This is a genomic window from Hoyosella rhizosphaerae, assembly GCF_014643175.1.
Classification (GTDB): Bacteria; Actinomycetota; Actinomycetes; order Mycobacteriales; family Mycobacteriaceae; genus Lolliginicoccus; species Lolliginicoccus rhizosphaerae.
Genome location: NZ_BMJH01000001.1, coordinates 1,153,431 through 1,384,116 on the forward strand (window position 1 = coordinate 1,153,431; position 230,686 = coordinate 1,384,116).

A 230,686-nucleotide genomic window follows, 5' to 3' on the forward strand; every position below is an offset into this window, starting at 1 on the left:
GTCGACGCCGGGGCAACACTCGCAGGCGACGTGGTCACCTCCGACGGCACAGCACCGACATCGCGGTCATCCATCGGCGACCCACCACCCGACACAACGTGAGCATCGCCCGGACCACCAGACACCGGTGACACACCTGCGGTGTTCCCTACGGACGGCTGTCCTGCGGTTTCAGACGTTGATCCCGTCGGCGAAGCTGAAGTACCTGAGGACCGGCCAGTGTCACTCTCATTGCCGGTGGTCGGCATATCCGGCGGCGGCAACACCGGAACACCCGCCACCGCATCCACCACCACCGGCCGATACAGCAACTCCATCGCATCGCGCGCCTGCACCTCCGCCACCACACGCGCCTCCGATGTCACCGGCACCACAACTGGTACCGCCCCGACCGCATGACCTAAACCCTGCGACGTCACATCAAGTTTCTGACTGACCTCCACCGCCGCCGACCCCAACGTGGACAAACTCACCAAGTAGTTCCCAACAGCGTGNAGTGCTGCGTCCTCTGCGGCCGTGATGAGTTCTCTGCCGACGATTTGCCACGAATCGGCAAAGTTCCAGAGCCTATTCAGATCATTCTCAACTGACCTAGCACCGGCGATGATCTGTTCGAGTGGCATCACAGCGAACGGTTCTGACACCGTCACCGGCAAACCCTGATACCCCACCGCGCGGGGGCTGAGATTCCAGGCACTCGCAGTTTCGACGGAGGATTTGAGGTCGCGCACATGATGGTCAAAGAGCGCCGCCACCCCGCCCTCGGGTGAGGGTTCCACAAGCCGGGTGATCGACGTCGCATTATCGGTGTCCACAGCGAGCAACAATCCAGTGGCGGCCCGGAACGCAAGGATCATTGAGTCTGCGGCCGCAACATGTTGGGACACAATGTGATCGAGTGAATCAGCACCGGTATCCCACAACGTACCGTAGGCCGTGATCAGTTGCTGGCTGGAGACGAATGTACCGAGTCGCAATGACGCCGACGGCAACCGATGGATTTGGTTTGCGCGAATATCGACGAGGCGGTCCTTCAACCTCTGGCACGCAGAAATCGCTTGACCGGCCGCTTCCGGATCAATATCCAGCACACCACCTGCGGCGGTGGTCCCAAAAAACGGTGTTGTCATCACGTCCCCCTGATCCACACGCTGCTATTCCGCCGGGAGATACGGCTCCAACAACGCCGCATACTCCACCACTAGTTCATCTGCCTGCAGGGTTAAATCCCCCAACGACGACAGCCTCAGGTTCACCCACACACTCCTGTTTCCGGTCTGGAAGGCCACCTCCGCACACACCCGCGGACCACAGGACTCAAGGTTGTAATGCAACGCCGCACGCCCATTGATCGAAATCTCGCGCACATTCTCTACAAACACAAACTCCGCTACCTCGTCGATCGACGAATCCGCAGACACAATGAAGATCCGCATATGGGTCCCGTTCCACGCACATTCGCTACGCCATCTGACATGCTTGTCGTAGAGGTTTTTGCTGCCCGCGATGCTCATGTACTTCGTCGCCGGGTCTAGCCCCACCGCTTCGACGGCTTCATCGGGGATGTCCTCGCACGGATCAAACACCGCCGGTGGACGCACCGGGGCCGGGGTCGTTACCTCGGTCGTCTCGGTCAACACCGTCGACTGCTCAGCACCGAGATCCTCAGTCGTCGACTGGGCACACCCCGACACCAGCACACACGCGAACACCACACCCACACACCGACACCACACACCCCCCAACACCTGGCTCATCAAAGTCCCCCTCTACAGAACACAGACGCAGCGCAGGCACAATCGGTTCCACCTGAGGCGGTGGTCCCAAAAAAAGGTATTGACATCACGTCCCCCTGATCCACACGCTGTTATTCCGCCGGGAGATACGGCTCCAACAAGGCCGCATACTCCAACACCAAGTCATCAGCCTGCAGGGTTAAATCCCCCAACGACGACAGGTTGAGGTTCACCCACACACTCCCCGCGCCGGTCTGGAAGGCCACCTCCGCACACACACGCGGACCGCACGACAACAGGCCGTAATGCAACGCCGCACGACCATTGATCGAAATCTCGCGCACATTCTCCACAATTGACCGCTCAGCTACGTCTGCAATGGACAAATCAGCAGACACGATAAAGACCCACTTGTAGGGCCCCTCCCAGGAGCACTCTCGCTGCCAAGGGAAATGCTTTTCATAATAATTTTCGTTGCCCGCGATGCTCATGTACTTCGTCGCCGGGTCCACGCCCACCGCCTTGACGGCTTCATCGGGGATGTCCTCGCACGGATCAAACACCGCCGGTGGACGCACTGGCGCAGGCCCTGCCGCTCGCGTCACCTCGGTCGTCTCGGTCACCACCGTCGACTGCTCAGCACCGAGATCCTCAGTCGCCGACTGGGCACACCCCGACAACAAGGCACACGCGAACACCACACCCACACACCGACACCACACACCCAACACCTGGCTCATCAAAGTCCCCCTCTACAGAACACAGACGCAGCGCAGGCACGATCGGTTCCACCGCCAGGTTGTGACTCCCACCACATCGTGGCTAGCCCTCATCATGCAGCGCGCCTTACCTCGCTGCGTTCCAAAGGTCATGTCCAAGTGTTTCAGCGCCGTATGTGTTGTGCTCCCCCGCAAGGATGCTCGCTGGTCAAAAACTGAACGAGCAACGAGGGGTTTGGGACAAGTTCAATCACCGAGGTGTGGACCACGTATTTTGTTGCGCCCACCTGGGACACAACTGTTGGCGCCGTGGATACTCAGCGAGTTTGGTGAAAGGTTGCGGTCACGGTCGATGACGATCATCGCTGTCTTTTGCGCACTGTAGTGATGATCGTCCTCGGCCGTTGGCGTTCCCGCGCTGTACGACGGACCGGCTAGCTAGGGTCGGTCAACTTCCACGATCGTGGGAACGATCATCGGTTTGCGACGGTAGTTGTCCGATACCCATTTTCCGACCGCGCGGCGAACCGTTTGCGCGATCCGGTGAGCATCCTTCACTCCATCGGATTCGAGCCGGGCGAGTTCGGAAGCCACACGTGACACTGCTTCTTTGAGAGCGTCTGGATCGTCGGAGAACCCTCGACCTGTCACTTCGGGTGTGCTGACAACTTTGCCGGTGCGTGAATCGATCGCCACCGTGATGTTGATGAATCCACCCTCGCCCAGAGCGATCCGGTCGGACAGGGTTGGAACGCCGACGTCACCCACTGAAAGCCCATCAACGTAGACGTGGCCTACCTGGTACTTGCCGGTGATGGTCGCATCACCATCGACAAGGTCAATTACGACGCCATCTTCGGCGAGAAGGATACGTTCCCGCGGCACTCCTGTTGATTCTGCGAGCCCAGCATTAGCGCGAAGGTGACGCCACTGACCGTGAACGGGCATCACATGGCGTGGGCGCACGGCGTTGTAGATAAACAGCAACTCGCCCGCTGCGGCGTGGCCTGAAGTGTGCACCTTTGCTTTTGCTGACGTGATCACGGTCGCGCCGCGCTGAGCCAATCCGTTCATCACGGCGAACACTGATGTCTCGTTGCCTGGAATGAGTGAAGCGGCAAGGATCACGGTGTCGTTGGCTTGGATGGTGATGCTGTAGTGCTCACCGCGGGACATGCGGGACAGCGCTGCAAGCGGCTCACCTTGCGAGCCCGTACAAACAATGACGACCTTGTGGTCTGGCAGTTGCGTCGCAGTGTCAAGGTTGATTTCGACGCCATCTGGAACCGTGAGGTACCCCAGGTCTTGAGCAATTTCCATGTTGCGAACCATGGACCTGCCGACAAACACCACGCGGCGACCATGGCGATGAGCGACGTCAACGATTTGCTGAATCCGGTGCACGTTGCTCGCGAACGACGCCAAAATGACGCGGTGCGTTGCCTTGGCAACCACTGTGTCGAGCGCAATTCCGACCTCGCGCTCCGACATCACGACACCCGGGGTCTCCGAGTTGGTGGAGTCGATCATCAGGAGGTCGACGCCTTCGTCACCGAGTCGCGTGAAACCGGCAAGATCGGTGAGGCGGCCATCGATCGGCACCTGATCGAGGCGAATGTCGCCCGTGTGCAGCGCTGTTCCGGCCTCGGTTCGTACACCGATGGCTAGGGCGTCAGGGATCGAGTGGTCGACAGCGAAAAATTCAAGATCGAATGGCCCGTAGGTAGCTTTCTGTCCCTCGCGTACCTCGTCGAAGACTGCCTTGATGTGATGCTCGCGCAATTTCGCGGAGATCAACGCCAATGTAAATCGTGCGCTCACCACTGGGATGTCACCGCGCAGTTTGAGCAGGTACGGGATGGCTCCGATGTGGTCCTCATGCCCGTGTGTCACCACAAGGGCGACGACGTCTTCGAGACGGTCTTCGATAGGTCCAAAATCGGGGAGGATCAAGTCCACGCCGGGTTGCCCATCGGCCGGGAACAGTACGCCACAGTCAATGATCAGGAGCTTGCCCTGGTGTTCAAGGACGGTCATGTTTCGACCGATCTCCTTGATGCCACCGAGCGCAAAGACGCGCAGTCCACGATGCTCAGCCGGTGGTGGTGGACCGAGCTTCGTGTTGGGGTCAAACACAGTAAGTTCCTTCATACTTTTTGGCTGAGTGTCCTTTGGTTTCGGTGACGCAGGGGGTCCGGCTGTTCGTGTAACGCGCCGCGGACGCCGTGTCTGAACGTCGTCGTTCGGGGAAGATTCTGAGTTGGGGGGTGTCACTGAAGCACTCCTGCAGCGCGCATCTCTGCTGCGAGCGCCTGCACTTGTTCGTAGGTGGGTGTGACTTGCGGCAGACGTGGGTCGCCCGCTTCAATCCCCTGCAGACGCAATCCTGCTTTGGTCGCTGACACTCCGCCGAGTGCCGCAATGGCTCTAAACAGCGGGAACATCGAGGCGTTAAGTTTGCGGGCTCGCGCGTAGTCACCGACATTGGCGGCATCGAGCATTTTGCGGAGGCGCCCTGCAGCGAAGTGTCCCGCCACACTGACGAAACCTACAGCTCCGATGGACAACCACGGCAAGTTCAGCGGGTCGTCACCTGAATAGTATTCAAATCCTGTTGCGGCAATAATTTCCGCGCCGAGATTGAGATCACCTTTCGCGTCTTTCACCGCGATGATGCGGGGGTGCTCCGCCAAAGCAAACAGCGTGTCCCGCGCAATGGGAACGATCGACCGCGGTGGGATGTCGTACAGCATCACGGGCAAGTCGGTGGCATCGGCAACGGCACGAAAATGTGCGAGCAACCCTGCTTGTGGTGGGCGCGAGTAGTAGGGCGTCACGACTAGGAGCCCGTGAGCGCCCGCCTCTGCGGACTTCCTCGCCAACTTGATGCTGTGCGCGGTGTCGTAGCTGCCGGCGCCAGCGGTGATGCGTGCGCGGTCCCCGACTGCGTCAACGACGGCGCGGAGGAGTGCGGACTTTTCTTTCTCGCTGGTGGTTGGCGACTCGCCGGTCGTACCGCCAAGAACGAGTCCGTCGCACCCCTCGTTGACAAGATGGTCGGCGAGCTTTACCCCAGCGTCGACATCTAGCTTGCCGTCTGGGGTGAAGGGCGTGACCATAGCAGTCACGACGGTACCGAACGCGTTTGTCGCGTTCGATGCTGGAACACCAGTGGTCATGGTGCTAACGCTACCTTTCAACTCGCCGTCCACCGAACATCTCGGCACAACGGTCCCCGTGATTGTCACACCCTAGTCGCTTATGGGCGTGGAAACCTACCCCACCCACCGTCACTGAATGCTAGACCCCGCTTTTACCCTTCGGTGACGAAAGGACTTGTCGCTACTTCGCTGCCGTCGGACAGTGTTCCGATCTCAAAATCACCGAAGATGTTGGGCAGTGACTTGTGTAGTTGCCGTAGGCATTCGATTGCGAGTTCGCGAATCTCGACGTCGGCATGTTCGGTGGCGCGCATGCCGATAAAGTGCCGCCAAGCACGGTAGTTTCCTGTCACGACAATTTTCGTTTCAGTGGCATTTGGCAGTACTGAACGCGCTGCTTGACGCGCTTGTTTGCGTCGTAGCAAAGCATTCGGCATTTCCGCGAACTTGGTTTCAAGGGCGGCAAGTAGCTCTTTGTACGCCTTTCGGCTCACCTCGGCCGCGTCACTCAAGAGTTTCTCAAGTTCAGGGTCTCCGGCCACAGCGGGCGGCGCCACGATGTTTGCGTCGTGTTCAGGAACGAAGCGCTGAGAGAGCTGCGAATACGAGAAATGCCGATGGCGTATCAGCTCGTGTGTGCACGACCGCGACACTCCCGAGATGTAAAACGTGACTGACCCATGTTCGAGTACCGATAGGTGCCCCACTTCCAGAATGTGGCGCAGGTATCCGGCGTTGGTGGCCGTACGTGGGTTGGGTTTTTGCCAGCTCTGATAGCAGGCGCGCCCGGCAAACTCGGCGAGCGCCTCGCCACCATCGGCGTCGGTTTCCCAATCTATGTCGTCGGGTGGGGTGAACTCAGTCTTAGCGATGAGCTGCACCTTCAACGGCACTATCTCTGGCACGGATATCCTCCTACGAGTGCGTTCACTTCCCGAGGTTAGGCGGAAGCTGAAATCCACGCGGGTGTGACGCATAGTGATTATCTCTTACCAGCATCAGTGTGAGGAGCGCAGGCATATGTCAGTCAGTGGATCGATCGAGTTTGAGATCAAGGCGAGCCCAGAAAAGGTGATGGAGGCTCTCGTCGATGTGGAGTCGCTTCCCCAGTGGTCGTCTTCGCACCGGAAGGTTGAGGTTCGCTCACGCGACGACCAGGGACGCCCGAAGCAGGTGTGGATGGCAATCTCGACCATGGGGATCAACGATGAACAACTCGTCGAGTATGCGTTCACTGACGACACTGTGCACTGGGATTTGCTGGAGCCGAGCAATCAGCAGAAGTTGCAAAGCGGATCGTATGTATTGACTGCGACGCCTGAGGGCACGAAGTTGAAGTTCGAATTGACGGTCGATCTGAAGATTCCAATGCCGGGTTTCTTGGTTAAGCGCGGTCAGAAGATGGCGCTTGAGACAGCGTCGAAGGGCTTGAAAAAGTTCGTTGAGGGCCGTTGATCGCCGACTGACGCCACACACGACGCCACTGTGACGCCATAATGACATCCCCCTCCCCTTGACAGATGTCATCAATGGCGTCACTGTGGTGTCATGGACCTTTCTCAGTACACCTCTCGCCTGCTTGACGACCTCACAGCAGCGGCATCCCTCGGCGACGACCGCACCCAGCAGATCGCGGCCACCCTCGCCAAAACAGCCGAACCATCCCTGCGACTCATCCTCATGTCAGCGCTCAGCGACTTCGCCAAGGAAGTGTCGCTATCACTCGACGAACAGACGGTCGAAGCCCGACTCGACGGCAACAACATTGACGTTGTCATCGTCCATGAAGGCGACCCAGTCACCGAGGCCCCCTATGACCCGGTATCCGAGTTTGAGCAAGCCCTCGACGATTTCGGCGGAAACATTTCCCGCGTCACTCTTCGCCTTGTCGACAACATCAAGTCGAAGGCCGAAGAAGCCGCGAACGCAAACGGCGTTTCACTGAACTCATGGGTAGGACAAGCTGTCCGCGGCGCATTGCGGGATCAGGGACGCTGGGCGTGGGAACCCCCACATCACCGCCCAGGTCAAACGTCAGAGCCACAGGACGGCCCGGCAGCACCACCCACCGCAGAAGAGTCAACGGGCCCTGAGACGCCCAACAGCAATGACACGCAACCCAAGAACTAGGTTTCGGTCAACTCACTCACTAATTGTCACAGCCAAAGTCGCCCCGAGTTCGTAGCACTGCTCCCTCATCGACGAGTCGGGGGTGCCATAGAACTCGAGCGGCTTGGCCACCAATGACAACGCTAGACCAGTCGTGATTTTCTCGATCGACTTCACAGCCCCGACGGTGTCCTGGTTGCCATGCACCCAGGCGCCGAACGGTCGGCCCGCAACATCGTCGATGCTCGGGTAATACACGGTGTCAAAAAAGTGCTTCAAAGCACCCGACATGTACCCAAAGTTCGCTGGGGTGCCAAATATGTATCCATCAGCGTTCAACATGTCCGACACCGTGGCGTGCAGTGCCGAAACGGACCGCACTTCGACGCCCGAAATATCAGGATCGTGCGCGCCCTTCAGAACCGCCTCTAGCAGCTCCCGAGTGCCGGGTGATGGAGTGTGGTGAACGATCAAGAGTGTTGCACTCACGCAGTACCCCGTGCTTCCCGCGCCTCCATGTCCACCGCGCGCCCCATGGCCTCACGTGCACGCTTACGGTCACCTGCGATGTCGTAAGCGCGGGCAACGCGGTACCACTGGCGCCAGTCGTCAGGCGCTGCATCAAGGCCAGACTTCACGTCGAGGAAGAACGCATCAGCGGCGGCCCGCTCGACCCTTCCGGAAGGGCGCCGAGGCAAGCCCGACGTATCGAGTTCGAGTCCAGCTTCTGCGATCAGGTCAGCCAAGCGCTGGTGCCGGAATCCTGCCTGCAACGTCGTAAACGCCACGTACGCGCCAAGGAATGGCAGCACAAGAATTGCTGCACCCATCGCCACAGTCACGCCCGTGCCGTGCGAAATGAGAATAACGCCCTGTCGCCCCATCAGGAACATGTAGAAGACAAGACCGATGGTGATAAATACGATTGCGAGTTTTGTTTTCACAGTTCCATCAAAGGGTCGATACCAATGGTCAGTCCGGGACGCTGACCAATATTGCGGACACCTAATAAAACCCCGGGTGCAAACGATGAACGGTCGATCGAATCATGGCGAATCGTCAGAGTTTCGCCCTGTGTCCCTAGCAACACTTCCTGATGCGCGACCAGGCCAGCGAGCCGAATTGAATGCACGCGCACACCGTTAACCTCAGCGCCACGTGCACCATCTAGTGAAGTTGACGTCGCGTCTGGCATGGGAGCACATCCTGCAGCGGCTCGCGCAGCCCCAACGAGATCCGCAGTCCTTGCGGCTGTCCCCGACGGCGCGTCGGCCTTATTTGGGTGGTGCAGTTCGACAATCTCGACTGAGTCGAAGAAGCGGGCGGCCTGCTCCGCGAACTTCATACACAGCACCGCGCCGATGGCGAAGTTCGGCGCAATCAACACACCCACTTCAGGGTTTGCGTCTAGCCACGCCCGAACTTGGTCAAGACGGTTCTCATCAAACCCCGTCGTTCCCACAACTACGTGGATTCCGTTGTTGATGAGGAACTCAAGGTTCCCCATCACTACATCGGGGTGGGTGAAGTCAACAACAACCTGCGCTTTATTGTCCGTGAAGTCGGTGAGCGGATCATCTCGGTCGACGGCGGCGACGAGTTCGAGATCCGGAGCCGCGGACACAGCCTCGCATATCGCAGTTCCCACTTTTCCTTGCGCGCCGAGCACCCCTACGCGCAATGCAGCAGTATCGCTCATCGTGTTCTCATCCCTCCGTCGTCGAACTGTCTGAATTATTGGTTGCGCCGATTACGTGATCCGGCAGAGACGCCGAACTGACGCTGGGAGATCGGCTGTGTCTGCAAACGGGCCAACCACCGCTGCACCCATGGGTCTTTGAAGCAATTCGTGCGCCACTGCACGCACTTCATCACCGGTGACAGCGTTGATCCGAGCGATTGTGTCGGAAACGGTGAAGTGATTTCCGTAGCTCAACTCACTGCGCCCAATGCGGTGCATGCGGGACGGGACGTCTTCCAAGCCGAGCACAAGTTGACCTCGGAGGTTCCCTTGCGCACGACGACATTCAGCGTCGGTGATGCCGTTTTCGGCAACGTCTTGAAGGACCTTTTCCACAACGTCTACAACTTCGCCTAGGTGTTCGTCCTGGCATCCCGCATAAATCGAAAATGCCCCAATATCGGAAAATGTATCGACATTGGAGTACACCGAGTACGCGAGGCCACGCTTTTCACGCACCTCTTGGAATAGGCGCGAACTCATTCCGCCACCAAGCGCTGTGTTCAACACAGACAACGCCCAGCGTCTCGAGTCGTGCCGTCCGAAGGAACGAACGCCCAAAGAAATGTGTGTCTGTTCGTTGTCGCGGTCGAGCACCGTAACGCTCGGACGGCGCTTGAGCGTGAGTGTGCCCGAGCGCCGAGGTGCGGGCACGGCATTGTGGTCAAGATTGCGAGCGAAGTACGGATATGCGAGTTCTACAACCTCGTTGTGTGCAATGTTCCCCGCAACGGATAGCACCATGTGTTCTGGCCGATACCGCCGAGCATGGAATCCGTGCAGTTGACGCCGCGTCATCATCTCGACGGATTCTGCGGATCCGATGACAGGTCGCCCTAGCCGGTGGTCGCTGAACACAGAGGCAAGGAACGCGTCGCCCAGCAGGTCTTCTGGGTCGTCGTCGCGCATCGCAAGTTCTTCGAGAACAACGCTGCGTTCGACTTCCACATCAGAGGCGTGGCATTGCCCACGCAGCACGACGTCGGTGACTAGATCAATCGCGAGTTCTAGATCATTATCGAGAACGTGCGCGAAGTAGCACGTGTGTTCCCGTGCGGTGAAAGCGTTGAAGTCGCCACCCACCGCGTCGATTTCTTCGGCGATGCTCTGCGCGGTTCTGGTGGGAGTTGACTTGAACAGTAGGTGTTCAAGGAAATGTGCCGCACCTGCATGGTCGGGGTGCTCGTCACGCGAGCCCACACCGACCCACAAGCCCACAGAGGCAGACTGCACCCCTGGTACATGTTCTGTGACTATCCGCAGTCCGCCAGGCAAGACTGTGCGATGCACGCCGTTTGCGGCGTTGTCGTGCGAAAGCAAGCGCCCCGGAGTGTGCTCGACACCCGGGGCAGCTTGATCGCGGTATCCCCTATTCAGAGGATGAACCACCTGATTCGTTCTCACCATCGGTGCTAACTTCTACCGTCTCTTCAGCTTCTTCTACTGGCGTGAGGCTGATCTTGCCGCGGTTGTCAATGTCTGTGATTTCAACGCGCAACTTGCTACCGACGTTGACAACATCTTCCACTTTACCGATTCGCTTGCCGCCACCGAGCTTGGAGATGTGGACAAGCCCATCTCGACCCGGCAGAAGGGATACAAACGCACCGAAGGCAGTGGTCTTAACGACCGTGCCGAGGAACCTGTCACCGATTTGTGGTTGCTGCGGGTTGGCAATCGCATTGATGCGGTCGATTGCGGCTTGCGCAGATGGCCCGTCCGATGCACCGACGAATACTGTTCCGTCATCTTCAATCGAGATGGACGCACCAGTTTCCTCGGTGATCAGGTTGATCATCTTGCCCTTGGGCCCAATAACCTCACCGATCTTGTCGACGGGAACCTTGATGGTTGTGATCCGCGGGGCGAACCGACTCATCTCGTCGGGGCGATCGATTGCTTCAGCCATGACATCGAGGATGGTGAGCCTGGCATCGCGTGCCTGGCTCAACGCACCAGCGAGAACCGCTGATGGGATTCCATCAAGTTTGGTGTCGAGTTGCAGCGCCGTGACGAAGTCTTTCGTTCCGGCCACCTTGAAGTCCATGTCGCCGAATGCATCTTCAGCTCCGAGGATGTCGGTGAGCGCAACGTACTTCATTTCGCCATCGATGTTGTCGGACACGAGTCCCATGGCGATACCCGCAACTGGTGCCTTCAGTGGGACACCGGCGTTGAGCATCGACAAGGTCGACGCACAGACTGAACCCATTGAGGTGGAACCATTCGAGCTCAGTGCCTCAGAAACCTGACGGATTGAGTATGGGAACTCTTCAACGCTCGGCAACACTGGAACGAGTGCACGTTCAGCAAGAGCACCGTGGCCGATTTCGCGGCGCTTTGGTGTTCCCACGCGGCCTGTTTCGCCAGTGGAGTATGGCGGGAAGTTGTAGTGGTGCATGTAGCGCTTGGTCTTCTCAGGTCCGAGCGAGTCGACCTGCTGCGACATCTTCATCATGTCGAGTGTGGTGACGCCAAGGATCTGGGTTTCGCCACGCTCAAACAGGGCGCTGCCGTGCGCGCGAGGCACGATTGCGACCTCAGCTGCAAGGGAGCGAATGTCTGTCAGGCCACGGCCGTCGATACGGAAGTGGTCTTGGATGATGCGGCGGCGAACATTGGACTTGGTCAGTGAGCGGAACGCTGCACCAAGTTCTTTTTCGCGTCCAACGAAGTCATCGGCGATTTGTTCAAGGACATCAGCCTTGACCTTGTCGATGCGCTCTTCGCGTTCTGCCTTGCCCGCAATCGCCAGTGCTTCTGCGAGCGGCGCGGTGGCGACCTTCTCCACCGCTTCGAACGCGTCAGCTTCGTAGGGAGGAAATAGCGGGAAGCTAGCGGTTTCTTTTGCTGCTCCACGCGCTAGGGCCTGCTGAGCTTCGCACAGTTTCGCGATGAACGGCTTAGCGGCCTCAAGCCCCTCGGCGACGATGGTCTCGGTCGGAGCCTTAGCGCCGCCCTCAATGAGGCTGATGACGTTGTCGGTAGCTTCTGCTTCGACCATCATGATTGCAACGTCAGCGTTGGCGCCTTCGCCACCTGTGATGCGACCGGCGACAACCATGTCGAATACGGCGGTCTCAAGTTGCTTGACTGTGGGGAAAGCTACCCATTGTCCTTCGATAAGCGCGACCCGCACGGCGCCGATCGGACCGGAGAATGGCAAACCGGAAAGTTGTGTCGATGCAGACGCAGCGTTGATAGCGATTACGTCGTAGAGGTGCTCTGGATCAAGGCTCATCACAGTGACGACGACCTGGACCTCGTTGCGCAGACCGTCAACGAATGTTGGGCGCAGTGGCCGGTCAATAAGTCGGCATGTGAGTACGGCGTCAGTGGAAGGGCGGCCTTCGCGGCGGAAGAATGATCCTGGGATGCGTCCGGCGGCGTACATCCGCTCTTCGACGTCCACGGTGAGCGGGAAGAAATCGAGGTGTTCACGTGGCTGCTTAGACACGCTCGTCGCGGAGAGCAGCATTGTTTCTTCATCGAGGTACGCAACAACAGCGCCGGAGGCCTGCTGTGCGAGGTGGCCAGTTTCGAACCGCACAGTGCGCTGTCCGAAGCTGCCGTTGTCGAGCACGACTGAGCTCTCGAAGATACGTGGCTCGTTGTCGTGGTTGTCTGTCATATATTTCTCACTCTCGTCTTTTTGCTGCGCAATGGCGCACAGCCTGCTCGTCGCGTCATGGATGCGACAGGGTGTGTCGGGCCTCAAGAGGCGCGACGGTGTGCTCACCGAGTGGGACGCCGATTTCTTCAGCGAAATAGAGTCCGTGCATACGCCGGATTGATCACTGGATCGAAATCGTTGAACTCGGGCCTCCGCGACTGCGGCCATCGATCGAAGCGGTCGGAGTTCATACTCCGGCTGCCACTACCGAGGACCGACCGTGTGGAGGGCATTCTTCGTCCCACGGTGTGTAGTCCACACCACTCCGTGTGGGGTGAACCTCTCGCAGACTACCAGCCATGGCCGACATATGAGTGCGTGGCGACCAATGCAGGCTGAGCGAGGCTGCGAAATTTTTTACGGTGAAGAACTAGACGCTTACGGTAAGCGCGCCGAAAACAACTCTGGCCCGACTCCGTCCCCCCATACAAGAGAGAACGAAACCGAGCCAGAATCCGAAACTCTACGTTCTAGTTTAGCGACGCAAGCCTAGGCGGCCGATGAGCGCGCGGTAACGTGCAACATCCACCTGCTGTAGGTACTTGAGCATCCGGCGACGGCGGCCCACAAGAAGAAGCAGACCACGACGTGAGTGGTGATCGTGCTTGTGTTCTTTAAGGTGTTCGGTCAACCCGATGATGCGCGTGGTAAGAAGTGCAACCTGAGCTTCTGGTGAACCGGTGTCGGTTTCGTGCAGACCGTACTCGCTCAGAACGGTTTTCTTTTGCTGGCCGTCAAGTGCCACGTGTAACTCTCCTCAAAAATGTCCGCGTTCTTTTTAGGGCGACGTTGTCGAACATGTGCGCAGTAATCACGACCGTCTGATGGCCATCTAGACACCGTGCACTCAACATCGTTCGGCTAGCCACCGCGAACCGCAGCCATACCGACGGATAAGCGTAACAGGGCGGCAGCGTCTCCACACAATCTATTGGTGCGCCGCTTCGTTGGCGGGCGAGGCACCGTTTCCGCACGAAGTACTCACGAAGTCTTCCCAGCGTTTGACGTCGGTTCATGGATGATGGAGCTATACGCTGCCACCGTGCCGCATCGTCGTTATCGGCGATACGGCGCCAATCAAAGGAAGAGGTGACGCAACTATGCCGCAGCCACGGCTAGCCAACGCGATCATGTACATAGACGCTGGATATTTGTGGCTGACGTTGCAGGAGATGACCGGTAAAACACATCGACAGCAACTCGGAATAGATCAAGTCGCACTATTGAGGCTCATCGGTGAGCTCGCACTCCGTCACCATCCAGAGGTGAGGGTGCTTCGGCAGATGTGGTACGACGCTGAACCCGAGAACGGCTCCCCTGTCATGCACCATCAGTTGATACGTGACACTCCTGGTGCGTGTTTGCGAACCGGTACTTTGCGCTTCTCCGACGGAGTGGCACGTCAGAAGGGCGTCGACACGCGACTCGTAGCAGATGTGGTCGCTGCATCCGTGCGCGGAATCACGTCTGAGGTGATCATCCTCGCGGGCGATGGCGATTTGGTGCCGGCTCTGGAGATCGCGGCCGACGAAGGCATCCGGACGTGCGTCTGGTACATCGCCGGCGGGGACACGGTGTCGCGCCGACTAAAAGGCGCTGCTGACCATGTTCTGGAACTTGACCCACAGGTTTTCCTCGATCTGCAATACCGCGGTCGGCCCGCGGAAGGTTCTTCAGTGGACTTCTCGCAACCTGCTGAAACCTCGCAGGAACTACAGGCAAAGGCGCCACACCACGATGCCCCTGCGGCAGCGGAGCCAGCTCCCTCATCAACGGCTGAGGTGACGCATTTAATTGAACCAACGCCCCCAGCCGTTCCGGACACTGGTGCTCCTGAAACTGTCAGCGCAGATTCCCCCATCGGCGAGGCACAACCCACCGGCGATGCAACCCCGGAGGAAGACCAGGCCGCTGAAACAGCGAGCGCACCACCGAGCGCACCACCGCACCCCGTGCCATCCCCCAGGGTTATGCCTCGGTTCATTCCACGGCGCAAGGCGGTGCGGGAATCAGATTTGATACCGCTGTCTGTGTTAAGTCCGCATGGCGCTCAACTCGTGGTGGACACTCAAGGTGAGCCGCGACGGATTGGCGAACGATACGCCCAGCGGTGGTGGGAATCGTCATCAAAGGAGCAGCGGAGCCGCATCAGCGACTACTTTGCGAGTAGTCAACAACTTCCACAACGAGTCGATTCAGACATGCTGCACTTAGCGTGCGCGGCACTCAGCATTGAGTTGGTTCCCGACGAGGACCGCACCCTGCTGCGCGAGGGCTTTCTATCGGAACTGCGGATGCGAATCCGGCAGCCCTAGTCGCCCGCGGCGGATTGTCTGCTAAGGATCTCTTCGGTATTTCGCACGTCGTCATCAATCGCCACAACGAGGTCGTCGACCGTGTCGTATCGTCGTTGCTCTCGCAGCCTTTCAACAAAGTCGACAGCAGCGTGTTGGCCGTACAGATCTGCGTCAACATCCAAAATGAAGGCCTCGACGGTGCGGGATTTCCCTGAGAATGTGGGATTGGTTCCGACGGAGATGGCCGCTTTGTACCTGTCACCTGCCCTGAGGGCGTTGTTTGCGACGGTTCCTGGACCGAGAACGGTGAACCATCCGGCGTAGACACCGTCTGCGGGTATTGCCGCGTAGGCGGGCGGTGTGACGTTGGCGGTAGGAAAACCTAGTCCTTTGCCACGACCGTCGCCTCGTACGACCACGCCTTCGATGCGGTGCGGACGGCCCAGAGCCTCGGTGGCCGCTGCCATGTCTCCCGCGTCAACACATGCACGTATATAGGTGGACGAGAAGGTGACTTCATGTTCTGCGAGCAATCCGACGCCGTGCACACCGAACCCGAACCGTTGACCGAGCTCACGCAGAGTGCCCACATTACCGGCCGCTTTGCGCCCGAACGTGAAGTTTTCGCCCACGACCACTTCTGCGACGTGTAGTCGTTCGACGAGTATCTCGTGAACAAATGCGTCCGGGGTGAGCCGAGAAAGTTCGAGCGTAAAAGGCATGACGCAGAAGACGTCGATCCCGAGTGATTCAACTAGTTCCGCGCGCCGAGTAAGGGTGGTGAGTTGTGCTGGGTGTGACCCTGGCCGAACTACCTCAGATGGGTGGGGATCAAATGTCATCAGCACGCTGGGCACGCCAAGCCTGCGGGCTTCCTCTACCGCTTTGGTGATAAGGCGGGTGTGTCCGCGATGCACTCCGTCGAAGACGCCGATCGTGACGACACAGCGCCCCCAATCAGCTGGTATGGCGGAAAGTCCGCGCCATCTTTGTCCACGCCATTTGTTCACGGGCCACGTCTGCACACGCAAAGCCTACGACGAATTGTGTTGGGTAGCACGAGCGGGACCGGTTGTTGGCGGCGTGGCGGATCCGCCGGTGGACATCCGAGACCCAACCGAGTATAAATTTCGGTATGGCGAAATTTTCTATTCGATCATCAAAACACCAAGGTTTGATGTCACTCATTGCAATGGTTGCATTGGTCTTTGCTACCGCATGCTCTACCGCCACATCGGAAGAAAATTTACCCAACACTGACCAGTCAGCAGCCGGCGACAAGCCGCTTGTCCTGACAACCTTCACAGTTATTGCAGACATGGCCCAAGTCGTTGCCGGAGATCACCTCACCGTCGAGTCCATCACCAAACCTGGCGCTGAAGTACACGAGTACGAACCAACGCCATCAGATCTGCGCAAAGCTGAGAACGCTACCCTCATCCTGGACAACGGCCTTGGCCTAGAACTGTGGTTCGAGCGTTTCGCCTCCACAGCGCGCGCCCCTCACGTCGTTGTCACAGAAGGTGTAGAACCAATCGACATCGGCGACGGGGACTACACCGGCAAGCCGAACCCACATGCATGGATGTCCCCCACAGAAGCGCTCACCTACGTCGACAACATTGCTGACGCATTCACCGAACTTGACCCAGACAACAGCGACACCTATCGCGCAAATGCAGACGCCTACAAAGACGAAATCCGCGCCATCGCAGACGAGCTTCGCTCCGCCGTCGCTACGATCCCGGAAAGCCAGCGCGCACTTGTCACCTGCGAAGGCGCATTCAGCTACCTCGCCCGCGATTCCGGGCTGACAGAGGCCTACCTCTGGGCAGTTAACCAGGAACAGCAGGGCACCCCCCGCCAAGTTGTCGAACTCGTAAAATTCATTCAGGACAACAACGTGCCGACCGTATTTTGTGAGTCCACCGTCTCGGACAGGGCGATGCAGCAAGTGGCACGCGAATCTGGCGCACAATTCGGTGGCGTTCTCTACGTCGATTCGCTCTCTGAAGCAGACGGACCTGTGCCAACCTATTTGGACCTGCTTCGGCATGACGTCGCTGTCATCGTGGAAGGACTCACATCATGACGCTGCCTTTCCAAAAGACGCTGCCTTTCCAGAAGACGCTGCCTTTCCGCCGCCGTGACGCGTCGCAGATCCGCGTGCCTAGCTCTAGTGCAGCACTCGAAATCTCAAATGTGACCGTCAGGTACAAGTCCCGGGCCGCCATCGAAAACGTCAACTTGTCACTGGATTGGGGGCGAGTATGCGGATTGATCGGAACTAATGGTTCAGGAAAGTCGACGCTCTTCAAAACAATTATGGGCGTCGTCAAGCCACAGTCGGGCACCATCCAAGTAGCAGGATTGCCGTCTGCGCAGGCCCGTCGCCGCAGCATGATCAGCTACGTTCCGCAATCCGAAGACGTCGACTGGACATTCCCCATCAGCGTGCGAGATGTCGTCATGATGGGTCGATACGGGAGCCAAAACTGGTTACGCACACCCCGCGAAACTGACCGTGACGCAGTATCGACCGCTCTCGAAACAGTAGGAATGGCAGATTTTGCGCACCGCCAAATCGGTCAACTTTCGGGCGGCCAACGCAAACGAGTATTCGTTGCGCGGGCAATCGCTCAAAACTCGTCTGTGCTTCTCCTTGATGAGCCCTTCACCGGGGTCGACAAAACAAGCGAAGCACTCATCACAAACTTGCTCCGAGGACTCGCCGCGGAAGGTCGCAGCATCCTCATTTCCACCCACGATCTGACGTCCCTACCCCACTTGTGTGACGAAGCTGCACTGCTGAATCAGCGGATCGTCCTCCAGGACACCCCAGAAGTGGTCCTTCAACCCGAAAACCTCGCACTTGCGTTCGGTCACAACCCTCTCGCTCCGGCATCTGCGAATCCCCATTCGGCCACAGCATCACGACTCGCGGGCTAGACATGGCCATCGTCGACATCCTGCTTGACCCTTTGCAGTTTGAGTTCATGCGCCGCGCCTTCCTCGTGGCCATCGTCGCGTCCGTCGTATGTGCGCTCCTCAGTTGCTGGCTCATCCTGATCGGATGGTCGCTCATGGGCGACGCCATCTCCCACGCCGTTCTCCCCGGCGTGGCTCTCGCATACATCTTTGGTCTTCCGTTCGCTCTCGGTGCGCTCGTCTTTGCCCTCATCGCGGTGTTCCTTATCGGCGCGGTACGGAACACAAGTCGCATTAAAGAAGACGCAGCCATGGGCATTGTGTTCACAGCGCTCTTCGCGGTTGGTCTCGTACTCATTTCCCGAAACCCCACCCACGTGGACGTCATGCACATCCTGTTCGGGAATCTCCTCGGAATCCCTAGAGCAGATCTTGTTCAAGTAGTCATCCTTGGGGTACTCACCACTGCGGTACTCATACTCAAGCGTCGCGATCTCACTCTGTACGCATTCGACAAAGCTCACGCCCAGGCAGTGGGAATTTCAGTCACTCGTTTAGGCGCCCTCTTACTAACACTGCTCGCGATCACCATCGTCGTCGCATTGCAAGCAGTAGGCGTCATCCTTGTAGTCGCGCTACTCATCACTCCCGGTGCCACCGCGTACCTCCTCACCGACCGATTCCCCGTAATGCTGCTCCTCGCACCCGCCATCGCAGTTACCGCTTCCACGGTAGGCATCTATGCGTCGTACTATTTCGACGCATCTACAGGAGGAATGGTGGTGCTGGCGCAATCCGCAGCATTCACACTCGCTTACCTTGCTAGCCCCAACCACGGCCTACTCACACGCCGTTGGGTGCACCGGCGCCGACTCACCAAGGCCACCGCAAGCAGCGAAAAGAGTGCCACTCCGTCTCAAACGTGAAACCTGGACAGGGATTGCCTAAGCTCATAGACGTGCCTCATCACAGAAACCGGACCACGCGCGCAACGACCGACTCGCCACCAGGCGGAACGTCAACCGTCGGCGACTCAGGGGCACCCCGCGAAACTCCACCACTCACACCGGTCGCTCAGGACTATCTCAAAACAATCTGGTCACTGTGCGAATGGTCTGACGAGCGGGTGAGCGCCAAAATGCTGGCAGAGAAAATCGGGGTTTCCGCATCAACCGTGTCGGAGTCCATTAAGAAACTTGCCGAGCAAGGCCTTGTCGACCACGCCCGGTACGGCTCGATCGCGCTCACCGAGAACGGGAAGCAAGCGGCGATCTCCATGGTGAGACGTCACCGCCTCATCGAAACTTTCCTCGTTCGCGAACTTGGCTACAGCTGGGACGAAGTGCATGAAGAAGCCGAGGTTCTCGAACACGCGGTGTCAGATAGGCTGGTCTCACGCATCGACGCCAAACTTGCCTATCCGCAACGTGACCCTCACGGCGATCCCATACCCACCGCGGATGGTTCTGTACCCACCCCAAGCGCCCGGCCACTTAGTGAGTGCTCAAACGGCGACAGCGGGCATATCGCGCGTATCTCAGACGATGACGCGCAGATGCTTCGCTACTTTGACTCCGTTGGGCTCGCACTCGACACCCACATCACGGTTCATGAGCGACGCGACTTCGCCGGAACAATGTCGGTTCTGATTGGCACAGCCCAGACGCCGGTGGAGTTAGGCAACATCGCCGCACAAGCCATTTGGCTCAGCGACTAGAACTTCCACTCAAATTCGCAGGCCGCGCAACAAACACTGGGCTTGAGCGCTTCCCGTTTTCCTTCAACAACGCCCAAGCGCGGCCGTCATCATCCACCGCGCCATGGGTGTCCGGAATTCCAACAGGTTCAAGCCACTGCCCATGTTGGAGAGCCGAAACCTCAGCCTGGGTGACCACACGGACTGGGAATGCCCGCGCAATCGCCTCGTCGAGGGTCAGCGACAGACGCGGTTCCGCTTCAAGGGCTTCCAAAGTTGCGGCGTCCTCAACTGCAAACGGGCCCACGCGCGTTCGCCGAAGACGAGTCAAATGGCCGCCCACACCTAGCAAGGCGCCAAGGTCGCGGGCCAATGCTCGTATGTATGTGCCACTGGAGCATTGCACCACAACATCGAGGTCAACTACCTCGTCTTCTCGACGCTCCCCAACAACATCAAACTGAGATACGGTGACCTCCCGTGGAGGCAGAGAAACGTCCTCCCCCGCCCGCACTCGGTCGTATGCGCGTCGGCCAGCGACCTTCACCGCGCTCACCGAGGACGGAACTTGAGAAATTTCGCCCGTCAGCGTTGCGATGTGCGGCAAGTATTCGTCCGCGGTAATCGCCGACGCATCGCGAGCTTCCACAAGCTCGCCTTCAGCGTCGTCAGTGGTGGTGGACGCACCAAGCCGAATAGTGGCTTCGTAGGTTTTTGTAGTCAAACTGACATGACCAAGCAACTTGGTCGCACGTCCCACCCCAAGTACCAATACACCCGTGGCCATTGGATCCAACGTGCCCGCATGGCCGACTTTCCGTGTACCAAAGTAGCGGCGCAACCGCCCGACAACATCATGGCTGGTCATTCCTGATGGCTTATCAACCACCACAACCCCGCCCAGTTCACGCGCAAAACCCAAGTCCCGCACAACGTCAGCCATTGGCATCTGCTCCGGACGTGGGGATGCCGGAACTATGACTTACCGCAATCGCCGCTACAACTAAGCCGTTGTCGATACACCACTTGCCCGCCAATTTATGGATAGGGTCGCCCTCCAACGCAGTTCCGTCAATGAGTATGCGGGACTCAAAAGTACCTGTCGTGAGAGCCCCATCGGGTGACTCATCGACCGAGATGGTCACGTGAGCATCTTCAAAACCCAACCATCGGCCTGTGATGGGAAACCACGCCTTGTAGGTCGTTTCCTTGGCGCAAAACAACACCTTGTCCAAGTGAATACCTTTGTATTCACCCATCGCCGATGCCAACCATTCACGCTCGTCGGGGATACTCACGCTTGGCAGTACTCCCGCGGGCAACGTGGTGTGCGGCTCGGCATCGATACCGATTGACCGAACATGGTCGGAATACCCCACCACAGCGCCACGGTAACCAGTGCAGTGCGTCATACTTCCCACCACACCGTTCGGCCACGTCGGGGCTCCCCTAGCGCCCTTTAAGATTGGCATCTGCTCCGCGCCGGGGACACCCAATGTGCCCATAGCTCGGCGAGCAAGGTGGCGAACTGTGAAGTACTCTGCCTGCCGCTTGGGAACAGCACGAGCGACAGCCGCGCGTTCAACTTCCGGTACAAACACCCCTGTTGCGTCAGCGAATGATTCCGCCGTCACAAGTGGTGCATGCACAATGTTGGCAATCACGTAATCTCCTCGCGCTTAAAAGTCGCTGGCAACATCAGTGGTGGCGGCGGATTTATCGGGGCTGGAAGAATCTGACGCAAGATGGGGTCGGGAAGTCCACGGCGTTTCCACTCCGGCGGATATCCCACTGACACCTCTTCAAACCGCACCCCATCGTAGAAGGTTCGGCGTGGGATATGGAGATGCCCGTATACAGAACACACCGCGTTGTATCTGCGATGCCAATCCGCCGTCAGATCAGTTCCGCACCACAACGCAAACTCCGGGTAGCGCAGAATCTTGGTCGGCTCCCGCCGCAACGGCCAGTGGTTCACCAACACCGTTCGCGTACCTTCGGGTAGCTCGTCGAGACGATTCTTAGTGGACGCCACCCGCGCTTGGCACCACGCATCTCGTGTCAGATACGGCTCAGAATGCAGCAGGAACTCATCAGTTGCCACAACCCCACGGTCCCGCGCCACACTAAGTGCTTCACCCCGACTAGACGTGCCCTCGGGGCGCCAGGTGTAGTCATACAACAAAAACATCAAAGCAATGGTGACGGGCCCAGCATCGTCTTCCCACACAAGAAAAGGATCCTCGGGCGTGCTCACTCCAAGTTCGCGGCAAAGCCGCACGAGGTAGTTGTATCGAGCTACACCTTTGACCTGGATCGGATCTCGAGCCGTCGTCCACAGTTCATGGTTACCTGGCACCCACAAAACTCGCGCAAATCGCCGTTTCAATTGGGCCAATGTCGCGCGAATTTCGTCACTTCGCTCGGCGACATCACCGGCGACAATCAACCAGTCATCCGCCGACTCCGGAACAATCTTTTCCATGATGTCGGCGTTGCCGCGATGCCCCACGTGAATGTCACTGACAGCGAATAGTTTTGCCACGCACTTCCCTTCTCGTGCCCTCTAGTATGCCGTGCTGCCGGTCGGGTGTTTACGCCACGTCGCCGTCAGATATTGATGACCGGTGAATCCTCTGCCGATCCGCGCCTACAACCGACCACCGTTGCGACCGCGTACGAAGCACAACAGTCACCGCCCGGATGAGTATGAAGGCTGCCAGCCCGGTCCAGATACCCGGCAAACCCCAGCCGAAAACAAGGGACGCCCAGATAAGCGGGAAGAAGCCAGTAAGCGCGGCAAACAGTGTTGCATTGCGCAGAAAAGCTGCGTCACCACTACCGAGCAGAACGCCATCGAGGGCAAAAACAACTCCAGCGACAGGGATAAGCGCCACAAAAAACCACCAAATGGTGTTCGTTTGGGACAACACCACATCGTCGCCGGTAAACAGCGGAGGTATCCACGACACGCTCAACGCGAAGAACGCTGCCAACCCAATCGCGAATACCGTCGACCAACGCGTTATCCGCCACGCCAGCGTACGCGCCGCATCACGTTGCCCAGCGCCGAGTGCCGCGCCGATCAAAGCTTGCGCAGCGATGGCAAGTGAATCCAATGTCAACGCGACCAAATTCCAAAGGTGCAGCATCAACTGATGTGCGGCCACCGCACCTGGGCCAAATCGTGCGGCCACCGCGGCAGCGGACAAAAAGCACGCCTGAAATGCCAGGCTCCGCAAAATAAGGTCGCGCCCAAGAACAACCTGGGCGCGCATAATTGTCCACTGCGGCCGCACATCCAACATTCCTCCGGCACGACGCCACTCGCCGTAGAGGGCCGCGATGAACAGCGTGGCGGCGATGGACTGCCCAATTACATTGGCGACCGCGGAACCGACCAGCCCCATCTGTGGAGCTCCGAGCCACCCGTACACAAGCATCGGGCACAGCACCGCAGACACACCCAGTCCGACAAGAACAAACTTCAATGGGCGCATCGTGTTGTGCACACCGCGCATCCACCCATTGCCCGCCATAGCGATCAAAATCATGGGAGCACCGAAGATCGCCACCGTGAGCCACGCCCCCGCTTCGGCTGCTAAGGCCTCGTCGCCAGTGAGGAGGCGCAAGATCGGGCCTGCTGCAACTTGCATAAGGACAACGATTACCGCTCCGATGACTGCGGCAAGCCATGTTGCTTGAACACCCTCACGGACAGCGGCGATGCGATCATTAGCTCCGTGATGGCGAGCAGCACGCGCAGTCGTGCCGTAGGTGATGAAAGTCAGCTGTGTCGTGACCTGGGCGAACACCAAACCGCCCACCGCTAGGCCCGCGAGCGCGAGGCCTCCAAGCCTTCCAACAATCGCGAAGTCGTACAGCAAATACAACGGTTCCGCCGCGAGCACACCAAACGCAGGCAGTGCCAGTGCAGCCACGCGGCGAGGGCTCGCTGCCACACTCGGCGACGTCTCAGGCAAGTTCCCGAACCAAAGAAGCGATCAGGTCTTCGACTTCACCATCAGTTTCGAATCCCGCAGACCGTGTATGCCCGCCACCGCCGAGTGCGGAGGCAACCTCAGCGACATCGACGGAGCTCTTGGATCTCAACGAGACGGACCACCTGTCGGGTGACAGTTCCTTGATTACAGCGGCAACTTCCGCTTCGCCTGTGCCGCGCACGATATCGACCACGGTTTCACGTTCGTCTTCAGGAATGCCACTGATGTCCGCAAGTCTGACAATGGTGTAAACCAGACCTCTGCCCTGCGCTGCGTTAGGCAGCAGTTGCGCAGTTCCGAGGACAGACGCCAGCATAGAGAGCCGCCCAAAAGGGTGGGTGTCGAGGAGCTCCCGGGTAATCGCGGGCGCATCAATACCGGTGGCCAGCAGTTCAGCGGCGAGTAGGTGCGCGGCGGGCCCACACCACCGAAATGACCCGGTATCGGTGACAAGTCCGGCGAAAAGGCAGTGCGCAATGTCCTCGGTAATCGGCTCATTAAGTGCGTGCATCACGCGCGCAATGAGCATCGTTGTTGAATCCGCCGAGGGATCAACATAGTTGATAGTTCCGTACCCGCGGTTTGAACGGTGATGATCGATCACCACCGTTTCGCGGGCGCCAGCAATACGGGAAGCAAGTACGCCGAGCCGTTCGGAACTAGCCGAGTCGACTGCGACAACAACATCGACATCGTCCGGAACATCGTCAGGTCGAACTACATCCCGAGCACCGGGCAGCGTCACAAACGCTGAAGGAATCTCACTCGGCTCGGCGAACGACACCCACACCGGCACCCCCCACCGCTTCAGCATGATCGCCACAGCAAGGCCACTGCCGAGAGTGTCTGCGTCCGGGAACACGTGACACGCGACTAGCGCACTCCGCGCACCGCGCAGAGTTTCAGCTACAGCTTCTACACCCGTGCGCACGTGCTGGGACTGCGGTGTTGCTGCTTCCTGCGACGCCACCGTAAGTTACCTCGTCTCTGCCGACACTTCATCACCGTCGTCAGGGTCAACAGAGTCATCTTCACTGTCACCTGGTTGGCGGTAGGGATCCGGGTCCCCTGCATACGTGGCATTCTCGCGCACTTTCGCGACCTCAGCATCTGCGGCGCGCGCCTTTGCAAGTAACTCTTCCATGTGTCGGGCCGCTTCCGGCACGGAATCCAGCGAGAACGCCAGCGTTGGAGTGAACCGCACCCCGGTCCCCGCACCTACACGCGTGCGAAGTTGTCCCTTTGCCTTCTCCAGCGCCAAACCGGCACCTTCGATGTCAGGGGCGGTGTTGAGGTCCTTACCTCTGACGGTGTAGTACACGGTGGCATCGCGAAGGTCATTGGTGATGCGTGCGTCGGTGACGGTGACAAACTCGAGCCTAGGGTCTTTGATTTCAAGTTCGATAGCAGTCGCGACGATCGTCATAATTCGTTTGGCTAGTCGGCGCGCGCGTGGTGAGTCAGCCATTATTCTTCCTTTTTTCGTGGGTAATGGTCAGGAGTGTCGAGGGCTGTCAGTCTTCAGGTCCGAGGATGCGACGCCGAACCGATAGTAGTTCGAGTTCGGGGCGTCCGGCGACGTGCCGCTCACAAGTGTTGAGGACTTCGTGAACGTGGCCGACGTCGCGGCTCACTGCGCTGATACCGATGAGTGCGCGGCGCAGCCTGTCGGGTTCTCCGACTTCGCTGACCGCAACTCCGTACTTCTTAAGTTCGGCGAGGATGGGTTTGATGTGTGACCTCTTCTGTTTCAGCGATCGCACATCGTCGAAGAGCACATCAATTTCGAGAGCGCCCACATACATATTTCTCACCTTATAGTCGTGCACGAAAGGGGCATCGCCGCGTGGCGATGCCCCTTCCAGTCGCGTTTAGCGTCTTGCAGAGCGCGTCACTCGCGTGGTTTTTCTCGCATCTCGTAGCACTCGATGATGTCGCCGACACGGATGTCGTTGAACGTCAGCGTGAGACCGCATTCGAAACCTTCGCGAACCTCGGTTGCATCATCCTTTTCGCGCCGCAGCGACGAAACTGTGGTCTGTTCGACAAGGACAACATTGTCACGGATAACGCGTGCTTTGGCGTTACGCCGCACAATTCCGGACTGGACCATACAACCTGCGATGAGACCGACCTTGGACGATTTGAAGATCGCACGGATTTCTGTGCGTCCCAACTCGACCTCTTCGTAGATCGGCTTGAGCATGCCCTTAAGCGCCTGCTCGATTTCGTCGATCGCTTTGTAGATCACCGAGTAGTAGCGAACCTCGACGCCTTCACGGTTCGCCAACTCTGTGGCTTTACCTTCGGCGCGAACATTGAATCCAATGATGATTGCATTGGATGCTGATGCGAGGTTGACGTTAGTTTCGGTGACTCCACCGACACCGCGATCGATAATTCGAAGCTCTACTTCTTCACCAACGTCGATCCCCAGGAGTGCTTCTTCCAGTGCCTCGACGGTACCGGAGTTGTCACCCTTGATGATCAGGTTGAGTTGATGAGTTTCCTTGAGCACCGAATCCAGATCTTCAAGGCTGATCCGTTTACGGGTCTTGGCGGCCAGTGCATTTCGCTTGCGTGCATTTCGCCGGTCGGCGATCTGACGTGCGATTCGGTCCTCATCCACCACGAGGAGGCTGTCGCCTGCTCCTGGGACGGATGTGAAACCAACAACCTGCACTGGGCGTGACGGTGTTGCTTCGTGAACGTCTTTGCCGTTCTCGTCAAGCATCCGTCGAACGCGACCGTAGGCGTCACCAGCGACAATGGAATCACCGACGCGGAGGGTTCCGCGTTGGATGAGCACTGTCGCGACGGGTCCGCGACCGCGGTCGAGGTGTGCCTCAATTGCCACACCTTGTGCGTCTTGGTCAGGGTTGGCCCGCAAGTCAAGCGTGGCGTCTGCGGTGAGCAGAACAGCCTCAAGCAGGGCATCAACATTGAGGTTTTGCTTGGCGGAGATGTCGACGAACATGGTTTCGCCACCATATTCTTCGGCCACAAGGTTGTATTCGGTAAGTTGCTGCCGAACCTTCGCCGGGTTGGCGCCTTCAACATCAATCTTGTTCACTGCCACAACAATCGGCACATCTGCCGCTTGTGCGTGGTTCAGCGCTTCAATTGTCTGAGGCATGACGCCGTCGTCAGCGGCCACCACAAGGATGGCAACGTCGGTGGCCTTCGCACCACGGGCACGCATAGCGGTGAACGCTTCGTGGCCTGGTGTGTCGATGAAGGTGATGAGGCGCTCGTTGCCTTCAAGTTCGGTAAGAACCTGGTAGGCACCGATGTGCTGCGTGATTCCGCCAGCTTCGCCTTCGCGCACATTCGCTTTACGAATTGTGTCGAGAAGTCGAGTCTTACCGTGGTCCACGTGACCCATGACAGTAACCACTGGTGGCCGCTGTTCGAGGTCTTCATCGACGCCTTCGTCTTCACCGAAGGTGAGGTCGAAACGCTCGAGTAGCTCACGGTCTTCGTCTTCAGGGCTGACGACGAGAACGTTGTAGTTCATTTCGCTGCCGAGAAGCTCAAGAATTTCGTCGCTTACCGACTGCGTTGCAGTCACCATTTCACCGAGGTGGAACAGTGCCTGTACTAGCGCAGCTGGGTTGGCATCGATCTTCTCCGCGAAGTCCGCCAATGAGGCACCACGTGCGAGACGAACAGTCTCGCCGCTGCCTCGTGGCAACCGTACGCCGCCGACGCTTGGAGCCTGCATTGAGTCGTATTCCTGGCGCTTCTGGCGCTTTGACTTACGACCCCTGCGTGGGGCGCCACCTGGGCGACCAAACGCACCTGCTGCTCCACCACGGCCGCGACCGCCGCCACCTGGGCGTCCACGGAAACCTCCTGGTGCACCTCCTGGTGCGCCTGGTGCTCCACCTGGACCACCGGAGCCGCCTGGACCACCTGGACCACCGGAGCCACCGCCGGGACGGAACCCTCCGCGGCTACCACCTGGACCACCGGGACCGCCTGGTCCACCGGGACCGCCGCCTGGGCGACCTGGGCGACCTGCTCCACCACCGGGCGCTGGCCGTGCTGATCGCGACGGCATCTGGCCTGGAGTTGGGCGTGGCGGCATGCCACTTGCGCTTGGGCGCGACGGCATCTGGCCTGGAGTAGGCCTTGGTCCGCCTGGACCCCCGGCTGGGCGTCCTGCGCCACCGGCTTGTGGTCGTCCACCGGGTCCACTGCCTGGGCGTGTGCTTGGCCGTGGCGGCATCTGACCTGGAGTTGGCCGAGGACCACCTTGACCAGGTGCCGGGCGAGCACCTTGTCCTGGTGCTGGGCGCCCACCACCTGGGCGTGGCGCTGGTGCGCGACCACCCGCGGCGGGGGGTGCCGTACGTGGAGCTGGAGGCTCTGTAGGAGCACTGAATGGGTTGTTACCCACCCGTGGTGACCGTTGACCAGGCTTCGGACCAGCTGGACGCTGGGCTGGTGCCTCCGCACTTGCTGGCGCAGGTGCTTCGTCACTTGCAGCTGCGCGCTTAGGTTGTCCTGGCTTAGGGCCGGCAGCTTTCGCTGAACCCGGCTTGGCCGCACCAGCAGCTTCGGGAGCAGCGGTTGTCTGCGCCGAAGTTTGGTCGCCAGTTTGGGCATCGCGCGCTGTCGAGCGTGGTTTCGCCGGTGATGGCTTCTTCGCTACTGGGGCAGGTGAAGGTGTTGCACTACCCGGTTGTGGCGAAGCCGCTTTTGCCTTTGGACCTGGCTTTGACGTCGTGTCCGACGCAGCGGGCTCGGCACTTGCTGGGCTCTTCTTTGCGGGCCCTGGAGTTGGACCTGGTTTAGGACCTGGACGGCCTGCAGAAGCAGTTCCTGGCGTCGCAGGTTTCGCCGCAGCCGTTGAAGGCGCGGAAGGCTTATTTCCGGACGCTGAAGCGGGTGCCGCTGAGGCTTTCCCTGCTTCGCTGCCGGAACGGCCTGTGGCTGGCTCTGCTGAAGCGCCTTGCGATGCAAACTGCTCACGCATACGACGCGCAACAGGCGCTTCCACTGTCGACGACGCCGATTTGACGAATTCGCCTTGTTCTTTGAGTTTGGCCAAAAGCTCTTTGCTTGTGACCGTCTGTCCTGAAGTGCTGAGCTCTTTTGCAAGCTCGTGCACGCGGATCTTGCCTGGCACTACTCTCCTCACTAGTGAGGTCGAGCGGCGTCAGTCAGGCCCGCACGACCTCGGGTTATCGCAGATGGTTACTCATCGCGGAAACTTCATTGCTTGCTCATGTGTGCTCGTGCCTACCCTTCTCGCAGGTCGCGCTGTCATAGTCCATCCTGCACGAAACCGTCGTTTCTGTGCGCATCCGTTGCCGAATCCGCACTCACCATTTCGGGTGTTTGACTGTCCCGCACAACAATACTGGCGAGTTCCGCAGCATCAAGTTCCCCTGACACTCGCAACGCCCGGCCGAACGCTTTACGCTTCACTGCTTTGTCAAAACAGTCCTGGCTAAAGTGCAACCATGCACCTCGGCCCGGAAGTCTACGACGCAGATCGGGGACTAGACGGAAACGGTGGGTACCGCTCCTCTGTGCCACGACCCTCAGCAGATCAGCAGCTAACGTACGGCGCCGACATCCAACGCAGGTTCGCACCGGCGCTGCCGCCGGACGATTCTGCGTTGCTGAAATCGAACAGTAAATCACGTTGAACCACCCATGAGTGTAGCGCGATACTGGCTAATCGCTAAATGCGGATACTTTTCCATACCGCACCACCACATGGCAGTGCCCAATCGACCGCACCACATCAGACCCGCCAAAACCGACCCGGCGGACATAGTTAGCGTTCGCTGTCGTCTCCCGCATCGCTGCGGATGTCGATCCGCCAGCCTGTGAGACGTGCCGCGAGCCGTGCATTCTGCCCTTCCTTGCCAATGGCAAGGGACAGCTGGAAGTCTGGTACAACCACTCGCGCCGCACGCGTCGCAAGATCAACAACCGTGACTGATATCACTCGCGACGGCGACAGCGCATTCGCCACAAACTTCGCCGGATCCTCGTCATAGTCGATGATGTCAATCTTCTCACCAGCCAATTCGCTCATCACATTGCGCACACGCTGTCCCATCGGACCGATACACGCGCCCTTGGCGTTCAAGCCTGCAATATGCGAACGCACCGCAATCTTCGATCGGTGCCCAGCCTCGCGCGCAACCGCAACAATCTCCACGGTCCCGTCAGCAATTTCAGGAACTTCGAGCGCAAAAAGCTTACGAACCAAGTTTGGGTGAGTTCGTGACAAGTTAATTTGTGTGCCTCGGGGGTTCCGTGCCACACCAACGACATAGCACTTCAACCGATCGCCATGCTCGTAGGTTTCGCCAGGTACCTGCTCAGCCGCCGGAATCACACCTTCGGTTTTGCTCACCTCGCTACCAATGCGCACCACAACCATTCCGCGAGCATTGGCCCGCGAATCGCGTTGCACTACTCCGCCGACGATCTCCCCCTCGTGGGCAACTACCTCGCCATATGCACGGTCATTCTCAGCGTCGCGCAGGCGCTGAAGGATCACCTGACGAGCTGTCGTTGCAGCGATCCGCCCAAATCCCGCTGGAGTGTCATCCCACTCAGCAACAAGATTGCCCTCCGCGTCGTACTCACATGCCAGCACAGACACTGTGCCAGACTTGCGGTCGATATCGATCCGAGCTTGCGGCTGGTGCCCGTCAGTGTGGCGGTACGCCGTCAACAAGGCACTTTGAATTGCCTCAATGATCATGTCCACTGGGACGCCCTTGTCGTCCTCAATGGCTCGCAACGCGGATATATCGATGTTCACTTGTCGAACTCCTACTTGTTGTCACTATCGTGTCGATCGTCTGTCGTGCCCATAGCGAGCGCAACTTCACGCGGGTCCGGGGAAGAGAACTCAACCTGGACCACCGCATTTTTCACTTCAGCAAGGTCAAGGACGTGAGCGGTTGGACCGTCAGCCCCAACCACAATGAGTTGAACACCAGTTGGCGCTTCTGCATCACCAACGAGCGCCCCCACTCTCGCTTCAATTGTTCGACCACCAGCGCGTACTGCCACCTTGCGCCCGCGAGCGCGCCGCCAATGGCGCGGCATTGTCAGCGGACGATCTACTCCAGGAGAGGTAACTTCGAGGACGTATGGCATCTCGCCAAAGACGTTCAAAGCATCAAGTTCCTCGGACACCTCACGGCTGAGTTGAGCAAGGATGTCAAGGCTTGGTGCAGTGTCAGCGTCAACGACAACAGCCACCGAACTACGCTGCCCATCTGGCGACACGCGCACTTCCTCCAAGTCGAATCCGTGTCGTTGGGCCATTGGCGACACGATTCCGGCCAGGTCTTCCTGGGACGGCACTGGCATGAAGGCACCCTTCGTTCAATTAGTGGCAGCACTGCTCTGGTAGGCGCTACCGCGTCTACGTGAGGCTCTAGCTTAGCGTGCAAAAGGTGGCAGGATAGGACCGTGCACTCCCGCGAACCCTCAACTCCGTCCACACCGCGACGTTTTCGGTGGGCATCTAGCAACTCGCTGACCCGCCGGAAGCTCTTGACGATCGGATCAATCGGCACACTTGGGGTTGTATTCGCCACCACCCAAACCGGGTGTGCAGTGTCAGAACGGGTGATCCCTCGCCTTACGGCACCGGAGCCGCCAGCACCAGAAGAAGATGAACTCAACGATCACCTAGCGTCCGCATTGAGAAGCGCAGCGTTGGCGCAAGCTGCGATCACCATGTCGCCGGACCAGGCGAACGTGCTTGGGTACGTGCGTGATCAGCGACTTGAACACGCAACCTATCTACGCCGTGAAATTGTCCGCGCACGCGGTCGCCGCGTTACTGATCCCCCAATGACGACCGATGACGGGATTGCGCCGACGGACGATGCGGTCGCTGAGTACGCGCCATCGTCGCCACCGTCACTCCAAGAGGTTCGTACGCAGTTGCGGGAGTCTGCGGAGATGGCAGAGACCTACGCAGTCCAAGCCTCCGGATACCGCGCTGGGCTTTTGGCCTCTATTTGTGCTTCGTGTCATAGTCACCGCGTGGTGTTGGAAAGGTGAGCGTGCAACAAATCGGCGGCCGACAAGTCATTCCCCCATTTTCGGCGCAAGAGAATCAGAGCAATACATCTACTACCGGGCCCGAAGCGCTCGCGTACGCACTTGATCGCGAGCACGCGGCAGTATTCCTATATGGGGCGATAGCGGCGTTCATCCGCAACGATCAACGCAACTCTGTGTCGTTGGCCCTCGCCGCGCATAGGAGTCGTAGGGACGCCATCGTTGACCTCATCGCTGAGTCAAACCATCCCCCTGTTGTGCCCGCGCCCGCTTACCACACGAGCTTTCCCGTGAACTCCGATGCCAGCGCACTAGATGCTGCACTGGTCGTCGAAACTGACTGCGCTGCCGCGTGGCGGGCAGTCGTGGAACGCACAGCAGTGCGCGAAGTGCGTGCTACTGCTGTTGATGCGTTGTCTGATGCCTCGGTCCGAGCGACACGATGGAGGCTCGTTCTCGACCAGTCACCCGCGACCGAGGCGTTTCCTGGAACCTAGGTGCGATTGACCAATGCCAGCGCGAATCCGTCCCAGCCTTTGGTGCCAACTGTTTGTATGACGGTGGCATCGAGGTGAGGATGACTGCCCAACAATTCGAGCCCGCCTCGGACCCCCAGAGCGGCTTCGTCTTGTGGATCAATGATCGCGCCATGCCAGACGGCATTATCGAGCACTATCGCTGCCCCTTCCGCACACAGCTCTAGTGCTGCTGTGAGGTAGTGGGGGACGTTTTCTTTGTCTGCGTCAATAAACACGAAGTCGAACAGTTCGGAATCGATGTCAGGATCCGAAAGTTCGTTTTGCAACTCGTCCAGGACCGCTCGCGCGTCGCCAATACGAATGTCAACGACATCCCCCAGATGTGCTGCGGAGAGAGTTTCCTTGGCAACTTCTGCGTAGTCAGGGTTGTGCTCAATAGTGACGACGCTTCCGTCGCGCGGGACAGCACGAGCGAGCGACAAGGTGCTGAATCCCCCAAGGGTGCCGATTTCGAGAATGCGGCGAGCGCCCCGTAGCTGCGCAAGCAGTTGCAAGAATTTGCCATGGTTTGGCATCACTTCGATGGACGGCAACCCGTGTTCAGCGGCGCGACGCAATGCCGCCAGCGCAAAATCGTCGGGCTTGACCACTGTAGAGACGATGAAGTCCTCTACAGCGTCAACGTCTTGTGCAGATCCGATGGGATGTTCAGAAGAGGCCACACACCCAATAATGAGGGATCGACGCCGCTTTTAGGTGAGTTCGTCTACAACGTCGTCGATTGCGACCTCGCGGCTTTCGCCGGAAACGCGATCACGAATTTCGACCACACCGTTTGCCCAGCCACGGCCAACGACAACGACCTTCGGAATGCCGAGTAACTCTGCATCCTTGAATTTCACGCCTGGGGAAGCTTTGCGATCATCCAGGATGACGCGGAGCCCGGATTCATCGAGTTTGCCAGCGATGCTTTCAGCACCGACCCGCGCTTGCTCATCCTTGTTTGCGATGACGACGTGCACGTCCGCCGGTGAAGCCTCCACCGGCCAGCGCAGCCCTTTGTCGTCATGCATCTGCTCAGCAATTACAGCTACCAGGCGGGACACACCCACGCCGTATGACCCCATTGTGACGCGAGCGGGTTTTCCGTTGACGTCGAGAACATCTAGTTCGAACGCGTCGGTGTATTTACGACCGAGTTGGAAGATATGACCGATCTCGATTCCGCGGGCCGAGACCAATGTTCCTTGACCGTCGGGTGCCACATCACCATCGCGCACGTCTGCCGCTTCAATCGTGCCGTCAGCTTCGAAATCTCGTCCAGCTACGAGGTCAACGACATGTTTGCCGTTTTCATTCGCTCCGGTGATCCACCGGGTTCCTGCTACAACGCGAGGATCTACGAGGTAGCGGACCTTGTTAGCGATGAGAGCTTCGGGGCCGATGTATCCCTTGACGAGGAACGGATACTTCTTAAAGTCTTCATCGTCGATCACCTCAACTTCAGAGGGCGCCAAAGACGCTTCGAGCCGTTTGGCGTCGACATCACGGTCGCCGGGGATGCCGATGGCGAGCAGTTCCCACTCATTTCCTGGTCGGCGCACCTTCACCATCACGTTCTTGAGGGTGTCAGCGGCTGTAACGGGACGACCAAGTCGCTCCGTTACCTCGTCTTCGGTGTTGGCCCACTCAACAAGTGAGGCAATCGTGGGGGTGCCAGGGGTGTCGAAAACCTTTGCTGCGGGGGTGTCCTCAAAGGACTGCGCAGGCGGCGCCGGTGTTGTTACGGCCTCCACATTGGCTGCGTAGCCAGTTTCGATGCAGCGCACAAAGGTGTCCTCACCGATCTCACTTTCGGCGAGGAATTCTTCAGAAGCGCTGCCGCCCATCGCGCCGGAAGTGGCAGCGACGATGACGTATTTCAGCCCAAGCCGATCGAAGATGCGCTGGTACGCCGCGCGGTGCTTTTGATACGACTCAGCGAGACCCTCATCTGTCACATCGAACGAGTAGGAGTCCTTCATGACGAACTCGCGTCCGCGCAAAATGCCAGCACGAGGGCGTTCCTCGTCGCGGTACTTCGTCTGCACTTGGTAGAGAATTACAGGCAAGTCTTTGTAGGAGCTGTACTCGCCCTTCACTGTGAGGGCGAACAACTCTTCATGAGTGGGGCCGAGAAGGTAATCGGCGTTTTTCCGATCTTTGAGCCGAAACAGCCCATCTCCGTATTCTGTCCAGCGGCCAGTGGCTTCGTATGGCTCACGAGGCAACAGAGAGGGCAGCGATATTTCCTGCGCCCCAATCGCATCCATTTCTTCACGAACCACACGCTCAACTTCACGAAGCACCCTCAGCCCCAATGGAAGCCAAGAGTAGATGCCGGGTGCGACACGGCGAATGTATCCCGCGCGCACAAGCAATTTGTGGCTCGGCACTTCGGCGTCAGCCGGGTCGTCGCGAAGGGTACGAAGGAACAAGTGAGAAAGGCGGGTGATCACGGCATGCAACACTATCGTGTTGCACTGACAACTGAGAAAACAGGACGACCGTTAGGGTGTGTTGATGCTCATTCTGCTTCCACCGTCGGAATCAAAATCTCCAGGCGGAACCGGCCCCAAAATCGAGGTCGAGACTTTGAGTCTTCCTCAACTCAACCCCATACGGGAACATCTGATGTCAGCACTTGTTGAGCTTGCACAAGATGAAGATGCCTGTGCGAAAGCACTCAAGTTGGGGCCCCGCCAGAGTGACGACATCACCGCGAATGCCCAGTTGCGACAGTCGCCCACCATGGCGGCAATCGACCGCTACACCGGAGTTCTCTACGACGCACTAGACATCGCCTCGATGAAAATCAGCGAACGCGGGCATGCGGTGGAGCGCCTCGCAATAGGGTCAGCACTTTTCGGCGTTGTTCGAGCCGACGACCAAATCCCCTACTACAAGTTTTCCGCCACCGCCCGGATTCCAGGGCAGCCCACATTGCGGGCACTGTGGCGGACTGTTCTATCGCAAGAACTCGAGCAACTCGATGTAGGGATTGTGATTGACCTTCGCTCAGGCGGCTATGCCGCGCTTGGCCCAGTCGAGGGGGCCGTCACTGCGACAGTCGTGACTGAACGTGAAGATGGATCAAGAAAAGTTGTCAGTCACTTCAACAAACATCACAAAGGCCTGCTGGCAAGGGCGCTCTCATTGAGCAAACTTGAGCCCACAGATATTTCTGACGTCGCCTCGATCGCTAAAAGAAATGGTCTCCATGCTGAAGTTTCAGGCGAAAGTGAACTAACAATCGTCACGCAGCCATAGAAAACTAAATCACCGGAGCTGCGTCTTGTGCGGCACGTGCCTGGGCCACGTGCTCGGGGGTGAAGCGCATCCACAACGCCACGACCACGGTTAGTAGCGCTGCAAGAGCTGCAGCAATCGCAATCGCGAACATGTATCCCTGGCCAAGGAAAACGACTTGGGCATCGGTCATATCGCTAACAGGCCCACTGATACCACCGAGGTACCGCGTCCGCGACGTCGCAAACGCCCCAACGACCGCAAGCCCTAGCGCGCCACCAAGTGTTTGGGCGACAAGTGCAATAGCGGTGAGTGGTCCAATTTCGGTGGAATGCACACCCGCAACGGCACACAGGGTTAGCGGTACAACCGCTGTACCCACACCCGCACCAACAACGAGGATGGGCGGCAACAAGTCAACGAGATACGTCGAGCTTTGGTCCATCTGCGCTGCCCAGCCGAGTCCGATCGTCATCAGCACGCCACCCGTGGCAACTAGCCAACGCGGTTGGAACTTCACTGCAAGGGTTGCGGCAATTTGCGCTGCAATACCGAGTGCAAATGCGAACGGAACGAAGGATAGCCCGGCCTGCAATGGGCTGAATCCCAGAATCTCCTGAACAAAAAGCGCCACAAAGACGGCCATGCACATGGTGATAGCACCGGCTATGGCGATCGCCGCGAACGTAGCGACGCGGTCACGGTCACGGAACAGCACGAATGGCAACAAGGGGTTGTCAGCGTTGCGCTCAACCAACAAGAAAATACCGAGCACGAGGAATCCCGTGACAATCGCACCCACAACGAGGTTGGAGTCCCATCCGCCTTCTGCCCCCTGTGTGAGTCCATACACGAGTGCTGAACAACCGAGGGTGGCAAGAATTGCCCCGGGAACGTCGAGGCTTCGCCGAGGCCCCTGCGATTCCGGCAGCGCCCGGCGTGACATCGCAAGGATCAACAGACCGATAGGAATATTGATGAGGAAGATCCACCGCCAGGAAACCTCAGTGAGCGCGCCGCCCACGAGAAGCCCGGACACCGAACCGAGTGCCGTCATCATCGCGAAAATCGCAAAAGCTTGGTTGCGGACTGGTCCTGCGGCAAAAGTTGTCGCGACAAGAGCAAAGGCTGTTGGTGACGCGACGGCGGCACCGACACCTTGAAGACCGCGGGCAAAAATGAGAATTGAGTCTGTCGTTGCAACACCCGCGATGAGGGACGCGAAGGTGAACAGTGCGACGCCGAACATGAACATTCGTTTTCGGCCGAAGGAGTCACCGAGACGACCGCCAAGGAGCATGAGGCCGCCGAACGCAAGCGCGTAACTGGTGATGACCCATGTTCGACCGCTGTCGGTGAGGCCGAGGTCATCCTGAAGTCGCGCGAGGGCAAGGTTAACGACGGTCCCATCGAGGACGACCATTAGTTGGAGTGCGCTGAGAACTACGATGGCCCATCCGAGCACCCGTGTTGCTGGACCGTTCTCGACCACGCTGCTACTGCCTCCGCCCACACTGGCTTCTGGTGACTCATTAACTACGGTAATGGATGCGCCATCTGCGGGGTGCCCGGCAGCGGTTCGCCGGTTACCAGCATTGGGGTTCGTACCCACAGTTCGCGCTCCTTTGCGTCGATTTACTGCCTCTCTGTTACCTATCGTTATCTAAGTGTTGATTTGTTTCAGCAAATATCAGGTGCGAGACCCGCCACAGGCCCAATAACGACAATCGCAGGAGGGCGGATACCGTGTTGAGTGATCTGAGTTGCGACAGTATTGAGGTCCGCCCGAAGCACCTTTTGTGAGCGTGTCGTGCCCTCTTGTATAACCGTCACTGGAGTAGTGGGCGCACGCCCTGCGCTCATAAGAGCGTCAGCGAACTGGTTGATGCGTTCTACCCCCATGAGCAGCACGATTGTGCCTTTCATTCTGCCAAGGGCAGACCAATCAGTGAGCGACTGCGGATGCCCCGGTGGTACGTGCCCACTCACAACCACAACCTCATGCGCGACACCCCTGTGAGTGACGGGCACATTGGCCGCAGCTGGGACAGCAAACGCACTGGAGATACCAGGCACCACTGTGACAGGAATCTCAGCCTCCACGCATGCGAGCAGTTCCTCAAATCCCCGTCCGAACAAATAGGGATCGCCGCCCTTGAGCCGAACGACAAACTTTCCCGCACGCGCCCGCTCAATCAGAACATCATTGATAGCTTCTTGCGCCATCGATCGCCCATAGGGGATTTTGGAAGCGTCAATTACTTCGACCGTCGGGGAAAGCTCAGCGAGAAGCTCCGGCGGGGCGAGACGATCTGCCACCACAACATCGGCATGCGAGAGCAACCTGCGTCCGCGCACTGTGATGAGGTCTGGGTCACCCGGTCCGCCACCGACGAGCGCGACGCCGGTGTACGACGTGCCACTCCCTTGACGGTCATCGATGATTCCTGTCTGCAGCGCGTCATGGATTGCGTTTCGAATAGCCGCAGAGCGCCGATGATTACCACCGGCCACGACACCGAAGGTGAGTCCATCAAATGACGCAGACGCTGGTGTCACGGCTGTGCCTTGCCGCGCATTGTCCGCTCGGACGCAGAAGATCTTGTGCGACTCAGCCTCCGCGACGATTGCAGCGTTAACGTCGGGATCATCGGTCGACGCGATCGCATACCAAGCATCAGCGAGGTCGCCGGTTTGGTAGGGCCGCAGAGTCAACGTGATATGTCCGGCTGTGGCCATTGCCTCAACTGCAGCGGTTGCCTCGATAGTGACAACCTCAACAACTGCGCCCGAGGAGACGAGCAGCGGCAATCGCCGCTGCGCAACAGACCCTCCCCCAACTACAACGACACGGCGGCCGACAAGATCAAGACCTACGAGGTACGGTGCGGCATCGCCGGTCACGTCAACTCTCCTTCCAGCGGAGCCCAATTGTGAGGCCCAGACCAATATCGGATTAGCCTAGTCGGTTGTATGGGCAGTCGAATAATTCGTATCGGCCAAAGACACCCTGTCTGTCCACACCCGGTCTGTCCACGTGGCGCAAGCGACAGCTCCTGTGACGTAACGGCCCAGAGTTTTGGGTACTAGCACGTCAATCGCCACACGATGCGTGGGTCGCACTCCCTTGCGGTGCGCAACATCTGCAATTCGAGCCTGCTCAGCGGCACCGTTCGCGTTCGCAGCATAGAGTCTGGCCGCGCACATCGCTGATGCTTCCGCAACGCTCGGTGTGCCAACTGTGTCAAGGACCCAACTATTGGGCGCATGCACGGAAACAGCTCCTAGCTGAGACGCGGAAAAGCCGGAAATCGCGATCGGCGCAAACTCCGCAACACCGTCGATCAACGCGGAATTATCACGCCGTTGGTCGAGAGTGCCTACGCCTACGAATGTCAGGACATGCGCAGCGCGCGCCAACGTCGTTAGCATGTCGAACACGTCGGCAGGCCCGGCACGCGAAGATAGCCCAATACCTGCGGTAATGATCATGTGCGAACCTCCGCACCTGACCTCGCTGCAGCGACGAATCTGGCGATGGATTCAGGATGCGCAGTGGGGTGAGTGTGCAAGTACGAGGCATGCACCGAACCCTGGGTCGGGCCCGACACAACGCCTTCCCGCACGGTGACGTCATTGTGGTCTCGCCAGGCCCAAGCGCTCTGCCCAACCGGTGGGGATTCACTGAGATACGTGCGATGAAACTCATGGCCCGTGACTCGTTGCCCTGCAGCAAACATCGCCGAATCTTGTAGGGCCACGGCGTCGCGATATCCGAGTACCAGTCGGGACCCGAACTCTGCTGCGATGTCGAGCGCACCCACCATCGGGTGGCTATCCAGCGACCGCCCAAGGTAGAGGAGTCCCGCGCACTCGGCGTGAACAGGTACGCCGCGGGCTATCGCGGTCCGAATTTGCTCAGCCAATCCGGTATTCGCCGAAAGTTCGGCGGCATGCTCCTCCGGGAAACCTCCAGGCAAAATGATGCCTGCAGAGTCTTCGGGCAGAGCGTCGCACCGCGGATCAAACTCAACAACTTCCGCCCCAATGGCTGCAAGAAGTTCTCGCTGCTCGGCATAGGTAAACGTGAAGGCAGGGCCAGAAGCTAAAGCGATCCGGACTGGTGTCGCGGGCTCGCGCAACGTGAAGTCTGGACTCCACGGGAGCTGCGCCACCGATGAACGAGCGATGCGGGTAAGGGCGGCAAGGTCGACACTTGTGCGGACCAACTCTGACATGGCGGCAACTGCGTCCTGCGCGCGGGAGCCGTGTTCCGAGGCCGTAACGAGACCTAGGTGTCGAGAGGGCACAGCGAGGGGGTCAGATCGTGGAATGACGCCGAAAACAGGTAGCCCGGCGCGTTCACACGCGTCCCTCAGTACCCGCTCATGACGTTCGCTACCGACGTGATTCAGAATCACCCCAGCAATCCGCACCCGGACGTCGTAAGTGGCGAAACCGTGCAACAGTGCCGCGAGGCTTTGGCTATGCCCTCGCACATCGACCACCAGGATGACCGGGGCCCCAAGCAGAGCGGCAACCTGAGCAGTGGATCCTTCGGCTGGTTCAGCCGTGCCAATCCGGCCATCAAAAAGCCCCATGACGCCTTCGATGACGGCGATATCTGCGCCATCCGAACCGTGGCGAAACAACGGACCGATCAACGCTGCACTGGTGAGGACTGGGTCGAGATTGCGTCCTACGCGCCCTGACGCCAGAGAATGGTAGCCGGGGTCAATGTAGTCGGGGCCCACTTTGAATGGCGCTACGCGCTTACCAGAGGCACGTAAGGCACCCATGATGCCAGTGGCTACGGTTGTCTTGCCGCTGCCCGATGCGGGCGCTGCGAGCACGATAGCGGGAGTGCTCACCACTCGATACCTCGCTGGCCTTTCCGTCCCGCATCCATAGGGTGTTTAATCTTGGTCATCTCGGTGACAAGATCTGCGACCTCAATCAGCTCAGCAGGCGCATCTCGACCAGTGATGACGACGTGCTGATTCCCAGGCCGATTCACTAGCGTTTCCACCACCTCGGCAGTGTCGATCCAACCCCACTTCAACGGGTACGTGAACTCATCGAGCACATAAAACCGGTGCTGCTCACTTTGTAGCCTTCTGGAGATTTCTGCCCAACCGTCCCGGGCGGCGGCCGCATGGTCCGCATCATCACCAGTCTTGCGGATCCATGACCAACCTTCACCCATCTTGTGCCATTCCACCGGTCCGCCAGCACCTGTTGCGACGTATGCATCGCCGAGTGCCCGCAACGCGGCTTCTTCACCCACCCGCCATTTGGCGCTCTTGACGAACTGAAACACTCCAATGCTGAAGCCTTGATTCCAGGCTCGCATCGCCATGCCAAACGCGGCCGTGGACTTACCTTTGCCGGGCCCGGTGTTCACAGCAAGAACTGGCTGATTGCGGCGTTGCCGCGTAGTGAGACCATCACGAGGAATGCTTCCCGGACTTGGAACTCCCTGCGGCATAACCGTCCTTTCAAGTTGGCGAAAAGTGAACCTTCTACGCGGCGGCGCGCACAACACCACTGACAGCATCAGCTGAGAGATCAGCGAGTCGCACATATCCTCCGCGCAGATGTCGGGCAAGGTCCCGAGCCAAACCGAGTTCCACCATGCCCCGTTCGCAGTCGACGGTGATGGACGCGGTTCCTTCGCGCGCTAACGCAGCGGCTGTGAAATGCGCACGCCCGACCGGATCCGTACCCGCCGTTGCGCGACCGTCGGTCAAGATGACAATCAATGGACGCCGATGTGGGTCACGAACCCGCTCTCGACGGACAAGTTTTCGCGCACACACCAGGCCTTCAGCGAGCGGTGTCCGTCCACCGGTGCGGATGTCCGCCAATCGCCGCGCAGCGATGTCGACCGAGTTCGTTGGAGGCAAGACAAGTTCAGCTTCTGTGCCACGCATCGTGATCACGGCTACTTTGTCACGCCGTTGATATGCGTCGCGCAAAAGCGACACTGCGGCTCCGGTAACCGAAGCGAGGCGATCGCGAGCCGCCATCGACCCCGACGTGTCCACGACGAACACCACCAGGTTGCCTTCTTTGCCTTCGCGATCTACACCGCGCACATCACTGGGACAAACGGAAACCCGACCACGAACCGACGTGTTTTCGGCTGCGCTGATCACAGTGGCAGGGACATGGATGCCCCGGCCGCTGTAGGTTGTCGCACGGACAGCGCGACCGCGCTCCGAGTGTGACCGCGAGCGGCGTCCTGGTGCGCCGTCTCCTACACCTGGAACTTCAATCAGCCTGGCCCGAAACGGAGCATCAGGCGCAGCCGATCGTTGGGAACGCGAGTTCGTTTTCGACGGTGCGCCTGGGGATGCTTCCGGTGCTTCAGCGCCGCCGCCCGGCCCTGAATCGTCTGGACCTGAATCGTCTGGACTGGGGTCGTCTGGGTCGGGGTCGTCTGGACCGGGGTCGTCTGGACCGGGGTCGCGTGGGTCTTCAGGACCAGAATCGTCAGGACTCGCATCGCGTTGCTCAGGAGTAGCACCTGGGTCGTGACACGAACCTGGGTCGCGAGATAAATCTGGGTCGCCTGCATCGAGCTTCGCTTGTTCGAGAGCCTGTTCGAGCTGCTCGCTGTCTAGCCCTGGCTCATCGAACGGGTCTCTGCGCCGACGATGCGGCAATGCAAGTTCCGCCGCAACACGGACGTCTTCTTCCGCCACGGCGTCGGCTCCGCGCCACGCGGCGTGCGCTATCGCCGTTCGCGCAATCACAAGGTCGGCGCGCATTCCATCAACATCAAACTGGGCACACAGCGACGCAATGCGTCGCACCTCGACATCGGGAAGAGCAACGGAGCTGCGCCGATCACGCGCTGCCGCGATGCGCTCCGCTAATTCGGCGTCTCCGCTGCTGTACTTTTCGACGAATCCGTCAGGATCAAGTTCATACGCCAACCGGCGGCGCACTACTTCAGCGCGCACGCTCACCTCGCGCGATGCGATGACGTCAACAGTCAACCCAAACCGGTCAAGCAACTGCGGGCGCAGCTCCCCCTCTTCGGGGTTCATTGTTCCCACAAGCACAAACACTGATGGGTAGCTGTGGGAAAACCCGTCCCGCTCGACATGCACTCGGCCCATTGCGGCAGCATCGAGCAGTACGTCAACGAGGTGATCGTGTAGGAGGTTTACTTCGTCGACGTAGAGCACACCCTGGTGAGCCCGCGCGAGCAAGCCCGGCTGGAATGCACGTTCACCGTCACGAAGAACTTTCTCGAGGTCGATTGAGCCAACCACCCGGTCCTCGGTGGCTCCCACCGGAAGTTCCACCAGGTGTGCCGACCGATGGTCAGTGCCAGCGCCAACTCCACTGCCAGCGCCAACTCCACTGCCAGCGCCAACTCCACTGCCAGCGCCAACTCCGGTACCAGCGACCGGCGGCAGCAAACGCGCCAACGCTCGCACGATGGTGGATTTAGCTGTTCCCTTTTCCCCCCGCACAAGCACCCCGCCGATACCGGGGTGGATTGCGCAGAGGATTAGGGACAGCCGAAGTTGGTCATGCCCAACGATCGCGCTGAACGGGTAACCGGGTATTTGCGGCTCAGCCGAAATTGACGGTGATCGTGTCACGGTTGGACAGAGACTTCTTCCTCGATTGTGTCGTCGCCAGGTGCCTCAGCGTTGGCTGCTGCGGATCCTGATTGTGGGCCTGACGCTGAATCGGGAGTGAGTTTGAGAACCTTGTTGGTCCAATCCCACACCTCGTCGTACAAGCCTGGTTCGTCGTTAAGCTGTCGCCCGGCTGAAGGAATGATCCGCTCCAGGTCTTTCTGCCACGACGGGTAGCGGGAACTGAAGCAGCGCTCAAGTACCTCAAGCATCGCTGGTACACACGTCGACGCCCCAGGTGACGCGCCCAGTAGACCTGCGATCGAACCGTCCTCAGCTGCGACGATGGCGGTGCCAAATTCCAGCACGCCCTTCGTGTCTTTTCCAGTGCGGATGGTCTGCACGCGCTGACCAGCGGTAATAAGTTCCCAGTCTTTCGCTTCCGCGTCGGGCAAGAACTCCGCGAGCGCGTTGATGCGAGTCTGCTCGGACTGAACAACCTGTTCGATGAGGTACTTCGTCAGGCCCATTTCGTGAATACCGACGCTCATCATTTGCATGATGTTGTTCGGCTTCACCGACAAGAACAGGTCGGTTAGTTTGCCTTCTTTAAGGAATTTGGGTGTCCATCCCGCGTAGGGACCGAACAGCAGGCCACGCTCGTTTCCAATTACTCGTGTATCGAGGTGCGGTACAGACATCGGCGGCGCGCCGACAGCTGCTTTGCCATACACCTTGGCTTCGTGCTGCTCAATTAGGTCAGGATTGTTGCAGCGAAGGAACTGGCCGCTGATGGGGAATCCGCCGAACCCGTTGATTTCTTTGATACCGGCCTTTTGCAGAAGCGGCAAAGCACCGCCACCCGCACCGACGAAGACGAACCGTGCGATGACGTTTCGCTTGGCGCCCGTGCGAACATTCCGCACGGTGAGCTTCCAACGTCCATCAGATTGCTTCTTGAGGTTCAATACCTCGTGGCCGAAGCGGATGTCGTACCCGAATGAGCCGAGATGGGTTAGCAGTTGCCGTGTAAGAGCGCCGAAATCTACGTCTGTGCCGAGGTCAAACCGATTGAGCGCAATGGGGTCGGAGAAGTCACGCTGACGCGCCATGAGGGGAACCCACTCGGCGAAGGTGTCTTTGTCCTCCGTGTACTCCATGCCCTTGAAGATGGTTTGGCTCGCAAGCGCGTCATAGCGCTTGCGCAGGTAGGAGACGTTGTCGGCGCCGTGCACGAAACTCATGTGCGGCACGCGGTTAATGAAGCGACTGGGGTTACCCAGGATGCCCTTTTCCACCGCGTAAGCCCAGTACTGACGGGACACTTGGAAGCGCTCGTTAATGTCTAACGCCTTGTCGATGCTGACCGAACCATCTGCGTTCTGCGGCGTGTAGTTAAGTTCACACAAAGCCGAGTGACCGGTCCCCGCGTTATTCCACGGGTCGCTGCTTTCGGAAGCGGCTGCGTCGAGACGCTCAAAGAGCGAAACGGTCCAGTCAGGTTCGAGCTCAGTAAGCAACGAACCGAGCGTTGCGCTCATAATGCCCGCACCGATCAGTGCAACATCTACCGTCTGATCGGCACTGCTGCTCTGGCTCGCTGCGTTGCTCTGGTTACGCCCGTCATGTTTTGGCACTGGACTCAACTTTCTTGTCCGGTCATTCGACCCCGTTGGCACCACTAGACCATATCGGTCCTCGAAACGACGAGGTTCGTCGCCCACGAAGATCGGCGTGTGGTGCCTTCTATCCTGCCTCATCTACGTACTAGCAGTATGCGCGATAAGGTGATTTCGTGACCACATGGAGCGCCGATGTCTTAGGTGACGGCTACCAGCAGACCACAATCGACCTCGGGACTGACCCAGACAACGAGGGCGATATTGTCGCAACCCTGGTGCGATACGACCCGCCAAGCGACGAAGTTCCCGCACCTCATAGCGCCGCGCTGTATGTCCACGGGTATTCCGACTACTTCTTTCAGCGGCATCTCGCCCACGCATTCGCTGCCCGCGGATACCAATTTTTCGCCCTCGATCTCCGCAAGTGCGGACGTTCACAGCGTCCGGGGTTAACGCCGCATTTTGTGACTGATCTCGCTTTTTACGACGAAGAACTGAATGCAGCTTTGTCGATCATTCGTGACCACGTAGCTCCGGAAGCAGCAAATCGTATTGTGGTGTCCGCCCATTCGACAGGTGGGCTGATCCTCCCGTTGTGGTTGGACCGGCTTAACAAGGACGAAGGCGGTACGCAATCTCACGGGATTGTCGGCTCGGTGCTCAACAGTCCGTGGTTTGACCTGCAAGGTTCATGGTGGTTACGCAACATCGGTACAGCAGCAATTGATGCGGTGGGGCGTGTGCAACCGTTGCGCATCGCCCAGGATGCGAAGTTCGATGGCTACGGTTCAAGCATTCATATCGACCGGCATGGCACGTGGGAATACAACACGGAGTGGAAACCACACGGCGGCTACCCCGCGAGGTTCGGGTGGTTGCGCGCTGTGCGACGCGGGCACTTGCAATTGCACCGCGGACTTGACGTGGGCGTTCCGTCGTTGATCCTGCGCTCCGACAAGACTTGGTTCGCTCCGCATTACCGCCCGGAGATTGACAACGCCGACTGCGTTCTCGACGTGAAGCAAATAGCGCAGTGGTCCGGTTGTGTCGGCAACCGAATCCAAGTAGTGCCAATAGCAGGGGCACGGCATGATGTGTTTCTGTCACTCGAACCCGCACTCTCGGAAGCACTAGGAGAACTCGACGGGTTCCTCAAGTGGCTAGAACCGAGCACACTGGTCGGTAACCAAACCCCTATCCGGTAGCGCGAACCCCCATACCCCTTAGCGCAATCCTCAGTCGGTACGCCCAAATTCAGGAGCAGCACGTGGAGCAGTTCGACATCGCGATTATCGGTGCAGGGTCTGGAAACATGATCATCAACCGGAAGTTCGCTGACAAGAAGGTCGCGATCATCGAGGCGGATAAGTTTGGCGGTACCTGCTTAAACGTGGGTTGTATACCGACAAAAATGTTTGTAGGAAGCGCAGATGCGGCACAGCACGTGCTCGGTGCTGAGCGATTCAATTTGTCGGCCCAACTCAATGGAGTTGATTGGCGCGGCATCGTGTCGCGCATTTTCGGCCGTATCGACGGCAATGTTGCTGCAGCCGAACAGTTCCGGCGCGACAACGACAACGTCACTGTTTTTAAGTCCCACGCCCACTTCGTGTCAGACCACGTCCTTGAGCTAATCGACGCGGGTGACGAGGCGAATAGTCCCGCTGCCGTTGCCGAACAACGCATTTCTGCGGATCAGATTGTCATCGCCGCTGGTGGGCACGCGCATATTCCAGACCATCTCAGCCAGTTACCGGCGGTGATGGATGGATCAGTGGTTTTGCATACCTCAGATGACATCATGCGGATAGAGCAACTCCCGCAACGGATGGTCATCATTGGTAGTGGATTTATCTCCGCTGAGTTCGCGCATGTCTTTTCGTCGCTGGGTGTTGAGGTGACTGTAGTCGCCCGCGCCGATGCACTGCTCCGACGCCATGATGTCGCTGTGTCGCAACAGTTCACCCAGTGTGCCGTCGAGCAATGGGATGTGCGACTGAACACCACCGTCATCGACATCGTCGCCACGTCAGACGGGGCGCGTGTTGTTCTCTCCGACGGTTCCGCTGTCGAGTGCGATTCGATTCTCGTGGCGGCGGGCCGCAACCCGAACACTCCCGGCCTCGGGTTGCACAACACGTCAATTGAGATTGATGAGGGTGGGCGGGTCATTGTCGACGAGTACCAGCGCACTTCAGCTCAAGGCGTGTGGGCGCTTGGGGACATTTCGTCTCACTGGCAACTGAAGCATGTCGCCAATCACGAAGCCCGGGTGGTGCAGCACAACCTGCTTAACCCGCAAAACCTCAAGGCTGCCCGCCACGACGCGATTCCGTCTGGCGTATTCACCTCACCCCAGATCGCAACTGTCGGGCTGACGAGTGCGCAGGCGCAAGAACTCGGGCTCGACGTCGTTGAATCTACGGTCGACTATAAGGAAGTTGCGTATGGGTGGGCTTTGGCCGACCCGGTCGGGTTCTGCAAGGTCATCGTTGAACGCAGCTCCGGACTCATTGTCGGCGCCCATATTGTGGGCGCACAGGCCACAACTTTGCTCCAACCCATTGTGCAGGCCATGTCGTTTGCGGTGCCAGCTGCGGACCTTGCACGGGGCCAATACTGGATCCACCCCGCGCTCACTGAGGTAGTGGAGAACGCCCTACTGAGGGTGCGGCTGTAACTCCCGGCTTCACCATGGGTTGGAGCGCAAGACAATTTCGGTGGCAAGGATGGCGAGATGGTCGTCGGAGGCCGAATTCTCCACCATGGTGGTGACGATTCTGAGGTCGCCACGCACGTACTGTCCACTCGCTTTGGCGTGCGCCAACTCGCGGGCGTTAGTGGCAACAATTGTGGTGCCGACCTCAACTGGGGGGCATGAGCTGTCCTGTGCGGCGTCTTGGCCGACGACCGCGGCAGGATGCCCGCCACCGTAAATGGTGAGGCTTGCTGTGCGGTCAAAGTTGTGGGCGGCGAACTCCCAGGCGATTGTCGTAGCCGTGCCTATTCCGGCGACGTGCACCCACGCGGCTTTTGCCTTGTCTATGAGTTCAAGGATGTCTGCGTGTGTGGTGTGTTGTCCAACAGTCAGGGTGATGGTGCGAAGCCCTGAGTTGTGAAGTTTGGTGCAGAGCGCGTCGTAGTGCTCGGCAGGCTCGTCGGCCGATGTAACGATTAGCGCTGCTGTATTGCGTGCGTCACCTCCGCACCGCAACTGGTACTTGGTGTCTCCCACGGTTTCGAGAACGGTCTCCATGGGTAGAACGCTACGCGAGAATTCGCGCGACTACCTGCGCACTTGTGCGATCTCACTCAAATTTCACAGTGGGGCGTGCGGCACAGTGTGATTTTCGCCTAGTCAGAGCCCTTCGTCACATGCTTGCGAAAGATCCGGTTTGGTTATACGGTTAACTACATGAGTAATGAACCAACCGGCTGGGCTATTCGCCTCTCTCATCCAAGGAGGGAGCAATGGACGACGGCAAACCTCTTTTCCTGCAGATTGCAGAACTGATCGAATCCTCCATCATCGACGGTTCACTGCAAGAAGAAGCTAAAGCGCCATCCACAAACGAATTGGCTACCTTTCACCGCATCAACCCCGCGACAGCCGCTAAAGGAATCAACCACCTTGTCACCGGCGGCGTCCTCTACAAAAAGCGCGGGATTGGAATGTTCGTCTCCCCCGGAGCGCGCAACACAATCAAAAGCCGCCGCCGCGAACAATTCGCAGAGAACTACATCGACCCACTTATCGCCGAAGCAAGAAAACTCGGCATCACGGCTTCGGACCTACAAATCTTGATCCAGCAACGCGAGGAACGCCATGACCAACAATGAAACTCATCAGATCGTCGCCAGCTGCCGAAATATATCGAAGAAGTTCCGCTCCGTGCAGGCACTTAGCGACGTCAGTTTTGACCTCAAAGCCAACACGATTCACGGCCTCCTCGGCCGGAACGGCGCCGGAAAAACCACTCTCATGCGAATCATGACTGGGCAAGAGTTCCAGACGTCCGGGGACGTCACCATTCTTGGTCAACGCCCTCACGAAAACGTCGACGTCATGTCAAACATCAGTTTCATTCGCGAAAGCCAAAAGTATCCCGAGGACTACACAGTGGAACACGTCCTCACCACCGGGCGGAACCTGCACCCGAATTGGGACGACGATTTTGCACGCGAACTCGCGAACGATTTTGACCTTCCACACAAGCGGAAAGTGAAAAAGCTATCGCGGGGCATGCTTTCCGCACTCGGCGTGACAGTCGGCCTGGCATCCCGCGCCCCCCTGACATTCTTCGACGAACCGTATCTCGGCCTCGACGCCGTCTCGCGTCACATGTTTTACGACCGCTTGCTCGCCGACTACGCCGCCCACCCGCGCACCGTCATCCTGTCGACCCATCTGATTGACGAAGTCAGCAACCTGATCGAACATGTCGTCCTCATCGATAAAGGCGCAATTCTTCTCGACGACACAGCCGACAACCTCCGATCCCGCGCGTGCGTCGTATCGGGCACAACCGCCGACGTTGAAACCTTCATTCACGCCGACGGAACAACAAGCGTCTTTGAACGCGAGACTCTCGGCAACCAGTCGCGCATCACTGTCGAACTCCCCTTCACCGACGCCAACCAGCGCCGCGCCCGCGAACTCGGCATAACTATCGAACCGGTATCGCTCCAGCAACTCGTCATCAGCACCACCGGAAGGACGCAGCAATGACCATCGCAGCTCCCCAAACACGCATCGGACCGGTCATGAGACTGCACACCGCGACGCTTTCGTCGCTGTTGTGGATGGTTCCCATCATCGGTGCCATCTTCGCGGTGATACTGGCCGCGAGCATCGTAGTCGGCAATGACACCAACACGACCACAGCAACCCCACAGGTGGTCATCTACATCTTTATCTATGTCACGGCAATTCTGGCGATTACTCAAATGGCGCCCTACGCGCTGAGTTTCGGCGTCACACGTCGGGTCTTCCTCACTGCAACGCTGACCTTTTACTCGATAATGACGGCCGCAATCACCGTGATCATGGCGGGGCTGGCGTCGGTTGAACATCTCACAAACGGGTGGGGCGTGGAAATGTCATTCTTCCGCGTCATCCCAGAGGTTCCGGTCTCCACGCTCATCGCCTGGCTGGCCTTGCTACTGTTCCTCACCAGCGCAGCGACTGTCGGGTTCCTCACCGGTGCCATCTTTTTGCGATGGGGAGCAGCCGGGGTATGGGCTGCGGTGCTTGGACTCATCGTCGTCATCGGTGTCATCGCAATTGGCGTTTTGCAGTTCGGCTGGTGGGAGCCAATTCGCAATGCTGTGAGCGAAGCACCGTTGGAGGTCCTCCTGATTGGCGGCCTGATTGGAGTTGTCGCCGTTAGCACGCTGGCAACTACGGCAATCTTCAGACGCACCGCCGTCTAGCCTGGCAACAACTACCGCGGCACAAGTACCGTGAGCGCCCCCGGCTTGACCCGGGCCGCCACTGGCAGGGAAGCAAGAGGATCACCGTCGCCATAGGCATCAACGACGCGACCACCTTTGATGGCGACGGTGACCTCTACGCCCCGCGCAATCTCAACGCCGGACACTCCGGTGTGCTTGCCCTGATACAACTTGGGGAGTTCCCTAATGAGCTTCAATCTCGATGCAGCTGCGACCATGACGACGTCAAGTTTGCCGTCGCACGGGTCAGCATCGGGCGCGATATGCATGCCGCTTCCGTAATAGCCCGAATTCGCAATCACGACGGTGCATCCTTTGAACAGGAATTTTTCGCCATCGACAGTCACCTTGTAAGTGGTGGGTTCAAACTCGGCGAGCGCTTTGAGGGCCGCGTACGGGTATTGCAGCTTCCGAGGAAGCCAATGCGCCGTATCTACTATCGTGGACGCATACGAATCCACCCCGGCGTACACACTGCCCACGACAGTGTGAGTCTGCGAATCAGGCCCTGTGACGTCGATGAGGTCGACTCGTTGCTGAGCACCATTGAGCAGGGTGTCGGCAACGGCATCGGGATCTTTGGGCAACCCAAGTTGACGAGCGAAGTCATTGCCCCGCCCGGTTGGCACGATGCCGAGCACACCCCCGGCCCGGGCTGTGACACCCGCGAGCGATCCGACCATTCCGTCACCACCGACCGCAACGATGGTTTCCCCACGTCCCACAGATTCGGGAATCATGTCGCGACAGCGTTGCTTTCCTGTGCTGTAGGTGACCGTTACCGCCGCGCCCGCTTTACGAAGTCGATTAACAACGGGCGAGACAGCTTTGACTGCCGCTCCCCCGCCGGAACGTGGATTCACTAGAAAGTGGAACGAACGCGAGGTAGTCACGGGATGAGCACTCCAGGGTTGAGGATTCCTGTTGGATCAATACGTTGCTTTACAGCGCGGAGCACGGACACGCCAATGTCTCCGATTTCCTGCGCAAACCACGGCTTGTGGTCGCGCCCAATAGCGTGGTGATGAGTGATAGTTGCACCGGTTGCAATCATCGCATCTGATGCCGCTTTTTTCGCTGCGGACCACTGCTCGATTCCGTCTTCGTGTTGTTTGGTAACGACGGTGAAGTAGAGGGAAGCACCGGATTCGTAGACATGCGAAATGTGGCACATCACTATTACCGCGTTGCCGTATGGCGCGAGTGCCGCTTCGATCGCCTCTTTCACTGCAACGTAGGTGGTGTGGAGACGGGACCAGAACGTGGCAGTTTCGAGGGTTTCAGTAAGTATGCCGTGGTCAAGCAGCGCGTCACGTAGGTACGGGCCGTCGTACCGCCCTTTTGCCCAGTGTTCACCGTCTTCGGCTCCGAGGCTGGTTCCGCCGGATTCTTCAAGCGCGGCGGTGACGTCATCGTGAAGGCGCGAGACCCGTTCGGGCGTGCCTTCGTACCCGGCAACCATGAGGCAGCCGCCTGGGTTGTCCGCGCCGATACTTCCGGGTTTGGCCAGGTTGATTGCTGTTTCGGCCTCGTCCGATAGTCGGAATACCGTCGGGTTGAGGCCATCTTGGGTGAGTTTCCGCATCGCGCGTGTGCCGTCGGCAAAGGTGGCGAATCTCCACGTTTCGTAGATTCGTTGCGCCGGTTGCGGTCGCACAGCAATGGTGACGTCTGTGATGATCCCGAAGGCGCCTTCGGAGCCGAGAATGAGCTGCCGTAGATCTGGCCCGGCCGCCGATGCGGGTGCCGCGTCGAGTCTGAGCACTCCCATTGGGGTTACGACGGTGAGTGCCTTGACCATGCTGTCGAAGCGACCATATCCGCTTGATGCCTGCCCGCTCGATCTGGTGGCTGCGAACCCGCCGATACTGGCGTACTCGAAGGATTGCGGAAAGTGTCCGAGCGTGTAGCCGTGCTCGTTGAGGAGTTTCTCGGCTTGTGGAGCGAGCAGTCCTGCGCCCAGGGTCGCGAGCCTGGATTCGTGGTCGACTGCAAAAGTGTTGAGGTGCGTGAGATCGAGGGCGACCACCCCGGTGTAGCCGTCGCTCTGTGCCGCAAGCCCGCCGACGACGGAGGTACCGCCGCCGTATGGCACGACGGCGATGGTGTGTTCAGCGCACACCGCAAGGATGGCGGCTACGTCGTCGGTGTCGCGGGGTCTCACGACTGCGTCTGGGGCGTCAGTGAGGTCGCCTGTCCGAATTTTAATAAGATCTGTGGTCGATTTGCCCCTTGTGTGGCTTATCCGTGAGTCATTATCAGTAGTGACGTTGTCGCTGCCGACGATCTGCCTAAGCGAGACCATTGCTGCGTCGGTGAGAGAAATCGGCGGCACAGCGAGTGTGCTCTTGTCGACTGCCGGTGTTTCACGCGTTTCACCGAAGGCAAGTTCGATCAATTGCCACGCGGACGCAGGAATGTTTGTCATGTGGGTGGGATTGCCCCAGCGGGCCCAGTGCATCACATCAGCCATGTGTTACAGTGTTACACATGGCGACTGAACGTCACAACACCATTGATGAAAATGCTGTGCTCGACGCCGCACGCGCGTGTGTCATCGCCGTTGGGTGGAAACGCACCACGCTCACCGACGTCGCCCGCCGGGCCGGAGTTTCACGTATGTCCATCTACCGCAAATGGGACGACATGGGCCGACTCATGGGCGATGTCATGACCCGCGAATGGACAGGCCTGCAAGGTTTACGTGACCTCATTACCGCCGACAGGGCCGTCCTCGAGGAACGCCTCACCCCCGAAGGGCTCAGCGACACTTTCCTCGATATCCTCGAGTCGCTGCGCACAAACGACCTGTTCACCAAGGTCATTGACGTGGATCCAGAACTCTTGCTGCCCTACATCATCGGACGACGTGGACGCACGCAAAACACCGCCATCGCCGCCGTTGAACACGCCATTCGCACTGGTCAACAGCTCGGCACGATCAGGCCCGGCGACCCGACATCCATCGCCCATACCATCGTGCTCGCCGCACAATCGTGGCTGCTCTCAAGCCGAATCATGACCAAACCGGTCAGCCTCGATGACCTCATCGTGGAGCAGCGAGAACTGCTCATCCGATATCTGCGGCCATGACATCTCTCAACATCGCCCTCAACGCACAACGTCGCGAAGCTGACCTCAACTTCGCTTCCACCAACACCGTGGATGTTCTCGTCGTCGGGCTCGGAGTCACAGGCGCCGGAGCCGCGCTCGATGCAGCTGCACGAGGGCTGTCCGTCGTCGCCATCGATGCCCACGACATGGCATGGGGAACCTCTCGGTGGAGTTCGAAGCTCGTACACGGCGGACTGCGCTACCTTGCTAAGGCCCAGTTCGATGTGGCCTACGAAAGCGCGGTTGAACGCGGCATACTCATGTCTCGTACGGCGCCGCACCTCACCAGACCCGTGCCGATGCTGCTCCCCCTCGCACCACCCGTCACCGCTATGCAGTCCTCACTGGCAGGCATTGGTTTCATCGCCGGTGACGTACTACGACGCACTGCCCACACACCTACCTCAGTGCTGCCATCGCCGCGGTTCATCTCTGCACACCGCACCGCGTCGTTGGCCCCAGCACTCCGCCAACAAGCACTTCGAGGGGGGCTCCTCGCGTGGGACGGCCAACTCGAAGACGACGCGCGACTCGTCATTGGACTGGCACGCACCGCAGCAGCTCTGAACGCGCGCATTCTCACCCATACAAAAGCCACAGCGATCACGGGTGAGGGCGCTACCGTCACCGACACTCGCACAGGTGAAACGCTGCATATATCTGCCCGCACAGTCATCAACGCGACGGGAGTGTGGGCGTCCAACCTCGTACCCGAAGTACGACTTAAGCCCTCACGTGGCACCCACATAGTTGTGCGTTCCCACACGCTCGGAAACCCCACGGCGGCACTTACCGTCCCCGTTCCCGGCGAGACAAACAGGTTTGTTTTCGCGCTACCCCAGCCTGACGGGCTGACGTACATCGGCCTCACTGATGAACCCACACACGGTGACGTCCCCGATATTCCACTACCTGCCGAAACTGAAATCGACTTTCTACTCAGCACAATGAATAGGGTGATAGAGCAACCGCTCACACGCTCCGATGTCGTCGGTGCATTCGCCGGGCTGAGGCCCTTGCTCGATTCTGACGGCCACACCGCGGACCTGTCCCGCAGACATGCAGTGATTACCTCGCGCAACGGGGTCATCACGGTTGTTGGCGGGAAACTCACCACCTATCGCACTATGGCCGCCGACGCCATCGATCACGCAGTTAAGTATGCGCATCTCGACGCTGGCCCCTGCCTCACCGCTAATCTGCCGCTCCTCGGTGCCGCGCCCCGCCGCACACTTCGGGGGCTTAATGCGCCAGCGAGACTTGTGCGTCGATACGGTCGCGAAGCGAACCTCGTGCTCAACAACCCCGTGCTGGGGACCGCATCGCAAGACCCAGCCTTACACACACCGATTAGCGAAACGATCCCAACGACTATGGCCGAGATGATCTTTGGAATCACCCACGAGGGTGCCCTCACCATCGACGACCTACTGGATCGGCGCACCCGCATCGGCCTAGTCCCTACTGACCGCCGCATTGCCGAACAAGCCGCCCTGGAGGCATTCAAACTGGTGGAACTTCTACCAGTTCAAGCGTGACGTCACCGTAGGTAGGGACTGTGTCGGGCCATTGATGATTCGCTCCAGCGCATCCATGTCAAGGTGGGATTCGATCGCGTCCGCGATCAAGTCCAGCTGGGCGTCACGTTCACGCTCAAAACACGTACTAGCATCGGGAACAAAGCCATCGCGGCCAGCTAACGTGGCGATCGACGTTAGAAACGATCGCCTGAACTCATCGTTTTCCAACAAGCCATGCCAGTGGGTGCCAAAAGTTGCGCCGCGTACGCTTCCCTCGCTGCCTTCACCGGTACTGAGCAGGGGCGCATCACCAGTGCGCTCCACACGGCCGTGGTGAATCTCAAACCCACGAACGTCCACCCCTGGCGCGACCGCCGCACCCGTTCCCGACGACTGAGCCAGAACCTTGTCCGCGGCAAACCGAATGTCAAGGTCAAATACCCCCAGGCCCTCGACGACGCCCGAGCCGGATTCCACGTCGTCGACAATCCGATGCCCCAGCATCTGATAACCCCCACAGATCCCTAACACCGGCCTGCCCCGCCGGGCACGCGCCACCAAGGCATCAGCGAGGCCCCTGTCCCGCATCCAGGCCAAGTCCGACACCGTCGCCTTACTCCCAGGCACAACCACGAGATCTGCGTCGGAAATCGAACCAGGATCATCGACCCAACGCACCACAACGCCAGGTTCGCACGCCAAGGCCTCAACGTCGGTGGCATTGGATACGCGCGGAAGTCGCACAGCCGCAACGGTCAACCAATCAGTGCCACGCGGGCTACGCGGAACACCGACTACCCGACCAACAGAACTCGCCAAAGAATCTTCGGCATCAATCCATAGACCTGACAAAAATGGCACAGTGCCAAGAACTGGGCGGCCAGTTCGCGACGAAATATCGTCAAGCCCCGGCCGCAACAATGCTGGGTCACCGCGAAACTTGTTGACCACAAATCCAGCAATGCGCCGCTGATCAGCTGGGTCAAGCACAGCTAGGGTGCCAAAAAAGTGGGCTAGTACTCCGCCGCGGTCGATGTCGCCCACGACGACGACGGGCAGGTCCGCAGCCTCAGCTAACCCCATGTTTGCGACGTCTGAGGCGCGGAGGTTGATCTCCGCCGGCGAACCCGCGCCCTCGCACACCACAACGTCAAACTCCGTGCGCAGTCGCGCGAGCGATTCCGCCGCAACGGCCCGAAGATGAGCCCGATGTGTCAGATAGTCCCCCGCCGCGAGGTGACCCTGAGCATGGCCATGAATAACTAACTGCGACCGGCGATCCGAACCCGGCTTTAGCAAAATCGGGTTAAACCGGATGCTCGGCGCAACTCCACACGCGCGAGCCTGCAACGCTTGCGCACGGCCAATCTCGCCACCATCGAGCGTCACGAACGAATTGTTGGACATGTTCTGCGCCTTAAAAGGCGCCACCGACACACCGCGGCGCGCCAGCACACGACACACACCAGCAGTGATAAAGCTCTTGCCCGCATCCGAGGTTGTTCCGGCAATAAGCACCGCACCCCGCAGCGATGGCGTCACGAGGACGGCAAAGTCAAAACTTCGGCGCCAGTCTCCGTCACCACAAGCGAATGCTCAAACTGCGCCGACCAACTCTTGTCCTTGGTGACAACAGTCCAGCCGTCGTTCCAAATGTCATAGTCGATGCCGCCAAGGTTGATCATCGGTTCGATTGTGAAGGTCATACCCGGTTCGATAACCGTGTCAACGCTCGGGTCGTCATAGTGCAACACAACAAGGCCGTTGTGGAATGTGGGACCCACCCCGTGCCCTGTGAACGCTCGCACGGTGCCATACCCATACCGGTTGGCGTACGACTCAATCACCCGGCCCACAACATTAAGTTGGCGGCCCGGTTTCACTGCCTTGATAGCCCGATCCAACGCCGACTTGGTCCGCTCAACCAGAAGCCGATGCTCCTCGCTGACGTTGCCGACAGGAAACGTCACGCACGTGTCGCCATGAACATCACCGATATACGCGGTGACATCAACCTTGACGATGTCACCGTCCTCCATGACGGTCGAGTCTGGAATGCCGTGGCAAATCACCTCATTAAGGGAGGTGCAGCATGACTTCGGAAACCCCCGATAACCCAACGTCGACGGGTAGGCGTTGTGGTCACACAAGTACTCATGCACTACCGCATCAAGTTTGTCAGTGGTCACACCCGGCGCAACGTGCTTTCCCGCTTCCACGATCGCGTCCGCTGCGATCCGGCCAGCCACCCGCATTGCCTCGATCGTCTCAGGTGTTTGCACCCACGGCTCGTTGCCTTCTTTGGCCGTTTTCTTCCAGGCATATTCCGGCCGTGGGATAGCCGACGGGACTTCCCTGATCGGCGACACGGTTCCGGCGGACAACGCAGTGCGGGTAGACATACGTTCGAGGGTAATAGGCGCACCACCAATGCGCGAAAAACTTAATCAACCAAAATCGTCGCAAACGTAGCGACCTGCTGAAACCCAACCTTCGCGTACATCGTCCGGGCGGCCTGGTTATAGCTATTGACGTACAAACTAGCCACTCGACCGGACTGGGCAATCGCCCCCGCGACAGTTGCAGTCCCGGAAGCGCCTAGGCCAAGGCCACGGTACATGGGATTAACCCACACACCATGAATTTGCCCCACGCTGTGCGACATCGAACCAACTTCTGCCTTAAATGCCACCGTGTCGCCGTCAAACCGCGCCCAAGCGCGACCAGATTCGATTAGGTGTTGTACACGGTAGCGGTACGAGCGGCCGCCGTCATGGGACCGTGGGTCGATTCCCACTTCCTCAATGAACATGCTGACAGCCGCCTCAAGGTAAGGCTCAAGCTCGTCAATGGTCACCTTGCGCGTGGACAAGTCGGGCTCACACTTGAGGCCATCGACGAGAGCCAGCATCGGTTGCTCATCACGAATCTCCCTCGGCGAACCCCATTCGCTTTCTAACTGTTCCCACAGCGGCAATACAAGTTCGGCGCGACCAACAAGTGAGGAACACATGCGCGGACTGCGGCATGCTCTGTCAGCAAAAAAGCGCATATCTGTTTCGTCGCCGCGCAGGGGCATGAGGTTCACCCCAGAAAAACACAACGACTCACGTGGCTTTCCGCGGCTCCACAACTCGCCGCGAAGAAAACGCGAGTCCACACCGAACTCTTCGATGCGCGCAGCCACCATGCACGACGCTATGGGGTCATCATCGAGCGCTCTCAGTACCGCAGGGGTATCACGCAACCCCAGCGGACGGGCACCCAACAACTTCAACACACCACAAGATTGCCACGTCTTGGGGTCAAAGTGGTACCGCATTGACCTTCATCTCACGGATTTAACGAAATACTTTCGTAACAGCCTAGAGATAACAGCGTGTTCATTATTGCTAGGTGACGGTAACGACCGGAGAACCACCCGAACCGCTGCTCTCCTGCTCGCCCATCTCCTCAGCGATACGCATCGCTTCTTCGATGAGCGTTTCGACGATCTGGGCTTCCGGAACCGTCTTGATCACTTTGCCTTTGACGAAAATCTGGCCTTTGCCGTTGCCGGACGCCACACCAAGGTCTGCCTCTCTGGCCTCACCCGGACCATTGACAACGCATCCCATAACAGCGACACGGAGCGGGATATCCATGCCCTCAAGGCCCGCAGTAACTTCATCCGCAAGGGTGTACACATCAACCTGAGCTCGACCGCATGATGGGCACGAAACAATCTCCAACTTGCGTGGACGCAAGTTCAGAGACTGCAAAATCTGATTACCCACCTTAATTTCCTCGGCGGGCGGGGCCGACAGCGATACCCGAATCGTGTCACCAATACCGCGTGACAACAACGCACCAAACGCCACAGCAGATTTGATCGTTCCCTGAAACGCCGGGCCCGCCTCCGTCACACCAAGGTGCAAGGGGTAGTCACACTGCTCCGCAAGCAATTCATACGCTCGCACCATCACGACGGGATCGTTGTGCTTCACCGAAATTTTGATGTCCCCAAAGCCGTGCTCCTCAAAAAGACTGGCCTCCCACAGCGCTGATTCAACAAGCGCCTCTGGGGTAGCTTTTCCATACTTAGCGAGAATGCGAGGATCCAACGAGCCTGCATTAACACCGATACGAATGGGGATCCGGGCGTCGCCCGCGGCTTTCGCGACCTCTTTGACCCGGCCATCAAATTCCTTGATGTTGCCTGGGTTCACCCGCACAGCCGCACAGCCAGCGTCAATTGCGGAGAAGATATACCGCGGCTGGAAATGAATATCAGCAATGACAGGAATCTGACTCTTCCGCGCAATAGTCGCCAACGCATCCGCATCTTCCTGACGCGGGCAAGCAACACGAACAATGTCACACCCCGAAGCAGTCAGTTCGGCGATCTGCTGCAACGTCGCATTCACATCATGAGTTTTAGTGGTGCACATTGACTGGACCGAAATTGGATGGTCACTACCCACACCAACCGATCCCACCATCAACTGGCGTGTCTGCCGCCGTGGAGCAAGGACATCCACCGGACCAGCGGGCATTCCAAGACCGACAACTTTTCCTGACTCAGCCGAACTCGTGCCAGTCACAACAAACCTTCCTTCACCTGTACCCAACGCCGCTCAACGCGGTGTGGGTTAGAACCCGACTAGAACAATCGGATGGGGTTAACAATGTCGGCGGTGATAGTCAACAGCATAACCGCACCGCCAATCAGGATCACGGTGAACGTAATCGGCAGCAACTTGGTGTAGTCCACCGGTGGACCGTTCGGTCGACCCAGCAGCCGACGAATGCGATTGCGAATGGACTCATAGATCGTCACAGCAATATGCCCACCATCGAGTGGCAGCAGCGGCAGAAGGTTAAACAGGCCAATGAACAAGTTCAGACCTGCTAACAGCAGAATGAACACTTCCCACAAGCCGCGTTCCGCAACCTCACCACCGATGCGACTAGCACCTACCACGCTAATCGGAGTGTCAGGGTCGCGGTCCTCACCAATAATCGAACGCACCACTGCGGGCATCCGCTCCGGGATTCGCAGCATTGCATCCCAGGTAACAATTACGAAGTCGCCCATGAAAGACGCTGACGCTGGGATGGCACCAATGAGTCCGTATTGAACAGGGTCGGGCACACGACCCACCCCCACACCAATTGCACCCACGGTTGCTTCTCGGGCTTCATCAGGCCCCTGACCCTCTTGCACCACGTAGCGCTGTACACGTTCCACACCGACCGGGATGGTCAAAACTTCCTCGCCGCGTTCCACCGTCAGCACCACACGCGATGTCTCTGGCTGAACCAAACGAACCAGGTCGCCGAAGTTCTCGACCTTCTCACCATTGACAGCTGTGATGATGTCGTCGGCCTGCACACCTGCAGCTTCCGCCGGACCAACCCCAGTGCACTCCGCCAATTCTCCGGGTACGAGATTGCCCTCTTCGTTCACTGCGGGAGCGGCTTGCGACGGAGCCACACACGTCGTCTGCCCCACTACCGCACTGGACGACAACATCAAGTTGGGCAAACCCCATCCAACGGCAAGCACAACCACAAGAACGAAACAGAACACAAAGTTGCCCATCGGGCCGCCCAGCATCACCACAAGGCGCTTCCACGTGGACTGCTTATACATCGCCCGATCGTGCTCGTCAGGTTCAAGCTCATCCAGAGCCGTCATCCCCGCAATGTCGCAAAAGCCACCCGCAGGAATCGCCTTAAGGCCGTACTCGGTTTCTGTCCGCCGCCAAGAGAACACCGTCGGACCAAAACCAATGAAGTACCGGCGCACCTTCATCCCAAAGGATTTTGCCGTCAAAAAATGCCCGTACTCGTGAAGTGCAATCGACAGCCCGATCCCGAGCGCAAAAAGGATCACACCAAAGGTGAACATCATAAGTGGGGTCAATCCTCCTGAGTGATTAGCGCACGGGCACGAGCACGCGCCCACCCTTCGGCGGCGAGAACATCGTCCACGATTGTGGGTTGCGCAGTCCACTCATCACCTGCTGCAAGCACCGCCTCTACGATACGGACGATTTGGGGGAAACGCAGACTCCCAGTGAGGAACGCCGCAGCAGCCTCTTCGTTTGCCGCGTTATACACCGCCGTGGAGCACCCACCCGCCACACCCGCCTCACGCGCCAGTCGCACGGCAGGAAACACATCATCGTCAAGAGGTTCAAAACCCCACGAAGTCGCCGAAGCAAAATCAAGCCGCGGCGCAGCACCGGCGATTCGATCCGGCCACCCCAGCGCCAACGCAATCGGCAACCTCATATTCGGAGGGCTTGCCTGCGCAATCGTCGAACCGTCCTTAAACGTCACCATCGAATGCACAATCGACTGCGGGTGCACCACCACATCGATCTGGTCGTACGGAACACCGAACAACAGGTGCGTCTCAATCAGTTCAAGGCCCTTATTCACCAACGTCGCCGAATTCAAAGTGTTCATCGGCCCCATCGACCACGTCGGGTGCGCGCCAGCCTGCTCCGGTGTAACCGACTCCAACTGAGGCGCCGACCACCCTCTAAACGGACCGCCGGAGGCCGTCAGCACAAACCGGTCCACCTCGATCATCGTCCCCGAACGCAAACATTGCGCCAGCGCTGAATGCTCCGAATCCACCGGAACAATTTGCCCTGGTTTCGATGCCCGTTGCACCAGCGAGCCGCCCGCAACCAATGACTCCTTATTCGCTAGCGCTAGCGTCGCACCAGACTCAAGTGCCGCCAATGTTGGCCGCAAACCCAACGAACCAACCAACGCATTCAACACCACATCGGCTTCCACCGATTCCACAAGCTTCGTCGCAGCATCCGGCCCGGACAACACCCCGTCTAGGCCAAGTCGCTCCGCAGCAGCAACATCCGCAATCGCAACACACTGTGCCGACACACCGGTTGCGCGAATCTGCTCCTGGAGCAGCGAAACATTGCCACCACCCGCAGCCAAACCCACCACCTCGAACTTATCGGGGTTCGCCGAAATCACATCGAGCGCCTGCGTTCCAATCGAACCAGTACACCCGAGAAGCAACACACGCGTCGGAGAAGTCACCACAACATTGTGTCCGATCGCCCGTCACCGACGGCAGCGAGGACCAACACAGCGTGTTGCAACGACGCTATAACCTCCCCCAACGGCGCCACTGCTGCAGCCATGTGTCAACATAGGATCAGTGAACTGCGCGAAAGCGGAGTACGTCCGCAACGCGTAGAAGTTCAGGCGAGCAGGAGGAAACACGGTGGCCAACACAGACATCGACCCCGGACTCGAGCGCGCAATCGCACGATCCAAGCATCACCCAGCTGAAGAACCTTCAGTCGGATGGGGTTGGCACGGAGAATCACCAGTCACATTTCAGATCGTTGGCTGGGTATTCACCATCATGCTTTTCGCCTACCTCATCGGCACCCACCAAGGACAGACCGAAAACCTGTGGGTCATCGGAACCGGTGTCGTAATCGCCGGTCTCTTGGTGAAATACGGTATGGACTCACGTCGCTCAAAACGCAGATAACGACTAGCTAGGTCCGCGAACCGAGTGCGCAAGACCCAGTCCTAAAGAACGAACGCACCGAAAAGAAAAGCCCACCGCTCTCAATGACGCGGTGGGCTTATCTCAATGGTCAAGAAAACCTTCTGTGCTTAACCTTCTGTGCTCAGCCCTCTGCGGCCAACTGGCCACAAGCAGCTGCAATCTCCTGCCCGCGCGTATCACGCACAGTACAAGGCACCCCCTGCGCCTGAACCCGGCGAACAAACTCACGCTCAGCAGGCTTCGGGCTCGCGTCCCATTTGCTTCCCGGCGTTGGATTCAGCGGAATGACATTGACGTGCACAAACTGCCCCAGCGCTTTATGCAGCTTCTTACCGAGCAAATCAGCACGCCAAGGCTGGTCATTAATGTCCCGAATTAGGGCGTATTCAATTGACACCCGCCGCCCAGAAGTGTCCGCGTAGTACCGGGCAGCTTGCAGCACTTCGCTCACCGACCACCGGTTGTTCACCGGAACGAGAGTGTCGCGAAGCTCATCATCGGGAGTATGCAACGACACCGCGAGAGTGACGTTCAGCTTCTCATCAGCCAGTTTGCGGATCGCAGGCGCAAGACCCACCGTAGATACAGTCACGTTGCGTTGTGACAGCCCTAAACCATTCGGTGAAGGATCAGTGATACGCCTAACCGCCGCTACCACACGTTTGTAGTTAGCCAGCGGCTCTCCCATGCCCATGAACACCACATTCGACAACCGTCCGGGCGTTCCACCAAGTGCACCGTCACGCATTGTGGCCGCTGCCGCGCGAACCTGGTCAACGATCTCTGCCGTGGAGAGGTTACGCGTCAACCCAGCCTGACCAGTGGCACAGAAAGGGCACGCCATTCCGCAACCAGCCTGGCTGGAAATACACACAGTCGCACGATCGCGGTACCGCATCAGGACACTCTCCAAGAGAGTCCCATCGTGCGCTTTCCACAGAGTCTTCTGAGTGTCGCCACCATCGCATTCGAGGTGACGCACAGTTTCCATCAGCGGCGGAAACAACGCCTCAGCGACAGCACTGCGTGCCGCAGCGGGAAGATCGGTCATTTGGTGAGGATCAGCATCGAGACGCCCGTAGTAGTGCCGGGCAATTTGGTCAGCCCGAAATGCTGGCAACCCAAGCTCGGCGACGGCTGCTTTGCGCTCAGCTTCATCAAGGTCAGCAAAATGCCGAGGTGGCTTTCCTCGGCTCGGTGCGGAAAATACTAGTGGAACATTGATCGTCATGATTTTTCTAGTGTCCCACGGATCACGTGTGAAGGAGAATCCGTGCGCGCAACACCAAAATCAGCGATGATCAAGTTATGTCTCCCAAATCATCAGACCCGTCGCCAAGCGGCCCAGAAAAAATACCCGTCTCATCCGATACTGGGTCACAGATCCCACTGTCAGATTCGCCCGCGACAGGCTCACCAGTGACAGGATCGGCACCCCAACCTGCGCCGTCGAAGGATGCTTCGGCGTTTGATTCCACTTCATCGGCGCCATCAAAAACCCCAACCAAGGCGAAGAAGCACGCTAAGGCTGAACTCCCCCACACTCGCGCAGGCGCATGGTGGATGGCACTGATCATCGGCGCATTGCTCCTGATCGCCCTGCTGGTCTTCATCCTGCAGAACCTCGAAACTCAAACCATATTTGTGCTGTTCTGGGAATGGGAAATGCCACTAGGCGTCGCCCTACTTGGTGCGGCAATCCTCGGGGTGCTGCTCACGGCAACCATCGGTGGAGTTCGAATCATGCAATTGCGTCGCCAAGCACGAAAAGGGCTCCGGTAGACACACCGGTTCTGACCTAGCGCTGGTCCACCCCCGCACGATGGGGGTGGACCAGCGTTTTTTGAATGGTGTGGATCCGATAACGAACCGAAAGGCTCAGACCTACAGTTTCACGCTCCGCCCGCAACGCCACGCGAGGGCTGAACTCAATCCCGATGACCTCGTTAAGGTCCTGACGGGTGTTAAAACGCCACGTAGTGTCGACCCGCCGTAACGAGAACCCCTGCTCGGCGAAGAAGGCCTCGACAGCACCGGGATTGTAGTGCGGGAGATCCTCACGCATCCATTGCCCGTATGGATGGGCTGTGGCATCAAGGTCCACGATCACAAGAATCCCGTTGCTTCTGAGAACGCGTAGGGCTTCGTTGATCCCAGGTTCACAGCCACGCCCAAAAAAGTATGCGGTACGCGCATGCACCACATCGACTGAGTTGCTGGCAAGCGGAAGCTTGTCCGCACGTCCTTCGAGCACCGAGACGTGGCTGAGGTGCTTCACCCGTTGCTGGGCGAGACTTACCAGCGGTGGATGCGGTTCGACCCCGATGACCGACGATGCGGCTTCCGCAAAGACAGGAAGATGATAACCAGATCCGCAACCGACATCGACGACCACACGTCCCGACCACGGCGTGATCTCTCGCAACGCAGCAAAAATTGCGCCGTCGACATCTTGAGCCCGATTTTCTACTTCATAAAGTTCAGGCCAGTGCCAAATGTTTGGGCTAGCAATAACAGTTCTGCCGCGTCGACGAAGCACGCTAATCAGCGTTCCACACCTACACAGTCATGGGGTAGCCGAGAAGCATGACCAGGACCCATACGACAACCGCTGCAATCACCAGGGAGTCAAGGCGGTCCATCAGCCCGCCGTGGCCCGGCAGGAGCGTTCCCATGTCTTTGATGCCCAGGTCACGCTTAAACTGCGATTCAATGAGATCGCCGAGCGTACCGAAGGTAACCAACGCTGCACCAACAGCCACGCCAAGAAGCGGCGATTCCCCAAGGATCAACCACACCGTAAGAACGCTGCCGATAATGCCAGCGACCAGGGAGCCAGCAAACCCTTCCCACGACTTCTTGGGACTGATTTGCGGCACCATCGGATGCTTCCCAAACAGAACCCCAGCGGTGTACCCACCGACGTCGGAGCAGATCACACCAATCATCAGTACCCAGATCGGTCCGGCGCCCGCTTCCGTCAGAACCAGAAGCGCGCCAATACTGGTAAACAAGATGACCCACGTCGCCACAAACAATGTGATCGCCACGTCACGGACAAAATTCTCCGGTTTCCCAGCGAGCCCGTTTCGGAGCAAGCACCACATCATGCACGCGACGCTTGTAACCGCAAAACCTGTGAATACACCTGTGACGCCATACGGCAACGCAGCCAAGACTGTTAACGGGCCACCCACCACCATGGGGACCAGCGGCAAGAAGATGCCTTGCTGGCGCAACCGTTTGAACAGTTCCCAGATCGCGAGACCAACAGCAATTGCGACGATCGCAACCCAGCCTCGCGGTTCGAGGAGGAGTACGGCGACGAGGACAGCGCCTAGAGCTACGCCAACGCCGATAGCGGCCGGTAGATTTCGGCCAGCTCGTGATTTCTTCTCTGGTGGCACCACTGCATCTGGTGCTGCGGCACCGCCTGTCGGCTGGTGTGACTCATAGCTGTCGGCCACCACGACTCCCCTCGCACATGCCTGAAATTGAACTGTTCATTACCTAGAAGTTGAGGCTAGACCTCCATCAGCTCTGATTCCTTGTGTTTCACCAATTCATCGATCTGGCTGACGTACTTCGCTGTCGTCTTATCCATTTCCTTTTCGGCGCGAGAAACTTCATCTTCGCCGGCTTCACCATCTTTTTGGATGCGAGACAGTTCATCCATTGCTTTACGACGGATATTCCGCAATGCAACTTTGGCGTCCTCACCTTTGGTGCGAGCCTGCTTCGAAAGGTCGCGTCGACGCTCCTCAGTGAGTTGAGGAATGGCAACGCGAATAATGTTGCCGTCATTCATCGGGTTTAGACCAAGGTCGGAGTTGCGAATTGCAGTCTCAATGTTCTGCAGCTGAGACGCTTCGTACGGCTTAATGACGACAAGGCGAGCCTCAGCAACATTGATCGATGAAAGTTGCGTAATAGGCGTGTACGTGCCGTAGTAGTCAATTCCCACTTTTGAGAACATCGCGGGGTTCGCGCGCCCGGTCCGAATAGAACCGAGTTCGTCTTTCGCGACAGCCACGGCTTTTTCCATTTTTTCTTCAGCGTCGAAGATTGCTTCATCAATCACGGCACACCTCTTCTAGTTGCACTGTCTGGTGTTTTTCAGGGTCTAACAAGTGTTCCGACGTTTTCTCCCGCAACAGCCCGGGCGATGTTGCCATGGCTTAGGAGGTTAAACACAATGATCGGCATATCGTTGTCCATGCACAGACTAAATGCTGTTGCGTCGGCAACCTTGAGGCCTTTTTCGAGTGCCTCGCGATGGGTAATTTCGTCGAACATCGTCGCGGTCTTATCAACCTTGGGATCGGCCGTGTAGACACCGTCAACGGCTTTCGCCATTAGTACGACCTCTGCACCGATTTCAAGTGCCCGCTGAGCAGCAGTGGTGTCAGTGGAGAAGTACGGCATCCCCATTCCGGCTCCAAAGATGACCACTCGCCCTTTTTCGAGGTGGCGAATGGCGCGCAGTGGAATGTACGGTTCCGCGACTTGCCCCATTGTGATCGCCGTCTGAACGCGTGTGTCTACGCCCTGCTGCTGGAGAAAGTCCTGGAGGGCAAGGCAGTTCATGACGGTGCCGAGCATTCCCATGTAGTCGGCACGGGACCGGTCAAGTCCACGCTGTTGTAGTTCAGCCCCGCGGAAAAAGTTCCCGCCACCGATGACGATGGCGACTTGCACGCCGGATTTAACGACTTCAGCGACTTGCTCCGCCACCATGAGGACAACATCAGGGTCGACGCCAATCTTGCCGCCGCCGAACATTTCTCCACCAAGTTTGATGAGTACTCGTTTGTAAGGGTGTCGTTCTACGAGTCTGTCGTCGGCCATGCCTCTCCTCGTCGTCGCTGAAGATGTGTCGTCACTGAAATCGTCCCTGAAGGTATTCGTCCCCGTATACACGAGTGCGGGGCTACCTCGTGGTGGTGTCCACGCGGTAACCCCGCATATTTTGCCTCATTGCGCGTGTGCGTGTCGTTGAGACTGTCCGGTTAGGACTGGCCTACCTCGAAGCGCACGAAGTTGGTGATGGTGGCGCCAGCTTCGTCGAGAAGAGCCTTGATCGTCTTCTTCGAGTCTTTCACAAAAGCCTGCTCTGTGAGGACGACATCCTTGAAGAACCCGTTTACGCGGCCTTCAACGATCTTAACGAGAGCCTGTTCAGGCTTGCCTTCTTCGCGGGCAGTTTGCTCAGCGATACGACGCTCGTTGTCAACAACCTCGGCGGGAACATCATCACGTGAGACGTACTTAGCCTTAAGTGCTGCTACCTGCATTGCTGCTTCACGAGCTGCTTCTGCTGCTGCTTCGCCTTCGCCCGTGTATTCCACGATGACGCCGACGCCTGGAGGTAGGTCGCCGCTACGCTTGTGCAAGTAGGTGGCAACCTGGCCGTCGAACGAAGCAACGCGACGAAGTTCAATCTTCTCGCCAATACGTGCTGCAAGCTCCTGCACAGCGGCATCAACGGTACGACCGTTGGTTTCGAGTGCCTTCAGTGCTTCAAGGTCAGCAGGCTTCGCTGCAGCAGCTGCTGAGACGATCTCTTCAGCAACGGCTTGGAAGTCAGCGTTCTTGGCGACGAAGTCAGTTTCGCTGTTCAGTTCGATCATGACCCCGCCAGATGCGGCGATTAGGCCTTCAGCCGTCGAACGCTCTGCGCGCTTGCCGACATCCTTGGCACCCTTGATGCGCAGGAGTTCGACAGCCTTATCAAAGTCGCCATCGGTTTCGGTTAGGGCTTTCTTGCAATCCATCATTCCGGAGCCGGTGAGCTCACGAAGCCGCTTGACGTCGGCCGCGGTGAAATTCGCCATGAGTGGCGAGCCTCCTCTAGTGCAGTGAAAGTGTGTGACTAGTGGTATTTGAAGACTGTGAACGAAAGCCAGCCCCGGGCGTTAACTCGGGGCTGGCCGTAGATCAGTTCTCTGTCGCTGCGTCCGCAGGTGCGGCGTCGGCAGCCGGAGCTGCTTCTGCTGCATCTGCTGCAGGTGCTTCAGCAGCTTCTGTTGCAGGCGCTTCAGCTACAGGTGCTTCTGCTGCTGCTTCCTCAGTTGAGGGAGAAGCAGACTCGAGGAGTTCCTTTTCCCAGTCGGCGAGTGGCTCGCCGTCGGCCTTGGCGTCGCCGGAAGTGTTCACTCCAGCGCGAGCCTTCAAGCCTTCAGCCGCAGCTGCAGCGACCACGCGGGTCAGCAAAGCTGCGGAACGAATCGCGTCGTCGTTGCCCGGGATTGGGTAATCCACGACGTCAGGGTCGCAGTTGGTGTCCAAGATCGCCACAACAGGAATGTTGAGCTTTCGTGCTTCACCGACAGCGATGTGTTCCTTGTTGGTGTCAACGATCCACACCGCGCTTGGAACCTTGGCCATGTCACGGATACCGCCGAGAGTGCGCTCAAGCTTGGTCTTCTCACGCGTCAGCATGAGGATTTCCTTCTTGGTGCGACCTTCGAACCCGCCGGTCTGCTCCATGTTTTCCAGTTCCTTCATGCGCTGGAGGCGCTTGTGAACTGTCTGGAAGTTGGTGAGCATGCCGCCCAGCCAGCGGTGGTTGACGTATGGCATTCCAACGCGGGTGGCTTCACCGGCAATGGATTCCTGCGCCTGCTTCTTGGTGCCGACGAAAAGAATGGTTCCACCGTGGGCAACGGTTTCTTTAACGAATTCGTATGCCTCATCAATGAAGGTCAGTGTCTGACGCAAGTCAATGATGTAGATGCCGTTCCGGTCCGTGAAGATGAAACGCTTCATCTTTGGGTTCCATCGGCGGGTTTGGTGCCCGAAGTGCACGCCGCTGTCAAGCAGCTGCCTCATTGTTACAACAGCCATGGCGATTAGCGGACCTTAAAGTACAAGGTCCTCGCTCCTTTTCTCGTGTTCCGGTTTACGCGACTACCAGGTTGGCGCCGCCCTAGTTCTCGGCACAGCACCCCACTCGAAGTCAATCACTAGTGATCGCTGCGAGACCGGAGGTACCGGGTGTTGTCAACCTCACCGCCAGTTGCACTGACCAAGAGGAAGGCAACACGTTCGAGAACGCGAATTTTTTGGTGCACCGATAGCACACCGCTAGCGAGTGTACTCCGCAGAAGTGCAAAGTGAGAAACCAGCCTCCAACAGTCGGCACAGACTACGACGAAAGATCGCGACAGAGCCAAAACTCTGAAAGAAAGCCGAGCATCTGTGGATAGTTGAAGCAGTTTCCACAGAAACACCACACCGGTAGCGGTGACCGTAAAAACCGGTGAAGTTTAGGTCCGTGACTTTCCCCTACCGACACCGCTTGGTTCGCAGAACAGTAGCTGCATTGGGCATCGCGCTACTTCTGACAGTGACAAGTGGTGCACCCGTAGCGTCGGCCCCTACTGCTAGCGAACCTGAGTTAGCGAACCACGATGTGCTCGAATTAGCCGCACCGGAAATATCTGGCCGACACACATGGCCCCTGCACCCGAGGCCCACCATTGCAAGGCGGTTCGAACCTCCAGCCCACAGATACGGCCCAGGCCATCGGGGCGTTGACCTTAGCGCTGCAGCAGGGGCATCAGTGCACGCGTCGGCAACTGGGGTTGTCGTGTTTGCCGGGCCGGTGGGTGGCCGCCCAGTAATTTCCATCGACCACCCGGGTGGAATACGCACCACTTACGAACCGGTCTCGCCGTTGATCAACCCCGGTGACACCGTCACCCAAGGGCAACACATCGGTGACGTGATAAGTGGCCATAACGGCTGTGCGGTGGACGCATGTTTGCATTGGGGCGCACGTCATTCAGCCGATCGGCTTTCCTACATCGACCCGCTGATCCTCCTGGGCCTCATCGCCATCAGGTTGAAACCCCTCGGACCTGATTAAGAGTTACGCCCGGGGGTGTGCCTGCTCGTGAACCGACCTCAACCTCGCAACCGATACATGCGTATACAACTGGGTGGTCGCAAGACTGGAATGCCCGAGGAGTTCTTGGACCACACGAAGGTCGGCTCCCCCTTCGAGCAGGTGGGTTGCGGCGGAGTGACGCAACCCGTGCGGTGCGAGATCAGGGATTGAGTCATTAGCACCGAGAACCTCATGCACTACTGAGCGTGCTTGACGCTGATCGAGTCGACCTCCGCGCACACCGAGTAGCAGCGCATTCTGTGAATGTGCGGCGGCAAACAGTGGGCGACCATGCTCAAGCCACGCTGAAAGCGCTTTTTGCGCCGGCTTGCCGTACGGCACCACGCGTTCCTTGCGGCCTTTACCGAGTACGCGAATAACCATGTTCTTCTGATCGATGTCGTCGACGTCGAGTCCACACAATTCACCCACCCGGATACCGCACGAATACAGCAGTTCCACGATGAGCCTGTTTCGAAGCAATGCGGCATGCTCCTCGGGTGTGCGCTCGGCGTCCTCGTGCCCTTCATCTGCGATGTACCCAGACAGCGCATCGAGTATGCCCGCAGCTTGGTCTTGTCGAAGTATCGATGGAAGGGTGCGGTGTCGACGCGGCGACATCAGTCGCGCCGCTGGATCGTGGTCGATGAGGCCTTCTTTTAGCGCCCAAGCGGTGAAAGTCTTCACAGACGATGCTCGGCGCGCCAACGTGGACCGAGACAAACCTGCCGCAGCCTGGCTGGCCTGCCACGAGCGCACAACATTGAGGTTGAGGTCAGGTAGCCGCGTCGCTCCCCCGTTTGCAGCATGGGTGAGGAGTGACCGCAGATCCGCGAGGTAGGCCCGAACGGTGTGTTCTGCACGGCCCCGCTGCATCTGCAAGTATTCGGCGAACTTGTTGATCGCAATGTCGAACGCTAGCGGAAAGCCAGTGTCGTTGTGCTCTGCGGTCATGAGGCAAGACTGCCCGTGAACTCACATGATGTGCAACAAAATTCACCAAACGGTGATCACCCCAAACCTGCCTGGGAAGACGAATTGCGGCGACGTCGCCATCCACGCTCATCTTGTGTCGCGTGCCCGTGCAGTTCCAGCATCGTAAGTGCTCTGCGTGCAGCGTCCTCGCTGACACCGACGTCGGCAGAAATTCCAGTCACCGAGTTCGCGCCGCGCAGTGGCAGCGCGTCGAAGATACGAAGCTGTTCCGCTGAGAGCCCATCGGTACATCTAGAGTCAGCCTGTTCTTGAACGCTTGGACATGTGGTCCGCGCTCCTGCACCTGTTGTCGTAATGATTTCTGACGCTGAAGTCACCAGCGTCGCTTCGCCAGTGCGGATCATCTGATTGCAACCGACAGAGGCCGCGGATGTAACGGGGCCAGGCATTGCGACCACGGGTTTGTGGTAGATGCGCGCCCACTTCGCGGTATTGCGAGCCCCACTTCGCGCCCCAGCTTCGGTAATGACCACCGCATCGGATAGTGCGGCGACTAGACGGTTGCGTGCAAGAAACCGAAACCTTGCTGGTCGAGTTCCAGGCGGGTATTCGGAAAGAACCATTCCGCTACGCGCGATGTCGGCAATCAAACGTGTGTGCCCAGATGGGTAAGGACAATCAATGCCGCCAGCCAGGACTGCGACGGTTGTCCCATCTGCTCCGATCGCTGCACGATGTGCGCACCCATCGACACCATATGCTGCCCCAGAAATGACGGTTGAGCCTCGTTGCGAAAGCTCAAAGGCAATTTCTGACGTGATGTGCTCTCCGTACGAACTGGGTGCCCTCGTACCGACGATGGCATAAGCGAAACCAGTGATGTCGGCGATGCGATGGTCACCGAGTGCCCATAACACAACTGGCGGGGCGCACTCACTGTCATTTCGGGCCGTTTCGTGACGGCATGCTAGGAATCGAAAATGCGGCCAATCCTCGTCATCCGGCGTGACGAGCCTTCCTCCGAGTTTGTGCACAGTGGCGAGGTCTTCGGCGGAGACGTCTATGTCGCGCCGTGCTCGCGTGGGTCGATCGAGGGCAGGCGGCAGGTCACCTGCACGTATGGCGCGTGCGGCTTCTTCCGGCCCGATGAGGCGGATCAGCTCGTTGAGCGGCCACGATGGGCCTTCGACGACACGGGATAGGTACGCCCACGCGCGCAGTCGAGGTTCAGGTGTGCCAGGCATGGTTCTCCTTGGATTGTTCAGGGGGTAGCAGACGTTACGAGAGCAGTCGAGTGAGTGCTGTCGGCACGCGAAAAGACAGCGCTCGCTCGATGTGTTCGCAGGTGGGTACGTCCTCGTCGGCGAGGTCTGCGATGGTCCAAGCGACGCGCATGGCGCGATCCGCACCACGGGCACTCAATAGCCCTTTACGCACCGCATCATTGATTGGCCTCCAGTCGCTGTGGCCCAATGCGTGGAAAGACCGCAATTGCGGGCCTGGGACTTCACTGTTTGTGGTGAAACCACATTTCTGCCACCGTTGCTGGGCCCGTCGCCTTGCCTGGATCACTCGACTTCGAACAACCTGTGTACTTTCCGTGGATCTGGGGCTATTTCGGTGAACTGGCGCCGAAGTCGGCCACATTCGAACGGCGAGATCAATTCTGTCGAGCAGCGGACCAGACAGCCTCGACTGATAGCGCCGACGCATCGTTGACGTACATATGCAGGCAGCCTCGTTTGTGGCGGCGCAGCCACAGGGATTGGTGGCTAGGGCTAGAAGAAACCGTGCTGGGTAGCGGGCGACACCGCGCTTGCGGCTAATGCGCACTTCCCCTTCCTCCAACGGTGTACGGAGCATGTCGAGTACCTGCGGTTTCAGTTCGCCGCACTCGTCGAGAAACAGGACTCCTCTGTGTGCCCGGCTGACTGCCCCTGGCATGGCAAATCCGGCACCGCCGCCGATGAGTGACACCGCTGTGGCAGTGTGGTGCGGTGCAACAAATGGCGGGTGACTGATCAACGGAGTGTTCTTGGGTAGTTCCCCAAGCAGTGAATGTATTGCTGTAACTTCGAGCGCTTCCTCGGTGGTCAAAGGTGGTAGCAGTCCAGGCAACCGGTGGGCGAGCATGGTCTTTCCGACGCCAGGGGCGCCTGTGAGCAGGATGGGGTGAGCCCCGGCTGCAGCGACCTCGACAGCAAATCTTGCATCCTCTTGGCCAACTACGTCGCCGAGGTCTGGGTAGCGGGGCGGTTGAGAACTTGGGATCGGTTTTGGCGCGAGCAGCGGTTCCCCGTTTTCCAATGCGCCGACAACCTGTGTAAGCGAGTGTGCGCCATGAACTGTGATGTCGGGAATGAGGGCGGCTTCCGCTAGGTTTGCGGCCGGAACGATCACCTGTGTGAAACTTGAGGATCTGGCTGCCACTACAGCGGACAGGATGCCGCGCACTGGTCGCAGCCGTCCGTCGAGCGCGAGCTCGCCAAGAAGGGCAACATCTTTCAAGTTGGTAGAAATTGTTCCGGATGCGTTGAGGATCGCGCATGCCAATCCGAGGTCATAGTGGGAACCAATTTTTGGTAAGTCGGCGGGTGACAATGCCACCGTTGTGCGTCCCAACGGCCAGGCAAAACCGGAGTTCACAGTCGCAGCACGAACTCTGTCTCGGGCCTCGTTCAGCGTCGCATCGGGGAGTCCGACGAGGTGCATGCCAGGCAGCCCTCGTCCAACATCCGCCTCAATTTCAACGACAGACGCCGCGAGTCCGGTAATCGCGATGGAGTAGGCGCGTCCAAGTGCCATCAGATCACGTTTTCAAGATGAGTGATGGTAGGTACGTCAGCGCCAGCGACAGCTTCCAAGTCGACGGCGGCGTCAACGATGATGCCGACGATGTCGAACCTCACTGTGCGCCAAGATCTGGAATGTTGACTTAGCCATAGCCGGGCAAGGTGGCGCATACGCTCAAGTTTGCGGCTGCTTACGGACTCACAAGGGTGCCCACAAGTAAGCGTGCTGCGGGTTTTCACCTCAACGAACACGAGGGTGTCGGAATCGGCGGCGCAAACGAGGTCAAGTTCCCCATACCGACATCGCCAGTTGCGGTCGAGTAGCGTGAACCCGCGCTGCACCAGATAATTAGCAGCGATGTCTTCGCCTTTTCGCCCGAGGGTGATTTGTTGGTTCGCAAGTGTGGGTGGACGACTATGTAACGGGGGCATGAAGACCGAATCTCCGGGTGTGAGCAGCGTGGTTGGCGCCACCCACTGTGCCTGGAACACGCACGTCGAGCACTAGGTTGCACGGTTGCTTGTGGATAACACCAGCTGTGGAAAACCTGGGTTCGTGCGGATCACAGAACGCTACTCCGGGAGTGTTGTGTGAAACTTATACGCAGTCGACCAGGTTTGTGGGCCGAGGACGACCCTGCATTAAACCCCCGATGTGGGGCATAGCACCTGATCTCAGCTTCGCCAGGCGCAAGGACCTAAACACTCCGTGACACCAACAGTGGAGGTATACGGTGGCGATCGATACGCTGCTTTTCGACGTGCAGGGCACATTGCTGGACTTCTTCACACCCGTCCACAATGAAGTTTCCCACTACTTAGTTTCGAACGGGATACCTGCGTCAACTGCTGCGGAAGTGACTCGTACCTGGCGGCAGCTGTACTTCAAACACGTCGGCGACATCCAGAACCCATCGCAGAAGTGGACCAGAGTTCAGCAGGTGTATGAAACAACATTCACACCAGCATTGCGCGCACACGGGTTACCTCCCGCAACTGCAGAAACGGCGCGCGATGTTTCTCGGTGCTGGACTCGGCTTGTCCCCTGGCCCGATGTTTCCCATGGACTTGCAGATCTCCGCAGCAACGCCACAATCGCGACCCTGTCAAACACGGACATGTCGACAATGGTCCAACTCTTCAAGACCTTGGGCATCGACTGGGATGCAATTTTCACTGCCGAGTTATTTGGGGCATTTAAGCCGGAACCCGCTGTGTACTTGGGCGCGCTTCGTTTCCTTGGCGCTCGCCCGGAAAACACAGCGATGGTGGCGTCGCATGCTTACGACCTGCGTGCCGCCCGAGAACTTGGGCTAACAACCGTCTACGTTCACCGACCACTCGAACATGGCGCCCCTGAGTTTGCTGAGAATGGCTCAAACGATGCCTTTGACCACTACGTTTCCGAGGTGGGCGACATTGTTGAACTTCTCAGGTGACGGGCTTGGGTGTGGGCGAGCGACTCGGCGCAGACGGCCCAGCGACACCCAGCGCTGACAAGTACTGCCCAGCGCTGGCCCGAACCTACGTGCGACGCGACTCACGATCCGACTGGTCGCTGCCCGCGGGCGGGTCGTTCTTTTGCCTCGGCTTCGCCCAGTTGACGCGAATGCTACTGAGCCCCTTGTTCTCCCCCACAGACACATCGAGGTCGACCAATCCGAGGAACCGCTTGTGCAACTTCATGAGAGTTCCTGTCAGGAGAAGTGACTGCCGCCTGGTGGCAGGTTAATCTCAGGCTTTTCGAGTTCTTCAATGTTGACGTCTTTGAAGGTAAAGACCCGCACATGGCTAACAAACCTTGCGGGCCGGTACATGTCCCACACCCACGCATCTGACATGCGGACTTCGAAGTACACTTCGCCATCTGCATTCCGAGGAATGAGCTCGACCGCATTGGCAAGGTAGAAACGTCGTTCTGTTTCGACGACGTATGCGAACTGACCTACGATGTCACGATATTCGCGGTACAGCGAGAGTTCCATCTCGGTGTCGTACTTTTCGAGATCCTCAGCGCTCATGGTGTAGGTCCTCCTCATTGAGACGTCGAACATGTCTTACAGCGTTCTTGTATTGCAGCGAACTTCGCTTACGCGTGGCCTGCGACTCGTTGACTGTACAGTGCTTGCGCGCGAGCAACATTGGCGTACGAGCGTCGATGCTGCGCACTAGGCCCAAACTCGTTGAGGGCTTGCGTATGCGCACCGGTTGAATAGCCCTTGTGGATAGCAAAACCGTATACTGGAAACTGTTCATCGAGTTCGATCATCGTTCGATCGCGTGTCACTTTGGCTAGGACACTCGCGGCCGCGATGCAGGCTGAGCTTGCGTCGCCCCCGATCACGGGTAGTGACGGTGTTGGGATTCCGGGCACTCGAAACCCGTCCGTGAGCACATAGCCTGGGGTGGTGCCGAGGCCCGCCACTGCGCGTCGCATGCCATCAATATTCGCGCGGTGCACGCCTTCTTCGTCAATCTCGGCGGCCGGTATCGACACAATGTGGTAGCTCATCGCGGCACGCATGATGAGCGGGTACAAGTAGTTTCGGGTTTTTTCGCTGAGCTTCTTAGAATCGTCGAGCCCAGGTAGGCGGGTGTGTGGTGGCAGGATGCATGCCGCCACGACGAGTGGGCCCGCGCATGCGCCTCTACCTGCTTCGTCCACGCCTGCAACTGGCCCTAAACCTCGCCTGTGCAATGCCATCTCAAGAGCACGATTACCCGTGTCTTTCCGCACGATGGCCCTGGGTGGCCACCCCATCATGAGGCCAACTGACACTGACGCATAGTGCTCACTGTGGTGTGGTTCCTACCGACTGTTGGATCTCAGGGGCGCTAATCGACCCCCAGCGTGACGGCGGCAGGATGATCCATCGAGCTTTTCCGATTACGGAGTCGACGGGAATGGCCCCGTCAGTGACGTCGCCTATGTACCAGCGCGAGTCCTTGGAGTTGTTGCGGTTGTCCCCCATCATCCACAGGTGTTCAGCTGGGACGTCGACTGGGCCGAAGCAGCGACCGGAGCGCACAGGTGAGTCACAGTCGAGTTGGCCTGGGACGTACGGGAAGTCGGAGCGGATGTACGGCTCATCTACTGGTGCGCCGTCCACAACGACGCTTCCTTCGTCGTCGCAACATTCGACAGTTTGACCGCCGGTTGCAATGACACGTTTAACGAGATCGTTTTCATCTGGAGGAACAATTCCGATGAACGAACCCATTTCTTGCAGTCCACGGACAACGACGTTGCTGGAACGACTTGACACGAAATCTTCCGACCACGGTCCAGTGCCCCGGAATACGAGGACATCACCGGGTCTCGGATCGTTGAATCGGTAGCCGATTTTCTCCACCACGATACGGTCGCCGGTGCAGCCTGGGCACCCGTGCAATGTTGGTTGCATTGACTCTGAGGGGATCAGATACACGCGGGCGATGAAGGTTTGAATGAGGAAACTCAGCACCAGCGCCACAACGATAAGAATCGGCAGTTCCCGCCAGAAGGAACCCTCTTTTTCTTGCGATGATTCCTTACTCACAGGATCCTGCCGATCTTTGTCGCTCGTCTCGCGCTACGCTTCGTCGACTTGCACGAGCTAAGGGTCAACTTGCACGAGCTAAGGCTGCCTTCGGGGACGGTCACGTGACTAGGTTAGCCAGGATTACCCCGAAATCTGTGCAGACGCTCAGCGCTTTTCTTTGATCTTCGCAGCTTTACCGCGGAGGTCGCGCAAGTAGTACAACTTCGCACGACGTACTGCACCACGGGTGACAACGTCGATCTTGGCGATGTTGGGGCTGTGGAGTGGGAATGTACGTTCCACACCAACGCCGAACGAGACCTTACGAACGGTGAAGGTTTGGCGTACGCCTCCGCCGGAACGGCGAATGACAACGCCCTTGAAGATCTGGATACGTTCTTTGGAACCTTCGATAACCTTGACGTGCACTTCTAGAGTGTCACCGGCACGGAAATCTGGCAGGTCGTCGCGCAGGGACTTGGCGTCAAGAAAGTCCAGTGTGTTCATATGTGTTCATTTCCTCGCGTTTTCGCGTTATGAGTAGAGGAACCGAGTGGCATCGCTTTTCGTCTGTCGCTGCTGCTCGTCTGGTTCATACCCCTTAGTGCGTGCCATGGACCGCAAGCGGTTACAGGCAACCTTGACATCATGCCAGAAAGAATCAGGGGTGAAAAATCGGTTTAACTTTTCCCTTTGTACCCTGCGCGACGTAACGCATCTGCCAACGCACCTTGCTCAGGGCCCCGTCCTTCACGCCTCGCGGACTGCGACTGCGGTTGCCCAGCACTTGGTTTACTGGGGTTTGGTTTACTGGCACGCGCGTTGCTGGGTACACGTTTCGGCTTTGTAGATTGAAAGCCAGCACCTGTCGACTCGGGTGATTTGTTGTCGACATCGTCATCGAGCCGGAGGGTCAAACCAATTCGATTGCGTGCCACATCAACACTGGTGACTTTGACCTTAACGACGTCTCCTGATCGCACGATCTCTCTGGGATCCGACACGAACTTGTTGGCCATCGCTGACACATGTACCAGCCCATCTTGGTGCACACCGATATCAACGAAGGCCCCGAATGCCGCAACATTGGTGACGGAACCTTCAAGCACCATCCCTGGCCTGAGATCTGAGACCTTCTCAATGCCCTCAGCAAACGTCGCGGCAGCAAACTCCGGTCGTGGATCACGCCCTGGCTTATCGAGTTCAGCAAGGATGTCAGTAATGGTGGGGACACCGAAGGTGTCGTCAACTAATGCTGCGGCGTCCACTTCCGAGAGCGCCCGCGTATTACCGATGAGTTCCTTGATACTAAGACCGCATTTCGACATGATGCGTCGCACCACGGGATATGCCTCCGGGTGCACCGAACTGGCATCGAGCGGATCGTCCCCGTCAGCGATTCGCAAAAACCCCGCGCATTGCTCGAATGCTTTGGGTCCAAGCCTAGGAACATTCTTCAGCGCTGACCGCTTGCGGAAAGCTCCGTGCTCGTCCCGATAGGCGACGATATTTTCCGCCAACGTGGTGGTGATGCCCGAAACTCTGGCCAAGAGCGGCGCTGAGGCCATATTCGCGTCGACACCGACCGCGTTCACGGCGTCCTCAACTACAGCATCGAGTGAACGCTCAAGGAGCGATTCAGATATGTCGTGCTGATACTGACCTACCCCAAGTGACTTGGGGTCGATCTTGACTAGTTCGGCGAGCGGATCTTGCAATCGACGAGCGATCGAGACTGCGCCGCGTAGTGAAACGTCTAGGTCGGGAAGTTCCTTGCTGGCATACGACGACGCCGAATACACGGATGCGCCAGCTTCGGAGACAACGATCTTAGTGAGTGATCTATCTGCAACTTTTTTTACAAGTTCAGCGGCAAGCGCGTCAGTCTCTCGAGACGCAGTTCCGTTTCCAATCGCAATGAGATCCACATTGTGCTTCTTCACCAGTGACGAGAGTGTCGTTACGGCTTGGTCCCACTGGCCTTGCGGCTTATGCGGGTATACGGCGACGGTGTCGAGGACTTTGCCGGTCTGATCTACTACCGCAACCTTCACACCAGTTCTGTATGCCGGATCGAGCCCCATCGTCGTCCGGGGTCCAGCAGGCGCCGCAAGTAGGAGATCGCGAACATTGTTGGAAAAGACGTCAACAGCGTCTCGTTCGGCTCGTTGCCGTATCCGCCCGCGGATGTCGAGGCTAGCGCTGACGAACAGTTTCGTCTTCCAGGCCCAGCGAACAGTATCGCCTAGCCACTTGTCCCCTGGCCTGCCACGTTGCTCTACTCCGAGCTTCGCAGCGATCATGCTTTCGTACACGGAAACAACTGGCGCCGATTCGGCTGATTTTGGTTCCGGGTCGAAGGTGAGCGAGAGTATGCCCTCCTTTTCACCGCGTAAGAGCGCGAGAACGCGATGCGAGGGCAGCCGTGTGAAGGATTCGGCGAAGTCGAAGTAGTCGGAGTACTTCGCCCCCGACTCTTCCATCCCCTTCTTTGCCGTTGAGACTATGCGGCCCCGTTTCCACAGAGATTCTCGGATCGCGCCAACGAGGTCTGCGTCTTCCGAAACACGTTCAACCACAATTGATCGTGCACCGTCGAGCGCCTCAGCAGCATCGTTAATGTTTTTTGTGGGGTCGATGAACTGGCGCGCAAATTCATCGGGATTAAGGTTTGGGTTCTCAAGAAGTGCATTGGCCAGTGGTTCGAGGCCAGCTTCACGAGCAATCTGAGCTTTGGTGCGCCGTTTAGGTTTGAAAGGAAGATAGATGTCCTCAAGCCTGGACTTTGTGTCGGCTTGATTGATCTGCTGCGCCACCTCATCGGTGAGCGCTCCCTGCGCAGCAATCGATTCCAGGATGCTTGCTCGCCTGTCATCAAGATCCCGTAAGTACCGGAGCCGTTCATCGAGCTCACGGAGCTGGGCGTCGTCGAGACCACCCGTAACTTCCTTGCGGTAACGGGCCACGAATGGAACGGTCGATCCTCCGTCGAGAAGCCCGATTGCCGCAGCTACTTGCCATTCCGCGACGCGGAGTTCTTCAGCGATTCGTTGGGATACAGGCTTCACAGCAGTAGTCACAGCGGGCAGAGTACCGCGCAAGTCCGACAAGGTTGAACATCACTCGCCGTCATGGTGCGCGCCAGTTTGGCATTTCGGCATCGAGAAACGATGTGTCGCGCGCGTCGAGCAACTCTGGCAGCAGGAGTTCTCGGCGCCTCTGCGCAGTCTTTAGCAGAGCCTGCTGGCGACGCCATAGCGCGATCTTTGCATGGTCCCCAGACATCAATACGGGCGGCACGTCGCGGCCGCGCCACGATGCTGGTCGGGTATAACTTGGTCCTTCCAGCAATCCGTCGGAGAACGAATCTTCTTGATGTGATTGTTGGTTGCCTAGGACCCCAGGTATGAGCCGGACTACAGCTTCCACCATGACAAGAACAGCGACTTCACCACCGATGAGGACGTAGTCACCAAGCGACACCTCTTCCACGCGCATTCTTGATGAGGCATCGTCAATCACCCGTTGATCGATTCCTTCGTAGCGCCCACAAGCGAATACAAGATGCTTCTCAGCGGACCAGCGTTGTGCGGTTTCCTGCGTGAAGGGTGCTCCACCTGGTGTGGGAAAAACAAGCAATGCATCGTCGGGACAGACAGCATCGAGGGCATCGCCCCACACCGTTGGCTTCATCACCATGCCCGGCCCACCCCCGTAGGGAGAGTCATCCACTGACCGGTGAACATCTGTAGCCCATGCCCGTAGGTCATGGATGTCTACGTCGATGATGCCGCGCTCACGAGCCTTGCCGAGTAAGGAAGCGCGCAAGGGTTCAAGATAGTCTGGGAAGATAGTGACGACGTCGAGACGCACTGCTGTCGTCAGAGCTCCAGCAAGCCATCTGGTGGAGTGACAGTGACAAAGCCTGCATCAAGATCAATTTCAGGGACCATCTCCATGACGAAGGGGATGAGTACTTCCCTACCGTCAGGGGTCTTCACCGCGAGCAGTTCACCAGCTGCCGTATGCAGCACTTCACGAAGCTTACCGAGGGTTGTGCCGTCGCCAAGGCGTACGTCAAGCCCTTCGAGTTCGTGGTCATAATATTCGTCATCATCAGAGCGCGGAATGTCGTCTGAGTTGACTAAGAAAAGTGTGCCGCGAATTCGGTCCGCGGCGTCTCGGTCGTCGATGCCCTGCAGCCTTACGAGAAGACGCCCAGAGTGTTCCCTGGCAGCTTCGACAACGAAGTTTTCTTTCACACCATTACGGCCTTTTTGACCACGCAAGGTGGTACCGGGCGCGAAACGAGCCTCAGGGTCATCCGTACGAATCTCAACTACGAGTTCGCCATGAACACCGTGGGCTTTCGCAACGCGCCCGATCACTAGATCCATTGTGCGTACCTGTTTATCAATGATCTGTATCGATCACATCGACACGCACGCCACGTCCGCCGATGCTGGAGACGAGGGTGCGCAGTGCTGTAGCGGTACGACCGCCACGACCGATCACCTTACCGAGATCGTCTGGGTGAACATGCACTTCAACAGTGCGGCCACGACGATTGGTGATCATCCCCACTCGCACCTCGTCAGGTTGGGACACAATCCCTCGGACGAGATGCTCGACTGCATCAACGAGTACGGAACTCACTGTTGTGCGGCCTCTTCAGCGGGCTTGGCTTCAGCAGGCGCCTCGGCAGCTGCTTCTTCCGCCTTCTTAGGGGCCTTCTTCTTTGGTGTTGCAGCTTCAGCCTCACCTGCACCGTCAGCTTCCGCAAGCGCTGCCTGGAAGAGCTCAAGCTTGGTTGGCTTCGGTGCAGCAGTCTTCAAGGTGCCTTCGGCGCCAGGAAGGCCTTTGAACTTCTGCCAATCGCCTGTGATCTTCAGCAGGTTGAGTACAGGTTCGGTTGGCTGTGCGCCAACACCGAGCCAGTACTGCGCGCGCTCAGAGTCGACCTCAATAAAGCTCGGCTCCTCCTTCGGACGGTATTTGCCAATTGTTTCGATGGCGCGTCCGTCACGACGGGTGCGTGAGTCAATGACAATGATGCGGTACTGGGGACTACGGATCTTGCCGAGTCGCTGGAGCCGGATCTTAACAGCCACGGATGTAGCTCTCCTTCATACTGGTCACGGTGCAATTCAGCGATGCACACGGTTTAGTGCACCCGGTTTTGCGGTTTCGTGGTCCACCACAGAGTAATAGCCCTATTAGTGCCAACAATCTTTACTCGGGGAACAGCGTTTCATTGTGCCAGACGACAGCGCAAAATCGGTAATTCAGCGTCACAGCACCTCGTTTCGGCGGAGATATGTCGAGTGGTCCCGTCGTCCCCGCCCAGATGCCCAGGCTGCGTGCCCTGGTGCGTGCCCTGCCTGCGTGCCCTGCCTACGTGCCCTGGCTGGGTGCCCGGACTAGGGAAGCGCCATGGGTAGAAAAATAATGCTCATCGCAGGCAGCGCATTGTTGACGCTGTGCGCGACCATCGAGCCGAGCACTGACCCGGTATAGAGCCGCGCAAGCCCAAACATCAACCCCGCGAAAACCAAGATTCCTAATCGCCACGGTTCCAAGTGCCACAGGCCAAACACGAGCGCTGTGATGATGAGTACCGACCAGTTGGTACTGACAAGTTGCGCCAGATTTACCCAACGCGAAGCAAAACGCTGCTTGTCGAGAGCGCCCCACACGATCCCACGAAAGATGAGCTCTTCAGCGACTGGAGCCCCGAGCCAAATCCACATTGCTAGGGCGATGCGCCAATTCAGTGATTGGTCCCCGAGTTGTTCGAGAGGACTCGTTGGAAGCTCGTCACTGAAACCGATGAGACCGAGAACTAGGAAGAGCCCGCCGATGACGGATGCAGTTCCGAAAGCTAACCCAACGCCGATGTTCTGCATTGCGGTGTTCATCGTGCGGGGCAATCCGAAGTCGGTCATCGGGCCATTGCCCCGGACGACAGTGATGAGGACCGCAACGACGGCGGCAAGAAATGTTGGCGCGATGACAGCCACGATGATCAAAGGGCTGTCAATGTCTACCAGTTGAGCCGCGACAACAAACCCCAGCAAGTTGACCAAGAGCACGGCAAAGGCAGCGCCCAAACCCCACTTCTGACCATTTGCGCGCTCAGCAACATTTCGGTCTGCTCGGGCCCAGCGGTGGTCGTTGCGATGCGACCGCGAGATGGTCTCGAGTCGCCGAGGCTCGAAGGTGCGCTTGCCCCACAGCTGCGGTGTATCGACGTATCCGCCGCGTTCTGAGCTATCGGGGTTATTGGGCGAACCGGTGTAGCCTTGCGAATCGGCGATGTTGCCTGCCCGCGGGAACCGACTTATACCGTGCGGATACCACCAGTCCGGCGGTACTGGTGGTTGCCCGTCCGAGTGGCTGCTGGCCCCGTCGCTACTGGCCCCGTCACCACCGGCCCTGTCACCACGAGTACCGTCCGGTTCCTCGGAATCTCTCATACCACCACTGTGCCAGCACAAATCACGCGTTGCGGCTGCAGAGTGGCGGCACTCACGCGTGGGTCATCTGCGTAAATGACTGCGTCAGCTCGAGACCCGGGCACAAACCGGGCATGTGTACCAAGCAGCCACTCGCGGGCACGTGAACTTCCCGCGAGAAAAGCGTCATCAGGTGTCATCCCGCATTGGTGCAGCCGGGCGATCTCATCCGCGATCCTGCCGTGATGAACCATTCCCCCAGCATCTGTACCTGTGTAAACAGCCACTCCGGCTTCCACAGCTTTAGCCACGGTGGTGGTGACTCGAGCATGTAGGTCACGCATATGAGCCGCGTAGGTAGGGAATCGCTCAGCGCTGTCTGCAATTGCCGGGAAGTTGTCGATATTTACCAACGTAGGTACGAGCGCGACTCCGTTGTCAGCCATGTAAGAAATCGTGTCATCGGTAAGGCCCGTGCCATGCTCAATGCAGTCGATGCCCGCATGTAGAAGTCCAGGCAGTGCGTCTTCACCGAAGACATGCGCGGTTACGCGTGCACCTTCCTCATGCGCAGCCGCAATTGCTTCCTGAAGGATCTCGTCACTCCATAGCGGGGCAAGGTCCCCGACGCTGCGGTCAATCCAGTCGCCCACGAGCTTGACCCAACCGTCGCCACGACGAGCTTGACGGCGAACCTCTTCGGGAAGGTCACGCTCCTGCTCGACGTCCACACCGAGTCCGCGGATATACCGCTTTGGTGCAGCGATGTGCCTGCCCGCACGAATGATTCGGGGCATCGCAGGTTCGTCGTCGAGAAATCGCGTCGATACAGGCGACCCGGCGTCACGAGCGAGGAGCACGCCTGCCGCAACCTCTGTGTGCGCCTGTGCACGCATTCCGTCAGGTGATTCGTCGCCACCGCCGTACCGAATTCCGATGTGACAGTGCGCATCAACCAGTCCCTCGGTGATGAATCCACCGTCGACAATGGTCGTGGCATGTGGGATTGGTTCAGCGCTCCACACGCCGTCGACGCTCCACAGGTCAATCTGCTGTTCCTCGGGCAGGGCGACACCCCGCACATGCAGTGCCACCACCGCGAACTACCCCTTCTTGCCTTTGTTGGGGAAGTTAAGTTGTGACAGGTCTAGACCCTCGAGACCTGGTGGCAACTGGTCTAAACCTTTAGGCATATTGGAAAGGTTCGGCATGCCTGGTGGCATTCCCATTCCTGGTGGCATACCGCCGCGCATCTTTGGTGGAGTGGGTCCGCGGCCCTTCGCCTTACCCTTCTTGCCCTTGCGGGTCTTGCTGCGGCGCTGGTTGCCACCTGGCAAGCCCATGCGCCCGGCCATTGCCGACATCATTTTGCGGGCTTCGAAGAACCGGTCAACAAGTTGATTCACTTCTGCAACGGTCACACCGGACCCGTTGGCGATACGAAGACGACGTGATGCGTTGATAATTTTCGGGTTCGCTCGTTCAGCCGGTGTCATGCCGCGGATTGTTGCCTGAATGCGGTCGAGGTGTTTCTCGTCAACCTGTTCGAGGGCTTCCTTCATGCCTCCGGCACCGGGAAGCATTCCCATGAGGTTCGATAGCGGCCCCATTCGGCGGATAGCCATCATTTGGTCCAGGAAGTCTTCCAGGGAAAGTTCGCCAGAACCGATCTTCTGCGCTGTCGCTTCGGCTTGCTCCGCGTCAAAAACCTGCTCAGCTTGCTCGATCAGGCTGAGCACGTCACCCATACCGAGGATCCGACTCGCCATGCGATCGGGGTGGAAGACGTCGAAGTCTTCAAGTTTCTCGCCAGTCGACGCGAACATAATCGGCTTACCGGTTACTTCACGGACGCTGAGTGCCGCACCGCCTCGTGCATCACCGTCAAGTTTGGTGAGCACGACACCTGAGAACCCAACACCGTCAGCGAACGAGTTCGCCGTCATCACGGCGTCCTGGCCCACCATCGAATCGAGCACGAATAACACTTCGTCTGGCTGGACGGCATCACGAATGTTTGAGGCCTGCTCCATCAGTTCCGCGTCAATACCAAGACGACCAGCGGTGTCGACAATCACGATGTCGTGCTGCTTGGATCGCGCCTCCGCGACGCCATCACGAGCAACATTCACTGGGTCTGCGGCCGTGATCCCCAGCGGATTTTCGCCGCCCCCAACGGACGTTCCGGGGTGTGGCGCAAACACTGCTACGCCTGCTCGTTCACCAACAATTTGCAGCTGCTTGACTGCACCTGGTCGTTGGAGGTCACAGGCGACAAGAAGTGGCGTGTGCCCTTGCTTCTTGAGGTAGTAAGACAGCTTTCCGGCAAGAGTTGTCTTACCGCTACCTTGCAGACCCGCCAGCATGATGACTGTCGGTGGGGTTTTCGCGAAAGTGAGGCGTCGCGTCTCACCGCCGAGGATCCCAACAAGCTCCTCATTGACAATCTTGACTACCTGCTGCGCGGGATTGAGTGCCCCGTGCACTTCTGCGCCTTTTGCGCGCAACTTGATCTTCTTGATGAACTCGCGCACCACAAGCAGCGCAACGTCTGCTTCAAGGAGTGCCAGGCGGATTTCGCGGCACGTGGCGTCAATGTCCGCGTCGGTGAGGCGCCCTTTGCCGCGCAGCCCCTTAAACGCGCCATTCAACCTGTCTGACAGGGAATCGAACACCGAGTGCACTCCTTATTTGCCGAACCGAAAACTTGATCGTGCCGGTTTAAACTGTCGTAAACAACCGACGGCCTCCTACAGGGTAACTGCCCGCAGCGCCGAAACTCTGCGGGCCAAGCAAGCACGGCCCAATTATTGAGATTGTCTCGACTGTGGAAGCACCATCCGCACCGCCACATCAGCGCGCGCTCGTGCATCCGAATTCTCGGTGAAACGCACGCAGAACACGTCATCGACATACGCGCCCATGGTGGTGACTTTCGCCCATCGAATATCCGCACCTGACTGCTCAAGCGCACCCGCCACCCGGCTGAGCAGCCCAAGTTGGTCTATTGAGCGCACTTCAAGGATGGCCTCGTCAGGTGTCTTGGAGGAAAACCATTTAATGACGGGCGGCGCGTCCCGATTTTGTGCGGGAACAGCTGCTTTTTGCGACCCAAGTACACCAGTTCCTGGCGGGGTGACATCGTCGCTGATGTCGTCGTAGGAAACCGAATGCGAATGCACTGGCCCGGATTGTTTCCACCGCTCGTCAAGCAAGGCTGTGATGTTGACCTGACCGTCAAGCGCGCGTGCCAACTCTTGGCGCAGGTATCCGGGATCTGGCGGCGATCCGAACCGAGGAGACACCATGAAGACATTGAGTGCGCCTCCCTCATAGCCTGTGACGGAGGCGCCGTGGACGCGAAGCGAGTTCAGCGTCAGTACGCCCGCAGCCTTCGCGAGCAGTCCTCGACTGTCCGGTCCGGTGATGGCTAGTTCGTACATGTGATTACGTTCAGTTGGGCGCAATGTCACCCGCAGCGGTACGGAACCGTCCGTGCCAGCTTCGAGACGACGCATAAGGTCTGGATCCAGAGGGTCCGGTTCAGGGAGTTCCTCCCCCGCCATCACACTCTCGCATCGCCGCACCAACTCACTAATGAGCGAGGCCTTCCATTCGCTCCACACTCCGGCACCTGTGGCAAGAGAATCCGCTTGGGCGAGCGCATGTAGCAGTTCGAGCAGTACACGGGAACCACCGAGCGCATCGACAACCTCGTGAGCGACGTCAGGGTCAGTGACGTCACGGCGCGTCGCGGTGTGCGGTAGCAACAAATGGTGGCGCACAACGGCGGAGAGAACTGCAATATCCGCTGCGGGCAAGCCCATCCTTGCTCCGATGTGCTTCGCTAGTTCGGCACCGACAACACTGTGGTCGCCGCCGCGTCCCTTCCCCAGATCGTGCATAAGCGCACCCAAAAGCAACAAGTCTGGGCGGGACACTCGTGTCGTGAGCGCGTCAGCGTACGCAACGGTTTCAACGAGATGGCGATCAACAGTCCAAGTGTGGATTGCGTCGCGGGGCGGCAAGTCTCGAACCGCGCCCCATTCCGGCAGTATTCGACCCCACAAACCCGTGCGGTCAAGTGCTTCGATGACGGGAATCATTCCCCGACCCGAACCAAGCAACACCAACAAGTCGTGTATCGCTTCTCTCGGCCACGGCGTCTTCAACTCCGGCGCTGTATCGGCAAGCCTCGTCAAAGTGCCTACAGCCAGCGGATACCCCGACGTTGCGGCTGCAGCTGCCGCCCTGAGCACAAGCGCCGGATCACGCTGTGGCCGTGCATCGCGGGCCAACACCACTTCGCCGCCGTGCTCCACTATTCCTTCGTCGAGAGGCCTGCGGGCGGGTGTACGCCGGAGCCCACCGAGCACACCCCTGGGAAGGGCGTTTCGAGCGGTCCGGATGCCTGTTTCGGTGGCAAAACTGATCGTCCGAGCACAGTCACTCAAGGTCCGGGCTAGGTCAAACCTATCGCCGAGGTGCAACGCGGCAGCCACTTCGTCCGCGTCCTGAGCGCGCAGTTGGTCCCTCGCGCGTCCGGCTACGCGGTGCTGCTCAGTACGAATGTCAAGTAGTCGACGGTGCGCCCCTTGAACTCCGCCTGGGTGGCCGTCGTTGCGGAACCCAGGCGTCACATCAGTTAGTTGTGCGACCGACAGTGCGTGAAGGAGTTGGATATCGCGCAACCCTCCGCGACCATTCTTCAGGTCTGGTTCCGCTCGGTGGGCGATTTCCCCGTGCCGGTCCCACCGTTGTTCGGCCTGCTCAACGAGTTCCCCAAAACGACTTCGAATGTTGGACCGCCACTGCTGACGGACTCCATTGGTCAGCAGTGAGCTGAGTTCGGTATCACCAACAATGTGACGCGCTTCGAGCATGCCAAGAAGAGCCGTCATGTCTTTGCTCGCAACGTCGATGGCTTGCGGAACGGTGCGCACACTGTGATCAAGCTTGATGTGCGCGTCCCAAAGGGGATACCACAAGCTATCGGCGATGTCGGACACCGCGCTTGGGTTCGCATCGTCGTGCAACAGGATCAAGTCAAGGTCGGAGTAGGGCAACATCTCTCGACGACCAAGACCGCCTACGGCGACAATCGCGAACCCGCTATCAGGTTTGATACCCAGTTCTGCACCCTTGGTGTGCAACCAGACTTCATAGAGATCAACGAATACATCACGAACTGCTGGCGCATCGAGCCCTGCGGTAGCAGTGATGAGTTGTTTGCGTGCGTGGTGGAGGTCAGCGGCATTAGTGGGAGTCACGCGGGGCGAAGTCACAGTGATGAAGTCCCTCAAAGATGGGAGTGGCCCCGGCACCACGCTCGAAGTCGCAGGTGCGGGGCCACTCGTGGACAAAATGGGATTACAGAGCGTCCGTGCCGCGCTCGCCGGTACGTACACGCACCACACCCTCGACCGGTGTAACCCAAACTTTTCCGTCACCAATCTTGCCGGTTCGGGAGGCCTCGACAATGATGTCAACGACCTTGTCGACGGCGGACGCCTCGACGACAACTTCGATTTTCATCTTGGGCACGAAGTCAACGGAGTACTCAGCACCGCGGTAAACCTCGGTGTGGCCCTTCTGACGACCGTAGCCTTGGACTTCACTGACGGTCATACCGAGTACGCCAGCCTGTTCTAAACCTGTTTTCACGTCTTCTAGCGTGAACGGCTTGATGATTGCCGTGATCAGCTTCATGGATGCTTTCCTCCGGAGCAGTTGGGGCTAATGCGGTTGTGTGCCCGTGACGGGCACAGGCGTTGTGCTATGCGCTGTGCCCGTCACGGTCATGGAACTCAATTGTGCTGTGCCTCAGGCGAGGTCGTACGCGGATTCCGCGTGTTCGACCTCGTCGATGCCACGGTGTTCGTCTTCATCGCTGATGCGCCATCCGAGAGGCATGACCATGTAAGCAATGATGACGGTGACCACTGCCGCGAAGACGATAGCCACAAGGGCAATCAAGGCCTGGACCACAAACTGCCCGATTCCTCCACCGTAGAACAAACCGGTTTCAGTAGCGAGGAAACCAATGGCCACGGTGCCCCACAGACCAGCAACGAGGTGGACACCCACGACGTCGAGCGAGTCGTCGTAACCGAACTTGAACTTCAGTCCAACAGCAAGGGCAGACAACGCACCGGCGATGGCACCAAGAGCGATGGAGCCGACTGGGCTGATCGAACCAGCCGCAGGAGTGATAGCAACAAGACCGGCGACGATACCGGATGCTGCACCAAGGCTGGTGGCCTTGCCGTCGCGGATCCGCTCAACGAGGAGCCAGCCGAGAATTGCCGCAGCGGTTGCGGTGGTGGTGTTCACCCAAGCTAGGCCTGCTTCACCATCGGCTGCATAGGCAGAACCGGCGTTGAATCCGAACCAACCGAACCATAGAAGGGCTGCACCGAGCATGACGAACGGAAGGTTGTGCGGGCGGTAAGCCGTCTTTCCGAATCCTGCACGCTTGCCGATGATCAGGGCGAGCACGAGTGCTGCCACACCAGCGTTAATGTGCACCACGGTGCCACCGGCGAAGTCGATTGGCTCAATTCCTTCGAAGAGGTCTGAGAATGGACCGTCTTCGGACAACAGGCCGCCACCCCACACCATGTGAGCCATGGGGAAGAACGCGAAAGTGACCCAAAGTGCGGCGAACGTCAACCAGGTACCGAATTTCACGCGCTCAGCAAGCGCACCGCTGATAAGGGCGACTGTGATGATCGCGAATGTGGCCTGGAAGCCCACATCGACAATCACAGGAAGGCCACCATCGAGAAGGTATTCGCCTGCGCTGTCGTAAATTGCGCCGTTTAGGCCGAACTGCTCGAATGGGTTTCCGAAGATGCCACCGATGCTCTCTTCGGCGTAGGACATTGACCAGCCCCACAGCACGTAAATCACACCAACAACACCCAATGTGCCGAATGACATCATCATCATGTTCAACACTGATTTTTGCCGGGACATACCGCCATAGAAGAATGCGAGGCCCGGGGTCATCAGTAGGACCAATGATGCGGACACCAACATCCAAGCAGTGGTGCCGTAATTGATCTCTTCCACCTATTTCCTCCTCCTGGCGTACCCGTCAGCACGCCGACTGAGGCAATAGTGCTCATTTGTTGTTTCGTCCGGGGCGCTACGATGTTTCCGCCATGTAACCGAACGCCCGATTTGTGTTACTTGCCGATTGCTCCTGGGAGTTTTCGTCCGGTTTAATCCAAATATTCGGGCAATTCGTCGGGCATTTCCGTGTGCTCGCCGTCACCAATCTCGCCGTCACCAATCTCCCCGTAAACAGGCTCCCCGTCACCTGGCTCCCCGTCACCTGGCTCCCCGTCCGCAAAGACGGGGGTGCCGATCCCGAGCCAACTCGGAACTTGCCGACTTTGACCGCTCGCCGTCATTCCTGGACTGCAGACCGCATCGTGAAGCTCAGGGCACGCTCCAGCAGGAGCTGCGCCGTCATTGACGCCTTCACCTGCCCAAAACACACCACTATGGCGGTTAATGACCAGTGCCGAGGATCCCCCGCTGTCGAGCTGGACCGCCATAGTCGCACCGAGACCGCGGAACAGGTCGCCGAGTTCCTCCTGCGTCAACCCGCTGGAAGGGTCAAGGGCGGACCCCGCCTGAACCACGAACAGCCGATCGAAAGCTGGACTGTATCCAATTGCGCTACGTGCGGTGCGAACTCCGTCAGGAATGTCCACGGCACCTGAGGGATGGAGAATTGAAAGCCCAGAAAACGCTGTAAAGATTCGACCAGAGTCTTGTAATTCCCGGAGCCGGGCCTCGGCGGCATCGTTGTCGAATGGGGACGGCGCGACCAACATCTCTACAGAACTGTCGCCGGTGCCATCACCACTTATAACAAATGTTGCGAGCCTCCCCCAGCCTTGTTCGAGTTCACCAGTCAAACCCTTCGGCCCCGAATAGAAGGCACGCTCCGCGGCTTCCACACTTTCGCCAGCCGACGCAGTAGAAGAGTTATCGAAATAGACACCGAATGGCGCTGAACATAACGTCTCGCGCCAACTCCGGCCGCTCAGTTGCGGTCGAACATCAAAGAAATTCGTATTAATAAGGACAGCGGGATTATCGAGCGCTCGCCATGCCTCGTCCGCGGAGAACAAAGCAGATCTCAATTGCGTGCCGTCAGAAGTTTGTGTGCCGGGAGTGTTCGCGCAACGGTCGGAACCACCCTGCGCATCAAGAAGTAGTCGGCCAGTGATGGTGCGCCGGGCGTTTGGGACCACCACTATGCGGGCGTCACGTGGTGTCGAGTACCAGCTTCGGTCTTGACGTTGCATAGCCATCGGAAAGTTGGCGCCGGTTTGATACGCCACAACCCTGCCCGCGGACGTGTCAATTGCGTCGCTGTAAGCCTGCCTGGCCTCGGTACTGCCCGAACCTGAGTTGTCCGCAGCGGCAAGTGGCGCAACCACCACGCTCATCGCAGCAGCAACAGTGACAGTCATCAGACGCAACCAGGCACTCATGGCCCACCTCCCGCAATGCGGTTTGTGATGTAAATCTGTTATCACCACAGTGCAGGAGTGGGCCATTTGCGAAGGTTGTCAACGCCGAGGTGAACCCTGTTTGAGGCAACACTGTGATCGCCTCGAAACGTGGCCGAAAGGCTACGTTGCTGGCTCTTTATGCCGTTAGCTCTTACAGCAGAGCATCAACAAATGCGGCCGGCTCGAATGGGGCGAGATCATCAGCGCCTTCTCCGAGACCAACGAGTTTGACGGGCACCCCGAGTTGATGTTGCACCTGGAAAACGATGCCGCCTTTTGCTGTGCCGTCGAGTTTGGTTAGCACCACACCAGTAATGTCCACGACTTCGGAAAAGACTTTAGCCTGGTTGAGGCCATTTTGACCGACGGTGGCGTCCAAAACAAGCAACACTTCGTCGACCTTAGTTCGCTTTTCTACAACCCTCTTGACCTTACCGAGTTCGTCCATCAGGCCAGTCTTGGTGTGCAATCGCCCGGCTGTGTCGATCAAAACCGTGTCTACACCGGCTTCGATTCCACGAGTTACAGCGTCAAATGCCACTGAAGCTGGGTCGGCGCTTTCTTTTCCGCGGACCACTTCCGCACCGACTCGTTCGGCCCAAGTTTGAAGTTGGTCTGCGGCTGCTGCCCGAAAAGTATCGGCGGCGCCGAGCAGGACTCGACGACCATCAGCAATGAGTACCCGAGCAAGTTTGCCCGTCGTAGTGGTCTTCCCTGTGCCGTTGACACCGACGACAAGGAGTACTGAAGGCGTGTCGTCATGGGGTAAAGCGTGAATCGACCGGTCGAGTTCAGGCCGCAAGGCGTCTATGAGAACTTCACGCAGAAGTGCGCGAGCATCTGACTCAGTTCGGACGGATCGTGCGACCATTTGTTCGCGAAGACGGTCGACGACCATTGTGGTGGTAGCTGATCCGAGGTCTGCTATCAGCAGTGTGTCCTCGACTTCTTCCCACGATTCTTCGTCTAGGTCGCCGCCGCCGAGTAGGCCGAGGAGACTCTTACCTACGGCGTTCTGCGACCTCGCGAGGCGCCCGCGAAGTCGATCAAGGCGCCCCTCCGATGGATCGATCTCATCGAGGACCGGCACTTCCTCGACCGGAGCCGCCAGTTCCTCTAATAGTTCTGGATCTTCGGGACGCTCTAGGGCAGGCGCTGGTTCTTTGGTCTCTAAAGGTTCAACTGCGTCGGGAATCTCGACATCCCGAATGGGGCGCTTTACTGCGTCACGAGGGACACTCGCGTCATCACCGACGTGCGGTTGCCCATCCGTGTCAGTCCGCTCCCCTCCGGGCGCACTCGTTACAGGATGAGTGGTGGGCGGCTGAGGCTTTGCGGGCGGTTCCTTCAGCGCTGTCGGGCTGTCAGATGAAGCGCCCTGACTGAAGCTGAACCCGCCTTTTGCCTGATAACCACCCGACTTACCTTTTGAGTCAACTTCTGGTGGTTTGGTCAAAGTTATTCGACGGCGCCGGTACAGCACCGCACCGACAATCAACGCCACAGCGATGAGGGCGAGGACGACGGCTACTACAATCCAAAGTTCGGTGGTCACCCCGGCAGTATTCCAAACCAAGTCAAACTGTGTGGCGTCCCTTGCCGCTCAACCCCATACTCAATTGTGGCGTAAAGTAGTAGGTGCGCAGGATCTGGTCTCGTGGCGTCCTCCTGATACACGCAGCTGCAAAAACATGTGGAAGGGCACCGATGGCCATCTCTGACATTGCCGAGTACTCGCACCTGAGCGCATCGGACATTGAGGCGTTGCGCCACGAACTTGATTCGATTAGGCGCGAGGTCGAAGAATCGCTAGGCGAACGTGACGCCCGGTATATCACGCGCACAATCGCAGCCCAACGGACCCTTGACGCAGCTAGTCGCTTGCTCATCTTTCTTGGCGGTCGCTCAAAAACAGCGCTCGTGCTTGGCACTATCGGGCTCGGCGCCGCGAAGTCAATCGAAAATATGGAGATTGGCCACAACGTCTTGCACGGCCAGTGGGATTGGATGAATGATCCAGAAATCCACTCCAGCACCTGGGAATGGGACCTTGTAGGTACGTCCGAGCAGTGGAAATACGCCCACAATGTGACACACCACAAGTACACCAACATCATCGGTATGGACAGTGACGTCGGGTTCGGGATCATCCGCGTCACCCGCGACCAAGAGTGGCGACCCGTGCACCTTGTGCAGCCACTGCAGAACATCATCCTTGGGTTGCTTTTCGAGTGGGGCATCGCACTACATGACCTGCCTCCGAAAGTTGGGTCGAAAGACCACACACCTCTCAGTCCGCCACGGACGGCGCGAGCGGTGCCCTCTTTGGTTCGCAAGATTGCAAACCAAACCACCAAGGATTACATCTACTATCCGGCGTTGAGCGGCCCGCGTTGGAAGCGCACACTTGGCGCAAATGTCACTGCGAACGTGATGCGCAACTTATGGACCTACGTCGTCATCTTCTGTGGCCATTTCCCGGATGGTGCAGAAAAGTTCTCCCTTGACGATGTGAAAGACGAAAGTCAAGGCGAGTGGTACCTCCGCCAAATGCTCGGCACCGCCAACATCAATGCGGGACCAGCGTTAGCGTTCATGACGGGCAACTTGTGCTACCAGATTGAACATCACCTTTTCCCAGACCTTCCCAGCAATCGATACGCGGAGATCAGCACCCGCGTTCAAGCACTGTGCGATAAATACGATCTGCCATACACCACAGGGTCACTGCCGACGCAGTACCTATTGACGCTTCGTACAATCAACAAACTGGCGCTACCGGACAAGTTCCTTCGCCGCACGTCTGATGACGCACCCGAAACTGCTTCCGAACTGCGTTTTTCCCAGGTTCTATACCGTGCGGCTGCCGCACGCGCACAAGCACAAAGCGACAATTCGCAAGAGCTTAGGGAAGACATCCGCCGCGGGCTCAGGACTGCAATCGCAGAGCTGAAGCGTTTCCGCCGGGAGCAGAAGCGCACACTCCGTCGGGCGCGCCGGGCCGCGCGGGCGCGCGGTTTGTACCGAAACGCGTAATCCTGTAGGTAGCATCAGCGGGGTGACTGATGCCACTGTTAGCGACAAGAATGCAACGGGTACGTTGACAGTTCTGGTCTATTCCAACGACGCACTCACCCGCGCCAAGGTGACTGAAGGCCTGGGTCGGCGACCAAGTCTGCACGTGGGCCCCTTTGAGTACGTAGAAGTGGCGACAGCTCCGGTCGTGTTACAGAAACTCGAAGGCGGCGGGATTGACCTCGTTATCCTCGACGGCGAAGCAGCGCCCGTGGGTGGCCTGGGATTGGCGAAACAACTTAAGGATGAGTTCTTTCCATGCCCGCCTGTTGTCGTGTTAGTGGGAAGAAAAGACGATGCATGGTTGGCGCGTTGGTCGCGCGCCGAGGCGATCGTCGCGCACCCAGTCGATCCGTTTGAGCTTGCCGACACAATCATCGGCTTGGTTCGCAACAATCACTGATCGTGATGGGCGCTACAGGCCTATCCCCCGGCGATGTACGACTCGAGATGCTGACGGTCGCTCTCGAGCTCGCTAATTCTGCTTTTTACGACATCCCCGATGCTTACGATGCCTACTAGCTTGTCGTCGACAATTACCGGCATGTGGCGAACTCGGCGCTCTGTCATTGTCTCGGCAAGACTGTCGACGTGATCCTCTGGGACGCAGGAGTACACATCTGTAGTCATGATGTCGGCGACCCTGGCGGACAGTACGGCAGCACCACCTCGATGAAGGTGACGGACGATGTCCCGTTCGGACACAATCCCCACGAGTCGGGGTTTGCCTTGACTGCTGGTATCGGCTACAACCAACGCGCCGACGTTGCGCTCAGCAAGCATGGCCAGGAGATCAGCGACTGTCGCTTCTCCGGATATGGTCGCGACCTCGGAGCCTTTGTTCCGAAGTAGGTCTGAGATCCGCATGTCGGTGCTCCTTGGGTTCTGCAGGATTCGATGCATTAAGCCTAGCCGTGCAGAATGTGATGTGGAGCACAGTTTTAGTTTTGATGTCCGATTCCCATCAATTCTCCTGCCGTTCTTAGGTTTACGTATCTCACCGCACAAAACGCCATGGTGTGAAAAACGAGCCTTCAACCAAAACCACCGGTACCCTGAGATGAAGATCACATAGTGACATCAATATAGTTCTGTGTCACATGTGAGGCTTCAAGTCACCTGCGGGACCACGGTCGCGCGAACTGACACGGTTGCGAGATTGGAGGCATTGGCGCGATGAACCTTTACGCCCCAATTTTCGTCCTCGGCGCCATCGCAGTCGCATTCGCAGTGGTATCGGCCGTCATGGCATCACTTATTGGCCCCAGCCGCTACAACAGGGCAAAAATGGACGCCTACGAATGCGGAATCGACCCAACTCCACAACCGCTTGGAGGTGGCCGATTTTCCATCAAGTACTACCTAACCGCCATGTTGTTCATCATTTTTGGTGTTGAAATCGTTTTTCTGTACCCGTGGGCTGTTCACTTCGATGCCCTCGGACTATTTGGTCTCGCTGCAATGGGCTTGTTCATCTTCAACGTATCGGTCGCCTACGCATATGAGTGGCGACGCGGGGGCCTCAGTTGGGACTGACCAGCAGCCCGACCACACCAACACTCGCAAGAAGGGTCTGACATGGGTCTCGAGGAGAAGCTGCCTAGCGGCTTCCTGCTGAGCACAGTCGAACAAATGGCTGGTTACATGCGCAAAGGATCGCTGTGGCCCGCTACATTCGGGTTAGCCTGCTGCGCAATCGAGATGATGTCCACCAGCGGTGGACGCTTCGATATTGCACGATTCGGCATGGAGGCGTTCCGTGCGTCACCACGACAAGCTGATCTGATGATCGTCGCCGGGCGTGTGAGCCAAAAGATGGCACCAGTGCTTCGGCAGGTATACGACCAGATGGTTGAGCCCAAGTGGGTGCTCGCAATGGGTGTATGCGCATCGTCAGGTGGCATGTTCAACAACTACGCCATCGTGCAAGGGGTTGACCACGTTGTTCCTGTCGACATTTACCTTCCTGGATGCCCGCCACGGCCAGAAATGCTGTTGCATGCCATTTTGAAGCTGCACGACAAGATTCAAGAGATGCCACTTGGTGTCAACCGGGAAGAAGCGATCCGCGCGGCCGAGGAAGCGGCGATGGCGCAACGACCCACCATTGAGTTCAAGGGGCTTCTGCGATGAAGGACCCGAAGCCCGAACGCATTGGCGTTCGCCGCGGGATGTTTGGTGTCGAAGGCACAGGTGACACCTCCGGCTATGGTCGCCTCGTTAAGCCTGTCATCCTGGCCGACAGTTCTCCCCGCCCCTACGGGGGCTACTTCGACGACGTTGTGGACACGCTCGCGATAGTTCTCGATGAGAACAACGTAGCGTTCGGTGACGCTGTCGAAAAGATCGTTGTGTATTGCGGCGAATTGACACTTCATGTTCGCCGAGAACACCTCCCAGCCGTCGCGCGGGCACTTCGCGATGATCCTGATCTGCGGTTCGAACTGAGCCTAGGTGTCAGCGGAGTGCATTACCCCGCCGATGTGGGTCGGGAACTCAGGGCCGTCTACCCGCTGCTTTCCATCACACACAACCGTCGAATCCGACTTGAGGTGTCTGCGCCCGACGCAGATCCGCACATTCCGTCACTGTTTGGCGTGTACCCGACTACAGATTGGCATGAACGCGAAACTTATGACTTTTTTGGCCTGATTTTCGATGGCCACCCGTCACTGACGCGCATCGAAATGCCGGACGACTGGCAAGGCCACCCGCAACGCAAGGACTACCCCCTCGGTGGCATCCCCGTCGAATACAAGGGCGCGACCATCCCGCCACCAGATGAGCGGAGAGAATACCGATGAGCACCGACAAAGCAGTGTTCACTGTTTCAGGCCAGGACTGGGAAGACTTTGTCCGCGACGCCGCCGAATCTGGCGAGGAGCGCGTCGTAGTGAACATGGGGCCTCAGCACCCGTCCACCCACGGAGTTTTGCGGCTCATTCTCGAAATCGAAGGTGAAACCGTCACCGAGGCGCGTTGTGGAATCGGGTACCTCCACACTGGCATCGAAAAAAACCTGGAATACAGGAACTGGACTCAAGGCGTCACCTTCGTCACGCGAATGGACTACCTGTCCCCTTTCTTCAACGAAACCGCCTATTGCCTAGGCGTTGAGAAACTTCTCGGGATTACAGATCAGATACCTGACCGCGCAAATGTTGTGCGCGTGATGCTCATGGAGCTCAACCGGATTTCCTCGCACCTAGTCGCATTGGCTACGGGCGCTCTCGAACTCGGCGCCATGTCGCCAATGCTCTACGGTTTCCGCGAGCGCGAACTGATCCTCGACGTGTTCGAAACAGTCACTGGCCTCAGGATGAATCATGCATTCATCCGGCCAGGAGGATTAGCGCAAGACCTCCCCGACAACGCCGAGGAGAAGGTTCGCGAAGTCCTTTCGATCATGCCCGACCGCATCAAGGGTCTCGAATCGTTGCTCAATGAAAACCCAATCTGGAAGTCCCGCACAGTCGGCGTCGGCTATCTCGATCTCACCGGATGTATGGCACTGGGCATGACTGGGCCTGTGCTTAGGTCCACGGGACTACCCCATGATCTACGTAAATCGCAGCCCTACTGCGGCTACGAACAATACGACTTCGACGTGATGACACATGACGGATCAGATTGCTACGGCCGATACTTGATCCGCGTCAATGAAATGAAAGAGTCACTCAAGATCGTCGAACAGTGCTTAGACAAGCTTCGCCCGGGCCCCGTCATGGTCGAAGATAAAAAGATCGCGTGGCCAGCCCAATTATCTGTCGGACGGGACGGCATGGGCAACTCGCTTGAACATATCCGCAAGATCATGGGCACTGATATGGAAGCGCTGATTCACCATTTCAAACTCGTCACAGAGGGCTTTCGAGTGCCAGCCGGGCAAACCTATGTGGCAGTCGAATCACCCCGCGGGGAACTAGGCGTCCATATGGTCAGCGACGGCAGCACCAAACCCTACCGAGTGCACTACCGCGACCCCTCGTTCACCAATCTCCAAGCCGTTGCAGCAATGTGCGAGGGCGGAATGGTAGCCGACGTCATCGCATCAGTTGCCAGTATCGACCCCGTGATGGGTGGTGTAGACAGATGAGCCAACAGCCGATTCTTCTCCAACTTGGCCCCCACCCTGGCGAAGCAGGACGAATTGTCGAACCTGGTGCAAGAGCGTCCTATCCGCCCGATGTGCACCAACGCCTCGTCGCTGACGCACAAACGATCATCAATCGCTACCCACAATCGCGGTCCGCGCTCCTCCCACTACTGCACCTCGTTCAAGCTGAAGATGGGTACATAACGCCAGCTGGTGTTGAATTTTGCGCCGAACAACTCGACCTCAGCGGCGCTGAAGTGACAGCGGTTGCCACGTTCTACAGCATGTATCGACGCAAACCCACTGGCGACTATCACGTCGGTGTCTGCACCAACACTTTGTGCGCGATCATGGGTGGCGATGCCATATATGAGGCAGTAACTCAGCATCTCGGCATCAGTCACGGCGACACGACGGACGATGGGAAAGTAACCCTCGAACACATCGAATGCAACGCTGCGTGCGACTACGCACCGGTGATGATGGTCAACTGGGAGTTTTTCGACAACCAAACACCAGACTCTGCCATCGCCCTCGTTGATGCTTTACGAAATGGTGAAGCCGTCACGCCCACCCGCGGGGCGTCGCTGTGCACCTTTCGCGAAACAGCCCGAATCCTCGCGGGTTTCCCCGACACTCGCGATGGGGCCCTCGACGGCGCGCCTGGTGACGCGACCCTTGTCGGTCTTCGAATCGCTCAAAACGCGACCAACCAAGACGAGCCGGAAACCCATGCCGGGGATGTGAGTTGAAATGCAACTGACACCGGTATTAAGTCAGCATTGGGGCGAACCTAATTCGTGGACGATGCGCTCCTACCGTAGCCACGAAGGGTACACAGCCGCACGAGACGCGCTCGCGATGGAACCCGATGACGTCATCAAGACAGTCAAAGATGCTGGACTGCGCGGCCGAGGCGGGGCCGGTTTCCCCACCGGAATGAAATGGGGCTTCATTCCCCAGGGCGACAACAAGCCGCACTACCTCGTCGTCAATGCCGACGAATCAGAACCCGGAACGTGCAAAGACATTCCACTAATGCTCGCCACTCCCCACACCCTGATCGAAGGTGTGATCATCGCGGCGTACGCCATCCGCGCGAAGCACGCATTCATCTACCTCAGGGGCGAAGTGGTGCCGGTGCTGCGGAGGCTACAAGCCGCAGTTGCTGAGGCATACGAGGCTGGCTACCTAGGGAAGAACATCTTTGGCTCAGGGTACGATCTCGAACTTATCGTTCATGCAGGAGCTGGGGCATACATCTGCGGAGAAGAAACAGCGCTTCTCGATTCTCTGGAGGGCCGCCGCGGTCAACCCCGACTCCGCCCACCCTTCCCCGCAGTAGAGGGCCTGTACGCCTGCCCAACCGTGGTGAACAATGTCGAATCCATCGCGAGTGTGCCCATCATTTTCCGCAAAGGCATCGAGTGGTTTCGGTCGATGGGCAGCGAAAAGTCACCTGGTTTCACTCTCTACTCGCTGTCAGGCCACGTCGCGCGCCCCGGCCAGTACGAGGCACCACTCGGCATCACGCTTCGTGAGCTTCTTGACTACGCCGGCGGTATCAGGGCCGGCCACAAGATTAAGTTCTGGACCCCTGGCGGGTCATCCACTCCCCTTTTCACCGACGCGCACCTGGATGTGCCGCTCGACTACGAAGGGTGCGGCGCCGCAGGTTCGATGCTCGGCACCAAGGCCCTGCAGATTTTCGACGAAACCACATGCGTCGTGCGAGCGGTGCTGCGGTGGACTGAGTTCTACGCACACGAATCATGCGGCAAATGCACCCCGTGCCGTGAAGGAACCTACTGGCTCGTGCAAATGATGCGCCGCATCGAAAAAGGCGAAGGAACCGACGCGGACCTGGAGAAACTGCTCGACATATCGGACAACATTCTCGGCCGATCATTCTGCGCGCTCGGCGATGGTGCAACGAGTCCCATCACATCGTCCATCAAGTACTTCCGCGACGAGTATCTTGCGCACTTCGAACTCGGCGGCTGCCCTTTTGACCCATACAAGTCCACACTCATGGCGGGGGCCTCATGACTCAGTCAACTCAAAACGGGTCGATTCACAACGGGCCTAGTCAAGAAAGCTCCACACCAGCCGAAACGGACCTCGTCACCGTCCACATCGACGGTGTTGAAGTGAACGTACCCAAAGGCACGCTTGTCATTCGCGCCGCAGAACTCATCGGGGTGCAAATCCCCCGGTTCTGCGACCACCCCTTGCTCGAACCTGCAGGTGCGTGCCGCCAGTGTCTGGTTGAGGTCGAAGGGCAACGAAAGCCGCTGGCATCCTGCACCACCACCGTGTCGCATGGCATGGAAGTGCGCACCCAAATGACATCACCCGTAGCCGACAAGGCCCAAAAAGGTGTCATGGAACTGCTCCTGATCAACCACCCACTCGACTGCCCTGTGTGTGACAAAGGTGGAGAATGCCCACTGCAAAATCAGGCGATGTCAAACGGACAATCCGAGTCGCGGTTCACAGGGGAAAAACGAACCTTCCCGAAACCAATTAACATTTCTTCCCAGGTCCTTCTCGACCGGGAACGTTGCGTCCTGTGCGCCCGATGCACACGGTTCTCGGACCAGATCGCAGGCGACCCCTTCATCGAACTGCAAGAACGAGGGGCACTCCAACAAGTCGGTATTTATGCCAACGAGCCTTTTGAGTCCTACTTTTCGGGCAACACAGTCCAGATTTGCCCAGTCGGTGCATTAACAGGAGCCGCATACAGGTTCAGGGCACGTCCGTTCGATCTTGTGTCGTCACCGAGCGTGTGCGAACACTGCGCGAGTGGATGTTCTCAACGCACAGACCATCGGCGTGGCAAAGTGCTGCGTCGGCTCGCCGGAGATGACCCAGAAGTCAACGAGGAATGGAACTGCGACAAAGGCCGCTGGGCCTTTACATACGCTGCGGAACCTGACCGGTTCACAACCCCCATGGTCCGGGGCGCCGATGGCGAACTGCACTCCGCGTCGTGGTCCGAGGCACTGACTGCCGCAGCAGAGGGGTTAACTGCCGCGGGTGGCAAGGCAGGTGTGCTCGTCGGTGGCCGTGTGACCCAAGAGGACGCCTACGGCTACGCCAAGTTTGCTCGAATGGTGCTCAACACCAACGATGTTGACTTCCGCGCACGCGCTCATTCAGATGAGGAAGCGCATTTCCTCACCTCGCATGTAGCAGCAGGCGCAGCGCAAGCAACGTACGCAGAAGTGGAGAACTCCTCAGCGGTCCTGCTTGTGGGATTCGAACCAGAAGAAGAATCACCAATAGTTTTCCTTCGCCTTCGAAAAGCGGCCCGCAAAAAGCAGTTACCCATCTTTTCTGTAGCTCCGTACGCCTCACCAGGTTTGAAGAAGGTTTCAGGCACACTCCTGAGCACCACGCCGGGAGGGGAAGCTGAAGTACTCGACGGCCTGAACACGAACGATCCCGTTTTCCAACACCTGACCTCCAAAAATGCGGTCATTATCGTCGGGGAGCGCCTGGCGGCGATGCCCGGCAGCCTTTCCGCCGCGTGCCGCCTCGCCGAGAGGACCGGCGCCGCCTTGGTGTGGATCCCCCGCCGAGCAGGTGAACGCGGAGCCCTCAATGCTGGCGCATTCCCTCACCTACTGCCCGGCGGCCGACCAGTCACCGACAGTCGCGCAGCCGCCGAAGTACGTGAACTATGGGGTGCCAGTGCCCTACCTGACAGACCAGGGCGCGATACCGACAGCATCGTGACGGCGACGATCGACGGAACTCTGACTGCGCTTTTAGTCGGTGGCGTCGATCCCTATGACTTGCCCCATCCGCGCGCGGCACTCTCGAGCCTTGACACAGCGACGTTCGTTGTCAGTTTAGAACTACGCCCCAGCGCCGTCACCGAGCGTGCCCACGTCGTGTTCCCCGTAGCATCAGTCGCCGAAAAACAAGGGACATTCCTCAACTGGGAAGGACGCCCCCGGCAATTTGATGCTGCATTAAAAGATGCGGGAACAATGCCTGACGTGCGAATCCTGCACGCATTGGCTGGCCGCATGGGTGTTCCCCTGGGACTCCCCGACGTGAGCGCAGCACGTGACGAAATTCGCGCGCTAGGCACCTGGAACGGCGACCTACCCGCTACGCCTACGATCCCGCCCGGAACGACGTTGAAGCCGAAAATGGGCGAAGCGGTATTGGCGACCTGGCGCATGCTGCTCGATGAAGGTTCACTGCAAGACGGCGAACCGCACCTCGCTGGGACGGCACGCACACCCGTCGTGCGCCTGAGCAAGGACACCGCAGCTGAAATCGGTGCCAGTCACAATGACGCCGTTACCGTGCGATCGCGCCACGGAGCCATCACGCTGCCCCTCGCCGTTACTGACATGCCATCACGCGTTGTGTGGTTGCCTCAACGATCCGCCGGGTGCGCTGTATACAAAACTCTCGGGGTCGACAACGGCAGTGTTGTCGAAATCTCAGTTGCGCGCAGCGACGGTGATGCACTGTGAACTACACCGACCTGAGCATGTTCGGCATCGACCCCTGGTGGTTGATCATCGCCAAAGCAATTGCGATCTTCGGTTTCCTGATGGTGACCACGCTGGTGATGATTCTTGCCGAACGCAAAGTGATCGCATGGATGCAGATGCGTGTTGGCCCGAACCGCGTCGGCCCCAAAGGCATGCTGCAAACACTTGCGGACGGTCTCAAACTTGCCCTGAAGGAGGGCATTTTCCCCGCTGCAGCAGACAAGCCTGTCTACTTTCTCGCACCCATCATCGCGGTGACGACAGCGATCCTTGCGTTTGCCGTTATCCCCTTCGGCCCCGTCGTTTCGATATTTGGCAACCAGACCCCACTCCAACTCACAGACTTACCCGTCGCGGTGCTTTACGTCCTCGCCGTGACCTCGATCGGTGTCTATGGCATCGTTCTCGCAGGCTGGTCATCCGGTTCCACGTACCCGCTACTGGGCGGTTTGCGCGCCACCGCACAGGTAATTTCCTACGAAATCGCCATGGCCATGTCCTTCGTGGCGGTGTTCCTTTTCGCCGGAACGATGGCGACGTCAGGAATTGTGTCTGCACAGCAAAACACATGGTTCGTGTTTCTCTTGCTGCCGTCGTTCCTCATCTACGTCACGTCCATGGTGGGCGAAACGAACCGAGCACCATTCGACCTTCCCGAAGCGGAAGGCGAACTTGTCGGCGGATTCCACACCGAATACTCCTCACTCCGCTTCGCGATGTTTATGCTCGCCGAGTACATCAACATGATCACAGTGTCAGCACTTGCCACAACGCTCTTCCTCGGCGGGTGGCACGCACCGTGGCCGATCAGCTTCTGGGACGGCGCCAACACAGGCTGGTTGCCGGTAATGTGGTTCGTCCTCAAGGTGTGGGCATTCTTGTTCCTGTTCATCTGGTTGCGCGCAACCCTGCCGCGATTTAGATACGACCAGTTCATGAACCTCGGGTGGAAGGTCCTCATTCCGATTTCCCTGGGTTGGGTGCTCGTCGTGGCCACCGTGCGCGGTTTCTACAGCGCCGGATACGACGTCGCCACCATCGTGCTCGCGACAATCGGCGGCGCAATCGCATTGCTCTTGCTCACGGTGCTGTGGATGCGAAGGCGACGCCAACCGGAAACACCTCAAACAACACCAGCGGAATTCGCCCCTCTCGCAGGTGGTTTCCCTGTTCCACCCATGCCTGGCCAAACCGCACAAACCGCAGGGCGACGGCCCGTCGTCATCTCAAGCGCAACCCCCGAAGTCTCGGGTAGGGAGGGCAACGATGTCTAAAGTGCCACTTTTTCTTGGCCCCATCAAGGGCTTCGGCGTGACGTTCTCCACGATGTTCAAAAAGCCGAACACAGAACTGTATCCGGAGGTCAAGACGCCGACTGCGGAGCGCTACCACGGCCGCCACCAGCTCAATAGGCACCCTGATGGCCTGGAAAAATGCATCGGTTGCGAACTGTGTGCGTGGGCCTGCCCCGCAGACGCTATCTACGTCGAAGGCGCCACCAACACGGATGAAGAGCGTTACTCACCAGGCGAACGCTATGGCCGGGTCTACCAAATCAACTACCTCCGGTGCATAGGATGCGGCCTCTGCATCGAGGCATGCCCCACCCGTGCGCTGACTATGACCAATGAGTACGAAATGGCTGACGACAACCGCGCAGACCTCATCTACGAAAAAGACCGCCTTCTGGCGCCGTTGGAAGACAACATGCTCGCACCGCCACATGACATGTTCCCCGGCACCACCGACGAAAATTACTATCGCGGCGACGTGACCCATGCAGTGCCCGAGCAACGCACCACCCCCGTCGACGAGGGCGAGGAATCTCAGTGACCAATTTGCTCGCGTTAGGCGTAGGGACCGCACCCTTCACCCAAACCTCCACTGCCGAAGCCATCCAGTTCTGGGTCCTCGGCGCCATCGCGGTAATAGGGGCACTCGGAGTTGTTACCGCCAAACGGGCAGTGCACTCAGCCCTGTTCCTCGCGTTGACCATGATTATTCTTGCGGTGTTCTACATTGTCCAAGGCGCCATGTTTCTCGGTGTGGCACAAATCGTGGTCTACACCGGCGCAGTAATGATGCTGTTCCTGTTCGTGCTGATGCTCATTGGCGTGGAGTCATCGGATTCACTTGTCGAAACCATCCGCGGACAAAGGGTGGCAGGAATCGCTGGCGGGCTCGGATTTGGTCTCCTACTTGTCGGCGGACTCAGCCGAACAGAGTTTCCCGCATTCGTTGGCCTCGCCGATGCCAACGTCACAGGAAACGTCCCGGGCCTGGCGGAACTGCTCTTCATCCGCTACGTGTGGGCGTTCGAGCTCACCGGAGCGCTGTTGATCATTGCGACAATCGGCGCCATGGTTCTCGCTCACCGCGAGCAAATCGAGAAGCGGCGCAACCAGCGGGAACAGTCCGAAGAGCGGTTTCGCACCGGCACCCACGTGACGCCCATGCCCAGCCCCGGGGTGTTCGCACGCCACAACGCCGTCAACGTGCCCGCACTCCTTCCCGACGGCTCGTACTCCCGACTATCGGTCAGCAAAATCCTCCAACGCCGCGAAGCAGAAATCAGCGGACTACCACCGCGGCCGCCAACAGCCGAAGAGCATGAGGAGGACACTCAGTGAGTCCCGAGTACTACCTCTATCTGTCGGCACTCCTCTTCACCATCGGCGCCGTAGGTGTGCTGCTACGGCGCAACGCCATCGTCGTGTTCATGTGCATTGAGCTCATGCTCAATGCGACAAATCTTGCGTTCGTTACGTTCGCCCGAATGCACGGCAACCTGGATGGTCAAGTATTCGCCTTCTTCACCATGGTTGTCGCCGCAGCCGAAGTGGTCATTGGGCTCGCCATCATCATGGCGATCTTCCGCACCCGTCGCTCGGCCTCGGTCGACGAAGCTAACCTGCTCAAAAACTGACGTCATGCAGAGGAATATGAGTGTGTTCATGAAACATGCCCGAACGCCGGGGGCTAGCGCATGACCGAATCATTGATGCTCGAATCGCTGTGGCTTCTACCCACCTTGCCGCTTCTCGGTGCCGCGATTCTGCTACTAGTGGGCAAGCGCGGCGACGCATGGGGCCACATCGTTGGAACGGCGGCAGCGCTCGGTTCGTTCGCGCTAGCTCTGTCTATGTTCGCCACGATGGCCGGGCGCAGCTCAGACGATCGACTAGTCCAGCAGAGCTTGTTCAGCTGGGTCCCCGTCGCTGAACTGCAAGTTGATTTCGGTCTGCAGCTTGATCCCCTGTCGATGAGCTTCGTTCTACTCATCACAGGCGTGGGATCACTCATCCATGTCTACTCCATCGGGTACATGGCGCACGATCCCGGCCGTAGGAGGTTTTTCGCCTACCTCAATCTATTCCTCGCGGCGATGCTGCTCCTTGTCCTAGCCGACAACTTCCTTGGGCTCTACGTCGGTTGGGAAGGCGTAGGCCTTGCCTCATACCTATTGATCGGTTTCTGGGCCCACAAACCATCGGCCGCAACCGCGGCGAAAAAAGCCTTCCTGGTCAACCGTGTGGGCGATATGGGACTTGCCCTCGCGATGATGATCATGTTCGTCACATTCGGGTCCGTGGCATTCTCCGATGTCTTCGCCAACGCGGGCGACGCAAGCGACGGAATCTTAACGGCCCTAGGCTTCTTGCTCCTGCTCGGCGCGTGCGGCAAATCGGCTCAAGTTCCCTTGCAGTCATGGCTCGGCGACGCGATGGAAGGCCCCACCCCAGTCTCCGCGCTCATCCACGCCGCCACCATGGTCACCGCAGGTGTATACCTCATCACCCGATCCGGCCCCATCTTCAACCTGTCCCCCGCCGCGCAACTGGGCGTCGTCATCGTCGGAGCCGTGACTCTGCTGTTTGGTGCCATCATCGGCTGCGCCAAAGACGAATTTAAAAAGGCGTTGGCCGCATCGACAATGAGCCAAATCGGGTACATGATGCTCGCCGCGGGCCTCGGCCCCGCGGGGTATGCGTTTGCGATCATGCACCTTGTCACCCACGGCTTCTTCAAAGCCGGACTGTTCCTGGGTGCGGGATCAGTAATGCACGGAATGAACGACGAGGTGAACATGCGCCGGTACGGCGGCTTGCGAGCCGTCATGCCGATCACCTTCGTGACCTTCGGACTTGGTTATCTCGCGATCATCGGGGTCCCCCCATTCGCTGGGTTCTTCTCGAAGGAAAAGATCATTGAAGTGGCATTCGACGCTGGCGGTGTCAAGGGTTACATCCTCGGCGCGGCAGTACTCCTCGGTGCGGGACTTACGGCCTACTACATGACGCGTGTCATGATCATGACCTTCTTCGGGAAGAAACGCTGGGCTCCCGAAGCGCACCCGCACGAGGCACCTCTGAGCATGACGGCCCCCATGGTGTTGCTGGCAATCGGATCAGTCGGTGGTGGCGCCTTCCTCGCACTGGGTGGCCGATTCGAAGCATGGCTCGAACCAGTTGTCGGATCGCATGATGGCGAACACGTACTCCCCGTGTGGGTCATCACCACACTCGCACTCGGCGTTGTCGCCGTCGGTGTTGCGGTCGCAGTCCTGCAGTACGGCCGCAGCGACGTTCCGCAAGAAGCGCCCGACGACGTTTCAGCGTTGACAGTTGCTGCCAGGCGCGACCTCTACGGTGATGCCGTCAACGAAAAGGCGCTCATGCTGCCCGGTCAAACACTCACGGCAACACTCGTCCGCGTCGACGACACAGTGGTCGACGGCGCGGTACGCGGCGTTCCCGCCACACTCGGACGGGCATCGTCGCGGATAAGACAATTGCAAACCGGGTTTGTTCGGTCTTACGCGCTTCTGGTCCTGCTCGGGGCGGCCCTCATCATCGCCGTAATGCTGATCGGAGGCGCCTTGTGAACACCCTCCCCTTACTGACGCTGCTGTGGGCGGTTCCCGTCATCGGCGCTGCCGTCATCATGGCGCTACCGGCACAACTACCTCACCTCGCCAAGCACATAGCGTTGTCGACTTCGCTGATTGTTCTTGCCCTCGTTGTAGTCGTCACCGTCGGGTTCGACCCAAACGGTGAGCAGTACCAGTTCGTCGAAACAGTCAGTTGGATCCCCTCACTGGGCGCACAATACTCACTTGGTGTTGACGGAATTGGGCTTGTACTCGTCATCCTCACCGGCGCACTCATGCCGCTACTGCTCGTTGCCGCATGGAACGACGAGCACACCTTTCCAGGCACACAGAAGCGCCCCGTCCACACCTATCTAGCACTGATGCTGCTCGTGCAGGCCATGGTGATGGTCACCTTCACGTCCCTCGATATCCTGCTGTTCTACATTTTCTTCGAGGCAATGCTCATCCCGATGTACTTCCTCATCGGAGGTTTTGGAGGACCAAACCGGGCAGCCGCCGCAGTAAAGTTCCTCCTCTACAACCTGCTCGGCGGACTCATCATGCTCGCCGCTGTGATTGGTTTGTTCATCGTGACAGCGGACCTACCCGGCGGCAGCACCTTTGACTTCCGCGCCATCACCGCAGCAATCGCAAATGGTGAACTAACGATCGATTCAGGCGTCGCCAAACTGCTGTTCCTTGGATTCACCTTCGCATTCGCAGTGAAAGCTCCGCTGTGGCCGTTCCACACGTGGCTACCAGGAGCGGCCGTTCAAGCGACACCGGCAAGCGCCGTGCTGATGATGGCAATAGTCGACAAAGTAGGCACATTCGCGATGCTGCGATACAGCCTGCAACTGTTTCCCGACGCTGCTGCCTACTTCACCCCGATCATCATCACACTCGCCGTTATCGGCATCATTTACGGCGCAATCCTTGCGATCGGGCAGACCGACATCATGCGACTCATCGCCTATACGTCGATCTCCCACTTTGGATTCATCATCCTTGGCATCTTCGCGATGACACACCAAAGTCACGCTGGCGCTGCCCTCTACATGGTCAACCACGGAATCGCTACCGCCGCACTGTTCCTCACTGCTGGGTTCCTCGTCAGCAGGCGTGGCACACGAGCGATCGCAGACTTCGGGGGGATCCAAAAGGTCGCGCCCATTATGGCTGCGTCATTCCTCATCGCAGGCCTCGCCACATTGTCGCTACCGGGCCTCGCGCCGTTCATCAGCGAATTCCTGGTGCTCATTGGCACGTTCGGCAACTACCCTGTCGCCGCAATCTTCGCCACCACCACGTTCGTTCTCGCTGCGATTTACATCTTGTGGACCTACCAACGCGTCATGACAGGCCCCCTGACCAAGGCGAACGACACCGTTACGGACCTGCGCCCCCGCGAAATCACCGTTGTGGTACCTCTCATCGCCGCACTGATCGTGTTGGGTGTCTTCCCTAAACCAGCCCTCGATGTCATTAACCCTGCCGTCGCTACTGTCCTCACTACGCTGGAGACAACAGTCGCTGACGGCAACGCGACCGGAGGTGCGTCCCAGTGACCCCAACAGCACTTGTGACCCCAACAGCAATTGCGGCACCATCCATCGAATACAGCCAACTCCTCCCCATGCTGATCGTGTTCGGCGCCGCGATCATCGGTGTCCTGATCGAGGCTTTTGCGCCTCGCGGTGTCCTGTACCGCGCCCAGTTCGTTCTGAGCATCACCGCACTCGTCGCCGCTCTTGGGGCCGTCATCGATCTAGCCGGAACAACCGCCATTGTGGCGGTGGGTTCGGTAGCTGTCGACGGCCCAGCATTATTCATCCAAGGCCTTGTGCTTGTCGTGTCGCTCCTTTCGATACTCCTCATCGCGGAACGCACCAGCGCTCTCGACAACACGACCGGGCGCACTGTGTCTGGCCTTGATGCCTTTGCGGCGCAGGCGTCGAGCGTTCCCGGAAGTGTGGCCGAAAAGGTCGTCACCAAATCGGGAGTCACCCAGACTGAGGTGTTCCCACTCGCGATGTTCGCCGTGGGCGGCATGATGCTCTTCCCCGCATCCGGCGATTTGCTCACCATGTTCATCGCGCTCGAGGTGCTCTCACTTCCTTTGTATGTCATGTGTGGAATGGCACGACGTCGCCGATTGCTTTCACAAGAATCAGCGCTGAAGTACTTCCTCCTCGGCGCCTTTTCTTCCGCATTTTTCCTCTACGGAATTGCACTGCTTTATGGTTTTGCCGGAACTGTTGACCTCAATGGCATCGCCGATGCAATTGCAACAGCGGAAGGCGACCGCACTCTCGCGCTCATCGGCGTATCGCTACTGACAGTTGGGCTGCTGTTCAAAATCGGCGCTGTCCCATTCCACGCCTGGACACCAGACGTGTACCAGGGTGCGCCTCTTCCCATAACCGGGTTCATGGCGGCCGCGACCAAGATCGCCGCATTCGGTGCGCTCCTTCGAATATTCACGGTCGCTCTGCCTGAAATGCAATCTGATTGGCGGCCTGTCCTCTGGGTTGTTGCGGCACTCACGATGCTGATCGGCACCATCATCGCCGTGACGCAAACCGACATCATTCGGATGCTGGCCTATTCATCCGTGGCACACGCAGGTTTTCTGCTCACTGGCATCGTCGCAGCCACCGATTCAAGCGTCTCGGCGACGTTGTTCTACCTGCTTGCGTACGGTTTCAGCACACTTGGCGCGTTCGCCATCGTCAGCATCGTTCGAGACAGCACTGGTGAACTGACGGATGTCGAGCAGTGGGCCGGACTCGGCAAAAGCTCCCCACTTGTTGCCGGAGCGTTCGCGCTCTTCCTACTTGCGCTCGCTGGCGTTCCACTCACCAGTGGGTTCATGGCGAAATTCGCGGTGTTCTCCGCGGCGATCGAAGGCGGCGCCACTCCGCTCGTGGTCATAGGAGTTATCAGCAGCGCCATCGCAGCAATCTTCTACACGCGCATCGTCATGCTGATGTTCTTCACCGAACCACGAAAAGCCGGGGACACTCACAGCGGAGCAGCAACCGCGGATTCACGCCCATTGACTTCCGTGGTGATCGGCGTCGGCGTCGTCATGACCGTTGCGCTCGGCATCCTCCCGCAAATGGGACTCGACCTTGCAGAACAAGCATCGACGTTCGTGCGGTAGATCCTCGGTGATCAGTAGTGGAACAAAATGTACGGCGTGTTCAAAAACCCAATGCAGTTAATTCTGTACTGGCCAGCGAGAACGTGCTCAAAGAGTCCTTGTAGACACTGTTGTTGAGTGTCGTAGATGTGGAAACCGATGCCGGGGTGGGCAGAGGCAGTAGGTGCCGCGGCGAGGGACACCCCCGCTAGCATTACTGCTGAACTCGCTACAACAGCTAGTCGACGCTTCATTGCAACTCCTCACACACTGCGGACTGGAACCGTCTCTATCATTCCACTCTTATGTGACATAGAACACAACAGGGTGCTAGTTTTTCAGCTACCTCAACATCCGCTTCACACGGTCAGAATCGACAAAACCCCGAAACTGACGGCGCACAAAGGAGTCAAACAACCCGTTGCTTTGCAACACTTCCAGCGCGCGGGGGGCAAAACGCAATGCTTCTTCGATCATGTCATCCCGGGTGACACCAAGTTCGTTCAATAAGTCAGCAAGCGAGTAGTCGGAGTATTTGCTGAAGAAGACTCCGACGCCTTCCTCAATGGCGGTGCGCATCGCACGAGTTCCACGGAAGTCACGCCAAAACTCGAAACCCAATACAAGAATCGCTTCGACGTCATCGGGGCCAATTGTGTCCCCTAAAGCACCAAGGGATTCCGTCTGACGCGACGCAAAAGCGTCCATCAGGACCGACACCAGTGGGTCACCAGACTCGCTCATATCTGGCGCGTCAACACCTGCAAGTACAACAGCCACCGCGCGCTCTGTGAGGTCGCGAAACACCGCGTCTAACTTGGCCGATACGCCCGGTATCACGCGCGAACTCAGCGCACCACTCAACCTTAGTAAAGATCCGACACCAGGGATTTCACCGGCAAGGGCACGGTTTCGCTGAAGCGAGTCGATGGCGGTGCGATAGACAAACCACGCTGCCGCATCACGTGCCAACGGACTGTCATACACACGATCGACCACACGCTGGAAGGCTGGCATCGCCAGAAACTTTTCAGCAAACGAAACGACCTGGGTGAAGTCGACATCACGCAAGGTCTCGTCGGCATCTTCAAATGTGCGCCTATGAATCCGGCTCGCAATATCGCCCGCGAGTTCAGGAATCGCGCCTTCAATGCGCCACTCCAACGCGTACTTAATGGCCGCACCGCTCACCTGTGCAGGGGTCACCACGTCGCCCAGCGTCAACTTCTCCGCTGCGCCGAGGGCATGCCCAACTTCAACATGAACCCATTCGATCAACGCATCGCCGCTCAACTGATCGGCGATATAGTCCGTCAGTGCATTGAGCAACTCATCAGGTCCGCCCTGACCGTTGCCGTTCCCGCTATTGCCGCTTTGCTTTTTGGCCACGCTCCGAGGATAGTCGCGCATCCTCATCGTGTTGTGGTTATGTGTCGGCCAACGCACCCCTACGCGGCCACGCCAACCGTGTGAGCTTGGTTCGGCCACGCAACGTCACTAGGTCACCCGTCGCCCAATGCACCTGTTCCTCTTCGCTGGCAAAACTCACCGCATAGCTAGACGCCAAGATGCTTCCGGCTTCCTTTTTTGCCAGCTCAGTCAACCGCGCAGCCTCATTCACCGGATCACCAATCACCGTGTATTCAAACCGTTCCGCAGACCCAATATTGCCTGCAAGCACAGTCCCAGCCGCAACGCCCACACCCACCTTAATGTTGGGCATGTCGGCAAGTTCGTCAACCAACTCACGCGCCGCGACCAACGCCGCTGTCGCCGCATCAGCCCTAAACTGAGGCGCGCCGAAAATCACCAAGGCCTCGTCACCAACAAACTTGTTGACAAACCCACGGTGCCGATCCACCACACTCACCACAATGTTGAAGAACTTGTTTAGCATCGCCACCACTTCGGCCGGGCGCATCGTCGATACGGCTGTCGTCGAACCAACCAGATCCACAAACAGCACCGCGACAAATCGAGTTTGGCCACCAAGTTGGGTTCCCGAACTTAACGCTTGGCGTGCTACATCCCTACCGACATGCTGATCGAGTAGCTCACGCGACGCCCGTGCATTCTGAAAATCGGAGATGAGCGATGCCACCGAAGTTTGCAAAGCACCCACTTCCGTCCCATCATCTGCGACCACCGTCTCGCCGTCCCGCACTGCTGCGGTGAGCGCGCGTACCCACTTAGCTTCGCGGCGAGCAAAAACCAGCGCTGAAACGCTCAGAATAACGACCAACAGGGACGATGCGGTGAGGACAACAACCGCGAAGTCGCGGTCAGACTGGACCATACCGTTACTGAGATACATCGCGGACAACGCCACAACTACACCCGCGAGAGGAACGGAAACCGACAACCATTGGGCAATAGTCCGGACAGCCACACGGTGAGGGACCCCCACCCCCTCCGCTATCACGCGCGCTGCAGCTGGCCGCAACCACCACTCAGTGAGGAGGAACGTAACCCCAGCCGCGAAAACGCCCGCCAACAGGGCAGCTAAAACCTCGACCAGGCGGCCGGTGACGGCAAAAAACACAACCGGCAGTAGCCACAAGGCTGCAACGACCAGAGTCAACACCATCGGCGCCTGCATCGCGGCAGCGCCTTCCGCGCTCGTCGGTGTTGCACCACGTCGATACCACCGCATAGTCAACCGCCAGCGGTGCGCTGCGAATACACCAATCACCACTGCGAAGAGCACTGCGAGAAAGATCAAGGTCCTCATTGTGAGCTGTTCCTCGCTCACGGCCACATTACGCATCACAGCAAACAGCACCACCGCCACGCCAACGACAGCCATTTCGGACACCACAAATGCTGCACCGAACAACGACGACCGACCTCGACTTGAACCACTGCTCACCCGACCTACCGTACTTTCCCGCAGAAAGATTCAGGCCCTAAACACTCCTGCTACGTCGCCAATTCTGCGTTCGAGTTCAGCGAACTGCCCTGTCACGTCCTGGGTACGGTCAAGAACATGGATAAGCAAACGGTTATCGTCGAGTTTTACGGCGAGGGTTCCTGGCATCACTGAGGCGATGCCCATGAGTGCCACACGGCATAAGCCCTCCGGCAAACGAGTGGTGTAGCCGACTGTATCGGGCTCGATGTCCACCGTGGGTCTGACAGCGCGCAGGCCGACGTCGACTCCTCCCCGCAGCGATTGCCACAGGAACCACCCAAACAGTGCTGCGGCGCTGCCCATGCGTCGAACCGGGGAACGCACCCGGCGAGGTGGCAGCAGCACTAACGACAACGCGGTCGCAAGCGGCACAAATAGCACCCCATACCCCACCATGCCGGACGATCCTTCGGTCATCACCCACCACAGCAGCGCGAACACGATCAACCGACCTGTTGACGCGACGAGGCGGTGACGTGTCAGGAGCACATTGTCCTCGGAGCTCACCATATCCCCACCACCAGGATTAGCAGTGCGCCCATCAGTGCGACTGTCACAGCACCCGAACCCACCCAGCTAGATATGCGACGCTCGGCACCAGTGACGACCTTGACTGGGGATGGGCCTCGTTCCGCCAATGTCATGAAGCCACTGGACCACCGCGCCCGCTGGCTGCCTACGTACCGGGCACCTGAGGCGAGATGGGTTGTCATTGCGCGCGCCGCCTTCTCCTCAGGTAGGAGAATGTCGCCGGGTGGAATCTGCCATCCGTCGATCCGCCACCGCCGCGATCCGGAGGATCTCCACCATCCGGCGGCGGCCAAGGCCATCCCGAGCAAAATTGGCCACGCAGCGGCCCACACCGCAGACAATTCGAAGCCTGGAAGCGTCAATATCGGTGACCACTGCAACGCGAGCACCCACGTCAACACCGTTCCACCGACGATCAGTACCGACCAACTCACCACAGCGCCGTCGACGCCCCAAGCCCTATCGCGGTCACCCGTCAGAAGGAGCCACCCCGCCCGTAGAAGCAGCAACGTCGAGACAGTGCCCACGAACGGCAGCAGTGACACGAGGTTGACACCCCACAGTGTTGCCGGATCGACGGCTTCTTTCGCTGCATATTTTGCGACTGCGCCCGATCCGAACGGGGCTCCTGCCACAGCGAGCGCCAAGAACGTCAACCCGCCGATAACCCACCAGCGGATCCACCCCTCGCCGTGAGTCCTCCACACGGTGACGCCAAGGAACAACCCGCCTTTTGCCATCCCATGATGAACGGCGTACACGACTGCTGCGAATGCGCACACTGGTGCGATGTCAGGTTCGGCCAATGCGACCCCCACAAGCACCGCCAGGAACCCCATCTGACTGATGCTGCTATACGCCAACGCCACCTTGGCGTCATTCTGAAATAAGCCCGGCAGCAACGCAGCAAATGCGCCTACCAAGGCCACCACAATCAGCGCTGTGCCCCAACCCGGCATCGCCACTTCACCCAATGGCAAAAACCGCAACCACCCCACCAGACCGGCCTTGATCATGGAACCGCTGAGGACCGCGCTTGCTGGTGGTGGCGCCGCGGGGTGCGCCAAGGGGAGCCATACATGCAGCGGTACGGTGCCAGCTTTCACCCCAAAACCCACTAGGAGGAGCAGCACAATGAGCTCGCGGTGGGACGACTCAGCGACGGCGACTGGTGCATCAGCGAGCAGCAATCCTCCCGCGTCAACGACAAGCAGCAACGCCGCCAAAATCACCATCTCACCGGCGACCGCCAACACGATATAGACGCGACCCGCTCGCTGCGCCGCCGCCGATCGCTCGTGGATAACCAGCCCATACGCGGCGATGCTCATCACGGCGAACCCGAGATAGAACGTCACCGTGTCGGCGGCGACAAACACCAAAGCATTACCCACAAAACAGACCAGAAGGTACGCCACCAAAATGTGCGCGCGGTCGGTCCGGGAACTGTGGGCGGCGATCATCGCAGCGGCATAGAGCAACACCGCTACCAGCAATAACGGCCTCGCAAGGAAGTCCATCGTCAGATGAGTGCCGAGCATGAGCCACGGCAATTCGATCGGTCCGGCAGCTGGCCCCACTATCGCCAATACCGCAAATGGAATCAGTGATAGCGGTGCCGAACGCACCCACAGATCAATGGCGCGTCCCCCACCCGAATACGCGATTAGCAAACCTAAAACGGCAGCGATTGCTATCGGAGCGGCGATTGCACTGGCCCACAGGAAACTCATGCGCTGTAGAGCCTTTCCGCGATGATTTTCGCCAGCTCAACCGACGAAATATCGACACCAGCAAAGATCCCGAGGATCACAGCAAGGCTCGCCGTCACCAGCGTTGGGAGCAACAAAGCCGGGGAAGCCTCCCATCGAACCCGACGGATTTTCGTGGACACAGCGCCAGTGTCGGCCACATTGTCGTTCCCCCACTCGACATCACCGTCTTTTTGCCCCCACCACATCAAGTACACCGGCGGCAGAAAGTAGGCAGCGTTCAAAAGGCTGCTGAGCAAGAGGACCCCAACGATCCAGCCCTGGCCCGCTTCGAGTGCGCCCATGCCCAGATACCACTTGGTAACAAACCCCACCACGGGTGGCAATCCGATCATGCCGAGCGCGCCCACAGTGAACGCGGCGCACGTCAACGGCATGCGCTTGCCTAAACCCGCCAATTGACTGACTTTCTTAATCCCCAGCGTTTCCGCGAACAGACCCACGCAGAAAAACAACGTGATCTTCATCAGACCCTGATTAACGATGTGTGCCACTGCCCCAGTCATAGCCAGCACAGACGGAATAGTCAGTCCTAACACGATGTACGACAGCTGACTCACCGTCGAGTACGCCAACCTGGCTTTTAAGCCGTCTTGCTGCAAGGCCAGCACAGAACCGTAAATGATCGTGACCGACGCAATCACAGACAGTGGCATGAGAACGCCCAATTCCCGGGCAACGTCAACACCATAAACGCCATTTATCACCAGGGCGATACCGAACACGCCCGCCTTCACCACGGCCACCGCATGCAATAGGGCGCTCACTGGGGTAGGTGCCACCATCGCCTTGGGCAGCCACGCATGCACTGGAACAATTGCTGCCTTTACAGCCAGACCAGCAATAAGAAGCCCGAAGATGAGCGCCGCCAACCTTGGGTTTGTTTGCGCAAACTCAGCTACCTCCGGGCTACCGCGGTCAGCGAAATCCACAGGTCCGACTACGGCCGTCAGCCACACCACACCAAGTAGTAGAACCACACCCCCGACCAGTGTGTACCGAAGGTACGTTCGGGCTCCTGCCAGCGATTCCGGGGTTTGGCGATGCGCAACAAGTGGATACGTTGCCAACGTCAGCAATTCGTAAAAGATGAGGAACGTGATGAGGTTCCCTGAGAGGGCAATCCCTGTCGTCGCCGTCACACACAAACTAAAGAATGCAAAGAACCTAGTTCGGTTGGGCGAATTCTCCAAATACCCGATGGCATAAATTGTCGTCAAGAACCACAGCACTGACGACAGCGTCAAGAAGTACAAAGCAAACGGTTCAATGCGCAGAACAAAGTCGATGCCGTCAACGAACGGGGCGCGAAGTTCAAATGTTTCACCAGCAACGGCAAGCGGAATCAAAGCAAAAACAAGCACCACCTTTAACGTGGCGCCCACAAGGTTGATGATGATTCGCGGCCTGTGTTGATCGTCGCGCAAGAAAAAAATCACCACAGCAGGCACAAGTGACACCGCGAGTAGAACGGCCGGTAACAATGTCAACATCACTGTTCACCGCCCATCAACGTCACGTGAAGCAGATCGGCAACCTCCAGCGATCGCACACCCAGAACAATGGTGGCGACAGCGAGCACCAAGGCTGTCCACTGCATCCGTACCGGAACACGCACGGCAACCTGGTTGGTGCGCTCGCCGTCATTACCACCGCGGTCATCGTCTCCGTGCGAATCCAACAAGATTGCCAACACTCTCCCGATGTAGGCGAAGGTCAACAAACCACCCACTAGAAGCACCGGCACCCACCACCACTGGCCCGATTCCAGCGATGCGCGCAGCACCTGCCACTTGCCTACAAAAGCCAATGTGGGAGGTAAACCCGCGAGGCTCACCCCCGCGATAGCAATTGCCATCGACGCGGTCGGCAATCGTGACGCAGTGCCCCGCAGAACGTCGAGTTCATCCGAACCATAGGCGTAGGCCAGGCTCCCCGCCGCCATGAACATGGACGCCTTCGCTAAACCGTGGGCCACCGCAATCAGCAGCACACCCTGCCACGCCAGTGCTGCCGCATTCGGTCCACCGGCAACCACCAACGGGAACAGCAGAAACAGGTAGCCAACCTGCGCCACAGTCGAATACGCGATTACTTTCTTGAGTTTGGTTTGCCGCAACGCCAGGATCCCACCCCATACGGTGCCCACGGCTCCGACCGCACCTACCGCATTGGCCAACATCACCGGTGCTGACTCGCCAGCGAGGACCGTCCACATTCGCACAGCAACAAAGAACGATGCCTTAATCACCAATGCGGACATCAGCGGACTCACTGCAGCAGGCGCCCCCGCATGCGCAGGGGGCAACCATGAATGCAACGGAAAGAGAGCTGTCTTTACCGCCAGCCCCAATGTCATCGCCCCGAGCGCGACAAACAGGGTGGTTCCACCGTCGATGCGCAGCCCCGCCTGCACCAACGTCAACGTGCCAGTCTCGGCATACACGAACGCGATTCCCAGTAGAAACAGCAACGAACCCAGCACCGCAATCAACAGGTACCGCAACGCTGCTCGCTGCGCTGCTCCCCCGCCCAACGCCACCAATGCCACACCTGCGACAGTCACCAACTCTAAAGCGACGTAAGTGTTAAACAAATCTGCGGATACATACACCGCGTTTAAGCCCGCCAGCAGCAGCAACCACAACGACCAAAACCACGGTCCCCCCGTCAGCGTCTGCGAAGCGCTTCCATAAATCGCCACCAGAATGCCCACAACACCAGTGAGCACAAGCATCGCTGCACTGAACCCATCCGCCGCGAGCACTATCGCCACTGGAGGCTCCCAACCTCCCAGCGCCAACTGCAGTGGCCCCGAAGTCGACACCGTCACAGCCACCACAAACGCAAGAACCGTTACGCCACCTGTTGCCGCAATTGCGACCGCTCGCGCCGCCACAACATGACCACTCAGTGTCAGCAACGCCACCACTGGCAACACAACCAGCGGCAACAAAACAAGCATCGGAAGCAAATCAGGCATCCTCAGCACCACCCGAGTTGCTGGCGTGCTTCTCTGCACGTTCAATGCGCCGCACCAACACCAACGCAAGGCCAGTGATGCTGACGGTAATCACGATCCCCGTCAGAACCAGCGCATGCAGAACCGCGTCGGGTTCCTCGGGGTTGAGGACCGTCGCCAAGGCGATCAGCACAACCAACACCCCTGCGCTCGCGATGTTCAACGCCACGATCCGGCGAACATCATCGACCGTCAGCAGCATGCGCACCGTGCCAAGAACAAAAAGGCCGACTCCCACGAAAAGGAACCACTCCGCTTGAGTCACCGCGAATCACCCGCACTGCCGGAAATAGGTGCGCGGGCAATCGCGGGTGCCGGGCGTTCGTCAGTAGGGTGTTCTGCAGCCCCGGCGACGACAAGCGCGGCCAATCCCACACCAATACTCACCACCAACGAACCCTCGATGAGCAACACCACATACCCACCCCACTCGCCCCCGAGGTCGAACCACCCCCGCCCGAAGGCAAACGTCAGCGAGCCAGCAACCACAAACACTGACAGTCCCACCAGCAAGCTTCCGAACAGCCAACGGCCACGCATCACAAATCGACCCACGCCAACAAGGAACAGCAGCAACATCACACCAGTCAGCACCGCCCCGGCCTGAAAAGCACCACCTGGCCGAGTGGACCCGGCGACCAACAACCACCCAGCCAGAAGCAGCACCACCGGGGCCACAACTCGCACAAAACCGTCCACAATTGGGCGGTCCTCCACCGGCCACGTCACCTCACGCAACCCTCCGTCACGCAACAATGACAGTGCTGCCAACACAGCGCCGACAAGCACCGCAACTTCAAGAAACGTGTCATACGCACGGAAATCCAACAACACCGCAGTCGTCGGATGGGTTACCACCGCATCAGAAATAGCGTCCTGCGCGAGCATCTGCAACGGGTCGACGGGAACAACACGAGACGCTTCTACCACCACACGACCGAGAACGACAAGGCCAGCGACCACAACCGCGACTTCCATGGCAACTAAACCTGCCCGCGCAACCTTGCGTCCCGCAGACCACCCGATACCACGTGGGTGCTCGGTGACAACTGCGATGAGAAAAGCCCCGGTCACCCCCGATGCCAAAGCCGCCTCAGCAACTGCAATGTCCGGTGCTCCAAGCCGCGCCCACATCACCGCCAGAAGCAACCCCAGCACCAGGAACGACATCACCGTCACGACCCGGTGCGCCGAATAGAGCGCAACAGCAGCCACCAGCAGCGCCGACACCCCAAGCGCAACATCAAACACATGTAGGAGCTCGGTCATCCGTTGGTCCCATCCGACGCATCGGAATCACCATCGCCGCTCGCCAACAGCACCGCACTCGTGGACGCCGCTATCAACGCCAACAACCACACCAGAACCAATTTCCCCGCCACGGCCATGGAGGATGCTTGCACAATCAAACCCAGCACAATCAGCCCTAAACCGACATTGTCAGCCTTGGTCAAGGCGTGCACGCGACTACGCAAATCTGGAAAACGCAGCAAACCCACAGTGCCCACAGAAAAAAACACCAAACCCAGGGTCACCAATACCACTGTGACGATGTCGGCAACCACCCCTAGAGAGGATGTCACGCCCGAGCCTGTTCGCCTGCCACACGCACAATCACAATCAACGCCGCCAGCGCGACCAATGCAAGCGCAGCATCACGTAAAGCCGCCATCTCTGTCGCCTGAGCCAGAATCAACAACACCGCCGTTCCAGTAGTCGTCAGCAACAGCAATCCCATAAGGCGATCACGCGACGACGGCCCCCTCACAATGCGCCAACCGGCCACCACAATATTCGCAAGCAAGACCAGAGCGGCAACGACCAAAAAACCCTCGACCACAGCCACCTCCCCACCAAGACACGACCCGGGCTCACCATAACACCGCCCCTAAAACCTAACCGCACCACACAATTTCGCGGCCAAACCTGATAAAACAATCCCTCAGCGGGTAGAACTGCCTCCATGGACGATCTGTTTTGGAACGGCACCGACCCACTCATCCACACGGCAGTTATGGTGATTTTCGGGTACCTCGCCCTCATCGTTATGCTGCGACTTTCCGGCCCACGGACCATGGCAAAAATGACGCCGCTCGATTTCATCGTCGCCGTAACGATCGGATCAGCGTTCGGACGGACACTCACAGCAGTAGATGTTGCAGTGGCGCAGGCGATCGCCGCCATCGGAGGGCTCATCATCTTGCAGTGGGCGCTCGCAGCATTCCGCGCCCGCTTCCCAAAATTCCGTCGACTCGTCGACAGCCAACCAGTGCTTCTGTACTACAAAGGCGACATCCAGCACAAGGCACTTCGCGCTCACCGACTCACAGTCGACGATATCCACACCGCAGTCCGCCAATCCGGCAAAGGTTCCCTCGACGACATCGCTGCGGTGATCCTTCAGCAGGACGGCAGCCTTGGCGCCATCCCCACAGACGGCCTCGGGGACGCGTCAAGCGTAACGCCGTACGTCAACCGCACAGATATTCAGCGCAACGAAGGCTGACCGGCGCTGTGGCTGACGGGTCGGGCACCTACACCTGGCCTTTTCCCCGAGCGGACGCTAAAGCGCTGTCAAATGCTTCACTAGGCCGCATCACCCGTACAAGATTGTGCAAGTCCAGGGCGCAATAGCCATCACTTTCCGCCTCGTGCCTATGCATATCGGCACGCTCCTGGACGATTGTCTCCTCGTTCGGCGCCATCAGTCCGACGTACGGAACCGACCATCGCCAACTCTGGGCGGTGCTCGTGACGGCGGTGCAGATCCTCATTGATTTCGTCACGCTGCGAACTAGGAAGCGACGCAATCTTGTCGTCGAGGTCACCCAGATTATCCGGCACTCGCTGGTCCTCAAGTAGTTGGGAAACATGCGAGCATCATCTGCTTCTGCGCTTAATGGTGCGCATTTTCCTCGTTTGCCGATAGGCACTGTGAAGGACTTTCGCGCGACCGGCAGCCACGCGTGTGCAGCACGCTTGCCCAGGGAATGCGGCGGCTAGGTAGCTACTGGACCACTCCGTCACGCTAAGCGGTCTCGGCAACTTGTGGGTTCCTGACTACATCGGGTGTACTCAGATCGCCACAAGTTGCCGAGACCGGGCCCGCGCCTTCGGTGGAATAATTGTGCTACCGAAAGGTGCAACGTGAATGTTTCCGCAAAACACGGCGGCAAGGCCCTTGCAATAGCCCTGACCGCAGTTCTTGCCCTGTTGTCCTGTGGCGCCGTTGCGACCGAGGAATCCCCAACTGTCAACGCTCCCCTGGGCGATTCGAACTACAGCACCGAGCAACATGACGGCATTCTTACAGGTCAAGCGGATGAACCACTCGCGGAAACTGAGCTTTCCGCTCCAATAGCGGAAGCACTAGCGCAGCTACTCGCGTTGGAGGTGAAAGGTCGAGCACCAAAGACCGGCTACAGTCGTGACGAATTCGGACCGACATGGACGGACGCTGTCGATGTTGACGGCGGACGGAACGGCTGCGACACGCGAAACGACATCCTTCGCCGCGATCTCGTCGATCTGGTCATCAAACCAGGCAGCAACGGATGCTCCGTCCTCGCGGGCACATTGCATGACCCATATACCGGCCGGCAGATCAGTTTTGTTCGTGGACAAGGCACGTCGTCCGACGTTCACATCGACCACGTAGTCGCACTGTCGGATGCCTGGCAAAAGGGCGCCCAGCAATGGGACCCCAGCAAACGCCAAAACTTCGCCAATGATCCACGAAACCTACTTGCCGTCGACGGCTCTGCGAACCAGCAAAAAAGTGACGGTGACGCAGCCACATGGTTGCCACCACACCGTGCCTTCCGATGCTCAATGGTCGCAATCCAGGTCGATGTGAAAACAACCTATGGGCTCTGGGTGACGAGAGCCGAACGCGATGCGATTGAACGCGTCCTCAACAATTGCGGAAGCAGCGGCCCGCAATTACCGGGGACAGTTCCGCCGATGATGCCAGAACTCGAAGCAACGATCGAACCTGACACTAAACCAGCGCAGGCGCCATCGAATGTCTACTACAAGAACTGCACCGCAGCACGAGAGGCAGGCGCAGCACCTATCTATGCGGGACAACCGGGCTATCGATCAGAGCTCGATCGTGACGGCGACGGCGTTGCGTGCGAGTAGAGGCAACGTGTTTGTGAAACCGGCGCAGCCTGGCGGACGTCGATCCGCACGGTTACGGCAGAGTTTTGGCGCGATCTTCTAACTTGCGGTGTTCTGAGTACACGCGATGTAGTCAGAACACCACAAGATGCAGCGAACCAGCATGAGCGTCGACTGCATAGCGACCCACACTACGGCGTGGACGGCAACCACAACTTCCTGCCTCAGGTCGGACATATGTATGCCCGCCAGCCTTGAGAAACGCCTCGGCCAGAACATCTTGCGGCATACGTGCTCCACAGACGATTATCTCGCCACCGATCGAGGACCAACAGATCGCAGAAACTGACATCTGCAAACTACGAACTCAACAAGACACTGGCTAGCGGAAGTATGAACCCGACCACGCTTATGTTTCAGGGATCCCGATTGGAAGTCTTTAACTGCCTATCAGTGGTTGCGCAGTTCAGTACCCGACCGCAGTTACGCCGTACTCGGCTTGCGATGGGGTAAATCCCTCGTAAATGAGCTGGTCAATAAGTCCCTGTCTTGAGAAGCTCGTGTAAGCAAGGTAAGACTCGGCACTCTCCGCTGCCTCGGCGTTCCAATCGACTTTGTCATTTCGTTCAAGGTGGCTTACCGCAAACTCTGCATCCTCGGCGCTATAGTCCTCGTAAAGTAGCTGATCTATCAACCCCGTTCGCGAGAATCCGGTGTATGCAAGGTAGGACTGAGCGGACCTTATCGCGTTCTGTTGGGCTCTGGTTGCCCCAGTGTTCTCGGGCTCCGCTTGCTGTGCAGGTGCGGGGTCTACTACCGGTTGTTCGGCGGGTGCTGGTGCCGGTTCTAGTGCAGGTTCGGACGCGGTTCCCGGTGCAGGTTGTGCATCTTCGACGACAGGTTCCCCTACGCCAGCAGCGTTTTGTGTGTCTTGATCTTCCTCACCACCAAAGATCGCTGCGAGCAGTATGAAGGCAGCAATAATGCCGACTACCCACGGCCACTTCTTGCGTTTCCCCTTCGCTGGCGGCGGTGTTTGCTGGGGATCCGCGTACCCATATGCTGGCTGCTGATGTGGTTCTGTCATGGAAGGCTGTTCCTTTTAGCGTTGCCGGGAAGGTACCCCTGTACAGTTACCGGGTTTCACTCAGTAGCGGTAGCCCCAGAACTAGGGGCCGAATCGCGTAATTAATGGTGGAACGGTACATTTTCACGACAGAATGCCGCGAAAAACAACTACCGAGCGACGCCAGAAACGCTGCGAGGACCGGGGCAGGTGCACCGGGGGCACTCATTCGTTGCATTAACGCGACTACGGGCCCAGCGATTAACACGCCTACGGTTGCATCACGCCTTCGTCGTAATTGCTCGCCATAAGACGACCGGTCATCGATGGAGGACCCGCTAACTGTGCCGTGTGACGATACGTACCATTGTTGACGGAATCTGATGCGTACGCGGTTGTTCCGTCTCTGGACGGTCTTTGGTCGGTTTGGGCTCGCTCTGACCGCAAGCGACAACGCTCCCTCTCACGCTGAATATGGTCCGCCATCATCACTGGCAGATTATCGAGCTGCTCCTCCCACACGTGAAGGTAGATGTCGAGAGTGCGGGCCGCTGACAGATGCCCCAACATCAACTGGACCGTCTTCACATTCGCACCCGCGTGGATCGCCAGCGAGGCCGCTGTGTGCCAAAGTTCGTACGTTGTGAATCCCCTGAAGCTGTGGGTGCAAGGCCAGTGGGACTGGTCTTAGCAACGCCGAGTCACTAACACTGAACGCTGGAAGGCTTGGGGTACGAGGGCATCGTTGGGCGGGTTGAGGGATTACTAAGGAACGCTTACCCCTCCAGGTTCCGCTGTTCTCGCATTGGTCATCTCCGACCACGAGACCGAAGGCTGCTTCTTCGACCGTCACAATTTGGTCTTTTCGACGCCATCGCTGCCCACCACGTCTACTTACGCACGCAAATGATTAGCTTCGGCATTGATCGAACAGGCGGACTGTACGTGTACTCTCAAATGTCCGGCGGCAAGTTGCCGGACCAAAACTGAGTTTGCGAAATTTTCCAGCACGCCACCCACAACCCATCCTTGCAGGTAAGGTCCGTAATCTATGTCAGATGCGTTGCGTGACACCCATACAACGGAATCCGAATTGTCAAGCAATCGGCGGCGTCCGGCTGAAATAGTGCTGTGCGCAGCAGCGGCAGTGTCAATCTATATTTCAATCGGTTCAATCATAGGGATTCTCTTCGGAGTCTCCTTCGGCACACTAGCGCTGATATGGATCGTCCGCAGTAAACCACCGCGGTCACGCCTGACTTGGGCCGCGCTTTGCCTGTCAGTGCTCGCGGTCATTGTTGGTGTGCTTTCCGCAGTCATGCTTGCCACCGCAGAGCCTGTGCCTCGTGGAATCGTGTGCACGCCAGCAGATGAACCGTGCCCTATGCCTATCGACGAGTGGCTCAAAACTCGATAGCGCTTGCCACTACCGTCAGGAAGGGTTGACTACGGGGCTAGGCGTCTTGGGTGCGAAGCCGTTTCTCCAGGGAATCGTCCCGTCGAGTTTCACCGAACCTTGCTAGGTATTGTTTGCCTTCAATGCTGGCTCGGCCACGCGCCCATTGATGGAGGCTCTCGACCTCTAGGCAGTCCGCCGCTTCGCACGTGAGCGGTAATCTCCCGCCGCATGCTCCTGAGACCTGCCGACTCGTGTACCCGGGGCCACCCTAGTCGGCCGATACGGAGGCTCCAGCAGCGATTTGATCACCTCCGCCACAATTACCACGTGTACAAGCGAAAGCCGGAGCTCCTCGTCAGGACATTCCCCGATCTAGCGATGACTATCTCGGTCAGTTCTACCCCAAGACAGCAAAAAACCCCAGGTGAAATACTGTTTCACCTGGGGTTTTCTATGTCGGGCTGACAGGATTTGAACCTGCGACCACTTGACCCCCAGTCAAGTGCGCTACCAAGCTGCGCCACAGCCCGCCACTGCTTCGTCCCCGTGGGGCGTTGTCAGCTCAGCTAGAGTACAACATTCCGTGCGTGTGGTGCCAATTGCTGACGCCCGCCCGGTCGGCGTGTTTCTTGGCGACTGGGCGGGCGGGGTGTCAGCTCTTGCGGGCTCGTTTTTCGCGGACTCGGACGTTCACACGAACGGGGCTGCCCTCGAATCCGAAGGATTCGCGGAGTTTGCGTTCGAGGAAGCGCCGGTACCCGGCCTCAAGGAAGCCTGTGGTGAACAGGACGAAGGTGGGTGGCCGAGTGGTGGCTTGCGTCGCGAAGAGGACGCGCGGGAGTCGACCGCCACGCATGGGTGGTGGTGTGGCGGAGATTGTTTCGCGTAGCCATGTGTTGAGGCGCCCGGTGGGTACGCGGGTGTCCCATGAATTCAGTGCTGTGTCCATGACGGGCACCAGTTTTTGCACTGCTCGACCGGTGTGGGCGGAGATGTTCACTCGTTGCGCCCACTGGATGCGGACGAGGTCGCGGTCGATTTCTTTGTCGAGTTGGAGGCGACGGTCTTCGTCGACGAGGTCCCATTTGTTGAAGGCGATTACCATCGCTCGACCGGTTTCTTCGACCATCGTGATGATGCGGAGGTCTTGTTCGGTGATGGGTTGGGATGAGTCGATAAGGACGACGACTACTTCGGCTGATTCGATGGCGGATCGGGTTCTGAGCGAGGCGTAGTATTCCGCTCCACTTGCGGTGATGACCCGTTTACGTAGTCCTGCGGTGTCGACGAAACGCCACACTTTGCCGCCTAGTTCGACGAGCGAATCGACTGGGTCCACTGTTGTTCCTGCAACGTCGTGCACTACCGATCGTTCGTCACCGGTGAGTTTGTTGAGGAGGCTGGACTTGCCGACGTTTGGCTTGCCAACTAGCGCGATTCGTCGTGGCCCGCCTGTGAACTGGTTTGGGTCACGAGGCTTTTCGGGCAGGATTCCGATGACGGTGTCGAGGAGGTCTGCGGTGCCCCGGCCGTGGGTTGCGCTGATGGGGAATGGTTCCCCTAGTCCGAGGTTCCACAGTTCCGCAACATCTGAGTCGAGCTTCGCGTTGTCCACCTTGTTGGCGACAAGGATGACTGGTGCTTTTGAGCGGCGAAGGATTCTGGCTACAGCTTCGTCGGTGGTTGTTGAGCCGACTGTGGCGTCGACGACGACGAGAATGGCGTCAGCAGTGCGCATGGCGTGTTCCGCTTGCCGGGTGATGGACTGCTGGAGCCCTTTTGCTGTGGGTTCCCAGCCGCCGGTGTCTTGCACCATGAAGCGTTTGGTGTTCCATTCGGCTTCGTAGGAGATGCGGTCGCGTGTCACACCCGGAACATCTTCTACAACCGCTTCGCGCCGACCGATTATGCGGTTGACGAGGGTGGATTTGCCGACGTTGGGACGACCAACAACCGCGAGTACGGGTAGGGGTCGATCTTCGTCATCGAGGTCGTCTTCGAGGTCGTCGAGTTCCCACTCAGATTCGTCGGCCCAGGTACCGTCGCCGGGCAGGATGAGTGTGTCGTCTGCGAAGTCGTTCATGTCTGTCATTGGGGTATTCCTGTTCGTTCACGCACGACGTCAAGCAGGTTTTGCACTACGCCGTCGAGGGTGAGGTCGCTGGTGTCAACGAGAATTGCGTCGTCCGCTGGCCGCAATGGCGAGACGGCTCGGTTTGAGTCGTGGTCGTCGCGCCGTTTGACGTCCGCGAGGACTGCATCAAAGTTGCTGTCGCGGCCTTCGCTGAGGTTTTGGTCGTGGCGGCGTTGCGCCCGAGCTTCTGGTGACGCGGTGAGGAAGATCTTCACCGGCGCGTCAGGGAGCACGACGGTGCCGATGTCGCGGCCTTCAACAACGATGGTGCCTGCTTCGCTGGCGAGGCGTCGTTGAAGTGCGACGAGTTGTTCCCGAACTTCTGGCACAGCGGAGACCGCGGATACTGCTGCGGTTACTTCGGGGCCACGGATGTCGGAAGCAACATTGACGCCGTCGAGGTTGACTTCTTCACTGTCTGGGTCGGACCCGATAGTGAACGGTAGGTTGGCTGTCGCTTCAGCCAACGCCACTGGGTCTTCGATGTTGGCGCCTTGGCGAAGTGCGTGCAGGGTCGCGATGCGATACATCGCACCTGTGTCGAGGTACCGCGCACCTAGGCGTTTAGCTACGATCCGGGACACACTCGACTTGCCTGTGCCAGCTGGACCGTCGATAGCTACTACGAATGTGCTCATAACCCCACAGCCTTGTATAGTGCGCCCACCTCTTGCCCGTTGAGGACACGAAGCGTGCCGGGACGTTGCTCGCCGAGTGGAACTGTTCCCACCTGGGTGCGGACTAGACGTGTCACTGGGTGGCCGACGTGCTCAAGCAGTCGACGCACGATGTGTTTCCGACCTTCGTGAAGAACAATTTTGATCAGTGTGCTGCCTTCGTGAATGTCTAGGTTTGCACATTCGTCGACTGCTACGGGGCCGTCTTCGAGTTCAATTCCTTCTTTAAGGGTTCGCAATGTCTCACGTGACACCACACCATCGACGTCAGCGAGGTACGTCTTGCGGACCTTGTAGGACGGGTGCATGAGGCGGTGCGCAAGTTCGCCATCATTTGTGAGCAGGAGCAAGCCTTCTGTTTCGGCGTCGAGGCGACCCACATGAAATAGGCGTTGTCCGGCGGCGATGCGTTCTGCGACGAGGTCGCCTACGCATGGTCGGCCCATTTCGTCGGCCATCGTTGACTGCCAACCGATTGGCTTGTTCAACGCGAGGTGCACCAGTTCTTCAGTGATCATCACGCGCATTCCATCAACCTTGACGACAGCGGTCTTGGGGTCGATGCGCATTCCTTGTTTGGTCACCTTGGTGCCGTTGACTTCGATGCGACCCTTGTCGATGAGGTGCTCGCATACGCGGCGAGAACCGACTCCGGCTTGGGCGAGCACCTTTTGCAGGCGGACGCCTTCTTCGCTGAATGCTTGCGTGTCTGGCAGAGCAGCGCCGACCATTGGTGCACCTTCAGGTGCTGGTCGTGCGTTGCTGACGTATGGGGTTTTGCTCGCGGACTTCTTCTGCGCGGGCCGGTTACTTTCGCTGCGCTTCGGGGCGCTTTGGGGTGGCTTTTGCTGCCCCGCGCGGGAATCGAGTGTGCGCGGCGCCCACTGTGGTGCCGAGCCACTGTCACGGGACGGGCGAGCATCGCGGGTTCCGCCAGTTCGCGGTGCCGAAGAGCTGCCGTATGCGGGACGGTCGTAGCTAGGTCGGCGATCATTTCCGCCTTGGCGACTGTCTGATCCTCGCGTATCGGAGCTTCTGTCAGACGAGAAGGTGCGCCGATCGCCCGAAGCGGGACGACGATCATCGAAACGACGGTCCCCCGAAGACGGACGGCGGTCACCTGAAGCGGGACGACGATCATCAGAATGACGGCTATCAGAACGCCGATCATTCGAGAAACCACGATCAGGCCGACCCGCACGATCCGTACTTGAGCGCCTGTCATCAAAACGACGATCACCCGACGCTGGGCGCCGATCGCCCGAAGTCGGACGACGGTCATCAGAACGACGACTATCGGTACGACGATCATCAAAACGACGATCACCCGACGACGGACGGCGGTCACCCGAAGCGGGACGGCGGTCACCTGAAGCGGGACGGCGGTCATCAGAATGGCGGCTATCAGAACGCCGGTCATTCGAGAAACCACGATCAGGCCGACCCGCACGATCCGTACTTGAGCGCCTGTCATCAAAACGACGGTCCCCTGAAGACGGGCGGCGGTCACCTGAAGCGGGACGACGATCATCAAAACGACGGTCCCCTGAAGACGGGCGGCGGTCACCTGAAGCGGGACGACGATCATCAAAACGACGGTCCCCTGAAGACGGGCGGCGGTCACCTGAAGCGGGACGACGATCATCAGAATGGCGGCTATCAGAACGCCGGTCATTCGAGAAACCACGATCTGGTCGACTCGTGCGTTCGTTGTTGCGTGAACCGTGTGAACGGTTGCGGTCCGGTGTGCCATCTCGGCGAGCGGGCTTGTCCATGCTGTATTCCTATTCAGTGTGTGGCATAGGTCTTTTGCCTTGTCTTCGGCGGTCGACCTTTGCAATGCGGGTGGCGAGCTCGAGGTTGAGTTCGTCACCGATTTCGTCAATCACATCCACGTCGGGTAGAAGCGGTGCAATTGGCGGTAGTTCTTCGAGAGACGCGATGCCGAGTCGCTCGAGGAACAAGTCTGTTGTCACATAGTGTGTCCCATATGTGTCCGGTATGGGTTCGGCTTCGGCAATGAGGCCGCGTGCGAGAAGGGTTCGCATGACGCCGTCCACGTTCACTCCTCGCACAGCGCTTACACGGGCCCTTGTTACGGGTTGTCGGTAGGCTACGACGGCGAGTGTTTCGAGGGCAGCGCGGGTCAATTTAGACCGTGCTCCACCCAAGATGAGACGTTCAACGTATTCAGAGTATTCGCTCCGGGTGTACATGCGCCAACCGTCTCCAGCGAAGCGCAGGTCAATGCCGCTTTTGCGTTTCTCATATGTTGCTGCTAAGTGGATTAAAGTGCGGCGCACTCGTTCCTCTGGCGCATCGAGAGCTTCGGCGAGGGTTGATGACCCCACAGGGGTATCCACGACCAGCAGCAAGGCCTCGAGTGCTGATTCAAGTTCGTCGTCTGCCCAATCAGGTTGTTCGCGCTGTGCTGGGTTATCCATTTAAGTTCCCTGGTTCATTGCGGTCCTGCTCTGTGCCTGTCCACCGCACCCGTAGTACACCGAGTGGTTCGTCTTGGTCGATGTCGATTGCTTTGTCGCGAAATAGTTCGAGCAGGCTGAGGAATCGAACAACTAGTCGCAGTACGGAGTCACAGTCAGCCACCAGTTCGGTGAAGGTAAACCACCTGCCGTGTGAGTTGTCACGAAATGTTTGCAGCAAAGTCTGGGCTTCTTCGGGCACAGTGATGTCTTCGCCATGCATGTGTTTAATGCTGACTTCGGGCGACGGCCGTGGGCGAAACGCAGCAGCTGCGAGTTCGGCGAACTTTTCGGCGGTGATTCCGAGGGTAACTTCGGGCAGGAGGTCGACGAAGCGGTCTTCGAGGGAGACGCTGCGGGGGAATCGTGCTTGCGCATTTTGTTCGAGTTCGCTGAAAAGTTCGGCGATCTGCCGGTAGGCCCGGTATTCGAGGAGCCTCGCAAACAGCACGTCTTGCGCTTCGAGAAGCGCAAGGTCTTCTTCGTCGTCGACGTCAGCAGCCGGAAGTAGTCGCGCTGCCTTGAGGTCTAGGAGTGTCGCGGCAACGACAAGAAACTCAGTGGTTTGGTCGAGGCCGTACTCTTCACCGAGGCGTTTCGTGTGAGCGATGAAGTCGTCGGTGACCTGATGTAAAGCAACGTGGGTGACGTCGAGTTTTTGTTGACCGATGAGGGTCAGCAGGAGATCGAATGGCCCCTCAAAATTGCTGAGGCGAACACTGAAAACCGACGAAGTGCTGGCCTCAGTGCCGTCGCTGCCAATCACCGGCCTTTACCGAACCCCGCGATCAGTTCACGAGCTAGCGCACGATATGCGACGGCTCCCGCAGATTTGGGTGCCCAACTTGTGATGGGCTCCCCCGCGACGCTCGTTTCTGGGAATCGAACGGTGCGGTTGATTGTGGTGTGGAAGACGAGGTCTCCGAATACTTCGACTACGCGATTCATGACGTCGCGGGCGTGCAGGGTGCGGGAGTCAAACATGGTCACCAAGATGCCAGCCATTTGGAGACGCGGGTTGAGCCGTTCTTGCACTTTGTGCACAGTATCGTTGAGTAGCGCCAATCCTCGCAAGCTGAAGTATTCACACTCCATGGGGATCATGACACCGTCAGAGCAGGCCAGCGCGTTGACTGTTAGCAGTCCCAACGATGGTTGGCAGTCGATGAGTACATAGTCGTACCTGTCGAGCACGGGGTGTAGTGCGCGGAACAATGTCTGTTCGCGACCCACCTCGTTGACCAGCTGAATCTCTGCGGCAGACAGGTCGATGTTGCTCGGTAGCAGGTCCATGCCGTCGACGCGCGTTCGCATGATGACGTCTTCGATGGATGCCCGTGGCTCGACCAGCAAGTTGTAGACCGTTTGATCGAGGTCGTGGTGCGCCACGCCCAGCCCTGCAGACAGTGCGCCCTGCGGATCTAGGTCCACCAGAAGGACCCTGCGACCGTAATCTGCGAGCGCTGCGCCAAGGTTGATCGTCGATGTTGTTTTACCGACGCCACCTTTTTGGTTGCAGAGCGACAAAACCTTCGCGGGCCCGTGTCCGCGAATGGGGTTTGGTTCCGGTATTTCACGGATCGGTCGGCCCGTTGGGCCTAGTTCCGTGGTACTTGCCTCTGACGGGCTTACGCCGCTGAAGGTTCCATCCGCGTCGTCCTCACCAGTGTGTCCGCTCAACGCGGCTGGTCGTTCGGACTCCGCTGCGAAGGGCTGCGGTGTCTTCACGGTTACGGGTTCTCCTTTACTGGGCTGGCCCATGCTGCGTCAAAAGTGACATGTTGTGCCACGTTCACTCGCGTTTGATTCTGCTAACGGTACCGTTTGCTGGCGTTAAACGTCAGGTTCGACACGAAACGATAACTTCTTGCCGTGTCTGCGACGTTCACCGGGCCCTCGGGTGCGCCTCTGCCCACACTTCCCTCAGCGCTGTCACCGTCACGGCTGTGTAGACCTGCGTTGTGGTCACCGATGCATGGCCAAGCAACTCCTGAAGCACACGGACATCGGCACCACCTTCGAGCAAATGCGTGGCGAAAGAATGTCGCAGCGTGTGTGGAGACACTGTTGCTGTCACTCCGGCGCGTTCGGCTGTGTCTTGGAGGATCTGCCACGCACTTTGGCGAGACAGTCGCCCACCGCGAACATTTAGGAAAACCGCTGGCTGAGACCGGCGCACAAGTGACGGTCTACCACGGACAAGATACGCCTGTAGCGCTTCCACAGCCGGTCGACCTACCGGAACTATCCGATGCTTGCCACCTTTACCGCGCAACAACACGGACCTTGATTCAAGATCCACGTCATCGACGTCAAGGTTCGTTGCTTCGGTTATACGGGCACCGCACGAGTAGAGGAGTTCTAGCAGCGCACGATCACGCAATCCACGTGGGCCGTCACCCTCACGTCCTGCACTGTCCAAGATCGCCAGGACGTCATCGACAGGAAGTGCTTTGGGGAGGCGTTTGTTGGGACTTGGTGGTTTAACAGCCCGCGCTACGTCGGTTGATGTCATTCCTTCGGCCAGCGCGAACCGGTGCAAGCCACGCGCAGCGATTAACGCCCGCGCCACTGAACTTGACGACAACGGACGAACCTTGTTATCCGGATCTCCTTGACGCAGGGTCACCACAAACTGCTCGACATCGCTTTCTGCGACGTCGGCGAGATTGTGAATGTGCCGATTACTGAGGTGCGCCACATATCGCTGCAGGTCACGACGATAAGACAGCAAAGTGTTTGGCGAAGCGCCTTTTTCTACGGCCAGGTGATCTAAATACGCAGCGACCTGCGTGGCGATCATCAAGGCTATTCCCCAGAGGGATGGCGCCGTTGAGCTAATTTGGTGGGTCGGGTGCTCCACGGAGCGTCAACTGAACGGAGGGCGACATCGTTTCGCCGCGCCACGTCGAGCGCCAAAATCCCCGCTATCGCGGTGGCGTTGACGATGTCGCCATTGAGCACTTTGCGAACCGCATCAGCCAACGGGATGCGGTGAATGTGCATGTCCGCTTCCTCATGCTCAGGATCCGGGCGGTCAATGTCTTGTAGATCTTGGGCAACAAAAACTCGAATCGCCTCGTCAGTCATTCCAGGCGAAACTGCCGCATCGACGAGAACTGCCCAGGTTCGGGCGGAAAGCCCAGTTTCTTCCATCAACTCGCGTTGCGCGGCAGCCACCGGCGACTCGCCTGGCTCGTCGAGCAAACCCGCGGGGAGCTCCCAGAGCCGATCCCCCACCGGGTGTCGGTACTGGTCGACCATCACGATCTGATCGTGTTCGTCAATGGCGACGATGGCGACCGCCCCGAAATGTTCCACAACTTCGCGCACTGCGGTGGCATCTCCCGGCATGACTACGTCATCAACACGCAGTGCAAGAATTGCCCCCTCGTATTCGATACGAGAAGCGGTGGTACGGAATTCGTGACGGTCGCCGTCGGTCATGATTCTGCTTTGGTCATGATTTTGCTTTCGACGCCTTCGTGGGTAGATCCGCGGTTGTTTCGCCGTCAGCATCGTCGAAGTCAACAGGCAAACGCTCACCAGCGCTGTACCGCATCGACGCCTTGATAAATGAAGCAAACAACGGGTGCGGCCGCGTTGGTCGGCTCTTCAACTCGGGATGCGCTTGAGTGGCAACGAAGAACGGGTGTACTGCTTTGGGGTACTCCACAAACTCAACGAGAGTGCCGTCGGGGGAAGTCCCGCTGAACTGCAACCCGCTCTTGGCAATGCGATCCCGGTACGAGTTGTTCACCTCAAAGCGGTGGCGATGGCGTTCTGATACCGAGGTGGTTCCGTACGCTTGAGCAACAACCGATCCTTTGTCGAGCTTGGCGGGATAAGCGCCGAGACGCATTGAGCCCCCCATGTCGGCGTTACCAGCAACGATGTCACGCTGATCAGCCATGGTCGAAATCACTGGGTGCGGCGTTTCTGGCTCAAATTCGGACGAGTTTGCGTCCTGAAGGCCTACCGACCGAGCAGCTTCGATGACGACACACTGGAGGCCAAGGCACAACCCAAGCAGCGGAACTTTGCGAGCACGTGCGTACCGAATTGCGCCGAGCTTCCCGTCGATTCCGCGAATCCCGAAACCGCCTGGGATGAGAATTCCGTCGACATCGCCTAGAGCTGCGGACGCACCCGCCTCGGTGGCGCACTCGTCCGACGGCACCCATTTAATGTCAACCTTTGAGCGGTGGTAGAAACCGCCCGCACGTAGCGCTTCCGTCACTGAAAGGTAGGCGTCAGGCAGGTCGACGTACTTGCCAACCAGCGCAATGCGAACGGTCTCGCGTGATTTGTGGACCCGGTCGAGGAGGTCACCCCACACTGTCCAATCGACATCACGGAAAGGCAAACCCAACTGTCGCACCACATACGCGTCAAGGCCCTCCCTGTGGAGCACCTTGGGAATGTCATAAATCGACGGAGCGTCCGCAGTGGAGATGACACCCTCTTCATCCACGTCACACATCAACGCGATCTTGCGCTTGAGCCCCTCGGGGACGTCACGATCAGCGCGCAAGATAAGGGCGTCAGGTTGAATACCAATGTTACGCAACGCGGCAACGGAATGCTGAGTGGGTTTCGTCTTCAGTTCGCCGGAAGGCGCCAGAAACGGCACCAACGACACGTGCAGGAAGAAAACATTTGCGCGCCCAACATCGTGGCGCACCTGACGTGCCGCTTCGAGGAACGGTTGCGACTCGATATCGCCAACAGTTCCACCGATTTCGGTGATGACGACATCAGGGACGTGGCCCTGCAAATCAGGACCGGACATCGCGAGAATCCGGTTCTTGATTTCATCGGTGATGTGCGGAATGACCTGAACTGTGTCACCAAGGTATTCGCCGCGGCGTTCCTTAGCAATGACGGTGGAGTAAACCTGCCCCGTAGTGACATTGGCTGAACCCGGAAGGTCCCGATCGAGGAACCGTTCGTAATGACCAACGTCGAGGTCTGTTTCGGCCCCGTCCTCGGTAACAAAAACTTCACCGTGTTGGAACGGGTTCATCGTGCCCGGATCAACATTGAGATAGGGATCGAGCTTCTGCATGGTCACTCGCAAGCCGCGCGCCGTAAGGAGCTGCCCAAGACTTGAGGCTGTGAGCCCCTTACCGAGTGACGATGCAACACCACCGCTGACAAAAATGTGCTTCGTCTCGGATTTTGCGTGATGACGTATGAATGGCAAAGAGACTCCCGTGACTATTCGAGCAGACTACGACCGACGTGTGGGGCCTGCTGACCCACGGGATTTCACGGTAACACCTGTCACCGCAAACCTGCGAACCAACAACCACAACCCGACGTCAGCGAGACTAAAATCCCACAATGAGTGAGACCACGGCCAAGCTACTGTCTCAGATCCTGGATGATCCCTTGCACCCACAATGCAAACGAGTTCCACGTATCGATAGCCCAGCGAAGCGGATCCTCGACGCCATTGACGATGAGAAGCACCACCAACGCAGCTGACATCAGCGCGAGCACAAACAGCGCAATCGCCGTGATCGATACCCTGCTTCGGTAGAGCGTCGCCAACGCGCGCCCGTCAACTAGCCGGTCGCCAACACGGAGACGTGTGAGGAACGTGGACGGAGCGTCGTCCACACCATCGCGGTCAAAGAAGTCTTCCAGCGAGCCACGAATACCTACCGTGGCGATTAGGGACGCACCGTGGTGATAAGCCAACAGCAATGCGAGGTCAGCGGGGCTCGATGCGGCAGGGAACGTCATTGCCCCCACCCCGAGGTCCTGCACGCGTTCTAGGCCCTTGGCATAACCGTCAGGCTCTGCGGGCAACAGGATTTGCGCGCCACATTTCAATGTTTCCGAACTAATCACATCCGGATCGCCGATAATCAGGTCTGGCTTGCTACCGGACCGGAACAGCGCATCGGCACCGCCATTCACACCGATGAGTATCGGCTGGTATTCCTTAATAAACGGACGCACACGCTTGAGGTCTTTCTCAAATCCCGTGTTCGCGCCGACAACTACAACCTGCCGGTCCTTCAGCGGAACATCAAGATCTGGCACGCCGATTCCCTCAACCAACAACGGGCTCTCGTCGTGGAGGAAGTTCACCATGTTGCCGGCGAAATCATCTAAGTGGGCGGCAAGAGACTGCTTCGCATCGGCCAGAAGATCCTTGATTTCTTCTTCACGAAGTTCGATTCCTTGGCCAATCAACCGCTGGCCGAGAAAGATATCCCCTTCGTGGATGCGCACCTTTGCGCCGTCTTTGATTTCGTCTTGCAGTTCGCCATCAACGCAATCGATAAGCAAAATGCCAGCTTGTACGAGCTGCAGCGGTCCGGCGTTGGGGTATCGTCCGGTGATTGACGACGCCAGGTTCACCACCGCGGCGACATCGGCTCGGATCAACACATCACACGTCTTGCGGTCAAGATCTGGATGGTTGAGGACGACCACATCACCACGCCCCGCGCGGCGAACAACCTTCGTCGTTTCACGATCGAACCGTGCAGTGCCACTCAATCCGGGCAAGGCAGTGCTATTTCGCGACAGCAGGGAGGGCATCTTCATGTCCCGATGATGAACCTGTCAAGCGTTATCTCGTTGGAGGCGCGCCGAGATCAAAAAGTTACGAAATTTTCGCACTCGGAAATCGCAGTGGCTCGAAGCTCGTCTGCGTGCGCTCGGGCGGTGTCAGACTCACCCATCCCGGCGAGCATTCGGGCCAACTCTGCAACGCGCTCACTGTCGGTTAGTGTCCGCACTCCACTGACTACTCCACCTTGGGAATCATCTTGTTTGTCGACCACGAGATGAGTGTCTGCGTAAGCGGCTACCTGCGGTAGGTGGGTAACAACAATCACCTGATGGGTGCGGGCAAGTTTGGCTAGCCGCCGCCCAATCTCCACCGCGGCACGACCACCCACGCCAGCATCAACCTCATCGAATACGAGTGTCCCTGCCCCATCGCCGCCAGCGAGAACAACCTCAAGCGCGAGCATCACCCGTGACAACTCTCCGCCAGACGCACTTTTTGCAATTGGCATTGGCTGTGCGCCGCTGTGAGACGCGAGGCGAAACTCAACCTCATCAACTCCATACGGCCCAGCAGAAAACCACTGTCCGTCGATCTCAACGGCGCCCTCGGTCATCGCTGGAACGGGCGTTGAGTCAACTTCGATCGTTAGTGTGGACTTCCCCATAGCAAGGCCAGCCAACTCCGCGGATACAGCAGAGGCCAAGAAACCAGCTGCCTTTTTCCGAGCGACAGAAAGCTTCGCCGCGCACGTCGCCACATCAGCTTGCGCCTTACTCACCTGTGCCGTTAGTTCCTCGAGCGCATCAGCGGAAACATCAATCTTCGTCAGACGTTCTCGTGCAGCCGAAGCCCACGCAATTACTCCATCGATATCGGCCGCATACTTCCGCGTGAGAATCCTCAGTTCAGATTGCCGACTCAACAATCCGTCGAGCGCCCCAGGATCCGTCGGAAGGTCACTGAGGAACCCACTCAACTCGGCACCTAAGTCACTGACCACAGCGATTGCTTCGGCCGCGCGCGTAGCTAGTCCTCGCAAAACTGGATCATCCGACGTTTCGAGAGTGTTCCGAGCTTCTCCGAGTAACGACAGTGCGTTTGCGTCATCGCCGTTGCCGCTACCAAAATCTCCACCGCCAGCCACAGCTGCAGCAGCAGACGTAGCGGCCTCACGGAGCGAATCAAGGTCACCTAGTCGACGTACCTCAGCAGCGATCAGGTCGTCTTCGCCTGGTTGGGGACTAACCTCGTCAATTTCGTTGAGCCCAAACGTCAACCGATCGTGTTCCTGAGCAAGTTCCCGCGACCGAGTTGTTCGTTCGTTTAACTCCGCAGCCAGTTCTTTCCACCGTCGCCGCGCATTTCGATACTTCTCCACCAACGGTGCGATCTTCTCCGCACCAAACCTGTCGAGTGCATGCCTTTGCTGGTCTGGCTTTAACAGTCGCAACTGATCATTTTGGCCATGCACCGTAAGCAGGGTTCCGGTGAACCGCCCAAGAACACTTGCCGGCACACTCCGCCCACCAAGGTGAGCCCTCGAACGCCCCTCGGACGTCACCGTTCGCACAGCGATGATCGATCCGTCGCTATCAGGTTCCGCGCCAGCCGATTCAAGCATCTCGGTGACTTCTGCTTGAGTAGATTCAGTAGACGTCTCGGTACTAAAGCGCCCCTCGACAATGGCTCTGTCCGCACCAGCTCGCACTCGCCTGGGATCAGCGCGCACCCCGCCGAGCAGATGCAAGCTCGTCACGACCATCGTTTTTCCGGCGCCAGTCTCCCCTGTCAAGACGGTCAAACCGGAGTGCAACTCTGCGGACGCCTGATCGATAACGCCCAAACAACTTATGCGTAATTCAACTAGCACGATTACTCCTCCCCCAAGCCTGCAACCGAGCGCCCACGCCAGCCTTGAACAGGCAACTCAAACTTGCGTACAAGACGGTCAGCAAACGGCGCGGAGTCCAACCGCGCCCACAAAACAGGGGCAGAGTCCTTCCTGAACTCGATACGCCCACCTGCGGGAACTTGCGAAATTCGTCGACCGTCGCAAAACACCAATGCATCATGGCCGCTAGGGTCAATTTCCACGGCAACAACAGAATTCGGGCTAGTCACCATGGGGCGTGCGAACAACGCGTGAGCATTGCTCGGCACAACAAGTAATGCCTCAAGCTCGGGCCACACAATCGGACCACCAGCCGAAAACGCGTAGGCCGTAGATCCGGTGGGCGTTGCGATAAGAACACCGTCGCACCCAAATGCGGACACTGGCCTACCGTCCACCTCCAACACCACTTCAAGCACACCGAGTCGTGGCGCCTTCTCGACGCTCGCCTCGTTTAGCGCCCAGCCCGACGCGATAATTTCGCCACCAAGCCACACCTTCATGTCCAGCGTCATTCGGGTTTCCACCCGATACTCACGCCGCACGACCTTACCCAACGCATCCTCGAGGTGATCAACTTCGGTTTCCGCCAAGAAACCAATCCGACCGAGGTTTATACCCAAGACCGGAATATTGGCTTGCCGAGCTAGTTCCGCAGCACGCAACATAGATCCGTCGCCGCCGAGAACAAGAACAATTTCGCAACCCGCCGCAGCGTCAGGACCGGCCTCAATTACAGTTTCGTACCCCGATAAGGTTTCCTCCACGAGGTGGGTGCTCGCAGCTTCGTGCGCAAGTACACGCAACCCCATGCCATAGTGCTGAAGAATATGGGAAACGTGCTTAATCGTAGGTGCAATATCCGGCCGACCGGTGTGCGCGACTAGCAGGATCTCCCTCGCAGCCGCACTAGTTGCCCCGCTCGTCACTGTGGGCCCTCGTCAACAGCCCGACGCACCATGTGTTCCACCATCTCGACCACCTCAGAAGCAACCTTTTGATCGCTCGGTTTGTCAACGACTGCAGCTTTTGTCAGCCACAAAAAGTACTCAACATTGCCTGAAGGTCCTGGAAGTGGACTTGCTACTACATCCCGGACATCAAAGCCATGCGCAACTGCGGCACACGCGACCTTCACCACCACTTCGCGTCGCATCGCACTATCGCGAACTACTCCGCCCGATCCTAGCCGTTCCTTGCCAACTTCGAACTGCGGCTTCACCATCGGCAGAACATCTGCACCCAGTTTTGCGCATCGAGCGAACGCTGGAAGTACAAGTTCGAGTGAAATAAAGGACAGATCAGCGACAATCACATCAACGTCGCCGCCAATCTGAAGGGGCTCTAAATTGCGGACATTAGTCCGGTCAAAGACATTGACCCGTGGGTCGTTTTGTAACCGCCACACCAGTTGCCCGTAGCCAACATCAACAGCGGCTACCTCTGACACTCCGCGACGAAGGAGAACATCAGTGAACCCACCGGTAGACGCACCGGCGTCTAGACATCGGCGGCCCTTCAGCTGAAGGCCTCCCGATTCGAACCGTTCGAGCGCCCCTACGAGCTTGTGCGCACCGCGCGACGCCCAATTGTCGTCTGATTCACCTGCCACGATGTGCAACGGGGCATGAACTTCGATCGCAGTAGCCGGCTTAGCGATCACGGCACCTGCGGATTGCACTCGGCGAGCGGCAATTAACTCAACCGCATGCTCGCGCGACCGCGCAAGACCACGTCGCACAAGCTCTGCATCCACGCGCACTCTACGGGCCATCAGACGTCTTCCACTGCGTCAAGCGCCTCCGCGAGAATCGCGTGCGCCCGTTCGAATAACACAATGTCACTACCAGTAAGCGGAGCGCCGCTTTCGCGCCCAGCATCGAGTTTGTCGCACAGCGAGCGCATTTCATTCTGAACCCGTTCCGCCGTCCAAGCTGAACTCGCTGCGCGGCTAGGCCCAGGTATCGGCGCCCGTACGTTTGTTGTCGAATTACTCATCGGAGATAACGCTAGCTGACACACGGCCGCAAGCGCTTGTCATGACGCGCTTACCCTGCAACCACGTGTTGAGCAGTGCCTGCGACTGAGCATCTTGGGCAACCACACTCACGGTGCACTCAGGGGATGATGTGTCCAGTATGGGCCACACTACTGCTGCCAACTCCCGAAGCGCGGACGCACTATCACCGAGGTCTGACGATGCTTTTAGCGACACCGTGACCGCTGTTTGGCCTCTTGCGTGTATTGACCAATCGTCGCCCGTTTTGACCCGAAGGACATCTGGCGAGCTATCGAGCGCACGTAAATCCGCACCTATGTAAGTCGGCCTTTCGCCTGGTAGAGCAGCCAAGATATCAACGGGTTGGGAAACACCTGTCATTACGTAGAGCGACGGCAGTCTCATCGCGTTTGCGCCCGCAATATCTGTGTCGAGCCGATCACCAACAACCAGTGGTGACACAAAATCGTCGACACTCAATGCATCATGAAAAATCTGATTCCCGGGTTTGCCAGCGACAATTGGAGTTTCATTCGTAGCCGCCTGGAGCGCGGCCACCATGGAACCATTCCCAGGCAAAAGGCCACGTTCCGTCGGGAGGGTTGCATCAATGTTCGCGGCGATCCACGTAGCGCCTGCCCTAATTGCTAGTGCCGCTTCTGCTAAGTCCGCCCAACCAGTGTGAGTTGAATGCCCCTGGACCACAGCAATGACCTCAGGACCGAAGCTGCGAGTTGCGCTCAGACCTACTGCGCGAACTTCCTCAACTAGCGCATCGGTACCGACGACGAGCACAGTGCCCTCACTTGATGCATTTGCTCGCAGGGTTACGGAGAGTAGTTTTGCTGCGGCATGGGCGCTGGTGATGATGTCGCTATTTGTAGCTGCAAACCCCAATGAGTTCAGGTGTGCAGCAACTTCGTCAACACTTCGGCTTGCATTATTGGTGACGTACAAGCATCGCGGGGCGTTAGCTTGTTGCGTTCCAGGCCAAGCGAGGGCCTCCACTGCGTACGGTAGGACTCGATTTCCGGCGTAGAGGGTGCCATCAAGGTCGAGTAGGAGTACGTCGTGGCTCGTCCGAAGGGTTTTCGCCATGTGATCTGCTTGGGTTATGAAGACCTTGGGTTATGGAGACTAAGCGTCGCTGTCGCTGTCTGGCGTATCACGCGCAAACTCCACCATGCGGTCTTCTGCGTCGGTTTCTTCCGGGTCAGCTTCCACGGATCGCATGAACCATACGTGGGCCTCGTCGGTGCGACCGGCTGCGAGTAGGGCTTCAGCGTAGGCGTAGCACAACCGTGCCGCAGCTGGACCTTCCTTTGCGGCATCCAGTTCTGGGCCCTGCAAGGTTACGACTGCTGCATCGTATTGCTCAAGGTCCATTCGCGCGCCGGCGAGGACGATCTTGAGTTCAATTGCGGAGTCGCCATCAAGAGATTTTGTGTCGAATGTGCGACCGAGTTCGAGTGCTTTCTCCGGACGACCGAGCCCGCGTTCGCAGTCAGCCATGATGGCAACAAGTCCACTGCCTCCGCTGATGCGGCGAGCTGTTCTGAGTTCATTGAGCGCCTCAGCCCATTCGCCGGCGTGATACGCGGTGATGCCAGCGGTTTCGCGAACGACTGCGATTCGGGAGGCTCGACGACGAGCTGCGCGTGCATGTTCGAGGGCTCGTTTGGGATCTTCGTCGAGTAATTCGACGGCGCATACTAGGTGGCGCGCAACCAGTTCGGCTGACGTTTTGTCTAGCGAGAGTAGGTCGCGGCGAACTTCAGGTGGGAGTTGTTGAGGTTCAATTTCAGGCGGCAGGAATGGGTCGCGTGGTCGATCATCGCGAACTGATGAACCGGAATCTCGTGAGGAAGAGCGGTTAAACCGTTGACGGTTGGGGTCTTGGCCGCCGCGACCTGGTGGCGTGTTGCGACCTTGCGTCCGGTTGGAGTTCCGATCACGGTTTGGATTGTCTCGTCCCGATGTCGCATGGCGTTCGGTTTGTCTTTTGCGCTCGCCACGATCGTCCACACGAGGTCCTTCCAGAGAATGTGCATCTATCGCACGGAAAACAACACGGATGACCGCGCCATATATAGTTCGACTTTGATTGTAGTAAAAAAATAGTGGTGGGGTGCACCAGAACTATGTCTGACACACCCCACCACCAACAACCCTTGTCCGGCAGTGACCTACTCTCCCACACCCCAACGAGTGCAGTACCATCGGCGCAAGAGGGCTTAGCTTCCGGGTTCGGAATGGGACCGGGCGTTTCCCACTCTGCTAACACCACCGAGACAAAGAACACAACAACACAACCCCACCCCCACACAGGACACCACCACACCCTGCATCCCCCTACAGGGAACACACGAATGCTTAAGGTGGCATCACCGCCAGGGTGAATGCATGTGCTGTCTCAGACAGCCGGATAGTGACGCAACACGACAAGAAAAAACCACAATCATCAATAATGTTCACACTCAACCACCACTTGAGACACAGAGTGTAAGTGGTAAGCCACTCGGCCTGTTAGTACCAGTCACCTCCACCCATTACTAGGCTTCCAGTTCTGGCCTATCAACCCCATCATCTCTAGGGGGCCTTACTCACACACAGTGTGAAGAGAAACCTCATCTCAGAACAGGCTTCCCGCTTAGATGCTTTCAGCGGTTATCCCTTCCGAACGTAGCTAACCAGCCATGCCACTGGCGTGACAACTGGCAAACCAGAGGTCCGTCCGTCCCGGTCCTCTCGTACTAGGGACAGGCTTCTTCAAGTTTCTAAACGCGCGCGGCGGATAGAGACCGAACTGTCTCACGACGTTCTAAACCCAGCTCGCGTGCCGCTTTAATGGGCGAACAGCCCAACCCTTGGGACCTACTCCAGCCCCAGGATGCGACGAGCCGACATCGAGGTGCCAAACCATCCCGTCGATATGGACTCTTGGGGAAGATCAGCCTGTTATCCCCGGGGTACCTTTTATCCGTTGAGCGACACCCCTTCCACACAGAAGTGCCGGATCACTAGTCCCGACTTTCGTCCCTGCTCGACCTGTCAGTCTCACAGTCAAGCTCCCTTGTGCACTTGCACTCAACACCTGATTGCCAACCAAGCTGAGGGAACCTTTGGGCGCCTCCGTTACATTTTAGGAGGCAACCGCCCCAGTTAAACTACCCACCAGGCACTGTCCCTGAACCAGATTCATGGTTCGAAGTTAGATGCCCAATCCGGTCAGAGTGGTATTTCAACAACGACTCCACAGACACTAGCGTGCCCGCTTCACAGTCTCCCACCTATCCTACACAAACCGAATCAGACACCAATACCAAGCTGCAGTAAAGGTCCCGGGGTCTTTTCGTCCTGCCGCGCGTAACGAGCATCTTTACTCGTAATGCAATTTCGCCGAGCCTGTGGTTGAGACAGCAGAGAAGTCGTTACGCCATTCGTGCAGGTCGGAACTTACCCGACAAGGAATTTCGCTACCTTAGGATGGTTATAGTTACCACCGCCGTTTACTGGGGCTTAAATTCTCAGCTTCGCCCTTACAGGCTAACCGGTCCTCTTAACCTTCCAGCACCGGGCAGGCGTCAGTCCGTATACATCGTCTTACGACTTCGCACGGACCTGTGTTTTTAGTAAACAGTCGCTTCTCTCTGGTCTCTGCGGCCCTCACCAGCTCCACTGGCAAGCAGTATCACCGGTAAAGGCCCCCCTTCTCCCGAAGTTACGGGGGCATTTTGCCGAGTTCCTTAACCACAGTTAACTCGATCGCCTTAGTATTCTCTACCTGACCACCTGTGTCGGTTTGGGGTACGGGCCATGTGGGAACTCGCTAGAGGCTTTTCTCGGCAGCATAGGATCACAGAATCCCCCACAAATGGGGTCGCATCACCTCTCAGGCTTAATGACAGGCGGATTTGCCTACCTGTCGCCCTACGGGCTTACACCAGTACTACCATTGACTGGCCCTGCTACCTTCCTGCGTCACCCCATCGCTTGGCTACTACCAGATCAGGTCCTGTGCATCCACTACCACAACCACCGAAGTGGCCGAAACAGCTTCAGGACAGTTAGTATCACTGATTCACCACGGACGCGCCCACACGGGTACGGGAATATCAACCCGTTGTCCATCGACTACGCCTGTCGGCCTCGCCTTAGGTCCCGACTCACCCTGGGCGGATTAACCTGCCCCAGGAACCCTTGGTCATCCGGCGGACAAGTTTCTCACTTGTCATTCGCTACTCATGCCTGCATTCTCACTCCCACACCCTCCACAACTCGTTCACACGGCTGCTTCCCTGGATGCAGGACGCTCCCCTACCCACCCACACCACTACACACACCCCCAAAAGGATGCGCGGATGTATTGTGTGAGTGCCGCGGCTTCGGCGGTGTGCTTAAGCCCCGCTACATTATCGGCGCAGGACCACTAGACCAGTGAGCTATTACGCACTCTTTCAAGGATGGCTGCTTCTAAGCCAACCTCCTGGCTGTCTAAGCGATCCCACATCCTTTCCCACTGAGCACACACTTAGGGGCCTTAGCCGGCGATCTGGGCTGTTTCCCTCTCGACCAACGAACCTTATCGCCCGTAGTCTCACTGCCACGCTCTCACTTCCTGGCATTCGGAGTTTGGCTGACGTCAGTAACCCGGTAGGGCCCATCGGCCATCCAGTAGCTCTACCTCCAGGAAGAAACACGTAACGCTGCACCTAAATGCATTTCGGGGAGAACCAGCTATCACGGAGTTTGATTGGCCTTTCACCCCTACCCACAACTCATCCCCTCAGTTTTCAACCTAAGTGGGTTCGGGCCTCCACAACATCTTACTGCTGCTTCACCCTGGCCATGGGTAGATCACTCCGCTTCGGGCCTAGAACATGCCACTACGACGCCCTATTCAGACTCGCTTTCGCTACGGCTGCCCCTCACGGGTTAACCTCGCGACATGCCACTAACTCGCAGGCTCATTCTTCAAAAGGCACGCCATCACCCCACCCCAAAAGGGAAGGCTCTGACGGATTGTAAGCGCATGGTTTCAGGTACTATTTCACTCCCCTCCCGGGGTACTTTTCACCATTCCCTCACGGTACTATCCACTATCGGTCATCAGGGAGTATTCAGGCTTACCGGGTGGTCCCGGCAGATTCACAGCAGATTCCACGAGCCCGCTGCTACTCGGGTACATCATCACAAACACACAGCATGTTTTCACGTACGGGACTCTCACCCCCTCCGGCGCACCATCCCAGGCAACTTCCGCTAACACACTGACTGCATTTGACCATCACGGCGGTGACAGAACAACAACGCCCCACAACCCCTCATACGCAACCCCCGCCGGGTATCACACATACAAGGTTTAGCCTCTTCCGCTTTCGCTCGCCACTACTGACGGAATCACATTTTGTTTTCTCTTCCTGCGGGTACTGAGATGTTTCACTTCCCCGCGTTCCCTCCACACCGCCTATACATTCAACGGTGGGTAACACGACATCACTCGTGCTGGGTTTCCCCATTCGGACACCCTCGGATCACAGCTCGGCTGACAGCTCCCCGAGGCCTATCGCGGCCTCCCACGTCCTTCATCGGCTCCTGATGCCAAGGCATCCACCATGCGCTCTAAAACACTTACCACCACAAACAATGGTCTAAAAGAACACTAAAACAACAATCACAGTTATTTCTCGTTACGCCACTATCCAACTCTCAAACAACACACACAACCCCGCACACCAGTCATCACAACCAGCAGCAGCCAAGCCATGCCTGAAACCACCCACACCACACGGGCATGGAGCCTCAGAACCCCAACAGTGTGCCACCACAACAATTTTTGATAATCCGCACATGTCCACCCGGACGCCCACCCACAACACATTCGGCTGTGACAGCAGACAACATAATCTCTAAGAGCAAAGCTCCTTAGAAAGGAGGTGATCCAGCCGCACCTTCCGGTACGGCTACCTTGTTACGACTTCGTCCCAATCGCCGATCCCACCTTCGACCACTCCCTCCCACAAGGGGTTGGGCCATGGGCTTCGGGTGTTACCGACTTTCATGACGTGACGGGCGGTGTGTACAAGGCCCGGGAACGTATTCACCGCAGCGTTGCTGATCTGCGATTACTAGCGACTCCGACTTCACGGGGCCGAGTTGCAGACCCCGATCCGAACTGAGACTGGCTTTAAGGGATTCGCTGAACCTCGCGGTCTCGCAGCCCTCTGTACCAGCCATTGTAGCATGTGTGAAGCCCTGGACATAAGGGGCATGATGACTTGACGTCGTCCCCACCTTCCTCCGAGTTGACCCCGGCAGTCTCTCACGAGTCCCCACCATTACGTGCTGGCAACATGAGACAAGGGTTGCGCTCGTTGCGGGACTTAACCCAACATCTCACGACACGAGCTGACGACAGCCATGCACCACCTGCACACCAGCCACAAGGGAACGCCCATCTCTGGACGCGTCTGGTGCATGTCAAACCCAGGTAAGGTTCTTCGCGTTGCATCGAATTAATCCACATGCTCCGCCGCTTGTGCGGGCCCCCGTCAATTCCTTTGAGTTTTAGCCTTGCGGCCGTACTCCCCAGGCGGGGTACTTAATGCGTTAGCTACGGCACGGATTCCGTGGAAGGAACCCACACCTAGTACCCACCGTTTACGGCGTGGACTACCAGGGTATCTAATCCTGTTCGCTCCCCACGCTTTCGCTCCTCAGCGTCAGTTACTGCCCAGAGACCCGCCTTCGCCACCGGTGTTCCTCCTGATATCTGCGCATTTCACCGCTACACCAGGAATTCCAGTCTCCCCTGCAGTACTCAAGTCTGCCCGTATCGCCTGCACGCCCACAGTTAAGCTGCGAGTTTTCACAGACAACGCGACAAACCACCTACGAGCTCTTTACGCCCAGTAATTCCGGACAACGCTCGCACCCTACGTATTACCGCGGCTGCTGGCACGTAGTTGGCCGGTGCTTCTTCTGCGCCTACCGTCACTTTCGCTTCGTCGGCGCTGAAAGAGGTTTACAACCCGAAGGCCGTCATCCCCCACGCGGCGTCGCTGCATCAGGCTTGCGCCCATTGTGCAATATTCCCCACTGCTGCCTCCCGTAGGAGTCTGGGCCGTGTCTCAGTCCCAGTGTGGCCGATCGCCCTCTCAGGCCGGCTACCCGTCACCGCCTTGGTAGGCCATTACCCCACCAACAAGCTGATAGGCCGCGGGCCCACCTCACACCACTACATAACGCTTTCCACCCACCCCCATGCGGGGGAAGGTCATATCCGGTATTAGACCCAGTTTCCCAGGCTTATCCCAGAGTGTGAGACAGATTACCCACGTGTTACTCACCCGTTCGCCACTCGTGTACCCCGAAGGGCCTTACCGTTCGACTTGCATGTGTTAAGCACGCCGCCAGCGTTCGTCCTGAGCCAGGATCAAACTCTCCGTTAAAACCCTTCAACCACACCCCACAAAGGGGGCGCAATCAAAACAAAGAGCCAAACATCTGGCCAAACAAAAACTAGCAAAAACTAGTTACAAAAAATTTCGGGCCATGGCACCACCGACGAGGAAAGCAACCACAACCCACCCATGAACACCTGAAAACAAGCACTCACGCGCTTTCCGGCATCCACGAATCATCAAAAAAACAATGACACACTGTTGAGTTCTCAAACACCACACCCACAAGAAGAACTGCTCGCGCAGTTCCGTCGAGGGGAACGATTAGCCAGACTAGCACTAGTTAACCCTCGCAGGCAAACCCGAAAAACGGGCGTCTACCTGGGTCTCTAGCCGCTTGCCTTCCCGGTTTCACCCGGTCCGGACTCGCTGGCCCCAAGAAAGTTACACACAAGAAAACTCAAACACAAACCACCAGGTCAAAGGCCTAACAACTTCCCCGCCACCGATACCGATGGAGCACCGACCGGAACTGGGCGCTCGCTGGCAGAGTTTTTCGCGCCCCAACCGGCCAGCTTTGCCCGATTAGTGGCACGTCGCGTGCTTTCCGCAACGCATGTTCACCAATGTTCACTCGTCCGACTGTTCCTGTAAGTAGTCGCTTCGCTTCACCATGATCGGGTTGCCTTGTTCTGCCTGGCATCGAGAATGGAGCAAGGGTGACAAACCCACACGACGCTGGCGCCTCCCTCACGGATGTATCCGTAGCGCCACCAGATACACACCGCTTGCGCGGACCTCTGGACTTTCTACCGATTGACGACCGCGCGCAGAAGTTCGCAAACTGGATCGGCGTAGTGGTTGGTATCTACGTACTTATCACCGCGGTGGGCTTGATTGGCAGTGGGTTCAAAGCCGCCACTGGCGATCAAGCGGCTCAGCTGTTTCAGTTCGCAGCCAACCCGTTCGTAGGACTCATGATTGGTGTACTCGCTACGGCGGCTACCCAATCTTCCTCCACCACGACGTCAATCACTGTTGGCCTTGTCGCGGGCGGTCTGCCCTTAGCGATCGCAATCCCGGTCTTGATGGGCGCAAACATTGGCACGACCCTGACCAATACTCTCGTGAGCCTTGGGATGGTGCGTGACAAAGAAGGCTTTAAGCGCGCCTTTGCCGCAGCCACTGTGCATGACTTCTTCAACTTGATCGCGGTTGCCATATTCCTACCGCTCGAGCTGGCCTTCGGATTGCTTGCCCGCGCATCGGGTTGGTTGTCGGAGCAAACATCGGGCACTGATGGTGGGCTATTCGCCGCTGTCTTTGGCTCCATCGGCGTCTTCGTCAAGGCGGTCACCACTCCAGGCTCGGCCGCCGTCATCTGGGCAGCCTCACCACTTCCTGACCCGTGGCGCGGTATTGCACTCATCGCAATTGGTATCGCGCTGATTCTCTTTGTCATCAGCTTGATCGGCAAGCTACTCAAGGTGCTGATGGTGGGTAAAGCCGCAGACGTCCTGCACTCCGCCATTGGTCGCGGCCCTCTGACGGGCATCGGCTCAGGCGCTGTGGTGACAGTGATGGTGCAATCGTCATCCACAACCACGAGTCTCGCGGTGCCGCTCGCTGGCTCCGGGCAATTTTCCTTGCGGCAGATTTATCCCTTTACCGTCGGAGCGAACATTGGAACCACGATCACCGCGCTGATCGCCGCATTCGGGTTTACCGGGATTGAAGCCTCATTGGCACTGCAAGCCGCGTATGTGCACTTGCTATTCAACTTGTTTGCCACCGCCGTAATTTTCGGGATCCCGTTCCTTCGTGTCCTTCCATTACGGGGCGCGACGTGGCTGGCACAAATTGGCACGGAGAACAAGCTTTATGCCGCAGCGTGGGTACTTGGAGTCTTTGTGTTGATCCCGCTGGCCCTGATTTTCCTGACAGTGATCTTCTAAAAAAGGGGGAGCTATGAATACCCACGATAACGATCGTCCTAGTCGCACTTCTGAAGAACTAGATAGAGAACTCGAAGCGCTCCTAGCCGAAGCCGAAGAAACGGTTGGACGGCTACGACGCGAGATGAAGCTTCGCAGGGAGAACGCTGCACAGCACGCTGAGATCGATCACCTAGTTGACCACATGGCCGATGCACAGGTGCGGTGGAGTGAAGTGCGCGCATTCTTCAACGACGTCCTTCACCAGCTAGTTTCTCGCAACCACGGAGCAGAAGGAGAACACAAGGCAGGCGACCATGCGTAAGGCAAGCGTTCATAGAGTGATTGTGGCTATGCCTGTCGTTGCCACCTCACTGCTACTTGTTGCTGGTTGTGGCGCCCAAGGGACTGAAATCGAGGTATCCGGGTCGTCTACGGTAGCTCCGATTACCGAGGCAATCGCCCGTGATGGCGGTTTTAATGTCACCGTCACGGCAGAGGGCACGACTGATGGTTTCGCGCGTTTCTGCACTGGAGAAACTCCTCTCAACAATGCTTCTGAAGCTATCCCAGGGGCAGGACAGCGCGTTGATTATGTAGCGATGTGCGCTGAAAACGGCGTGGAGTTTATCGAGCTGCCGATTGGGATTGACGCCTTAAGCGTGGTGCGAAACGAGGCAAATCGTTTCGCTCAAGATTTGTCCGTAAGCGAGTTGCGTGAGATCTGGGCTCCGGGCTCCGCGGTGTCGAATTGGAGTGACGTCCGCGATGAATGGCCAGACACTCCAATCGGCCTTTACGGTAGGCCGGATGGTTCGGGAACATTCGACTATTTCACTCACTTTATTGTGGGCGAGGCCGGTTCAATTCGGGACGACTACCAATCAACTGATGCCATGGATGAGCTGACTCAGTGGATTGCTGATGACGAAAATGCTCTCGGTTTCCTCGGTATCGGAAACTATCTCTCTGCTGACGAAGACGTTCGTGACCGGATAACGAATGTGGCGGTCGACGGGGTTTTTCCTTCGTTGAGCAATGCCCAGGATGGGCGCTACACACCACTGACTCGGCCACTGTTTGTTTATGTGTCAACGAGCGCATTGGAGGAGAATCCTGAGGTTGCCTCGTTCGTGGAGCATTATCTGAAGACCGCGCAGGCGATGCTCCCGCGGGTGTATTTCTATCCCTTGCAGGGCGAGGTGTACCCACTTGTCCAGCAACGCTTTGATGACCGCATCACGGGCACGCTGTTGGGCGGCGATCCGTACAGCTCGGTTTCAATCATCGACACCTTACAGGCGCAGTAGGCTTACACGCCCAGTAGGCGCAAACGGCCTGGCCCGGCTACCGAAGTTCGGTAGCCGGGCCAGGTTTTATGGTTTGCGCGGACTTAGCTCAGAAGTCCATGCCGCCCATGCCGCCGGTGGGGTCACCAGCGGGTGCGGAGTTCTTCTCAGGCTTGTCAGCAACAACGGCTTCAGTTGTCAGGAACAGTGCCGCAATCGATGCTGCGTTCTGCAGCGCCGAGCGGGTGACCTTAACTGGGTCGTTGATGCCTGCAGCGAGGAGGTCCTCGTACACACCGGTGTCAGCGTTAAGGCCGTGACCGGTAGGCAGGTTACGAACCTTCTCAGCGACGACGCCTGGCTCAAGGCCTGCGTTGAACGCGATCTGCTTCAGCGGAGCTTCAAGCGCGACGCGAACGATGTTCGCACCTGTTGCCTGATCGCCTTCGAGCTTGAGGTCGTCGAGAGCAGGGCTTGCCTGAAGCAAAGCGACGCCACCACCGGCGACGATGCCTTCTTCGACGGCTGCCTTCGCGTTGCGGACGGCGTCCTCAATGCGGTGCTTGCGCTCTTTGAGCTCAACCTCGGTAGCTGCTCCGGCCTTGATTACTGCTACGCCGCCTGCAAGTTTCGCGAGACGTTCTTGCAGCTTCTCACGGTCGTAGTCGGAGTCAGACTTGTCGATCTCGGCGCGAATCTGGTTGACCCGGCCTTCGATCTGTGAGGCGTCGCCTGCACCTTCGACGATGGTTGTTTCGTCCTTGGTGACGACAACCTTGCGTGCGCGGCCAAGCAATTCGAGGCCAGCGGTCTCTAGTGAGAGGCCAACTTCCTCGCTGATGACCTGTCCGCCAGTGAGGATTGCCATGTCTTGCAGCATTGCCTTGCGGCGGTCACCGAAGCCAGGCGCCTTGATGGCGACGGACTTGAATGTGCCACGGATCTTGTTAACGACGAGAGTCGAGAGAGCTTCACCCTCGACGTCTTCAGCGATGATCGCGAGCGGCTTGCCAGACTGAATGACCTTCTCCAGAAGCGGCAGTAGGTCTTTCACTGTCGAGATCTTGGACGAGATCAGAAGGACGTAGGCGTCTTCGAGTACAGCTTCCTGACGCTCTGGGTCAGTGACGAAGTATCCGGAGATGAAGCCCTTGTCGAAGCGCATTCCCTCGGTGAGCTCGAGTGAAAGCCCGAATGTCTGAGCTTCTTCAACCGTGATGACGCCTTCTTTGCCGACCTTGTCCATCGCTTCTGCGATGAGCTGGCCGATCTGTGGGTCACCAGCGGAGATGCCAGCGGTTGCGGCGATCTGCTCTTTGGTTTCGATTTCTTTAGCGGAATCGAGTAGCCGAGCGACAACTGTCTCTACGGCCTTTTCGATGCCACGCTTCAGTGCCATTGGGTTTGCACCGGCGGCGACGTTACGAAGGCCCTCGCGAACGAGTGCCTGCGCAAGAACAGTTGCTGTCGTGGTGCCGTCGCCTGCGACATCGTCTGTCTTCTTGGCGACTTCCTTGACTAGCTCGGCGCCAATCTTCTCGTATGGGTCGTCCAGTTCGATCTCTTTAGCGATGGAAACACCATCGTTAGTGATCGTGGGGGCGCCCCACTTCTTTTCTAGTACGACGTTGCGACCCTTGGGGCCCAGCGTTACTTTTACCGTGTCGGCGAGGGCGTTAAGTCCCCGCTCGAGGCCACGGCGTGCCTCTTCGTCAAACGCGATGATCTTGGCCATTGCGAAGTGATCCTCCAGGTATGAGGCTGACACACAGGGCGATCACGTGGATCGCCCGCTATACGCGGTTGGCCAGGCGCGGTGCCCGCGACGGACGATCAGGGTGTCAATACCTGATCTCACCGTCCCGACCTAGCACTCTCATGTGTTGAGTGCCAAACCCATGTTTAGCACTCAACACATGAGAGTGCAAGACAGAAAACGTGGTGTCGGTATCCGCGCTGAGCGAACAGCACAATGAAGTGTGGGATTCTGGCGGGGGCCAATACTGCACTGGCCAATTGTGTGGCCCACATTTTCACGCAAGCGCAAACCGCGCAAAGGAGGACGTAGATGCCGCACCCATCGCCAACCCGCGCCTCTCCCCTCCCCCCACGAGACGGCGTCGATGCCGCATGGATTCGGTTCCCTGATAATTCACCGTGGAAAACTGTGGGCGACGCAATCTTCCACCGCTACCCTGACCACTGGGATCGCTTCTCCGCGCGTCTTGCCAACGGCGATGTCATTGATGCCGAGGGCAAAGCGGTCGCGCACGCCACACCGGTAGTGAACGGAATGACGCTGTACTACTACCGAGACCTTCCTGACGAAACCCCACCACCACGCGGCATTCACGTACTGCACCAGGACAAAAACCTCGTCGTAGCTGACAAACCACACTTCATGGCAACCATGCCCCGGGGGCGCCACATCCGGTACTCAGCTACGGTCCTACTCCGGCAACAGCTTGGTCTACCTGAGTTGTCACCAGTTCATCGCCTCGACCGACCAACCGCAGGCGTCCTCATGTTCGCAACGAACGCGTCAGTCCGAGCGCCGTATCAGCAACTCTTCGCCAGGCGCGCAGTCGAGAAAATGTACGAAGCTATCGCTTCGGCACCTGGTCAGGTCGAGTTTCCTCAGACCGTACGAAACCGGATAGTGAAGGTCGAAGGAAACCGGCAAGCTGCCATCACAGACGGAGAGGTCAATGCGATCACGCATATTGAGCTCGCGCGCCTACTTTCAGAAACGCACGCCCTGTATCGACTCACGCCGCTCACCGGACGCACTCACCAACTGCGCATACACATGAACTCACTGGGACTCCCACTTATCGGTGACGACCTCTACCCCGACATCAAGGCCACAGCGACAGATGACTTCTCGGCTCCGCTGCAACTTTTGGCCAGATCGGTCACGTTCGTCGACCCGATCAGCGGATCTCGACGCAGCTTCACCAGCGAACAAACGCTCGACTTCGTGCAGAAGCCTCGATAGCGCTTCTCAGTCTTGCGTCAGACCCAAAACCCCTGGGAGGTCACTCACCGAATCGATAACGTGATGTGGTTTGGTCTTAGAACCTTCAAGTTGTGGGGCGTGGAACTTCCCCGTACGCACCAATACTCCGCGCATTCCGGCAGCTTGACTGGCGAGCACGTCATTGATGAGGTCGTCGCCCACCATCATCGTATTTTTAGGTGCAATACCCAATGCCTGCGCAGCGGTGTCAAACGCATGCTGCGACGGCTTGCCCACAACTGTGATCGCAGAGTTTCCGGCCGCCTCAAGCCCCGGAATGTACGCGCCCACGTCGAGTTTCAAGCCAGAGTTTGTAGCCCATGTCAGACCTCGATGCATGGCAACCACTGGAACGCCATCCACCATTAATTGGACCACCCTGCTCAAGTTTTCATGGCTATATTCCGGGCCGGCGCCACCAAGAACGATGACATCGGGGTCCTTGGAAGACCACGTCACTTCATCCATATCGATGAAGACGTCGCCGTGGTTAAGAACCCAGCACCGCGCTCGCGGATAGTTTTCCCGAATGTACTCGGCCGTCAGATGGGCCGCCGTGACAATGTCTTCAGTTTCGGCAGGTATCCCAAGCTTGCGCAGTTTGGCCGCAATCAACTCTCGGGTGAGCGAAGTAGTGCTGGTGAGAAACCCGCATTTATAACCGGCGTCGCCGACAGTCTGGACCGTTTCCGCCGCGCCCTCGATGGCGTGCCATGACGTGACGAGAACTCCGTCAATGTCAAAAAGTACTCCGTCGATGTGAGCCATACGTTCGACGATACTCACCCGACGGTTGCACCTTGCAGCAGGTTGCAGAAAGTTCACTGTCTACACACAAACGTCACCTAGCGGAAACTGCTTGTATTGCGGTTTAGTGACCTGCCGTACCGAATGGCACGTGCACACAGCACAATCAAAAGATGCGTTCAGTCAGCGAGCACGAATCGGCCATTTCAGAACTACTCACAGGTCGACCCGAATATGAAGCCACACTTTCTGCCGCGCAAGGCAAAATACTAGCCCGCGACGTGATTGCTCCCCGGCCACTGCCCGGCTTCGATAACTCCGCAATGGACGGGTATGCCGTTGTTGCGTCTGATATCGCAGCCGCAGGCTCCGATTCTCCAGTTTCTCTGCCGGTCGCCGCCGATATTCCTGCTGGAAGAACTGATATTCCTGCACTAGAACCCGGTAGCGCACATCGGATCATGACAGGCGCCGCAGTACCTGATGGTGCAGACGCCATCGTGCCCGTGGAACTTACAGATGGTGCGACTTCAGTAGTAACAATCAATGGCGCTGTTGCGTCAGGTAAACACATCCGCCGTACCGGCGAGGACATAAATACGGGCGAAGTCGCGCTGCACCGCGGCCAGGTGTTGTGTGCACCGCAACTGGGATTGCTCGCGGCACTCGGTTACGCGACAGTTCCTATTGTTCCGCCTATGCGCGTGGTCGTGCTGTCCACCGGCAGTGAACTCGTTGCGCCCGGCCAAGCATTGCGGCATGGCGAAATTTACGAGTCGAACGGAATCATGCTGGCCGCTGCAGTACGCGAAGCTGGGGGCGAGGCAGCACAACTTCGCTTTGTTAGCGACGACCAAGAAGAGTTTCTCTCCACTTTGCGCCAGCACGCGGCTGATGCCGACCTCATCATCACTTCAGGTGGAGTGAGCGCTGGCGCCTACGAAGTTGTCAAAGACAGCTTGGCCGGTAGGGGCGTGGAGTTTGTCAAAGTTGCGATGCAACCCGGAATGCCGCAAGGGTGCGGACTTTTTGAAGGAACTCCCATCGTGACGTTGCCTGGCAACCCCGTCAGCGCGTTGATTTCCTTCGAAGTATTTCTGCGCCCTGCACTGCGAAGCGCGATGGGGTTCGCCGACGTTACTCGGCTACGGCATCGAGCGCGCGTCACCGAAAACATCCGGTCAATGGCCGGGAAACGCCAGTTTAGGCGGGGCATCTTCGATCAAGACAAAGGCACAGTCGAATTAATTGGCCCACCAGCATCACATTTTCTTCGCTGGTTGGCGTTGTCTAACTGTCTCGTCGAAATCCCCGAAGACGTCACGGAGATCGAAGCGGGCACTGAGGTTCCAGTGTGGGACCTGCGCTGTACTTAATATGCGCTGTACTTAAGCACCGACGCAACCCGACATACCTGACGCATGTCGCACATAACTTCGGTGCCGTAGTCTACATTCCAGAGATCGGCGACACACATGTCCGATGACGATGGATATCAAAGTAAGGGAGGGCATCCGACAGTGGCCCGCAAACCTATTCCTCCTGGGCAAGAACCCAGAAACCCTGTGGGGCACGCCCTCGGGCTCGTTCGCGACCACATCCCGCCCGTACACCCGGCAGGAATCCCATTCATCGTGGTTCCGTTGGCCGTAGCTGCGCTCGGTCGCAAATCCCGACTTGTTCGCACAGCCGGACTTGGCCTTGCTGTGGCAAACGCGACGTTCTTCCGGCACCCCAACAGGGTTCCACCAACCCGTCCAGGCGTGGTTGTGTCGCCCGCTGACGGCGAGGTGACACTGGTAGACATGGCGGTACCACCGGCTGAGCTCGAACTCGGCGCCGAACCGCTCCCCCGTGTCAGTGTCTTCCTATCAGTTCTGGACGTTCATGTTCAGCGAACCCCCGTCGCGGGGCAGGTAGTGAACGTGATTCACAAGTCGGGGAAATTCTTGTCGGCCGATCTAGATGAAGCCAGCGACGCAAACGAGCGCAACAGCATGCTGCTTCGCACACCGACTGGGCACGAGGTCGTTGTCGTTCAGATTGCTGGACTTATCGCCCGACGAATCATCTGTGACGCACGCTCAGGCGATGTTTTTCCACTCGGAGAAACGTACGGGTTGATCCGGTTCGGGTCACGCGTTGACACTTACCTTCCGAAAGGCACTCGCATCCTTGCAGAGCGTGGCCAGCGTGTGATCGGAGCGGAAACGGTGATCGCCGAACTGGTCTGACCAGTAGCGCGTCACATTACTGTTGATTGAGGAATCACATGACGCAGGTGCCAAGATGACTGAGGGTCGCAACCAAGCACGTCACAACCGACCGGCCGTGACGTCCAACGAGCAATCGCCTCCCATTCGAAGCGCCGGCGTGCGATTGCTGCCTAGCGCCATCACAATTTTGGCACTCTGCGCCGGACTCTCAGCGGTGAAGTTCGGCCTTGAGGGCCGGATTGGGCTCGCCATTGCGGCAATCGGCGCGGCGGCCATCCTCGACGGGGTTGATGGCCGCATCGCACGATTGCTCGACGCCACCACCAAGATTGGGGCTGAGCTTGATTCGTTGTGCGATGCAATCAACTTTGGTGTGGCACCGGCACTAGTTATTTATGTGACGCTTCTGCACGGCAACAACGGCGGCTGGATCGTCGCACTGGTCTACGTCGTTGCGATTGTTCTTCGTCTTGCCCGGTTTAATGTGCTCACCGACGACGAGAACGCACCCGCATATCGAAAAGATTATTTTGTTGGAGTCCCATCCCCGGCGGGAGGTCTCATCGCGCTCGCGCCGCTTGCCGCATGGGAACAGTGGGGTACGGGGTGGTGGACTTCGTTCCCGTTCGTCGCTGCATGGACAGTCGGCGCCGCAGCACTGATCGTCAGTCGCGTACCGACGATGGCCATGAAGCAGGTTTCGGTGCCCCCGAAGATGGCTGCGCTGCTGCTTATCGTGGTTGCGCTGGTGGCGGCGGGGACAATCACATATCCCTACGTTGTGCTCGTGGCACTAGTCCTGGTGTATCTCGCTCATATCCCCTACGCGATTCACTCCAAACGATGGGTCGCCGCACGCCCCGAAACTTGGGATATCCCGCCCGGGGAGCGTCGCGCGCTGCGCCGTTCGAGCGCACAGCGCCGATCCTTGACGCGCCTTGGTATGCGCCGATCTAAGCCAAAAGGTCGATCTTCCCGCGTTGCTGGGCGCGGTAGGTCCCGCCGTTAGTTCGCTCTGCGTCTAGGCTCGTACACGTGGATTCTGTTGATAACGCTGCACGGGTAACACTGACGGCTCGGCTGACTTCATCGCATATGGACTCCAGGCGAGGAGTAGTGCGAGTTCACCCCGAGGTTCTGTCGGCGTTGAACCTGCGCGAGTGGGACGCGATCGAGTTGTTCGGAACCCGCCGCACTGCCGCGGTGGTGGCGCATGCTCACAGTGATTCTGCCCCGCGCACGATCCTTCTCGACGATGTCACCATGTCGAATGCGGGAATCCGCGAGGATGCCACGGTACTTGTTGGGCCTGTCCCAGTTCAGGGTGCCCGCAAGATTGTCCTCAGTGGTTCATCGCTCGCAATGACGTCGTTGTCGCCGAACACCCTACGTCAGGCGTTGCTCGGCAAAGTACTCACTGTCGGTGACACGGTGTCGCTGCTCCCTCGCGATTTGGGGCCCGGCACGAGCACTTCCGAGGCAACCCAAGCGCTGCGTCGAGCGATTGGCATCACCTGGACTTCAGAGCTGCTCACCGTTGTGGAAGCTGACCCGGACGGCGTTGTCAGCGTCCAACCCAACACTTCGATTACATGGCCAGGTTCGGCGACAGAGAACAAGGCCAGAGGTAGCGACCCGCTGTTCAGCCGCATCGCGCCTTCGACAACTCAGGACAGCGCCGCCGACAGCAGGGCCACCGCCGGGGTTACGTCGCGGCCCGCAACGCGCACCGAAAACCCCACAACGCCGCCGGGTAGCAGTGAGCCCGCTCCAGCAGAGATGACCGTACCTGTTGCCGATTTGGTGGGCGTTGAATCGCAAGTGTCAAAACTCACCGACTGGTTGAGTCTCGCACTTGACGAACCTGAACTTCTCGCAACCTTAGGTGCGTCGCCTCGTTTGGGTGTCTTGGTGACAGGGCCTGCCGGAACGGGCAAAGCAACTTTTGTACGTTCGGTGTGCGCGAGCCGCAACGTCATCGAACTCGACGGCCCCGGCACGGGCGCGTTGGAGGCAGGCAGTAGGGCCGAGACTGTATCGCAGGCCATTGATGCGGCCCGTGGCGGCGGAGTCTTGTTGATTACTGAGGTTGACGCGCTCTTGCCGTCCGAGCCTGAACCGGTGTCCAGCCTGATCTTGGGCAGGTTGCGTCGCGCAATCAATAATGACCGGGTCGTGCTCGTGGCAACTACCGCGCACCCTGATCTCACCGACGCACGGCTTCGTTCACCCGACCTGTGCGACCGCGAGATCACGATTGCGCTGCCTAATGGTGCAACGCGTCGAGCGCTACTCGGGTACTTGCTTCGCGACGTTCCATCGGACGAACTCGACCTTGAAGAGGTCTCGTTGCGCACGCCCGGGTTCGTTGCTGCTGACTTGATGTCACTGCGGCGTGAAGCAGCATTGCGCGCCGCGTCGAGGGCCTCCAAAAACGGGGGCAAAGCCGCTGTGCGCCAGGAGGACCTTATCGGCGCCTTGCAGGTGATTCGCCCGCTGTCCCGCTCTGGCACTGAGGAACTGTCGATGGGCAGCGTCACGCTTGAGGACGTCGGCGACATGGTGGAGACCAAACAAGCGCTCACGGAGACGGTGTTGTGGCCCCTGCGGCACCCCGACACATTTGAACGGCTCGGGGTTCAGCCACCACGCGGAGTCTTGTTGTACGGACCTCCTGGTTGTGGAAAGACTTTTGTGGTCCGGGCCCTCGCAAGTTCGGGCCAACTCAGTGTTCACACCGTCAAGGGTTCAGAGTTGATGGACAAGTGGGTTGGGTCCTCCGAGAAGGCTGTTCGCGATCTCTTCCAGCGAGCGCGCAATACTGCTCCATCGCTTGTCTTTATTGACGAAATCGACGCGATGGTGCCACGGCGAGGACAGAGCACCGATTCTGGTGTAAGCGACAAAGTGGTGGCAGCGTTGCTGACGGAACTTGACGGAGCCGAGCCGCTTCGAGACGTCGTGGTGCTGGGCGCAACAAATCGCCCTGAACTCATCGACCCCGCGGTATTGCGCCCGGGTCGGCTGGAACGGTTAGTGTTTGTTCCGCCACCGGATGCCGAGGCCCGGGCCGCGATTCTGCGTGCGGCAGGAGCATCAATCCCGCTGGCAGACGATGTGAGCCTCGACGACCTCGCTGACCAACTCGATGGCTATTCGGCCGCGGACTGTGCTGCACTGTTGCGGGAATCGGCGCTTGCGGCGATGCGCAGGTCTATCGACGCCACGATCGTGACGGCGGATGACGTCGAAACTGCGCGGAAGTCGGTTCGACCGTCACTCGACCCGGTTCAGGTGGCGGAGATCAAGGCTTTCGCCGACCGCCGCTCGAGTGACTGACTTCGGGTAGGTTTGCCGTGATGACTTCACCCTTCCTGCGCGCTGACCCGGCTGTTGATTTCGCCCTTTCCGTAACGACCGCGTTTTTCGCCACCGCTGCGGCCTCTGTGATTTTGGTGGGTGGACTACCCGTCACTGTGCACGCTGCGGAGTTCGCCGAACGCGGCGCACTGTTGGGATTCGGTGAACCAATCGCACTTGTGTTCGCGATGTTCGCGGCAGTGTGGTCCGCCGCCACCTTGGGGCGATCGACACAAACCTGGTCAATCGCTGCGGGATGTTTGCTGTTGGGCAGTTTCTTACTCGCATTTTTTGGGAGTTCAGGGTTTTACGGCCCGATGGATGCCGGGCCGTACCTGGCACTCCGCGCATTCACTGCTGTGTTGAGCGGGGTCGTTGTTGGTGCTGTTTTGTCGCGCGCGTGGTTTCGACCTAGCGCGGGACCAGCGGTAGCTGCGGCGGGCGGGGTGCTTACTGGGCTTTTGCTCTCCGGTACCGTCAGCGGCGCTGCTTCGGGCATCTATATCTCAGGGCAACTGCTTGCCGCCGCACCCGTTGGCACTGTGCTGATGTGGTTCGTCATGAGTTGCGGTCTCATTTCGTTGACGATGAGCATGATTCTTGATTCGCCCCTCCCTCGTGAATCGTCGCACTCCCCGAACAAGCGAACATTGGCACGAATCACAGTGGGAGCGGGTGTTCTAGCCGCATATCAGATTGTTGCGATCGCAGTGGCTGCGCAGGTATCGCAGGACTGGGGCGAATTAGCACGGTTCATCACGGCGGCGTTTGTGGTGGGGATCCTGGCTTTCGTTCTTTGGATGGTCGCCCTTGGCATGAGCCGGTGGGACGGACCGTGGGCGGCTGGTGCCTTACTGGTGATGGTGGCCTTTACTGCCGCTGCCGCTCCGGTTATCAGCCAGGTCCCTCGGATCGGAAACACGGCGATGCTCCTACCCGTGGTTGCGGCATTGTGCGGAGGACTCGCCGTGGGTGTGCGCCTCAAGCACAGCGGCTATCACGTACTCAACGGCCTGCTCTTGCTGGCCGTCGTTCCCGTGATCGGGTTGATCGGCGGCGGTAGCGCCCTCGTCATTTTCATTCAACTTATGTTCTTGGCGACCGGGATCGGTCTGGCACTGGGTTCGGCGCTGCCCGGCGCTGGTCCGACCGCCACAGCACTCGCACTGACTGTTCCACTTGTGGCACATTCCCTGATTGCTCTGGTGTCGACGCCCTTATTCCGCGGTGCTATTCCCTCGACAACCGTGCGCGACAGCGGCCCCCTACCGGCACTGTGGTTTCAGGTCATTCCTAACAGCGGGGGATCAATCTTCGCCGTCAGCCTCGTCGGGTTGTGCGGCGCTGGAATCTTAGGGATCGGTTACGCTACGTACCGATTCGCAGGAGACGAACCGCCCGTGGGCGCAACTGAACGCTAGCTGTCAGCCAACACAATTAGGGATATACCCATAAGATAAGAACGCAACCCGCCCAGAGGGCTTCTGCGCCCATGACCCCGGACGGAGTAGTCCTTGATCGCGGTCCTTGTGGCGCACGCACTCGCAGCGCTCATCGCACCCCTTCTCGTTCGCAATCTTGGTCGGAACGCATTTTTGGTTTTGGCCGTTGTGCCATTCGCGAGTTTTTTGTGGGTGTTGGCGAACTTCACCAACTACCACCGCGTTTCGATCCCGTGGGCACCCGAGTTGGGCATGGACATCGAACTGTGGTTCGACGGCCTCACTGCGATCATGGCGTGCATCGTCTTGGGCATCGGTGCGCTCGTCCTGGTGTACTGCGCGCGTTACTTCCCGGCAAACGCAACACGACTCGGTTCATTCTCCGCTTACCTGGTCGCGTTTGCTGGTGCGATGTTCGGAATCATCACTTCCGACAACATGCTTGTGCTCTTCATCTTCTGGGAAGCGACCACGGTTCTGTCATTCCTGCTCGTCGGGTACAAGGCGGAGAAGTTAGCAAGCCGCAAAGCTGCAACAAAAGCCCTGCTCGTCACCACTTTCGGCGGCTTGGCCATGCTCGTCGGCATCATCATGCTCGGGCAATCAACTGGCAGCTACCTGATCTCTGACCTCCTGGCTAATCCGCCACAGAGTTCGCTGGTAGACGTCGCCCTGGTTCTCATACTGGTCGGCGCCCTGAGCAAGTCGGCGATAATTCCGCTGCACTTCTGGCTTCCCGCCGCGATGGCAGCACCGACGCCAGTCAGCGCTTACTTGCACGCCGCAGCGATGGTGAAGGCCGGTGTTTTCATCGTCGCGCGCCTCTCCCCCGCATTTGCGGACGCTTCGCCATGGCGGGCTCTCATTATCTCGCTGGGTGCACTGTCCATGGTGTTGGCAGGGTGGCGGGCCTTGCGAGAGTTCGATCTCAAACTCATCCTCGCCTTCGGGACCGTCAGCCAACTCGGCTTCCTCATGATCCTTGCCGGGCTAGGAACCAGACACGCCGCGTTGGCGGCAATCGCACTTGTCGTAGCGCACGCCATGTTCAAGGGCACACTGTTTCTCGTCGTTGGCGTCATCGACCGTGTCACTGGAACGCGCGACATTCGAAAACTTTCAGGCTTGGGCAGGCGCGCCCCTGTCCTTGCCGCCGTCAGTATCCTGGCAGCGGCAAGCATGGCCGGCCTTCCCCCATTCCTTGGCTTCTACGGCAAGGAAACGGCGTTAACTGCAATCTCCGAAACAGCCGCGTTGTCGCCCACATTGGGCCTGGTGACCCTTGCCACGGTGGTTCTCGGATCAATCTTTACGGTGGCTTACAGCCTGCGCTTCATCTCGGGGGCGTTTTCGACCAAGCGTGGCATCAGCACTAGTCCAGCAGTTGTCGAAATGAAAGCCCCCAGCGCACTGTTCCTGTTCTCACCCGCCGTGTTGTCAGTGAGCGGGCTCGTGGCCGGGTTCCTGACCGCAAACCTCGTCACGTATTCCTTGCCATACATCGATGCGTTCCCGGTTCTTGGAGAAGGCGTCGCGCCAAAGCTCGGCGGATCCGAGCTTGCACTTGCCCTCAGTGTGCTCGCCATTGCGGGCGGTGCAACGCTGTTCTTTGCTGACCCCCTAGTCACCAGGTGGCGCTCCCGCAAGCCAATTCTGGGGAACGCGGATCGCGTATACGACGCTACTTTGCGCGGAGTGGATGAGGTTTCGCAGCGGGTCACCGGCTTTACTCAGCGTGGTTCGTTACCCTTCACCCAGGCCATCATTCTGGCGACCTTGATCGGACTGCCCACACTCGCGCTGGTCCTATGGCCAAACTGGTCGCTTGTGCACGACGGCTCTGACGAGTCGGTGCTGCAGCTCGCAGTCGGGTTAATCATGGTCGCGGCCGCGATCGCAGCAACCGTGATGCGCAACCGCCTCACCGTCGTGTTGTTGATCGGTATTACGGGGTACGGGACGGCTGTGCTTTTTGGACTTCATGGCGCACCGGACCTCGCACTCACCCAGGTTGTGGTCGAAACTCTCACGCTGGTGATTTTCATCCTCTTGCTGAGAAAGCTTCCAGCGGAACCGCACGTTTCACGGATGATGGGGCATCGCCTAGTGCGCGCGGCGCTTGGCGCAGGTGCGGGAATCATGATCGTCGTCGTTGGTCTACTCGCCGTCAGCGCTCGCTCTGTGCAACCGGTGGGTGCTTACTTGCCTGATCTCGCCTACTCCGAAGGCAACGGCGCCAATGTCGTCAATGTTGTCCTCGTCGATATCCGCGCCTGGGACACTTTCGGCGAAATCAGCGTACTTCTTGTAGCCGCGACCGGTGTCGCGAGCCTCATCTTCCGCAACCGACGATTTGGCAGCGCTCCCCGAGTATCAGACGCACCCGACATGGCTGCGATGCCGTCTCGACGACACCTTCAGTACACCGAAATTGTGTGGCTCAAAGGCAGTGAGCTCAGAAATCCGCGAAACCGGTCACTCATCCTTGAAGTCACCACACGCCTGCTCTTCCCCGTCATGATGGTGCTGTCGGTGTACTTCCTGTTCGCCGGACACAACGCACCAGGAGGTGGGTTTGCGGGCGGTCTCGTAGCTGGACTGGCGCTAGTCTTGCGATACCTAGCCGGTGGGAAGTACGAACTCGGCGAGTCAATACCAGTGGATGCCGGCAAAATCTTGGGACTAGGACTCGGGATCGCAGCGTGTGCAGCCCTCGCGTCGATGTTCTTCGGAGCTCCCGTCCTGTCGTCAGCGACGTTCTACTTTGACGTTTTCCTCTTCGGTGAAATCAAACTCGTCACAGCACTATTTTTCGATATAGGGGTGTACTTGCTTGTCATCGGACTGGTGGTGGACGTTCTGCGTAGCCTCGGTGCGCGCCTCGATTCCCGAATCGAGGTGACACAGCAATGACCACAAGTCTCGGCATGCTCATCATCATCGGTGTCCTATTCGGGTGCGGTGTCTACCTCGTGATGGAACGCAGCATCCTCAAAGCGCTCCTTGGGTTGCTCCTGATGACCAATGCCGTCAACCTGCTGATGCTCAGCATGGGAGGACTGTCCGGCGCCCCACCGGTCGTTGGTCGGGAATCTGATGTCCACACAGAGATGGCAGACCCGCTTGTTCAAGCACTAGTGCTCACCGCGATCGTGATTGGTATGGGCCTCGCCGCGTTTGTGGTCGCCTTGATCTACCGATCGTTCACTTTGAAAACTCGTGAAGAAATTGAGGATGATGACGACGACATTCAGGTCGCGCACCGCACGCGGTCTGAAGCGCCCGACTTCGAGCCATCCGCGCAAAGACAACCACAAGTTTCCGACGATCCGTTGAGCCCACCTACTGATGGTTCGGACTCTGACTTCGACGCAACTGAACGAGGCGGTGGCAACCAGTGATGCCGATCGCTCTCACATCGGAACTTGCAGAATTCCTGATCCCGCTACCGGTCTTGCTGCCATTACTTGGCGCTGCAGCATCGCTGTTCTTCAGTAGGCACTACAAGGTCCAGCGCTACATCACGCTCGGGGTCCTCGGCTCAGTGTTTACGGTGTCGGCGATGTTGCTGTACATCACCGACGTGTATGGCACGCATTCGGTCCAGGTCGGCGGCTGGGGGTCGCCAATTGGAATTTCACTCGTCGCTGACCGCTTATCGGCGTTAATGCTGCTCATTTCCTCCGCAGTTTTGCTTGCGGTGCTGGTCTATGCCGTAGGCCAGGGCATTAGAGATGGAAATCTTCAGCAACCAGTGTCGATCTTCGTACCCACATATCTGGCGCTCACAGCAGGTGTGTGCAACGCATTCCTCGCCGGTGACCTGTTCAACTTGTACGTCGGATTCGAAATTCTTTTGGCATCAAGCTTCGTGCTACTCACCATCGGGGTGAGCAAAGAACGCGTCCGCGCTGGAATTACCTACGTCTTGGTGTCGATGGTCTCGTCGATCATCTTTCTGCTCGGCATCGCCTTCACCTACGCCGCAGTCGGCACGCTAAACCTCGCGCACATCGCCGTGCGGATGCAAGATGTCCCAGAAAACACCCGCATGGCGATCTTTGCGGTGCTACTCGTTGCGTTCGGTGTCAAAGCCGCAATTTTCCCGCTGTCGGGATGGTTGCCGGACTCCTACCCCACTGCCCCAGCGCCCGTTACCGCAGTTTTTGCTGGTCTGCTCACCAAAGTCGGAATCTACGCCATCATCCGAACGCACACGTTGATCTTTCCCAGCGGGCTCCTCGATAACCTTCTCCTCATCGCAGCCCTGCTCACGATGGTGATCGGAATCTTCGGCGCCATCGCACAGTCCGACATCAAACGTCTGCTCTCCTTCACTTTGGTGAGCCACATCGGATACATGGTGTTCGGCATCGCCCTATCATCCAACCTCGGATTGTCGGGGGCGATTTACTACGCAGCTCACCACATCATTGTGCAAACGACACTATTTCTTGTGGTGGGCCTGATTGAACGACAAGCAGGGTCAGCATCGTTGCGCAGATTGGGCGGTCTCGCCAAAGCGAGTCCACTGCTCGCAATCGTGTTCATCGTGCCAGCGCTCAATCTCGGTGGAATACCACCATTTAGTGGGTTCATCGGCAAGGTGGCGCTCCTACAAGCAGGAGTAGATGACGCCGGAATCCTCGCCTGGATCCTTGTCGGCGGTGGCGTTGTGACCAGCCTGCTCACCCTGTACGTGGTGGCCCGTATCTGGACAAAGGCATTCTGGCGTGAGCGAGAAGACGCGCCCGACGGTCACCTAGTCTCGTCGCAACCGACCGTTTTCATCGAGGACTCGTTCGATGTCCCCTACGACGAACGAACCGATGTCGGACGCATGCCAACCTTCATGGTTCTTCCAACGATAGGGCTGACGGTGCTGAGTTTGACCCTGACGATCTTTGCCGGACCGTTTTTGGAATTCACAAACAGGACAGCGTTCGATTTACGTGAGCGCAGCGACTACATCAACTCAGTGCTCGGGGAGAACCAACCACTCCTTGACGGGCCTACCACAACGATTAGCGGGACCGAGTTGGGCGGCGGTGGCCGATGAACAGCCCATCAGCGTTTCGCAGAGTCCGGTCGCGAATGTTCGGTGTCCTCGCCCTGGCGACAGTTTGGGTGCTGTTATGGGGCACCTTATCGATCGGAAACGTACTGTCGGGAATCGCCGTCGGCCTCGCTGTGGTCTTGCTGTTTCCACTGCCCCGCATCCCCATTCGTGGCCGCTTCCACCTCACATCATTTATTGCACTGAACTTCGTCATCGCTACGATGCTGGTCCGAGCCACACTTCAGGTCACGTGGATCACCCTGCGCCCAGGCCCACCACCGAAGTGCGCCATCCTCAAAAGACGACTTAGCGTGCAATCCGACATTGTGCTCACCCTGATTGTCGACGCATTAAGTCTCATTCCGGGAAGCCTGGTCCTTCAAGTCGACAAGGTGCAACGAGTGGTGTTTATTCACGTCCTTGATGTCTCTGACAAACGCGCGATCGCTGACTTTCACCGCAACACAGACCAGCTTGAACGCTGGTTCATCCGCGCGTTCGAACGACCAGAGGATTGGCAGAACCGTTCAGTTGCCGACGCTGATTCTCCGACATCACCAGAAGGCAGACAGGGAGGCGACAACTCGTGACCACTGTTTTCGTGATTTGTGCGGTAGCGCTAGTGCTTGCCGCCGCCATTACCAGTTTTCGACTGGTGCGCGGTCCGAACAGCCTCGACAGGCTCGTTGCAGTCGATATGCTCGTCGCGCTCAGCGTGTGCGGACTCGCAGTGTGGACGGCATTCACCCGCGATACCACTCTCATTTCGGCGATCGTGGCACTCACCTTGCTCGGTTTTATCGGCTCGATCGCGATCACAAGGTACCGGGTGCCAGACACGACAGTAGAAGAAGAACCGACATGACAAACCTATTTGAGGTCGCCGCTGACGTTGTAGTGGCGGTTCTACTGCTAGCAGGTTCGTTCCTCGCACTTGTGGCCGCGATTGGCGTTGTTCGTTTCCCCGATACGCTCACTCGGATGCACGCGGCGACCAAGCCCCAAATACTGAGTTTGATCCTCACCCTTACCGCTGCCGGGATCACGGTGTGGGGTTCTGTCGACATCGGGATGATTGTGCTCGCGATTCTCTTCGCTTGTCTCACCGTCCCTGTGGTTGCACACAGGGTCGGCCGCCTCGCCCACCGCGAAGGCTTGTTCAGGGAAGACCTGACGACGATCAATCAGATGGAACCAAACCGCGACGACTAAGTGGGCATAACGAGCGGGTGTTACGGGCGCATTCTCAACTCAGTGACAAGTTGATCCACGACAGCGAGCACTCCACCGTGTTGCGAAGCACGACGTTGTCGCTGGTAAGACGCTCCCATCTTTGGAATATCGGCAACGGCAGCTAATTCCTGGGCGCACCCCAAGGAGCGAGCAACTGGTGCTAGTCGCTCAAGCTCATCGTTGAGGTCGTCGGTGACGAGACGTTCGCGACATAAGTGGTCGACAATTATTTCTGCGTCAAGTCCGTATCTTGCAGCTCGCCACTTGTTTTCCTGAACGAGCCATGGGGGCATCGAGGGCAAAATCTCACCGGAGACTAGGCGCCGATCGAGATCAACTACGAGGCAGTGGATCAACGCAGTTATCGCGGAGAGTTCCCGAACAGTCGGTGTGCCGTCGCATACGCGCACTTCGATGGTCCCCAGTGATGGGTTCGGCCTAATGTCCCAGTGCAGTCCACCAACAGTGTTGATGATCCCAGTTTTTACCTGGTCACCAGCAAACCGCTCAAATTCGGCCCACGTATCGAACTGAAATGGCAGACCTGCCGTGGGAAGTTGTTGGAAGAGTAGTGCGCGCGAACTTGCGTAGCCCGTATCCTGGCCGTCCCACATCGGCGATGACCCCGACAGGGCAAGTAGATGTGGGTACTTCATCAGAAGCGCATTGATGATGGGGAAAACCTTGTCGGGATGTGAAACGCCGACGTGGACGTGCACTCCCCAGATCAACATTTGACGGCCCCAGTACTGGCTCCTGTTGATTATCTCGACGTAGTGGGGTTTGTCGGTGAGCATGTTGTCAGTCCACTGCGCGAATGGGTGCGTGCCCGCACTGAAGAAGTCGACACCCAACTGGTCGCTCACACGGTGGATGATGTTGAGGGTGTCCACGACCTCAGCGGTCGCCTGCCCGACGTCGTCGCAGATACCGGTGACGATCTCGACGGTGTTTCGGAGAAACTCTTTGTGGACGCGGGTCCCTGGCGTGATTCCGAATTCGTTAGTCAACGAGTCGAAGACTGAGTCGGCGGTGTTGGACAAGTCGCGACTTGTTCGGTTGACGAGCGCTAGTTCCCATTCGACACCAAGTGTTGGTCGCGGCGAGCCAACAAAATCGATTTGCACTCCTAAATAGAACCACAGTGGCGCCGCACTCTGCAGAGTGCGGCGCCACTGTGGTTATCTCAGATCTGTGTGCGGGTTACTACCGTGTCTCGATTACACCGCATGCAATACGTGGCCCAGCATCGCCGGTTGCCAAAGTTTGCTCATCCGGAACGGATCCACCGTCAGGGAGTACGTAACGGTCTGGGATGTTAGTGAAGTTGTCTGGTCCTTCATGGACGATGACCGAGGTGCCGTCACCGAGGAGCAGGTCGTCGATGGTGACGCGGTCGGTGAGCGTAACCAGTTCGCCCGTCCCGTCCTCCAAGATGTGCAGTGAGGTCAGGTCACCGCTCATACCGGTGCCACTGTGAGTTGCCCCTTCGAGCATCAGGTGGCCACCGGCAGAAAGGAAGTCGCCTGTTGACTCGCCGTCTGGCGCTTCACTGTCGGGTTCGCACACTCCAAATTCGTGGATGTGGAATCCTTTGAACCCGGGCGTTACGGTATCTGAGTCACCACGGATCTGAGCGCGAACCCGCAGGTAATCGCGTGTTTCCGTGAATGTGACGGTACCGATCTCTGAACCGTCCGCCAGCGCCAAGTTGGCTTGCAGGGTCCGGGCCGGACCATCCGTCGGCTCTTCATCGTGATCATCGTCGTGATCGTCATCGTATCCGGGAGGGGCAGGCTGGCCCGTCCACACGGGTGGTGCGGGTGGTTCTTCAGTCATGTCTGACGGTGCCTCAAATGGCGCTGCGCAACTGCTGAGTAAGACAGCACCCGCAGCGAAAACCCCGGCAACCGTGCCGGTTTTACGCCACGCAAAACCTTGACTTAGAACTGTTCGCCGTGCATGTGAGGCCATCACTAAAGCTCCTTAAGAGAAAGCTCGACGTGAATCGAACTCGATCAACGCAGATGTCAGCATATCGGTGCGCATTTCGGCGTCGCACACCGGTCCGTGAACTACCCGGTGAGAACCACTACCACTCCAGCCGAATGCCCTGACAGGCCCACCGGTCGGGGCGCTACCTGTGCACCGAGGTTGGCTGCGACTCGTTCAGCAACCTGGCGTTCTGCGTCGTTGGAGTAGAACACGGTTGTCGCCGACAGCGCGCTCGCGCTGTAGTTGCCTACCTCACCGACTTGCCAGCCGGATCCGCGAAGGTTGTCTGCGGTACGGCCTGCAAGACCTGAAACCGTGCTGTTGTTCAGAACGTGAACTTGCACAGCAGGAGCAGGGGGCGGCGCTAGTACCGAAGTGGTTTCGGAATCTGATTCGTCCTCTTCGGTTTCGTCGTCGGCATCCGCGTCGTCAGCGTCGTCAGCATCATCGTCGGAGTCATGGTCGTCATCATCAGAGGCAGGCGCAATGGCAGTCGTCGTCGCAGTTACCGCACTGTCCGACGCGGTTGCGTCTGCACTAGTACCGGAATCACGCAACACGAGCGCGCCAATAACGAAGAACACCACTGCCGCCGATAGCAACATGAACGCAAAGGACCGCAGTGGCAAAGAGTTTGATCCGGGTTGTGGGCTATTCATATGGGTTCTCCCCGCTACGTTGTTGTCATACCAAGACGGCGTGCCGTACGCGCCTTCTGCCTACCTGCACGCAAACGTCGCAGACGCTTGACCAACATCGGATCGGCCTTGAGCGCTTCCGGGCGATCGATGAGTGCATTGAGTAACTGGTAGTAGCGGGTTGCGGAGAGGCCAAACATGTTTTTGATGGCCTCTTCTTTCGCGCCCGCGTACTTCCACCACTGCCGTTCAAAGCCGAGCACGTCAAGTTCGCGTTGAGTCAGCCCGTCGATAGCGCTAGCTTCCGACGCGGCTTCGCCGTGGGCCTGGCTGGTCGCACGGCCCGAAATTAAAGGCTGCTCGTTCTGCGCTGCGGCGCTGTCCATCTCGCTCCTCGCCTGACCACTTGAACCATCCCGCGTCCATGCTGCCCGTTGGTTACATGGTGCCCGCCTAGTCCACGGTGCCGATTAACTGCATAAACAGAGGCGTTGCGTCATCGGGCGCTAATGGATCGTGGTCTACGTGCATGTCTGTATAAAGCACATTCAACCACCCGTATCAGTCAGTTTTCCGCTACGCGGTGCGGCGAGTCTAAGGTTGTCGTGCTTTCGCAACTTCGCGTTGTCGGATCAACTTAGTACTCTTTACATCCATGGCCATCCATCCGATCCGCGTAGTCGGTGACCCAGTACTCCATGCGCCCACCCGCATCGTCGAGCAACCACCGCAGGATCTCGCGGAGCTCGTGCAAGACATGTTTGACACCATGGACGCAGCGAACGGCGTCGGGCTTGCCGCTAATCAGATTGGCATCGACCTACGGCTGTTTGTCTACGACTGCCCGCGGGAAGATGAGAACGGAAAACATGAACGGCAGCGTGGCGTCGTGATCAACCCGGTTCTCGAAACTTCTGAGATACCTGAAACGATGCCCGACCCTGACGATGATTTAGAGGGCTGCCTGTCAGTTCCCGGCGAGCACTTCCCTACAGGGCGCGCGGACTGGGCCCGCGTGACTGGCGTCGATGTAGAAGGCAACCCCGTTGATATTTCGGGTACCGGTTTGTTCGCCCGCTGCTTGCAGCACGAAGTGGGGCATCTCGACGGGTACCTTTACGTGGACAGGTTGATCGGTCGCAATGCTCGTGCGGCACGCAAAACTATCAAGAAAAACGGTTGGGGCGTCCCGGGGCTTTCCTGGGTTCCCGGAGAAGTTCCAGACCCATTTGGCCACGACGACTGACAGGTATTTTCTGTGTCTGACACACTTCGCTTTGCCACATGGAACGTCAACTCTGCCCGCGCCCGCGTTGATCGAATTTGTGCGTGGCTTGAGAAGTCCAACACTGATGTGCTGGCGATTCAGGAAACGAAATGTAAAGACAACCAGTTTCCGGCAGATAGGTTCACTGACCTCGGTTTTGAAGTCGCACATCTTGGGGCGAACCAATGGAACGGCGTGGCGTTGCTGTCGCGAGTTGGCATCGACGACGTTCAGCGTGGGTTTCCTGGTCAGCCGGAGTGGAGCAAAACAGAGTCGGTGGAGCCGCGGGCGATTGGCGCGACGTGTGCGGGTGTCACATTCTGGAGCCTGTACGTTCCCAACGGCCGGACTTTAGATGACCCGCATTACGCCTACAAGCTTGAGTGGCTTGATGAATTGGCAAATAACGCACAGCAGTGGCTCGAGTCCGATCCTGAGGCGAAAATTGCGCTGACCGGCGACTGGAACATTGCGCCACTGGACGAAGATGTGTGGGATATCGAGGTATTTAGGGATGCCACCCACGTGTCCGAACCTGAGCGGCGAGCATACGAAAGGTTCCTCGACGCCGGGTACAAAGATGTTGTTCGCCCGTTTACCCCCGGCCCCGGCGTCTACACCTACTGGGACTACACGCAACTGCGATTTCCGCGACGCGAAGGCATGCGCATCGATCATATTCTGACTACTCCGGCGCTGGCTGACTGCATTGCCGATGCTCACATTGATCGCGACGAGCGAAAAGGTAAGGGTGCAAGCGACCATGCTCCGGTAGTGGTCGACATCAAGAAGTAGGTTGAGCGCCCCTAGACGCCGACACACTTAGTGCGGCCGACAAACTTAGTGCGTGAGCGCCCCTGCCACTGGGCCGCCTACGCACAGCGCTGTCGCACCAGCCATGGCGCCGACAAGTCGCACCCATCGGTGTCGCCGTGGGACTCGGGCGAGCAAGTCCATCGCCGCGCTTGCTGCGACGCCGAAGACTATTCCGCTCAGCAGCACAGTTGTGGTGACGCTACGAAACTGTTCTGTGCCGTTGAAGATCCAGTTGGCGAGATAGGCCACACTGAGCCCGATTCCCACAAATGGGATAGCTGCTTTCTGCAGTTCGTTAAACGCGGTTCCCCTTGCGTGTTGCTGAACCTTGCGCACTGAGGCGTCCAACCGTAGTGCGAGCGCAGTGTTCACGGCGATCAAAGTGATGGCGACCGCCCATAGAATCGCCATGAATGCGTGCATTGCTCGTCGTCCTTCCGACGCTCAGTGTGGCGTGTGTAGCCGTTCCCTGCCCCAAAACCACGAGTTGTATGAGACACATGTAACACTTACATTGCATTCGGGGCGCGCCCCGACAACAGTAGATACAACATCCTTGGAACGAGCAAGAGAGGCACGATGATGCCAGATACCCCAGACACCGTCGAAGTCAACCAGGACTTCACACACAAAAAGGGTTTGTACTGGTTCCTCAAATATATCCTGCTCGGCCCACTTGTCACGGTCTATAACAGGCCACACTTCGACGGCATCAACAACATTCCGTCTGACGGCCCCGCCATTCTGGCCGGAAACCACCTCTCCATGGCCGACTGGATTTTCACTCCACTCGGTTCCCCACGCAGAATCGCATACCTCGCCAAGAGTGAGTACTTCACCGGAACCGGACTCAACGGCACGTTTCAGCGAACATTCTTCGCCCAAACTGGGCAAGTTCCCATCGACCGCACATCGGCAAACGCGGCCGAAAATGCAATAAGCACCGCCAAGCGACTGCTCAACGAAGGTCGACTAGTAGGCCTTTACCCGGAAGGCACCAGGTCACCCGATGCTCGCCTATACCGCGGCAAAACCGGCGTCGCCCGAATAGCACTGCACACCGGCACACCGATCATCCCTGTCGGTGTTGTTGGCACCGACAAAGTGTGTCGGCCGGGAAAGAAGGAATGGCGCCGACACCGCGTCACTGTCAAGTTCGGCGAGCCCATCGACCCAGCTGACTTTGGGCGCAGCGGAGACGCCGATGCTGAACGCGCCCTCACTGACCACCTGATGCAGCAAATCCAGGCGCTCACCGGGCAGCAATACGTTGATGAATACGCGCCGCGCCACAAACGCTAAGAGGCAACCAAATCCTGATACTCCGGAAACCGCTTCAAAAAGCCCTGAACATACGTGCACACTGGCCGAAACTGCTGCTGGCGCACTCGCATTCCGTCGAGCACTCCCCGCACTAAGGCCCGTGCAATTCCTTGGCGGCTGTATTCCTCGTCGATAATCGTGTGCAACAGGGTGATGGTGCCGTCGTCGGCAATTTCGTACCCTTCAAGGCCCGCGAATTCACCGTTGACCCACACTTCGTACCGGGACCTCGACTGGTTATCGAACACCTCGATTGAGCGTTCCTCATCAGCCATAATCGACCTCCCGTACACCGTCGCGGATCATGAGTGAATATCTTCAGTGTATTCACAAGCCCAATCCGCTAGGGTGGGGGCCACTACGAACAATCTTCACGGGTGCTCGCACCAGCGGGCTGAGAGGACGGCTAGGGCCGTCGACCGTATGAACCTGACCGGGTAATTCCGGCAAGGGAGGCTTCTTATGCGCACGCCTGTCTCAACCGATCCCACCACCGTCACCACGGGGCCTATCCAGGGAAGCAGCAAGGTCTACAAGCCAGTTCCTGACACTGACGGCCTCACTTTCCCCGTTCGCCGCGTCCACCTGACCAACGGTGAGCATCTAGATTTGTACGACACGTCCGGCCCATACACGGACACCGAAGCAACCATTGATCTAGAAAATGGCTTGCCGAAGATGCGCGATGCATGGACCAAACCAGCGCCTGTGGACGGGGCTTCGACACAACTCGCGTGGGCCCGCGCTGGAATCATCACTGATGAGATGCGCTATATCGCCGCCCGCGAACGCGTCTCACCTGAATTGGTTCGCGACGAGGTTGCACGTGGCCGCGCTGTGATCCCCGCTAACCACAAACACCCAGAATCCGAGCCGATGATTATTGGCAAAGCCTTTGCGGTGAAGATCAATGCGAACATCGGCAACAGTGCCGTCAGCTCCTCGATAGCCGAGGAAGTGGAAAAAATGGTGTGGGCGTCTCGTTGGGGTGCCGACACCATCATGGACTTGTCGACAGGCAAGAACATTCATGAGACCCGCGAATGGATCATGCGTAACTCCCCAGTACCGGTGGGGACAGTGCCGATTTATCAGGCGTTGGAGAAGGTGAACGGCGATCCGACTCGCCTGACGTGGGAGCTTTACCGCGACACAATCATTGAGCAGTGCGAGCAAGGCGTGGACTACATGACTGTCCATGCTGGAGTACTTCTGCGGTACATCCCACTCACGGCGAAACGCGTTACCGGCATTGTCTCGCGTGGCGGTTCGATCATGGCTGCCTGGTGCTTGGCCCATCACCAGGAATCCTTCCTGTACACACACTTCCGGGAACTGTGCGAGATCCTCCGCGAGTACGACGTGACGTTCTCTCTCGGCGACGGATTGCGGCCCGGTTCCATCGCCGATGCCAATGATGAAGCTCAGTTCGCCGAACTTCGCACGCTCGGTGAGCTGACGAAAATCGCCAAATCCTACGGTGTTCAGGTCATGATTGAGGGCCCAGGCCACGTGCCGATGCACAAGATCGCCGAGAATGTTCGGCTCGAGGAGGAACTGTGCGAGGAGGCACCGTTTTACACCCTCGGCCCGTTGGCTACTGATATCGCACCTGCGTATGACCACATCACCTCGGCTATCGGCGCCGCGATGATCGCGCAGGCAGGAACTGCGATGCTCTGCTACGTGACACCCAAGGAGCACCTGGGGTTGCCGAACCGCGATGACGTCAAGGTCGGTGTGATCACCTACAAGATTGCGGCTCATTCAGCGGATCTCGCCAAGGGCCACCCACACGCCCAGGAACGAGACGACGCACTGTCTCGGGCGCGGTTTGAGTTCCGGTGGATCGACCAGTTCAACCTGTCACTCGATCCCGACACGGCCCGGGAGTACCACGACGAAACTCTGCCTGCCGAGCCGGCTAAAACCGCCCACTTCTGCTCCATGTGCGGACCAAAATTCTGCTCCATGCGTATCTCCGCGGATGTACGTGAATACGCGGAACGCAACGGAATGTCCACGCAGGAAGATATCGACCGCGTGCTTGCCCAGGGAATGGCGGAAAAGTCAGCTGAGTTCGCAGACAACGGCAACCAGGTGTATCTGCCTATCTCCACGAGCTGATGGATTGGTTGCTCCCTCCCCCACCAGCCGGAGAGACGCCGCAACGGGTTCTCACCATTGCGGGCTCTGACTCTGGTGGGGGCGCGGGAATCCAAGCGGACTTACGCACGTTTGCGCTGTGTGGGGTGCACGGCTGCGTAGCGGTCACAGCTGTGACGGTGCAGAACTCCGTTGGGGTGACTGGGGTGCATGAAATTCCCCCGGACACCGTCGCGGCACAGATACATTCCGTCACTTCGGATATTGGCGTCAAAGCCGCAAAAACAGGGATGCTGTCGTCAGCGCCCATCATCGAAGCCGTAGTTGACGCATGTGAGGCACTCGGGATTGGTGCATCAATTCCGCTTGTCGTCGATCCCGTGGCCGCCTCCATGCACGGTGATCCCCTGCTGCGGGCTGATGCCCTCGATGCTGTGCGCAACAGGTTGATACCGCGGGCGACCGTCGTGACGCCCAACCTAGACGAGGTACGCCTCATCACCGGAATCGACGTCACCGACAACCAAAGTCAGCAAGCGGCAGCTGAAGCGCTATTGAACATGGGGGCGACGTGGGCGCTCGTAAAAGGTGGACACATGCGCTCTTCCCTTGAGAGCCGCGATTTGCTCACCAACGGGCAGGAAAACTTCGAGTTCACCGCGAAACGTGTCGACACCACGCACGACCACGGCGGCGGGGACACTCTCGCGGCGGCAATTACCAGTGCGCTGGCCCACGACTACGCAATGCCTGACGCGGTCGCTTTCGCTAAAACCTGGGTGACGCAGTGCTTAACCGCGGCATACCCGCTGGGCGCAGGCCACGGCCCGGTATCTCCGTTGTGGCGGCTGAATGCTCACTGACGGGCTGTGTCGATCAGATTTGACGGTCAGTCAGATTTGATGCGCTTGATCGCAAAGATACGTACGTCGCTGGGAACGCCAGACATTTTCTGCTTAAAGAATCGACGGTGTGGTCGTGCAAAAACCCCGCGACGCTTAAGTTCTTCTTCGCCCAACACCTCGAGTGCGTGCCCCGACATCATGAGGTTTCCGCTGCCCCCTGCCTCCATGACGCGAGCTGCCACATTGACATCGACGCCGAGCCAGTCGTCGCCGATCGGGCGTGGTGAACCAGTGTGGATTCCGACACGCATGTAGGGCCGGTACCCGCCTATCTCGACCCGTTTGAGTTTGGTTCGTGCGTCGATCATTGCGTCAAGAGCTAAACACGGTGCCGGGAACACCGCCATAATTCCGTCACCCATCCGTTTCACCACAGTTCCACGGTGGTCAGTGATGGCAGTTTCAACAGTTTGGGCCACCAGGCGCAACAGTGTGAGTGTCGCATCGTCGCCCACTTCAAGAGCCCAGGCCGAGAAGCCGACGAGGTCCGTGAAGACAATGGTGACCTCACGTTCGCCCCGTCCGCGACCACATTTCTCAAGGATTGACTGCCACACTTGGAGCCCGCCGAGGCTGACCTCTCGTGTCGCCCCGGGGGCGGGATCGAAAAACCTGTCGGCAACGCGTGCGATGCGAGCAGGTCCGCCCTTGCCTGCGGTGGACAGCGGATCACCAAACCCTGGGTCGCCCGGAAGGACTTTTCGTATGCGCCGGGTCATCGACACCAATGTTGGGTGTTGGTCAGTCTTGTGAAGCCATTCAACAATGCGTTGTCCCGCGACGGGTACGGCCTCGAGATCAGGTTCACCCGGTTTTGCGTCAGGTCCTGGTGAATTGTCTGGCACAAAAACCACCTTACGTGATGACTTGCTTCTGATTTCGTATCTTCGACGCCAAGAGACCCGGTGCCGCTGGGGTGGCACCGGGTCTCTGTTTACCGATCTCCACGGGGCGCACCACCACCCCGGAGTTCGGCATCTTGTGATTACTCCCGACTAGTAATCACAAGTCTTGTTAGGCGTCACGCTTATTGAGAAGTACTAACGCGCCACCAAATATCACCGCGGTGACAGCGACGAAGTACGCCAGGCCACCCCAGTAGTTCCAGTGGAAAGTTTCGGCCAGCATTTCGCCCGCGAATCCTCTGCCACCGGTGAGGAAGTACTGGATGTTCAAGAACGGCAGGAAAGGCATAATGTGGTCGCCAACGCGGGGCAGGGCCGTAAGGACATTCTCGACAAGCAATGGCCACAGCAACACGATCGTGACGGCTCCTGCTGTCTGCCGGACCAGTGAACCGATCGCTACGGCCAGAATCGACGCGAGGACTGCGTAGACAACCAGTGACCCGATGGACCACAAGGTGTCACTGTTTGTCAGAACCAGTGCTTCGCCCTCGACGGGGCCTGCCACAAATCGTCCGATGAGGACGGCAACAACAGATACGACGAGTACGAGAACGCCTGACCAGATCGCTGCGATTCCAGCTTTGGCAACAAGCACTTTGCTTCGGTTATTCGCCGCCATAAAGGTGTTTCGGATGACTCCGAAACGGTACTCGCTGGTGACTATCAGTGCAGCTAGCACCATAAGAACCATGATGCCGAACAGTTGCACACCGCCAAGGACGGCCTCAGCTGTTAGTCCGCCGCCACCAAACTCTTCGGTGTCGAAGTTGCTGCTGAAGTGGGCAGTGACCCATGCCAAACCGAGTCCGGCAACGATCACGATCGCGCTGCACCACCAAGGTGATTTCACTGATGTGAGCTTGATTCGCTCAGCTGCTAGAACGCCCATCAGTGGACACCTCCTGCTGTATCGACGCCGACTCCGTGGTATTCGACGGAGTCGCCGGTAAGTTTCATGAAAGCTTCTTCAAGTGATCCGCGCTGTGCTGCAAGCTCGTGCAAGGTGATCCGGTTTTGCGACGCAATGTCACCGACCGCCTCTGTCGTTGTTCCGACCACGAGCAGCGATGGGGACTCAACTGTGCTGGCACCGTCTTCGCGAACGGTGAGACCGTGCGAGGTGAGTGCAGTGCGAAGTGCGTCGGCCTGCGGTGACCGAACCTTCACTGTGGCACCCGATGCACGTTCGACGAACTCGTCGACCGTTGTGTCAGCGATAAGTTGCCCCTTGCCGATAACGACCAAGTGTTCAGCAGTTTGGGCCATTTCAGACAGCATGTGGCTCGAAACGAGAACCGTGCGGCCCTCGCTTGCGAGTTGCTGCATGAACATCCGAATCCACCGAATTCCTTCGGGGTCAAGCCCGTTGACTGGTTCGTCAAACAGCAGGACTTCGGGATCGCCGAGAAGTGTTGCTGCGAGACCTAGTCGCTGTGACATTCCGAGGGAGAAGCTACCGGCCTTCTTCTTGCCTACGGCGCTGAGGCCAACAAGTTCGAGTACTTCGTCCACCCGAGATGCGGGGATCCCGTTGGTTGCCGCCATCCATCGGAGGTGACTCCTCGCCGAACGGTTGGGGTGCACCCACTTTGCGTCAAGAAGTGCACCAACATGGCGCAAAGGCTGCTTCAGTTCTGCGTACTTTTTGCCGTTGATCGTGGCTGTTCCGGCGGTTGGGTTATCCAGCCCGAGGATCATGCGCATTGTGGTTGATTTTCCCGCACCATTTGGGCCGAGGAATCCCGTCACAATTCCGGGACGAACGTCGAAGGTCAGGTTGTCGACTGCCTTCGTCGGTCCGTATGCCTTGGTTAGGCCGCGTACTTGGATCATGGTGAGAAGTCTGCCCGACAGGTCCCCTTTCCCACATCGTCCTTAGGTCTCAACTTGAGTCATACTTTGGTATGACTCAAGCCCCTAAGCGACCCTTATCCGGAAATGTCGGGTGACGGTGAAGATGGGAATGCCCAGTGCCGCTTTGGGATTCGCCCGGCCGTGCGAGCTAGTCTGCCAGCTGTGACTGCTGCCGCCATGGCCTCTGCCATGCGCGGTGGATCACCTGCACGCGTGACTGCGGTGGCGAGCAGCACAGCATCGCACCCAAGTTCCATCGCCTGGGCCGCGTCGCTTGCCGTTCCAATTCCCGCGTCGAGAATGACGGGAACTTGAGCCCGTTCAACAATCATTTCGATGTTGTGCGGATTATTGATTCCTAAACCTGTTCCGATCGGTGATCCCAACGGCATGACAGCGGCGCACCCGGCTTCTTCGAGCCTCTTCGCAAGCGCTGGGTCGTCATTTGTGTAAGGCAAGACTGTGAACCCGGCATCGACGAGGTCCTCGGCTGCGGCAAGGAGTTCCACAGCGTCAGGCAAGAGTGTGTGTTCGTCGGCGATCACTTCAAGCTTGATCCAGTTGGTGCCGAGGGCTTCGCGGGCGAGTTTCGCGGTTAGGACTGCTTCGCTTGCAGTGCGGCAACCTGCCGTGTTCGGCAATGCTCGTATCCCCAACCGTTGCAGCAGTGGGAACACTCCGTCGTTGCCGGTGAGGTCGGCGCGACGAATCGCCACAGTCGTCATCTCTGTACCGGACTTAACAAGGGCTTCCTCGAGAACGACAAGATTCGCCGCGCCACCTGTCCCCATAATCAGCCTGGACGAAAATGACTCCCCTGCGATGATGAGCGGTTCAGCCACCTTGTACCGCCGTCACGATCTCGATGCGCAGCGATGGATCAACCGAAGTTGAGGACCATTCATCTTTCGGGACGACTTCACCAGCGACAGCAATGGCAAGCCCCTTGGGTTGCAAACCCAATTGATCCAGCAGTTCAGCGAGAGTGCTGCCTGGAACGAACTCGCGCCATTCCCCGTTGATCTGAATTTCACGCAAAACCGGTGTCATGTAAACCTCCTTGGGTGGGCCGACGCGATGTTCGGCATGGGCAAGCCCTCTATCTCAGCGCATACCGCGTCTGCGGTGAGTGGTGCGAGCAAAATGCCAGACCTTCCGTGTCCGGCCGCGACTATCGTGTCGTCACTAACCGCCCCGACCAGGGGTACGCCGTCGGGTGTCATGGGCCGCAATCCGGCGACATAGTCCGTGACCTCGTACTCGACGATGCCGGGAAACACCACTTCTGCGTCCGCAATCAGGTCCCGTAACCCTCCCACCGTAACGGCAGTGTCGTGTCCTGCTTCGTATTGTGTTGCCCCGACGACAAGGCCATCCGGTCGCGGCACAAGGTAGACCTGCCGCCCCCTGACCCAACCGCGAATAATGTACTGGGGTGGTTCGACGCTCGTCGACCGTCGCCGCACGCGCAAAACTTCCCCTTTGACGGGGCGGATGCGAATACTCGGCAGCAAACGCGGCGTCCACGGACCCGTCGCAACGATTCTCTTCGGTTCGGGCAACGATCGAAGGTCGGTCACTTGCTCCGTAATCGTAGTGACGCCCGTGAGTTCGCAGGCTTGCCGGAGAGCACGCAACAGCACTCGGTTGTCCACCGCAAGCTCCTGATCCGCGAAGAACCCTGGACGCAAAGACCTCGACAACGCTGGCTCACGGTCGCGTAATTCCCGCCTCGTTAACATCGGGGCTTGTGCTCCGCGCTCGGCAAGCCACTGGTGGACTCGATGCACATTAGCTATGTCAGCATCATCCGCGCCGACGGTAATCGCACCGCGCGCCGTGATTATGTCCCGCCCCAACGCTCCGAGGTCGTCAACAAAACGCGGCCAGCGCTGCAGTGACGCCATCCCGAGGTCGAACAAGGCCTCCTCACCCGGCCATGCTTCACTCAGCGGCGCAACCATTCCGCCCGCAACCCATGTCGTGGTGTTCTCTAGCGGCGTTGGTTCGTACAAGCTGACAGTGTGCCCGTTCCGCGCCAGGCGCCACGCGATGGACGCACCGATGACGCCACCTCCGACCACAGCGATCGAGCTCGACGACCTCGAGCTCACTGTGGTTGAGGTGGTTTCACTTGGGTACACCGAATATCCTCCAGCTCCCTGCGCCAGCATTACCTGGTCAGGTTCGACGGTCGGAGCGACGCGCTCCCTCTCAGCTTCCGTTCTTGAAGCTCCCGTGCACACGTGTGTGACAACTCCACGTTAGCCCGATACGGTCACAGGTGTGGAATCGCCGCGCGACCGTATTCGCTCAGCCCAGTTGTATCTTTGCACCGACGCCCGCCGAGAACGCGGGGATCTTGCTGACTTCGCAGAAGCTGCATTGTCTGGTGGCGTAGACATCATTCAGCTGCGCGACAAGGGTTCAGTTGGCGAGAAACAGTTTGGGCCCATGGAAGCTCAAGATGAGCTCGCCGCGCTTGCGGTTCTCTCCGCAGCTGCCCATCGGCACGGAGCCCTGCTGGCCGTCAACGACCGAGCAGACATCGCCTTAGCCGCACGAGCTGACGTTCTGCACCTCGGCCAGCGCGACCTGCCCGTGCACTACGCACGAAGCATCGTCGGGAAAGACACAGTTATCGGGCGGTCCACCCACGATGCCCACCAAGCAGAATTTGCAGCACACGAACCTGACATTGACTACTTCTGCGTCGGACCGTGTTGGAGCACCCCCACGAAGCCTGGTCGCACGCCCGCAGGTCTCGGCCTGGTGTGTGTCGCTCGTGACATCGAAACTGAACGACCGTGGTTCGCTATCGGCGGCATCGACGAGACACGTGTCTCGCAAGTGGTGGGGCACGGTGCTCAACGAATTGTGGTGGTCCGCGCCATCACTGAGGCCGATGATCCACACGCGGCCGCTCGCCGCCTCAAAACACAACTTCCGGCGCTATGACCCACTAGCTGCCAGCCACGCCAGGATCGTTTTTGGACCCAGCACCCGCACATCACCTGGTAGGCGCTCCTTCAAACCGCGGTCCGCGCTCACGACGACAGTCGTCACCCTGTTGGTCGCGCTCCCGTCGGCAGCACTCCCGTCAGCGCTGCGTTTCGCACGTTCGACGATGTGATCATCACCAATCCCGTCAGCGGCGAACATTGTTACTACGCCGGTGTCGTCGAACTTTTCGATAGCGCCGCGCGCCTGACCTTCTACAACAAGTTCCGCGCCGTTAACCCACCCGAAGCCACCACCCGGTAGCGGACAAGTAACAGGAAAAGCATGCTGAAGTTCTTGCGCGAAGGCAAGCGTGGCCCCCGCCCTGTCCCGCCACCAGCCATTGGCCCTGGCTCCTACAACATTCGCGGAGTCAACAATGAGACGTATTTGCGTCAGTTCCAGTTTGGGCCACGTCTCCGCCAAACCCGGGTGAAGCCGGTAGCCCTTAACTTGAGATTCCGGGACCCACGCCAGCGCAATGCTTTCGCTATTACCGACGGCCGGCATCTGACGGGCAATGTCGGCGACAACCGTGGTGTACTCCCAACCTGGGACATCCTCACCCGTCGCGACGCGAGCCCGCACCCGGACATGCTTCCGAGAAATCCCCGTCTCTTCCTCAGCTTCACGCAACGCCGCATGAATTTCGGTCTCATGACTATCTCGCGCCCCACCAGGCAAACCCCACGTGTCTCCGTGATGGCACCACTGGGCTCGATGTTGTAGGAGGACAGTGGGCGCGCCGGACGCATCCGGGCTTCTCAGCAACAAACCTGCTGCCCCGTGCTTGCCCCACCGGCGTACGCCATGAGACCCAACAACCCACCCATCACCGTCGCCACGCATCGCTGTCGAGCACCTCGCTTCCGCGGGAATCTCCCCCTCATTCCAGGGTAATTGCCAGATCTCAAATTGGTGACGATCGCGACACACCCCCCTCTGTCATGTAATGCATTACACACGGTGGAAGATGAAGGATAAAGAACCGGTTTGCGAACACAACCGTGGAACGCGAACTGTCGGCGCGAACTGATGGGGAGGTGTGGCGCGATGCCCAAATCATCGGGCGCGCAGAAACACGAACCGGCATCGTTCGGGTTCAACCGATTCGGTATCGACCCGTCCGCTCCACAACCGCCCTCCGGTCAGGGCGAGCCGGAATGGCTCATGCCCAAGGCCCGAAAACCCAGCGCTCGAAAGTACGCAAAGTATTACCCGAACCAGGCGAATGTTGTGAGTGACATCGCCTCGTCGAGCCCAGGGAAACTTGTCCTCGCTGCTTTCGCTTTGATCTTGCTGTGTATTGGAGCAGGGGCGGTCACGGCATCATCGATCACCACGCGGCAGGATCAACTCGATGCCCTCATCGCCAATACGGAGCCGATCGCCAGTTCGGCACTTGAGCTCTACAGCGCGTTGTCGATTGCTGATGCTGCAGCCAGCACCGCATTCGTTTTCGGGGGAATCGAACCGGACGACCTCAGGGACCGGTATTTGCGGGCGAACTTCGACGCGGCCCGTTCGATCGTCAACGCTTCGTCCCAAGTTGGCGATGATGATGGGCAAGCCCAGCAGCTTTTGTCAGAAATCTCCATGCACCTACCTCTGTATGCTGGGTTAATCGAGAGTGCCCGATCAAACAATCGAGTAGGCAACCCGGTCGGCGCCGCGTACCTCAACGAGGCGTCGCACATGATGCGCACACGAGTACTTCCCCAGTCTGAGGACCTGTACCGGACGCAAGCTCAGAAGGTTGCAGACTCGCACGCCACGTTCATTCATCCGCCATGGGCCGCGATCGCCACCGTCTTAGTGGTAGTGCTGATCCTTATCGGCGCGCAGATACGGTTGTCTCGAAAAACCCAGCGCACCCTGAATTTTGGGTGGGTGGTCGCAACTCTCGTGATGATCCTGGTCTTAATGTGGCTGCTCACGGTTGGGCTTTTTTCGCGCGCTGAAGCCAACCGTGCACTAAACGAAGGAATCCGCCCACTAGACAAACTCGCTACTACCCGCATCCTCGCTCAACAGGCTCGCGCAGACGAAACACTCGGGCTTGCAAGGCGGGGCGAGGCCAGCGATATCGAAGCTAGCTTTTCTCGTGCTTCCGAAGCGGTGGCAGAGAACCTGTCCGCACTACAAGGCGACGATCGAATTTCTTCTGGCCGAGACGAGATTAATGCTGCAATTGCTGCCCACGATGGGTGGAGGCAGGCTCACGACCGGATGGCTGTGCTGTACAGCGCAGGTGATCACATTGGGGCTTCGCGTATCGCCGTCGGCGGAGGGGAGTTTGATTCCACTGCCCAGTTTGCAGCTCTCGACGACGCGCTGAGTGAGGGAATTGTCGCCACACGCGCGGAAGTTCGCACGGCCATCTTCCGCACTCGCAATGCTCTAGTGTTCGCTGCGGGCGGTGTTATCGCGCTGTCAGTCATCGCAGGCCTTGCTGTTGCCGGTGGGGTATGGCCACGACTCAGGGAGTATCAGTGACGCGTATTGGTGCTCTGCGCAAGATCACGCTCGCCGCGGCGTTAGTAGTTGTTACCGCGACAAGTTGCGCAGCACCGTCAGAAGTGCCAGGGATCCCCCCGACGTATCCACCGTTACCGCTGCCGAGTGGCGCTGAAGTTGTGCCACACCCTGCGACGGTCGAGCCGCCGCCGAGTCTCGATTGCGACCCGACCGCCAGCCTGCGGCCGTCGGCTCCCAACCCGCCGCCGGGGGAACTTCCGCCCGACAACCCTGTCGCTGAGATCTACGAACGGGGGCGCCTCATCGTCGGGCTCGATGCGGGTAGCAACCTTTTCAGCTTCCGCGATCCGATTTCTGGGGATTTGGTTGGATTCGATGTGGATATTGCCCGGGAGATCGCACGTGATATTTTCGGCGACCCCGATCGGGTGGAATTTGAAATCCTGACGTCGGCCCAACGCATTTCTGCGCTCGAAAGTTCGCAAGTTGATGTGGTTGTCAAGACGATGACCATTACGTGTGAGCGTCGGGAACTTGTTGAGTTCTCTACCGCGTACTTTCAGGCGTATCAACGCATTCTGACGGTGAGCGGCTCAGGCATCAGTAGCGCGGAAGATCTGGCGGACCGTACTGTCTGCGTGGTCAAGGGCACCACTTCCCTGACGCGTATCCAGCGCTTGCAGCCAAAGGCCACTGTGCTCGGTGTGGCCTCATGGGCAGATTGCCTCGTGGCTTTACAACAGCAACAGGCCGATGCCATCTCAACTGACGATTCGATCCTCGGTGGACTCAATGCACAGGACCCGTACCTTGAAATCGTTGGTGGCTTCCTCAGTTCCGAACCCTACGGGGTTGGCGTGAACCTCAATAACCCCGATCTTGTGCGATTTGTTAACAACACGCTCGAACGGATACGGGCGGACGGCACGTGGAATCAGTTCTATCAACAGTGGTTATCGGTGCTCGGGCCGTCCCCGGGGCCGCCGCCAGCCCGGTACCGAGACTGACCCCCCCCCGACGAGCACCCCAGGTTGACATATGAGCACAGAAGCACAGGACAAAGGTGCTGATACTGGCGCGGATACCGACACGGCTGGCACCGAAGTAGCTGACGCAGAAGTAGCCGGAACCGAGATGGTCGGCACTGAAATAGTCGGTACCCAAGCTGCGCCGTTTGATCCGTTTGCCGACACCGATTCACAAGGCACCGAAGTCAGCCCGCCGCGTGAAGGTACCCAAGCCGTCCTCGTTGAACGCCACACCACCCCGACAACGAGCAGTGCATCGTCGACGGGAAGCAAGCCGACTAGCGGCCGATACGTGCGCACGCGAAAGGGCGCGCACACGCGGCTCGGCGCTGGCCTCGTCGCGATTCCTCGCGTTCCTCCCATCGACCCGGTATCGGCGATTCTCACGAACCCCGCAGTCCCCGAGTCGAAACGGTACTGCAAACAATGCCAGAACCCAGTTGGGCGGTCTGGCCCCGAAGGGCCGGGTGAGCCCGACGGCGTGTGCCACCACTGCGGTACACCATTCTGGTTCACACCATTGCTCCGGCCCGGCGACCTGGTAGCTGGCCAATACGAGATCCGCGGGTGCCTCGCGCACGGTGGGCTTGGCTGGATTTACCTCGCCATCGACCACAATGTTGAAGATCGGTGGGTCGTTCTCAAAGGCCTTTTGCACTCCGGTGACGCTCAAGCTCAGGCTGTCGCCATGGCGGAACGACGATTCCTAGCTGAGGTTTCCCATCCCAGCATCGTCAAGATCTACAACTTCGTCGAGCACATCAACCGCGAAGGCAACCCGGTCGGCTACATCGTGATGGAGTACGTCGGCGGAACAACGCTTCGGCATCTCGTCCACAACCGGCGCAAAGAAAGCGGCAACAATAACGCCTGTCTACCCGTCGAACAGGCGATAGTCCTCATGCAGGAAACCCTCAAAGCGCTCGCGTATCTCCACGCCACGGGGTTGGCATACAACGACCTCAAGCCAGAAAACGTCATGCTGACGGACGAGGGCATTAAACTGATCGACCTCGGCGCCGTCGCCGCTCTCGAAAGCTATGGTTACATCTTCGGCACACCCGGTTTCCAGGCCCCTGAGCTTGCGCAAACAGGACCAACAGTTGCGTCGGACATTTTCACGGCAGGTCGCACTTTGGCTGCGCTCACCGCACGACTTCCCTCTGAAGACGGCATCTATAAGCCCGGCCTACCAAGTCCTGATGTCGAATCGGTCTATCGGGAGCACGAGTTCTTCTACCGGGCGCTGATTCGCGCTACAAATCCAGACCCTGCGCAACGTTTCGACTCGGCCGATGAAATGTCGAGCCAACTTAATGGGGTGCTCCGCGAAGCTCTAGCGCAACAGCGGCATGAACCCCACCCTGGGATGTCCACAGTTTTCACCCCTCAACGAACGACGTTTGGCACCGACCAAGCAGTGCGCCAAACAGATGTTTACATCGACGGCCATTTCCGGGACATGCACATGGAGGCCCGCGAAATCGTTGCCGCATTGCCAATCCCGCTGATTGACCCAACTGATCCCGCTGCGGGCCTGCTCACTGCCACCGCAGCGAGTGATCCGCATGAAATTCTTGACTCGATCCGGAAGATCCGCGAGACCGCCAACCTTGAGGATGATGCGGCGCAGGGTGTGTTGGAGACAAGTCTCGCAATCCCCCTCGCCGAGGCTCGAGCGCACCTTGATTTGGAAGAGCCCGAACAAGCGCAACGCATCCTGAACAAGTTGGGTGGCACACGCCAGCACTGGCGTCTCGACTGGTACTCCGCCTTCTCAGAACTTCTTCTCGGGGAGTTCGAGAATGCCTTCAATCATTTCGAAACTGTCCTTAGTGCGCTACCTGGTGAATCGGCGCCTAAGGTTGCGCTCGCTGCCACCGCAGAACTCATCCTCGACCACTGGGAAACTGACGACGACGAAACGTGGCATAAGTTCGCTGAAAAGTATTACCGGACGGTGTGGCGCACAGACCGCAGTGTTGTCAGTGCAGCGTTCGGACTTGCGCGGCAACTCGTCCACGCAAACAACAGGGCCGGTGCTGTTTCCGCGCTCGATCAAGTACCTCTCAGCTCACGCCATTACAACGTGGCTCGGCTGTCGAGCGTGATGGCGCTCGTGGGTGGGCGGCCAGTCGAAGAAATTAACGAAAATGATCTTCGCGAGGCAGCCCGACGAGTCGAAATGGTCCCGGAAACGGAACGGCGCGCATTGCAGATGCGTGTTGTTGTCCTTGGTGTGGCGCTCGACTGGATTCGCTCCGGAAACCAAGCCCGGTATCCGGAGCCGTTTCTCGGGGTCACGCTCTCGGAGGAAGGCCTTCGCGGTAGCACTGAACGGGCGCTACGGGTCCTCGCCCGCAACGCTCCCGAACGCCGACACCGCTACCGACTCATTGACCTCGCCAACGATATTCGGCCCCGCAGCTTGTTTTAGGCAGCATCGCCTGAGCTGCGATGCTTACTACCAGTCGGTTGCTTTTTGAAAGTGGAGGGTTCCGCCCTCGTCTGGGCTGAAACCTGTGACCGCGCCTGCGTGCCACACCATTTCCACGGGCGCCCAATCGCCGGACGAAACCGTCTCGCCCGTTCGCACGTCGATTACCTGTGATCCGGCGGAACTCGCGACATACGCCATGTCATCGTGCACCGTAAGAATCACGCCCACCTCAAAAAACCTCCAACATCAGGTTCCGTTACCGGTCGCTTAGTGTACGTGTATCAGGAATTAGCTGTGCCTGAATGTTCAGCGCCGTAGCCATCCGGTCTGTGTGGCATAAACACCGCGAACGCGACGATAACAATGCCGAATACGACGCCCACACCGAATGCCCACTGCAGTCCGCCGACCAGCGCATCAAGTTCGTCCGAACCGCTGTCTTCCAGCGTCCTAGACCGTGTCGCCATGACCGTGATGACGATCGCGGTGCCCATCGCACCCGCCACCTGCTGAAGGGTGGCGAGGAGCGAACTACCGTGGGAGTACAAATGCGGCGGCAGTGCGCTCAGGCCGAGGGTAAACACCGGGGTGAACACTGCAGCTAGTGACACCAGGAGCACTACGTGCGTGGCGATCACTGCGACCAAGGGCATACTCAAACTCACTTGCGACAAGATGATGAGTGCAGCCAACGCGCCTATGGCGCCGGGAAGCACCAATAGCCTCCCACCGAACTTGTCGAACCAACGCCCTACAACAGGACCCAACAAACCCATCGCGAGCCCTCCAGGCATCATCAGCAGGCCTGTCTCCAGCGGCGTAAGGTCCCGCGCATCTTGCAGGAAGAACGGGAACAACACCATCGCCCCGATCATTGCCATGAAGGCCACAGCCATCAGTCCCAGAGCCAACGCGTAAGTCCGGTACGTGATGGTGCGCAGATCGAGCAGAGGCGCACCTGCGCGTTGCAATACGACCTGACGCGCCGCGAACGCTCCTATACCAAGCAAGCCGAGCCCGATCGTTGCGGCAGGGTGGAGGATTGGATTCTCCGCCCCGAGCTCGCTGAGCCCAAAGACCGTTGTGCCGAATCCCAACGCAGCGAGCACCACGCTTAGTCGATCGAGTGGGCCGCTGTTGGTCTCCCCCACATTGGTGAGATACCGCAACCCTGCCGCGATGACCGCAACCGTGATGGGGAGGACCACAATGAAGATGAGCCTCCATGAGCCCACAGCGAGAATGAGTCCTGATACTGCTGGCCCCATGGCCGGAGCCACCGAGATTGCCAGCATGACGTTTCCCATCACGCGGCCGCGGTCCTCCTCTGGCACCACAGTCATCAGAGTTGTCATGAGCAGCGGCAGCATCACCGCAGTGCCCACGGCTTGAATGACGCGGCCTAGCAAAAGAACCTCAAACATTGGTGCCGCAGCGGCAACCGTTGTCCCCACAAGGAACACCGCCATCGCGGACACAAATGCGGCGCGAGTCGACACTCGCTGCAGGAACCACCCGGTAGTAGGGATGACGACAGCCATAGTCAACATGAAGGCGGTGGTCAACCACTGCGCAGTGCGCTCCGGAATCTCGAATACCTTTGCTAGCTGCGGCAGCGCGTTGATCATGATTGTTTCATTGAGAATGACAATGAAGGTGGCCGCAACGAGCCAAAACAACACCTTTGGTACTTTTTTCTGCGCTGCACCTGCCGGACTCTGTGTCAGCGGCTCACTCGGTACTGACGCGACCGTACGGTCTAGATTGCTTTCGCGCACGAGGACGCCTTTCACGGAGGACGGAATCAGATTTCTGCGCTGTCCTCCGCTGCCTCAGTCGGCCCAGTGGTGCGCGTGAAGTAACCATAGGCACCGACGCCGAGGCCACGCAATGCAATTTTTGACACACTGTCGCTTGGCTTCGTAGCTATCCGCACCGAGAATCACCTCAAGCGCTACACCATGTCCCACGCCGCCAGCGCAATCGCCAGTTCTTCATTCGTTGGAACGACAAGTACGGCCACGGCGCTGTCGGGTGTTGAAATCATACGAGGTCCCTTTACCCGCTCCGCGTTGGCCGCAGAATCGACTGCGATACCGAGGCGTTCAAGCCCAGCAAGCGCATCGGCCCTCACCTGTGGTGCATTTTCGCCGACCCCAGCGGTGAACGTAATGACGTCGACACCGCCCATTTCAAGCATGTACGCGCCCACGTACTTTCGCAGCCGGTGAATGTATACGTCATACGTGAGCTTGGCTTGCTCATCGCCCTGGCTTATCAATTCGCTCAGTGCGCGGAAGTCGTTGACACCCGACAACCCTTTAAGTCCAGACTGACGGTTGAGTAGCTGATCAAGTTCGTCAACGCTGTATCCGCCCACCCGGAGAAGGTGCAATAGCGCCCCGGGGTCGATGTCACCTGACCGCGTGCCCATGACAAGACCTTCGAGCGGGGTCAGACCCATCGTGGTGTCCACCGCCTGGCCTGCCTGCACCGCCGACGCGGACGCGCCATTGCCGAGGTGAAGCACGATCTGGTTAATGCTGTCGTACGGTTTTCCGAGGAATTCGGCCGCCCGCCGTGACACATATTCGTGTGACGTGCCGTGGAAGCCATAACGCTGGATTCCATGCTTTTCTGCAACGGCGGAATCAATTGCGTAGGTTTTTGCTGCTTGGGGCAAAGTATGAAAGAAGGCTGTGTCGAAAACTGCAACGTGGGGAACGTCTGGGAGCATCCGTCGAGCTACTTCGATGCCCAGCAAGTTCGGCGGGTTGTGCAGCGGCGCCAGAGTGGACAGTTTTTCAACAGTTCTGACCACGTCATCAGTGATGATTGTCGGCTGGGAGAAGACAGTGCCGCCGTGTACAACACGGTGCCCGACTGCAACGATATTCCAGTCCGAGAGGGAGCCGCCGTCGCGCGAGAACATGTCGAAGGCAAGCCGCAGCCCATCGTCGTGATCAGCAATGTTGGTCGTCTCTTCGACGTTTCCGTGCGTGTCACTGTGGTTGATAACGCCGTCAGATTCACCGATTCGTTCCACCACCCCGTTCGCCAGTGGGGTTCCCGCGACCGGGTCGATCAGCTGGTACTTAATCGACGACGAACCGGAGTTAATGACAAGCACTGTGCGAGGCATTCTGGTCACCCTATTTCTGAGCCTGAATGGCGGTAATAGCGACGGTGTTCACGATGTCTTGCACCAAAGCGCCGCGCGAAAGGTCGTTTACTGGCTTGTTGAGGCCCTGCAAAACCGGGCCGATAGCAACCGCACCGGCGCTGCGCTGAACAGCTTTGTAGGTGTTGTTTCCCGTGTTCAGATCGGGGAACACCAGGACTGTCGCCTGGCCTGCCACGGGCGAGTCAGGTGCCTTTGACCGCGCTACTGACGGTTCCACTGCCGCGTCGTATTGAATGGGCCCGTCCACCAAAATGTCGGGGCGCCGTTCACGCACCAGTTGGGTGGCTTCCCGAACCTTGTCTACGTCCGCGCCCGAGCCTGAGTCGCCCGTTGAGTACGACAGCATCGCAACCTTGGGGTCAATCCCGAATTGCGCAGCGGTTTCCGCTGAGGAAATCGCAATGTCTGAAAGTTGCTCGGCCGTTGGCATTGGCACTACTGCGCAGTCACCGTAGGCGAGCACCTTATCGGCTAGACACATGAGAAAGATGCTCGACACCGTGGAGCATTCCGGAACGGTTTTGATCACTTCAAATGCCGGCCGGATGGTGTGCGCAGTGGTGTGCACAGCGCCGGACACCATGCCATCCGCGATATCCATGTGCACCATCATGGTGCCGAAATAGGCAACGTCGACCATCATTTCGCGGGCCCGTTCTTCGGTCATGCCTTTATGCGCACGCACGCTGGCGTACTCGGCCGCGAATTTCTCGAGCAGTTCCGAAGTAGCCGGATTGATGACGCGCGCCTCAGCCAAGTCAAGCCCAAGTTCGGCCGCGCGTTTGCGGACAGACGTCTCCTCCCCAAGCAGGGTGAGGTCAACAACTTCACGCTGCAAAAGCCGTGATGCCGCCCGCAGAATCCTGTCATCCGTCGCCTCGGGCAGGACGATGTGTTTCCGATCGGCGCGCGCTCGGTCTAGCAACTGGTACTCGAACATCTGCGGCGTCATCACAGATGGCATATCGAGCCGCAATTGTTCCAGCAAGTTCGGGGCATGCACGTGCTTCTCCATAAGCCCCAGCGCGGTGTCCACCTTTCGCTGAGAACCCACGCCTACCCGACCACGGGTTTCCGCTGCGATACTTGCGGTCTTGAACGTCCCGTAGTCCGTGGTAATGATTGGCAGTTTAGGTTTCAGACCTTCCACCAGCGCCGCAATACTGCGATGCGGCAAAAGCCCACCATTAAAGATGATTCCCGCAAGCGACGGAAAACCATCCGCCTCATGAGCATTGACTAATGCCAAAAGAACATCGGAGCGGTCAGCCGGGGCGATCACAGCCGCGCCTTCCTGAAGCCGCTCAAGCAGGTGCTCCGCCGTCATCGCACCAACAAGCACCGCCGTCGCTTCACGTTGCAGAAGTTCAGGATCACCGCTGTAATGCTCACCGTTAAGCGAATCGAGAAGTTCTTGCATCGTGGGCGAAATCATCAAGGGCACCTCCGGCAGCGCCCACGACGAAACTCCCGTTTCTTGCAGCGCCTTCACTACTGATTCGAGCTCGCTCGGGTTACACCGGTTGGCGATGATAGCGACCGTGTGCGCCCGCGCATGCCGTAGCTCACCCAAACACAAATCGGCTGCTTGTCGAATCGTCTCCGGGGTACGTCCGCTACCACTGAGCGCAAGAATGACCGGCGCATTCAGGTTCACAGCAACTCGAGCGTTGAACGTCAACTCGGTTGGACTCACGACATCGGTGTAGTCCGAACCGACGATGACCACGGCGTCGCATTGCTGGGCTACGACGTGGTACTTGCGCACAATCTCAGCTAGCGCAGCCTCCGGATCGCGGTGTACGTCCGAATACGTCACGCCCACGCATTGCTCATAGTCCAAATCGGCAGTGGTGTGCTCAAGAAGCAACTCGAGAATGTAGTCCGCATCGTCCCCAGCTCGGGCGACCGGACGGAAGACGCCAACCCGCGCGGCGCTCGCAGCAAGGAAGTGCAAGACCCCCAAAGCGATTGTGGACTTTCCGGTATCTCCGGACGGCGACGCAATATACACACTCGACGGCATGCACCCATTCTTACGCGAACCAAGCGAAATCGCGCACTTTGCGGTCGTTTTTGTCGGCCTCAATTCTCATCTGGCCTCGGTGCAAGATTCGCGGATAGTGACAGTTCCTCGCCCTCACGCGCACAACCAACCATAGGATGAGGAGTATGGGAACGATCACATTCATTTCACACGACGGCGAAGAGACTGAGGTCGAGATCGTCGAGGGACAGTCGCTGATGCAGCTCGCGACCAATAACGGCCTCGCGGGCATTGATGGCGACTGCGGAGGCGAAGCAGCCTGCGGCACTTGTCACATCATTCTCGAAGCCGAGTGGTTCAGCAAAACCGGCGACCAGAGCGACGACGAGGCTCAGATGCTCGACCTAACACCTGAGCGGGTCGCCACTTCACGTCTTTCGTGTCAAATCAAGGCCACCGAGGCCATGGACGGGATGATCGTTCATCTCCCCGAATTCCAGATGTAAATCCCGTACAAGCTTCAAGCTACGACGAGGTAGGCGCAATGAACAAGATTTTCTCCCCGGTAAAGAACAAAGTTTTCTACCCGGTCAAGAACAAGGTCGAGCAGGTTGTCCCTCTCGACGTACTGGTCAAGGGGTCGCATCTTTACAACAAGGCGCGCCGGGTCGTTGACCCGCGCGAGCGCTCGCCTATCTTCGTTGAAACGCCAATCCCCGACGGCGCCACCATTCCACTGGCCGATATCGACATGAGCAACCCGTTCCTGTACCGACAGGGGCAGTGGGAATCACACTTCAAGCGCCTGCGGGACGAATCGCCGGTGCACCACCAGACGAAGGGCCCATTCGGCCCGTTCTGGTCGGTTACGCGCTACGAGGACATCCTCGCGATGGACAAGGACCACCACCTGTTCTCGGCCGAGCCCGACATCATCATCGGTAAGTTCCCCGCCGGCTTCGACATCAAAATGTTCATCGCCATGGACCCGCCTCAGCACGACATTCAGCGCGCTGCGGTCCAGCCAGTGGTCGCGCCGCAAAACCTCAAGGAACTGGAAGGGCTGATCCGATCCCGCGTCCAGGAGGTACTCGACGAACTCCCGGTCGGCGAACCGTTCGACTGGGTCGACAACGTATCGATCGAACTGACCGGCCGCATGCTCGCCACGCTGCTCGACTACCCTTATGAGCTGCGACGCGAGCTCACGGTGATCTCCGACTTGGCTTCGGGCGTGCCGGGCGCGACGGGTGGCACGTCTGACCTCGACGAGGTGTTCACCAAGTGCCGACCAATTCTGCGCAGAGTTTTGCAACTTTGGGAGCAGAAGAAGGCGCGCATCGCTGCGGGCGAGGCTCCCGGGTATGACCTGATCAGCCTGCTGCTGGCCGACGAGAACACCCAAGACATGATCGAACGCCGTCCGATGGAGTTCCTCGGTAACTGCGTGCTGCTCGTCATCGGCGGCAATGACACGACCCGCAACTCAATGAGCGGTGGCGTGTATGCACTGAACAAGTTCCCAGACGAGTTCGCCAAGCTCAAAGCCAACCCGAAACTGATCCCGAATATGGTGTCGGAGATAGTACGCTGGCAGACGCCCTTGGCATACATGGCGCGCCGGGCTAAAGAGGACACCGTCCTCGGCGGAAAGAACATTAAAAAGGGCGACAAGCTCATCATGTGGTATGCCTCAGCCAACCGCGACGAGCGCCACTTTGATAGCCCGGAAAAGCTCATCATCGACCGTAAAAACGCCCGCAACCACATCGCGTTTGGCTTCGGCGTGCACCGCTGCATGGGCAACCGTCTCGCTGAGATGCAGCTTCGCATCCTCTGGGAGGAACTGCTCGAACGGTTCGACGACATCAAGGTCGTCGAGGAACCCGAGATCGTGCAGTCAACCTTTGTGCGCGGCTACTCCAAGATGATGGTCGAGCTCACCAAGAAGCAGGCCTGACATATGCGTGTGCTGATCATCGGGGCAAGCCACGCCGGAGCGCAGGTGTGCGCGAACCTGCGCCAGGACGGCTGGACTGGGGAAATCCTCGTCATCGGTGACGAGCCGGTCCTGCCGTACCATCGGCCCCCGCTCTCCAAGACGTACCTTGCAGGCAAAACTACGCTAAACGAGCAGCTCATCCGCCCGGCGGCGTACTACGAGAAGCACGACATCACGTTCCGCGTCGCCCGTGTCGATAGCATCGACCGAGAGGCGCACACCGTCACACTGTCCGATGGTGAAAAAGTTTCCTACGACAAGCTTGTGCTGTGCCTCGGGGCCCGGCCACGTAGCTTTCCCCTCGAGGGCGCAGAGCTCGCTGGTGTGCACTATCTTCGCGACGCCGCCGACACCGAGGCGATCCGTGATGAACTGCACGCCAAGGGGCTGCACGCCAGCGGACGCGTCACGATCATCGGCGCTGGTTACATCGGTTTGGAGGCGGCCGCATCGCTGCGCCAACTTGGCGTTGAGGTCACGGTCCTGGAGAGCGCCGAGCGTGTTCTTCAACGGGTCACGGCCCCGGAACTGTCAGAGTTCTACACACGCGTCCACAGAGAGGAAGGTGTGGACGTGCGTACTGGGGTCTCCATCTCGGGCATCGAGGGTGACGAGCACGTGCGCGGGGTGCGCCTCGCGGATGGTGAACTCGTTCCCGCCGACCTCGTAATCATCGGCATTGGTGTTGTGCCGAACGTGGAGCTCGCCGCAGCTGCCGGCTTAGCCGTGGACAACGGGGTTGTCATCGACGACCACGGGCAAACGAGCGACCCGGACATTTTCGCCGCCGGGGACTGCGCGAGTCACTACCTGGCCCGGTACGGGCGCCAGATCCGCCTGGAGTCGGTGCCCAGCGCCGGCGAACAAGCCAAAGCAGTCGGAGCCAGGATCTGCGACAAAGAGAAGGAGATCAAGGCTCTGCCGTGGTTCTGGTCCGACCAGTACGAGCTCAAGCTACAGATCGCCGGACTCAACGACGGCTACGACAGCATAGTGTTTCGCGGAGACCCAGCGGCTGGACGCAGTTTCGCCTGTTTCTACTTCAAGCAGGGGCAGATGATTGCCGCCGACTGCGTAAACCACCCGAAAGAGTTCGTTTTCGCGCGTCGCGTCATCGGTGATCAATTGGCAGTTGATCCGGACGCACTGGCAGATCCAGAAAACTCGCTGAACGACCTGCTGCGTGCGGCCATGAGCGACCGGAGCTGAGGGGATACGGAGGTCGTCTCTGGCCTCCGAGCCCCGCCTGTGGCGCGATCCCGGGCGCTACGCCAGTTCCCGCAATCGCGGCGCCAAATCCCGCGCAAACAATTCAAGGAATCGAGCCTGGTCATGCCCAGGTGCGTGGAAAACAAGGTGGTTCAACCCGGCATCGACGTAGGGGATGATCTGCTCAATGGCCTCGTCGGGATCAGAGGCGACGATCCACCGCTTGGCGACCTGCTCGATGGGCAGCTCGTCCGCAAGCTTTTCCATCTCAGCAGAACTCGTCACTGAATGCTTCTGCTCAGGTGTCAGGCTCAACGGGGCCCAAAACCGCGTGTTCTCCAGTGCGGCATCACGATCCGTGTCATAGGAAAGCTTGATCTCAATCATCTTGTCAATCGCACTTGGATCCCGGTCCGCAGCTTCAGCGCCGAGTTGCACAGCAGGAAGCAGCTTTTCTGTGTACAGCTCCATCCCTTTGCCTGAGGTACAAATAAACCCATCGCCCGCTCTGCCCGCATACTTCGCGACGACGGGACCACCAGCAGCGATGTACACGGGAATCGTGGCGTCAGGCTTGTCATACACAGTTGCGTCGACGGTCTGGTAGTAATCACCCTCAAACGTCACGTTATCGTCGGTCCATAAGGCACGGATAAGTCGCACAGCTTCCCGCAATCGGGCGAACCGTTCCTTGAACTCCGGCCACGGATGGTCCTCAGACACGTTAAAGCCGGTAGCAATCTCATTGAGCGCCTCGCCTGTTCCGACTCCGAGCATGATCCGTCCCGGATACAAGCAACCCATCGTGGCGAAAGCTTGCGCAATAACAGCTGGGTTGTACCGGAATGTCGGCGTCATTACCGAGGTTCCGAGCTGAATGCGATTCGTCCGCTCCCCGACCGCAGTCATCCACGCGAGCGAGAACGGCGCATGCCCGCCGGTGTGCCGCCATGGCTGAAAGTGATCGCTGACGCTGGCCGAGTCCATGCCACACTGCTCCGCCTTGACGGCAAACTCCACTAGGTCGCGGGGTCCAAATTGCTCCGCTGAAGCCTTGTATCCGAGCTTAAGCACTAGCGCGCCTCCCTTTGTCACCTTTTAGGCTACTTGGTAAGCGGGCCTTGCAAACGAATCAACAGCTACAGATTTCGAGAGCAGGTTTACCCAAGCGCTTGCTTCAAATCGTCCATCAGGTCTTCGACATGCTCGAGGCCTACTGAAATTCGCACGACCCCGTCAGTAATGCCAATAGTTGCCCGTCCCTCGGGGCCCATCGCCCGGTGGGTGGTAGTGGCCGGATGAGTGATCAGCGTCTTGGAATCGCCAAGGTTGTTTGAAATATCAATGATGCGCAGCTTGTCCAAGACCTCGAAGGCTCGCGCTTTCCCATCAGCACCATCGAGTTCGAACGTCACAACCGTGCCACCGCCGAGCATCTGCTGCTTCGCAAGCTCGTATTGCGGATGCGAAGGCAAGAATGGGTAGCGCACCCACCTGGTAGCAGGGTGATCTTCAAGGAACTCCGCTATCCGTAACGCTGACTCATTCTGCTGCTTCACGCGGATCCCCAGCGTTTCGAGACCCTTCAGCATCACCCACGCGTTAAACGGACTCAACGCGGGACCGGTGTGCCGCATCAGCGTTTGTACTGGCCCGTTGATGTACTCCTTGGGACCCAAAATGGCCCCACCGAGCACGCGGCCCTGCCCATCAATGTGCTTAGTGCCGGAATACACAACAATATCGGCGCCGAGTTCAAACCCTCGCTGCAGCAATGGAGTTGCAAAAACATTGTCGAGCACAACCTTGGCGCCAGCCGCATGAGCCAGCTCGGTTACACGACGCACATCGACAAGGTCCTGCATCGGGTTTGATGGCGTTTCAAAGAAAACTGCCGCAGCCGGTTTCGACAGGGCCTTCTCCCACTGGTCCAAGTCGTCGCCATCGACGAACTCGGTTTCCACTCCCCACCGAGGCAAGATTTCATTGCACACAACAAAGCAGGAGCCAAAAAGGCTACGTGCTGCGACTAGCCGATCGCCCGCCTTCAGGAGGGCGCCAAGCGCAACGAACACCGCCGCCATACCACTCGCCGTGCCAAAGCACGCTTCGCCGCCATCCATGAGACGAAGGCGCTCTTCAAACATCGCAACCGTGGGATTCCCGTAGCGGGAATACACAAACCGATCGCCCTCGATGAACGCCTGCTCAGCAGCGCTTGCGGAGTCGTAAACATAGCCGGAAGTGAGGTACAGCGCCTCGGCAGTCTCCTCAAAACCCGAACGGGTCAGTCCTCCGCGAACGCCAATAGTTTCGGGGCGAACACCGTCCGGAAGTTCTCGCGGTGGCGGGAATGTCATGACTGCCTCCACGGAAGCCCAAGCGCACGCCAACCCGTGCTGCCACGATGACCGTTCTCATCAAGCCCGCCCTCGAAACCGTCGAGCACGTTGTACGCGGGGCCCAAACCGGCGGAAGTGGCCAGTTGCGCAGAGCCAATAGACCGATGGCCCGACCGGCAGAGGAAAGCAATAGGCTGGCCGGGCTTGACACCCGCCGCCGCTAAGTCATTGAGGAAATCCGCGTTGCGCCCCCCGGTAGGGAACCCAACCCATTCGACAAAAACAGTCCGCTTCCCCAGCGAGGAAATGTCTGGCACACCGACATAGTTCCACTCGGCTTGCGTGCGGACGTCAACGAGAATGGCCTCGGGGTCCTGCTCGAGCATCTGCCATGCCTGCTCTGGGCTAATGTCACCTGCGTAGCTCACTCCTACAGAGTTCCACACTTGTGCGACATTTCGCACACCGACACTGGTGACAAGCAGGCCGACTGTGACAAGCAGGCCGACTGTGACAAGCAGGCCGACTGTGACAAGAGTAATGCGAGCGGACTCACCAGAGACAGAAGTTCTAATCTACACTGGACAATCGACTGTCCACCCCAGAATGAGGTAAAGCGTTTCTGATGACTGACCAGACACGGCCGTTGCGAGTTGGAATCGTCGGGTCCGGCCCTGCCGGCATCTACGCCGCTGACGCACTAATGAAATCAGAAGCCGCTTCCGAACGCGGGGTGTCGATCGACATCTTCGAACGGATGCCAGCACCGTTTGGGCTGATCCGCTACGGCGTCGCGCCGGACCACCCCCGCATCAAGGGCATCATCACCGCCTTGCACAAGGTGCTCGACAAACCCGAGGTGCGGCTGTTCGGCAATGTTTCGTACGGCACTGACATTGACCTGACAACGCTGCATTCGTACTACGACGCCGTGATCTTCGCAACGGGGGCTAATGCTGACCGTGCGCTGTCCGTACCCGGCATCGAGCTGGACGGTTCCTACGGTGCTGCAGACTTCGTGTCCTGGTATGACGGGCACCCCGATGTGCCGCGTGAATGGCCCTTGGAAGCCGAAAAGGTGGCCGTCTTGGGTGTTGGCAACGTCGCACTCGATGTTGCGCGCGTACTCGCTAAGACAGCGGATGAACTGCTCGAAACTGAAATTCCGCACAATGTTTACGAAGGCCTCAAGGCCTCGAAGGCTCGCGAAGTGCACGTCTTCGGGCGCCGCGGACCCGCCCAAGCGAAGTTCACGCCATTGGAACTGAAGGAACTCGCGCACTCCCCCAATGTTGAGGTAGTCGTCGACCCCCTCGACATTGACTACGACGAGGCCTCCACGATCGCTCGACGTTCGTCCAAGATCGTTGATCAGGTTGCGAACATCATTCAGGACTACGCGATTCGTGATCCCAAGGACCTACCGAACAAGATCTTCCTGCACTTTTTCGAGAGCCCTGCCGAGATTCTTGGCGAGGACGGGAAAGTTACGGGGCTACGTACTGAGCGAACCGAACTTGACGGCACGGGCAATGTCCGCGGTACAGGCAAGTTCACTGATTGGGACGTACAGGCCGTATACCGGGCTGTCGGATACCTGTCAGAAAACGTCGCCAAGCTTCCGTTCGATGAGCAGGCAGGCACGGTGCCCAACGAGGCTGGCCGCGTGATTGGTGACGATGGCACCCACCTCGGGGGCATCTACGTCACCGGCTGGATCAAGCGTGGACCTATCGGCCTGATCGGCCATACCAAGGGCGACGCAAACGAAACGATCGCATGCCTGGTCGACGACATTCCGACGCTGCCCAAGCCTTCACACCCGGATCCGCAGGCGATTGTCGACTACCTAGACGGCCAAAACATCCCGTTCACGACGTGGGATGGTTGGTACCGACTCGACGCCCACGAGCGTTCTCTCGGCGAACCTGAAGGCCGGGCGCGAATCAAGGTCGTCGAGCGCGAAGAGATGCTCCGCGCCAGCGGTGTCGCAGACGACTGACTGAGCTTTTTGCCGACGCTCCCACTTTGTCCCGATGCTCCCGCTTTTGCAGTGAAAAAGTGGGAGCGAACGTCAAAAGTGGGAGCGTCGCTGCATTTTGGGGCATGCATCGCCGCTACAGGATCCACGCCCCGATAACCCATGTGGCAGCGGCGGCTAACGCACCTAGCAACTGAATGAGGGTAGACACAACCACCGCTTTGGTGGCCTGGACAGTGGCCGCCCAGGCGGCTTCGGGGCGACGCACGCGAGCAGCTTCGGCTAGGAATGTGCCACCGATGAAGCCAATGAATAGCCCAATGACGGGGATGACAAAAAACCCGATCACGGCGGCGATCAGACCGATCACGATGGATCGCATCGGGATTCCCGCTTCCCGCAAGGACCGGCCTGGCCAGGTGTATTGAAGGATTGCTGTGACGACCAAAAACCCGGTCGCGATGACAAACACGATCCAGCCGGTAGAGGTCCCCTCGAATATCGCCCAGATTAATATCGCGCCGAATACGACAAGCACCCCGGGAAGCACTGGCAAAATAATGCCCGCGATCCCAATGAGTATTGCGATGGCGATGATGATCTCGCCGACTAGGTTCATGGCATCACCGTAGCGGGGCTAGGTGTTGACTCGAAGGTTTGGTCGCCATTACGTGCCCAGGGGGAACTTTGCGTCCTGCTACGGATTGTTGACGGCCTTGCGGCCTCGGTGACATCCCCGATCAGTCAGCGATGGGTTTGACGCATGCTGCAGCCTCGCGGGCGCGCTCGCGGGCAACGTCGATGTTCTCGGCGCTGGCAACAACGACGCCCATGCGGCGAAACTCAAAGCTCTCGGGCTTACCGAATAGTCGGACGTCTACGCCGGGGACGTCGAGGGCATCAGCTATCCCGGAGAAGCGAACACTGCGCGAATCGACGCCGCCGTAGATCACCGCTGAGGCGCCTGGTTCACGGAGCGAGGTATCGACGGGGAGGCGCAGGACTGCGCGGGCGTGGAGTTCGAACTCTGAGTAGCGCTGGGTGGCGAGGGTTACGAGTCCGGTGTCGTGTGGTCGCGGGCTGACTTCGGAGAAGTACACGTCGTCGCCTTTGACAAAAAGCTCTACACCGAATACGCCTCTGCCGCCGAGTGCGGCGGTGACTTTCTCTGCGATGTGGCGCGCAGAAGCAAGCGCGGTTTCTGACATGGGGTGGGGTTGCCAGGATTCGATGTAGTCGCCGCGTTCTTGTTTGTGGCCAATCGGTTCGCAGAATGATGTGGTGATGGCGCCCGAGTGGGTGGATCGCACCGTCAGGAGGGTGATTTCGTAGTCGAAGTCGACGAAGCCTTCGATAATGACGCGCTGCTTATTGACTCGGCCACCGGCAAGGGCGTAATCCCAGGCGTGCTCAAGGCCATCGGCGTCGTGAACAACTGATTGACCTTTCCCTGATGACGACATGATGGGTTTGATGACGCAGGGGAATCCAACGGTCTTTGCTGCTTCGGTTAGTTCTTCGAAGTTGTTGGCAAAGGCGTACTTCGATGTGGGTAGGCCGAGTTCTTCGGCTGCGAGGCGGCGTATTCCTTCGCGATTCATTGTGAGCTGCGTGGCGCGTGCGGTGGGGATGACTTCGGTGATTCCGTCTTCCACGGCTTCGGCTAGTGCGTCTGTGGCGATCGCTTCGATCTCAGGGACCACAAAATGGGGTTTTTCGTGTTTGATCAGGGCGAGCAGGGCGTCGCGGTCTGTCATGTCGATGACGTGGGAGCGATGGGCTACTTGGTGGCCGGGGGCTTTCGCGTAGCGGTCAACGGCGATGACTTCGATGCCGAGGCGTTGGAAGGCGATGATGACTTCTTTGCCGAGTTCACCAGCTCCGAGGAGCATGACCTTCGTCGCGGTGTCACTCAGCGGTGTACCAATTATCACCTTGGGTTCCTTCCCGTACTTGTTGATGCGGTGTAGAGCCTAGCGGGTGAGAGTATGGACATGTGGTTGTAGAACTTGCTTTGGAGACGCGCGTCGCTTTGGCGGCTGCTGGCGGGATCTTTTTGTGGGCCCTTGTGCTCGGTGTGTGGAAATACGCTCAGATTGTGCGATCGCCGCAGCATCAGGCGCATGTGTATGTCGATATCGCGCATCGGGCAGCGCTAATGTATGCGTTTGCGGCACTGCTGTTGGCGCCGTTTGCGGAGTTGAGTGCGTGGCCTTCGTGGGTGAATACGGTGGCCGTGCTGGTCGTCGTGGTGTTTTTTGTGGGGGCGATAGCGTCGTATGTGGTGCACGGGGCGTTGCAGGACACCACGAATCAGTTTGCGAAACCTGTCCATGGTTTACATGGCTTTATGTTTGCGCTCATTGCGTGTGAGATCGGCGGTTTTGCGGTGCTGTTTGTTGGGTTCTTGGTTTCGCAGTTCTGACGGCTTTATCGATAACAGTTATCATTTCCTCTATGATCCGCTTGAAAACCGTCCCGCCCCTACTTCTCACGATGGCCGTTGTCACCGCGTGCGCGTCAAGCACGGACGATGTCGAGACGGCTGCGAGCGAGGCCCCTGAAACCACGACAAGCGCAGCAGAACAACCAGAGGAAGCTGACATCGCGGTACCGCGCATCGCGCTCTCCCACGATGGCGGCGTACTCGTGCTCGACGCCGCCACCCTAGACGAAGTTGCCGACATTGCAGTCGACAACCTTGCGAGCATCAAAGCCGCAGGCGACGGCCGACATGTTGTGGTCTCCACCGATAGCACCTTCCGGTTTCTCGACATGGGAACATGGACTGACTCGCACGGCGACCACGGTCACCACTACACCGCAACACCACAGTTGACGGACACAGCGTTCGAGGCCGAGAAGCCTGCACATGTTGTTGCCAACGCCGGACGCATCGTGCTCTTCGATGACGGCACCGGAGATATCACGTCGTTCCCTACCCGCGACCTCAGCCGAACCTCCATAAACGTCACCGAATACGCTGCCGCGGAGCCTCACCACGGGGTGGCAGTCGAACTGTCGAACGGTCATCGCATCATTAGTCTGGGCGATTCAGAAAGCCGAACCGGACTGGCAGTATTTGATGCCGATGGCAACGAGATCGGGCGCGACGAATCATGCCCCGGCTTGCATGGTGAAGCTATAGCCGCCGACGAAGCTTTCCTCGTGGGGTGCCAAGACGGAGTTCTTGTGTTCAAGGACGGGGAGTTCAGCAAAATTACTAGCCCCTCGGATCCAGGCCGTATCGGGAATGCGCGCGGCACCGAGGCCAGCCCCGTCATTCTCACCGACTTCAGGCATGATCCAGACAGCGGACTCGACCGAGTAGCACTGGTCGACACCAACACCATGTCCATGACGGTTGTGGAACTTGGCGTCGAGTACACCTCGAGCTCACTAGCGCTCGGCTCCGACGGCAACGCCCTCGTCCTCGGCGTAGACGGCGCGATCCATGTCATTGATGTCAGCAGTGGTGAGGTAACCACTAGCTTCCCCGTCATCGATCCATGGACGGCACCAGAATCATGGCGCGACCCACGGCCTAATCTCTATGTGCTCGATTCGGTCGCCTACGTCACGGACACGGCTTCAGATCGGGTTATCGCAGTCAATCTCACCTCTGGCGACACAATCGCCACCACAGAGATTTCTGCCACACCACAGAGCATCACCGCAGTAACAGGCTAAGAACCAGCAAAGCTGGAATCGCGTGCAGCGAATGTCACACGCGATTCCAGCTTTGTCCGCTTAGGCTATGACCATGGCGAATGCTCCGACTAATCACGTATTCAATGTTGTCCGAGGCGGCCTCATGGGTACAGCCGAAGTCATCCCCGGTGTCAGCGGGGGTACTGTCGCGCTCATCACTGGGCTATACGACCGCCTCATAGCGTCTGCAGGACATACCGTGAGCGGTCTGCGGCTTGCCGCTACGGACATCCCGCGAGGCAAAGGCACAGAACGTGCTGCTGGCGAACTCCGCAAGGTTGACTGGGGAATGATCGTCGGTGTACTCGCCGGTATGGCAGTCATGCTGATTGTCGCGGCAAAGATTGTCGCCCCTTTGGTTGAGGAATATCCGCAACGCTCCTTCGCACTGTTCTTCGGCCTAGTTCTCGCGTCCATTTGGGTTCCCTACACGCACACTGGTCAACGGTGGATGCCGGTGCACTACGTCATCGCCCTCGCCGCGGCGGCGCTAGCGTTTTTCCTTACCGGTTTTCCGGAAGGAAATCTGAGCGACCCAAGCCCGATCGTCATCATGATCGCGGCCGCAATCGCCATCAACGCCCTCGTCCTCCCCGGCGTATCAGGTTCTTTCATGCTCCTGGCCATGGGGCTTTACGCCACCACCCTCGACGCGGTTAATGAACGCGATCTCGGTTACATCGCGTTCTTCGCGCTCGGTGCGTTCCTGGGACTCTCAGTCTTTGTGAAACTGCTCCAGTGGCTGCTTGAGCACTACCACCACCTCACCATGGTTGTGATGACGGGCCTTCTTCTTGGTTCGTTGCGCGCGCTGTGGCCTTGGCAGACCGACGACAGGGAACTGCTCGCACCGAGCGGCGACATCGGCATCACGGTCGCGATGATGGTATTAGGCTTGGTAGTTGTGGTGGGCATTCTGATCGCAGCGCACCGCCGGACAACGAAGCAACTAGATAACCTCACGAATGAACAATTGACATGACTGCAGCAATCGCATCGAGAGCCGTGGTGATTCACACCGTAGCTGGGGCGATACTCGGTGCGGTTCTCGGCTGGTGGGATACTCAACAATTCAATATCGGTGCGGCGATGGTCGGGGTGGCCGTCGGACTTTACGTGGGGATACTCGCCGTAGTCGGCGCTACCCTTGCCCTCCGACGCGAAGCACGCCGACCATCGCGCAGCTCATTCGCCTGGCGTCAACGATTCAGTTACGCCAGCGCGACAGCGGTCCTCATTGGCGTTGGAACAGCAGTTTTCGCCATCATCACCGCAAGCTCGGGTGGGCTTCAACACCTCGCTGTCATCCACCTCATCTTCGCTGCTGCCACAATCGGAGCCATTGCTTTGATTTCCGCTGCTCTGACACAACTTTATGTTCCCCGCAGGGTGCTGCCCGACAGCGGCGAACATGAACCGCTGTACTAGCCCTGGATGAACTACTAGCGTTCTCCTCAAAACAGGCGTTGCCCTAAGGCCACGTTGCGCACCTCCATGGAAGTGAGGAACCACATCTGATGAGTACTCGTCCCCTACGGGTCGCCATTGTCGGCGCCGGTCCCGCCGGAATCTATGCTGCCGATTCTTTGATGAAGTCCGAAACGGCCCAAGATCCAGGGGTCAGCATCGACCTTTTCGAACGCATGCCAGCTCCATTTGGGTTGATCCGCTACGGAGTCGCACCCGACCACCCGCGCATCAAGGGCATCGTGACCGCGCTTCACAAGGTTCTCGATAAGCCTCAAGTTCGGTTGTTTGGCCATGTCGACTTCGGCACAGACATCACGATGGACGACATGCGGCGCATGTACGACGCTGTCATCTTCTCCACCGGCGCTGTCGCTGACCGTGCCATGCGCATCCCCGGCATTGACCTCGACGGCAGCTTCGGTGCTGCGGAATTTGTCGGCTGGTACGACGGCCATCCTGATTTTCCGCGCACCTGGCCGCTCGACGCAGAAAAGGTAGCTGTCCTGGGGTTGGGCAATGTGTCTCTGGACGTGGCCCGGGTATTGGCGAAAACTGCCGACGAACTTCTTGTTACTGAGATCCCAGATAACGTCTATGAGGGTTTGAAGTCCAACAAGGCCAAGGAAATCCATGTTTTTGGTCGCCGTGGTCCTGCCCAGGCGAAGTTCAGCCCATTGGAGTTGAAGGAACTCGACCACTCGAAGAGCATCGAGGTCGTCGTCGACGAAGCCGATTTGCAATACGACGAGGCTTCGATCACCGAGCGTGCATCCTCAAAAATTCTCGATACCGTCGTGAAAATCATCGAGGGTTACGCAGTACGCGAGGACACGGGCCGACCACACAAGCTCTTCATTCACTTCTTTGAGAATCCTGTTGAGATCCTCGGCGAGGACGGAAAAGTCATCGGGTTGCGCACCGAGCGCACCGAACTCGACGGCAAAGGCGGAGTTCGCGGTACCGGCAAGTTCACCGAATGGCCAATCGGCGCAGTGTACCGCGCAGTGGGTTACCGTTCCGATGAACTGTCCGGTGTGCCTTTCGACCCACGCACCGCTGTTGTGCCTAACGAACTAGGTCGCGTACTAGCCGACGGCGCTCCGGTGCCTGGTGTGTATGCAACGGGCTGGATCAAACGTGGACCTGTCGGGCTCATCGGCCATACCAAGCGTGACTCTGCCGAGACTGTGTCGTGTGTGCTTGAAGATCATGCAGCGGGAGCACTCCCGCCGACGATTGACCCACGCGACGAGGCGATTGTTGAGTTCCTCGAAGCTAAGAACCACCCCTACACCACGTGGGAGGGCTGGTACCGACTCGATTCGCACGAACGCAAACTTGGTGAACCGCACGGTCGCGAACGCGTCAAACTTGTCGAGCGCGAAGATATGATCGCGGCTTCACGCGACGATTAAAGCAAAAGTCCGCTGTGTCGATCAGGTTGATCGACACAGCGGACTTCCGTGTTCTATCAGGCTTTAACCGAGGCGAACGCGTTGGCGCCAGCTGCGGGGTGCTGGTTCGACAACAGGTGCACCCGCCGGCGTTGGGAGCTTTCCGACGTTAAAGTCCTCAATGAGATTGTCGACGGTTTCCTTGGCACACGATTTGTTTGTACCGATGAATCCGGAAGGCCCCCGTTTAATCCACCCCGCCACGTAGACGGCGGGGAGTATGTCGCCGTCGTGGCCGGTAACGCGCCCGCCGCTGTTGGGGATCACTCCCAGGCTGTCGTCAAATGGCAGGTCGGTTTGTGTGCGCCCTCGGTAGCCGACGGAGCGGATTACGAGTCCAGCCTCGATCGTTTCTTTCTGCCCCGTGCCCACGGCGCGAACCCGGCTCCCTTCGGCAACGAGTGCATTTCGTTCGACGACGATACCGTTGACGCTGTTAGTGCCAAGAATCTCCGTCGGCGACACCAGGTAGCGGAACACTATGCGGCGCTGTGATCTCTCCGGTGGTGCGGTCGTGGCGATTTCGGTCGTGGCGATTTCGTTGGCTAGGTCGAGCTTCCTTTCCACTGATGGCCTCAGCGTTCCGTTGGCACGATCGTTCGCTGTCGCCTCGTCGATGTGGAGTTCCCCCGGATCCACAACAAGGTGCGCTGAGTGTTTTCTCGCGAGCCCCAGAATCTCGGGCAGCGTGTACGCAGCTTGCGCCACTCCACGCCGTCCGAGGATGACGACTTCCTCCACCTTGCTGGTTCGCAGGGCGGCGAGCGCGTGTGGGGCGATACTCGTACTGGCGAGTTCGTCCGGTGGGGTCGTGAGTATTCGCGCCATGTCGAGCGCGACGTTTCCGTTGCCGACGATCACCACGCGTTTGTGATCGAGGTTGTATTTCTTGTCGACAAAGTCCGGGTGTCCGTTATACCAGGCCACAAACTCCGTGGCAGCCACACTTCCGTCAAGGTCTTCGCCAACAATGTCGAGTCGACGGTCTGCGGAGGCGCCTACCGCGTACACAACGGCGTTGTGCTTTCTAAGGATGTCTGCATGGCTGATGTCGACCCCCACATCCACACCGCGGCTTAGTCGGAAGTGTGGGTGTGCGGCGATGTGGTCAAAAAGGTCTGCGACCTTCCTAGTGGATTGGTGGTCGGGAGCGACCCCGTATCGAGCAAGTCCGTAGGGCGAGGAGAGTCGTTCAAACACGTTAACGTGTATGTCCCGCTGCTTAAGGAGCTCATCCGCTACGTACATTGCTGCTGGCCCCGATCCCACAACGGCGACGCTGAGCGGCTCCGGAGCAGGCCTTTTTGTTGGCGATATAGGTATGAGCGCCAGGGGTGTCCGAGGATTCGCGTCACGATAGAAATCAGCGTTGATTTGCTCGTACTCGCGCTGGGCTGGCAGCAACTTGGTGTGGGGAACGATGGCGTCTACCGGGCAGGCGGACACGCACGCCCCGCAGTCAACACAAGACGCCGGATCGATGTGCAGCATTTCTGCTGTCAAGAAATCCGGTTCATCCGGCGTGGGGTGAATACAGTTCACGGGGCATGCATATACGCACGACGCGTCGCTGCAGCAAGCCTGGGTGACAATGTGAGGCATGCTAGGCCGCCCTGGTGAGTGCCGCGACCTTTGTTTGATCGGCAGTAGGTTCGCTGCGGTAACGGCTTTCACGCCCATCGATTCCGCATAGCTTCCACACAGCTTTAGAAACGGGGTTCATCAGCCCTGCACTACGGGCCAGCGCGCGCACGTCGCCGAAAATGTCGCGAAGGACCTCCTTCGATTCAGGCGCCTTCCAATACAGTTCTTTTATCACCGACTTTGGGATGTCGAACTCTTCGCTGAACTCTTTCGGCGGAATGACAATTGCGTCGCATAGCCACCGCATCGCGATGGGCATCAATACTGACAGTGAGCCACGCTTGACGACGTTGGAGGTGGGCACTTTGCGGATCAGGTATTCGTGGGCAAAGGAGATATGGCGGGCTTCTTCGGCGACGTGAATCTGCATGATCCGTTCGACCATCGGCGGCATCTCAGCTCCTGCGCGCAGGATGCTCTTTTGCAAGTGGTCGATGGGCTCTTCGCCAGAGAGAACGAACGTGAAAAACAATTCGGGGAAGACACGCACTGCGATGCCGAGAAGCGGTACTGCCTTGCGTAGCAGCCCAGTCATCCCCGGAACATCTACACCGATCCGGTTGACGCCCTCCTGGAACATGAGGGTGTGGTTGCATTCTTCGGCCGCTTCATGGGTGACGTAGCGGAATTCGGGGTCGCCATTCTTAAGCATGAAGGCGTAGTGCATGATCCCGCGAATGAGGGCATTCTCGAAGTGGAGGCCCACCTTCATGATGTTGGCTTGCCGCCACATGCCTATAGCAATTTGTTTTTCGACGGGTTGCGACTGGTACCACGGGTGCCGCCCAAGCGGGTCAGCTACTGGGAGGATCCACCGTCGGTCCGTTGGATCGACGACGAATTCAGGAGAGTCCCAGGCAATGTCTGTATACGGATCAAAGTTCTTGCGAACCGAACCTTCAGAAAGCGTACTGAGCAACTCGTGGTATTTCTGCGTCTCAGCAGCAGCCGCATCATTGCCTGCAGTGTTCTGGCGATCGGCTTTCACAGCATCGTCGATGGAAAGCGTCATTGCTACCCCTCAAATAAGTTGGTCATCGTGTCTCACTTGAGCACTACACTGACGGTAGGTTCCCCACCTGACTATGTCAATGGTCATTGGCACGATAGATATTGAGAAGAAACATTCAGGACCCTGAACAGCGACAATGCCAGCTCCGTGCGATGGGGATCACCTTCAAAATCACGCCACGCTCCGAGTGTGTAGCTTCGAAGGCATGCATCAAGCACGCAGACGCAGAGCGCTAATACTCGCCGAGCCCGGGCTTGCCACAAGGGCTACACACAAGGCGGTTCAGCATTTGGACAGCGAAATCACGCAGTGGGACGTCACCGTGCGCACCCGGTCCTTCCCTCTCAACGACAATGGCGAAATTCTGCTGTCCGACGCTGCATCAAGCGACAAAGAAGACGCGGACTTCGACATCGTCGTCGGCGTTACAGAACTGCCTCGACTCACCTCGGACGGTCCCGCAGCCCTCGACATGACGCCTGATGCCGACATTGCCCTGATATCACTGCCAGGACTCGGCCCCCTAGGGCTCCGATCAAAACTTGCACAGGAAATTCGCACGATCCTGCAAGCTGAGCCGCCACTCCAACAGACCACTCAGATGGTGCGGTTCCCCGCAATGCTGAGACTTCTACTCGGCATGGTGCGGGTCAATCGGCCATGGCGCCTCGTGCCGAGCCTATCGAGTGCAATGGCAGCCGCTGGCGCTACTGCAGCGTTTGGTGTCTTCTACTCAAGCATCTGGGAGATGGCGACAGCGCTTTCGCCGCTCCGCTTGTCACTGATCACCGCCATGTCCATCACTGCGATGACGCTATGGCTCATCATTTACAACCGGCTATGGGACTCCCCCCGGCACCACGGTAGCCGGGTCAATGCCCTCGTCTACAACGTCGCCACTGTTCTCACGTTGGTCGCTGGCGTTGGGCTGATGTACCTAGGCTTGTACTTGGCTACTTTTGCCGCTGCGCTGACTGTGATCTCCTGGGATTTCCTCGGTGCCACCCTTGGGGAACCTGCTGCCCTAGCTCACTATGCCACCCTGGCTTGGCTAGCAACCTCTATGGGCACAGTCGCGGGCGCCCTCGGTTCCAGCGCGGAAGACACCATAGCTATCCAACGTGCCGCATTCGGCAACCGTGAACAAGAACGCAGACAGGCGCAGGAAAGCCGCGAGAACGATCACGCCAGAAGATGAGCCATCACCGCAGCGATATCCGCAATAGGTCGTGCGCAACAACGATTGGGCCCGAAAATACTGTCGCCGCCTCCCGCGCAAAAAGCGCACCATCATCGATGGTGTAGCGCTCTGAAAAATGCGTGAGCAGCAACTTCTTGGCGCCAGCCTGTGCCGCGATGCGCCCTGCTTGCATCGCCGTCAAATGGCGGTAGCGCTGCGCGTATTCCCGCTCCGATTCCAGATACGTTGATTCGATGACGAGCAGGTCAACTCCGCAGGCAAGTTCGACAGCGTTGTCACACACGCCGGTGTCCATGACAAACGCCACCGACATGCCTTGCACGGTGTCACTGAAGTCGTCCAACAAGAATGTGCGGCCATCGTCGGTGACATAACTACCAGTGCTTTTTAACTGCCCGACAGCGGGTCCACGCACACCAGCAGCAGCGAGTTCGTCACCGCGGACCCGTACGTGCGAAGGGTCTTCGATTCGGTACCCATACACCGGGACACTATGGCGCAACGGTAGGGCCGTAATCGATGGCATGCCAAACGGTTCCGGTGTAGAACCGGCCACCGGGTGCGGGCGAATCACGTCAGTGGGCTGAAACTCAGACGCCCACCGCAGCCGGTCAAAATATGCACGCCCCGCGTTGGGAAACGCCACAGTCACATCGTGCGGAACCCCGTCACGGGCAATGCGTTGGATCACGCCAGGCAAGCCAAGACAGTGGTCACCGTGGAAATGAGTTATGCACACAGTGGTGATGTCGTGGGCAGCAATTCCTGCGTGTGACATTTGGCGTTGAGTGCCCTCACCAGGGTCACACAAAACACCTTTGTCGCCCCAACGCAAAAAATAACCGTTGTGGTTGCGTTGCCGCGTGGGTACAGCACTCGCTGTACCCAGCACGATCAACTCGCGGGGCGACACAGTGTGGCGGCTTAACTCAAGATGTCGCGTCGAACTATTGTCTGATCACGACCTGGACCAACCCCGATGCACGATACGAAAGCACCCGATAGCTCTTCGATGCGCAGCACGTAGTTGCGTGCGTTCTCGGGCAGTTCTTCGAACGTGCGGGCCGCTGAGATGTCTTCCCACCAGCCTGGCATTTCTTCGAAGACAGGTTTCGCGTGATGAATATCGGTTTGTGTCATGGGCATCTCGTCGACACGCTTTCCGTCGATCTCGTACCCAACACAAATCGGTACCGTCTCCAGCCCGGAGAGCACATCAAGTTTGGTGAGGAAGTAGTCGGTGATGCCATTGACGCGAGTCGCGTAACGCGCAATAACGGCGTCGAACCAGCCGCAACGTCGAGCACGCCCCGTAGTCACACCAACTTCACCGCCGTGCTTTGCCAGATAGGCGCCATGCTCATCGAACAGTTCCGTGGGGAACGGGCCTGACCCCACACGAGTCGTGTAGGCCTTCAGGATGCCTAGCACAGTCGTAATACGAGTCGGTCCAACACCGGAGCCAACTGAAGCTCCACCTGCGGTGGGGTTTGACGACGTCACAAAGGGATAAGTGCCGTGATCCACATCGAGCATCGTGCCCTGGGAACCCTCGAGAAGCACGACCTCGTTTCGGTCGAGCGCATTGCCGAGCATGAGCCCAGTGTCTGCAATGCGGTGCTTGAAGCCCTCAGCTTGCTCAAGGACCCCTTCGACGATCTGGTCGGGGTCGAGCGCCCGACGGTTGTAAATCTTCGTCAGGATTTGGTTTTTCACCTCAAGGGCTGCTTCGACCTTGCGACGCAAAATACTCTCGTCGAGGACGTCTTGGGCTCGGACTCCGACGCGGGCGATCTTGTCCTGATAGCACGGACCGATACCCCGACCGGTTGTCCCGATCTTTCGGTTGCCGAGAAAACGCTCGGTGACCTTGTCGATCGCGACGTGGTAAGGCATCAACAAGTGCGCGTCTGACGAAATCAACAGACGAGAAGTGTCGACATTGCGATCCTCAAGCCCTGCGAGTTCCTCTAGTAGGACCGCAGGATCGACGACCACGCCGTTACCAATTACGTTTGTGACCTCGGGCGTCAGAATTCCTGACGGAATGAGGTGCAACGCAAAATGGTCACCATTAGGCAGTACCACGGTGTGGCCTGCGTTGTTACCCCCTTGGTAACGGACGACCCATTGGACTCGTCCGCCAAGAAGATCCGTTGCTTTGCCCTTACCTTCGTCGCCCCATTGGGCACCGATCAGGACGATTGCCGGCATTCCTCACTCCTGTGTCATGGTTCTGGCTATGGTCGAGGCCACGCTGCTGCCCAGCGAAGCATTAAGGTCGGAACTCGCACACAACCAGATGACCACCTTATCCCAGGAGAGCGCTTTGACCATCGTTGTCCTCACAACTAGGGATTTTTTGACGCCTTCGTTGCTTCAATCGCAACGAGTTGTAGCCCTTTCAGGGACGGCGGCACGTGCCGAAATCGACGCGGCGACAGCTGATGCTGGTCGTGTCATCGTTGTCGGCGACGATGCTCTACTTGCTGCCGTTCTCACGCGTTTGATGCGTAAAGACCGATTGGCTGTTGATGTGGGCTATGTTCCGGCGGGTCGGTCACGGGCACGAAGGCTTTACGGTCTCCCTAAGGGCACGGCCGCGTGCAAGCTGGCACTGTCTGGTACCGCGCTACCCTTTCCCTTGATTCGCGACGAGACGGGGACGGTTGTAGTTGGCTCCGCGACGATGGTCGGCGAGGGTGAGGACCCGATGTTCGGCGAGGCCTACGTGGACAATTCGCTCCTCTTTCGTGGGCCAATTCGCGGCGTCGAGGTCCGTCCAACAAAAACACTGCCGGGGTTGCGCGCCTCCGTCATTGCGCGCGGGGTTCGCCCGCGCCGGTGGCTGGCCGGTCGCGCAATCCAAACCGGAGCGCGAGCAATATCTCTGACTCGCGACGACGTGGCGCATCCGAGGATCGTCACTCGCTCAACTTTCTACCGGCACACCGAGAATTGGCGCCTGGTATGCCTCAAGGAGGCACCTCCCACATCGTGACCTTTTACCAGGTGACGGTGTCTTCGCAGTGTTTTCTTTCCTCTGGGGAGTCAATCTGTACCGTGGCGTGCTCGAGCCCAGCTGCGGAGAGCACGTTTTTCGCTTGCCGCAACACTTCCTGGTTGTCGGCTTTCGTCGTGAGATGCACTGTCACGACGTCCATTCCGGTGGTGAGAGTCCAAACGTGGAGGTCGTGGACTTCGTCCACACCATCGATTGCCAGGAGGTCACGCTCGAGCTGGGGCACGTCTACGTCATCTGGCGATGCTTGTGTAAGGATTCTTAAGGCCTGCGCGGCCAGGCGAAGCGCACGTGGCACGATCCAAATCGAAATCGCGACACCAACGACGACGTCTGCGTACACCCATCCGAACGCGAGTGTAAGGACACCCGCGACCAGAACGCCAACGCTGCTGACAGCGTCTGCCAGCACCTCCATGTAGGCGCCCTTCATGGCGATGCTGTGCCTGGAGCCGCGTCGTAAGAGTGCAAGTACCACGATGTTGGCGAGTAACCCAGCCGTGGCAACGAGGATGAGTGGCAGTCCCGGCACTTCGGGTGCATCGCCAATTCGGCCGATGGCCTCGATGAAGATGTATGCGGCGATTCCGATGAGAAGGACGGCATTGGCGATGGCGGTCAGGACTTCGGCCCGGTGCCATCCGAAGGTGCGCCCGGGGTGTTTGCTGCCGCGTTGGGCTAGCAGGAGGGCTGAGACTCCCATGAGGAGGGCGATGACATCGGTGGCCATATGCCCTGCGTCGGCAATCAGGGCCAGCGAGTTGATCATGATGCCGACGGTGAGTTCGAGAACGAGGAAGACCGTCAAGATGGCGAGGCCGATGAGCATGGCCCGGATTCGCGCTTGAGTTGGTTTTTCGCCTGGCTCTAGTCCGTGGCCGTGCCCGTGTCCTGCACCCATGTCGCCTCCTTGGTGTTCAGCTGCACCAAGTATGCACACATTCGCATATGTTTTTCAATGGAGTCGCCGAGACTAGGTCACACATCACCCTGCTCATCCGGGGGCACCGCCGGGTGCGGAACTGTGGGCGGCAACGTCGCCAACGCAGACACACGCTTCAACCCCGCCACCTGAAACAGGTCCACCAATGTTGAGCGCACTTGCGCCAACACCACACCAGATGACAAACCACCGCCGCGGACAACCTCAAAACGAGCCATCCGCGCCACAGTCCGCAACCGCCGCGCCGCCTCGACCTCATCAGGCTGCTCTCCCGGATCAGCCAAGGTCATCTTACGCACCACATCAGTCGCATCAGCGAGCGAACGCACCAACTTCACCAGATCCGGCTCAATCGGCTCTCCGTCAAGAACAAGCGTCAACGCCCGCCGCGTGAGCACCCTAATGTTTCTAATCGCAGCATCTATGGGGTCTGCAGTCGCCGCGAGACGCTGCAGGCGCGTCCTCGACCCCCAGTACATTGGCGCCAACCGGCTTATGTCGCGCCCACCTTTGAGGTCCCCTCGCAGCTGGTCAATGCCCGGCTGGGTCGCGCGCGCCTTCTTCAAAGCCTGCTCGATGACGGCCGCATCTTCGGTTTCCAACCCACGCGCGACCTGACGCAACACGTCGACCGCAGAGCCAAGCAGTGCGGCCGCATCCCTGCGTGCACGGCGGACCGGGTGCGTCGGCAGTAATGCCACAACGAGCACCCCTACGGCCCCACCAATGAGTGCGTCCATCATGCGAGTAAAACCAGCGCCCCCACCTGGAGGGAGCAGCGTCGCAACCAAAACACCCGATGTTGCCGCCTGCATCGTGATCACTGGACCACCATCGACGACAACAGCGATCACCATCGCCAATCCCACAACGAGCCCGATCTGCCACGGACCGGTCCCGATGAACTGGATGAGGAGGGACCCCACACCAATACCGACCACTACCCCAGCAAGGAGCTCAAACACCCGCCGTACCCGCGTCGCAAGTGTGAGGCCGAGCGATACCACTGCAGCGATCGGTGCGAAGAAAGGTTGCGGGTTACCCACCACGTCCTTGGCTATCCACCACGCTACCCCCGCAGCGATAGCGCACTGCAAGATAGGGATCGCGGACATCACCAACCGCCGGGCAGGGTCTCGAACGGGTTGCGGGAGGAGCGCCGACACAGCGTGTGCTGCGCGGCGCATCCCTACGTCAATCCCCCTAGCCGAGATCAAGCGCTTCGGCTGCCCGTGGATCGCAGTCTTCTAGCAGGTCCAAGCAGCGCGCGTACTCTTCGCCCTCACCGATGCCGCGGGCTGCCTTTGCCAGCGCAGCCACTGCACGTAGGAACCCCTGGTTCCCCTCGTGACTCCAGGGCACTGGCCCAAAGCCTTTCCAGCCGTTGCGACGCAGTTGATCAAGCCCGCGATGGTAGCCCGTGCGGGCAAATGCGTAAGCCGTGACGAACTGGTCCTGATCAAGCGCACGCTCAGCTAGCGCAGCCCACGCGATCGACGCGGAGGGATGAGAAGCAGCTACGTGTTCGGGATCTCTGTTGTTGAGTAGTTCCGATTCTGCTTCCTCGTCGCCGGGAAGCAAGGTGGGTTGGGGTCCGAGTAGATCACCAAAAGACGTCATGAACACATGCTACGGACCTTTTCTCGCTTCTTTGCCATAGATCCGGCCCGGTAACCGTTTTTGCGCCACGACTCATCACTTGGCTGTGAACATCAACCAACTCGGTTGCCCCGGATCCAGTTCCACGTGCTGTGGTTGCAGACCCGTCGCCGCCAGGCTTGGAATCAACGGCAAGTACCGCACCGGGTTTCCTGCTGCGACGGTCACCCGCAGGCGATGACCTGGCTTAAGCACAAAGTCGGTGTGCCGCAGATCGATATCCAGAACGGTGCGCTCGCCCGGGACGACGGAAAGTACGGAGTCACGCGTCAGTGGGTGCACTGCGTCGAGGTAATCGCCCGTTGCTGTAGTCGTGCTGCGGCTGGCGTCAATGGCGCGTCGGGACGAGAGAAGACCACCGCTATTCACGGTTGTCGACAACCCATCCGGGCTGACGTCTTGGACGGTGACGTGCCACATTCCTTCTGGCAAGTCTGTTGTGGTGACAAGCCTGAGGTTCATCGGGCCGGACACTTCGAGCCGATGTGCGTACGGTTCGCTGGTGAACGTCAGCGCCTCAGTTTCGGCGAATCGATTGTCGCGTGTGCACTGCGCACCAAGTATTGCGACAATCCCCGCCGTCCCCACTGCCGCATCGCGGGAGCACACATTCTGAACTCCAGGCCCGACGCTCAGGCGAGCAGGACCGCTGGGTTCGGGACGCAACGATCCGTCGTGCAAGGCGTGCGACGCTGTTCCACTGGCTGTGGAGTGCAGGTGTAGCTTGCGCGGTTCTGAACCCGCTCGCGGAATCGCTGACGTGACCGTCCAGTCGCCACCCATTTGATCCGAAACGATTGGCCCGTAACTCTCGATGCCGTTGGGTACCCCTCGAACCCATCGGTCGAACCATGTGCGTTCCAATACGTCGAGTGTCGGCGGCTGGCCTGCTCCACCCGTTCGGTATCCCGGGTTGATGTGGAAGTTCTGCCCCATCAACAGCTTTTTCTGACTTGCTGGCAGCTGGAGTCTGTCGTAGATGCGGACTTGCCCTCGGGCGAAAATGTCGTGGTATGCCCCAACAACAAATGTTGGTACCGCGATGTTTTCGATGTTGGGATTGATCCCAGCGTAGAACGGGCCGTCATGGGCCGCGATACCGTCGGCGAAGAGCGCGGCTTCGAGTAGCTCTTCACCCATCACAAGCGGGTCTGCGAGCCGGTCTGCGAGCCATGCTGGGTCGAAGTTACCTGCGAGCAGCGCTTCAAGCGACGGTAGGAACTTCAAACCGTTAACGAGGCCGATCCACAGTGGCATGAACCCAACTCCGCCCGCGCCGCCCGTCATGACGATGTCGTGGGCGAGGTCTTCAGCTGGTTCGACGGCAAACACCGCTTTGAGTGACGGCGGCCTATGACTTGCTGCTTGGAGGCTGTTGATGGCGGAATAGGAGATTCCGGCCATAGCAGTAGCGCCGTTTGACCAGGGCTGTTCGCTTGCCCACTGCAGGATTTCCACGCTGTCTTTCTGCTCACGCGCCTGCAGAACGTCCCACGTCCCGTGTGAGTATCCAGTGCCGCGAACATCGACGATCACTTGCACGTACCCGCTCCGCACCAAGTCTCGGTTGACGCCCAGAACGCGAGCTCCCCCACCCGGTATTGCTTGTGCGAGCTCGTGGATGCCATCGAATGGTTCGCCCCACACATTGGCGTCGGCAATGACCGAGTCGAGGAGAGGGCGTAGTTGCGGATGTTCCGTGATTGCATCGACGAGCGTGTTAACGAGCCGGGTGTATGGCGTGAGGTTGAGCACCACGGGCAATGGCTCGGCGATGGGATTGCCGTGCGCGTCCGTTGGCCGGTACACGGTGGCGCGAAGGAGTGTTCCATCACTCATCGTGATGTCAACGTCTTCGGTGGCGGCAATGTTGGAATAGGCGCGGGCATCTCCTTGCCACTGTGCTGCGCTCGCGCCACCGTCGGGCGGGAGACTCGGAGTGGCGGCTGCGGGAACCAGTGGGAAAAGGAGGGTGCCGGTGAGCAGCAGAGCCGCCGTTGAAGTTCTGATTCGGCGCGTTCGTGGCACGCGTCTCCCCTTTTTTGTCGCGCGAATCAACGGACAACTCGCGGTGAGTCCAACATCACATCAAAAGATAGCAGGCACTCTCTTTCTTGCATAGTGTTCGGGGCAAGTAAGATCAATTGCCGTGACACCCCAACTTGGCCCGCCACGTAGAACGCAAGCCGAGCGGCGACACGCAACCATCAGCGCGCTGCTCCAGGCAACGATCGATGCCATTGCAGAAGTTGGGTACTCACGCACCACCGTTCAAGAAATCGTCACCCGCGCCGGACTGTCACAAGGCGCCCTATTTCGACACTTCCCAACAAGGCTCGACGTCATCGTGGGCGCCGCAGAGGAAGTCGGCACGCGACAAGTCACCACGTTTCTCGACGCGCTCACGAAAGCTAGCAGCGACGGAAATATTGGCGTAGCGACGATACTGCGAATCGAGCGAGAAATTGCCCGCGCACCCTACAGCGCGGTCTGGGATGAACTGCTCGTCTCCGCCCGCACCGACGCCGAACTTCGCGAACGGATAACCCCGACATTCGCCAAATACGCCGAGGCTCTCACCCAAGCAGCCGACGCGATTCCAGCGCTAGCTCACCTACAGAGCGGACAACGCCGCGCCCTACTCGTCATCACGGTGGCGTTGTTCGGCGGCGAAGCCCGATTCCGTCACATCCACGCCGACGACGAACTCGACAACGACACAATGGAACTTCTCATCGACTTCGCGAAATACTTGAAAATCGACTGAATCCGACGATGCCCGCATCGGGAATGCGCGGCGACTAGAGACTCAACAGCTCTAGTCGCTCCACAGCATCACCGACACGGGCTCGTTTTTTTGGGGCAGGAAAACTAGATCACGCGCTAATTGATTTGCCCACCGAATGTAGGTCCGTGCACGACTCGACGATGCGCTTCGCCATGTTGGCCTCAGCCAATTTCAGATAGCTACGCGGGTCGTACATCTTCTTGTTCCCCACCTCGCCATCAATCTTGAGCACACCCTCGTAGTTCCTGAAGATGTGATCGGCGACAGGGCGGGTGAAGGCGTACTGGGTGTCCGTATCGACGTTCATTTTGACCACGCCGTAGTTCAACGAGTCTTCAATCTCAGATTTAAGTGAACCCGAACCACCGTGGAACACAAGGTCAAATGGCTTAGCGTCTGCGCCAAGGCCCAACTTGCGCGCTGCTACAGACTGGCCTTCCTTGAGCACCTCCGGACGCAACTTCACGTTTCCGGGCTTGTACACACCGTGTACGTTGCCGAATGTTGCGGCGAGCATGTACCGGCCATTTTCGCCAGAACCCAATGCATCGATCGTCATCTCAAAGTCTTCAGCACTCGTGTAGAGCTTGTCGTTGATCGCGTTCTCCACGCCATCCTCTTCACCACCGACAACGCCGATCTCTACCTCAAGAATGATCTTCGCGGATTTTGAGAGAGCGAGGAGTTCCTGAGCGATCCGCAAGTTCTCATCCATAGGGATCGCAGAGCCGTCCCACATATGCGACTGAAACAGTGGATTCTTGCCCGCGTTCACGCGCTCCTGCGAAATAGCCAGCAGCGGGCGAACAAACCCCTCAAGCTTGTCCTTCGGGCAGTGATCCGTATGCAAAGCAATCGTCACGTCGTACTGAGCAGCGATAACGTGGGCAAACTCCGCCAACGCCACCGAACCAACGACCATGTCTTTTACAGCCTGACCGGAGGCGAACTCAGCGCCACCAGTAGAAAACTGAATAATCCCATCGCTTCCGGCTTCCGCGAATCCACGAATCGCGGCGTTCACCGTCTCGGATGACGTGCAGTTGATAGCAGGAAACGCGTAAGCGCCTTCTTTAGCGCGGTTCAGCATCTCGGCGTAGGCCTCAGGCGTGGCGATTGGCATCGGGGGTGCCCTCCAAATCGTCTCTTTTACGGTCAGTAACCATTATCGATAAGTATTAGTATGGCAACCTACACCTGTCGAATGACGGCTGGGCGAGTCGCAACCACTACTCGCAGGATGCTGCGGCTTCCATCAGCATCCACCCTGACAGTTGAACGGACAAGTCCCGCTCCGGCACTGCCGACGCCCTCACCGCACCATCGAGTTTTTTCGACGGCGCGCTCCTCGCATCCGGGTACGTTGCAGGCGCCGCCCAATTCGCACTAAACAGCGGCCCCCCAGGAGCATCTAGATGGTTCCGCCACACAGTCTCGGCTGACCGCAACACAATGCCGCGGGCTATCCTCCTGGTCTGCTGATTCGATTCGCTCGTCGTGGGCAGCTTCGTTGCGACGAGAGCAAGATAACGAGCGAGAATGCCCTGAAACAGTCCCCCGTCTCCCCCGCCACCCGTTTTGATGATCCCGCGAGGGGCAAGGTGCTGCGCCACCGCTCCCACAAGTTCCTGTACGCGCCGGGCGTGGCGAACATCGCCAGTGCGGATTGCGAGCTCCGTTTCCGCTCCTAATACAACACCCTGGCAGTACGTGTAGATATTGCGCACAAACTTGCCGTCGCCGCGCACACCGTCGTAAATCAGTCCACGCTCAGGATCGCGGAGTCTTCCATTTATCCAGTCAGCTGTCTCTTCCGCCCGGTTGAGCTTCCCCACCCGCGCGAGCAGGATCGCCGCCGGACCGTTCGAAGGGGTATTAAAAAAATCGTCCTTCTTACGCCACGGAATGCCCCCACCGGACTCGTGGTCCCAAGCATTAAAAATCTCGTCCACCAAAGCTTCGATCGCCTTGGTTCGGCGAGGCACACCATCAAGGTTCCCTGCGCGTTCCAAAGCAAGCGCCAACCACGCCATGTCGTCGTAGTAGTTATTCGTCCATTTGCCCATGTTGCGAATGCGATGCGTCCGAATCATGGCACTTATTCGACGACGACGTTCTGGATTCGGTGCACGCACGGCGGCGTCAACCATGCAGTCGAGAAGGTGCGCCTGCCACCAGTAGTGCCAACGGGCGAACGCCCGGTCACGTGCTGTTGGAGGCCACGAGATTACTCCCAGCGCTGTACCTGGAAGCAGCCACAGCGGTTGGAGGTGGCGCGTCAGAATGGCATTTTCAGCTTCGTCAGCGCGGAGCGCCCAAGTGCCCATGGACCTATCGTGCCCGTTGCGGGACAACTTCGCGATAGGAACTCACCAGGATTGCGTAAGGTCTGCGTGTTGCCTGATCCAGGTATGCATGGCGATCCCGGCCGCAACCCCAGCGTTGATGCTGCGAGTGGACCCAAATTGGGCAATCGAAACCGTCATCTTGGCCGCGGACCGTGCGTCGTCACTGACTCCGGGGCCCTCCTGGCCAAATAGCAGCATGCAGTTCTGCGGCAGGGTTGCTGTCTCGATCGGAATTGAACCGGGGGTGTTGTCGACCGCCACCACAGTCAACCCGTGGTCCGCTGCGTATTCAATCGCGTCGGCAACGGTGGGGTGATGGTAAATATGCTGGTAGCGATCGGTCACCATCGCGCCACGCCGGTTCCATCGTCGCCGCCCCACGATGTGGACGGCGGCTGCAGCGAAAGCGTTGGCGGTGCGAACAACGGTTCCGATGTTGGAATCGTGCGCGAAGTTTTCGATGGCGATGTGCAGCGAATGACGGCGCGCATCAATGTCGGCCACAATCGCTTCGCGGCTCCAATATCGGTATGCGTCGACCACATTGCGCGTGTCGCCATTGGCGAGAAGTTCCTGGTCGTACCAGCTATCAGTAGGCAACGGAAGGCCACGTTCTTGTTCCCACGGGCCGACGCCCACTGATGTCCCCCACTCCGTGGGACCTGCCGGTTCGATCTCGATGTCCGTCACCGGGCAACCGTGTCAAGTTTTCCTGCCGTTGGCAATCCAGACGGGAAACATTGGTTGTCGGGCCCAAACAACGCGAGTAGATTTGAGTGCATGAGGCGGATGCTCGTAGTAGGCAGCCGCAGCGAGGTGTAGACCAGGACAGACCCCTCGCTGCGGGGTTTCGTCGCGTCAGTCCACACCTGCTAAAGACGGAAGCACCAACATGAGCACGGACTTCATTAATTCCGAAAGCACGCACGCACTCCCCACCTCGCGTGACCCTTTTGAACACCGCTATGGGGCGGCGTTGCCCGCCGGTTTACGAGACGAAGCCGCACGCTTGTCGTGGGATATGTTCGATCAGATTTACTCCCCGCGGGCAGGCAAGTTTCGCCTCGAGAACTGGCAGATTCACAATCTTGGTTCCGCAAAAATTGCCTTCGAGGCGACAATCCGAACTAGCGGCTCATCAAACACCTACACTGCGATGTCCTCAGGACCCATTGGCGCGTTGACTGGGATGCTGTACAAACTGGGCTGCAATCTCGAAATTCGAGAACTGCACCAGCGCCCAGTCGATGACCGCACTGCCACGTTTGTGCTCGGCGAGTGCGACGAACATCAAGCTTGGGGTGTTGCATTTTCAGCAGACCCGGTCGAGTCGTCACTACGGGCCGTCATCGCTGCCGCAAACCGACTCTAACTCTGCTGCGCCTCTAAGTTTTGCAGCGCCTCCATGTCTTGCTGTACCCGCACCGAAACGCGATTCTTGCGTAGGTCTGAAATGGTTGCAAGCAGCATTGCAAACAGTGCGCCAGCGGCGATGAGTTCGAGGCTTTCTTCGACAACATTGTCGATGAAAAGGTAAGCGATCTCGCCTGGTTCCATTCCCCACGGCTCCGGCAGGCGGGACCCGAAGATATTGATGTTCAGCCAGTTGCCGAAGTGCGCGTACCAACCTTCAATGTGCGAGGTTTGTGCGCCCAGCTGCGATCCGGCATAGATGCCATACATCGCGACGAGATACCACCGCGCGCTAGAGCACTGCCATACATGTCGCCCATATCGCACAAGCGCGTAAACCGGGAAGAACGCAAGAAACGCCATTACTGGGAGGGTTCCGACAACGTGGTAATGAAACCCAAGAATTTCGTATCCATACCACCGGCCGATGGCTTCAGCGAGGATGAGTCGGACGTCTCCCGCCTCCTCAATGAGGATAAACGCGAAGCCGATACTCAGAACTAGATAGAATCGGGCAATTCCGGCGTACTCGGTGAACCTATACATACCCGCGAGATAACCTGCGCCAACAACAAATAGTGCAATGAAAATCCATTGCGCGATCTCAACTAGACCTTCGTTGAACAGCGCCATCCATATCGGGATAGCGCCTTCGCGCGGTAGCCATCCCCAAATATCCACCGCAAATACCGCGAACCATGCCGCCACAACCATCGCAATTGCCAAAATCACAATGATCAACGGTGGAATTCGGAACACTCGGGGCCAGGTGGGCGATTCTTGATCTGGCGAGGGCACAGCAACCATGTCGCGAAATGTTACCGCAGCATTCAGGTTTCGTTCAGGTTGCCGCCATCAAAAGCTAACCCGCTGTTAATCACGTGGCCAGTTTTCCAGGTATCGCCGGTACATTCGTTGGACTTCGGCAATATTCTTTTCAAAGTCATCCTTTTTCCAACGCGCAACATCAATTGGCTTTTCAACAACGACGTCAACTGTTCCACGACGCAGTACGCGGCCGTGCTTCCACATCAATTCGCCAGCGTTACGGATTATGACTGGCACAATCGGCACACCCGCCTGCTGCGCAATATGGAAAGCACCCTTCTTAAACGGTCCTACGCCGGGAGTTAACGACCTCGTCCCTTCCGGCGCAATGACAATCGACAGCCCAGATTTAAGAGTGTCCGCTACTGGACGGAGTGCTTCGCGAGCGCTAGCGGAATCCGCTCGATCAATAAACACCGCATCCGCTATCCGCAGAATCGGTCCAAACAGTTTGCTTGATGCCATCTCTTTCTTCGTGATACCCGTAAACCCGCCGCGCAGCACTTTCGCTAAAACCAACGCATCAGCCTGGCTTTGGTGGTTAAAAATAAAAACAGCGGGTCGACGTGACCACACATTTTCCACGCCTCGGAGATTTACGTCGACACCTGCGATCCGCAGCGCTACGTCCGCGCTCATCCCGATCGCCGCGTCAACACCCAACCGATGGTCGCGTTTGACCGCGCCCTTTGTCAGACCCAACCCCACGGCACCAAAGAAGCCACCATATCCGGCAAAAGTGCGTCCCACCTGAACAGGACTGACAGCCCCACGAGAAGCGAAGGTCAACACCGGCCACTGCTTCTGCTCAGCGATCTTCGCCAATGTTCGGTCGGGATTGACCGCGCCAGCGAACCCTACGGCTGACAACAGTTCAACATCGTCGCTACCGTGGCAGTAACCAAAACTCAGCTTCAAGTCGATACCGTTCGTTTCGGCAAATTTCCGCACGGCATGCGCCTTGGCGCGCCTCCATAAAACGGGACCATCGACGAGTCCAGTAAGAACACCGTCCCGCTTCTCCAGCGACGTCGACAAGACGTGTCCACAGTCAAGCGCTCGCGCAGCTGCCTGTGCCACATAAGGCGGCCCAGCGGTGGCAATGACAACGGTGTGGCCTTTGTTGTGGTGTGCATTGATCAGGTGCCACACCTCTGGGTAGACCCGGCCAGCAGCAGCCCGCTCAAAAATTCGGTTTGCGACAGAAGCGATATCGTCATCGGTCCTGCCGCGCCAACTCGGGTACACAGTTCCCACCATGTCCTCAACAAACTGGGGGGCTTTGCTTGCCCGCAGCGTTTTCATAAGGTCAAGCGCTACGTCTCGGTCGCGGTCACTGTCGGAATCTTTCTTCACCCGCATTGGGCGCAGCGGAGAATACCCCTGCAGAATCGTTCCCGTGAACTCGAAGAACGCCCCCACCTCTGGACCGTCGGGCGCATCGTGAATCCGTCTTATTGCGTCACGAATATCCACCTGGGAGGACCTTTCTGTTGGACGGATCAAGCGCCTCGGCTAGCCGGATGCGCTTTACCACCGCTGCGAGTATGCGGGAAAAATCAGTTCGGCGACGCGTCAGGTCTTCAGCGTCCGTTGCCGACTCGGGAGTTAGCCCAAGGTTATCGGCGAGTTTGAGTGCGGTGTTGAACAATTCTGTCGAGATTGACTCGGGACCGTGAAGTTGGCCCTGCAACACCATTTGCTGACCAACTCGTACGCACTCATCAACGAGTTGCGCCTTGTCAATTGACTCCGTTGCATCCTTACTGGCGATGCGTTGCGCCACGACAAACTGCGCATCGAAGAACGACCGCAACACTCGGTGCGCCATGATGAAACCAGAATTTTCGAGGGCCTCAGTCAACTCGTCGATGCTAGGTTTGCGTTCCCGCCATAGCGGATCAATGAGCAACATTTCTTCCACCAGTTCGGCCTCGAACGTCTCCCGGTCGGGGAAGAAGAACTCAAACTTGAGCAAGTTGCGCAACTCGTTGGCATATTTCCACTCAGCCCGCAGCGGATCTGTAAATCCGATCTCTGCCGCATCGAGAATTGCGATTTCGACGATAGCCCTGTTGACGAACCAGTGAATACCACTATTGCGGTAAAACGCGGCAACAAGGTGCTGGCCCGGTTCAATCGAATACACCGGCTCAAGCCCCTCATCGTAGGTGGTCACGACCCCAGCCGTTGTGAGGTCAGCCAACACTGCACGGAGCCCAGAAAGTGAGCGCAACACCGAGATGTTGCCCGTAGGCACCCCTCTCTGTTCGATGTAATGCAAAACCGGATCGATCGCCGCCATTACCTCACCGACGGTGAGCGAACGGTCCCGCACGCCGAGCAATGACAGCGTGACCAGAGCATTCGCTGTTATAGGGGTGACTCGGTTGATGCTCACAGCGATTTCAAAAGCAAGCTTTTGCATGGCTTTGCGTTGTAAGGCTGGCACATCATCGTCTGGCGCAGGTGCGTGCATCGGATCACCCGCTGCACGCAAACGCTCACGCATCGACAACGGATCGCCGAATCGGATATACACATTGCCCGCAAGTAGTCGCTGAGCTTTGGCATACTTCGCCAACCAGGCGAGCCCCTCGGCCTGCTTTTTGCCACCGCGTTGTTCGTGCGCAATGGCATCGAGCTCGTGAAGCCGCTCGTATGCGATGGACACCGGGACAACCATAATTTCGGGCACGCGGCGCGACCGCAACGCAGACGCCACATAGTTCAGCAACCCATACCGCGGTGGGCGGAGCTTACCGGTGCGAGACCGCCCGCCTTCGAAGTACCACTCCAGGTTGAAGCGCTTCGCCAACAGGTAGGCGAAATACTCCTCAACGCTGGCTTTATACACCTCGTCGTCGCCGAAACTACGACGAATAAACACCGTCCCAGCGCGCTTCGCAAGTGG

The 230,686-nt window shown here is 58.4% G+C and carries 216 protein-coding genes, 1 tRNA gene, 3 rRNA genes, 1 pseudogene and 1 riboswitch (1 of these 222 running past the window's edge); of the genes and pseudogenes, 76 read left to right on the forward strand and 145 right to left on the reverse strand.

Annotated features, from left to right (window positions below; genetic code table 11):
- Window positions 1-1,154 precede the first annotated feature (1,154 nt).
- From IEW73_RS05390 to thyX, 5 genes are all read right to left on the reverse strand, one after another.
- Window positions 1,155-1,757: a DUF3558 family protein gene (locus tag IEW73_RS05390; protein WP_188671359.1), complete on the reverse strand. Its 603-nt coding sequence runs from the start codon at window positions 1,755-1,757 to the stop codon at window positions 1,155-1,157.
- Window positions 1,758-1,867: 110 nt separating this feature from the next.
- Window positions 1,868-2,476: a DUF3558 family protein gene (locus IEW73_RS05395; RefSeq protein WP_188671367.1), complete on the reverse strand. Its 609-nt coding sequence runs from the start codon at window positions 2,474-2,476 to the stop codon at window positions 1,868-1,870.
- 417 nt (window positions 2,477-2,893) lie between these two features.
- A complete protein-coding gene (locus tag IEW73_RS05400; protein ID WP_188671369.1) occupies window positions 2,894-4,606 on the reverse strand; it encodes a ribonuclease J in 1,713 nt (570 codons plus the stop codon).
- 119 nt (window positions 4,607-4,725) lie between these two features.
- Window positions 4,726-5,634, reverse strand: a complete 909-nt coding sequence (gene dapA / locus IEW73_RS05405) for a 4-hydroxy-tetrahydrodipicolinate synthase (protein WP_188671371.1) — start codon at window positions 5,632-5,634, stop codon at window positions 4,726-4,728.
- Window positions 5,635-5,768: 134 nt separating this feature from the next.
- The gene (gene thyX / locus IEW73_RS05410) at window positions 5,769-6,521 is read right to left on the reverse strand and encodes an FAD-dependent thymidylate synthase (RefSeq protein ID WP_188671373.1); all 753 of its coding nucleotides are present in this window, start codon (window positions 6,519-6,521) and stop codon (window positions 5,769-5,771) included.
- 115 nt (window positions 6,522-6,636) lie between these two features.
- On the opposite strand from thyX, the gene IEW73_RS05415 reads away from it, so the two are divergent.
- On the forward strand, window positions 6,637-7,071 hold the full coding sequence (locus tag IEW73_RS05415; protein ID WP_188671375.1) for an SRPBCC family protein: 435 nt from the start codon (window positions 6,637-6,639) through the stop codon (window positions 7,069-7,071).
- 93 nt (window positions 7,072-7,164) lie between these two features.
- On the forward strand, window positions 7,165-7,746 hold the full coding sequence (locus IEW73_RS05420) for a toxin-antitoxin system HicB family antitoxin (RefSeq protein WP_188671377.1): 582 nt from the start codon (window positions 7,165-7,167) through the stop codon (window positions 7,744-7,746).
- Window positions 7,747-7,758: 12 nt separating this feature from the next.
- On the opposite strand, the gene IEW73_RS05425 is transcribed toward IEW73_RS05420, so the two are convergent.
- The 6 genes from IEW73_RS05425 to rpsO all read right to left on the reverse strand — a co-directional run bounded on the left by IEW73_RS05425 (window position 7,759) and on the right by rpsO (window position 13,884).
- On the reverse strand, window positions 7,759-8,214 hold the full coding sequence (locus IEW73_RS05425; RefSeq protein WP_188671379.1) for a flavodoxin family protein: 456 nt from the start codon (window positions 8,212-8,214) through the stop codon (window positions 7,759-7,761).
- Complete coding sequence (locus IEW73_RS05430) at window positions 8,211-8,618, reverse strand: hypothetical protein (RefSeq protein ID WP_229675851.1); 408 nt, start codon at window positions 8,616-8,618, stop codon at window positions 8,211-8,213. Before IEW73_RS05430 ends, IEW73_RS05425 begins: the two co-directional genes overlap by 4 nt.
- A gap of 47 nt (window positions 8,619-8,665) precedes the next feature.
- Complete coding sequence (dapB, locus tag IEW73_RS05435; RefSeq protein ID WP_188671383.1) at window positions 8,666-9,424, reverse strand: 4-hydroxy-tetrahydrodipicolinate reductase; 759 nt, start codon at window positions 9,422-9,424, stop codon at window positions 8,666-8,668.
- A 51-nt stretch (window positions 9,425-9,475) separates the two neighbouring features.
- Window positions 9,476-10,873: a M16 family metallopeptidase gene (locus IEW73_RS05440; RefSeq protein WP_188671385.1), complete on the reverse strand. Its 1,398-nt coding sequence runs from the start codon at window positions 10,871-10,873 to the stop codon at window positions 9,476-9,478.
- A complete protein-coding gene (locus tag IEW73_RS05445) occupies window positions 10,836-13,097 on the reverse strand; it encodes a polyribonucleotide nucleotidyltransferase (RefSeq protein ID WP_188671388.1) in 2,262 nt (753 codons plus the stop codon). Before IEW73_RS05445 ends, IEW73_RS05440 begins: the two co-directional genes overlap by 38 nt.
- Before the next feature lie 517 nt (window positions 13,098-13,614).
- Window positions 13,615-13,884 (reverse strand): 30S ribosomal protein S15, encoded by a 270-nt coding sequence (gene rpsO / locus IEW73_RS05450; protein ID WP_188671390.1) that lies wholly within the window; start codon window positions 13,882-13,884, stop codon window positions 13,615-13,617.
- A 355-nt stretch (window positions 13,885-14,239) separates the two neighbouring features.
- Here rpsO and IEW73_RS05455 point away from each other — a divergent pair, with 355 nt between their 5' ends.
- Entirely contained in the window at window positions 14,240-15,454 is a 1,215-nt protein-coding gene (locus tag IEW73_RS05455) for an NYN domain-containing protein (RefSeq protein WP_188671392.1), read from the forward strand.
- On the opposite strand, the gene IEW73_RS05460 is transcribed toward IEW73_RS05455, so the two are convergent.
- Window positions 15,451-16,461, reverse strand: a complete 1,011-nt coding sequence (locus IEW73_RS05460; protein WP_229675775.1) for a bifunctional riboflavin kinase/FAD synthetase — start codon at window positions 16,459-16,461, stop codon at window positions 15,451-15,453. The two genes, IEW73_RS05455 and IEW73_RS05460, sit on opposite strands and share 4 nt — an antisense overlap.
- 152 nt (window positions 16,462-16,613) lie before the next feature.
- Here IEW73_RS05460 and IEW73_RS05465 point away from each other — a divergent pair, with 152 nt between their 5' ends.
- From IEW73_RS05465 to IEW73_RS05480, 4 genes are read left to right on the forward strand one after another with little or no spacing between them, the layout of a single operon-like run.
- Window positions 16,614-17,528 carry a metal ABC transporter substrate-binding protein gene (locus IEW73_RS05465; RefSeq protein ID WP_229675776.1) on the forward strand — a complete coding sequence of 305 codons (915 nt, stop codon included), beginning with the start codon at window positions 16,614-16,616 and terminating at the stop codon, window positions 17,526-17,528.
- Window positions 17,525-18,385, forward strand: coding sequence for a metal ABC transporter ATP-binding protein (locus IEW73_RS05470; protein ID WP_188671394.1), 861 nt, complete (start codon window positions 17,525-17,527; stop codon window positions 18,383-18,385). The genes IEW73_RS05465 and IEW73_RS05470 overlap by 4 nt, the downstream gene beginning before the upstream one ends.
- 2 nt (window positions 18,386-18,387) lie before the next feature.
- Window positions 18,388-19,290, forward strand: a complete 903-nt coding sequence (locus tag IEW73_RS05475; RefSeq protein ID WP_188671396.1) for a metal ABC transporter permease — start codon at window positions 18,388-18,390, stop codon at window positions 19,288-19,290.
- 14 nt (window positions 19,291-19,304) lie between these two features.
- The gene (locus IEW73_RS05480; RefSeq protein ID WP_188672984.1) at window positions 19,305-20,081 is read left to right on the forward strand and encodes a metal-dependent transcriptional regulator; all 777 of its coding nucleotides are present in this window, start codon (window positions 19,305-19,307) and stop codon (window positions 20,079-20,081) included.
- Here IEW73_RS05480 and truB read toward each other — a convergent pair.
- The 11 genes from truB to rimP form a co-directional block, all read right to left on the reverse strand.
- Window positions 20,071-21,003, reverse strand: a complete 933-nt coding sequence (truB, locus tag IEW73_RS05485) for a tRNA pseudouridine(55) synthase TruB (protein WP_188671398.1) — start codon at window positions 21,001-21,003, stop codon at window positions 20,071-20,073. The two genes, IEW73_RS05480 and truB, sit on opposite strands and share 11 nt — an antisense overlap.
- On the reverse strand, window positions 20,996-21,724 hold the full coding sequence (locus tag IEW73_RS05490; protein ID WP_188671400.1) for a 4'-phosphopantetheinyl transferase family protein: 729 nt from the start codon (window positions 21,722-21,724) through the stop codon (window positions 20,996-20,998). The genes truB and IEW73_RS05490 overlap by 8 nt, the downstream gene beginning before the upstream one ends.
- Complete coding sequence (locus IEW73_RS05495) at window positions 21,721-22,605, reverse strand: metallophosphoesterase family protein (RefSeq protein WP_188671402.1); 885 nt, start codon at window positions 22,603-22,605, stop codon at window positions 21,721-21,723. The genes IEW73_RS05490 and IEW73_RS05495 overlap by 4 nt, the downstream gene beginning before the upstream one ends.
- Window positions 22,606-22,654: 49 nt before the next feature.
- The gene (locus IEW73_RS05500) at window positions 22,655-24,043 is read right to left on the reverse strand and encodes an MATE family efflux transporter (protein WP_229675778.1); all 1,389 of its coding nucleotides are present in this window, start codon (window positions 24,041-24,043) and stop codon (window positions 22,655-22,657) included.
- Window positions 24,036-25,034, reverse strand: a complete 999-nt coding sequence (locus tag IEW73_RS05505) for a DHH family phosphoesterase (RefSeq protein ID WP_188671407.1) — start codon at window positions 25,032-25,034, stop codon at window positions 24,036-24,038. The genes IEW73_RS05500 and IEW73_RS05505 overlap by 8 nt, the downstream gene beginning before the upstream one ends.
- Window positions 25,035-25,040: 6 nt before the next feature.
- Complete coding sequence (rbfA, locus tag IEW73_RS05510; protein WP_188671408.1) at window positions 25,041-25,532, reverse strand: 30S ribosome-binding factor RbfA; 492 nt, start codon at window positions 25,530-25,532, stop codon at window positions 25,041-25,043.
- 46 nt (window positions 25,533-25,578) lie between these two features.
- Window positions 25,579-25,869 (reverse strand): DUF503 domain-containing protein, encoded by a 291-nt coding sequence (locus tag IEW73_RS05515; protein ID WP_188671410.1) that lies wholly within the window; start codon window positions 25,867-25,869, stop codon window positions 25,579-25,581.
- Window positions 25,870-25,955: 86 nt separating this feature from the next.
- Window positions 25,956-29,198, reverse strand: coding sequence for a translation initiation factor IF-2 (gene infB / locus IEW73_RS05520; RefSeq protein ID WP_188671412.1), 3,243 nt, complete (start codon window positions 29,196-29,198; stop codon window positions 25,956-25,958).
- A 137-nt stretch (window positions 29,199-29,335) separates the two neighbouring features.
- Window positions 29,336-29,719, reverse strand: a complete 384-nt coding sequence (locus IEW73_RS05525) for a YlxR family protein (protein WP_373286499.1) — start codon at window positions 29,717-29,719, stop codon at window positions 29,336-29,338.
- Window positions 29,720-29,855: 136 nt separating this feature from the next.
- The gene (gene nusA, locus IEW73_RS05530; protein WP_188671414.1) at window positions 29,856-30,857 is read right to left on the reverse strand and encodes a transcription termination factor NusA; all 1,002 of its coding nucleotides are present in this window, start codon (window positions 30,855-30,857) and stop codon (window positions 29,856-29,858) included.
- A gap of 11 nt (window positions 30,858-30,868) precedes the next feature.
- A complete protein-coding gene (gene rimP / locus IEW73_RS05535; protein ID WP_188671416.1) occupies window positions 30,869-31,414 on the reverse strand; it encodes a ribosome maturation factor RimP in 546 nt (181 codons plus the stop codon).
- 102 nt (window positions 31,415-31,516) lie between these two features.
- Between rimP and IEW73_RS05540 the strand changes: the two genes are divergently transcribed.
- Window positions 31,517-32,116: a hypothetical protein gene (locus tag IEW73_RS05540; RefSeq protein ID WP_188671418.1), complete on the forward strand. Its 600-nt coding sequence runs from the start codon at window positions 31,517-31,519 to the stop codon at window positions 32,114-32,116.
- Window positions 32,113-32,613, forward strand: a complete 501-nt coding sequence (locus IEW73_RS05545; RefSeq protein ID WP_188671420.1) for a ferritin-like domain-containing protein — start codon at window positions 32,113-32,115, stop codon at window positions 32,611-32,613. The genes IEW73_RS05540 and IEW73_RS05545 overlap by 4 nt, the downstream gene beginning before the upstream one ends.
- Here the strand turns inward: IEW73_RS05545 and IEW73_RS05550 are convergent.
- Window positions 32,610-33,317 carry an O-methyltransferase gene (locus tag IEW73_RS05550; RefSeq protein ID WP_188671422.1) on the reverse strand — a complete coding sequence of 236 codons (708 nt, stop codon included), beginning with the start codon at window positions 33,315-33,317 and terminating at the stop codon, window positions 32,610-32,612. The genes IEW73_RS05545 and IEW73_RS05550 overlap by 4 nt on opposite strands.
- Window positions 33,318-33,347: 30 nt before the next feature.
- Window positions 33,348-35,093: a proline--tRNA ligase gene (locus IEW73_RS05555; RefSeq protein WP_188671424.1), complete on the reverse strand. Its 1,746-nt coding sequence runs from the start codon at window positions 35,091-35,093 to the stop codon at window positions 33,348-33,350.
- Between the two features lie 64 nt (window positions 35,094-35,157).
- Between IEW73_RS05555 and IEW73_RS05560 the strand changes: the two genes are divergently transcribed.
- The gene (locus IEW73_RS05560; RefSeq protein ID WP_188671427.1) at window positions 35,158-35,904 is read left to right on the forward strand and encodes a YaaA family protein; all 747 of its coding nucleotides are present in this window, start codon (window positions 35,158-35,160) and stop codon (window positions 35,902-35,904) included.
- Window positions 35,905-35,908: 4 nt separating this feature from the next.
- Here the strand turns inward: IEW73_RS05560 and IEW73_RS05565 are convergent, their stop codons facing one another.
- The 7 genes from IEW73_RS05565 to mqo all read right to left on the reverse strand — a co-directional run bounded on the left by IEW73_RS05565 (window position 35,909) and on the right by mqo (window position 45,118).
- A complete protein-coding gene (locus tag IEW73_RS05565) occupies window positions 35,909-37,396 on the reverse strand; it encodes an MFS transporter (protein ID WP_229675855.1) in 1,488 nt (495 codons plus the stop codon).
- Between the two features lie 167 nt (window positions 37,397-37,563).
- Entirely contained in the window at window positions 37,564-38,787 is a 1,224-nt protein-coding gene (gene cobA / locus IEW73_RS05570; protein ID WP_188671429.1) for a uroporphyrinogen-III C-methyltransferase, read from the reverse strand.
- A gap of 57 nt (window positions 38,788-38,844) precedes the next feature.
- Window positions 38,845-39,375, reverse strand: a complete 531-nt coding sequence (locus tag IEW73_RS05575) for a cobalamin biosynthesis protein (protein WP_188671431.1) — start codon at window positions 39,373-39,375, stop codon at window positions 38,845-38,847.
- Window positions 39,372-40,754, reverse strand: a complete 1,383-nt coding sequence (locus IEW73_RS05580; protein WP_372433591.1) for a cobyrinic acid a,c-diamide synthase CobB — start codon at window positions 40,752-40,754, stop codon at window positions 39,372-39,374. Before IEW73_RS05580 ends, IEW73_RS05575 begins: the two co-directional genes overlap by 4 nt.
- On the reverse strand, window positions 40,751-41,371 hold the full coding sequence (cobO, locus tag IEW73_RS05585) for a cob(I)yrinic acid a,c-diamide adenosyltransferase (protein WP_188671435.1): 621 nt from the start codon (window positions 41,369-41,371) through the stop codon (window positions 40,751-40,753). Before cobO ends, IEW73_RS05580 begins: the two co-directional genes overlap by 4 nt.
- 34 nt (window positions 41,372-41,405) lie before the next feature.
- On the reverse strand, window positions 41,406-43,502 hold the full coding sequence (locus IEW73_RS05590) for a magnesium chelatase subunit D family protein (RefSeq protein ID WP_229675779.1): 2,097 nt from the start codon (window positions 43,500-43,502) through the stop codon (window positions 41,406-41,408).
- The gene (gene mqo, locus IEW73_RS05595; protein ID WP_268236263.1) at window positions 43,499-45,118 is read right to left on the reverse strand and encodes a malate dehydrogenase (quinone); all 1,620 of its coding nucleotides are present in this window, start codon (window positions 45,116-45,118) and stop codon (window positions 43,499-43,501) included. Before mqo ends, IEW73_RS05590 begins: the two co-directional genes overlap by 4 nt.
- A gap of 158 nt (window positions 45,119-45,276) precedes the next feature.
- Between mqo and IEW73_RS05600 the strand changes: the two genes are divergently transcribed.
- The gene (locus tag IEW73_RS05600) at window positions 45,277-46,308 is read left to right on the forward strand and encodes an alpha/beta hydrolase (RefSeq protein WP_188671439.1); all 1,032 of its coding nucleotides are present in this window, start codon (window positions 45,277-45,279) and stop codon (window positions 46,306-46,308) included.
- A gap of 62 nt (window positions 46,309-46,370) precedes the next feature.
- Window positions 46,371-47,783 carry a mycothione reductase gene (locus IEW73_RS05605; protein ID WP_188671441.1) on the forward strand — a complete coding sequence of 471 codons (1,413 nt, stop codon included), beginning with the start codon at window positions 46,371-46,373 and terminating at the stop codon, window positions 47,781-47,783.
- A gap of 9 nt (window positions 47,784-47,792) precedes the next feature.
- On the opposite strand, the gene IEW73_RS05610 is transcribed toward IEW73_RS05605, so the two are convergent.
- The gene (locus tag IEW73_RS05610; RefSeq protein WP_188671443.1) at window positions 47,793-48,359 is read right to left on the reverse strand and encodes a hypothetical protein; all 567 of its coding nucleotides are present in this window, start codon (window positions 48,357-48,359) and stop codon (window positions 47,793-47,795) included.
- A 215-nt stretch (window positions 48,360-48,574) separates the two neighbouring features.
- On the opposite strand from IEW73_RS05610, the gene IEW73_RS05615 reads away from it, so the two are divergent.
- Genes IEW73_RS05615 through IEW73_RS05625 form a run of 3 tightly spaced genes read left to right on the forward strand, consistent with a single transcriptional unit; the run spans window position 48,575 to window position 50,536 of the window.
- Window positions 48,575-48,943 (forward strand): GntR family transcriptional regulator, encoded by a 369-nt coding sequence (locus IEW73_RS05615; RefSeq protein ID WP_188671445.1) that lies wholly within the window; start codon window positions 48,575-48,577, stop codon window positions 48,941-48,943.
- Window positions 48,930-49,832, forward strand: coding sequence for an ABC transporter ATP-binding protein (locus tag IEW73_RS05620; protein WP_188671448.1), 903 nt, complete (start codon window positions 48,930-48,932; stop codon window positions 49,830-49,832). Before IEW73_RS05615 ends, IEW73_RS05620 begins: the two co-directional genes overlap by 14 nt.
- On the forward strand, window positions 49,829-50,536 hold the full coding sequence (locus IEW73_RS05625; RefSeq protein ID WP_188671450.1) for a hypothetical protein: 708 nt from the start codon (window positions 49,829-49,831) through the stop codon (window positions 50,534-50,536). The genes IEW73_RS05620 and IEW73_RS05625 overlap by 4 nt, the downstream gene beginning before the upstream one ends.
- Before the next feature lie 11 nt (window positions 50,537-50,547).
- Here IEW73_RS05625 and IEW73_RS05630 read toward each other — a convergent pair whose 3' ends face one another.
- Together IEW73_RS05630 and IEW73_RS05635 are read right to left on the reverse strand one after the other, a co-directional pair.
- Complete coding sequence (locus IEW73_RS05630; RefSeq protein ID WP_188671452.1) at window positions 50,548-51,450, reverse strand: diacylglycerol/lipid kinase family protein; 903 nt, start codon at window positions 51,448-51,450, stop codon at window positions 50,548-50,550.
- The gene (locus IEW73_RS05635; protein ID WP_188671454.1) at window positions 51,447-53,030 is read right to left on the reverse strand and encodes an FAD-binding oxidoreductase; all 1,584 of its coding nucleotides are present in this window, start codon (window positions 53,028-53,030) and stop codon (window positions 51,447-51,449) included. Before IEW73_RS05635 ends, IEW73_RS05630 begins: the two co-directional genes overlap by 4 nt.
- A gap of 17 nt (window positions 53,031-53,047) precedes the next feature.
- Here IEW73_RS05635 and IEW73_RS05640 point away from each other — a divergent pair, with 17 nt between their 5' ends.
- Both IEW73_RS05640 and IEW73_RS05645 read left to right on the forward strand, forming a co-directional pair.
- Window positions 53,048-53,650, forward strand: a complete 603-nt coding sequence (locus IEW73_RS05640; RefSeq protein WP_188671456.1) for a TetR/AcrR family transcriptional regulator — start codon at window positions 53,048-53,050, stop codon at window positions 53,648-53,650.
- Window positions 53,647-55,209 (forward strand): glycerol-3-phosphate dehydrogenase/oxidase, encoded by a 1,563-nt coding sequence (locus IEW73_RS05645; protein WP_188671458.1) that lies wholly within the window; start codon window positions 53,647-53,649, stop codon window positions 55,207-55,209. The genes IEW73_RS05640 and IEW73_RS05645 overlap by 4 nt, the downstream gene beginning before the upstream one ends.
- Here IEW73_RS05645 and IEW73_RS05650 read toward each other — a convergent pair.
- From IEW73_RS05650 to dxr, 6 genes are all read right to left on the reverse strand, one after another.
- Window positions 55,192-56,721 carry a cobyric acid synthase gene (locus IEW73_RS05650; RefSeq protein WP_188672996.1) on the reverse strand — a complete coding sequence of 510 codons (1,530 nt, stop codon included), beginning with the start codon at window positions 56,719-56,721 and terminating at the stop codon, window positions 55,192-55,194. The genes IEW73_RS05645 and IEW73_RS05650 overlap by 18 nt on opposite strands.
- Window positions 56,722-56,729: 8 nt before the next feature.
- Window positions 56,730-57,593: a type I methionyl aminopeptidase gene (gene map / locus IEW73_RS05655; protein WP_188671460.1), complete on the reverse strand. Its 864-nt coding sequence runs from the start codon at window positions 57,591-57,593 to the stop codon at window positions 56,730-56,732.
- Between the two features lie 41 nt (window positions 57,594-57,634).
- Window positions 57,635-58,471, reverse strand: coding sequence for a GNAT family N-acetyltransferase (locus IEW73_RS05660; RefSeq protein WP_188671462.1), 837 nt, complete (start codon window positions 58,469-58,471; stop codon window positions 57,635-57,637).
- Window positions 58,472-58,583: 112 nt separating this feature from the next.
- Complete coding sequence (gene ispG, locus IEW73_RS05665) at window positions 58,584-59,726, reverse strand: flavodoxin-dependent (E)-4-hydroxy-3-methylbut-2-enyl-diphosphate synthase (protein ID WP_188672999.1); 1,143 nt, start codon at window positions 59,724-59,726, stop codon at window positions 58,584-58,586.
- 107 nt (window positions 59,727-59,833) lie between these two features.
- Window positions 59,834-61,087, reverse strand: a complete 1,254-nt coding sequence (locus IEW73_RS05670) for a M50 family metallopeptidase (protein WP_188671464.1) — start codon at window positions 61,085-61,087, stop codon at window positions 59,834-59,836.
- Window positions 61,088-61,095: 8 nt separating this feature from the next.
- Window positions 61,096-62,235, reverse strand: coding sequence for a 1-deoxy-D-xylulose-5-phosphate reductoisomerase (gene dxr, locus IEW73_RS05675; protein ID WP_188673002.1), 1,140 nt, complete (start codon window positions 62,233-62,235; stop codon window positions 61,096-61,098).
- A gap of 205 nt (window positions 62,236-62,440) precedes the next feature.
- On the opposite strand from dxr, the gene IEW73_RS05680 reads away from it, so the two are divergent.
- Complete coding sequence (locus tag IEW73_RS05680) at window positions 62,441-62,716, forward strand: DUF2631 domain-containing protein (protein WP_188671466.1); 276 nt, start codon at window positions 62,441-62,443, stop codon at window positions 62,714-62,716.
- Between the two features lie 142 nt (window positions 62,717-62,858).
- Here IEW73_RS05680 and rlmN read toward each other — a convergent pair whose 3' ends face one another.
- Window positions 62,859-63,968 (reverse strand): dual-specificity RNA methyltransferase RlmN, encoded by a 1,110-nt coding sequence (gene rlmN, locus IEW73_RS05685; protein ID WP_188671468.1) that lies wholly within the window; start codon window positions 63,966-63,968, stop codon window positions 62,859-62,861.
- A gap of 77 nt (window positions 63,969-64,045) precedes the next feature.
- Between rlmN and IEW73_RS05690 the strand changes: the two genes are divergently transcribed.
- Window positions 64,046-64,519 (forward strand): LapA family protein, encoded by a 474-nt coding sequence (locus tag IEW73_RS05690; protein WP_188671470.1) that lies wholly within the window; start codon window positions 64,046-64,048, stop codon window positions 64,517-64,519.
- 16 nt (window positions 64,520-64,535) lie between these two features.
- On the opposite strand, the gene IEW73_RS05695 is transcribed toward IEW73_RS05690, so the two are convergent.
- The 6 genes from IEW73_RS05695 to rpsB form a co-directional block, all read right to left on the reverse strand.
- Window positions 64,536-65,276 (reverse strand): class I SAM-dependent methyltransferase, encoded by a 741-nt coding sequence (locus IEW73_RS05695; RefSeq protein WP_188671472.1) that lies wholly within the window; start codon window positions 65,274-65,276, stop codon window positions 64,536-64,538.
- 19 nt (window positions 65,277-65,295) lie between these two features.
- Window positions 65,296-66,204, reverse strand: coding sequence for a phosphatidate cytidylyltransferase (locus IEW73_RS05700; protein ID WP_229675780.1), 909 nt, complete (start codon window positions 66,202-66,204; stop codon window positions 65,296-65,298).
- Between the two features lie 56 nt (window positions 66,205-66,260).
- Window positions 66,261-66,818, reverse strand: coding sequence for a ribosome recycling factor (gene frr / locus IEW73_RS05705; RefSeq protein WP_188671474.1), 558 nt, complete (start codon window positions 66,816-66,818; stop codon window positions 66,261-66,263).
- A gap of 35 nt (window positions 66,819-66,853) precedes the next feature.
- Window positions 66,854-67,585 carry a UMP kinase gene (gene pyrH, locus IEW73_RS05710; protein WP_188671476.1) on the reverse strand — a complete coding sequence of 244 codons (732 nt, stop codon included), beginning with the start codon at window positions 67,583-67,585 and terminating at the stop codon, window positions 66,854-66,856.
- Window positions 67,586-67,746: 161 nt separating this feature from the next.
- Complete coding sequence (gene tsf / locus IEW73_RS05715) at window positions 67,747-68,571, reverse strand: translation elongation factor Ts (RefSeq protein WP_188671477.1); 825 nt, start codon at window positions 68,569-68,571, stop codon at window positions 67,747-67,749.
- 103 nt (window positions 68,572-68,674) lie between these two features.
- Entirely contained in the window at window positions 68,675-69,583 is a 909-nt protein-coding gene (gene rpsB, locus IEW73_RS05720) for a 30S ribosomal protein S2 (RefSeq protein ID WP_188671479.1), read from the reverse strand.
- Between the two features lie 454 nt (window positions 69,584-70,037).
- Between rpsB and IEW73_RS05725 the strand changes: the two genes are divergently transcribed.
- Window positions 70,038-70,607, forward strand: coding sequence for a M23 family metallopeptidase (locus IEW73_RS05725; RefSeq protein WP_229675781.1), 570 nt, complete (start codon window positions 70,038-70,040; stop codon window positions 70,605-70,607).
- 3 nt (window positions 70,608-70,610) lie between these two features.
- On the opposite strand, the gene IEW73_RS05730 is transcribed toward IEW73_RS05725, so the two are convergent.
- The 4 genes from IEW73_RS05730 to IEW73_RS05745 are packed head-to-tail and all read right to left on the reverse strand — an operon-like array spanning window position 70,611 to window position 74,788.
- Window positions 70,611-71,582, reverse strand: a complete 972-nt coding sequence (locus tag IEW73_RS05730; RefSeq protein WP_188671481.1) for a tyrosine recombinase XerC — start codon at window positions 71,580-71,582, stop codon at window positions 70,611-70,613.
- 56 nt (window positions 71,583-71,638) lie between these two features.
- On the reverse strand, window positions 71,639-72,808 hold the full coding sequence (gene dprA / locus IEW73_RS05735; protein ID WP_188671484.1) for a DNA-processing protein DprA: 1,170 nt from the start codon (window positions 72,806-72,808) through the stop codon (window positions 71,639-71,641).
- A gap of 34 nt (window positions 72,809-72,842) precedes the next feature.
- Window positions 72,843-74,369, reverse strand: a complete 1,527-nt coding sequence (locus tag IEW73_RS05740) for a YifB family Mg chelatase-like AAA ATPase (protein WP_188671486.1) — start codon at window positions 74,367-74,369, stop codon at window positions 72,843-72,845.
- Window positions 74,369-74,788 carry a YraN family protein gene (locus IEW73_RS05745; RefSeq protein ID WP_188671488.1) on the reverse strand — a complete coding sequence of 140 codons (420 nt, stop codon included), beginning with the start codon at window positions 74,786-74,788 and terminating at the stop codon, window positions 74,369-74,371. Before IEW73_RS05745 ends, IEW73_RS05740 begins: the two co-directional genes overlap by 1 nt.
- Before the next feature lie 302 nt (window positions 74,789-75,090).
- Between IEW73_RS05745 and IEW73_RS05750 the strand changes: the two genes are divergently transcribed.
- On the forward strand, window positions 75,091-75,795 hold the full coding sequence (locus IEW73_RS05750) for a haloacid dehalogenase type II (protein ID WP_188671490.1): 705 nt from the start codon (window positions 75,091-75,093) through the stop codon (window positions 75,793-75,795).
- An 85-nt stretch (window positions 75,796-75,880) separates the two neighbouring features.
- On the opposite strand, the gene IEW73_RS05755 is transcribed toward IEW73_RS05750, so the two are convergent.
- From IEW73_RS05755 to ftsY, 18 genes are all read right to left on the reverse strand, one after another.
- On the reverse strand, window positions 75,881-76,042 hold the full coding sequence (locus tag IEW73_RS05755) for a hypothetical protein (RefSeq protein WP_188671493.1): 162 nt from the start codon (window positions 76,040-76,042) through the stop codon (window positions 75,881-75,883).
- 11 nt (window positions 76,043-76,053) lie between these two features.
- Window positions 76,054-76,377: a DUF2469 domain-containing protein gene (locus IEW73_RS05760; protein ID WP_188671494.1), complete on the reverse strand. Its 324-nt coding sequence runs from the start codon at window positions 76,375-76,377 to the stop codon at window positions 76,054-76,056.
- Window positions 76,378-76,445: 68 nt separating this feature from the next.
- On the reverse strand, window positions 76,446-77,120 hold the full coding sequence (locus tag IEW73_RS05765) for a ribonuclease HII (RefSeq protein WP_188673010.1): 675 nt from the start codon (window positions 77,118-77,120) through the stop codon (window positions 76,446-76,448).
- A gap of 28 nt (window positions 77,121-77,148) precedes the next feature.
- Window positions 77,149-77,895, reverse strand: coding sequence for a signal peptidase I (lepB, locus tag IEW73_RS05770; RefSeq protein ID WP_188671496.1), 747 nt, complete (start codon window positions 77,893-77,895; stop codon window positions 77,149-77,151).
- Window positions 77,896-78,042: 147 nt separating this feature from the next.
- The gene (gene rplS / locus IEW73_RS05775; protein ID WP_188671498.1) at window positions 78,043-78,384 is read right to left on the reverse strand and encodes a 50S ribosomal protein L19; all 342 of its coding nucleotides are present in this window, start codon (window positions 78,382-78,384) and stop codon (window positions 78,043-78,045) included.
- A 173-nt stretch (window positions 78,385-78,557) separates the two neighbouring features.
- A complete protein-coding gene (locus tag IEW73_RS05780) occupies window positions 78,558-80,957 on the reverse strand; it encodes a Tex family protein (protein WP_188671500.1) in 2,400 nt (799 codons plus the stop codon).
- 49 nt (window positions 80,958-81,006) lie between these two features.
- Window positions 81,007-81,750, reverse strand: a complete 744-nt coding sequence (gene trmD, locus IEW73_RS05785) for a tRNA (guanosine(37)-N1)-methyltransferase TrmD (RefSeq protein WP_188671502.1) — start codon at window positions 81,748-81,750, stop codon at window positions 81,007-81,009.
- A gap of 8 nt (window positions 81,751-81,758) precedes the next feature.
- A complete protein-coding gene (rimM, locus tag IEW73_RS05790; protein WP_188671504.1) occupies window positions 81,759-82,274 on the reverse strand; it encodes a ribosome maturation factor RimM in 516 nt (171 codons plus the stop codon).
- A 16-nt stretch (window positions 82,275-82,290) separates the two neighbouring features.
- Window positions 82,291-82,533 carry an RNA-binding protein gene (locus IEW73_RS05795; RefSeq protein WP_188671506.1) on the reverse strand — a complete coding sequence of 81 codons (243 nt, stop codon included), beginning with the start codon at window positions 82,531-82,533 and terminating at the stop codon, window positions 82,291-82,293.
- Window positions 82,530-82,988: a 30S ribosomal protein S16 gene (gene rpsP, locus IEW73_RS05800; protein ID WP_188671509.1), complete on the reverse strand. Its 459-nt coding sequence runs from the start codon at window positions 82,986-82,988 to the stop codon at window positions 82,530-82,532. Before rpsP ends, IEW73_RS05795 begins: the two co-directional genes overlap by 4 nt.
- A 309-nt stretch (window positions 82,989-83,297) precedes the next feature.
- Window positions 83,298-84,353: a CPBP family intramembrane glutamic endopeptidase gene (locus IEW73_RS05805; protein ID WP_188671511.1), complete on the reverse strand. Its 1,056-nt coding sequence runs from the start codon at window positions 84,351-84,353 to the stop codon at window positions 83,298-83,300.
- On the reverse strand, window positions 84,350-85,429 hold the full coding sequence (locus IEW73_RS05810; protein WP_188671513.1) for an amidohydrolase family protein: 1,080 nt from the start codon (window positions 85,427-85,429) through the stop codon (window positions 84,350-84,352). The genes IEW73_RS05805 and IEW73_RS05810 overlap by 4 nt, the downstream gene beginning before the upstream one ends.
- Window positions 85,430-85,435: 6 nt before the next feature.
- Window positions 85,436-87,007: a signal recognition particle protein gene (ffh, locus tag IEW73_RS05815; protein ID WP_188671515.1), complete on the reverse strand. Its 1,572-nt coding sequence runs from the start codon at window positions 87,005-87,007 to the stop codon at window positions 85,436-85,438.
- Window positions 87,008-87,139: 132 nt separating this feature from the next.
- A complete protein-coding gene (locus tag IEW73_RS05820) occupies window positions 87,140-89,635 on the reverse strand; it encodes a [protein-PII] uridylyltransferase (RefSeq protein WP_241012383.1) in 2,496 nt (831 codons plus the stop codon).
- A 67-nt stretch (window positions 89,636-89,702) separates the two neighbouring features.
- The gene (locus IEW73_RS05825) at window positions 89,703-90,041 is read right to left on the reverse strand and encodes a P-II family nitrogen regulator (RefSeq protein ID WP_188671517.1); all 339 of its coding nucleotides are present in this window, start codon (window positions 90,039-90,041) and stop codon (window positions 89,703-89,705) included.
- 114 nt (window positions 90,042-90,155) lie between these two features.
- Window positions 90,156-91,373, reverse strand: a complete 1,218-nt coding sequence (locus tag IEW73_RS05830) for an ammonium transporter (protein WP_206050441.1) — start codon at window positions 91,371-91,373, stop codon at window positions 90,156-90,158.
- A gap of 185 nt (window positions 91,374-91,558) precedes the next feature.
- Complete coding sequence (locus IEW73_RS05835) at window positions 91,559-92,845, reverse strand: phosphodiester glycosidase family protein (RefSeq protein ID WP_188671520.1); 1,287 nt, start codon at window positions 92,843-92,845, stop codon at window positions 91,559-91,561.
- A 172-nt stretch (window positions 92,846-93,017) separates the two neighbouring features.
- Window positions 93,018-94,421, reverse strand: a complete 1,404-nt coding sequence (gene ftsY / locus IEW73_RS05840) for a signal recognition particle-docking protein FtsY (RefSeq protein ID WP_188671522.1) — start codon at window positions 94,419-94,421, stop codon at window positions 93,018-93,020.
- Window positions 94,422-94,573: 152 nt separating this feature from the next.
- Here ftsY and IEW73_RS05845 point away from each other — a divergent pair, with 152 nt between their 5' ends.
- Together IEW73_RS05845 and IEW73_RS05850 are read left to right on the forward strand one after the other, a co-directional pair.
- Window positions 94,574-95,902 (forward strand): fatty acid desaturase family protein, encoded by a 1,329-nt coding sequence (locus IEW73_RS05845; protein ID WP_188671524.1) that lies wholly within the window; start codon window positions 94,574-94,576, stop codon window positions 95,900-95,902.
- A 22-nt stretch (window positions 95,903-95,924) separates the two neighbouring features.
- Window positions 95,925-96,344: an ANTAR domain-containing protein gene (locus IEW73_RS05850; RefSeq protein WP_188671527.1), complete on the forward strand. Its 420-nt coding sequence runs from the start codon at window positions 95,925-95,927 to the stop codon at window positions 96,342-96,344.
- Between the two features lie 20 nt (window positions 96,345-96,364).
- Here the strand turns inward: IEW73_RS05850 and IEW73_RS05855 are convergent, their stop codons facing one another.
- Complete coding sequence (locus tag IEW73_RS05855; protein ID WP_188671529.1) at window positions 96,365-96,808, reverse strand: CBS domain-containing protein; 444 nt, start codon at window positions 96,806-96,808, stop codon at window positions 96,365-96,367.
- 309 nt (window positions 96,809-97,117) lie between these two features.
- On the opposite strand from IEW73_RS05855, the gene IEW73_RS05860 reads away from it, so the two are divergent.
- From IEW73_RS05860 to nuoN, 14 genes are read left to right on the forward strand one after another with little or no spacing between them, the layout of a single operon-like run.
- Window positions 97,118-97,477, forward strand: a complete 360-nt coding sequence (locus IEW73_RS05860; protein WP_188671531.1) for an NADH-quinone oxidoreductase subunit A — start codon at window positions 97,118-97,120, stop codon at window positions 97,475-97,477.
- Between the two features lie 42 nt (window positions 97,478-97,519).
- Window positions 97,520-98,074 carry a NuoB/complex I 20 kDa subunit family protein gene (locus IEW73_RS05865; RefSeq protein ID WP_188671533.1) on the forward strand — a complete coding sequence of 185 codons (555 nt, stop codon included), beginning with the start codon at window positions 97,520-97,522 and terminating at the stop codon, window positions 98,072-98,074.
- Window positions 98,071-98,745 (forward strand): NADH-quinone oxidoreductase subunit C, encoded by a 675-nt coding sequence (locus IEW73_RS05870; RefSeq protein ID WP_188671535.1) that lies wholly within the window; start codon window positions 98,071-98,073, stop codon window positions 98,743-98,745. The genes IEW73_RS05865 and IEW73_RS05870 overlap by 4 nt, the downstream gene beginning before the upstream one ends.
- Complete coding sequence (nuoD, locus tag IEW73_RS05875) at window positions 98,742-100,037, forward strand: NADH dehydrogenase (quinone) subunit D (protein ID WP_188671536.1); 1,296 nt, start codon at window positions 98,742-98,744, stop codon at window positions 100,035-100,037. Before IEW73_RS05870 ends, nuoD begins: the two co-directional genes overlap by 4 nt.
- Window positions 100,034-100,789, forward strand: a complete 756-nt coding sequence (gene nuoE, locus IEW73_RS05880; protein ID WP_188671539.1) for an NADH-quinone oxidoreductase subunit NuoE — start codon at window positions 100,034-100,036, stop codon at window positions 100,787-100,789. The genes nuoD and nuoE overlap by 4 nt, the downstream gene beginning before the upstream one ends.
- 1 nt (window position 100,790) lies before the next feature.
- Window positions 100,791-102,086 (forward strand): NADH-quinone oxidoreductase subunit NuoF, encoded by a 1,296-nt coding sequence (nuoF, locus tag IEW73_RS05885; protein ID WP_188671541.1) that lies wholly within the window; start codon window positions 100,791-100,793, stop codon window positions 102,084-102,086.
- A complete protein-coding gene (locus IEW73_RS05890; protein WP_188671543.1) occupies window positions 102,083-104,536 on the forward strand; it encodes an NADH-quinone oxidoreductase subunit G in 2,454 nt (817 codons plus the stop codon). Before nuoF ends, IEW73_RS05890 begins: the two co-directional genes overlap by 4 nt.
- A gap of 17 nt (window positions 104,537-104,553) precedes the next feature.
- Window positions 104,554-105,831 (forward strand): NADH-quinone oxidoreductase subunit NuoH, encoded by a 1,278-nt coding sequence (gene nuoH / locus IEW73_RS05895; protein WP_188673015.1) that lies wholly within the window; start codon window positions 104,554-104,556, stop codon window positions 105,829-105,831.
- Window positions 105,824-106,390: an NADH-quinone oxidoreductase subunit NuoI gene (gene nuoI, locus IEW73_RS05900; RefSeq protein ID WP_188671545.1), complete on the forward strand. Its 567-nt coding sequence runs from the start codon at window positions 105,824-105,826 to the stop codon at window positions 106,388-106,390. Before nuoH ends, nuoI begins: the two co-directional genes overlap by 8 nt.
- Window positions 106,387-107,187, forward strand: a complete 801-nt coding sequence (locus IEW73_RS05905) for an NADH-quinone oxidoreductase subunit J (protein WP_188671547.1) — start codon at window positions 106,387-106,389, stop codon at window positions 107,185-107,187. The genes nuoI and IEW73_RS05905 overlap by 4 nt, the downstream gene beginning before the upstream one ends.
- On the forward strand, window positions 107,184-107,483 hold the full coding sequence (gene nuoK, locus IEW73_RS05910; RefSeq protein ID WP_188671549.1) for an NADH-quinone oxidoreductase subunit NuoK: 300 nt from the start codon (window positions 107,184-107,186) through the stop codon (window positions 107,481-107,483). The genes IEW73_RS05905 and nuoK overlap by 4 nt, the downstream gene beginning before the upstream one ends.
- Window positions 107,484-107,543: 60 nt before the next feature.
- Window positions 107,544-109,442 (forward strand): NADH-quinone oxidoreductase subunit L, encoded by a 1,899-nt coding sequence (gene nuoL / locus IEW73_RS05915; protein WP_372433590.1) that lies wholly within the window; start codon window positions 107,544-107,546, stop codon window positions 109,440-109,442.
- Window positions 109,439-110,998 carry an NADH-quinone oxidoreductase subunit M gene (locus IEW73_RS05920; RefSeq protein ID WP_188671551.1) on the forward strand — a complete coding sequence of 520 codons (1,560 nt, stop codon included), beginning with the start codon at window positions 109,439-109,441 and terminating at the stop codon, window positions 110,996-110,998. Before nuoL ends, IEW73_RS05920 begins: the two co-directional genes overlap by 4 nt.
- Window positions 110,995-112,596: an NADH-quinone oxidoreductase subunit NuoN gene (gene nuoN / locus IEW73_RS05925; protein ID WP_268236265.1), complete on the forward strand. Its 1,602-nt coding sequence runs from the start codon at window positions 110,995-110,997 to the stop codon at window positions 112,594-112,596. Before IEW73_RS05920 ends, nuoN begins: the two co-directional genes overlap by 4 nt.
- 11 nt (window positions 112,597-112,607) lie before the next feature.
- On the opposite strand, the gene IEW73_RS05930 is transcribed toward nuoN, so the two are convergent.
- The 11 genes from IEW73_RS05930 to IEW73_RS05980 form a co-directional block, all read right to left on the reverse strand.
- Window positions 112,608-112,829 carry a hypothetical protein gene (locus IEW73_RS05930; protein ID WP_188671553.1) on the reverse strand — a complete coding sequence of 74 codons (222 nt, stop codon included), beginning with the start codon at window positions 112,827-112,829 and terminating at the stop codon, window positions 112,608-112,610.
- A gap of 88 nt (window positions 112,830-112,917) precedes the next feature.
- Window positions 112,918-113,964 (reverse strand): hypothetical protein, encoded by a 1,047-nt coding sequence (locus tag IEW73_RS05935; protein WP_188671554.1) that lies wholly within the window; start codon window positions 113,962-113,964, stop codon window positions 112,918-112,920.
- Between the two features lie 37 nt (window positions 113,965-114,001).
- Window positions 114,002-115,444, reverse strand: a complete 1,443-nt coding sequence (locus IEW73_RS05940; RefSeq protein WP_188671556.1) for an adenylate/guanylate cyclase domain-containing protein — start codon at window positions 115,442-115,444, stop codon at window positions 114,002-114,004.
- 30 nt (window positions 115,445-115,474) lie between these two features.
- Window positions 115,475-115,996 (reverse strand): Na+/H+ antiporter subunit E, encoded by a 522-nt coding sequence (locus IEW73_RS05945; RefSeq protein ID WP_188671557.1) that lies wholly within the window; start codon window positions 115,994-115,996, stop codon window positions 115,475-115,477.
- Window positions 115,990-117,750: a proton-conducting transporter transmembrane domain-containing protein gene (locus IEW73_RS05950; protein WP_188671559.1), complete on the reverse strand. Its 1,761-nt coding sequence runs from the start codon at window positions 117,748-117,750 to the stop codon at window positions 115,990-115,992. Before IEW73_RS05950 ends, IEW73_RS05945 begins: the two co-directional genes overlap by 7 nt.
- Complete coding sequence (locus IEW73_RS05955) at window positions 117,747-119,282, reverse strand: proton-conducting transporter transmembrane domain-containing protein (RefSeq protein WP_188671561.1); 1,536 nt, start codon at window positions 119,280-119,282, stop codon at window positions 117,747-117,749. The genes IEW73_RS05950 and IEW73_RS05955 overlap by 4 nt, the downstream gene beginning before the upstream one ends.
- On the reverse strand, window positions 119,282-120,772 hold the full coding sequence (locus tag IEW73_RS05960) for a complex I subunit 5 family protein (protein ID WP_188671563.1): 1,491 nt from the start codon (window positions 120,770-120,772) through the stop codon (window positions 119,282-119,284). The genes IEW73_RS05955 and IEW73_RS05960 overlap by 1 nt, the downstream gene beginning before the upstream one ends.
- Window positions 120,765-121,076, reverse strand: coding sequence for an NADH-quinone oxidoreductase subunit K (locus IEW73_RS05965; protein WP_188671565.1), 312 nt, complete (start codon window positions 121,074-121,076; stop codon window positions 120,765-120,767). Before IEW73_RS05965 ends, IEW73_RS05960 begins: the two co-directional genes overlap by 8 nt.
- Window positions 121,073-122,080 (reverse strand): hydrogenase subunit MbhD domain-containing protein, encoded by a 1,008-nt coding sequence (locus tag IEW73_RS05970; RefSeq protein ID WP_188671567.1) that lies wholly within the window; start codon window positions 122,078-122,080, stop codon window positions 121,073-121,075. Before IEW73_RS05970 ends, IEW73_RS05965 begins: the two co-directional genes overlap by 4 nt.
- On the reverse strand, window positions 122,077-122,394 hold the full coding sequence (locus tag IEW73_RS05975; protein WP_229675783.1) for a cation:proton antiporter: 318 nt from the start codon (window positions 122,392-122,394) through the stop codon (window positions 122,077-122,079). The genes IEW73_RS05970 and IEW73_RS05975 overlap by 4 nt, the downstream gene beginning before the upstream one ends.
- Window positions 122,391-122,651, reverse strand: a complete 261-nt coding sequence (locus IEW73_RS05980; RefSeq protein ID WP_188671568.1) for a hypothetical protein — start codon at window positions 122,649-122,651, stop codon at window positions 122,391-122,393. Before IEW73_RS05980 ends, IEW73_RS05975 begins: the two co-directional genes overlap by 4 nt.
- A gap of 123 nt (window positions 122,652-122,774) precedes the next feature.
- Between IEW73_RS05980 and IEW73_RS05985 the strand changes: the two genes are divergently transcribed.
- Entirely contained in the window at window positions 122,775-123,317 is a 543-nt protein-coding gene (locus IEW73_RS05985) for a DUF421 domain-containing protein (RefSeq protein WP_188671571.1), read from the forward strand.
- A gap of 206 nt (window positions 123,318-123,523) precedes the next feature.
- Here the strand turns inward: IEW73_RS05985 and IEW73_RS05990 are convergent.
- Window positions 123,524-123,655, reverse strand: a pseudogene (locus tag IEW73_RS05990) (hypothetical protein); the annotation flags it as partial.
- A gap of 303 nt (window positions 123,656-123,958) precedes the next feature.
- Between IEW73_RS05990 and IEW73_RS05995 the strand changes: the two are divergent.
- Window positions 123,959-124,954: a GmrSD restriction endonuclease domain-containing protein gene (locus IEW73_RS05995; protein WP_188671573.1), complete on the forward strand. Its 996-nt coding sequence runs from the start codon at window positions 123,959-123,961 to the stop codon at window positions 124,952-124,954.
- A 445-nt stretch (window positions 124,955-125,399) separates the two neighbouring features.
- On the opposite strand, the gene IEW73_RS06000 is transcribed toward IEW73_RS05995, so the two are convergent.
- The 23 genes from IEW73_RS06000 to IEW73_RS06105 form a co-directional block, all read right to left on the reverse strand.
- Window positions 125,400-126,020: an Ltp family lipoprotein gene (locus IEW73_RS06000; protein ID WP_188671575.1), complete on the reverse strand. Its 621-nt coding sequence runs from the start codon at window positions 126,018-126,020 to the stop codon at window positions 125,400-125,402.
- A gap of 249 nt (window positions 126,021-126,269) precedes the next feature.
- A complete protein-coding gene (locus IEW73_RS06005) occupies window positions 126,270-126,587 on the reverse strand; it encodes a hypothetical protein (protein WP_188671577.1) in 318 nt (105 codons plus the stop codon).
- 1,267 nt (window positions 126,588-127,854) lie between these two features.
- Window positions 127,855-127,928 (reverse strand) — tRNA-Pro (locus IEW73_RS06010).
- A gap of 122 nt (window positions 127,929-128,050) precedes the next feature.
- Window positions 128,051-129,481 carry a ribosome biogenesis GTPase Der gene (gene der, locus IEW73_RS06015; protein WP_372433604.1) on the reverse strand — a complete coding sequence of 477 codons (1,431 nt, stop codon included), beginning with the start codon at window positions 129,479-129,481 and terminating at the stop codon, window positions 128,051-128,053.
- A gap of 5 nt (window positions 129,482-129,486) precedes the next feature.
- Window positions 129,487-130,170: a (d)CMP kinase gene (gene cmk, locus IEW73_RS06020; RefSeq protein WP_188671581.1), complete on the reverse strand. Its 684-nt coding sequence runs from the start codon at window positions 130,168-130,170 to the stop codon at window positions 129,487-129,489.
- On the reverse strand, window positions 130,167-130,877 hold the full coding sequence (locus IEW73_RS06025) for a pseudouridine synthase (protein WP_229675784.1): 711 nt from the start codon (window positions 130,875-130,877) through the stop codon (window positions 130,167-130,169). The genes cmk and IEW73_RS06025 overlap by 4 nt, the downstream gene beginning before the upstream one ends.
- Window positions 130,790-131,962 carry a hypothetical protein gene (locus tag IEW73_RS16525; RefSeq protein WP_229675785.1) on the reverse strand — a complete coding sequence of 391 codons (1,173 nt, stop codon included), beginning with the start codon at window positions 131,960-131,962 and terminating at the stop codon, window positions 130,790-130,792. The genes IEW73_RS06025 and IEW73_RS16525 overlap by 88 nt, the downstream gene beginning before the upstream one ends.
- A 31-nt stretch (window positions 131,963-131,993) precedes the next feature.
- On the reverse strand, window positions 131,994-132,653 hold the full coding sequence (scpB, locus tag IEW73_RS06030) for an SMC-Scp complex subunit ScpB (RefSeq protein ID WP_188671585.1): 660 nt from the start codon (window positions 132,651-132,653) through the stop codon (window positions 131,994-131,996).
- Window positions 132,646-133,458: a segregation and condensation protein A gene (locus IEW73_RS06035; protein WP_188671587.1), complete on the reverse strand. Its 813-nt coding sequence runs from the start codon at window positions 133,456-133,458 to the stop codon at window positions 132,646-132,648. Before IEW73_RS06035 ends, scpB begins: the two co-directional genes overlap by 8 nt.
- Entirely contained in the window at window positions 133,455-134,420 is a 966-nt protein-coding gene (locus IEW73_RS06040) for a ParA family protein (RefSeq protein ID WP_372433589.1), read from the reverse strand. Before IEW73_RS06040 ends, IEW73_RS06035 begins: the two co-directional genes overlap by 4 nt.
- Before the next feature lie 157 nt (window positions 134,421-134,577).
- Complete coding sequence (xerD, locus tag IEW73_RS06045) at window positions 134,578-135,495, reverse strand: site-specific tyrosine recombinase XerD (RefSeq protein ID WP_188671591.1); 918 nt, start codon at window positions 135,493-135,495, stop codon at window positions 134,578-134,580.
- 5 nt (window positions 135,496-135,500) lie between these two features.
- A complete protein-coding gene (locus tag IEW73_RS06050; RefSeq protein ID WP_188671593.1) occupies window positions 135,501-136,139 on the reverse strand; it encodes an NUDIX domain-containing protein in 639 nt (212 codons plus the stop codon).
- A gap of 13 nt (window positions 136,140-136,152) precedes the next feature.
- Window positions 136,153-137,898 carry a CTP synthase gene (gene pyrG, locus IEW73_RS06055; RefSeq protein WP_188671595.1) on the reverse strand — a complete coding sequence of 582 codons (1,746 nt, stop codon included), beginning with the start codon at window positions 137,896-137,898 and terminating at the stop codon, window positions 136,153-136,155.
- A 161-nt stretch (window positions 137,899-138,059) separates the two neighbouring features.
- Window positions 138,060-139,256 carry a putative cytokinetic ring protein SteA gene (gene steA, locus IEW73_RS06060; protein ID WP_188671597.1) on the reverse strand — a complete coding sequence of 399 codons (1,197 nt, stop codon included), beginning with the start codon at window positions 139,254-139,256 and terminating at the stop codon, window positions 138,060-138,062.
- Window positions 139,257-139,306: 50 nt separating this feature from the next.
- Window positions 139,307-141,094 (reverse strand): DNA repair protein RecN, encoded by a 1,788-nt coding sequence (gene recN / locus IEW73_RS06065; protein WP_188671599.1) that lies wholly within the window; start codon window positions 141,092-141,094, stop codon window positions 139,307-139,309.
- A gap of 2 nt (window positions 141,095-141,096) precedes the next feature.
- A complete protein-coding gene (locus IEW73_RS06070) occupies window positions 141,097-142,044 on the reverse strand; it encodes an NAD kinase (RefSeq protein WP_188671601.1) in 948 nt (315 codons plus the stop codon).
- Window positions 142,041-142,889 carry a TlyA family RNA methyltransferase gene (locus IEW73_RS06075; RefSeq protein WP_188671603.1) on the reverse strand — a complete coding sequence of 283 codons (849 nt, stop codon included), beginning with the start codon at window positions 142,887-142,889 and terminating at the stop codon, window positions 142,041-142,043. The genes IEW73_RS06070 and IEW73_RS06075 overlap by 4 nt, the downstream gene beginning before the upstream one ends.
- Complete coding sequence (locus IEW73_RS06080) at window positions 142,889-143,113, reverse strand: hypothetical protein (RefSeq protein ID WP_188671605.1); 225 nt, start codon at window positions 143,111-143,113, stop codon at window positions 142,889-142,891. Before IEW73_RS06080 ends, IEW73_RS06075 begins: the two co-directional genes overlap by 1 nt.
- Entirely contained in the window at window positions 143,106-144,212 is a 1,107-nt protein-coding gene (locus tag IEW73_RS06085) for an HAD hydrolase-like protein (protein ID WP_188671607.1), read from the reverse strand. Before IEW73_RS06085 ends, IEW73_RS06080 begins: the two co-directional genes overlap by 8 nt.
- 39 nt (window positions 144,213-144,251) lie before the next feature.
- Entirely contained in the window at window positions 144,252-145,139 is an 888-nt protein-coding gene (locus tag IEW73_RS06090) for a tetratricopeptide repeat protein (RefSeq protein WP_188671609.1), read from the reverse strand.
- Window positions 145,140-145,287: 148 nt separating this feature from the next.
- Window positions 145,288-145,405: ribosomal RNA gene (gene rrf, locus IEW73_RS06095) — 5S ribosomal RNA — on the reverse strand.
- A 214-nt stretch (window positions 145,406-145,619) separates the two neighbouring features.
- Window positions 145,620-148,751, reverse strand: a 23S ribosomal RNA gene (locus IEW73_RS06100).
- Between the two features lie 292 nt (window positions 148,752-149,043).
- Window positions 149,044-150,565: ribosomal RNA gene (locus tag IEW73_RS06105) — 16S ribosomal RNA — on the reverse strand.
- The 16S, 23S and 5S rRNA genes sit together here, the layout of an rRNA operon.
- Before the next feature lie 671 nt (window positions 150,566-151,236).
- Here IEW73_RS06105 and IEW73_RS06110 point away from each other — a divergent pair.
- From IEW73_RS06110 to IEW73_RS06120, 3 genes are read left to right on the forward strand one after another with little or no spacing between them, the layout of a single operon-like run.
- Window positions 151,237-152,472, forward strand: coding sequence for a Na/Pi symporter (locus IEW73_RS06110; RefSeq protein ID WP_188671611.1), 1,236 nt, complete (start codon window positions 151,237-151,239; stop codon window positions 152,470-152,472).
- Between the two features lie 13 nt (window positions 152,473-152,485).
- On the forward strand, window positions 152,486-152,776 hold the full coding sequence (locus tag IEW73_RS06115) for a hypothetical protein (RefSeq protein WP_188671613.1): 291 nt from the start codon (window positions 152,486-152,488) through the stop codon (window positions 152,774-152,776).
- A complete protein-coding gene (locus IEW73_RS06120) occupies window positions 152,769-153,761 on the forward strand; it encodes a PstS family phosphate ABC transporter substrate-binding protein (RefSeq protein ID WP_188671615.1) in 993 nt (330 codons plus the stop codon). The genes IEW73_RS06115 and IEW73_RS06120 overlap by 8 nt, the downstream gene beginning before the upstream one ends.
- A gap of 88 nt (window positions 153,762-153,849) precedes the next feature.
- On the opposite strand, the gene groL is transcribed toward IEW73_RS06120, so the two are convergent.
- The gene (gene groL, locus IEW73_RS06125; RefSeq protein ID WP_188671617.1) at window positions 153,850-155,475 is read right to left on the reverse strand and encodes a chaperonin GroEL; all 1,626 of its coding nucleotides are present in this window, start codon (window positions 155,473-155,475) and stop codon (window positions 153,850-153,852) included.
- Between the two features lie 333 nt (window positions 155,476-155,808).
- Between groL and IEW73_RS06130 the strand changes: the two genes are divergently transcribed.
- Entirely contained in the window at window positions 155,809-156,738 is a 930-nt protein-coding gene (locus tag IEW73_RS06130; RefSeq protein WP_188671619.1) for a pseudouridine synthase, read from the forward strand.
- Between the two features lie 6 nt (window positions 156,739-156,744).
- Here the strand turns inward: IEW73_RS06130 and IEW73_RS06135 are convergent, their stop codons facing one another.
- Window positions 156,745-157,527 carry an HAD-IIA family hydrolase gene (locus IEW73_RS06135; RefSeq protein WP_188673026.1) on the reverse strand — a complete coding sequence of 261 codons (783 nt, stop codon included), beginning with the start codon at window positions 157,525-157,527 and terminating at the stop codon, window positions 156,745-156,747.
- A 152-nt stretch (window positions 157,528-157,679) separates the two neighbouring features.
- Between IEW73_RS06135 and moeA the strand changes: the two genes are divergently transcribed.
- The 11 genes from moeA (at window position 157,680) to mnhG (ending at window position 170,795) form a co-directional block, all read left to right on the forward strand.
- Window positions 157,680-158,882, forward strand: coding sequence for a molybdopterin molybdotransferase MoeA (gene moeA, locus IEW73_RS06140; RefSeq protein WP_188671621.1), 1,203 nt, complete (start codon window positions 157,680-157,682; stop codon window positions 158,880-158,882).
- A 144-nt stretch (window positions 158,883-159,026) separates the two neighbouring features.
- Window positions 159,027-159,740 carry a phosphatidylserine decarboxylase gene (locus IEW73_RS06145; RefSeq protein WP_188671623.1) on the forward strand — a complete coding sequence of 238 codons (714 nt, stop codon included), beginning with the start codon at window positions 159,027-159,029 and terminating at the stop codon, window positions 159,738-159,740.
- Between the two features lie 55 nt (window positions 159,741-159,795).
- Complete coding sequence (locus IEW73_RS06150) at window positions 159,796-160,731, forward strand: CDP-alcohol phosphatidyltransferase family protein (RefSeq protein WP_188671625.1); 936 nt, start codon at window positions 159,796-159,798, stop codon at window positions 160,729-160,731.
- An 86-nt stretch (window positions 160,732-160,817) separates the two neighbouring features.
- Window positions 160,818-163,061 carry an AAA family ATPase gene (locus IEW73_RS06155; RefSeq protein WP_188673029.1) on the forward strand — a complete coding sequence of 748 codons (2,244 nt, stop codon included), beginning with the start codon at window positions 160,818-160,820 and terminating at the stop codon, window positions 163,059-163,061.
- A gap of 20 nt (window positions 163,062-163,081) precedes the next feature.
- Window positions 163,082-164,503 (forward strand): hypothetical protein, encoded by a 1,422-nt coding sequence (locus tag IEW73_RS06160; RefSeq protein WP_188671627.1) that lies wholly within the window; start codon window positions 163,082-163,084, stop codon window positions 164,501-164,503.
- 93 nt (window positions 164,504-164,596) lie between these two features.
- Complete coding sequence (locus IEW73_RS06165) at window positions 164,597-167,437, forward strand: Na+/H+ antiporter subunit A (RefSeq protein ID WP_188671629.1); 2,841 nt, start codon at window positions 164,597-164,599, stop codon at window positions 167,435-167,437.
- Window positions 167,434-167,925 carry a Na(+)/H(+) antiporter subunit C gene (locus IEW73_RS06170; RefSeq protein ID WP_188671631.1) on the forward strand — a complete coding sequence of 164 codons (492 nt, stop codon included), beginning with the start codon at window positions 167,434-167,436 and terminating at the stop codon, window positions 167,923-167,925. Before IEW73_RS06165 ends, IEW73_RS06170 begins: the two co-directional genes overlap by 4 nt.
- 5 nt (window positions 167,926-167,930) lie before the next feature.
- Window positions 167,931-169,583, forward strand: coding sequence for a Na+/H+ antiporter subunit D (locus tag IEW73_RS06175; protein WP_372433629.1), 1,653 nt, complete (start codon window positions 167,931-167,933; stop codon window positions 169,581-169,583).
- Window positions 169,580-170,173: a Na+/H+ antiporter subunit E gene (locus IEW73_RS06180; protein WP_188671635.1), complete on the forward strand. Its 594-nt coding sequence runs from the start codon at window positions 169,580-169,582 to the stop codon at window positions 170,171-170,173. The genes IEW73_RS06175 and IEW73_RS06180 overlap by 4 nt, the downstream gene beginning before the upstream one ends.
- Window positions 170,170-170,448: a monovalent cation/H+ antiporter complex subunit F gene (locus IEW73_RS06185; protein ID WP_188671637.1), complete on the forward strand. Its 279-nt coding sequence runs from the start codon at window positions 170,170-170,172 to the stop codon at window positions 170,446-170,448. The genes IEW73_RS06180 and IEW73_RS06185 overlap by 4 nt, the downstream gene beginning before the upstream one ends.
- Window positions 170,445-170,795: a monovalent cation/H(+) antiporter subunit G gene (mnhG, locus tag IEW73_RS06190; protein ID WP_188671640.1), complete on the forward strand. Its 351-nt coding sequence runs from the start codon at window positions 170,445-170,447 to the stop codon at window positions 170,793-170,795. Before IEW73_RS06185 ends, mnhG begins: the two co-directional genes overlap by 4 nt.
- A 20-nt stretch (window positions 170,796-170,815) precedes the next feature.
- Here mnhG and IEW73_RS06195 read toward each other — a convergent pair whose 3' ends face one another.
- The 4 genes from IEW73_RS06195 to napA form a co-directional block, all read right to left on the reverse strand.
- Entirely contained in the window at window positions 170,816-171,943 is a 1,128-nt protein-coding gene (locus IEW73_RS06195) for a glutamate--cysteine ligase (RefSeq protein ID WP_188671642.1), read from the reverse strand.
- Window positions 171,944-172,022: 79 nt separating this feature from the next.
- Window positions 172,023-172,790, reverse strand: a complete 768-nt coding sequence (gene sodC, locus IEW73_RS06200; RefSeq protein ID WP_229675859.1) for a superoxide dismutase[Cu-Zn] — start codon at window positions 172,788-172,790, stop codon at window positions 172,023-172,025.
- Between the two features lie 101 nt (window positions 172,791-172,891).
- Window positions 172,892-173,470, reverse strand: a complete 579-nt coding sequence (locus tag IEW73_RS06205; protein ID WP_188671644.1) for a LytR C-terminal domain-containing protein — start codon at window positions 173,468-173,470, stop codon at window positions 172,892-172,894.
- A 14-nt stretch (window positions 173,471-173,484) separates the two neighbouring features.
- The gene (napA, locus tag IEW73_RS06210; RefSeq protein WP_188671646.1) at window positions 173,485-173,835 is read right to left on the reverse strand and encodes a nucleoid-associated protein NapA; all 351 of its coding nucleotides are present in this window, start codon (window positions 173,833-173,835) and stop codon (window positions 173,485-173,487) included.
- Between the two features lie 269 nt (window positions 173,836-174,104).
- Between napA and IEW73_RS06215 the strand changes: the two genes are divergently transcribed.
- Entirely contained in the window at window positions 174,105-174,695 is a 591-nt protein-coding gene (locus tag IEW73_RS06215; RefSeq protein WP_188671648.1) for a peptide deformylase, read from the forward strand.
- A 12-nt stretch (window positions 174,696-174,707) separates the two neighbouring features.
- Window positions 174,708-175,511, forward strand: coding sequence for an exodeoxyribonuclease III (locus IEW73_RS06220; RefSeq protein WP_188671649.1), 804 nt, complete (start codon window positions 174,708-174,710; stop codon window positions 175,509-175,511).
- 45 nt (window positions 175,512-175,556) lie between these two features.
- On the opposite strand, the gene IEW73_RS06225 is transcribed toward IEW73_RS06220, so the two are convergent.
- Window positions 175,557-175,943, reverse strand: a complete 387-nt coding sequence (locus IEW73_RS06225) for a hypothetical protein (RefSeq protein ID WP_188671651.1) — start codon at window positions 175,941-175,943, stop codon at window positions 175,557-175,559.
- A 171-nt stretch (window positions 175,944-176,114) separates the two neighbouring features.
- On the opposite strand from IEW73_RS06225, the gene IEW73_RS06230 reads away from it, so the two are divergent.
- Window positions 176,115-176,834 carry a lysophospholipid acyltransferase family protein gene (locus IEW73_RS06230; protein WP_188671653.1) on the forward strand — a complete coding sequence of 240 codons (720 nt, stop codon included), beginning with the start codon at window positions 176,115-176,117 and terminating at the stop codon, window positions 176,832-176,834.
- On the opposite strand, the gene IEW73_RS06235 is transcribed toward IEW73_RS06230, so the two are convergent.
- A complete protein-coding gene (locus IEW73_RS06235; protein WP_188671655.1) occupies window positions 176,831-177,130 on the reverse strand; it encodes a GNAT family N-acetyltransferase in 300 nt (99 codons plus the stop codon). The two genes, IEW73_RS06230 and IEW73_RS06235, sit on opposite strands and share 4 nt — an antisense overlap.
- Window positions 177,131-177,317: 187 nt before the next feature.
- Between IEW73_RS06235 and thiC the strand changes: the two genes are divergently transcribed.
- Window positions 177,318-178,982 (forward strand): phosphomethylpyrimidine synthase ThiC, encoded by a 1,665-nt coding sequence (gene thiC / locus IEW73_RS06240; RefSeq protein ID WP_188671657.1) that lies wholly within the window; start codon window positions 177,318-177,320, stop codon window positions 178,980-178,982.
- A complete protein-coding gene (gene thiD, locus IEW73_RS06245) occupies window positions 178,982-179,824 on the forward strand; it encodes a bifunctional hydroxymethylpyrimidine kinase/phosphomethylpyrimidine kinase (protein WP_188671659.1) in 843 nt (280 codons plus the stop codon). The genes thiC and thiD overlap by 1 nt, the downstream gene beginning before the upstream one ends.
- A gap of 26 nt (window positions 179,825-179,850) precedes the next feature.
- Here thiD and IEW73_RS06250 read toward each other — a convergent pair whose 3' ends face one another.
- From IEW73_RS06250 to thiO, 6 genes are all read right to left on the reverse strand, one after another.
- Complete coding sequence (locus IEW73_RS06250) at window positions 179,851-180,711, reverse strand: adenylate/guanylate cyclase domain-containing protein (protein ID WP_229675786.1); 861 nt, start codon at window positions 180,709-180,711, stop codon at window positions 179,851-179,853.
- Window positions 180,712-180,880: 169 nt separating this feature from the next.
- Window positions 180,881-181,663, reverse strand: coding sequence for a DUF2705 family protein (locus IEW73_RS06255; RefSeq protein ID WP_188671661.1), 783 nt, complete (start codon window positions 181,661-181,663; stop codon window positions 180,881-180,883).
- Window positions 181,663-182,607, reverse strand: coding sequence for an ABC transporter ATP-binding protein (locus IEW73_RS06260; RefSeq protein WP_188671664.1), 945 nt, complete (start codon window positions 182,605-182,607; stop codon window positions 181,663-181,665). Before IEW73_RS06260 ends, IEW73_RS06255 begins: the two co-directional genes overlap by 1 nt.
- Before the next feature lie 95 nt (window positions 182,608-182,702).
- A complete protein-coding gene (locus IEW73_RS06265) occupies window positions 182,703-183,470 on the reverse strand; it encodes a thiazole synthase (RefSeq protein WP_188671666.1) in 768 nt (255 codons plus the stop codon).
- Complete coding sequence (gene thiS / locus IEW73_RS06270) at window positions 183,463-183,678, reverse strand: sulfur carrier protein ThiS (RefSeq protein ID WP_188671668.1); 216 nt, start codon at window positions 183,676-183,678, stop codon at window positions 183,463-183,465. Before thiS ends, IEW73_RS06265 begins: the two co-directional genes overlap by 8 nt.
- Window positions 183,675-184,772, reverse strand: coding sequence for a glycine oxidase ThiO (thiO, locus tag IEW73_RS06275; protein ID WP_229675787.1), 1,098 nt, complete (start codon window positions 184,770-184,772; stop codon window positions 183,675-183,677). The genes thiS and thiO overlap by 4 nt, the downstream gene beginning before the upstream one ends.
- Window positions 184,771-184,878, reverse strand: a riboswitch (TPP riboswitch). It overlaps the preceding gene by 2 nt.
- Window positions 184,879-184,914: 36 nt before the next feature.
- Between thiO and thiE the strand changes: the two genes are divergently transcribed.
- Window positions 184,915-185,586: a thiamine phosphate synthase gene (gene thiE, locus IEW73_RS06280; RefSeq protein WP_188671672.1), complete on the forward strand. Its 672-nt coding sequence runs from the start codon at window positions 184,915-184,917 to the stop codon at window positions 185,584-185,586.
- On the opposite strand, the gene IEW73_RS06285 is transcribed toward thiE, so the two are convergent.
- The gene (locus IEW73_RS06285; RefSeq protein ID WP_188671674.1) at window positions 185,581-186,477 is read right to left on the reverse strand and encodes an NUDIX hydrolase; all 897 of its coding nucleotides are present in this window, start codon (window positions 186,475-186,477) and stop codon (window positions 185,581-185,583) included. The two genes, thiE and IEW73_RS06285, sit on opposite strands and share 6 nt — an antisense overlap.
- Before the next feature lie 204 nt (window positions 186,478-186,681).
- Between IEW73_RS06285 and IEW73_RS06290 the strand changes: the two genes are divergently transcribed.
- The 3 genes from IEW73_RS06290 to IEW73_RS06300 are packed head-to-tail and all read left to right on the forward strand — an operon-like array spanning window position 186,682 to window position 191,571.
- A complete protein-coding gene (locus IEW73_RS06290; protein ID WP_188671676.1) occupies window positions 186,682-188,124 on the forward strand; it encodes a GlnX family signal transduction membrane protein in 1,443 nt (480 codons plus the stop codon).
- The gene (locus IEW73_RS06295; RefSeq protein WP_443667594.1) at window positions 188,097-189,113 is read left to right on the forward strand and encodes a glutamate ABC transporter substrate-binding protein; all 1,017 of its coding nucleotides are present in this window, start codon (window positions 188,097-188,099) and stop codon (window positions 189,111-189,113) included. Before IEW73_RS06290 ends, IEW73_RS06295 begins: the two co-directional genes overlap by 28 nt.
- Window positions 189,114-189,144: 31 nt before the next feature.
- On the forward strand, window positions 189,145-191,571 hold the full coding sequence (locus IEW73_RS06300) for a serine/threonine-protein kinase (RefSeq protein WP_229675789.1): 2,427 nt from the start codon (window positions 189,145-189,147) through the stop codon (window positions 191,569-191,571).
- A 27-nt stretch (window positions 191,572-191,598) separates the two neighbouring features.
- Here IEW73_RS06300 and IEW73_RS06305 read toward each other — a convergent pair whose 3' ends face one another.
- The 5 genes from IEW73_RS06305 to pta are packed head-to-tail and all read right to left on the reverse strand — an operon-like array spanning window position 191,599 to window position 196,784.
- Entirely contained in the window at window positions 191,599-191,796 is a 198-nt protein-coding gene (locus tag IEW73_RS06305; protein ID WP_188671678.1) for a hypothetical protein, read from the reverse strand.
- 59 nt (window positions 191,797-191,855) lie between these two features.
- Window positions 191,856-193,352 carry an MDR family MFS transporter gene (locus tag IEW73_RS06310; RefSeq protein WP_229675790.1) on the reverse strand — a complete coding sequence of 499 codons (1,497 nt, stop codon included), beginning with the start codon at window positions 193,350-193,352 and terminating at the stop codon, window positions 191,856-191,858.
- Between the two features lie 26 nt (window positions 193,353-193,378).
- Entirely contained in the window at window positions 193,379-193,510 is a 132-nt protein-coding gene (locus IEW73_RS16625; protein ID WP_268236268.1) for a hypothetical protein, read from the reverse strand.
- 18 nt (window positions 193,511-193,528) lie between these two features.
- Window positions 193,529-194,716 (reverse strand): acetate kinase, encoded by a 1,188-nt coding sequence (locus IEW73_RS06315; protein ID WP_188671680.1) that lies wholly within the window; start codon window positions 194,714-194,716, stop codon window positions 193,529-193,531.
- A gap of 10 nt (window positions 194,717-194,726) precedes the next feature.
- Complete coding sequence (gene pta, locus IEW73_RS06320; RefSeq protein WP_188671682.1) at window positions 194,727-196,784, reverse strand: phosphate acetyltransferase; 2,058 nt, start codon at window positions 196,782-196,784, stop codon at window positions 194,727-194,729.
- A 146-nt stretch (window positions 196,785-196,930) separates the two neighbouring features.
- Between pta and IEW73_RS06325 the strand changes: the two genes are divergently transcribed.
- The 3 genes from IEW73_RS06325 to IEW73_RS06335 are packed head-to-tail and all read left to right on the forward strand — an operon-like array spanning window position 196,931 to window position 199,956.
- Window positions 196,931-197,251 (forward strand): 2Fe-2S iron-sulfur cluster-binding protein, encoded by a 321-nt coding sequence (locus IEW73_RS06325; protein WP_188671684.1) that lies wholly within the window; start codon window positions 196,931-196,933, stop codon window positions 197,249-197,251.
- A 38-nt stretch (window positions 197,252-197,289) separates the two neighbouring features.
- Window positions 197,290-198,705, forward strand: a complete 1,416-nt coding sequence (locus IEW73_RS06330) for a cytochrome P450 (RefSeq protein ID WP_188671687.1) — start codon at window positions 197,290-197,292, stop codon at window positions 198,703-198,705.
- A 3-nt stretch (window positions 198,706-198,708) separates the two neighbouring features.
- Window positions 198,709-199,956 (forward strand): NAD(P)/FAD-dependent oxidoreductase, encoded by a 1,248-nt coding sequence (locus IEW73_RS06335; protein WP_188671689.1) that lies wholly within the window; start codon window positions 198,709-198,711, stop codon window positions 199,954-199,956.
- Window positions 199,957-200,013: 57 nt separating this feature from the next.
- On the opposite strand, the gene fgd is transcribed toward IEW73_RS06335, so the two are convergent.
- The 3 genes from fgd to IEW73_RS06350 all read right to left on the reverse strand — a co-directional run bounded on the left by fgd (window position 200,014) and on the right by IEW73_RS06350 (window position 202,726).
- Window positions 200,014-201,030, reverse strand: coding sequence for a glucose-6-phosphate dehydrogenase (coenzyme-F420) (fgd, locus tag IEW73_RS06340; protein WP_188673047.1), 1,017 nt, complete (start codon window positions 201,028-201,030; stop codon window positions 200,014-200,016).
- Between the two features lie 86 nt (window positions 201,031-201,116).
- Window positions 201,117-202,316 (reverse strand): O-succinylhomoserine sulfhydrylase, encoded by a 1,200-nt coding sequence (locus tag IEW73_RS06345; RefSeq protein WP_188671691.1) that lies wholly within the window; start codon window positions 202,314-202,316, stop codon window positions 201,117-201,119.
- Window positions 202,313-202,726, reverse strand: coding sequence for a rhodanese-like domain-containing protein (locus IEW73_RS06350; RefSeq protein ID WP_188671693.1), 414 nt, complete (start codon window positions 202,724-202,726; stop codon window positions 202,313-202,315). The genes IEW73_RS06345 and IEW73_RS06350 overlap by 4 nt, the downstream gene beginning before the upstream one ends.
- Before the next feature lie 197 nt (window positions 202,727-202,923).
- On the opposite strand from IEW73_RS06350, the gene IEW73_RS06355 reads away from it, so the two are divergent.
- Window positions 202,924-204,300 carry an FAD-dependent oxidoreductase gene (locus IEW73_RS06355; protein WP_188671695.1) on the forward strand — a complete coding sequence of 459 codons (1,377 nt, stop codon included), beginning with the start codon at window positions 202,924-202,926 and terminating at the stop codon, window positions 204,298-204,300.
- 115 nt (window positions 204,301-204,415) lie between these two features.
- On the opposite strand, the gene IEW73_RS06360 is transcribed toward IEW73_RS06355, so the two are convergent.
- Both IEW73_RS06360 and purT read right to left on the reverse strand, forming a co-directional pair.
- Window positions 204,416-204,898 (reverse strand): DUF456 domain-containing protein, encoded by a 483-nt coding sequence (locus IEW73_RS06360; protein WP_188671697.1) that lies wholly within the window; start codon window positions 204,896-204,898, stop codon window positions 204,416-204,418.
- 121 nt (window positions 204,899-205,019) lie between these two features.
- Window positions 205,020-206,213, reverse strand: coding sequence for a formate-dependent phosphoribosylglycinamide formyltransferase (purT, locus tag IEW73_RS06365; protein ID WP_188671699.1), 1,194 nt, complete (start codon window positions 206,211-206,213; stop codon window positions 205,020-205,022).
- 62 nt (window positions 206,214-206,275) lie between these two features.
- On the opposite strand from purT, the gene IEW73_RS06370 reads away from it, so the two are divergent.
- From IEW73_RS06370 to IEW73_RS06390, 5 genes are all read left to right on the forward strand, one after another.
- On the forward strand, window positions 206,276-206,704 hold the full coding sequence (locus IEW73_RS06370; RefSeq protein WP_188671701.1) for a hypothetical protein: 429 nt from the start codon (window positions 206,276-206,278) through the stop codon (window positions 206,702-206,704).
- A 32-nt stretch (window positions 206,705-206,736) separates the two neighbouring features.
- Window positions 206,737-207,969: a hypothetical protein gene (locus IEW73_RS06375; RefSeq protein WP_188671704.1), complete on the forward strand. Its 1,233-nt coding sequence runs from the start codon at window positions 206,737-206,739 to the stop codon at window positions 207,967-207,969.
- A 73-nt stretch (window positions 207,970-208,042) separates the two neighbouring features.
- Window positions 208,043-208,972 carry a DUF368 domain-containing protein gene (locus tag IEW73_RS06380; RefSeq protein ID WP_229675791.1) on the forward strand — a complete coding sequence of 310 codons (930 nt, stop codon included), beginning with the start codon at window positions 208,043-208,045 and terminating at the stop codon, window positions 208,970-208,972.
- A complete protein-coding gene (locus tag IEW73_RS06385) occupies window positions 208,969-209,418 on the forward strand; it encodes a hypothetical protein (RefSeq protein ID WP_188671706.1) in 450 nt (149 codons plus the stop codon). The genes IEW73_RS06380 and IEW73_RS06385 overlap by 4 nt, the downstream gene beginning before the upstream one ends.
- 89 nt (window positions 209,419-209,507) lie before the next feature.
- Window positions 209,508-210,875, forward strand: a complete 1,368-nt coding sequence (locus IEW73_RS06390; protein ID WP_188671708.1) for an FAD-dependent oxidoreductase — start codon at window positions 209,508-209,510, stop codon at window positions 210,873-210,875.
- A 63-nt stretch (window positions 210,876-210,938) separates the two neighbouring features.
- On the opposite strand, the gene IEW73_RS06395 is transcribed toward IEW73_RS06390, so the two are convergent.
- Window positions 210,939-212,516 (reverse strand): FAD-dependent oxidoreductase, encoded by a 1,578-nt coding sequence (locus IEW73_RS06395; protein ID WP_188671709.1) that lies wholly within the window; start codon window positions 212,514-212,516, stop codon window positions 210,939-210,941.
- A 1-nt stretch (window position 212,517) separates the two neighbouring features.
- Entirely contained in the window at window positions 212,518-213,570 is a 1,053-nt protein-coding gene (locus tag IEW73_RS06400) for an AurF N-oxygenase family protein (RefSeq protein ID WP_188671712.1), read from the reverse strand.
- A gap of 289 nt (window positions 213,571-213,859) precedes the next feature.
- On the opposite strand from IEW73_RS06400, the gene IEW73_RS06405 reads away from it, so the two are divergent.
- On the forward strand, window positions 213,860-214,768 hold the full coding sequence (locus tag IEW73_RS06405) for a hypothetical protein (RefSeq protein WP_188671714.1): 909 nt from the start codon (window positions 213,860-213,862) through the stop codon (window positions 214,766-214,768).
- A 4-nt stretch (window positions 214,769-214,772) separates the two neighbouring features.
- Here the strand turns inward: IEW73_RS06405 and IEW73_RS06410 are convergent, their stop codons facing one another.
- Window positions 214,773-215,684 (reverse strand): ribonuclease Z, encoded by a 912-nt coding sequence (locus tag IEW73_RS06410; RefSeq protein ID WP_188671716.1) that lies wholly within the window; start codon window positions 215,682-215,684, stop codon window positions 214,773-214,775.
- Window positions 215,685-215,695: 11 nt separating this feature from the next.
- Window positions 215,696-216,985 (reverse strand): adenylosuccinate synthase, encoded by a 1,290-nt coding sequence (locus tag IEW73_RS06415; protein ID WP_188671718.1) that lies wholly within the window; start codon window positions 216,983-216,985, stop codon window positions 215,696-215,698.
- A 28-nt stretch (window positions 216,986-217,013) separates the two neighbouring features.
- On the opposite strand from IEW73_RS06415, the gene IEW73_RS06420 reads away from it, so the two are divergent.
- Window positions 217,014-217,772, forward strand: coding sequence for a hypothetical protein (locus IEW73_RS06420; RefSeq protein ID WP_188671720.1), 759 nt, complete (start codon window positions 217,014-217,016; stop codon window positions 217,770-217,772).
- A 4-nt stretch (window positions 217,773-217,776) separates the two neighbouring features.
- Here IEW73_RS06420 and IEW73_RS06425 read toward each other — a convergent pair whose 3' ends face one another.
- The 4 genes from IEW73_RS06425 to IEW73_RS06440 all read right to left on the reverse strand — a co-directional run bounded on the left by IEW73_RS06425 (window position 217,777) and on the right by IEW73_RS06440 (window position 222,423).
- Entirely contained in the window at window positions 217,777-218,694 is a 918-nt protein-coding gene (locus IEW73_RS06425; protein ID WP_188671722.1) for a cation diffusion facilitator family transporter, read from the reverse strand.
- Between the two features lie 77 nt (window positions 218,695-218,771).
- On the reverse strand, window positions 218,772-219,923 hold the full coding sequence (locus IEW73_RS06430) for an FUSC family protein (protein WP_188671724.1): 1,152 nt from the start codon (window positions 219,921-219,923) through the stop codon (window positions 218,772-218,774).
- Window positions 219,924-219,939: 16 nt separating this feature from the next.
- Window positions 219,940-220,356 carry a DUF3151 domain-containing protein gene (locus IEW73_RS06435; protein WP_188671726.1) on the reverse strand — a complete coding sequence of 139 codons (417 nt, stop codon included), beginning with the start codon at window positions 220,354-220,356 and terminating at the stop codon, window positions 219,940-219,942.
- Between the two features lie 75 nt (window positions 220,357-220,431).
- Window positions 220,432-222,423, reverse strand: coding sequence for a CocE/NonD family hydrolase (locus tag IEW73_RS06440; protein WP_188671728.1), 1,992 nt, complete (start codon window positions 222,421-222,423; stop codon window positions 220,432-220,434).
- Between the two features lie 121 nt (window positions 222,424-222,544).
- Here IEW73_RS06440 and IEW73_RS06445 point away from each other — a divergent pair, with 121 nt between their 5' ends.
- The gene (locus IEW73_RS06445) at window positions 222,545-223,162 is read left to right on the forward strand and encodes a TetR/AcrR family transcriptional regulator (RefSeq protein ID WP_188671730.1); all 618 of its coding nucleotides are present in this window, start codon (window positions 222,545-222,547) and stop codon (window positions 223,160-223,162) included.
- Window positions 223,163-223,271: 109 nt separating this feature from the next.
- Here the strand turns inward: IEW73_RS06445 and fbaA are convergent, their stop codons facing one another.
- The 3 genes from fbaA to IEW73_RS06460 all read right to left on the reverse strand — a co-directional run bounded on the left by fbaA (window position 223,272) and on the right by IEW73_RS06460 (window position 226,221).
- On the reverse strand, window positions 223,272-224,306 hold the full coding sequence (fbaA, locus tag IEW73_RS06450) for a class II fructose-bisphosphate aldolase (RefSeq protein WP_188671732.1): 1,035 nt from the start codon (window positions 224,304-224,306) through the stop codon (window positions 223,272-223,274).
- 106 nt (window positions 224,307-224,412) lie between these two features.
- Window positions 224,413-225,510 carry a glycoside hydrolase family 76 protein gene (locus IEW73_RS06455; RefSeq protein WP_188671734.1) on the reverse strand — a complete coding sequence of 366 codons (1,098 nt, stop codon included), beginning with the start codon at window positions 225,508-225,510 and terminating at the stop codon, window positions 224,413-224,415.
- A 42-nt stretch (window positions 225,511-225,552) separates the two neighbouring features.
- A complete protein-coding gene (locus tag IEW73_RS06460; RefSeq protein ID WP_188671736.1) occupies window positions 225,553-226,221 on the reverse strand; it encodes a TrmH family RNA methyltransferase in 669 nt (222 codons plus the stop codon).
- 202 nt (window positions 226,222-226,423) lie between these two features.
- On the opposite strand from IEW73_RS06460, the gene IEW73_RS06465 reads away from it, so the two are divergent.
- Window positions 226,424-226,903, forward strand: a complete 480-nt coding sequence (locus IEW73_RS06465) for an alpha-isopropylmalate synthase regulatory domain-containing protein (protein ID WP_188671738.1) — start codon at window positions 226,424-226,426, stop codon at window positions 226,901-226,903.
- On the opposite strand, the gene IEW73_RS06470 is transcribed toward IEW73_RS06465, so the two are convergent.
- From IEW73_RS06470 to IEW73_RS06480, 3 genes are all read right to left on the reverse strand, one after another.
- A complete protein-coding gene (locus tag IEW73_RS06470; protein ID WP_188671740.1) occupies window positions 226,900-227,751 on the reverse strand; it encodes a hypothetical protein in 852 nt (283 codons plus the stop codon). The genes IEW73_RS06465 and IEW73_RS06470 overlap by 4 nt on opposite strands.
- Before the next feature lie 66 nt (window positions 227,752-227,817).
- The gene (locus tag IEW73_RS06475; RefSeq protein ID WP_188671742.1) at window positions 227,818-229,248 is read right to left on the reverse strand and encodes a 1-acylglycerol-3-phosphate O-acyltransferase; all 1,431 of its coding nucleotides are present in this window, start codon (window positions 229,246-229,248) and stop codon (window positions 227,818-227,820) included.
- Window positions 229,235-230,686, reverse strand: partial view of a glycerol-3-phosphate 1-O-acyltransferase gene (locus IEW73_RS06480; RefSeq protein ID WP_188671744.1) — the 3' portion only. The gene runs 921 nt beyond the window's last position; 1,452 of the gene's 2,373 nt are visible here — the last part of the coding sequence; its start codon lies beyond the right edge, outside the window; the stop codon is at window positions 229,235-229,237. The genes IEW73_RS06475 and IEW73_RS06480 overlap by 14 nt, the downstream gene beginning before the upstream one ends.

What these genes read in the sequence shown, in the direction of transcription:
- rbfA (WP_188671408.1), bottom strand. Translation starts at nt 25,532, where the DNA reads ATGGCTGACTCACCACGCGCGCGCCGACTAGCCAAACGAATTATGACG.
- rlmN (WP_188671468.1), bottom strand. Translation starts at nt 63,968, where the DNA reads ATGACGATCAATGTTCCACTAGTATTTTCCGCACCGAGCCGAGGAAAG.
- IEW73_RS06235 (WP_188671655.1), bottom strand. Translation starts at nt 177,130, where the DNA reads ATGGCTGATGAGGAACGCTCAATCGAGGTGTTCGATAACCAGTCGAGG.
- IEW73_RS05970 (WP_188671567.1), bottom strand. Translation starts at nt 122,080, where the DNA reads ATGACCGAGCTCCTACATGTGTTTGATGTTGCGCTTGGGGTGTCGGCG.
- IEW73_RS05835 (WP_188671520.1), bottom strand. Translation starts at nt 92,845, where the DNA reads ATGAGTGCCTGGTTGCGTCTGATGACTGTCACTGTTGCTGCTGCGATG.
- IEW73_RS06150 (WP_188671625.1), top strand. Translation starts at nt 159,796, where the DNA reads ATGACTGAGGGTCGCAACCAAGCACGTCACAACCGACCGGCCGTGACG.
- IEW73_RS05640 (WP_188671456.1), top strand. Translation starts at nt 53,048, where the DNA reads ATGGCGACTGAACGTCACAACACCATTGATGAAAATGCTGTGCTCGAC.
- IEW73_RS05755 (WP_188671493.1), bottom strand. Translation starts at nt 76,042, where the DNA reads ATGAAGTTGCACAAGCGGTTCCTCGGATTGGTCGACCTCGATGTGTCT.
- IEW73_RS06455 (WP_188671734.1), bottom strand. Translation starts at nt 225,510, where the DNA reads ATGGGCACTTGGGCGCTCCGCGCTGACGAAGCTGAAAATGCCATTCTG.
- IEW73_RS06160 (WP_188671627.1), top strand. Translation starts at nt 163,082, where the DNA reads ATGACTTCACCCTTCCTGCGCGCTGACCCGGCTGTTGATTTCGCCCTT.
- IEW73_RS05740 (WP_188671486.1), bottom strand. Translation starts at nt 74,369, where the DNA reads ATGGCACTTGGACGCGCCTACTCCATCGCGATTACCGGACTCGCGGCG.
- IEW73_RS06315 (WP_188671680.1), bottom strand. Translation starts at nt 194,716, where the DNA reads ATGCCTCGCACAGTGCTTGTCATTAACTCCGGTTCGTCGTCGATTAAG.
- IEW73_RS06260 (WP_188671664.1), bottom strand. Translation starts at nt 182,607, where the DNA reads ATGATCCAAGTACGCGGCCTAACCAAGGCATACGGACCGACGAAGGCA.
- IEW73_RS06390 (WP_188671708.1), top strand. Translation starts at nt 209,508, where the DNA reads ATGAGTACTCGTCCCCTACGGGTCGCCATTGTCGGCGCCGGTCCCGCC.
- IEW73_RS05400 (WP_188671369.1), bottom strand. Translation starts at nt 4,606, where the DNA reads ATGAAGGAACTTACTGTGTTTGACCCCAACACGAAGCTCGGTCCACCA.
- IEW73_RS05865 (WP_188671533.1), top strand. Translation starts at nt 97,520, where the DNA reads ATGGGTCTCGAGGAGAAGCTGCCTAGCGGCTTCCTGCTGAGCACAGTC.
- IEW73_RS05470 (WP_188671394.1), top strand. Translation starts at nt 17,525, where the DNA reads ATGACGCTGCCTTTCCAAAAGACGCTGCCTTTCCAGAAGACGCTGCCT.
- IEW73_RS05635 (WP_188671454.1), bottom strand. Translation starts at nt 53,030, where the DNA reads ATGGCTGATGTGATGCACTGGGCCCGCTGGGGCAATCCCACCCACATG.
- IEW73_RS06285 (WP_188671674.1), bottom strand. Translation starts at nt 186,477, where the DNA reads ATGCGTGGCGACGGTGATGGGTGGGTTGTTGGGTCTCATGGCGTACGC.
- IEW73_RS06470 (WP_188671740.1), bottom strand. Translation starts at nt 227,751, where the DNA reads ATGGTTGCTGTGCCCTCGCCAGATCAAGAATCGCCCACCTGGCCCCGA.
- IEW73_RS05985 (WP_188671571.1), top strand. Translation starts at nt 122,775, where the DNA reads ATGGACGATCTGTTTTGGAACGGCACCGACCCACTCATCCACACGGCA.
- rpsB (WP_188671479.1), bottom strand. Translation starts at nt 69,583, where the DNA reads ATGGCTGTTGTAACAATGAGGCAGCTGCTTGACAGCGGCGTGCACTTC.
- cmk (WP_188671581.1), bottom strand. Translation starts at nt 130,170, where the DNA reads ATGAGCACATTCGTAGTAGCTATCGACGGTCCAGCTGGCACAGGCAAG.
- IEW73_RS05855 (WP_188671529.1), bottom strand. Translation starts at nt 96,808, where the DNA reads ATGCGGATCTCAGACCTACTTCGGAACAAAGGCTCCGAGGTCGCGACC.
- IEW73_RS05845 (WP_188671524.1), top strand. Translation starts at nt 94,574, where the DNA reads ATGGCCATCTCTGACATTGCCGAGTACTCGCACCTGAGCGCATCGGAC.
- IEW73_RS05670 (WP_188671464.1), bottom strand. Translation starts at nt 61,087, where the DNA reads ATGATGTTCACCTTTGGTGTGATCCTTTTTGCGCTCGGGATCGGGCTG.
- IEW73_RS16525 (WP_229675785.1), bottom strand. Translation starts at nt 131,962, where the DNA reads ATGGCACACCGGACCGCAACCGTTCACACGGTTCACGCAACAACGAAC.
- IEW73_RS06375 (WP_188671704.1), top strand. Translation starts at nt 206,737, where the DNA reads ATGATCCGCTTGAAAACCGTCCCGCCCCTACTTCTCACGATGGCCGTT.
- IEW73_RS05870 (WP_188671535.1), top strand. Translation starts at nt 98,071, where the DNA reads ATGAAGGACCCGAAGCCCGAACGCATTGGCGTTCGCCGCGGGATGTTT.
- IEW73_RS05860 (WP_188671531.1), top strand. Translation starts at nt 97,118, where the DNA reads ATGAACCTTTACGCCCCAATTTTCGTCCTCGGCGCCATCGCAGTCGCA.
- thiS (WP_188671668.1), bottom strand. Translation starts at nt 183,678, where the DNA reads ATGACACCGGTTTTGCGTGAAATTCAGATCAACGGGGAATGGCGCGAG.
- IEW73_RS05825 (WP_188671517.1), bottom strand. Translation starts at nt 90,041, where the DNA reads ATGAAGCTGATCACGGCAATCATCAAGCCGTTCACGCTAGAAGACGTG.
- IEW73_RS06215 (WP_188671648.1), top strand. Translation starts at nt 174,105, where the DNA reads ATGGCCATCCATCCGATCCGCGTAGTCGGTGACCCAGTACTCCATGCG.
- IEW73_RS06430 (WP_188671724.1), bottom strand. Translation starts at nt 219,923, where the DNA reads ATGCGCCGCGCAGCACACGCTGTGTCGGCGCTCCTCCCGCAACCCGTT.
- IEW73_RS06180 (WP_188671635.1), top strand. Translation starts at nt 169,580, where the DNA reads ATGAACAGCCCATCAGCGTTTCGCAGAGTCCGGTCGCGAATGTTCGGT.
- IEW73_RS06115 (WP_188671613.1), top strand. Translation starts at nt 152,486, where the DNA reads ATGAATACCCACGATAACGATCGTCCTAGTCGCACTTCTGAAGAACTA.
- IEW73_RS06300 (WP_229675789.1), top strand. Translation starts at nt 189,145, where the DNA reads ATGAGCACAGAAGCACAGGACAAAGGTGCTGATACTGGCGCGGATACC.
- IEW73_RS06075 (WP_188671603.1), bottom strand. Translation starts at nt 142,889, where the DNA reads ATGGCCCGTAGAGTGCGCGTGGATGCAGAGCTTGTGCGACGTGGTCTT.
- rimM (WP_188671504.1), bottom strand. Translation starts at nt 82,274, where the DNA reads ATGGATCTAGTGATCGGGCGCGTTGCGAAAGCCCACGGTGTTCATGGC.
- nuoE (WP_188671539.1), top strand. Translation starts at nt 100,034, where the DNA reads ATGAGCCAACAGCCGATTCTTCTCCAACTTGGCCCCCACCCTGGCGAA.
- IEW73_RS05730 (WP_188671481.1), bottom strand. Translation starts at nt 71,582, where the DNA reads ATGACCGCAGAGCACAACGACACTGGCTTTCCGCTAGCGTTCGACATT.
- IEW73_RS05390 (WP_188671359.1), bottom strand. Translation starts at nt 1,757, where the DNA reads ATGAGCCAGGTGTTGGGGGGTGTGTGGTGTCGGTGTGTGGGTGTGGTG.
- IEW73_RS06385 (WP_188671706.1), top strand. Translation starts at nt 208,969, where the DNA reads ATGACTGCAGCAATCGCATCGAGAGCCGTGGTGATTCACACCGTAGCT.
- IEW73_RS06435 (WP_188671726.1), bottom strand. Translation starts at nt 220,356, where the DNA reads ATGACGTCTTTTGGTGATCTACTCGGACCCCAACCCACCTTGCTTCCC.
- IEW73_RS05440 (WP_188671385.1), bottom strand. Translation starts at nt 10,873, where the DNA reads ATGGTGAGAACGAATCAGGTGGTTCATCCTCTGAATAGGGGATACCGC.
- IEW73_RS05745 (WP_188671488.1), bottom strand. Translation starts at nt 74,788, where the DNA reads ATGCCCCCGTTACATAGTCGTCCACCCACACTTGCGAACCAACAAATC.
- tsf (WP_188671477.1), bottom strand. Translation starts at nt 68,571, where the DNA reads ATGGCGAATTTCACCGCGGCCGACGTCAAGCGGCTTCGTGAGCTCACC.
- IEW73_RS05430 (WP_229675851.1), bottom strand. Translation starts at nt 8,618, where the DNA reads ATGTTCCTGATGGGGCGACAGGGCGTTATTCTCATTTCGCACGGCACG.
- thiD (WP_188671659.1), top strand. Translation starts at nt 178,982, where the DNA reads ATGGATTGGTTGCTCCCTCCCCCACCAGCCGGAGAGACGCCGCAACGG.
- IEW73_RS06355 (WP_188671695.1), top strand. Translation starts at nt 202,924, where the DNA reads ATGACTGACCAGACACGGCCGTTGCGAGTTGGAATCGTCGGGTCCGGC.
- pta (WP_188671682.1), bottom strand. Translation starts at nt 196,784, where the DNA reads ATGCCGTCGAGTGTGTATATTGCGTCGCCGTCCGGAGATACCGGAAAG.
- IEW73_RS06225 (WP_188671651.1), bottom strand. Translation starts at nt 175,943, where the DNA reads ATGGCGATTCTATGGGCGGTCGCCATCACTTTGATCGCCGTGAACACT.
- mnhG (WP_188671640.1), top strand. Translation starts at nt 170,445, where the DNA reads ATGACAAACCTATTTGAGGTCGCCGCTGACGTTGTAGTGGCGGTTCTA.
- IEW73_RS05475 (WP_188671396.1), top strand. Translation starts at nt 18,388, where the DNA reads ATGGCCATCGTCGACATCCTGCTTGACCCTTTGCAGTTTGAGTTCATG.
- pyrH (WP_188671476.1), bottom strand. Translation starts at nt 67,585, where the DNA reads ATGGCCGACGACAGACTCGTAGAACGACACCCTTACAAACGAGTACTC.
- moeA (WP_188671621.1), top strand. Translation starts at nt 157,680, where the DNA reads ATGCGTTCAGTCAGCGAGCACGAATCGGCCATTTCAGAACTACTCACA.
- IEW73_RS05515 (WP_188671410.1), bottom strand. Translation starts at nt 25,869, where the DNA reads ATGTATGTGGGCGCTCTCGAAATTGATGTGCTCTTCGACGATGTGCGA.
- IEW73_RS06085 (WP_188671607.1), bottom strand. Translation starts at nt 144,212, where the DNA reads ATGGCGAAAACCCTTCGGACGAGCCACGACGTACTCCTACTCGACCTT.
- IEW73_RS05415 (WP_188671375.1), top strand. Translation starts at nt 6,637, where the DNA reads ATGTCAGTCAGTGGATCGATCGAGTTTGAGATCAAGGCGAGCCCAGAA.
- IEW73_RS05765 (WP_188673010.1), bottom strand. Translation starts at nt 77,120, where the DNA reads ATGATGGGGTGGCCACCCAGGGCCATCGTGCGGAAAGACACGGGTAAT.
- dapA (WP_188671371.1), bottom strand. Translation starts at nt 5,634, where the DNA reads ATGACCACTGGTGTTCCAGCATCGAACGCGACAAACGCGTTCGGTACC.
- IEW73_RS06135 (WP_188673026.1), bottom strand. Translation starts at nt 157,527, where the DNA reads ATGGCTCACATCGACGGAGTACTTTTTGACATTGACGGAGTTCTCGTC.
- IEW73_RS06290 (WP_188671676.1), top strand. Translation starts at nt 186,682, where the DNA reads ATGCCCAAATCATCGGGCGCGCAGAAACACGAACCGGCATCGTTCGGG.
- map (WP_188671460.1), bottom strand. Translation starts at nt 57,593, where the DNA reads ATGTCTACCCGCACTGCGTTGTCCGCCGGAACCGTGTCGCCGATCAGG.
- IEW73_RS06415 (WP_188671718.1), bottom strand. Translation starts at nt 216,985, where the DNA reads ATGCCGGCAATCGTCCTGATCGGTGCCCAATGGGGCGACGAAGGTAAG.
- IEW73_RS05760 (WP_188671494.1), bottom strand. Translation starts at nt 76,377, where the DNA reads ATGAGCGCTGAGGATCTCGAAAAGTACGACACCGAGATGGAACTCTCG.
- cobO (WP_188671435.1), bottom strand. Translation starts at nt 41,371, where the DNA reads ATGCCGCAGGGAGTTCCAAGTCCGGGAAGCATTCCTCGTGATGGTCTC.
- IEW73_RS06360 (WP_188671697.1), bottom strand. Translation starts at nt 204,898, where the DNA reads ATGAACCTAGTCGGCGAGATCATCATCGCCATCGCAATACTCATTGGG.
- napA (WP_188671646.1), bottom strand. Translation starts at nt 173,835, where the DNA reads ATGGACAGCGCCGCAGCGCAGAACGAGCAGCCTTTAATTTCGGGCCGT.
- IEW73_RS06170 (WP_188671631.1), top strand. Translation starts at nt 167,434, where the DNA reads ATGACCACAAGTCTCGGCATGCTCATCATCATCGGTGTCCTATTCGGG.
- truB (WP_188671398.1), bottom strand. Translation starts at nt 21,003, where the DNA reads ATGGCTGACGTTGTGCGGGACTTGGGTTTTGCGCGTGAACTGGGCGGG.
- IEW73_RS05830 (WP_206050441.1), bottom strand. Translation starts at nt 91,373, where the DNA reads ATGTTGGTGTCCGCATCATTGGTCCTACTGATGACCCCGGGCCTCGCA.
- IEW73_RS06330 (WP_188671687.1), top strand. Translation starts at nt 197,290, where the DNA reads ATGAACAAGATTTTCTCCCCGGTAAAGAACAAAGTTTTCTACCCGGTC.
- IEW73_RS06345 (WP_188671691.1), bottom strand. Translation starts at nt 202,316, where the DNA reads ATGACATTCCCGCCACCGCGAGAACTTCCGGACGGTGTTCGCCCCGAA.
- IEW73_RS05955 (WP_188671561.1), bottom strand. Translation starts at nt 119,282, where the DNA reads ATGTTGACATTGTTACCGGCCGTTCTACTCGCGGTGTCACTTGTGCCT.
- IEW73_RS06400 (WP_188671712.1), bottom strand. Translation starts at nt 213,570, where the DNA reads ATGACGCTTTCCATCGACGATGCTGTGAAAGCCGATCGCCAGAACACT.
- thiC (WP_188671657.1), top strand. Translation starts at nt 177,318, where the DNA reads ATGCGCACGCCTGTCTCAACCGATCCCACCACCGTCACCACGGGGCCT.
- nuoD (WP_188671536.1), top strand. Translation starts at nt 98,742, where the DNA reads ATGAGCACCGACAAAGCAGTGTTCACTGTTTCAGGCCAGGACTGGGAA.
- IEW73_RS05690 (WP_188671470.1), top strand. Translation starts at nt 64,046, where the DNA reads ATGTCTCCCAAATCATCAGACCCGTCGCCAAGCGGCCCAGAAAAAATA.
- IEW73_RS05945 (WP_188671557.1), bottom strand. Translation starts at nt 115,996, where the DNA reads ATGGTGAGCTCCGAGGACAATGTGCTCCTGACACGTCACCGCCTCGTC.
- dprA (WP_188671484.1), bottom strand. Translation starts at nt 72,808, where the DNA reads ATGCCTGGCACACCTGAACCTCGACTGCGCGCGTGGGCGTACCTATCC.
- IEW73_RS05445 (WP_188671388.1), bottom strand. Translation starts at nt 13,097, where the DNA reads ATGACAGACAACCACGACAACGAGCCACGTATCTTCGAGAGCTCAGTC.
- IEW73_RS05395 (WP_188671367.1), bottom strand. Translation starts at nt 2,476, where the DNA reads ATGAGCCAGGTGTTGGGTGTGTGGTGTCGGTGTGTGGGTGTGGTGTTC.
- IEW73_RS06205 (WP_188671644.1), bottom strand. Translation starts at nt 173,470, where the DNA reads ATGAATAGCCCACAACCCGGATCAAACTCTTTGCCACTGCGGTCCTTT.
- sodC (WP_229675859.1), bottom strand. Translation starts at nt 172,790, where the DNA reads ATGGCCTCACATGCACGGCGAACAGTTCTAAGTCAAGGTTTTGCGTGG.
- IEW73_RS05645 (WP_188671458.1), top strand. Translation starts at nt 53,647, where the DNA reads ATGACATCTCTCAACATCGCCCTCAACGCACAACGTCGCGAAGCTGAC.
- IEW73_RS05960 (WP_188671563.1), bottom strand. Translation starts at nt 120,772, where the DNA reads ATGCCTGATTTGCTTCCGATGCTTGTTTTGTTGCCGCTGGTTGTGTTG.
- IEW73_RS05465 (WP_229675776.1), top strand. Translation starts at nt 16,614, where the DNA reads ATGTCACTCATTGCAATGGTTGCATTGGTCTTTGCTACCGCATGCTCT.
- steA (WP_188671597.1), bottom strand. Translation starts at nt 139,256, where the DNA reads ATGAAGATGCCCTCCCTGCTGTCGCGAAATAGCACTGCCTTGCCCGGA.
- IEW73_RS06050 (WP_188671593.1), bottom strand. Translation starts at nt 136,139, where the DNA reads ATGACCGACGGCGACCGTCACGAATTCCGTACCACCGCTTCTCGTATC.
- IEW73_RS05805 (WP_188671511.1), bottom strand. Translation starts at nt 84,353, where the DNA reads ATGAGAGATTCCGAGGAACCGGACGGTACTCGTGGTGACAGGGCCGGT.
- nuoI (WP_188671545.1), top strand. Translation starts at nt 105,824, where the DNA reads ATGTCTAAAGTGCCACTTTTTCTTGGCCCCATCAAGGGCTTCGGCGTG.
- ispG (WP_188672999.1), bottom strand. Translation starts at nt 59,726, where the DNA reads ATGCCCGCTGGTCCGGTGGATGTCCTTGCTCCACGGCGGCAGACACGC.
- IEW73_RS05575 (WP_188671431.1), bottom strand. Translation starts at nt 39,375, where the DNA reads ATGATCATTACCGCAGGTATTGGGCTATCTTCGCGTGCCGGGCCTGCC.
- IEW73_RS06325 (WP_188671684.1), top strand. Translation starts at nt 196,931, where the DNA reads ATGGGAACGATCACATTCATTTCACACGACGGCGAAGAGACTGAGGTC.
- IEW73_RS06380 (WP_229675791.1), top strand. Translation starts at nt 208,043, where the DNA reads ATGGCGAATGCTCCGACTAATCACGTATTCAATGTTGTCCGAGGCGGC.
- IEW73_RS06425 (WP_188671722.1), bottom strand. Translation starts at nt 218,694, where the DNA reads ATGGGTGCAGGACACGGGCACGGCCACGGACTAGAGCCAGGCGAAAAA.
- IEW73_RS05930 (WP_188671553.1), bottom strand. Translation starts at nt 112,829, where the DNA reads ATGAAGCGTCGACTAGCTGTTGTAGCGAGTTCAGCAGTAATGCTAGCG.
- IEW73_RS05890 (WP_188671543.1), top strand. Translation starts at nt 102,083, where the DNA reads ATGACTCAGTCAACTCAAAACGGGTCGATTCACAACGGGCCTAGTCAA.
- IEW73_RS06130 (WP_188671619.1), top strand. Translation starts at nt 155,809, where the DNA reads ATGCCGCACCCATCGCCAACCCGCGCCTCTCCCCTCCCCCCACGAGAC.
- nuoH (WP_188673015.1), top strand. Translation starts at nt 104,554, where the DNA reads ATGTTCGGCATCGACCCCTGGTGGTTGATCATCGCCAAAGCAATTGCG.
- rimP (WP_188671416.1), bottom strand. Translation starts at nt 31,414, where the DNA reads ATGCCAGTGCCGTCCCAGGAAGACCTGGCCGGAATCGTGTCGCCAATG.
- IEW73_RS05420 (WP_188671377.1), top strand. Translation starts at nt 7,165, where the DNA reads ATGGACCTTTCTCAGTACACCTCTCGCCTGCTTGACGACCTCACAGCA.
- IEW73_RS06295 (WP_443667594.1), top strand. Translation starts at nt 188,097, where the DNA reads ATGGCCACGACTCAGGGAGTATCAGTGACGCGTATTGGTGCTCTGCGC.
- IEW73_RS06255 (WP_188671661.1), bottom strand. Translation starts at nt 181,663, where the DNA reads ATGGGCGTTCTAGCAGCTGAGCGAATCAAGCTCACATCAGTGAAATCA.
- IEW73_RS06000 (WP_188671575.1), bottom strand. Translation starts at nt 126,020, where the DNA reads ATGACAGAACCACATCAGCAGCCAGCATATGGGTACGCGGATCCCCAG.
- IEW73_RS05610 (WP_188671443.1), bottom strand. Translation starts at nt 48,359, where the DNA reads ATGGAGACCGTTCTCGAAACCGTGGGAGACACCAAGTACCAGTTGCGG.
- IEW73_RS05620 (WP_188671448.1), top strand. Translation starts at nt 48,930, where the DNA reads ATGACCAACAATGAAACTCATCAGATCGTCGCCAGCTGCCGAAATATA.
- dapB (WP_188671383.1), bottom strand. Translation starts at nt 9,424, where the DNA reads ATGAGCGATACTGCTGCATTGCGCGTAGGGGTGCTCGGCGCGCAAGGA.
- IEW73_RS06080 (WP_188671605.1), bottom strand. Translation starts at nt 143,113, where the DNA reads ATGAGTAATTCGACAACAAACGTACGGGCGCCGATACCTGGGCCTAGC.
- IEW73_RS05615 (WP_188671445.1), top strand. Translation starts at nt 48,575, where the DNA reads ATGGACGACGGCAAACCTCTTTTCCTGCAGATTGCAGAACTGATCGAA.
- groL (WP_188671617.1), bottom strand. Translation starts at nt 155,475, where the DNA reads ATGGCCAAGATCATCGCGTTTGACGAAGAGGCACGCCGTGGCCTCGAG.
- der (WP_372433604.1), bottom strand. Translation starts at nt 129,481, where the DNA reads ATGAACGACTTCGCAGACGACACACTCATCCTGCCCGGCGACGGTACC.
- IEW73_RS05560 (WP_188671427.1), top strand. Translation starts at nt 35,158, where the DNA reads ATGCTCATTCTGCTTCCACCGTCGGAATCAAAATCTCCAGGCGGAACC.
- IEW73_RS06465 (WP_188671738.1), top strand. Translation starts at nt 226,424, where the DNA reads ATGAGCACGGACTTCATTAATTCCGAAAGCACGCACGCACTCCCCACC.
- nuoF (WP_188671541.1), top strand. Translation starts at nt 100,791, where the DNA reads ATGCAACTGACACCGGTATTAAGTCAGCATTGGGGCGAACCTAATTCG.
- IEW73_RS05625 (WP_188671450.1), top strand. Translation starts at nt 49,829, where the DNA reads ATGACCATCGCAGCTCCCCAAACACGCATCGGACCGGTCATGAGACTG.
- xerD (WP_188671591.1), bottom strand. Translation starts at nt 135,495, where the DNA reads ATGATCGCCACGCAGGTCGCTGCGTATTTAGATCACCTGGCCGTAGAA.
- fbaA (WP_188671732.1), bottom strand. Translation starts at nt 224,306, where the DNA reads ATGCCAATCGCCACGCCTGAGGCCTACGCCGAGATGCTGAACCGCGCT.
- nuoL (WP_372433590.1), top strand. Translation starts at nt 107,544, where the DNA reads ATGACCGAATCATTGATGCTCGAATCGCTGTGGCTTCTACCCACCTTG.
- IEW73_RS06120 (WP_188671615.1), top strand. Translation starts at nt 152,769, where the DNA reads ATGCGTAAGGCAAGCGTTCATAGAGTGATTGTGGCTATGCCTGTCGTT.
- IEW73_RS06155 (WP_188673029.1), top strand. Translation starts at nt 160,818, where the DNA reads ATGGACTCCAGGCGAGGAGTAGTGCGAGTTCACCCCGAGGTTCTGTCG.
- IEW73_RS06420 (WP_188671720.1), top strand. Translation starts at nt 217,014, where the DNA reads ATGGTCGAGGCCACGCTGCTGCCCAGCGAAGCATTAAGGTCGGAACTC.
- IEW73_RS05950 (WP_188671559.1), bottom strand. Translation starts at nt 117,750, where the DNA reads ATGAGTTTCCTGTGGGCCAGTGCAATCGCCGCTCCGATAGCAATCGCT.
- scpB (WP_188671585.1), bottom strand. Translation starts at nt 132,653, where the DNA reads ATGGATAACCCAGCACAGCGCGAACAACCTGATTGGGCAGACGACGAA.
- IEW73_RS06230 (WP_188671653.1), top strand. Translation starts at nt 176,115, where the DNA reads ATGCCAGATACCCCAGACACCGTCGAAGTCAACCAGGACTTCACACAC.
- rplS (WP_188671498.1), bottom strand. Translation starts at nt 78,384, where the DNA reads ATGAACACACTGGACTTTCTTGACGCCAAGTCCCTGCGCGACGACCTG.
- IEW73_RS06335 (WP_188671689.1), top strand. Translation starts at nt 198,709, where the DNA reads ATGCGTGTGCTGATCATCGGGGCAAGCCACGCCGGAGCGCAGGTGTGC.
- IEW73_RS06395 (WP_188671709.1), bottom strand. Translation starts at nt 212,516, where the DNA reads ATGCCTCACATTGTCACCCAGGCTTGCTGCAGCGACGCGTCGTGCGTA.
- IEW73_RS05455 (WP_188671392.1), top strand. Translation starts at nt 14,240, where the DNA reads ATGCCGCAGCCACGGCTAGCCAACGCGATCATGTACATAGACGCTGGA.